Annotated in this window: 200 protein-coding genes, 2 tRNA genes, 3 rRNA genes, 1 other RNA gene, 1 CRISPR repeat array and 1 riboswitch (2 of these 208 running past the window's edge); of the genes, 127 read left to right on the top strand and 79 right to left on the bottom strand. The window is 71.1% G+C overall.

The features are described from left to right. The 3 genes from OHS17_RS13010 to OHS17_RS13000 form a co-directional block, all read right to left on the bottom strand. On the bottom strand, positions 1 to 278 hold the 5' end (the start) of the coding sequence (locus OHS17_RS13010; protein WP_161212739.1) for a hypothetical protein. 532 nt of this gene lie to the left of the window's left edge; the window shows 278 of its 810 coding nt (coding positions 1-278); it begins with the start codon at positions 276 to 278; its stop codon lies beyond the left edge, outside the window. 278 nt (positions 279 to 556) lie between these two features. Then, on the bottom strand, positions 557 to 1,777 hold the full coding sequence (locus OHS17_RS13005; RefSeq protein WP_018104054.1) for an acetyl-CoA C-acetyltransferase: 1,221 nt from the start codon (positions 1,775 to 1,777) through the stop codon (positions 557 to 559). Positions 1,778 to 1,933: 156 nt separating this feature from the next. Beyond that, the gene (locus OHS17_RS13000; RefSeq protein WP_330315243.1) at positions 1,934 to 3,025 is read right to left on the bottom strand and encodes an SGNH/GDSL hydrolase family protein; all 1,092 of its coding nucleotides are present in this window, start codon (positions 3,023 to 3,025) and stop codon (positions 1,934 to 1,936) included. Positions 3,026 to 3,189: 164 nt separating this feature from the next. Here OHS17_RS13000 and OHS17_RS12995 point away from each other — a divergent pair, with 164 nt between their 5' ends. Then, on the top strand, positions 3,190 to 4,596 hold the full coding sequence (locus OHS17_RS12995) for a cystathionine beta-synthase (protein WP_073864839.1): 1,407 nt from the start codon (positions 3,190 to 3,192) through the stop codon (positions 4,594 to 4,596). 321 nt (positions 4,597 to 4,917) lie between these two features. Here OHS17_RS12995 and OHS17_RS12990 read toward each other — a convergent pair whose 3' ends face one another. After that, positions 4,918 to 5,763 (bottom strand): helix-turn-helix transcriptional regulator, encoded by an 846-nt coding sequence (locus OHS17_RS12990; RefSeq protein WP_330312293.1) that lies wholly within the window; start codon positions 5,761 to 5,763, stop codon positions 4,918 to 4,920. A 132-nt stretch (positions 5,764 to 5,895) separates the two neighbouring features. Here OHS17_RS12990 and OHS17_RS12985 point away from each other — a divergent pair, with 132 nt between their 5' ends. Continuing rightward, positions 5,896 to 6,657 (top strand): SDR family oxidoreductase, encoded by a 762-nt coding sequence (locus OHS17_RS12985; protein ID WP_330312292.1) that lies wholly within the window; start codon positions 5,896 to 5,898, stop codon positions 6,655 to 6,657. 3 nt (positions 6,658 to 6,660) lie between these two features. On the opposite strand, the gene OHS17_RS12980 is transcribed toward OHS17_RS12985, so the two are convergent. Then, complete coding sequence (locus tag OHS17_RS12980; protein ID WP_330312291.1) at positions 6,661 to 7,086, bottom strand: hypothetical protein; 426 nt, start codon at positions 7,084 to 7,086, stop codon at positions 6,661 to 6,663. Between the two features lie 200 nt (positions 7,087 to 7,286). Here OHS17_RS12980 and OHS17_RS12975 point away from each other — a divergent pair, with 200 nt between their 5' ends. The 3 genes from OHS17_RS12975 to OHS17_RS12965 all read left to right on the top strand — a co-directional run bounded on the left by OHS17_RS12975 (position 7,287) and on the right by OHS17_RS12965 (position 9,501). Further along, the gene (locus OHS17_RS12975; protein WP_330312290.1) at positions 7,287 to 7,859 is read left to right on the top strand and encodes a SigE family RNA polymerase sigma factor; all 573 of its coding nucleotides are present in this window, start codon (positions 7,287 to 7,289) and stop codon (positions 7,857 to 7,859) included. After that, entirely contained in the window at positions 7,852 to 8,538 is a 687-nt protein-coding gene (locus tag OHS17_RS12970; protein WP_330312289.1) for a hypothetical protein, read from the top strand. Before OHS17_RS12975 ends, OHS17_RS12970 begins: the two co-directional genes overlap by 8 nt. A gap of 117 nt (positions 8,539 to 8,655) precedes the next feature. Then, entirely contained in the window at positions 8,656 to 9,501 is an 846-nt protein-coding gene (locus OHS17_RS12965; RefSeq protein WP_330312288.1) for a MurR/RpiR family transcriptional regulator, read from the top strand. Positions 9,502 to 9,613: 112 nt separating this feature from the next. Here the strand turns inward: OHS17_RS12965 and OHS17_RS12960 are convergent, their stop codons facing one another. From OHS17_RS12960 to OHS17_RS12945, 4 genes are all read right to left on the bottom strand, one after another. After that, complete coding sequence (locus tag OHS17_RS12960; protein ID WP_018104045.1) at positions 9,614 to 9,988, bottom strand: hypothetical protein; 375 nt, start codon at positions 9,986 to 9,988, stop codon at positions 9,614 to 9,616. Positions 9,989 to 10,070: 82 nt separating this feature from the next. After that, positions 10,071 to 10,526 (bottom strand): roadblock/LC7 domain-containing protein, encoded by a 456-nt coding sequence (locus tag OHS17_RS12955; protein WP_018104044.1) that lies wholly within the window; start codon positions 10,524 to 10,526, stop codon positions 10,071 to 10,073. 38 nt (positions 10,527 to 10,564) lie between these two features. Beyond that, a complete protein-coding gene (locus tag OHS17_RS12950; protein WP_330312287.1) occupies positions 10,565 to 11,356 on the bottom strand; it encodes a transcriptional regulator in 792 nt (263 codons plus the stop codon). Further along, positions 11,353 to 11,760, bottom strand: coding sequence for a hypothetical protein (locus OHS17_RS12945; protein WP_018104042.1), 408 nt, complete (start codon positions 11,758 to 11,760; stop codon positions 11,353 to 11,355). The genes OHS17_RS12950 and OHS17_RS12945 overlap by 4 nt, the downstream gene beginning before the upstream one ends. Positions 11,761 to 11,993: 233 nt before the next feature. Between OHS17_RS12945 and hutU the strand changes: the two genes are divergently transcribed. The 4 genes from hutU to hutI all read left to right on the top strand — a co-directional run bounded on the left by hutU (position 11,994) and on the right by hutI (position 17,630). Beyond that, on the top strand, positions 11,994 to 13,655 hold the full coding sequence (gene hutU / locus OHS17_RS12940) for a urocanate hydratase (RefSeq protein ID WP_330312286.1): 1,662 nt from the start codon (positions 11,994 to 11,996) through the stop codon (positions 13,653 to 13,655). A gap of 143 nt (positions 13,656 to 13,798) precedes the next feature. Next, positions 13,799 to 15,010, top strand: a complete 1,212-nt coding sequence (locus OHS17_RS12935) for an allantoate amidohydrolase (protein ID WP_330312285.1) — start codon at positions 13,799 to 13,801, stop codon at positions 15,008 to 15,010. Beyond that, positions 15,001 to 16,386, top strand: a complete 1,386-nt coding sequence (locus OHS17_RS12930; RefSeq protein ID WP_330312284.1) for a formimidoylglutamate deiminase — start codon at positions 15,001 to 15,003, stop codon at positions 16,384 to 16,386. Before OHS17_RS12935 ends, OHS17_RS12930 begins: the two co-directional genes overlap by 10 nt. A gap of 71 nt (positions 16,387 to 16,457) precedes the next feature. Further along, positions 16,458 to 17,630, top strand: coding sequence for an imidazolonepropionase (gene hutI / locus OHS17_RS12925; protein ID WP_330312283.1), 1,173 nt, complete (start codon positions 16,458 to 16,460; stop codon positions 17,628 to 17,630). 93 nt (positions 17,631 to 17,723) lie between these two features. Here hutI and OHS17_RS12920 read toward each other — a convergent pair whose 3' ends face one another. Next, on the bottom strand, positions 17,724 to 18,620 hold the full coding sequence (locus OHS17_RS12920; protein ID WP_330312282.1) for an RNA polymerase sigma factor SigF: 897 nt from the start codon (positions 18,618 to 18,620) through the stop codon (positions 17,724 to 17,726). A 287-nt stretch (positions 18,621 to 18,907) separates the two neighbouring features. On the opposite strand from OHS17_RS12920, the gene OHS17_RS12915 reads away from it, so the two are divergent. Further along, on the top strand, positions 18,908 to 19,276 hold the full coding sequence (locus OHS17_RS12915) for an STAS domain-containing protein (RefSeq protein WP_330312281.1): 369 nt from the start codon (positions 18,908 to 18,910) through the stop codon (positions 19,274 to 19,276). Between the two features lie 261 nt (positions 19,277 to 19,537). Next, a complete protein-coding gene (locus OHS17_RS12910) occupies positions 19,538 to 20,047 on the top strand; it encodes an ATP-binding protein (RefSeq protein ID WP_330312280.1) in 510 nt (169 codons plus the stop codon). An 89-nt stretch (positions 20,048 to 20,136) separates the two neighbouring features. Here OHS17_RS12910 and OHS17_RS12905 read toward each other — a convergent pair whose 3' ends face one another. Beyond that, complete coding sequence (locus OHS17_RS12905) at positions 20,137 to 21,633, bottom strand: peptide MFS transporter (RefSeq protein ID WP_330312279.1); 1,497 nt, start codon at positions 21,631 to 21,633, stop codon at positions 20,137 to 20,139. A 424-nt stretch (positions 21,634 to 22,057) separates the two neighbouring features. Here OHS17_RS12905 and OHS17_RS12900 point away from each other — a divergent pair, with 424 nt between their 5' ends. Both OHS17_RS12900 and OHS17_RS12895 read left to right on the top strand, forming a co-directional pair. After that, positions 22,058 to 22,735, top strand: coding sequence for a response regulator transcription factor (locus OHS17_RS12900; protein ID WP_018104033.1), 678 nt, complete (start codon positions 22,058 to 22,060; stop codon positions 22,733 to 22,735). Between the two features lie 63 nt (positions 22,736 to 22,798). Beyond that, complete coding sequence (locus tag OHS17_RS12895; RefSeq protein WP_018104032.1) at positions 22,799 to 24,064, top strand: ATP-binding protein; 1,266 nt, start codon at positions 22,799 to 22,801, stop codon at positions 24,062 to 24,064. Between the two features lie 6 nt (positions 24,065 to 24,070). Here OHS17_RS12895 and OHS17_RS12890 read toward each other — a convergent pair whose 3' ends face one another. Further along, on the bottom strand, positions 24,071 to 24,592 hold the full coding sequence (locus OHS17_RS12890) for a GtrA family protein (protein ID WP_330312278.1): 522 nt from the start codon (positions 24,590 to 24,592) through the stop codon (positions 24,071 to 24,073). Between the two features lie 157 nt (positions 24,593 to 24,749). Here OHS17_RS12890 and OHS17_RS12885 point away from each other — a divergent pair, with 157 nt between their 5' ends. The 3 genes from OHS17_RS12885 to OHS17_RS12875 are packed head-to-tail and all read left to right on the top strand — an operon-like array spanning position 24,750 to position 27,627. After that, positions 24,750 to 25,889, top strand: a complete 1,140-nt coding sequence (locus OHS17_RS12885) for a 5-(carboxyamino)imidazole ribonucleotide synthase (protein ID WP_161208324.1) — start codon at positions 24,750 to 24,752, stop codon at positions 25,887 to 25,889. After that, positions 25,886 to 26,425, top strand: coding sequence for a 5-(carboxyamino)imidazole ribonucleotide mutase (purE, locus tag OHS17_RS12880; RefSeq protein ID WP_093708538.1), 540 nt, complete (start codon positions 25,886 to 25,888; stop codon positions 26,423 to 26,425). Before OHS17_RS12885 ends, purE begins: the two co-directional genes overlap by 4 nt. Before the next feature lie 5 nt (positions 26,426 to 26,430). Further along, positions 26,431 to 27,627: a dipeptidase gene (locus OHS17_RS12875; RefSeq protein WP_330312276.1), complete on the top strand. Its 1,197-nt coding sequence runs from the start codon at positions 26,431 to 26,433 to the stop codon at positions 27,625 to 27,627. Between the two features lie 29 nt (positions 27,628 to 27,656). On the opposite strand, the gene OHS17_RS12870 is transcribed toward OHS17_RS12875, so the two are convergent. Both OHS17_RS12870 and OHS17_RS12865 read right to left on the bottom strand, forming a co-directional pair. Continuing rightward, positions 27,657 to 28,016, bottom strand: coding sequence for a VOC family protein (locus OHS17_RS12870; RefSeq protein ID WP_330312275.1), 360 nt, complete (start codon positions 28,014 to 28,016; stop codon positions 27,657 to 27,659). 47 nt (positions 28,017 to 28,063) lie between these two features. Next, entirely contained in the window at positions 28,064 to 29,407 is a 1,344-nt protein-coding gene (locus tag OHS17_RS12865) for a UDP-glucose dehydrogenase family protein (RefSeq protein WP_330312274.1), read from the bottom strand. 175 nt (positions 29,408 to 29,582) lie between these two features. On the opposite strand from OHS17_RS12865, the gene OHS17_RS12860 reads away from it, so the two are divergent. Continuing rightward, a complete protein-coding gene (locus OHS17_RS12860; protein ID WP_018524719.1) occupies positions 29,583 to 30,740 on the top strand; it encodes an acyl-CoA dehydrogenase family protein in 1,158 nt (385 codons plus the stop codon). 138 nt (positions 30,741 to 30,878) lie between these two features. After that, positions 30,879 to 32,474 (top strand): serine/threonine-protein kinase, encoded by a 1,596-nt coding sequence (locus OHS17_RS12855; protein ID WP_330312273.1) that lies wholly within the window; start codon positions 30,879 to 30,881, stop codon positions 32,472 to 32,474. A 59-nt stretch (positions 32,475 to 32,533) separates the two neighbouring features. Here OHS17_RS12855 and OHS17_RS12850 read toward each other — a convergent pair whose 3' ends face one another. From OHS17_RS12850 to OHS17_RS12815, 8 genes are all read right to left on the bottom strand, one after another. Next, entirely contained in the window at positions 32,534 to 33,205 is a 672-nt protein-coding gene (locus tag OHS17_RS12850) for a DNA alkylation repair protein (RefSeq protein WP_330312272.1), read from the bottom strand. Then, a complete protein-coding gene (locus OHS17_RS12845; protein ID WP_330312271.1) occupies positions 33,202 to 33,441 on the bottom strand; it encodes a hypothetical protein in 240 nt (79 codons plus the stop codon). The genes OHS17_RS12850 and OHS17_RS12845 overlap by 4 nt, the downstream gene beginning before the upstream one ends. 129 nt (positions 33,442 to 33,570) lie before the next feature. After that, positions 33,571 to 33,948 carry a hypothetical protein gene (locus OHS17_RS12840; protein ID WP_330312270.1) on the bottom strand — a complete coding sequence of 126 codons (378 nt, stop codon included), beginning with the start codon at positions 33,946 to 33,948 and terminating at the stop codon, positions 33,571 to 33,573. A 66-nt stretch (positions 33,949 to 34,014) separates the two neighbouring features. Then, on the bottom strand, positions 34,015 to 34,455 hold the full coding sequence (locus tag OHS17_RS12835; protein ID WP_330312269.1) for a hypothetical protein: 441 nt from the start codon (positions 34,453 to 34,455) through the stop codon (positions 34,015 to 34,017). Positions 34,456 to 34,516: 61 nt separating this feature from the next. Then, positions 34,517 to 35,320, bottom strand: coding sequence for a helix-turn-helix domain-containing protein (locus OHS17_RS12830; RefSeq protein WP_330315242.1), 804 nt, complete (start codon positions 35,318 to 35,320; stop codon positions 34,517 to 34,519). A gap of 23 nt (positions 35,321 to 35,343) precedes the next feature. Next, positions 35,344 to 35,871, bottom strand: coding sequence for a DUF6879 family protein (locus OHS17_RS12825; RefSeq protein WP_330312268.1), 528 nt, complete (start codon positions 35,869 to 35,871; stop codon positions 35,344 to 35,346). Beyond that, positions 35,855 to 36,046 (bottom strand): hypothetical protein, encoded by a 192-nt coding sequence (locus OHS17_RS12820; protein WP_330312267.1) that lies wholly within the window; start codon positions 36,044 to 36,046, stop codon positions 35,855 to 35,857. The genes OHS17_RS12825 and OHS17_RS12820 overlap by 17 nt, the downstream gene beginning before the upstream one ends. 77 nt (positions 36,047 to 36,123) lie before the next feature. Further along, entirely contained in the window at positions 36,124 to 36,963 is an 840-nt protein-coding gene (locus OHS17_RS12815; RefSeq protein ID WP_330312266.1) for a helix-turn-helix domain-containing protein, read from the bottom strand. A gap of 414 nt (positions 36,964 to 37,377) precedes the next feature. Here OHS17_RS12815 and OHS17_RS12810 point away from each other — a divergent pair, with 414 nt between their 5' ends. Genes OHS17_RS12810 through OHS17_RS12785 form a run of 6 tightly spaced genes read left to right on the top strand, consistent with a single transcriptional unit; the run spans position 37,378 to position 40,376 of the window. After that, positions 37,378 to 38,232 carry a helix-turn-helix domain-containing protein gene (locus OHS17_RS12810; RefSeq protein ID WP_330312265.1) on the top strand — a complete coding sequence of 285 codons (855 nt, stop codon included), beginning with the start codon at positions 37,378 to 37,380 and terminating at the stop codon, positions 38,230 to 38,232. Further along, a complete protein-coding gene (locus OHS17_RS12805) occupies positions 38,229 to 38,429 on the top strand; it encodes a DUF397 domain-containing protein (RefSeq protein ID WP_330312264.1) in 201 nt (66 codons plus the stop codon). The genes OHS17_RS12810 and OHS17_RS12805 overlap by 4 nt, the downstream gene beginning before the upstream one ends. Positions 38,430 to 38,436: 7 nt before the next feature. After that, positions 38,437 to 38,625, top strand: a complete 189-nt coding sequence (locus OHS17_RS12800) for a DUF397 domain-containing protein (protein ID WP_330312263.1) — start codon at positions 38,437 to 38,439, stop codon at positions 38,623 to 38,625. Beyond that, positions 38,622 to 39,080, top strand: coding sequence for a hypothetical protein (locus OHS17_RS12795; RefSeq protein ID WP_330312262.1), 459 nt, complete (start codon positions 38,622 to 38,624; stop codon positions 39,078 to 39,080). Before OHS17_RS12800 ends, OHS17_RS12795 begins: the two co-directional genes overlap by 4 nt. Next, on the top strand, positions 39,073 to 39,573 hold the full coding sequence (locus OHS17_RS12790; protein ID WP_330312261.1) for a hypothetical protein: 501 nt from the start codon (positions 39,073 to 39,075) through the stop codon (positions 39,571 to 39,573). The genes OHS17_RS12795 and OHS17_RS12790 overlap by 8 nt, the downstream gene beginning before the upstream one ends. Next, entirely contained in the window at positions 39,570 to 40,376 is an 807-nt protein-coding gene (locus tag OHS17_RS12785; RefSeq protein WP_330312260.1) for a class I SAM-dependent methyltransferase, read from the top strand. Before OHS17_RS12790 ends, OHS17_RS12785 begins: the two co-directional genes overlap by 4 nt. On the opposite strand, the gene OHS17_RS12780 is transcribed toward OHS17_RS12785, so the two are convergent. Then, a complete protein-coding gene (locus OHS17_RS12780; RefSeq protein WP_330312259.1) occupies positions 40,361 to 40,903 on the bottom strand; it encodes a histidine phosphatase family protein in 543 nt (180 codons plus the stop codon). The genes OHS17_RS12785 and OHS17_RS12780 overlap by 16 nt on opposite strands. 43 nt (positions 40,904 to 40,946) lie before the next feature. Further along, positions 40,947 to 42,227, bottom strand: a complete 1,281-nt coding sequence (locus OHS17_RS12775; RefSeq protein WP_330312258.1) for an LCP family protein — start codon at positions 42,225 to 42,227, stop codon at positions 40,947 to 40,949. A gap of 119 nt (positions 42,228 to 42,346) precedes the next feature. Here OHS17_RS12775 and OHS17_RS12770 point away from each other — a divergent pair, with 119 nt between their 5' ends. Continuing rightward, on the top strand, positions 42,347 to 42,895 hold the full coding sequence (locus OHS17_RS12770) for an acyl-CoA thioesterase (RefSeq protein WP_018104007.1): 549 nt from the start codon (positions 42,347 to 42,349) through the stop codon (positions 42,893 to 42,895). Between the two features lie 46 nt (positions 42,896 to 42,941). On the opposite strand, the gene OHS17_RS12765 is transcribed toward OHS17_RS12770, so the two are convergent. Beyond that, a complete protein-coding gene (locus tag OHS17_RS12765; protein ID WP_443066134.1) occupies positions 42,942 to 44,408 on the bottom strand; it encodes an LCP family protein in 1,467 nt (488 codons plus the stop codon). Positions 44,409 to 44,586: 178 nt separating this feature from the next. On the opposite strand from OHS17_RS12765, the gene OHS17_RS12760 reads away from it, so the two are divergent. Continuing rightward, positions 44,587 to 45,618, top strand: a complete 1,032-nt coding sequence (locus OHS17_RS12760; RefSeq protein ID WP_330312257.1) for a glycosyltransferase family 2 protein — start codon at positions 44,587 to 44,589, stop codon at positions 45,616 to 45,618. Between the two features lie 63 nt (positions 45,619 to 45,681). Here the strand turns inward: OHS17_RS12760 and OHS17_RS12755 are convergent, their stop codons facing one another. The 4 genes from OHS17_RS12755 to OHS17_RS12740 form a co-directional block, all read right to left on the bottom strand. Then, positions 45,682 to 47,145 (bottom strand): LCP family protein, encoded by a 1,464-nt coding sequence (locus OHS17_RS12755; protein WP_330315240.1) that lies wholly within the window; start codon positions 47,143 to 47,145, stop codon positions 45,682 to 45,684. Positions 47,146 to 47,401: 256 nt separating this feature from the next. Then, the gene (locus OHS17_RS12750) at positions 47,402 to 49,111 is read right to left on the bottom strand and encodes an LCP family protein (RefSeq protein WP_330312256.1); all 1,710 of its coding nucleotides are present in this window, start codon (positions 49,109 to 49,111) and stop codon (positions 47,402 to 47,404) included. 256 nt (positions 49,112 to 49,367) lie between these two features. Further along, on the bottom strand, positions 49,368 to 50,729 hold the full coding sequence (locus OHS17_RS12745) for an LCP family protein (protein ID WP_383167370.1): 1,362 nt from the start codon (positions 50,727 to 50,729) through the stop codon (positions 49,368 to 49,370). A gap of 204 nt (positions 50,730 to 50,933) precedes the next feature. Further along, a complete protein-coding gene (locus OHS17_RS12740) occupies positions 50,934 to 51,683 on the bottom strand; it encodes a TIGR03089 family protein (protein ID WP_330312254.1) in 750 nt (249 codons plus the stop codon). A gap of 172 nt (positions 51,684 to 51,855) precedes the next feature. Here OHS17_RS12740 and OHS17_RS12735 point away from each other — a divergent pair, with 172 nt between their 5' ends. Both OHS17_RS12735 and OHS17_RS12730 read left to right on the top strand, forming a co-directional pair. Then, a complete protein-coding gene (locus OHS17_RS12735) occupies positions 51,856 to 52,947 on the top strand; it encodes an NDP-sugar synthase (protein WP_330312253.1) in 1,092 nt (363 codons plus the stop codon). 91 nt (positions 52,948 to 53,038) lie between these two features. Next, positions 53,039 to 54,022, top strand: a complete 984-nt coding sequence (locus OHS17_RS12730; protein WP_330312252.1) for a DNA-3-methyladenine glycosylase family protein — start codon at positions 53,039 to 53,041, stop codon at positions 54,020 to 54,022. A gap of 129 nt (positions 54,023 to 54,151) precedes the next feature. On the opposite strand, the gene OHS17_RS12725 is transcribed toward OHS17_RS12730, so the two are convergent. From OHS17_RS12725 to OHS17_RS12715, 3 genes are all read right to left on the bottom strand, one after another. Then, positions 54,152 to 55,462: a coenzyme F420-0:L-glutamate ligase gene (locus OHS17_RS12725; protein ID WP_330312251.1), complete on the bottom strand. Its 1,311-nt coding sequence runs from the start codon at positions 55,460 to 55,462 to the stop codon at positions 54,152 to 54,154. Next, positions 55,459 to 56,415, bottom strand: a complete 957-nt coding sequence (cofD, locus tag OHS17_RS12720; RefSeq protein ID WP_330312250.1) for a 2-phospho-L-lactate transferase — start codon at positions 56,413 to 56,415, stop codon at positions 55,459 to 55,461. The genes OHS17_RS12725 and cofD overlap by 4 nt, the downstream gene beginning before the upstream one ends. A 98-nt stretch (positions 56,416 to 56,513) precedes the next feature. After that, positions 56,514 to 57,008 carry a cysteine dioxygenase gene (locus OHS17_RS12715; RefSeq protein ID WP_330312249.1) on the bottom strand — a complete coding sequence of 165 codons (495 nt, stop codon included), beginning with the start codon at positions 57,006 to 57,008 and terminating at the stop codon, positions 56,514 to 56,516. Positions 57,009 to 57,719: 711 nt separating this feature from the next. Between OHS17_RS12715 and OHS17_RS12710 the strand changes: the two genes are divergently transcribed. The 3 genes from OHS17_RS12710 to OHS17_RS12700 all read left to right on the top strand — a co-directional run bounded on the left by OHS17_RS12710 (position 57,720) and on the right by OHS17_RS12700 (position 63,692). Further along, the gene (locus OHS17_RS12710) at positions 57,720 to 57,983 is read left to right on the top strand and encodes a WhiB family transcriptional regulator (RefSeq protein ID WP_018103995.1); all 264 of its coding nucleotides are present in this window, start codon (positions 57,720 to 57,722) and stop codon (positions 57,981 to 57,983) included. Between the two features lie 319 nt (positions 57,984 to 58,302). After that, on the top strand, positions 58,303 to 62,142 hold the full coding sequence (locus OHS17_RS12705) for a glycosyltransferase (protein WP_330312248.1): 3,840 nt from the start codon (positions 58,303 to 58,305) through the stop codon (positions 62,140 to 62,142). Next, positions 62,139 to 63,692: a DUF5719 family protein gene (locus OHS17_RS12700; RefSeq protein WP_330312247.1), complete on the top strand. Its 1,554-nt coding sequence runs from the start codon at positions 62,139 to 62,141 to the stop codon at positions 63,690 to 63,692. Before OHS17_RS12705 ends, OHS17_RS12700 begins: the two co-directional genes overlap by 4 nt. Positions 63,693 to 63,729: 37 nt before the next feature. Here OHS17_RS12700 and OHS17_RS12695 read toward each other — a convergent pair whose 3' ends face one another. Further along, on the bottom strand, positions 63,730 to 64,158 hold the full coding sequence (locus OHS17_RS12695) for a metallopeptidase family protein (protein ID WP_026171636.1): 429 nt from the start codon (positions 64,156 to 64,158) through the stop codon (positions 63,730 to 63,732). Positions 64,159 to 64,479: 321 nt separating this feature from the next. On the opposite strand from OHS17_RS12695, the gene OHS17_RS12690 reads away from it, so the two are divergent. From OHS17_RS12690 to OHS17_RS12655, 8 genes are all read left to right on the top strand, one after another. Continuing rightward, positions 64,480 to 64,857: a DUF3499 domain-containing protein gene (locus OHS17_RS12690; RefSeq protein WP_018103991.1), complete on the top strand. Its 378-nt coding sequence runs from the start codon at positions 64,480 to 64,482 to the stop codon at positions 64,855 to 64,857. A gap of 60 nt (positions 64,858 to 64,917) precedes the next feature. After that, complete coding sequence (locus tag OHS17_RS12685) at positions 64,918 to 66,282, top strand: phosphomannomutase/phosphoglucomutase (protein ID WP_330312246.1); 1,365 nt, start codon at positions 64,918 to 64,920, stop codon at positions 66,280 to 66,282. Between the two features lie 248 nt (positions 66,283 to 66,530). After that, complete coding sequence (locus OHS17_RS12680) at positions 66,531 to 66,713, top strand: Trm112 family protein (RefSeq protein ID WP_018103989.1); 183 nt, start codon at positions 66,531 to 66,533, stop codon at positions 66,711 to 66,713. A gap of 63 nt (positions 66,714 to 66,776) precedes the next feature. Continuing rightward, a complete protein-coding gene (locus tag OHS17_RS12675; RefSeq protein WP_330312245.1) occupies positions 66,777 to 67,913 on the top strand; it encodes an SIS domain-containing protein in 1,137 nt (378 codons plus the stop codon). Between the two features lie 67 nt (positions 67,914 to 67,980). Further along, the gene (gene manA / locus OHS17_RS12670) at positions 67,981 to 69,153 is read left to right on the top strand and encodes a mannose-6-phosphate isomerase, class I (RefSeq protein ID WP_330312244.1); all 1,173 of its coding nucleotides are present in this window, start codon (positions 67,981 to 67,983) and stop codon (positions 69,151 to 69,153) included. 87 nt (positions 69,154 to 69,240) lie between these two features. After that, on the top strand, positions 69,241 to 70,311 hold the full coding sequence (locus tag OHS17_RS12665; RefSeq protein WP_330312243.1) for a cation diffusion facilitator family transporter: 1,071 nt from the start codon (positions 69,241 to 69,243) through the stop codon (positions 70,309 to 70,311). A gap of 268 nt (positions 70,312 to 70,579) precedes the next feature. Continuing rightward, positions 70,580 to 72,037, top strand: a complete 1,458-nt coding sequence (gene ahcY / locus OHS17_RS12660) for an adenosylhomocysteinase (protein ID WP_330312242.1) — start codon at positions 70,580 to 70,582, stop codon at positions 72,035 to 72,037. Positions 72,038 to 72,216: 179 nt separating this feature from the next. Beyond that, positions 72,217 to 72,828 (top strand): hypothetical protein, encoded by a 612-nt coding sequence (locus OHS17_RS12655; RefSeq protein ID WP_330312241.1) that lies wholly within the window; start codon positions 72,217 to 72,219, stop codon positions 72,826 to 72,828. A 2-nt stretch (positions 72,829 to 72,830) separates the two neighbouring features. On the opposite strand, the gene OHS17_RS12650 is transcribed toward OHS17_RS12655, so the two are convergent. Further along, on the bottom strand, positions 72,831 to 73,718 hold the full coding sequence (locus OHS17_RS12650) for an RDD family protein (protein ID WP_330312240.1): 888 nt from the start codon (positions 73,716 to 73,718) through the stop codon (positions 72,831 to 72,833). Positions 73,719 to 73,834: 116 nt separating this feature from the next. Between OHS17_RS12650 and OHS17_RS12645 the strand changes: the two genes are divergently transcribed. The 4 genes from OHS17_RS12645 (at position 73,835) to rrf (ending at position 80,656) form a co-directional block, all read left to right on the top strand. Further along, positions 73,835 to 74,842: a stage II sporulation protein M gene (locus OHS17_RS12645; protein WP_330312239.1), complete on the top strand. Its 1,008-nt coding sequence runs from the start codon at positions 73,835 to 73,837 to the stop codon at positions 74,840 to 74,842. A 662-nt stretch (positions 74,843 to 75,504) separates the two neighbouring features. After that, positions 75,505 to 77,030 (top strand): 16S ribosomal RNA (locus OHS17_RS12640). 305 nt (positions 77,031 to 77,335) lie between these two features. Next, positions 77,336 to 80,461, top strand: a 23S ribosomal RNA gene (locus OHS17_RS12635). A gap of 78 nt (positions 80,462 to 80,539) precedes the next feature. Beyond that, positions 80,540 to 80,656, top strand: a 5S ribosomal RNA gene (gene rrf, locus OHS17_RS12630). Together the 16S, 23S and 5S rRNA genes form the textbook arrangement of a ribosomal RNA operon. 92 nt (positions 80,657 to 80,748) lie before the next feature. Here the strand turns inward: rrf and OHS17_RS12625 are convergent. The 5 genes from OHS17_RS12625 to OHS17_RS12605 all read right to left on the bottom strand — a co-directional run bounded on the left by OHS17_RS12625 (position 80,749) and on the right by OHS17_RS12605 (position 86,449). Beyond that, complete coding sequence (locus OHS17_RS12625) at positions 80,749 to 82,059, bottom strand: DUF58 domain-containing protein (RefSeq protein WP_330312238.1); 1,311 nt, start codon at positions 82,057 to 82,059, stop codon at positions 80,749 to 80,751. An 11-nt stretch (positions 82,060 to 82,070) separates the two neighbouring features. Further along, positions 82,071 to 83,087, bottom strand: coding sequence for an AAA family ATPase (locus tag OHS17_RS12620; RefSeq protein WP_330312237.1), 1,017 nt, complete (start codon positions 83,085 to 83,087; stop codon positions 82,071 to 82,073). After that, on the bottom strand, positions 83,084 to 84,313 hold the full coding sequence (locus tag OHS17_RS12615; protein WP_330312236.1) for a DUF4350 domain-containing protein: 1,230 nt from the start codon (positions 84,311 to 84,313) through the stop codon (positions 83,084 to 83,086). The genes OHS17_RS12620 and OHS17_RS12615 overlap by 4 nt, the downstream gene beginning before the upstream one ends. Next, the gene (locus OHS17_RS12610) at positions 84,310 to 84,936 is read right to left on the bottom strand and encodes a DUF4129 domain-containing protein (protein WP_330312235.1); all 627 of its coding nucleotides are present in this window, start codon (positions 84,934 to 84,936) and stop codon (positions 84,310 to 84,312) included. The genes OHS17_RS12615 and OHS17_RS12610 overlap by 4 nt, the downstream gene beginning before the upstream one ends. 64 nt (positions 84,937 to 85,000) lie before the next feature. Then, positions 85,001 to 86,449, bottom strand: a complete 1,449-nt coding sequence (locus OHS17_RS12605) for a glycerophosphoryl diester phosphodiesterase membrane domain-containing protein (protein ID WP_330312234.1) — start codon at positions 86,447 to 86,449, stop codon at positions 85,001 to 85,003. Between the two features lie 140 nt (positions 86,450 to 86,589). Between OHS17_RS12605 and mtnA the strand changes: the two genes are divergently transcribed. The 7 genes from mtnA to OHS17_RS12570 all read left to right on the top strand — a co-directional run bounded on the left by mtnA (position 86,590) and on the right by OHS17_RS12570 (position 95,100). Continuing rightward, the gene (gene mtnA / locus OHS17_RS12600; RefSeq protein ID WP_161208693.1) at positions 86,590 to 87,735 is read left to right on the top strand and encodes an S-methyl-5-thioribose-1-phosphate isomerase; all 1,146 of its coding nucleotides are present in this window, start codon (positions 86,590 to 86,592) and stop codon (positions 87,733 to 87,735) included. Positions 87,736 to 87,739: 4 nt separating this feature from the next. Continuing rightward, positions 87,740 to 88,429, top strand: a complete 690-nt coding sequence (mtrA, locus tag OHS17_RS12595) for a two-component system response regulator MtrA (protein WP_005316841.1) — start codon at positions 87,740 to 87,742, stop codon at positions 88,427 to 88,429. A 1-nt stretch (position 88,430) separates the two neighbouring features. After that, positions 88,431 to 90,479, top strand: coding sequence for an MtrAB system histidine kinase MtrB (gene mtrB, locus OHS17_RS12590; RefSeq protein ID WP_330312233.1), 2,049 nt, complete (start codon positions 88,431 to 88,433; stop codon positions 90,477 to 90,479). Positions 90,480 to 90,564: 85 nt separating this feature from the next. Next, positions 90,565 to 92,334, top strand: coding sequence for an LpqB family beta-propeller domain-containing protein (locus tag OHS17_RS12585; RefSeq protein ID WP_330315239.1), 1,770 nt, complete (start codon positions 90,565 to 90,567; stop codon positions 92,332 to 92,334). Positions 92,335 to 92,400: 66 nt separating this feature from the next. Beyond that, a complete protein-coding gene (locus tag OHS17_RS12580) occupies positions 92,401 to 93,147 on the top strand; it encodes a ComF family protein (RefSeq protein ID WP_330312232.1) in 747 nt (248 codons plus the stop codon). 322 nt (positions 93,148 to 93,469) lie between these two features. Then, positions 93,470 to 94,159 carry a ribosome hibernation-promoting factor, HPF/YfiA family gene (gene hpf, locus OHS17_RS12575; protein ID WP_330312231.1) on the top strand — a complete coding sequence of 230 codons (690 nt, stop codon included), beginning with the start codon at positions 93,470 to 93,472 and terminating at the stop codon, positions 94,157 to 94,159. Between the two features lie 185 nt (positions 94,160 to 94,344). Continuing rightward, positions 94,345 to 95,100, top strand: coding sequence for a response regulator transcription factor (locus OHS17_RS12570; RefSeq protein WP_330312230.1), 756 nt, complete (start codon positions 94,345 to 94,347; stop codon positions 95,098 to 95,100). Between the two features lie 31 nt (positions 95,101 to 95,131). Here OHS17_RS12570 and OHS17_RS12565 read toward each other — a convergent pair whose 3' ends face one another. Both OHS17_RS12565 and OHS17_RS12560 read right to left on the bottom strand, forming a co-directional pair. Beyond that, positions 95,132 to 96,307, bottom strand: a complete 1,176-nt coding sequence (locus OHS17_RS12565; RefSeq protein ID WP_330312229.1) for a winged helix-turn-helix domain-containing protein — start codon at positions 96,305 to 96,307, stop codon at positions 95,132 to 95,134. 10 nt (positions 96,308 to 96,317) lie between these two features. Then, entirely contained in the window at positions 96,318 to 96,908 is a 591-nt protein-coding gene (locus OHS17_RS12560) for a GNAT family N-acetyltransferase (protein WP_330315238.1), read from the bottom strand. A gap of 250 nt (positions 96,909 to 97,158) precedes the next feature. Between OHS17_RS12560 and secA the strand changes: the two genes are divergently transcribed. Next, positions 97,159 to 99,978: a preprotein translocase subunit SecA gene (gene secA / locus OHS17_RS12555; RefSeq protein WP_018100820.1), complete on the top strand. Its 2,820-nt coding sequence runs from the start codon at positions 97,159 to 97,161 to the stop codon at positions 99,976 to 99,978. Positions 99,979 to 100,323: 345 nt separating this feature from the next. On the opposite strand, the gene OHS17_RS12550 is transcribed toward secA, so the two are convergent. Then, positions 100,324 to 100,743, bottom strand: coding sequence for an Rv3235 family protein (locus OHS17_RS12550; RefSeq protein ID WP_018100819.1), 420 nt, complete (start codon positions 100,741 to 100,743; stop codon positions 100,324 to 100,326). A 283-nt stretch (positions 100,744 to 101,026) separates the two neighbouring features. On the opposite strand from OHS17_RS12550, the gene OHS17_RS12545 reads away from it, so the two are divergent. From OHS17_RS12545 to OHS17_RS12535, 3 genes are all read left to right on the top strand, one after another. Beyond that, positions 101,027 to 101,533 (top strand): DUF6912 family protein, encoded by a 507-nt coding sequence (locus OHS17_RS12545; RefSeq protein ID WP_073863714.1) that lies wholly within the window; start codon positions 101,027 to 101,029, stop codon positions 101,531 to 101,533. A 39-nt stretch (positions 101,534 to 101,572) separates the two neighbouring features. Further along, the gene (locus tag OHS17_RS12540) at positions 101,573 to 102,250 is read left to right on the top strand and encodes an HAD family hydrolase (RefSeq protein WP_018100817.1); all 678 of its coding nucleotides are present in this window, start codon (positions 101,573 to 101,575) and stop codon (positions 102,248 to 102,250) included. Positions 102,251 to 102,608: 358 nt separating this feature from the next. Continuing rightward, entirely contained in the window at positions 102,609 to 107,612 is a 5,004-nt protein-coding gene (locus tag OHS17_RS12535) for an NAD-glutamate dehydrogenase (RefSeq protein WP_330312228.1), read from the top strand. Positions 107,613 to 107,749: 137 nt separating this feature from the next. Here the strand turns inward: OHS17_RS12535 and OHS17_RS12530 are convergent, their stop codons facing one another. Both OHS17_RS12530 and OHS17_RS12525 read right to left on the bottom strand, forming a co-directional pair. Further along, a complete protein-coding gene (locus OHS17_RS12530) occupies positions 107,750 to 108,520 on the bottom strand; it encodes an ABC transporter ATP-binding protein (RefSeq protein ID WP_330312227.1) in 771 nt (256 codons plus the stop codon). Continuing rightward, complete coding sequence (locus tag OHS17_RS12525) at positions 108,513 to 109,451, bottom strand: ABC transporter permease (RefSeq protein WP_383167618.1); 939 nt, start codon at positions 109,449 to 109,451, stop codon at positions 108,513 to 108,515. Before OHS17_RS12525 ends, OHS17_RS12530 begins: the two co-directional genes overlap by 8 nt. Positions 109,452 to 109,608: 157 nt before the next feature. Between OHS17_RS12525 and OHS17_RS12520 the strand changes: the two genes are divergently transcribed. The 5 genes from OHS17_RS12520 to OHS17_RS12500 all read left to right on the top strand — a co-directional run bounded on the left by OHS17_RS12520 (position 109,609) and on the right by OHS17_RS12500 (position 117,335). Next, entirely contained in the window at positions 109,609 to 110,232 is a 624-nt protein-coding gene (locus OHS17_RS12520) for a TetR/AcrR family transcriptional regulator (protein WP_330312226.1), read from the top strand. A gap of 215 nt (positions 110,233 to 110,447) precedes the next feature. Next, a complete protein-coding gene (locus tag OHS17_RS12515; protein WP_443066133.1) occupies positions 110,448 to 113,972 on the top strand; it encodes a bifunctional glycosyltransferase/CDP-glycerol:glycerophosphate glycerophosphotransferase in 3,525 nt (1,174 codons plus the stop codon). A gap of 145 nt (positions 113,973 to 114,117) precedes the next feature. Further along, on the top strand, positions 114,118 to 115,335 hold the full coding sequence (locus OHS17_RS12510) for a glycosyltransferase family 39 protein (RefSeq protein WP_443066170.1): 1,218 nt from the start codon (positions 114,118 to 114,120) through the stop codon (positions 115,333 to 115,335). 40 nt (positions 115,336 to 115,375) lie between these two features. Beyond that, positions 115,376 to 116,890, top strand: coding sequence for a bifunctional glycosyltransferase/class I SAM-dependent methyltransferase (locus OHS17_RS12505; RefSeq protein ID WP_330312223.1), 1,515 nt, complete (start codon positions 115,376 to 115,378; stop codon positions 116,888 to 116,890). Positions 116,891 to 116,960: 70 nt separating this feature from the next. Further along, a complete protein-coding gene (locus OHS17_RS12500) occupies positions 116,961 to 117,335 on the top strand; it encodes an EamA family transporter (RefSeq protein WP_202542688.1) in 375 nt (124 codons plus the stop codon). A gap of 77 nt (positions 117,336 to 117,412) precedes the next feature. Here the strand turns inward: OHS17_RS12500 and OHS17_RS12495 are convergent, their stop codons facing one another. From OHS17_RS12495 to OHS17_RS12475, 5 genes are all read right to left on the bottom strand, one after another. After that, on the bottom strand, positions 117,413 to 119,569 hold the full coding sequence (locus tag OHS17_RS12495) for a bifunctional glycosyltransferase/CDP-glycerol:glycerophosphate glycerophosphotransferase (protein WP_330312222.1): 2,157 nt from the start codon (positions 119,567 to 119,569) through the stop codon (positions 117,413 to 117,415). A 310-nt stretch (positions 119,570 to 119,879) separates the two neighbouring features. Next, positions 119,880 to 120,755: a carbohydrate ABC transporter permease gene (locus OHS17_RS12490; RefSeq protein ID WP_330312221.1), complete on the bottom strand. Its 876-nt coding sequence runs from the start codon at positions 120,753 to 120,755 to the stop codon at positions 119,880 to 119,882. After that, positions 120,752 to 122,038 carry a carbohydrate ABC transporter permease gene (locus OHS17_RS12485; protein WP_330315236.1) on the bottom strand — a complete coding sequence of 429 codons (1,287 nt, stop codon included), beginning with the start codon at positions 122,036 to 122,038 and terminating at the stop codon, positions 120,752 to 120,754. Before OHS17_RS12485 ends, OHS17_RS12490 begins: the two co-directional genes overlap by 4 nt. Before the next feature lie 133 nt (positions 122,039 to 122,171). Beyond that, positions 122,172 to 123,542: an ABC transporter substrate-binding protein gene (locus OHS17_RS12480; protein ID WP_199780841.1), complete on the bottom strand. Its 1,371-nt coding sequence runs from the start codon at positions 123,540 to 123,542 to the stop codon at positions 122,172 to 122,174. 287 nt (positions 123,543 to 123,829) lie between these two features. Beyond that, positions 123,830 to 127,243 carry an FHA domain-containing protein gene (locus OHS17_RS12475; protein ID WP_330312220.1) on the bottom strand — a complete coding sequence of 1,138 codons (3,414 nt, stop codon included), beginning with the start codon at positions 127,241 to 127,243 and terminating at the stop codon, positions 123,830 to 123,832. A gap of 387 nt (positions 127,244 to 127,630) precedes the next feature. On the opposite strand from OHS17_RS12475, the gene OHS17_RS12470 reads away from it, so the two are divergent. From OHS17_RS12470 to OHS17_RS12455, 4 genes are all read left to right on the top strand, one after another. Continuing rightward, positions 127,631 to 129,292, top strand: a complete 1,662-nt coding sequence (locus OHS17_RS12470) for a serine/threonine-protein kinase (protein WP_330312219.1) — start codon at positions 127,631 to 127,633, stop codon at positions 129,290 to 129,292. A gap of 177 nt (positions 129,293 to 129,469) precedes the next feature. After that, positions 129,470 to 130,711 (top strand): protein kinase domain-containing protein, encoded by a 1,242-nt coding sequence (locus OHS17_RS12465; RefSeq protein ID WP_330312218.1) that lies wholly within the window; start codon positions 129,470 to 129,472, stop codon positions 130,709 to 130,711. Between the two features lie 273 nt (positions 130,712 to 130,984). After that, on the top strand, positions 130,985 to 132,091 hold the full coding sequence (gene prfB, locus OHS17_RS12460; protein ID WP_018100801.1) for a peptide chain release factor 2: 1,107 nt from the start codon (positions 130,985 to 130,987) through the stop codon (positions 132,089 to 132,091). 127 nt (positions 132,092 to 132,218) lie between these two features. Next, positions 132,219 to 132,833: a hypothetical protein gene (locus tag OHS17_RS12455; protein WP_330312217.1), complete on the top strand. Its 615-nt coding sequence runs from the start codon at positions 132,219 to 132,221 to the stop codon at positions 132,831 to 132,833. A gap of 6 nt (positions 132,834 to 132,839) precedes the next feature. Here OHS17_RS12455 and OHS17_RS12450 read toward each other — a convergent pair whose 3' ends face one another. Then, on the bottom strand, positions 132,840 to 133,037 hold the full coding sequence (locus OHS17_RS12450) for a hypothetical protein (protein ID WP_161211421.1): 198 nt from the start codon (positions 133,035 to 133,037) through the stop codon (positions 132,840 to 132,842). Positions 133,038 to 133,305: 268 nt separating this feature from the next. On the opposite strand from OHS17_RS12450, the gene ftsE reads away from it, so the two are divergent. The 11 genes from ftsE to OHS17_RS12395 all read left to right on the top strand — a co-directional run bounded on the left by ftsE (position 133,306) and on the right by OHS17_RS12395 (position 144,627). Further along, positions 133,306 to 133,995: a cell division ATP-binding protein FtsE gene (gene ftsE, locus OHS17_RS12445; RefSeq protein ID WP_018100798.1), complete on the top strand. Its 690-nt coding sequence runs from the start codon at positions 133,306 to 133,308 to the stop codon at positions 133,993 to 133,995. A 23-nt stretch (positions 133,996 to 134,018) separates the two neighbouring features. Beyond that, positions 134,019 to 134,936 (top strand): permease-like cell division protein FtsX, encoded by a 918-nt coding sequence (gene ftsX / locus OHS17_RS12440; RefSeq protein ID WP_328900420.1) that lies wholly within the window; start codon positions 134,019 to 134,021, stop codon positions 134,934 to 134,936. Between the two features lie 68 nt (positions 134,937 to 135,004). Then, the gene (locus OHS17_RS12435) at positions 135,005 to 136,192 is read left to right on the top strand and encodes a S41 family peptidase (RefSeq protein WP_330312216.1); all 1,188 of its coding nucleotides are present in this window, start codon (positions 135,005 to 135,007) and stop codon (positions 136,190 to 136,192) included. 18 nt (positions 136,193 to 136,210) lie between these two features. Beyond that, positions 136,211 to 136,699, top strand: coding sequence for an SsrA-binding protein SmpB (gene smpB / locus OHS17_RS12430; RefSeq protein WP_330312215.1), 489 nt, complete (start codon positions 136,211 to 136,213; stop codon positions 136,697 to 136,699). A 123-nt stretch (positions 136,700 to 136,822) separates the two neighbouring features. Further along, positions 136,823 to 137,210, top strand: a transfer-messenger RNA (tmRNA) gene (gene ssrA, locus OHS17_RS12425). Between the two features lie 211 nt (positions 137,211 to 137,421). Next, positions 137,422 to 137,817, top strand: a complete 396-nt coding sequence (locus OHS17_RS12420; protein WP_330312214.1) for a hypothetical protein — start codon at positions 137,422 to 137,424, stop codon at positions 137,815 to 137,817. Next, on the top strand, positions 137,818 to 140,016 hold the full coding sequence (locus OHS17_RS12415) for a glycosyltransferase (RefSeq protein WP_330312213.1): 2,199 nt from the start codon (positions 137,818 to 137,820) through the stop codon (positions 140,014 to 140,016). It begins immediately after the preceding gene. Then, entirely contained in the window at positions 140,013 to 141,272 is a 1,260-nt protein-coding gene (locus tag OHS17_RS12410) for an acyltransferase family protein (RefSeq protein WP_330312212.1), read from the top strand. Before OHS17_RS12415 ends, OHS17_RS12410 begins: the two co-directional genes overlap by 4 nt. 129 nt (positions 141,273 to 141,401) lie before the next feature. Then, on the top strand, positions 141,402 to 142,733 hold the full coding sequence (locus tag OHS17_RS12405) for a nitrate/nitrite transporter (protein ID WP_330312211.1): 1,332 nt from the start codon (positions 141,402 to 141,404) through the stop codon (positions 142,731 to 142,733). A gap of 129 nt (positions 142,734 to 142,862) precedes the next feature. Further along, entirely contained in the window at positions 142,863 to 144,032 is a 1,170-nt protein-coding gene (locus tag OHS17_RS12400; protein ID WP_330312210.1) for a uroporphyrinogen-III synthase, read from the top strand. A 22-nt stretch (positions 144,033 to 144,054) separates the two neighbouring features. Beyond that, positions 144,055 to 144,627, top strand: coding sequence for a GNAT family N-acetyltransferase (locus OHS17_RS12395; protein WP_330312209.1), 573 nt, complete (start codon positions 144,055 to 144,057; stop codon positions 144,625 to 144,627). On the opposite strand, the gene OHS17_RS12390 is transcribed toward OHS17_RS12395, so the two are convergent. Next, on the bottom strand, positions 144,624 to 145,163 hold the full coding sequence (locus OHS17_RS12390; protein WP_330312208.1) for a GNAT family N-acetyltransferase: 540 nt from the start codon (positions 145,161 to 145,163) through the stop codon (positions 144,624 to 144,626). The two genes, OHS17_RS12395 and OHS17_RS12390, sit on opposite strands and share 4 nt — an antisense overlap. Positions 145,164 to 145,268: 105 nt before the next feature. Between OHS17_RS12390 and OHS17_RS12385 the strand changes: the two genes are divergently transcribed. The 3 genes from OHS17_RS12385 to OHS17_RS12375 all read left to right on the top strand — a co-directional run bounded on the left by OHS17_RS12385 (position 145,269) and on the right by OHS17_RS12375 (position 150,125). Continuing rightward, on the top strand, positions 145,269 to 147,650 hold the full coding sequence (locus tag OHS17_RS12385; protein WP_330312207.1) for a HelD family protein: 2,382 nt from the start codon (positions 145,269 to 145,271) through the stop codon (positions 147,648 to 147,650). A 405-nt stretch (positions 147,651 to 148,055) separates the two neighbouring features. Beyond that, the gene (locus OHS17_RS12380; protein ID WP_161211410.1) at positions 148,056 to 149,489 is read left to right on the top strand and encodes an NAD-dependent malic enzyme; all 1,434 of its coding nucleotides are present in this window, start codon (positions 148,056 to 148,058) and stop codon (positions 149,487 to 149,489) included. Positions 149,490 to 149,843: 354 nt separating this feature from the next. Then, entirely contained in the window at positions 149,844 to 150,125 is a 282-nt protein-coding gene (locus OHS17_RS12375; RefSeq protein ID WP_017237029.1) for an HU family DNA-binding protein, read from the top strand. 104 nt (positions 150,126 to 150,229) lie between these two features. On the opposite strand, the gene murA is transcribed toward OHS17_RS12375, so the two are convergent. Then, entirely contained in the window at positions 150,230 to 151,570 is a 1,341-nt protein-coding gene (gene murA, locus OHS17_RS12370; RefSeq protein WP_018100785.1) for a UDP-N-acetylglucosamine 1-carboxyvinyltransferase, read from the bottom strand. 275 nt (positions 151,571 to 151,845) lie between these two features. Here murA and OHS17_RS12365 point away from each other — a divergent pair, with 275 nt between their 5' ends. The 13 genes from OHS17_RS12365 to OHS17_RS12305 all read left to right on the top strand — a co-directional run bounded on the left by OHS17_RS12365 (position 151,846) and on the right by OHS17_RS12305 (position 166,123). Further along, positions 151,846 to 152,406, top strand: coding sequence for a YqgE/AlgH family protein (locus OHS17_RS12365; RefSeq protein ID WP_018100784.1), 561 nt, complete (start codon positions 151,846 to 151,848; stop codon positions 152,404 to 152,406). Between the two features lie 29 nt (positions 152,407 to 152,435). Next, positions 152,436 to 152,723, top strand: a complete 288-nt coding sequence (locus tag OHS17_RS12360; protein WP_026171211.1) for a DUF3039 domain-containing protein — start codon at positions 152,436 to 152,438, stop codon at positions 152,721 to 152,723. 234 nt (positions 152,724 to 152,957) lie between these two features. Next, positions 152,958 to 154,262, top strand: a complete 1,305-nt coding sequence (locus tag OHS17_RS12355; RefSeq protein WP_330312206.1) for an extracellular solute-binding protein — start codon at positions 152,958 to 152,960, stop codon at positions 154,260 to 154,262. Positions 154,263 to 154,264: 2 nt separating this feature from the next. Further along, positions 154,265 to 155,218, top strand: coding sequence for a carbohydrate ABC transporter permease (locus OHS17_RS12350; RefSeq protein WP_330312205.1), 954 nt, complete (start codon positions 154,265 to 154,267; stop codon positions 155,216 to 155,218). Continuing rightward, positions 155,215 to 156,063 carry a carbohydrate ABC transporter permease gene (locus OHS17_RS12345; RefSeq protein ID WP_330312204.1) on the top strand — a complete coding sequence of 283 codons (849 nt, stop codon included), beginning with the start codon at positions 155,215 to 155,217 and terminating at the stop codon, positions 156,061 to 156,063. The genes OHS17_RS12350 and OHS17_RS12345 overlap by 4 nt, the downstream gene beginning before the upstream one ends. Positions 156,064 to 156,067: 4 nt before the next feature. After that, complete coding sequence (locus tag OHS17_RS12340) at positions 156,068 to 157,702, top strand: beta-N-acetylhexosaminidase (RefSeq protein WP_330312203.1); 1,635 nt, start codon at positions 156,068 to 156,070, stop codon at positions 157,700 to 157,702. 314 nt (positions 157,703 to 158,016) lie between these two features. Next, positions 158,017 to 158,913: an FAD binding domain-containing protein gene (locus tag OHS17_RS12335; RefSeq protein WP_143616248.1), complete on the top strand. Its 897-nt coding sequence runs from the start codon at positions 158,017 to 158,019 to the stop codon at positions 158,911 to 158,913. Further along, positions 158,910 to 160,382, top strand: coding sequence for a 2Fe-2S iron-sulfur cluster-binding protein (locus tag OHS17_RS12330; RefSeq protein ID WP_330312202.1), 1,473 nt, complete (start codon positions 158,910 to 158,912; stop codon positions 160,380 to 160,382). Before OHS17_RS12335 ends, OHS17_RS12330 begins: the two co-directional genes overlap by 4 nt. Then, positions 160,379 to 162,715 (top strand): xanthine dehydrogenase family protein molybdopterin-binding subunit, encoded by a 2,337-nt coding sequence (locus tag OHS17_RS12325; protein ID WP_330312201.1) that lies wholly within the window; start codon positions 160,379 to 160,381, stop codon positions 162,713 to 162,715. The genes OHS17_RS12330 and OHS17_RS12325 overlap by 4 nt, the downstream gene beginning before the upstream one ends. A 121-nt stretch (positions 162,716 to 162,836) precedes the next feature. Further along, positions 162,837 to 163,244: a hypothetical protein gene (locus tag OHS17_RS12320; protein WP_330312200.1), complete on the top strand. Its 408-nt coding sequence runs from the start codon at positions 162,837 to 162,839 to the stop codon at positions 163,242 to 163,244. 1 nt (position 163,245) lies between these two features. Further along, positions 163,246 to 164,967: an alpha/beta hydrolase gene (locus OHS17_RS12315; protein ID WP_330312199.1), complete on the top strand. Its 1,722-nt coding sequence runs from the start codon at positions 163,246 to 163,248 to the stop codon at positions 164,965 to 164,967. A 47-nt stretch (positions 164,968 to 165,014) separates the two neighbouring features. Beyond that, positions 165,015 to 165,548, top strand: a complete 534-nt coding sequence (locus OHS17_RS12310) for a hypothetical protein (RefSeq protein WP_330312198.1) — start codon at positions 165,015 to 165,017, stop codon at positions 165,546 to 165,548. Positions 165,549 to 165,556: 8 nt separating this feature from the next. Continuing rightward, positions 165,557 to 166,123 carry a hypothetical protein gene (locus tag OHS17_RS12305; protein WP_330312197.1) on the top strand — a complete coding sequence of 189 codons (567 nt, stop codon included), beginning with the start codon at positions 165,557 to 165,559 and terminating at the stop codon, positions 166,121 to 166,123. Positions 166,124 to 166,175: 52 nt separating this feature from the next. Here the strand turns inward: OHS17_RS12305 and OHS17_RS12300 are convergent. Next, positions 166,176 to 166,250: transfer RNA gene (locus OHS17_RS12300), tRNA-Cys, on the bottom strand. Positions 166,251 to 166,433: 183 nt separating this feature from the next. On the opposite strand from OHS17_RS12300, the gene OHS17_RS12295 reads away from it, so the two are divergent. The 4 genes from OHS17_RS12295 to OHS17_RS12280 all read left to right on the top strand — a co-directional run bounded on the left by OHS17_RS12295 (position 166,434) and on the right by OHS17_RS12280 (position 171,846). After that, positions 166,434 to 167,903, top strand: a complete 1,470-nt coding sequence (locus OHS17_RS12295; protein WP_330312196.1) for an MFS transporter — start codon at positions 166,434 to 166,436, stop codon at positions 167,901 to 167,903. A gap of 190 nt (positions 167,904 to 168,093) precedes the next feature. Next, complete coding sequence (locus tag OHS17_RS12290) at positions 168,094 to 169,875, top strand: DEAD/DEAH box helicase (RefSeq protein WP_037785584.1); 1,782 nt, start codon at positions 168,094 to 168,096, stop codon at positions 169,873 to 169,875. Between the two features lie 434 nt (positions 169,876 to 170,309). Then, positions 170,310 to 170,951 (top strand): IclR family transcriptional regulator, encoded by a 642-nt coding sequence (locus tag OHS17_RS12285; RefSeq protein ID WP_018100771.1) that lies wholly within the window; start codon positions 170,310 to 170,312, stop codon positions 170,949 to 170,951. Between the two features lie 121 nt (positions 170,952 to 171,072). Next, positions 171,073 to 171,846, top strand: a complete 774-nt coding sequence (locus tag OHS17_RS12280) for a S16 family serine protease (protein WP_330312195.1) — start codon at positions 171,073 to 171,075, stop codon at positions 171,844 to 171,846. Positions 171,847 to 171,867: 21 nt separating this feature from the next. Here OHS17_RS12280 and OHS17_RS12275 read toward each other — a convergent pair whose 3' ends face one another. Genes OHS17_RS12275 through OHS17_RS12255 form a run of 5 tightly spaced genes read right to left on the bottom strand, consistent with a single transcriptional unit; the run spans position 171,868 to position 176,101 of the window. Further along, entirely contained in the window at positions 171,868 to 172,833 is a 966-nt protein-coding gene (locus OHS17_RS12275; protein ID WP_330315235.1) for a glycine betaine ABC transporter substrate-binding protein, read from the bottom strand. A gap of 8 nt (positions 172,834 to 172,841) precedes the next feature. After that, positions 172,842 to 173,720: an ABC transporter permease gene (locus OHS17_RS12270; protein WP_330312194.1), complete on the bottom strand. Its 879-nt coding sequence runs from the start codon at positions 173,718 to 173,720 to the stop codon at positions 172,842 to 172,844. Further along, entirely contained in the window at positions 173,717 to 174,973 is a 1,257-nt protein-coding gene (locus OHS17_RS12265; protein ID WP_164628938.1) for a betaine/proline/choline family ABC transporter ATP-binding protein, read from the bottom strand. Before OHS17_RS12265 ends, OHS17_RS12270 begins: the two co-directional genes overlap by 4 nt. After that, on the bottom strand, positions 174,966 to 175,613 hold the full coding sequence (locus OHS17_RS12260) for an ABC transporter permease (RefSeq protein ID WP_330312193.1): 648 nt from the start codon (positions 175,611 to 175,613) through the stop codon (positions 174,966 to 174,968). The genes OHS17_RS12265 and OHS17_RS12260 overlap by 8 nt, the downstream gene beginning before the upstream one ends. Before the next feature lie 14 nt (positions 175,614 to 175,627). Then, positions 175,628 to 176,101, bottom strand: a complete 474-nt coding sequence (locus tag OHS17_RS12255) for an Lrp/AsnC family transcriptional regulator (RefSeq protein WP_330315234.1) — start codon at positions 176,099 to 176,101, stop codon at positions 175,628 to 175,630. A 131-nt stretch (positions 176,102 to 176,232) separates the two neighbouring features. Here OHS17_RS12255 and hppD point away from each other — a divergent pair, with 131 nt between their 5' ends. Next, positions 176,233 to 177,378, top strand: a complete 1,146-nt coding sequence (gene hppD / locus OHS17_RS12250) for a 4-hydroxyphenylpyruvate dioxygenase (protein ID WP_330312192.1) — start codon at positions 176,233 to 176,235, stop codon at positions 177,376 to 177,378. Positions 177,379 to 177,442: 64 nt separating this feature from the next. Here the strand turns inward: hppD and OHS17_RS12245 are convergent, their stop codons facing one another. Next, positions 177,443 to 179,107, bottom strand: coding sequence for a tetratricopeptide repeat protein (locus tag OHS17_RS12245; protein ID WP_330312191.1), 1,665 nt, complete (start codon positions 179,105 to 179,107; stop codon positions 177,443 to 177,445). Between the two features lie 97 nt (positions 179,108 to 179,204). Here OHS17_RS12245 and OHS17_RS12240 point away from each other — a divergent pair, with 97 nt between their 5' ends. Continuing rightward, positions 179,205 to 180,572 (top strand): FAD-binding oxidoreductase, encoded by a 1,368-nt coding sequence (locus OHS17_RS12240; protein WP_330312190.1) that lies wholly within the window; start codon positions 179,205 to 179,207, stop codon positions 180,570 to 180,572. Positions 180,573 to 180,598: 26 nt separating this feature from the next. On the opposite strand, the gene OHS17_RS12235 is transcribed toward OHS17_RS12240, so the two are convergent. Further along, complete coding sequence (locus OHS17_RS12235; RefSeq protein ID WP_018100761.1) at positions 180,599 to 181,075, bottom strand: SsgA family sporulation/cell division regulator; 477 nt, start codon at positions 181,073 to 181,075, stop codon at positions 180,599 to 180,601. Between the two features lie 222 nt (positions 181,076 to 181,297). On the opposite strand from OHS17_RS12235, the gene OHS17_RS12230 reads away from it, so the two are divergent. Together OHS17_RS12230 and OHS17_RS12225 are read left to right on the top strand one after the other, a co-directional pair. Further along, the gene (locus OHS17_RS12230) at positions 181,298 to 182,356 is read left to right on the top strand and encodes an RDD family protein (RefSeq protein WP_330312189.1); all 1,059 of its coding nucleotides are present in this window, start codon (positions 181,298 to 181,300) and stop codon (positions 182,354 to 182,356) included. A 76-nt stretch (positions 182,357 to 182,432) separates the two neighbouring features. Further along, positions 182,433 to 183,098 carry an RDD family protein gene (locus OHS17_RS12225; protein WP_018100759.1) on the top strand — a complete coding sequence of 222 codons (666 nt, stop codon included), beginning with the start codon at positions 182,433 to 182,435 and terminating at the stop codon, positions 183,096 to 183,098. Here the strand turns inward: OHS17_RS12225 and OHS17_RS12220 are convergent. Next, positions 183,091 to 183,378: a hypothetical protein gene (locus OHS17_RS12220; RefSeq protein WP_330312188.1), complete on the bottom strand. Its 288-nt coding sequence runs from the start codon at positions 183,376 to 183,378 to the stop codon at positions 183,091 to 183,093. The two genes, OHS17_RS12225 and OHS17_RS12220, sit on opposite strands and share 8 nt — an antisense overlap. A gap of 369 nt (positions 183,379 to 183,747) precedes the next feature. Between OHS17_RS12220 and OHS17_RS12215 the strand changes: the two genes are divergently transcribed. Beyond that, positions 183,748 to 186,144 carry an immune inhibitor A domain-containing protein gene (locus tag OHS17_RS12215; protein WP_330312187.1) on the top strand — a complete coding sequence of 799 codons (2,397 nt, stop codon included), beginning with the start codon at positions 183,748 to 183,750 and terminating at the stop codon, positions 186,142 to 186,144. A 124-nt stretch (positions 186,145 to 186,268) separates the two neighbouring features. Further along, positions 186,269 to 186,601 (top strand): hypothetical protein, encoded by a 333-nt coding sequence (locus OHS17_RS12210; protein ID WP_202542409.1) that lies wholly within the window; start codon positions 186,269 to 186,271, stop codon positions 186,599 to 186,601. Between the two features lie 5 nt (positions 186,602 to 186,606). Here the strand turns inward: OHS17_RS12210 and OHS17_RS12205 are convergent, their stop codons facing one another. Both OHS17_RS12205 and OHS17_RS12200 read right to left on the bottom strand, forming a co-directional pair. Next, on the bottom strand, positions 186,607 to 187,191 hold the full coding sequence (locus tag OHS17_RS12205; RefSeq protein WP_330312186.1) for an isochorismatase family protein: 585 nt from the start codon (positions 187,189 to 187,191) through the stop codon (positions 186,607 to 186,609). Between the two features lie 100 nt (positions 187,192 to 187,291). Continuing rightward, positions 187,292 to 188,620 carry a nicotinate phosphoribosyltransferase gene (locus OHS17_RS12200; RefSeq protein ID WP_020207343.1) on the bottom strand — a complete coding sequence of 443 codons (1,329 nt, stop codon included), beginning with the start codon at positions 188,618 to 188,620 and terminating at the stop codon, positions 187,292 to 187,294. Positions 188,621 to 188,710: 90 nt separating this feature from the next. On the opposite strand from OHS17_RS12200, the gene clpS reads away from it, so the two are divergent. From clpS to OHS17_RS12160, 8 genes are all read left to right on the top strand, one after another. Beyond that, positions 188,711 to 189,025, top strand: coding sequence for an ATP-dependent Clp protease adapter ClpS (clpS, locus tag OHS17_RS12195; protein WP_330312185.1), 315 nt, complete (start codon positions 188,711 to 188,713; stop codon positions 189,023 to 189,025). A gap of 55 nt (positions 189,026 to 189,080) precedes the next feature. After that, positions 189,081 to 189,665, top strand: a complete 585-nt coding sequence (locus OHS17_RS12190; protein WP_018105608.1) for a DUF2017 domain-containing protein — start codon at positions 189,081 to 189,083, stop codon at positions 189,663 to 189,665. Positions 189,666 to 189,982: 317 nt separating this feature from the next. Next, positions 189,983 to 191,431 (top strand): amino acid permease, encoded by a 1,449-nt coding sequence (locus tag OHS17_RS12185; protein ID WP_330312184.1) that lies wholly within the window; start codon positions 189,983 to 189,985, stop codon positions 191,429 to 191,431. A 92-nt stretch (positions 191,432 to 191,523) separates the two neighbouring features. Beyond that, positions 191,524 to 191,955 (top strand): M67 family metallopeptidase, encoded by a 432-nt coding sequence (locus OHS17_RS12180; RefSeq protein WP_330312183.1) that lies wholly within the window; start codon positions 191,524 to 191,526, stop codon positions 191,953 to 191,955. Positions 191,956 to 192,078: 123 nt separating this feature from the next. Next, positions 192,079 to 192,204 (top strand): putative leader peptide, encoded by a 126-nt coding sequence (locus OHS17_RS12175; protein WP_020207342.1) that lies wholly within the window; start codon positions 192,079 to 192,081, stop codon positions 192,202 to 192,204. A gap of 126 nt (positions 192,205 to 192,330) precedes the next feature. Next, positions 192,331 to 192,609, top strand: coding sequence for a MoaD/ThiS family protein (locus OHS17_RS12170; protein WP_018105612.1), 279 nt, complete (start codon positions 192,331 to 192,333; stop codon positions 192,607 to 192,609). Next, entirely contained in the window at positions 192,609 to 193,559 is a 951-nt protein-coding gene (locus OHS17_RS12165; RefSeq protein WP_330312182.1) for a PLP-dependent cysteine synthase family protein, read from the top strand. Before OHS17_RS12170 ends, OHS17_RS12165 begins: the two co-directional genes overlap by 1 nt. A gap of 292 nt (positions 193,560 to 193,851) precedes the next feature. Continuing rightward, positions 193,852 to 194,604: an MBL fold metallo-hydrolase gene (locus tag OHS17_RS12160; RefSeq protein ID WP_330312181.1), complete on the top strand. Its 753-nt coding sequence runs from the start codon at positions 193,852 to 193,854 to the stop codon at positions 194,602 to 194,604. A 77-nt stretch (positions 194,605 to 194,681) separates the two neighbouring features. On the opposite strand, the gene OHS17_RS12155 is transcribed toward OHS17_RS12160, so the two are convergent. Next, the gene (locus OHS17_RS12155; RefSeq protein ID WP_330312180.1) at positions 194,682 to 195,929 is read right to left on the bottom strand and encodes a PTS transporter subunit EIIC; all 1,248 of its coding nucleotides are present in this window, start codon (positions 195,927 to 195,929) and stop codon (positions 194,682 to 194,684) included. 264 nt (positions 195,930 to 196,193) lie between these two features. Further along, the gene (locus tag OHS17_RS12150; RefSeq protein ID WP_330312179.1) at positions 196,194 to 197,453 is read right to left on the bottom strand and encodes a PTS transporter subunit EIIC; all 1,260 of its coding nucleotides are present in this window, start codon (positions 197,451 to 197,453) and stop codon (positions 196,194 to 196,196) included. Positions 197,454 to 197,676: 223 nt separating this feature from the next. Here OHS17_RS12150 and OHS17_RS12145 point away from each other — a divergent pair, with 223 nt between their 5' ends. From OHS17_RS12145 to rdgB, 4 genes are all read left to right on the top strand, one after another. Beyond that, the gene (locus OHS17_RS12145) at positions 197,677 to 197,910 is read left to right on the top strand and encodes a glucose PTS transporter subunit EIIB (protein WP_018105617.1); all 234 of its coding nucleotides are present in this window, start codon (positions 197,677 to 197,679) and stop codon (positions 197,908 to 197,910) included. A 99-nt stretch (positions 197,911 to 198,009) separates the two neighbouring features. After that, entirely contained in the window at positions 198,010 to 198,747 is a 738-nt protein-coding gene (rph, locus tag OHS17_RS12140) for a ribonuclease PH (protein ID WP_018105618.1), read from the top strand. A gap of 124 nt (positions 198,748 to 198,871) precedes the next feature. Further along, positions 198,872 to 199,264: a hypothetical protein gene (locus OHS17_RS12135; protein WP_330312178.1), complete on the top strand. Its 393-nt coding sequence runs from the start codon at positions 198,872 to 198,874 to the stop codon at positions 199,262 to 199,264. 32 nt (positions 199,265 to 199,296) lie between these two features. Further along, a complete protein-coding gene (gene rdgB, locus OHS17_RS12130) occupies positions 199,297 to 199,899 on the top strand; it encodes an RdgB/HAM1 family non-canonical purine NTP pyrophosphatase (RefSeq protein WP_330312177.1) in 603 nt (200 codons plus the stop codon). A gap of 47 nt (positions 199,900 to 199,946) precedes the next feature. Here the strand turns inward: rdgB and OHS17_RS12125 are convergent. The 5 genes from OHS17_RS12125 to bcp all read right to left on the bottom strand — a co-directional run bounded on the left by OHS17_RS12125 (position 199,947) and on the right by bcp (position 203,434). After that, positions 199,947 to 200,024 (bottom strand) — tRNA-Leu (locus tag OHS17_RS12125). Positions 200,025 to 200,039: 15 nt separating this feature from the next. Beyond that, positions 200,040 to 200,528 (bottom strand): HNH endonuclease signature motif containing protein, encoded by a 489-nt coding sequence (locus OHS17_RS12120; RefSeq protein ID WP_330312176.1) that lies wholly within the window; start codon positions 200,526 to 200,528, stop codon positions 200,040 to 200,042. After that, positions 200,525 to 200,692 carry an HNH endonuclease gene (locus tag OHS17_RS33885; RefSeq protein ID WP_443066169.1) on the bottom strand — a complete coding sequence of 56 codons (168 nt, stop codon included), beginning with the start codon at positions 200,690 to 200,692 and terminating at the stop codon, positions 200,525 to 200,527. Before OHS17_RS33885 ends, OHS17_RS12120 begins: the two co-directional genes overlap by 4 nt. Positions 200,693 to 201,295: 603 nt before the next feature. After that, entirely contained in the window at positions 201,296 to 202,792 is a 1,497-nt protein-coding gene (proP, locus tag OHS17_RS12115) for a glycine betaine/L-proline transporter ProP (RefSeq protein WP_164629427.1), read from the bottom strand. A gap of 174 nt (positions 202,793 to 202,966) precedes the next feature. Next, complete coding sequence (gene bcp, locus OHS17_RS12110; RefSeq protein WP_073863676.1) at positions 202,967 to 203,434, bottom strand: thioredoxin-dependent thiol peroxidase; 468 nt, start codon at positions 203,432 to 203,434, stop codon at positions 202,967 to 202,969. Between the two features lie 127 nt (positions 203,435 to 203,561). On the opposite strand from bcp, the gene OHS17_RS12105 reads away from it, so the two are divergent. The 3 genes from OHS17_RS12105 (at position 203,562) to OHS17_RS12095 (ending at position 204,758) form a co-directional block, all read left to right on the top strand. Then, positions 203,562 to 203,879: a DUF3618 domain-containing protein gene (locus OHS17_RS12105; RefSeq protein ID WP_073863675.1), complete on the top strand. Its 318-nt coding sequence runs from the start codon at positions 203,562 to 203,564 to the stop codon at positions 203,877 to 203,879. 43 nt (positions 203,880 to 203,922) lie between these two features. Beyond that, the gene (locus OHS17_RS12100) at positions 203,923 to 204,261 is read left to right on the top strand and encodes a GroES family chaperonin (protein ID WP_018105628.1); all 339 of its coding nucleotides are present in this window, start codon (positions 203,923 to 203,925) and stop codon (positions 204,259 to 204,261) included. A gap of 72 nt (positions 204,262 to 204,333) precedes the next feature. After that, a riboswitch (guanidine-III (ykkC-III) riboswitch) is annotated at positions 204,334 to 204,398 on the top strand. Positions 204,399 to 204,437: 39 nt separating this feature from the next. Next, positions 204,438 to 204,758, top strand: a complete 321-nt coding sequence (locus OHS17_RS12095) for a DMT family transporter (RefSeq protein WP_018105629.1) — start codon at positions 204,438 to 204,440, stop codon at positions 204,756 to 204,758. Between the two features lie 8 nt (positions 204,759 to 204,766). Here the strand turns inward: OHS17_RS12095 and OHS17_RS12090 are convergent, their stop codons facing one another. Beyond that, complete coding sequence (locus tag OHS17_RS12090; RefSeq protein WP_330312175.1) at positions 204,767 to 207,166, bottom strand: transglycosylase domain-containing protein; 2,400 nt, start codon at positions 207,164 to 207,166, stop codon at positions 204,767 to 204,769. 172 nt (positions 207,167 to 207,338) lie between these two features. On the opposite strand from OHS17_RS12090, the gene OHS17_RS12085 reads away from it, so the two are divergent. Genes OHS17_RS12085 through OHS17_RS12070 form a run of 4 tightly spaced genes read left to right on the top strand, consistent with a single transcriptional unit; the run spans position 207,339 to position 210,733 of the window. After that, the gene (locus OHS17_RS12085; protein ID WP_330315233.1) at positions 207,339 to 208,139 is read left to right on the top strand and encodes an ABC transporter permease; all 801 of its coding nucleotides are present in this window, start codon (positions 207,339 to 207,341) and stop codon (positions 208,137 to 208,139) included. Further along, positions 208,132 to 209,001 (top strand): ABC transporter permease, encoded by an 870-nt coding sequence (locus OHS17_RS12080; RefSeq protein ID WP_330312174.1) that lies wholly within the window; start codon positions 208,132 to 208,134, stop codon positions 208,999 to 209,001. The genes OHS17_RS12085 and OHS17_RS12080 overlap by 8 nt, the downstream gene beginning before the upstream one ends. Before the next feature lie 19 nt (positions 209,002 to 209,020). Further along, positions 209,021 to 210,025 carry an ABC transporter ATP-binding protein gene (locus tag OHS17_RS12075; RefSeq protein WP_330312173.1) on the top strand — a complete coding sequence of 335 codons (1,005 nt, stop codon included), beginning with the start codon at positions 209,021 to 209,023 and terminating at the stop codon, positions 210,023 to 210,025. A gap of 48 nt (positions 210,026 to 210,073) precedes the next feature. Next, complete coding sequence (locus OHS17_RS12070) at positions 210,074 to 210,733, top strand: DUF1707 SHOCT-like domain-containing protein (RefSeq protein WP_330315232.1); 660 nt, start codon at positions 210,074 to 210,076, stop codon at positions 210,731 to 210,733. A 1-nt stretch (position 210,734) separates the two neighbouring features. Here OHS17_RS12070 and OHS17_RS12065 read toward each other — a convergent pair whose 3' ends face one another. Further along, entirely contained in the window at positions 210,735 to 211,985 is a 1,251-nt protein-coding gene (locus OHS17_RS12065) for an SGNH/GDSL hydrolase family protein (protein ID WP_330312172.1), read from the bottom strand. A 163-nt stretch (positions 211,986 to 212,148) separates the two neighbouring features. Between OHS17_RS12065 and OHS17_RS12060 the strand changes: the two genes are divergently transcribed. Further along, the gene (locus OHS17_RS12060) at positions 212,149 to 213,498 is read left to right on the top strand and encodes a DUF445 domain-containing protein (protein ID WP_443066168.1); all 1,350 of its coding nucleotides are present in this window, start codon (positions 212,149 to 212,151) and stop codon (positions 213,496 to 213,498) included. 77 nt (positions 213,499 to 213,575) lie between these two features. Here the strand turns inward: OHS17_RS12060 and OHS17_RS12055 are convergent, their stop codons facing one another. Further along, a complete protein-coding gene (locus OHS17_RS12055) occupies positions 213,576 to 213,908 on the bottom strand; it encodes a hypothetical protein (RefSeq protein ID WP_330312170.1) in 333 nt (110 codons plus the stop codon). Positions 213,909 to 214,070: 162 nt separating this feature from the next. On the opposite strand from OHS17_RS12055, the gene OHS17_RS12050 reads away from it, so the two are divergent. Beyond that, positions 214,071 to 215,582, top strand: coding sequence for an MFS transporter (locus OHS17_RS12050; protein WP_330312169.1), 1,512 nt, complete (start codon positions 214,071 to 214,073; stop codon positions 215,580 to 215,582). After that, a complete protein-coding gene (locus OHS17_RS12045) occupies positions 215,579 to 216,133 on the top strand; it encodes a TetR/AcrR family transcriptional regulator (protein ID WP_330312168.1) in 555 nt (184 codons plus the stop codon). The genes OHS17_RS12050 and OHS17_RS12045 overlap by 4 nt, the downstream gene beginning before the upstream one ends. A 126-nt stretch (positions 216,134 to 216,259) precedes the next feature. Here the strand turns inward: OHS17_RS12045 and OHS17_RS12040 are convergent, their stop codons facing one another. Both OHS17_RS12040 and OHS17_RS12035 read right to left on the bottom strand, forming a co-directional pair. After that, positions 216,260 to 218,185, bottom strand: coding sequence for a serine/threonine-protein kinase (locus OHS17_RS12040; protein WP_330312167.1), 1,926 nt, complete (start codon positions 218,183 to 218,185; stop codon positions 216,260 to 216,262). An 89-nt stretch (positions 218,186 to 218,274) separates the two neighbouring features. Beyond that, positions 218,275 to 219,210 carry an oxidoreductase gene (locus OHS17_RS12035; RefSeq protein WP_330312166.1) on the bottom strand — a complete coding sequence of 312 codons (936 nt, stop codon included), beginning with the start codon at positions 219,208 to 219,210 and terminating at the stop codon, positions 218,275 to 218,277. A gap of 80 nt (positions 219,211 to 219,290) precedes the next feature. Between OHS17_RS12035 and OHS17_RS12030 the strand changes: the two genes are divergently transcribed. Beyond that, on the top strand, positions 219,291 to 219,893 hold the full coding sequence (locus OHS17_RS12030) for a TetR family transcriptional regulator (RefSeq protein WP_330312165.1): 603 nt from the start codon (positions 219,291 to 219,293) through the stop codon (positions 219,891 to 219,893). Between the two features lie 105 nt (positions 219,894 to 219,998). After that, positions 219,999 to 220,601 (top strand): dihydrofolate reductase family protein, encoded by a 603-nt coding sequence (locus tag OHS17_RS12025; protein WP_330312164.1) that lies wholly within the window; start codon positions 219,999 to 220,001, stop codon positions 220,599 to 220,601. A gap of 49 nt (positions 220,602 to 220,650) precedes the next feature. Here OHS17_RS12025 and OHS17_RS12020 read toward each other — a convergent pair whose 3' ends face one another. Next, on the bottom strand, positions 220,651 to 222,297 hold the full coding sequence (locus tag OHS17_RS12020) for a cellulase family glycosylhydrolase (RefSeq protein ID WP_330312163.1): 1,647 nt from the start codon (positions 222,295 to 222,297) through the stop codon (positions 220,651 to 220,653). A 187-nt stretch (positions 222,298 to 222,484) separates the two neighbouring features. On the opposite strand from OHS17_RS12020, the gene OHS17_RS12015 reads away from it, so the two are divergent. Continuing rightward, positions 222,485 to 223,078 carry a sugar O-acetyltransferase gene (locus OHS17_RS12015; protein WP_330312162.1) on the top strand — a complete coding sequence of 198 codons (594 nt, stop codon included), beginning with the start codon at positions 222,485 to 222,487 and terminating at the stop codon, positions 223,076 to 223,078. 9 nt (positions 223,079 to 223,087) lie between these two features. Here OHS17_RS12015 and OHS17_RS12010 read toward each other — a convergent pair whose 3' ends face one another. After that, positions 223,088 to 223,444, bottom strand: a complete 357-nt coding sequence (locus OHS17_RS12010; protein WP_330312161.1) for a DoxX family protein — start codon at positions 223,442 to 223,444, stop codon at positions 223,088 to 223,090. A 112-nt stretch (positions 223,445 to 223,556) separates the two neighbouring features. Next, positions 223,557 to 224,489 (bottom strand): aminoglycoside phosphotransferase family protein, encoded by a 933-nt coding sequence (locus OHS17_RS12005; RefSeq protein WP_330312160.1) that lies wholly within the window; start codon positions 224,487 to 224,489, stop codon positions 223,557 to 223,559. Positions 224,490 to 225,420: 931 nt separating this feature from the next. Between OHS17_RS12005 and OHS17_RS12000 the strand changes: the two genes are divergently transcribed. Together OHS17_RS12000 and OHS17_RS11995 are read left to right on the top strand one after the other, a co-directional pair. Continuing rightward, positions 225,421 to 225,927, top strand: coding sequence for a GNAT family N-acetyltransferase (locus OHS17_RS12000; RefSeq protein WP_330312159.1), 507 nt, complete (start codon positions 225,421 to 225,423; stop codon positions 225,925 to 225,927). Between the two features lie 375 nt (positions 225,928 to 226,302). Beyond that, positions 226,303 to 226,773 carry a GNAT family N-acetyltransferase gene (locus OHS17_RS11995; RefSeq protein WP_330312158.1) on the top strand — a complete coding sequence of 157 codons (471 nt, stop codon included), beginning with the start codon at positions 226,303 to 226,305 and terminating at the stop codon, positions 226,771 to 226,773. 521 nt (positions 226,774 to 227,294) lie between these two features. On the opposite strand, the gene OHS17_RS11990 is transcribed toward OHS17_RS11995, so the two are convergent. Beyond that, positions 227,295 to 228,182, bottom strand: a complete 888-nt coding sequence (locus OHS17_RS11990; RefSeq protein WP_330312157.1) for a hypothetical protein — start codon at positions 228,180 to 228,182, stop codon at positions 227,295 to 227,297. Between the two features lie 303 nt (positions 228,183 to 228,485). After that, positions 228,486 to 228,488: a CRISPR direct-repeat array (repeat unit 29 nt); it runs 270 nt beyond the window's last position.

The following is a 228,488-nucleotide window of genomic DNA, read 5'->3' as shown; positions in this document are numbered from 1 at the left end:
AGGGACGGGGCGTCGGCGGCGTCGCGCGCCTCCTGCGAGGCCCAGAACGCGCGGGCCTCGGCCAGCTCCCGCTCGCGTTCCTCGGCCAGCGCCTCGGCGACGGCCGCGCGTATTTCTTCGGCGGAGGTGGTGTCGTGACGGGTCTGAGGGGGTACAGCCGCTGTACGGGAGTGACCGTCGGCCAGCTCCTTCCGGAGCGCCGAGACCTGCCTGCGCAGCCCGTGAGCGGCGTGCAGAGCAGCGGCACCCACAGCCGTGGCAGCGGCGGTGGTCAGCAACAGGGCAATAGGCATGGCGCTCACTGACATACTCCCGGTTTCAATCGATCCCCCGACTTCCTACATCAGCTTGTGCCCTGACGGCACCATGTGTCAGTGCATTACGTCACGAAATGGACAGGACTTTGGGCCCTGTGTAAACCGCTGTTGTAGGTGTGACCTGCGCAAACGACTCTCCCCCAGGAGATAGATCACATCCTGGGGGAGATTCGGTCACGGTCGGGGCTCGGTGGCCCGCAGGGCCCCGAAACCCGTTCTGATCAGCTCGGACGCCGGCGTCAGCTCAGACGCTCGATGACCATGGCCATGCCCTGGCCGCCGCCGACGCACATCGTCTCCAGGCCGAACTGCTTGTCGTGGAACTGGAGGCTGTTGATCAGCGTGCCGGTGATCCGCGCGCCGGTCATGCCGAAGGGGTGGCCGACGGCGATGGCGCCACCGTTGACGTTGACCTTCTCCAGCGGCAGGCCGAGGTCGCGGTAGGACGGGATGACCTGGGCGGCGAACGCCTCGTTGATCTCGGCGAGGTCGATGTCGCCGACGGTCAGCCCGGCGCGCTTGAGCGCCTGCTTGCTGGCCTCGACCGGGCCGTAGCCCATGATCTCGGGGGAGAGGCCGGAGACGCCGGTGGAGACGATCCGGGCGAGCGGGGTCAGGCCCAGCTCGCGCGCCTTGGTGTCGGACATGATCACGAGCGCGGCGGCGCCGTCGTTGAGCGGGCAGCAGTTGCCCGCCGTGACCAGGCCGTCCGGGCGGAAGACCGGCTTCAGGCCCTGGACGCCCTCCAGCGTGACGCCCGCGCGCGGCCCGTCGTCCTTGGACACGACGGTTCCGTCCGGCGTGGTCACCGGGGTGATCTCGCGCTCCCAGAAGCCGTTCTTCAGGGCCTCCTCGGCGAGGTTCTGCGACCGTACGCCGAACTCGTCCATGTCCTGACGCGTCACGCCCTTCAGCCGGGCCAGGTTCTCCGCGGTCTGGCCCATCGAGATGTAGGCGTCCGGGACCAGGCCGTCCTCGCGCGGGTCGTGCCAGCTCGCACCGGACTCCTCGGCGCGGGCCGCGGTACGGGCCTCGGCGTCCGCGAAGAGCGGGTTGTGCGTGTCCGGGAGGCTGTCCGAGTTGCCCTTGGCGAAGCGGGACACCATCTCGACACCGGCCGAGATGAAGACGTCGCCCTCGCCGGCCTTGATGGCGTGCAGGGCCATGCGGCTGGTCTGCAGCGAGGACGAGCAGTAGCGGGTGACCGTACAGCCGGGAAGGTGGTCCATCCCCATCTGCACGGCGATGATGCGGCCCAGGTTGTTGCCCTGCTCGCCGCCGGGCAGACCGCAGCCGAGCATCAGGTCGTCGATGTCCTTCGGGTCCAGCTCGGGGACCTTGGCCAGCGCGGTCTGGATGATCGTCGCGGTCAGGTCGTCCGCGCGCAGGTCCTTGAGCGAGCCCTTGAAGGCCCGGCCGATGGGCGAACGGGCGGCAGAGACGATCACGGCTTCGGGCATCACGCGGCTCCATGGGGGCTGAGGGCGGACAGGCTGCCTGAGGGATCCGGCAGACCCGGCGGTACGGCACGACTGCTCTGGAAATTACCCGGACGTAGCGCCCGGGTCACCCGACCCGGCATGTGATGCGGGCCTCTTTTCTAAGCGAGCGCTCAGTCAATGGTCCCCCTTTCCGGGGCGCCCGCTCGGCCGGCGCACCCAGGCGTGCCTCGGTGAACCGTCCGCGTCCGTGTCCAGCCGGTGATCGAGGCGCGTCGATCCCCCGGGCTCCGGGTGCGGGTGGGGATGCGGCTCCGTGGCGGCGGGCAGACGCCGCCGCCTGCGGTGCTTGAGCAGGGCCCAGGGCGCCCGGGCCCCCGTGACCTCCGTTCCGGCCTCCTTGGCCGCCTGGGAGGCCGCCTTGGCCACCGGCAGCATGTCCTCGCGCCGTGCGCCGTCCAGCCGGTCCGACTCCGGCCACAGGCCGAGCACCGCGCACAGGGTCGGCAGCACCGCCATGGACGCGGTCGCGTACCCCTCGGCCGACGGGTGGTAGTTGTCCGGGCCGAACAGCTCCCGCGGGTTCTCCTCGAACTCCGGGCCGAGCAGGTCGCCCAGCGACACCGTGCGCCCGCCCTGCTCCACCGTGCCGATCGTCTGCGCCGCCGCCAGCTGCCGGCTCACCCGCCGGGCCAGCCAGCGCAGCGGCTGGTACACCGGCTCGATCGTCCCCAGGTCCGGACAGGTCCCGACGACGACCTCCGCCCCGGCCGTCCGCAGCCTGCGCACCGCCGTCGTCAGACAGCGCACCGACTGGGTCGCGGGCATCCGGTGCGTCACGTCGTTCGCCCCGATCATGATCACGCACACGTCCGGCGTCCGCGCCGGGTCCGCGAGCAGCAGCGAGACCTGCCGCTCTAGATCGTCCGACCGGGCCCCCGGAAGCGCGACGTTGCGCAGATCCACCGGCCGCTCGGACACCGCCGCGAGCCCCGAGGCCAGCAGCGCCCCGGGGGTGTGCCCGGCCCGCCGCACCCCCTGCCCGGCCGCCGTGGAGTCCCCGAGCAGCCCGAGGCGCAAGGGCTCCGCGGGGCCCGTGAACGCCACTCCGTACCGTCCGTCCGCGCTCGGCGGGACCGGGGCGGTACCCCCGCCCACCTGCCGCTTCGCCAGCTGGACCTCCGCCAGCAGGACGCCCACCGCCGCGGCGCCGAGCAGCCCGATGCTGCCCCCGCCGTAGGCAGCGCCCGCCGCGATCCGCCGTGCCACTCTCGCCGTCGACACAGTCCGGTCCACCTCCTCGTCCCACGTACCGCAGTAGAGCCGTACACAGAGCTACCTGCCCGCTACCGCCCGTCGTTCAATCGCGCCGCCCAATCCCGTGCCCGTACGCATACGCTTGCCGGACCATCTCGGAGACCCCGGAGTACACGGTGCAATTCCACGATTCGATGATCAGTCTCGTAGGCAATACCCCGCTGGTGAGGCTGCGCAGTGTCACGGCCGGCATCCAGGCGACGGTCCTGGCCAAGGTCGAGTACTTCAATCCCGGCGGGTCGGTCAAGGACCGCATCGCCCTGCGCATGATCGAGGCCGCCGAACAGAGCGGCGAGCTGAAGCCCGGCGGCACGATCGTCGAGCCGACGAGCGGCAACACGGGCGTGGGCCTGGCGATCGTCGCCCAGCAGAAGGGCTACAAGTGCGTCTTCGTCTGCCCGGACAAGGTGTCCACGGACAAGATCAACGTACTGCGCGCCTACGGAGCCGAGGTCGTCGTCTGCCCCACGGCGGTCGACCCCGAGCACCCCGACTCGTACTACAACGTCTCCGACCGGCTGGTCCGTGAGACGCCGGGCGCCTGGAAGCCCGACCAGTACTCCAACCCCAACAACCCGCGTTCGCACTACGAGACCACCGGTCCCGAGCTGTGGGAGCAGACGGAGGGGAAGATCACCCACTTCGTGGCGGGCGTCGGGACCGGCGGCACGATCAGCGGCACCGGCCGCTATCTCAAGGAGGCCAGCGGCGGCAGGGTCCAGGTCGTCGGCGCCGACCCGGAGGGCTCGGTCTACTCCGGCGGTTCCGGCCGGCCGTATCTCGTGGAGGGCGTCGGCGAGGACTTCTGGCCCTCCGCGTACGACCGGACGGTCACCGACGAGATCGTCGCCGTGTCCGACAAGGACTCCTTCCAGATGACCCGCCGGCTCGCCAAGGAGGAGGGGCTGCTCGTCGGCGGCTCCTGCGGCATGGCGGTCGTGGGGGCCCTGGAGGTCGCGAAGCGGCTCGGTCCCGAGGACGTGGTCGTCGTCCTGCTCCCGGACAGCGGGCGCGGCTACCTGTCGAAGATCTTCAACGACGAGTGGATGGCGGACTACGGCTTCCTGGAGGACAGCGGCCCCTCGGCGCGGGTCGCGGACGTCCTGAACCACAAGGAGGGGCCGATCCCCACCCTCGTCCACATGCACCCGGAGGAGACGGTCGGCGAGGCGATCGACGTACTGCGCGAGTACGGCGTCTCGCAGATGCCGATCGTGAAGCCCGGCGCGGGCCACCCGGACGTGATGGCCGCCGAGGTCATCGGCTCGGTCGTGGAGCGCGAGCTGCTGAACGCCCTGTTCGCCCAGCGCGCCTCGCTCAGCGACCCGCTGGAGAAGCACATGTCGCCGCCGCTGCCGCAGGTCGGCTCCGGCGAGCCGGTCGAGGACCTGATGGCGGTGCTCGGCGGCACCGGCGCGGCGGACGCGGCGATCGTGCTGGTGGAGGGCAAGCCGAAGGGCGTCGTCAGCCGCCAGGACCTGCTGGCGTACCTGGCGAAGGACGCCCCGGCCGCCGCGAAGTAGCCGGTGGCCGTGTAAGCAGCCGGGTGGCCGCGCCCTTCGCGAAAACGGTACGTGCGTGTCACGTGGGCGCAGCACCGGCTTAACACGGCTCCGGCACATTGGTGGATGTCGGCAGGGAAACCCGCCGGCACCGGAACGGCGACAACGGACTACGGAGCGGCTCCCGGACCTCCACCGTCGCCCGGACGCGTCACCCGGCCCTGACCCGGGCCGCGTCCCTCGCGGGGACCGCTGTCGTCCCGGCCCCTGGGCAACCAGGGGTGCGGCGGTCCCCGCGACTACCGTTCTACGCGCGCAGCTCCGGCGCGCTTCCCTCAGTACCTACGCGCGCAGCTCCGGTGCGTTCTCATCCGCGGCCCAGCTCCCCAGCAGCGCGATGCGCTCGGCGGTCTCCGAACCGGGCTCCGGGGTGTAGACGACCATCGAGAGATCCGGCTCACCGGGCACCGCCAGCGTCTCGTACGGCAGCGTCAGCGCGCCCACCACGGGGTGGGCCATCCGCTTCACGCCGTACGTCTTCGCCTTCACCTGGTGGTCCGCCCACAAACGCCGGAAGTCCTCGCTCTTCAGCGACAGCTCACCGACCAGCGCCGCGAGCTCCTTGTCGTCCGGGTGCAGCCCCGCGTCCAGCCGCAGATACGCGACCGTCTCCGCCGCCACCGCCGGCCAGTCCGGGTACAGCTCCCGCGCCCCCGGGGCCAGGAACGCCTGGCGCGGCATGTTCCGCTCGGCGGCGGACATGCGGGAGAAGCCGGAGAGGGCGTCCCCCAGCGCGTTCCACGCCAGCACGTCCATCCGGCGGCCCAGCACGAAGGCGGGCGCCCGGTCGAACATGTCGAGCAGCAGCCGCAGCCCCGGGCGCACCCGGCGCACCGAAGGGTCCGGTGCCTTACGGGCCCTGGGGCGCGCCACCGTCCGCAGATACGCGTGCTCCGTCTCGTCGAGCCGGAGCACCCGGGCTATCGCGTCGAGCACCGCGTCCGAGACGCTGGGCCCGCGCCCCTGCTCCAGCCGGATGTAGTAGTCGACGCTCACCCCGGCGAGCTGCGCCACCTCCTCTCGCCGCAGCCCGGGCACCCGCCTGCGGCCGTACGAGTTGAGCCCCACGTCCTCCGGGCTGATGCGGGCACGCCGTGAGCGCAGGAAGTCACCGAGTTCGCCGTCCATGGCCCGATCGTAGGAGAACGGTTTCCGCCCAGCCTGGTACTGGCAGACCCAGGAACAACGCATCCCTGGGTGCGAGGACCGGCCCGGCGCAGTGTGGTGCCCGAACCCGAACACCACACCAGGGAGCACCCCATGCAGTACGAGACCCTCGCCGACCGCACCGCCGTCATCACCGGAGCCGCCAGCGGCATGGGCGCGGCCACCGCCCGGCTGCTCGCCGCGCAGGGCGTACGGGTGGCGCTGCTGGCCCGCCGCGCGGAGCGGCTGGAAGAGCTGGCCGCGAAGATCACCGCGGACGGCGGCCGGGCCCTCGCCGTCGCCGCCGACGTCACCGACCAGGCGTCCGTGGACGCGGCGGCGGACCGGGTGCACGCCGCGTTCGGCCCGGTGGACCTGGTCGTCAACGCGGCCGGGGTGATGCTGCCGAACCCCGTGGACGCGGGGCGCGTGGACGAGTGGCAGCGCATGCTCGACACCAATGTGACCGGTGCGCTGCGCGTCATCCGGGCCTTCACCGCGGACCTGGTGGCGGCCGCCGCCGGGGGCCGCACCGCCGACCTGGTCAACATCTCCTCGATCGGCGCGCACATCACGTTCCCCAACTACGCGGTCTACGGCGCCACGAAGGCCGCGCTCACCTATCTGTCGGCCTCGCTGCGCACCGAACTCGGCCCGCGCGACGTCCGCGTCACCAACATCGAACCGGGCCTCACCGACTCGGAGCTGGCCGGGCACGTCGACAACGCGGAGCTCAGCGGCCAGCTGGACGGCATGTTCGAGGCGCTGGGCGGCCTGTCCTCCGACGAGATCGCGGACCTCATCGCGTACACCACGAGCCGCGCCCGCCACATCAACCTGCGCCAGCTGGTCATCCTGCCGACCCGTCAGGCGTGAGGCTCAGTCCTCCCAGTCGGAGTCCGTCCGCCGATTCTCGCGGCTCCGGAACAGCCGCCTGCCGTGCCCGGCCTGGAAGGCGTTGACGCCCACGATCCCGAGCCAGGCCACGACGAGCCCGCCGATGCCCGCGTTCGCGGCGCCGATCGCGGACAGCGGGACGGCCAGGACCAGCGAGACGATGCCGAAGCCGTAGCGCTCGCCGAAGTTCCCGGGCGGGCGCTCCGGGGTGCGCGCGCCCCGCGCGACGGCGGTCCGCTCCTCGGCGAGATGTCGCCGGACCCGGCGGTCGAGCGTGGCGTCGAGCCGCTGCTCCACCTTCTCCAGGAACGACTCGACGAGCGCGGAGTCGTAGTCGGCCCCCAGCTCGCTGCGGGCCTGCAAAGTCGCCTTGAGCTCCCTGTCGAGCTCGGTGTCGGGTGCGTCCATGGTTTTTACGGTACGGAGCCGGGGCCGCCCGGACAGTGGGGCTAGCCCCCCGGTTTCCGGGCTGTTCCGGTGGCCGGTCCGGGGCCGTGAAAGTCGTCGGTAACATCCGCCGCCGCCCGGGCGTGTAACTGATCAGAAGCAACAACACAGGCAGTGGCAGAAGCGGTACTCGGGCAGGGCGAGAAGACGGACGGGGGGCCATGACGGCAGGCAGTGAGGAAGTGGAGGCGTTCGACGCGTTCTACGCGGCGACCGCCAAACGCCTGGTCGCCACGGTGTACGCGATGACGGGCGACTTGGGGGAGGCGGAGGACGCGGTGCAGGAGGCGTATGTGAGGGCCTGGCAGCGGTGGGACAAGGTGTCCGCCTCCGGTGACCCGCTCCCGTGGGTGCGGACCGTGGCGGTGCGGCTGTCGATCAGTACCTGGAGACGGACGCGCGGCAGATTGCGGGCGCACTTCCGGCACGGGGTGCCCGCCGACGTGCCGGGGCTCACCGAGGACCGGGTGGCGCTGATGGGCGCGCTGGAGGAGCTGAACCGGGATCAGCGGCAGGCGGTGGTGCTGCACCACATGCTCGGCCTGCCCGTGGAGGAGGTGGCCCGGGAGACGGGGGCGTCGAACGGCGCGGTACGGACCCGGCTGCACCGGGCCCGCCGGATCCTCGGCGAACGGCTGGCCGACACCCCGGCCGTGACGGGGCGCCGGGTGACACGGGATGCGGCGGCGGAGCGGAATGCCACGGAGCGGAAGGGGCGGGTGCGGCATGGCTGAGGTCGAGGACCTGATCGAGGACGTCGCCCTGCGGCTGCCCGAGGCCGGGGACATCCGGGCCCGGGGGCAGCGGCGGCGCACCCGTGCCCGCGCGGTCCGGGGAGGCGCGGCGGGCGCGGTCGTCCTGGCGGCGGCCGCCGCGTGGGGCCTGCTCCTTCCGGCGGACGGCCCCGAGGCCCGGCAGACGGTCGCCACCACGACGGCCAACCCCTTCAAGGTGGACGGGGTGGTGGTGATGCGCCCGGCCGCCGAGCTCCCGGGGTACGCGACCTGGCACTGGAAGGAGACCACGAGCCTCCCGAAGGGCACCGGACCGAGCAGCGACGCCCTGCCCCAGGTGGGGCTCGACGGCGCCTGCCCCGCCTCCTTCGTCCCGGCGGACGAGCCGAGCCAGCAGCGGTACTCCGTGTTCTACACGGGCAGCGGCCACGCCCTGGCCCAGCACCGGGTCATCGCGTACGACGCGGAAGCGACCGCCCGGTCCCAGGTGACGGCGCTGCGCGGGGCGATGACGCGGTGCGGACTGCACTCCGCGACACCGACCGCGCGGGAGAAGGAGGAGGGCGGCGCGGTGTGGTCCGGCACGGTGGACGACGGCCGGACGCTCCGGGTCACCGTCCGGCGGTGGGAGTCCTGGGTGTCGGTCGAGGAGGTGCTGCAGGGGAAGCCCGCGGGCTGACCGGTCCGGCTCGTCCGGCTGACCCGCCCGGCTGCATATGGACATGCAGACACCTTGCTGGCTGAATGGATTCGTCGGCGCCGGGCCGCGGCGCGGCGGATCTACCGAGGGGACAGGATGAGCGGGAGCAGCCCGGCCGCACGGTTGCAGGAGCTGTTCGAGGGGCGCCGGCTCACGCCCACGCAGCGGCGCATCGCCCACTCGATGGTGCGCAGGGCCGGAGACGCCCCGTTCCTCTCCAGCGTCGAGCTCGCGGAGCTGGCCGGGGTCAGCCAGCCCTCCGTCACCCGGTTCGCCGTCGCCCTCGGCTTCGACGGCTACCCCGCGCTGCGCAAGCACCTGCGCGAGGTCACCCCGGCCGGGGCGGAGGCGGGCGAGGGCGACGAGACGTACAACGAGTACCAGCAGGCGGTGCTCGGGGAGATCGAGAACCTGCGCCACCTGGCCGAACTCCTCGCAGATCCGGGCCCCGTCGAGCGGGCGGGCCGACTGCTCGCCGCGTCCCGTCCGCTACCGGTGCTCGGGCTGCGCGCGGCGTCCTCGCAGGCGCGCGGCTTCGGGTACTTCGCGGCGAAGGTGCATCCGGACGTGCGGGTGCTGGACGAGGGCGGCAGCATGCTGCACGACCGGATCGACGCCGCCCGGCGGGCCGGGGCGACCGCGCTGATCTGCTTCGCGCTGCCCCGCCACCCGCGCGAGGTCGTGGACGCCCTGGCGTACGCGCGCGGCCGGGGGCTCACGGTGGTGTCGGTGGCCGACTCCGCGTTCGCGCCGGTGGCCCGCCACAGCGACCTGCTCATCCCGGCCGCCGTCGGCACCGGCCTCGCCTTCGACACCGCCTGCGCCCCGATGCTGCTGGGCCGGGTCCTCCTGGAGGCCATGTGCGACGCCCTCCCCGACGCCCAGGCCCGCCTGGAGGAGTTCGACGCGGGGGCGGCGGCGCGGGGGCTGTTCGTGGAGTAGTGCGGAATATCCAGCCCGTCCGGCGTGTGACGACGGAACCCCGCGCCCGGGACCGGGGCATGGGGCGGAGACCGGCGACCCGGTCCCGCGCCCCGGCGGCGGAGCCGCCCCCTCAGACCTCCAGGTCCGCCTCGATCTTCTTCAGCTGGTGGCGGGCCATGGCCAGGTTGGCGCGGCTGCCGTCGAGGACCAGGTAGAGGAACAGGCCGTTGTTGCCGCGGGTCTTGAGGAGGCGGATCAGGTGGTACTGGGTGCCCAGGGTGATCAGGATGTCCTCGATCTCGTCCTTGATGCCCAGGTGCTCCATGGTGCGGAGCTTGGCGCGTACGACGTCGGTGTTGCCGGCCGCCGCGACCTCCAGGTTGAAGTCCTTGCCGCCGCCGAGGGTGCCCAGCGCCATGCCGCTCGTGTAGTCCACGAGGGCGACACCGGTGGTGCCCTCGATGGACGACATCGCTTCCTTGAGTGACGCTTCGGTGTTCGCCATGAGTGGTGCTCCCTTTCTCTGACCGGCCACTGCGGCCGGTTCCGTTGCGTGGTGCGGGTGGTGCCGGTGGTTCCGCTGAGGCTCAGGTAGGGCGCTGCGGGAGGGCGCCCGGCTGCTGCGGGGCGCGGGGCGCGGGGGCCGGCTGCGGGGCCCGGGCCAGGGCGCGGTCGATCAGTTCGCCGATGCGGGAGCCGGCCCGGCGGCCCTCCAGATGGAGCCGGCCGACGTTGATCCGGTCCTCGGCGAGCAGGGTCAGGACGGCCTGGGACCCTGCGGCGTACGTTGCGACGTAGCCCGCCTCACCGCGCACGAGCAGTTCGCGGAAGCCGTTCCGCCCGGTCGCCTCGGTCATCCGGATCGCGACGCCGAGCGCGGCGGCGGTGAGGGCGGCGACCCCCTCGGCCTCCACGCCCGGGGTGTCGTGCGCCAGGACGAGCCCGTCGGTGCTGGCCGCCAGCGCGCCCGAGAGGAGCGGGACCCGTGCCCGTAACCGCTGGAGTTCGGCGAGGACGTCCTGCGCTTCGGCTTCGGGCACCATCAGCTGTCTCCTTCCGGCACGCTGTCTGAGCGCGCGTATCACAGGGCCTCCAATGCGTCTCGGAGCCGGCGCAGCAGGGCGACGTCGGGGTCGGCCGTGACCTCGGGGAACGCGATCCGGCCCGGGTCCGGGGCGCCCGGGGCCGCCGGCGCGACCGGCTCGACCAGTCCGGCCGCCGCGAGCCGCCGCAGGTCGACCAGGACGTGGAACGCCGACCTGCCGAGCTCCTGCGCGATGCCGGTGGCCGTGCGCACCCCGTCCACGCGCTCCAGCACGCGGCCCCGGCCCACCGGCACGGGTGCGTCGGACGGCCGGCCCGTCCGCGTCAGTGGGGCGGTGTCCACCGCCGCGTCCGGCCAGATCCGGTCCAGCAACTCGCGGCGCCGCAGGGTCTCGCGCTGCACGGCGTCCACCGGGACCGGCCGCACGGGGCCGATCCAGTGCGCGACCCCGTACCGGAAGCGCGCCGGGGTCCGGGTCGGCGCGAGGGCGAAGAAGGCCGCGTCGTACAGGGCGCCCAGGTGGCACAGCTCCAGCGCGCCGCCCGGCACCCGTCCGCTGTCCACGAGATGCCGGCCGACCCGCTGCCCCGCCCCCGCCTCGGCGACCGCGTCCCACCAGCCCTCGCGGCGCAGCGCACCGCCCCGGGTGAGCAGGACGTCGATCCCGGGCGTCGCGGGGGACTCGGCGTGGACGACCTTGCCGTCGGCGAGGTACAGCGTGCCCCGGTCGCGCATCAGGGCGCCGGTGGCCCGTTCGGCGGCCAGCCGCTGGAGCATCGGGGAGAGCACGGGCGCCGCGGTCTCGTCCGCGAGGGCGGCGGCGGTCATGCGAGGACCAGCCGCTCGGCGATCTCGCCGATGCGTATCCGGGCCAGTGCGAGGTTGCCCTCGGCGCGGTCCAGCCACAGGTGGAGGAAGACGCTGCTGTCGAAGTCCGTCTCCACGAACCGGAGGATGTGGTACCCGGCGCGGGTGGTCACGATGACGTCCTCGACCGGGGGAGCGCTCCCGGTCCCGCCCGCCGCCGGCTCCGGCGAGCCGAGGGCGAAGGCGGGCTGTTCGGCCGCCATCCGGGCCACCTCCGCCGTCTCCGCCGCGGTGGCCTCGTGATCGCCGTTGGGCGAGTCGCCGACGGTGCCGAGGGCCAGACCGCTCGTCCAGTCGACAACGGCGGCGCCCCTGGCACCGGGCAGTCTCATGACGTCGAGCAGGCACTCGTCGATTCCGGGCACGCGGATTCCCCTCCGACACGGTGTTCGGCTGTGACCCTGAGGTTACGCATCGTGCTCTCTCCTGGTGGAGGTTCTGGCATTTTCCATCGGTACATGCGGGCGGGTGGTGGAGAATGCCCCGCCACGTACGGCTTGTGACGTGCCGGGAAGCCTCGCGGCCCCGCCTGTTGACTGGGCGTATTCATCGGCTCAAGATGTGAATAGAAAAATCACAGTCGCGAGGAGGCACCGCCATGTCAGGACCCCGCCCCGTACGGGCGCCGCGCGGTACGGAACTGACCGCCCTGGGATGGCAGCAGGAAGCCGCCCTGCGGATGCTCCAGAACAACCTCGACCCCGAGGTCGCCGAGCACCCCGACAAGCTCGTCGTCTACGGCGGCACGGGCAAGGCGGCCCGCGACTGGCGCTCCTTCGACGCGATGGTCCGTACGCTGCGCACGCTCAAGCAGGACGAGACGATGCTCGTCCAGTCCGGGCGGCCGGTCGGCGTCATGCAGACGCACGAGTGGGCGCCGCGCGTCCTGATCGCCAACTCCAACCTGGTCGGCGACTGGGCGAACTGGGAGGAGTTCCGCCGCCTGGAGGCGCTCGGACTCACCATGTACGGCCAGATGACCGCCGGTTCCTGGATCTACATCGGCACCCAGGGCATCCTCCAGGGCACCTACGAGACCTTCGCCGCCGTCGCCGCGAAGAAGTTCGGCGGGACGCTGGCCGGCACGATCACCCTGACCGCCGGGCTCGGCGGGATGGGTGGCGCCCAGCCGCTCGCCGTGACCATGAACGACGGCGTCGCGATCTGTATCGACTGCGACCCGCGCGCCATCGAGCGCCGCATCGAGCACCGCTACCTGGACGTGAAGGCCGAATCGCTGGAGCACGCCCTCCAGCTCGCCGTCGAGGCCCGCGACGCCCGCCGCCCGCTCTCCATCGGTCTCCTGGGCAACGCGGCGGAGCTGCTGCCCCGGATGCTCGCCGAGGGCGCCCCCGTCGACATCGTCACCGACCAGACCAGCGCGCACGACCCGCTGGCCTACCTGCCGGTCGGCGTCGACTTCGATGACATGGCCTCGTACGCCGCCGAGAAGCCCGCCGACTTCACCACCCGCGCCCGCGAGTCGATGGCCCGGCACGTCGAGGCGATGGTCGGCTTCATGGACGCCGGCGCGGAGGTCTTCGACTACGGCAACTCGATCCGGGGCGAGGCACAGCTCGCCGGATACGAGCGGGCCTTCGACTTCCCCGGCTTCGTCCCCGCCTACATCCGCCCGCTGTTCTGCGAGGGGAAGGGCCCGTTCCGCTGGGCGGCCCTGTCCGGCGAGGCGTCCGACATCCACAAGACGGACAAGGCGCTGCTCGAACTCTTCCCGGAGAACGAGTCCCTGCACCGCTGGATCAGGATGGCCGGCGAGCGCGTCCACTTCCAGGGCCTGCCCGCCCGCATCTGCTGGCTCGGCTACGGCGAACGCGACCGGGCCGGCGAGCGCTTCAACGACATGGTGGCGAGCGGTGAACTCGCGGCGCCGCTGGCGATCGGGCGCGACCACCTGGACTGCGGGTCCGTCGCCTCCCCGTACCGCGAGACCGAGGCCATGCTCGACGGCTCCGACGCGATCGCCGACTGGCCGCTGCTGAACGCCATGGTCAACGTGGCGTCCGGCGCCTCCTGGGTCTCCCTCCACCACGGCGGCGGGGTCGGCATGGGCCGGTCCATCCACGCCGGACAGGTGACCGTCGCCGACGGCACGCCGCTGGCCGGCGAGAAGATCCGGCGGGTGCTGACGAACGACCCGGGCATGGGGGTGATCCGGCACGTGGACGCGGGGTACGACATCGCGGACGCGGTGGCTTCGGACAAGGGTGTGCGGGTGCCGATGCGGGAGGGCGACGCGTGACGGGCCCGGATGCGCCCGGGGGTGGTGCGGGGCCTTCGCAGGGTGCGGGTTCCGTTGTGCCCACCCTCCCCCACAGCCTTGAAGGCGTGGGAGGTGCCCCCCTCGCCCTGCGGAACGAATGCCCACAACAAGGCTTCCAGGCCATGTGGGCTGAGCTTGCGCCCATCGGGCGGCACCCCGACAGCGGGGGGTACCGGCGGTACGCATGGACCGGGGCCGACGCCGAGTGCCGGGAGTGGTTCCGGGCGCAGGCCGAGGTGCGGGGGCTGACGGTCGAGGTCGACCGGAACGGCAACCAGTGGGCCTGGCTCGGAGACCCGCTCGCCGGGGACGCCGTCGTCACCGGCTCGCACCTCGACTCCGTGCCCGACGGCGGCGCCTTCGACGGGCCGCTCGGCGTCGTCTCCTCGTTCGCCGCGCTCGATGAACTCCGCCGCAGGGGAGTGGAGTTCGCCAAGCCGCTGGCCATCACCAACTTCGGTGACGAGGAGGGCGCCCGGTTCGGCCTCGCCTGCGTCGGCTCCCGGCTCGCCGCCGGACAGCTGACCGTCGAGGCCGCGCACCGGCTGCGCGACGCGGATGGCGTCACCCTTCCGCAGGCCATGGCCGCCGCCGGGCACGACCCCGACGCCATCGGCCCCGACCCCGAACGGCTCGCCCGGATCGGCGCCTTCGTGGAGCTCCACGTCGAGCAGGGCCGCGCCCTCGACCTCTCCGGCGACCCCGTCGGCATCGCCTCCGCGATCTGGCCGCACGGGCGCTGGCGATTCGACTTCCGGGGCGAGGCCAACCACGCGGGCACCACCCGGCTCGCCGACCGCCGGGACCCGATGCTCACGTACGCCGAGACCGTCATCGCCGCCCGGCGGGAGGCGGAACTCGCGGGCGCCCTCGCCACCTTCGGCAAGGTCGCCGTCGAGCCCAACGGGGTCAACGCGATCCCGTCCCTCGTGCGCGGCTGGCTCGACTCGCGCGCCGCCGACCAGGACACCCTGGACGCCGTCGTCGCCGCCGTCGAGCGCGCCGCCCGGGAGCACGCGGAGCGGGCCGGCATCGGCCTCGACGTCGTCCGCGAGTCGTTCACGCCCGTGGTCGAGTTCCGGCACGCCCTGCGCGACGAACTGTCCACCCTGCTCGAGGGCTCCGCCCACGCCACCGGGCGCCCGGTCCCCGTGCTCGGCACCGGCGCCGGGCACGACGCGGGTATTTTGTCCGCTTCGGTCCCGACCGCCATGCTGTTCGTACGGAACCCGACCGGGATCTCGCACTCGCCGGCCGAACACGCCGCCGAGGACGACTGCGTGGCCGGGGTCATCGCACTCGCCGACGTACTGGAAGGTCTCGCGTGCCGCTGACGACGGAGGCGACGGGCACACCCGTCACCGAGACGTACTGGCTGTCCCACGCCTGGCTCGGCACCCATGTCGAGCCGGGCGTCGCCCTGGACGTGGCCGACGGGCGGATCGCCCGCGTACGCACCGGAGTGGAAGCGGCCCCGCCCGGCGCCACCGCGCTGCGCGGGCTCACCCTGCCCGGCCTGGCCAACACCCACTCGCACGCCTTCCACCGCGCCCTGCGCTCCACCGTCCAGGTCGGCTCGGGCACCTTCTGGACCTGGCGCGAGACCATGTACCAGGTCGCGTCCCGGCTCACACCCGACAGCTACTACGCGCTCGCCCGCGCCGTGTACGCGGAGATGGCGCTCGCCGGCATCACCGCGGTCGGCGAATTCCACTATCTGCACCACGCGCCCGGCGGCACGCCCTACGACGACCCCAACGCCATGGGCGAGGCCCTGATCGCGGCCGCCCGCGCGGCCGGCATCCGGATCACCCTGCTCGACACCGCCTACCTCTCCGCCGGATTCGGCTCCGGGCCCGACGACCACCGCGAACCCGACCGCCACCAGGCGCGCTTCAGCGACGGGACCGCCGACGCCTGGGCCGAACGCGCCGCCCTCCTCAAGGGCGACGACCACACGGTCATCGGCGCCGCCGTCCACTCCGTGCGGGCGGTCCCGGCCGGGCAGCTCTCCACCGTCGCCCGCTGGGCCGAGGAACGGCAGGCCCCCCTGCACGTCCACCTCTCCGAGCAGACCGCCGAGAACGACGCCTGCCTCGCCGCCCACGGACGCACCCCGGCCCGGCTCCTCGCCGACCACGGCGTCCTCGGACCCCGCACCACCGGCGTCCACAACACCCACCTCACCGACGAGGACATCGCCCTCCTCGGCTCGACGTCCACCGGCACCTGCATGTGCCCGACGACCGAACGGGACCTCGCCGACGGCATCGGCCCCGCGGCCGCCCTCCAGCACGCCGGCTCCCCGCTCTCGCTCGGCAGCGACAGCCACGCGGTGATCGACCTCTTCGAGGAGGCCCGCGCGATGGAGCTCAACGAACGCCTGCGCACCCGCAGGCGCGGCCACTGGACGGCCGCCGCCCTGCTGCGCGCCGCCTCCGCCGACGGCCACGCCGCGCTCGGCCGGCCCGAAGCGGGCGTCCTCGAAGCAGGCGCCCCCGCCGACCTGGTGACCATCGCGCTCGACTCCGTCAGAACAGCGGGACCGGTGCCCCGGCTGGCAGCGGAGACCGCCGTATTCGCCGCCTCCGCCGCTGATGTCCGCCACACCGTGGTGGCGGGGCGCCACCTCGTACGCGACGGACGGCACACGCTGGTGGACGACGTCCCGCAAGCCCTCGCCCAGGCCATCGGCGCGCTGCGGCCCTGAGCGGCAAGGCACCCCCCAGGGCCTGTCCGGCGCACACCCCCCGGCTCCCACGCAAGGAGAGCAGTCCCCCGATGACGACGACCGCCATCACCCACATCTCCGCACTGGTCACCAACGACCCCTCCCTCGGCGACGGGTCCCCCCTCGGGCTGGTCCAGGACGCCGCCGTCGTCATCGAGGGCGACCGCGTCGTCTGGACCGGTGCGTCCAGCAAAGCACCCGCCACTGACAACGCCGTCGACGCGGGCGGCCGGGCCGTGATCCCCGGCTTCGTGGACTCGCACTCGCACCTGGTCTTCGCGGGCGACCGCACCCAGGAGTTCAACGCCCGGATGTCCGGCCGGCCCTACAGCGCGGGCGGCATCCGCACCACCGTCGCCGCCACCCGCGCCGCGACCGACGAACAGCTCTCCGCCAACGTCGCCCGCTACCTCGCCGAGGCGCTGCGCCAGGGCACCACCACCTTCGAGACCAAGTCCGGCTACGGCCTCACCGTCGAGGACGAGGCCCGCGCCCTGCGCGTCGCCGCCCGCCACACCGACGAGGTCACCTTCCTCGGCGCGCACATCGTCTCCCCGGACTACGCCGACGACCCCGCCGGATACGTGGACCTGGTCACCGGACCGATGCTCGACGCCTGCGCCCCGTACGCCCGCTGGATCGACGTCTTCTGCGAGCGCGGCGCCTTCGACGGCGACCAGGCGCGGGCGATCCTCACCGCGGGCCGCGCCCGGGGCCTGCATCCCCGGGTCCACGCCAACCAGCTCGGCCACGGACCCGGCGTCCAGCTCGCCGTGGAGCTCGACGCCGCGTCCGCCGACCACTGCACCCACCTCACCGACGCGGACGTGGACGCCCTGGCGCAGTCGGACACCGTCGCGACGCTGCTGCCCGGCGCCGAGTTCTCCACCCGCGCCGCCTGGCCGGACGCCCGCAGGCTGCTCGACGCGGGCGCCACCGTCGCCCTGTCCACGGACTGCAACCCGGGCTCCTCGTTCACCTCGTCCGTGCCGTTCTGCGTCGCCCTCGCCGTGCGGGACATGGGCATGACCCCGGACGAGGCCGTCTGGTCCGCCACGGCGGGCGGTGCGGCGGCCCTGCGGCGCGACGACGTGGGCCGCCTCGCCCCGGGCGCCCGCGCCGACCTGGTGGTCCTGGACGCGCCCAGCCACGTCCACCTCGCGTACCGGCCGGGCGTGCCGCTGGTCCACGAGGTGTGGCGGGCCGGCGCACGCGTGGTCTGACCTCCGGAAGGACCCCGGAACGCGGAAGGACCTGCCCCGTCCGGGGCAGGTCCTTTCCCGCTGTCCGCGCGCACGGGGGGCGCGGGACGCGTCCTACTCGTCCAGCGTCAGGCCCCTGCGGAGCTTGACCAGGGTGCGCGAGAGCAGTCTCGACACGTGCATCTGGGAGATGCCCAGCTCCTCGCCGATCTCCGACTGCGTCATGTTGGCGACGAACCGGAGCGAGAGGATCTGGCGGTCGCGGCCCGGCAGCGAGGCGATGAGCGGCTTCAGGGACTCGACGTACTCGATGCCTTCGAGCCCGTGGTCCTCGTAGCCGATCCGGTCGGCCAGCGCGCCCTCGTGCTCGTCCTCCTCGGGCTTGGCGTCGAGCGAGCTCGCGGTGTACGCGTTGCTCGCGGCCATGCCCTCCACGACCTCGTCACGGGTGAGGCCGAGGCGGTCGGCGAGCTCGCCCACGGTGGGCGCCCGGTCGAGCCGCTGGGCGAGCTCGTCGCCCGCCTTGGCCAGGTCGAGCCGCAGCTCCTGCAGGCGGCGCGGGACGCGCACGGACCAGCTGGTGTCGCGGAAGAAACGCTTGATCTCGCCGACGATGGTCGGCATCGCGAAGGTCGGGAACTCGACGCCCCGGCTGAGCTCGAAGCGGTCGATCGCCTTGATCAGGCCGATCGTGCCGACCTGGACGATGTCCTCCATCGGCTCGCTGCGGGAGCGGAAGCGGGACGCGGCGAACTTGACCAGGGCCAGGTTCAGCTCGACGAGGGTGTTGCGTACGTAGGCGTACTCCGGCGTGCCCTCTTCGAGGGTCTCCAGCCGGGTGAAGAGCGTCTTCGACAGGGCCCTGGCGTCCAGCGCCCCCACCTCGGTGTAGGGCGGGATCTCGGGAAGGCCCTCGAGTCCGTCGAGCTCTTCGGTGGGTGATTCGGTCAGTCCCTGAGGACATGCCGACGGCGCGTTGGGGGTACGCGGTACGTCGAGCCGGGGTGACATGCGGTCTCCTCCATCGTTCTCGGCATATGGCTGCCGATGCCCATACGTGTTCCTGCGGTGAAGCGGCGCCTCCGAAGCCGGTCGCGTTTTTTGGGGTCCCTCTACCCTTACCCGCTAGCCATGACTCGGTACAACCTCCAATTGCCCGGCTATGTCCGCTTTGTTGAGGTCTCTGGCTACCGCGTGGCGCACGGAACGCGTACTGTTCCAAGAACATCAGTGACAGCTGTGCACGCATCCGCACGTGCGGTGATGCGGACAGTGACGAGCGGTGAAGAGGGACGGGCATGGACCGCGGGACGGTCGGCAGTGCGAACCGGGGTCGGCTTCAGGTCGAGGTCCGGACTGAGGGGCGCAGCGAGGTGGTGACGCCTGTGGGTGAGCTCGATCACCACACGGCGGATCTGCTGCGCGAGCCGCTGGAGAGCGCGGTCGAACACGGGCGTGCGCGCCTGGTGGTCGACTGCTCGCGACTCGACTTCTGTGATTCCACCGGGCTGAACGTGCTGCTCGGTGCCCGCCTGAAGGCGGAGGCAGCCGGGGGAGGGGTTCATTTGGCCGCGATGCAGCCCGTGGTGGCGCGGGTCTTCGAGATCACGGGGGCCGAGGCGGTATTCACCGTTCACGCGTCCCTCGCGGAGGCCCTGGAGACCTGACCGGGCCGCGCTCCGGCGTCCCCGGCCGCCTCGTCCGTCGCGTGGGTTACGCGATCCGCGAAGCGGTAAGGGGTGTCGTCTCGGTTCGGCCGGGCAGGAGATCTTGCGGCGAGCCCGGGCGGCCTGGCTCTCCGTGCCCGTGCGGTTCCTGTATCAGTGTCCGTATCGGTATGCGTATCGGTATTTGTAGTCGTATCTGTTCTGTTCAATGGTTCGTGTCCGTCCAAGGGCGACATGGTGAATCGGTGAGGTGAAGCGCTGATGAGCACCACCCGGCAGCATCCGCCGGGCGACCTCGGCCGCGAGCCGGAGGGCGCGGGCGTTTCCTCCGCCGAGCCCGTCCGGCCGGCCGAGGCCGCCGAGCGGCAGTGGCGCACGCTGTCGTTGCGGGAGGCCACCGGCATCGTGCCGACGGCCCGTGATTTCGCCCGTCAGGCTCTCCACGACTGGGGCTGGCTCCCCGGGTCCAGCGCCGACCGCCGCGCCGCCGCGGAGGACGTCCTGCTGGTCGTCTCCGAGCTGGTCACCAACGCGTGCCTGCACGCGGGCGGCCCCGACGAGCTCCGGATCGCCCGCAGCGCCAAGGCGCTCCGCGTGGAGGTCGCCGACGGCGGTGCGGGCCAGCCCGCGCCGCGCACGCCGCACCGGGCCGGGCGGCCCGGCGGCCACGGCATGTTCATCGTGCAGCGGCTCTGCCTGGACTGGGGAGTCGTACGGGTGCCGGGCGAGCCCGGCAAGACCGTGTGGGCGGAGCTGGCCGCTCCGGCGTAACGGCCCGGCACTCTCCGGACGTACGGAAGGGGCCCCGCACCGACGCGTCGGTGCGGGGCCCCTTCCCGTTTTCCGTACGGGATACGGAATCAGTGCACGTCGCCCATGTGCTGGGCGACCTTCTTGCGGTACATCCAGATGCCCACACCGGCGATGAGGGCGAGGACCACCTCGAAGACGACGGAACCCGTGGTGTTCAGGTCGACGCCGATGGGCGGAGCCGTGAGCAGCCCGGTCAGCGAGTCGCCCGCGGTCACCGCGAGGAACCACACGCCCATCATCTGCGAGCTGTACTTCGCGGGAGCCATCTTCGTGGTGACCGACAGGCCGACCGGCGAGAGGCACAGCTCCGCGACGGTCTGGATGAAGTAGATCGCCACCAGCCACATCGGGCTGACCTTGCCGCCGTTGGCGGCGGTGTCGATCAGCGGGATGAGGAAGACCGCGAAGGAGATGCCGATCAGCACGAGGCTGGAGGCGAACTTGACGGCGGTGCTCGGCTCCTTGCCGCGCTTGTTCAGCCACAGCCAGCCCGAGGCGACCACGGGGGCGATCGCCATGATGAAGATCGGGTTCAGCGACTGGTACCAGGACGTCGGGAAGTCGAAGCCCAGCAGGTGGTTCGTGGTCGAGTTCTCACCGAAGATCGACAGGGTCGAGCCGTTCTGGTCGTAGATCATCCAGAAGACGGCGGCGACCACGAAGAACCAGATGTAGCCCGAGAGCTTGGACCGCTCGGTCGTCGTCAGCTCCTTGTCGCGCTTCATGCGCGCCAGGACCGCGACCGGGATGACCAGACCGGCGATGCTCAGCGGCACCGTGGACCAGTCGGCGAAGTTGCCGGTGACGGCCATCAGGCCGTAGACGACGGCCGCGACGATCAGCCAGATCAGGCCCTTGCGCAGGGCCGACTGCTTCTCCTGCTCGGTGGCCGGCGTCGAGACGACGTCGCTCTGCGGGCTCAGGTGGCGGGTGCCGAGCATGAACTGGGCGAGACCCAGGGCCATGCCGAGCGCCGCGAGCGCGAAGCCGAAGTGCCAGTTGACGTTCTCGCCGACGGTGCCGATCGACAGCGGGGCGAGGAAGGCGCCCACGTTGATGCCGATGTAGAACAGCGTGAAGCCACCGTCACGGCGCGGGTCCTCCGGGCCGTCGTAGAGGTGGCCGACCATCGTGGAGATGTTGGCCTTCAGCAGCCCGGAACCGAGCGCCACGAGCACCAGGCCCGCGAAGAAGGTCACCGAGTTCGGCACGGCCAGCGTGATGTGCCCGAGGATGACGACGGCGCCGCCGATGGCGACCGTCTTGCGCGGTCCCCAGAAGCGGTCGGCCATCCAGCCGCCGGGCATGGCGAGCAGGTAGACCATCGCCATGTAGACCGAGTAGATCGCCGTCGCCGTGGTGGCGTTCATGTGCATGCCGCCGGGCGCGATCAGGTACAGCGGGAGCAGTGCCTTCATGCCGTAGAAGCTGTATCGCTCCCACATCTCGGTCATGAAGAGCGTGGCCAGGCCCCGGGGGTGGCCGAAGAAGGTCTTCTCGCCACCAGCGGTGCTCGACGGGTCCTTCGTCAGGCTGGACGCCATGATCGATCCTTGTGTGCTCGGGACGCGGCGCCGCTGAGAAGCGGGTACGCGCCCGGTGGGGGGAGGCCGGCACCGCCGCGGGTACGCCCTTCCGCGACGGGATCCACACCCGGAGCGCCGTCATCGGCGGTCCGGGCCCGGCCCACAGGTCATTCACTGAACTTCCGGGCCGGCGGGTACCGGCCCCGCACACAAAAGAGACCCTTGGCGCTCAGAGCTGCCCAAAGGTCCTTGAGTAGTGCAATAGGCGTTGGGACACCATACGACACGACAGAGCCCGATATGAAAGGACTTGAGACATGGATCACAGGTCCAGGGGCAACCACACTCGCATATTCGAAGGTCCTACCGGTAACGGCACCCAGTCCCGCAGGGCTCCTGGATCGCCTCCCTAGCCGTCCGCCGCGCGGACTACCATCAGTGCATGACCCGTGTACTGCTCGCCGAGGACGACGCATCCATCTCGGAGCCGCTGGCCCGCGCCCTGCGGCGGGAGGGTTACGAGGTCGAGGTGCGGGAAGACGGACCGACCGCGCTCGACGCCGGACTCCAGGGCGGCATCGACCTGGTCGTGCTCGACCTGGGGCTGCCCGGCATGGACGGCCTCGAAGTCGCCCGCCGGCTGCGTGCCGAGGGTCACACCGTGCCGGTCCTGGTTCTGACCGCCCGCGCGGACGAGGTGGACACGGTCGTCGGGCTCGACGCGGGCGCCGACGACTACGTCACCAAGCCCTTCCGCCTCGCCGAGCTCCTCGCCCGGGTCCGGGCCCTGCTGCGGCGCGGCGCCACCGAGCCCGCCCCCCAGCCCGCCACGCACGGCGTCCGCATCGACGTCGAGTCGCACCGGGCCTGGATGGGCGAGGAGGAGCTGCAGCTCACCGCGAAGGAGTTCGACCTCCTGCGGGTCCTCGTCCGGGACGCGGGCCGGGTCGTCACCCGCGACCAGCTGATGCGCGAGGTCTGGGACACCACGTGGTGGTCGTCCACCAAGACGCTCGACATGCACATCTCCTGGCTCCGCAAGAAGCTCGGCGACGACGCGGCGAACCCGCGCTACATCGCCACGGTCCGGGGCGTCGGCTTCCGCTTCGAGAAGAGCTAGGACCTGTAGCGTCCCTGCTGTCCGACCTGTCCGACCCGAGCCGACTGACGTACAGAAGCAGGCATGCGCCGACGACTGATCAATTCGACCCTCGCCGTCGTGCTCGTGGTGATCGCCGTCTTCGGCGTCTCCCTCGTCATTGTCGAGACCCGCACCATCAGCAGCAGCGCCCAGGAGAGCGTCGACTCCGAGGCGCTGCGGCTGATCAGCGTCATCGAGAGCCGGCTCCTGGGCTCCGAGCGGATCAACCCCGCGGTGCTGGCCGAGCAGATCGACGACAAGCGCTACGCCCTGGTCAAGATGCCGGGACGCGCCCCCATCGAGGTCGGCGAGCGCCCCGGCGGCAGCGTGATCACCGCCACCGAGACGGGTGAGAACGGCGAGACGGTCACCGTCGAGGAGTCCCGCTCCGCCGTCACCCGCGAGGTCGGCCGCACCCTGATGATCATCGGCGCGGTGGCGCTGCTGGCCATCGTCTCCGCCGTCCTCCTCGCCGTACGCCAGGCCGACAAGCTGGCCTCGCCGCTCACCGACCTCGCGGAGACCGCCGAACGCCTGGGCTCCGGCGACCCCCGCCCGCGCCACAAGCGGTACGGGGTGCCCGAGCTGGACCGCGTCGCCGACGTCCTGGACTCCTCCGCCGAGCGGATCGCCCGGATGCTCACCGCCGAACGCCGGCTCGCCGCGGACGCCTCCCACCAGCTGCGTACGCCGCTCACGGCCCTGTCCATGCGGATCGAGGAGATCTCGCTGACCGACGACCCGGAGACCGTGAAGGAGGAGGCGCACATCGCCCTCGCCCAGGTCGAACGGCTCACGGACGTGGTGGAGCGGCTGCTGACCAACGCCCGGGACCCCCGGACGGGCTCGGCGGTCGTCTTCGACCTGGACGAGGTCGTCAAGCAGCAGATCGAGGAGTGGCGCCCGGCCTACCGTGGCGAGGGGCGCGCCATCGTCTGCTCCGGCAAGCAGGGACTGAGCGCCGTGGGCACCCCGGGCGCGGTCGCCCAGGTCCTGGCCGCGCTGATCGAGAACTCGCTCATGCACGGCGGCGGTACGGTCGCGCTGCGCACGCGGGTCACCGGCAACCAGGCGGTCATCGAGGTCACGGACGAGGGCCCCGGCGTCCCGGCGGACCTGGGAGCCCGGATCTTCGAGCGGACCATCAGCGGCCGCAACTCCACGGGCATCGGCCTCGCGGTCGCCCGCGACCTCGCCGAGGCGGACGGCGGCCGCCTGGAACTCCTTCAGCAGCAGCCCCCGGTCTTCGCCCTCTTCCTGAGTCGCATGGCCCAGCCGAGAGAGGAACCGGAACGCCCGGTGCGGTAATGCCGGCTACCGACGCGCCGGATCCACCTCGACCCGCACCGCGGGCGCGGGCACCGTCACCAGGGCCTCTTTGTCGGCAACGCCCTCCGAAGGCGCGGGCAGCGCCTTGAAGACCCACGTCCGGTAGGACCAGAAGCGGAACAGCGTCGCGACGCCGATCCCGACGATCTTGAAGACGTTGCTCTGGACCGGGGTGTCCCAGCCGAACCCGTACGTCGCCACGTACAGCACGCCGGTCTCGATCACCGCGCCCACCGCGCTGAACAGCAGGAACAGGGTCAGCTCACGGGTGCGGCCGGTCTTGTCGCGGTCGCGGTACGTCCAGTGGCGGAAGCCCACGTAGTTGCAGAGGATCGCCACGAACGTGGCGAGCAGCCCGGCCCGCACGGTCGGGATCTCCGTGTACCGCCACAGCAGGTTGGACACGGCGATGTTGACCACCAGGCCGACCACGCCGACCACGCCGAACTTGGCGACCTCCCGGGCCAGCAGCTCCAGCCGGGCCCGCAGTGCGCCTCGCTCGCTCATGTGATCGCTCAGTCCGTCCGTAGGTCCCGCTCCATGTTCCGTCAACCCGGCCATGCTAACCAGGACACCCGCCGGACGCCTGTGCGTACGCGAACGTGTGAGGTGGGCCCCGCCCCCGGCCACGGGCGCGGGCGGGCGGTGCGGATACCCTGGGGGCGTGACGTTCCCGGTAGTCGGCATGGTCGGTGGCGGTCAGCTCGCCCGTATGACCCACGAGGCGGGCATCCCCCTCGGCATCAAGTTCAAGCTCCTCAGCGACACCGCTCAGGACTCCGCGGCCCAGGTGGCGGGTGAGGTCGTCGTAGGCGACTACCGCGACCTGGAGACGCTGAGGGCCTTCGCGCGCGGCTGTGACGTGATCACCTTCGATCACGAGCACGTGCCCACCGAGCATCTGCGGGCCCTGGAGGCGGACGGCATTCCCGTGCGCCCCGGCCCCGACGCTCTGGTGCACGCCCAGGACAAGGGGGTGATGCGCGCGAAGCTCACCGAGATCGGCGCGCCCTGCCCCCGCCACCGCATCGTGAAGGACCCGGCCGACGTCGTGGCCTTCGCCGCGGAGGGCGGTGGCTTCCCGGTCGTCCTCAAGACCGTGCGCGGCGGCTACGACGGCAAGGGCGTCTGGGTGGTCCGCTCCGAGGCGGACGCGGCCGAGCCGTTCCGGGCCGGTGTCCCGGTGCTCGCCGAGGAGAAGGTCGACTTCGTACGGGAGCTGGCGGCCAACATCGTCCGCTCGCCGCACGGCCAGGCCGTGGCCTACCCGGTCGTCGAGTCCATCCAGGTCGACGGCGTCTGCGACACGGTGATCGCCCCGGCGCCCGAGCTGGACGAGGGCCTGGCGGGCGAGGCCCAGCAGCTCGCGCTGCGCATCGCCTCCGAGCTGGGCGTCGTCGGGCACCTCGCGGTCGAGCTGTTCGAGACCCGCGACGGCCGCATCCTGGTCAACGAGCTGGCCATGCGCCCGCACAACTCCGGCCACTGGACCATGGACGGCGCGATCACCTCGCAGTTCGCCAACCACGTCCGGGCGGTCCTCGACCTCCCCCTCGGCGACCCGCGCCCCCGCGCCCCCTGGACGGTCATGTGCAACGTCCTCGGCGGCGACTACCCGGACATGTACCAGGGCTACCTGCACTGCATGGCGCGCGACCCGCAGCTCAAGATCCACATGTACGGCAAGGACGTGAAGCCCGGCCGCAAGGTCGGCCACGTCAACACCTACGGCGACGATCTGGCGGACGTGCGCGAACGCGCCCGGCACGCGGCCGACTACCTGCGAGGAACGATCACCGAATGACTTCCCCCGCCTCCGCCGCCCCGGTCGTCGGCATCGTCATGGGCTCGGACTCCGACTGGCCCGTCATGGAAGCGGCGGCCAAGGCCCTGGACGAGTTCGGCATCCCGTACGAGGTCGACGTCGTCTCCGCCCACCGCATGCCCCGCGAGATGATCGCGTACGGCGAGAACGCGGCGGGCCGCGGCCTCAAGGCGATCATCGCGGGCGCGGGCGGCGCCGCCCACCTGCCCGGCATGCTCGCCTCGGTCACCCCGCTGCCGGTCATCGGCGTGCCGGTCCCGCTGAAGTACCTGGACGGCATGGACAGCCTGATGTCCATCGTCCAGATGCCCGCCGGCATCCCCGTCGCCACGGTCTCCATCGCCGGGGCGCGCAACGCCGGTCTGCTGGCCGTCCGCGTCCTGGCCGCCGCCGACCCCGAGCTCCAGGGCCGGATGACGGAGTTCCTGGGCGACCTCAACGACCAGGCCACCGAGAAGGGCAAGCGGCTGCGCCAGAAGGCGGCGGGCGCGGAGTCCTTCGGCTTCGGAAAGTAGGCACCATGACGGACCGACTGGACCGGTCCCGGGAACTCCTCGCCGAGTACCCGGTGGTCGACGGCCACAACGACCTGCCGTGGGCGCTGCGCGAGCAGGTCGACTACGACCTGGCCGTACGCGACATCGCCACCGACCAGTCGGCCCACCTGCACACCGACATCCCCCGGCTCCGCGCCGGGGGCGTCGGCGCCCAGTTCTGGTCCGTCTACGTGCGCTCCGACCTCGCGGGCGACGCCGCCGTCAGCGCGACGCTGGAACAGATCGACGTCGTCGCCGAGCTCCTGGAGCGCTACCCGGCCGATCTCCGGCGCGCCCTGACCGCCGACGACATGGAGGCCGCCCGCGCCGAGGGCCGGATCGCCTCCCTGATGGGCGCCGAGGGTGGCCACTCCATCGCGAATTCGCTGGGCACCCTGCGCGGGCTGCACGCGCTGGGCGTCCGCTACATGACGCTCACCCACAACGACAACATCGCCTGGGCGGACTCCGCGACGGACGAGCCCGGCGTGGGCGGCCTCTCGCCGTTCGGCCACGAGGTCGTCCGCGAGATGAACCGCACCGGCATGCTGGTCGATCTCTCGCACGTCGCGGCGACGACCATGCGCGACGCGCTCGCCACCTCCGAGGCGCCGGTGATGTTCTCGCACTCCTCGTCGCGCGCTGTCTGCGACCACCCGCGCAACATCCCCGACGACGTCCTCGCGCAGCTCCCGGCCAACGGCGGCATCGCCATGGCCACCTTCGTACCGAAGTTCGTCCTGCCGGAGGCCGTCGCCTGGACGCGGGCCGCCGACGAGAACCTGCGCGCGCACGGGCTGCACCACCTGGACACCACCGAGCGCGCGATGAAGCTGCACGCCGCGTTCGAGGCTGCGACCCCGCGCCCCGTCGCGACCGTGGCCACCATCGCCGACCACCTCGACCACATGCGCGAGGTCGCGGGCGTCGACCACATCGGCATCGGCGGCGACTACGACGGCACCGCGTTCCTCCCGCAGGGCCTGGAGAGCGTCGCCGGCTACCCGAACCTGATCGCGGAGCTGCTGCGCCGGAACTGGTCCGCCGCCGACCTGGCCAAGCTCACCTGGCAGAACGCCGTACGGGTGCTGCGCGCCGCCGAGGACGTGGCGCGGGACCTGCGCACCCGGCGCGGCCCGTCCCACGCCACGATCGAACAGCTGGACGCCCCGGCGGCCTGAGCCACCGGGGCGCCCTTCTCAGCAGGTTTTCAACAGGCGCAGAGGCAGAACGGGTGCCCCGCCGGGTCCGCGTAGACCCGGAAGGTGCGCTCCCGGTCGTCCGCCTCCAGCACCGTCGCGCCCAGCGCCAGCACCTCCCGCTCCGCCGCGTCCAGGTCGTCCACGGTCAGGTCCAGGTGGAACTGCTGCGAGGCGTCGGCGCTCGGCCACTTCGGCGGTACGAAGCCGGGCGCGGCCTGGAAGGCGAGCGGGGCGCCCGCGCCTCCTTTGAGGTCCACCCAGTCCTCCTGCTGCTCGACCGTGCCGCCGATCAGCGCCGCGTAGAAGTTCGCCAGGGCGATGGGGTCGGGGCAGTCCAGGACGACGGCACCCACTGCGGCCAGGGCCATGTTTCCTCCTCGGGCAGAGTACGGACAGGCCCTAGTGTGCCCCGGTGTCAGGCCGTCGGGCGCCCCATCGCGCGGAAGGTCCAGCCGGCCTCGCGCCACGCGACCGGGTCGAGGGCGTTGCGCCCGTCGAGGATGATCCGGTGGCCCGCGACCGCGCCCAGCGCCTCCGCGTCCAGGTCGCGGAACTCGCGCCACTCCGTCAGGTGCAGCACGACGTCCGCGCCGCGCACCGCGTCGAGCGCGCTCTCCGCGTAACCGAGGGTGGGGAAGATGCGGCGGGCGTTCTCCATGCCCTTCGGGTCGAAGACGGTCACCTGGCCGCCCTGGAGGTGGATCTGGCCGGCCACGTTGAGCGCGGGCGAGTCGCGTACGTCGTCCGAGTCGGGCTTGAAGGTGGCGCCCAGCACGGCGACCCGCTTGCCGAGGAAGGAGTCGCCGCCCACGGCCTCCCGGGCCAGCTCGACCATGTGGCCCCGGCGGCGCATGTTGATCGAGTCGACCTCGCGCAGGAACGTCAGCGCCTGGTCGGCGCCCAGCTCACCGGCGCGGGCCATGAAGGCGCGGATGTCCTTGGGGAGGCAGCCGCCGCCGAAGCCGATGCCGGCCCGCAGGAACTTACTTCCGATGCGCTCGTCGTGGCCGATCGCCTCGGCGAGCTTCGCCACGTCGCCGTCGGCGGCCTCGCAGACCTCGGCCATGGCGTTGATGAACGAGATCTTGGTCGCCAGGAAGGAGTTGGCGGCGGTCTTCACCAGTTCGGCGGTCGGGTAGTCCGTCACGACGAACGGGGAGCCCTCCGCGACCGGGACGGCGTACACCTCGCGCAGCAGCTTCTCGGCCCGCTCACTCGTCACGCCGACGACGATCCGGTCCGGGTGCAGGGTGTCGTCCACCGCGAAGCCCTCGCGCAGGAACTCCGGGTTCCAGGCCAGCTCCGCGTCCGCGCCCACGGGGGCCAGCTCCGCGAGGCGGGCGGCGAGGCGGGCGGCGGAGCCGACGGGCACGGTGGACTTGCCGACGACGAGGGCGGGGCGGTTGAGGAGCGGCGCGAGCGAGTTGAAGGCGCTGTCGACGTAGGACATGTCACAGGCGTACTCGCCGTGCTTCTGCGGAGTGTTGGTGCACACGAAGTGCACGTCGCCGAACTCCGCCACCTCCTCCCACGAGGTGGTGAACCGCAGCCGTCCCGTGGCCCCCTCGATGCCCGCGACGTGCCGCTGGAGCATCTCCTCCAGGCCCGGCTCGTACATCGGGACCTTGCCGGCCGACAGCATCTCGATCTTCTCCGGCACGACATCGAGACCCAGGACCTCGAAGCCCAGCTCCGCCATGGCCGCGGCGTGTGTGGCGCCGAGATAGCCGGTGCCGATCACGGTGATCCTGAGGGCCATGGAGTGCTCCTGTGAGATGCGGACGGACATGCGGTGAACGAGCATAGTCCCGCCTGTCGGACCTCCCCTTTCCGGCTGTCGCGCAGCTCACGGCCCGAGCGCGTATGCCGGGGGCGGGCCGAACGCATAAAATTGGGTTACTTAACGGTAGTTAGCACCCTGGGGAGTGAGCGTCTTGGCGGGTTCGACCGATTTCGACCTGTACCGTCCGGCTGAGGAGCACGAGATGCTCCGTGAGACGGTGCGTGCGCTCGCCGAGGCGAAGATCGCCCCGTTCGCGGCCGCGGTCGACGAGGAGGCCCGCTTCCCGCAGGAGGCGCTGGACGCCCTCACCGCCGCCGATCTGCACGCGGTCCACGTACCGGAGGAGTACGGAGGCGCCGGCGCCGACGCGCTCGCCACGGTCATCGTGATCGAGGAGGTGGCCCGCGCCTGCGTGTCCTCCTCCCTGATCCCGGCCGTGAACAAGCTCGGCTCGCTCCCGGTCGTCCTGTCCGGCTCCGAGGCCCTGAAGAAGAAGTACCTGGGCCCGCTGGCCAAGGGCGACGGCATGTTCTCGTACTGCCTCTCCGAGCCGGACGCGGGCTCCGACGCGGCCGGCATGAAGACCCGCGCCGTGCGCGACGGCGACTTCTGGGTCCTCAACGGCGTGAAGCGCTGGATCACCAACGCGGGCGTCTCCGAGTACTACACGGTCATGGCCGTCACGGACCCGGAGAAGCGCTCCAAGGGCATCTCGGCCTTCGTCGTGGAGAAGTCCGACGAGGGCGTCTCCTTCGGCGCCCCCGAGAAGAAGCTCGGCATCAAGGGTTCCCCGACCCGCGAGGTCTACTTCGACAACGTCCGCATCCCCGCCGACCGCATGATCGGCGAGGAGGGCACCGGCTTCGCCACCGCGATGAAGACCCTGGACCACACCCGCATCACCATCGCGGCCCAGGCCCTCGGTGTCGCCCAGGGCGCGCTGGACTACGCCAAGGGTTACGTCCAGGAGCGCAAGCAGTTCGGCAAGCCGATCGCGGACTTCCAGGGCGTCCAGTTCATGCTCGCCGACATGGCCATGAAGCTGGAGGCCGCCCGCCAGCTGACGTACTCGGCCGCCGCCAAGTCCGAGCGCGTCGACGCCGACCTCACGTTCTTCGGCGCCGCCGCCAAGTGCTTCGCCTCCGACGTCGCCATGGAGGTCACCACGGACGCGGTCCAGCTCCTCGGCGGCTACGGCTACACGCGGGACTACCCGGTGGAGCGGATGATGCGCGACGCCAAGATCACCCAGATCTACGAGGGCACGAACCAGGTCCAGCGCATCGTGATGGCGCGCAACCTGCCGTAACGGGACGTCTTTCGTACGAGCGCGCAGCCCCCGGCCGTGATGCCGGGGGCTGTCGCATGTGTGCGGTGATCAACTCCGCGTGAGGCCGTTGCTAGGCTGCGGGCGTTGGCCAGTGCATCACAGTGGGGGAGCGGGCCGATGGACGTGACGGATGTCTTCGAGCCGCTTCAGGCGAACGACCCGGCCGAGGTGGCCGGCTACCGGCTCGCCGCCCGGCTCGGCGCGGGCGGCATGGGCCGGGTCTACCTCTCGTACGCCGAGGACGGCCGGGCCGTGGCGATCAAGGTCGTACGCCCCGAGCTGGCGGACGACCCGGACTTCAGGGGGCGGTTCGGCCGGGAGATCCGGGCGGCCCGGCGGGTGCGCGGCGCCTGCACGGCCGAGCTGATCGACGCCGACGCGGAGGGCACGCCGCCCTGGCTGGCCACGCTGTACGTGCCCGGCCCCTCGCTCACCCAGGCCGTGGCGCGGCAGGGCCCGCTGCCGGTGTCCGCCCTGCTGTGGCTGATGGCGGGCATGGCCGAGGCGCTCCGGGCCATCCACGCCGAGGGCATCGTGCACCGCGACCTCAAGCCGTCCAACGTGCTGCTGGCCTCCGACGGGCCGCGCGTGATCGACTTCGGCATCGCGCTGGCCGCCGACGCGACCTCGTACACCACGACGGGCCACCCGATCGGCACCCCCGCGTACATGGCCCCCGAGCAGGCGTCCGGGGAGGGGGCCACCGCGGCGAGCGATGTCTTCGCCCTGGCCCAGACGGCGGCGTTCGCGGCGCTGGGCAAGCCGCTCTACGGTGACGGCCCGGGCGTCTACGTGCTGTACCGGATCATCCATGACCAGCCCGACCTGACCCTGCTGCCCGAGCCCCTGCGCCCACTGTTCGCCCGCTGCCTGGCCGCCGACCCGGCCGAGCGGCCCGCCCCGGCGGAGATCGTGGAGTGGTGCCGGCAGCGGCTGGGCGAGGAGGCCGACGCGGACGGTGCCCCCGCCGTGTGGCGGGAGATCAGCGGTCCGGAGGTCACGGTTCCGGCCCCGGTGCCGGAGCCCACCCCGGTGCGGACGGACCCCTGGGCCGGGCCGCCGCCGGTACCGGTCGATCGCGGGGCGCGCAGGCGGCGCGTCGCGCTGGTGTCGGCCGTCGGCGTGGTGAGCGCGCTGCTGGTCCTCGGCCTGGCCTGGCAGGCGATGGGGCCCATGGGCGGGGGCGAGCACCGGGCCGGCGCGGAGGCGTCGGAGTCGGCCACCCGGTCGTCGGGGGCGAGGAAGACCACGACGGAATCGGCGGGCTCCCCTTCGGCGGGCAAGGTCACCGAAGAGCGGACCGCACCGAGCACGTCGCCCACGCCGAGGGAGCCGCAGGCCGAGCCGTACGCCCTGGTCACGGTGGACGCGAAGCACTCACTGAACCTCGCGGATCCGCGCAAGGAGCTGGGCGGCGACAAGGGCGACATCCGCTTCAGCTGCGAGTCGGTCGGGTGCGAGCTGAAGAGCGATACGAGCGTCTTCATGCCCATGGACGACAAGCCGGGCACCACGCTCGACGAGTGCCGCCTGTTCCTCCCGCACAGCAAGATCCATAACCTCCCGCTGGCGGCCTCGGCGAACGGGAGCGAGATCTGCGTCATGAACGCCTCGGGGGACATCGCGCTGTTCGTGATCGCGACGAAGTCGACCGCGATACCCGAACTCGCTTTCCTCCAGGGTGACCTGACGGTCTGGCGGGACGCGGTCTAGCACCTGGGGAGTGTCTTGTCGATCAGGCGCGGACCCGGCCATGATCGGCAAGACACCCCCTAGGCCTCGCCCTTGCGCCGCACCATCTCCCCGATCCACACCGGCGCGTACGGCGACGTGCAGCCCTTGGGCGTCGGGTAGTCCTTCAGCACACCCAGCCGCTCGCCGATGTCCAGCGCGCGGGCGCGGTGCTCCGGGTGCTCGATGCCGATCTGGGCGAGGCAGGTGTTCATCGCCCACTGAAGGCGGTCGGGGGCGCCCTGCATCCCCGCCTCGATGACGTCGAGCAGCGCGCTTAGGTCCAGCCCGTCGGGCCGTTTCACGACCCGGTCGGCGGTCAGCGCCCACCCGGCGCTCGCGACGACCGGATCGGGGTCCTCCGTCCAGGCGAGCCGCAGCTCCTCCGCGTGGGGGCTCTTCTTCACCACGTAGCCCACGAGCCAGTCGTGCACCTTGGGCGCCCGCGCCTCGCGCAGCATGCGGTCCAGCTCGCCTTGCGTGTACGCCTTCGGCCGGCAGACCAGCAACGCGACGAGCCGCGCGGCGGTGTCGTCGGTCCCCCACAGCTCGACGGCCAGCTCCTGCCGCTTCCCCAGCCGCTTGGCGAGGGCGCGCAGCTTGGTCAGGTTCACCCCGTGGTCGTCCCCGTGCCGCGCGTTGACGGCGCGGGCCTTGGGATCGTCCAGCGCGGCGAGCTCGGCGAGGACGTCGGTGGCGGTTGCTTCCGTCATGAGGCGCGGAAGACCTCCTCGGCGGAGGAGGCCGTCGCGGCGCGCTGGAGCCATTCGCGCAGGAGCTGCGGGTCGGTGCAGGTGGCGATCTTCTCGCGGTCCGCGTCAGTGAGGGCGATGCCACGTACGCCGAGAAGCAGCAGGAGACCTTCCGCCCGGCCCTCCGCTCGGCCTTCCGCCCTGCCCTCGTCCCGGATCTCCTCCGACATGAAGGACTTGTAGAAAGAGGTGTCCACGGCCACCAGGTTCCTCCACTGTTGTGCGGCCGGACGACTGCCCAGGCCCTGTGCGGTGAGTATGGCACCGACATCGGGATTGTCGGCATACCGGCAAAAGTCGCCCAGGCCTGGGTGCGGAAGTCGCTGTCAGACGGGATAGAGCGTGTGTCGTGACGAGATCTGGTCGGGGGTGAGCCCGTCGATGGTCATGTTTCCCGTCCAGAGTTGGTCACGATTGGCGTACGTCGATTCGAACCGAACGCGCTTGCCGCCGGGTTTCAATTCCCATCCGCGCTGATGGAACTGGGCGATGCGGCCGCTGCCGCACACGAACGCCCGAGTGGCTTGAGTGAGCACCCACTGGGCAAGTTCGGTCTCGCCTGCGGCAGGACGCCCGCAGTGACGGGCCATCTGCCACAGGCGGTCCCACTCGATCCCGGGAGTCAGCGGGCCGACAACGGCGATGTCTCCGATTCGGCGTTCGTCGTGGTGGTGGGTTGCGTACCCGAAGACGACGCCGAACATGACGTACACCGTCACTCTGCTGCTGCCGGTTACCCCGTCGCCGGACGCCGTGGGTGGCACCTTCGCTCAGCAGCCGTCGCCGTCGCCGCAACAGGCTGGAGGGTTGCATTCTCCCGCGACGCCCCACAGCCGCTCGTCGACGTAGAAGCCGGCCGCCCTCACTCGCTCCGCCACTGAGCCGATCAGCGGGCGTGTGCGGACGGTGGCTCCCGGTTCATGGTCCAGGAAGTAGCCGAACTGCTCCTGACACCAGGCGGCGTAGGCGCGGGTGTGCAGCGCGAAGGAATGCCAGCCAGGGTCGACGATCCGGGACGGGGACATGTCGAACGCCCGGGCGTCGCCCATGACCTTGAGAAAGGCGAGGGCCTGGTCCACGACATTGCGCGCCGTGCTCATCTCGTGTCCGTACTCCGTGGCGCAGAAGCCGGCCACCTTCTCGAACAGTTCGGGATCGAGGAGATCCCGCCCGCGTCGCAGGGCGACAGGAATATTTACCGTGGTTGTCATGGTGCACCCTTCGTCACTTCGTGAGTCGACGCCTCATCGTGACTGGGTGCGGGGCCGGTTTCTAGGTGGTTTCCTGTTCGCGCAAAAGGTCGTCCCGGATGCGTCCCACCAGCGCACGCATTCCTTCACCGGAACAGGCGGACGCGCTGAAACCCTCGAACTTGGACACGTACAGGGCGATGTCCCTGGGGTCGGTCACCACCATTTCCGCGTGGATCGTTTCGATGGCGACAGTGCGGTCATCCTTGATCGAGAACGAGTGCCCCGGGAAATCATGCTGCGGGGCAGATGACTCGACGACTCTGATATCCACATGGGGCAGCCGAGATGCTGAAATGATCCGGTCGAGCTGCCCGACGAGTACCAGAGGCGGAACGATCCGCCATCGGAGAACCGACTCCGTGATGATGAAACGGAACGTCTTTCCTTCCGAGTACAGGACACTCTGCCGTGCCAGTCTTGCGCCGATCGTTCGTTCCAGCTGTGCTTCGCTCAAGCACCGCCGAGCGAAGACCGCCCGCACGTACTCGGGCGTCTGGAGCAGGCCAGGGACGAGGGAGGGCTGAAAGAGGCGCAGCACGGTGGTCTGTGATTCGAGTGCCTGAACCTGTTGCTGTTTGCGGCTGTAGCCCAGCCGCCGGATCAGCCGCCAGGCCGTGGCTTCTGTCGCTGCTTCCCTGGCCGCGACCATGTACTCGGCCTTCACTTCATCCGATACGCCCATGGCGGTGAGGATGCAGTCGACGTCGGTGACGCTCGGCGCCGTGTTCCCGTTCTCGATCTTCGACAGCTTGGACCGGGACATGGCAGCGCCGCGGGCAACCGCTTTGGCTTCGAGTCCGGAAGACTTCCGCAGTTCCCGCAGCGCTGGTCCGAGGCTGTGTTTGTTCACTCGCCGTACTTCGCCCACCACTCGGTGAAGGGGACGGCGTGCTCCATCGCCTTGTCCCTGAACGTCAGGTAAGCCGGCAGTTGGTCTGATCCGAGGAACTCGGCGCCGCTGTACCTGCCGTCCTGGGTGTAACGCATCGCTCCGACAGTTCGCTCGTCGAACATCCAGAAATCTGGTGCCTCAGCGATGGGGTTTTCCTGGACGGTGGTATCCAGGATGTAGAACTCCTCGCCGACAGTCATGTTGCGGCGGTATCCCCAGGACAGTTCGAAGCGTAGGTAGTCCGTCAGCGGGCGAGCGAGGACATGTACGCGATAGATCCGCTTCCCCGACCGGACCGCGTTTTCGACCGTAGTGATCCAGCCGGCGGTTCTGTAACTCTCCGGCTGCGGCTCTCCGGCCAGAAATGCTTCGTATGCCTCCACTCCGCCTGATTTGCTGTAGTCGTCCAGAGTCTCAAGTCGGAACGCTTCCCGCTCGAAGTCTTCGAGCCAGGCCCCGAGGGACTTAGATGAGGTTGTCACGCACAGCCTTTCGGATGAGCTCGACCGGAATCTCCACCAGCGCCTCGTGAGCGGGAACACTGAGTCCGTGGTCGGCTAAACGGTCTCCCTGGACGGCAAGTGTTCCCCGGTCCGTGGCGTAGATCGCAGGGCACTCGCCCTCGTCGCACTGGCCAACCAGTCGTGTCAGCTTCACGGAGTCTCCTTATGGACGAGTGCGGTGATCCGATGCTTGCTGTCCCGTTGCCCGGGAGCAAGAGGGTTGAGTTTCCGTTACTGGAAACCGCCGGTCCGGCAGTCGCGGCACTGGCCCGGTTCCGGGGCGCGGAAGGCTCGGTTGCAGTCGTCGCAGTTCTGGAGGGGGATGACGGTGGGCGGCGCGGACGGGGCCGGGAGCGGGGGTGGCAGGAGGGCCGTGACGCGGTGGTGGAGGAGGCGCGCCGGGTGGGTGAGCGGGGCCGGGAGGTCCGTCGTGAGGGCCCGGCGGATGGCGTCGGGGTGTGCGTCCCGTTCGAGCCAGGCAACGACGCCCGGGGTGAGCGCGGCGACATCCGCCTCGGAGAGCGTCAGCACGGGCGCGTGGCGGCGGAGGTCCGCGAGGAGCAGAGCGGCGGTCCGGTGCAGGGCGTTGGCGGGTGGGGTGGGCCGGGGGTGCTGCTGCGGGGGCGGGGGCGGGGGCGGCGGGGCGGGCGGCGGAGTCGTGGCGCGCGGGGCCTCATACGGCACCGGCGGCGTCGGGGCCATCGCGTACGGCCGGTTGTGCGACTCCGTACGCGTGCGTACGCGGCCGTCCCGCAGGCGGACGCGGATGCGGCGCAGGTAGCCCGCCGCCTCCAGCTCGCGCAGCGCGGCCGCGATCCGCATCTCGCTCTCCGGGAAGCGCGCGGTGAGGACCTTGACGCCGATCTTCGCGCCCTCGGGCAGCGACTGGATGTGCACGGCGAGCCCGATCGCGAGGAGGGACAGGTCTCGGTGCTGGGCGAGGTGGTTGCCGATGACCGTGAAGCCGGACGTGTGGCGGGAGTTGACGTGGATGACACCGGAGGTCGGTGTGACGTCGCCGGGAGAACCAGGCGGGGCGCACGGGGGCGCGATAGCCTGCTGGGCAGTCATCGGGAAGGCTCTTCTTCCTCGGTGGTCAGGCCCCGGCTGGGATTGCAGGTCCCGGTCGGGGTCGACGCGTGTCTGGGGTTGTTGCCGGGAGCATATGCCCGACAACCGACCCCAAATCCAGCTCAGTTGCCATTTGTCACCCGCGCGAGTGATCGGCGTTCGGACGGGGTTCGGGTGGGGTGGGGTTGGGTTCTTTCCCTCGGTTCTTTCAAAGCATTTGGCGTCGTGGCGCACCGGGTCGCGGGCTTCCGCGTCGTGGCGCACCGGGTCGTGGAAACCCACGACCCGGTGGCCCGCGCCTGCTTACGGTGAATGTCCGGCGCTTGTCCAGCGTTGTCCCGGCTGTCCGGCGTGACGGGTGGGGACGGTCATCGGTTGGGGAACAAAGGCACGCGCGTCGGAAGTGGGGTACGGATGAGCGCCAACAGCGAGACGGACGAACACGGTTGGGACGTCGATCCCGAGGACGAGTCGGGCGCGGCGGTGGTCGCCGCCGTGGGCCGCCAGCTCAAGGCGTGGCGCGAGGCGGCGGGGATGCGGGCGGCGGAGTTCGGAGTGCTGATCGGGTACGGGGAGGACCTGATCTACAAGGTGGAGGGCGGCAGGCGCATCCCCCGGCCCGAGTATCTGGACAAGTCGGATGACCTCTTGGGCGCGCACGGCAAGATCGCTGTGATGAAGCAGGACTTGGCGGTGGTGCGGTACCCGAAGAAGGTTCGGGAGCTGGCGAAGATGGAAGCCCAGGCGGTGGAGCTGGCGGCGTACCACCACCACAACATCAACGGCCTGCTACAGACCGAAGGGCACATGCGGGCCCTCTTCGCAGGGTGGCTGCCCGCGTACACGCAGGACGAGCTGGAGCGCGTGGTGGCCGCGCGATTGGCACGGCGGGCGATCTTCGACCGCGAGCCGGGCCCTGCGCTCAGCTTCGTGCAGGAAGAGGTGACGCTGCGCCGCCCTGTTGGGGGCAGGATGGTATGGCGAGAGCAATTGGAACACCTACTGGAGGTGGGGCAGTTGCGGAATGTGTCGATCCAGGTTGTACCGACCCACCGCGAGGAGCACCCTGGGACTGGCGGTCTGATCGAGGTCCTGAAGTTTCCCGACGGCAGCGCTGTAGGACGCTCGGAGGGGGCTTTCAGCGGCCGCCCGGTGTTCGATCCGAAGCAGCTCAGGATCCTGGAGTTGCGCTATGGGATGATCCGGGCCCAGGCCCTCTCTCCAAGGGAGTCACTGGCCTTCATCGCGCAATTGCTGGGAGAGACATGATCGATAAGCCCTCTGGCGGGGAAGCCGCGTGGTTCCGGAGCAGCTACAGCAGCAGTGGTGACGGAAACGACTGCGTCGAGGTCGCGGCGGCCCGGGACGCCGTCCTCGTACGGGACTCCAAGAACACGCAGGGCCCAGTGCTCGCCTTCGAGGAGCGTGCATGGGCTGACTTCACGTCGCACACAGCGAAGGGCTGATGTTGACATGGCTGACGGGCTGACGTGGTTCAAGAGCAGCTACAGCAGCAGTGGCAATGAGGCCGACTGCGTCGAGGTCGCGGCGGCCCCCGGCGCCGTCCTCGTACGGGACTCCAAGGACGCGGACGGCCCCCGTCTCGCCCACCCCTCGCGCGCCTGGGCCGCCTTCGTCACCTACGCGGCCCAGGCCGCATGACGCGCCCCCATCTCCCCACCACCGAGGCCGCCGTCACCGCCGTACGGGAAGTCGCCGAGGCGTACAACCTGGAAGTGACGGTCACCGACGACATCGGGGCCGACCAGACCTCCCGGCGGGCGTCCGCGGGGGCGTTCGCCGTGGTGGACGCGGACGGGTCGCTGCCGCACGAGGCGTTCATCGAGCTGGGCGGGGTTCCGGCCGTCACCGTGCAGGTCTTCCCGGAGGACGACGCGCGGATCACCGTCGACGGGGTGGTCTTCGAGGACGTCCCCAGGGACTCCGTGCCCGCGTTCCTGCGGTCCGTGTACGGCGGGATGGCGTACGTGAAGGGCCGGTTCTTCCCGCCGGGGCAGTGGCTCGTCGTGCCGTTGCCCGGGGACGAGACGTACAAGGAACTGGTGCCGCGCGCCATGCTCAGCCCCTGGCTGTCCCGCAACTTCCGCAGTGCCTGAGGGCCCTGAGGACATCGGGAGCCTCACCCGGCTCTTCGACGCGCTCGGCGCCGAGGACCCGGAGGGGTGGGCCGAGTCCGAGGCCGAGGAGGGGCTGCCGCAGCTCGCCCGGTTCCGGTTGCTGCGCACGGTGTGGCAGGACATCGACGCCTGGAGCACCACCGCGTCCGACTGGGTCGCCGCCTACCGCAGGGACGGGGCGGCGGGTGGCGCGGTCGAGCGGGCCGTGCGGCTCGGGCTGACCGCCGAGGACCTCGGCGAAATCGCCCGCGAGGTCGCCCGGGAGACCGCCTTCGCGTTGCTCCAGGGGCTGGACGATCCGGACCGGGGCGACGAGCCGGACGAGGTGGCGGGGCGGTTGCCCGGATGGTTCCTCGGTGAGAACTCCGTGCGCGGCGGACCCACAGGGCGCATACTCAACGCCCTGCACGAGGACCTGAACGAGACCGAACCGCAGACCCCGACCAGCCGTACCGGAGGCGACACCGTATGACCGCGTTCGACGTGATGGAGCGGCGGATATGGGGCGGGCGGGCCGACGTCTACGCCCGCACCGCCGCCCGGCTCTGCGTCCGCACCGTGCCCGCCCTGCTGGACGCCGCCGGGGTCGGGAAGGGGACGCGCCTCCTCGACGTGGGGTGCGGCAGCGGCAACGTGACAGCCGCCGCCCTCGGGCGCGGCGCGGCCGTCCGGGCCGTGGACGCCGAGCCCGGCATGGTCGAGGCGACCCGGCGCGCGGCGCCCGGGGCCGAGGTACGCTCCGGGATGCTGCCCCAGCTGCCGTACGCCGACGGGGAGTTCGACGCGGTCGTCGCCAACTTCGTGATCAACCACGTCGGCCGCCCCCTGGAGGCGCTGGTCGAGATGCGCCGGGTCACCCGCCCCGGCGGCACGATCGCGGTCACCATCTGGCAGCTCCCGGGCGCCCCGGGCCAGGCACTCGTGGGCCGCGCCGCCCAGGCCGCCGGACTCACCCGGCCCGACTGGATGGCCACGGTGGACGAGGAACGCAACTTCGCGCGCACCCCGGACGGCCTCGCCGCACTGCTCACCGCCGCCGGCCTCGGAGACGTACAGAGCACCACCCACACCTGGGACCACCGCGCCGCCCCCGACGACTGGTGGGCGGGCCCCGCCGCCGGAATCGGCGCGATCGGCACCCTGCTCACGAACGCCGGCCCGGAGGGCGTGGCAGCGGCCAAGCGCGAGTACGACGCACTGTGCCGCGAATTCCTGTCGGAAGACGGCCTGTTGACGCTGCCGCACGCGGCGGTACTGGCTCAGGGCAGGGCGTAGAAGGTGCCCGGCTGCCAGGGCGGCGGGTCCGCGACGACGCTCTCCAGCCGGGCCCCCGCCAGCAGGCAGTCCAGGGCCCAGCGGTTCGCCGAGTGGGCGATCAGGAGGACCTGGCCCCCATCCCACTCGCCCGCCAGATCCCGCAGGAACGCGGCCGTCGCCTCGACCACGTCCCGGTAGCTCTGACCGCCGCCGGGCCACGGGCGGTCGATGTGGCGGGTGCGCAGGGGGTGCAGGACAGCGGTCGGGGCGCCGTTCAGCTCCCCGTAGTCGCATTCACGCAGGCGCGCGTCCTGGCGGAGGACCGGGGAGCCCTCACCTGCGAACGCGATGCGGGCCGTCTCCACGGCACGGGCCAGGTCCGAGGTGTAGGCGGCATCGAGCCCCGTGCCGCGCCGCCGGTCGCCCAGTTCGGCGGCCTGGCGGCGTCCGGTCGGGGAGAGCCGCCCCGGCAGCCACCCCGTGGCGATGCCCGCCTCGTTGTCGGTGGTCGTGGCGTGCGACTCGTACACGATCCGGACAGGCATGGGGCGGCTCCGCATCGGGGGAAGAGGCGCGGGTACGCGCCCCTCAGTTCTCCGTGACCGTGACCTTCTCGTCGTTCTTCAGCTGCTCGACCAGCTTCTTCACCTTCGCCTTGTCCCAGGCGAGGTTGGAGCCCACGTTGCCCGCGATCGGGATGTTCATCGACGTGCCGTCGCCGCCGGTGACGCCCTTCATCGCGAAGAACATCTTGCCGAGCGACCAGAGCGACATGTCCTTGTCCACGATCAGCGTGTCCAGGCCCGCACCCATCGTCGGGTACAGCTTGAACGGGTTGACGATCGTGGAGAAGGTCGCCGTCTGGCCGGCCAGGGCCGCGAGGAACTTCTGCTGGTTCTTCGTACGGTCCAGGTCCGAGGTGAAGGCGTGGCGGGTGCGGACGAAGGCCAGGGCCTGCTGGCCGTCGAGGGTCTGCTTGCCGGCCGGGAAGTCGGCGCCCGACCACTTGTCCTTGAAGGCCTTCGGGATGTCCAGCTCGACCCCGCCGATCGCGTCCACGATCTTGGCGAAGCCGCCGAAGCCGATCTCGACGTAGTGGTCGATGTGCAGGCCGGTGTTGAACTCGACCGTGCGGACCAGCAGCTCGGGACCGTCCGTGGCGTACGCGGCGTTGAGCTTCGTCGTCTTGCCCGTGCCCGGGTACTTCTTGCCGGACTCGGAGCCGATGAACGACGGGATCTCGACGTTCGAGTCACGCGGCAGCGAGACCAGCGTCGGGCCGTTGTCACCGGTGTGCAGGATCATCATCGAGTCGGTCCGCTTGCCGTCGGCCGAACCCGTGTGGAGCCGCTTCTTGTCCTCGGACGTCATGCCCTCGCGGCTGTCCGAGCCGACGATCAGGTAGTTCGTCCCCTTGCCCGCGTCCGGCCGCTCGATGACCTTCGACAGGTCGACGGCGCGGTTCAGCTTGGAGTCGGCCCAGAAGTACGTGCCCACGGAGACGCCGAGCAGCGCGACGACCAGGACCAGCGCGCCGATCCGGATCCGGCGGCCCCAGTTGGGCGCGGGGCGGGGACGGCCCTGGGCGGGGCCCCGGTCGTCGCCGCCGTGACCCGCGCCACGGCCGCCGCCGTACACCTGGCCGGTGTTGTAACCACTGTCGTACTGCGGGTTGCCGTCGTCGTAGCCCGAGGGCTGCTGCGGCACCGGGCGCTGCCTCGGCGGCGCGGGGCGCTGCGGCGGCGGGGCCGGGCGGCGCTGGACGTGCGGCATCGAGCGGGCGCTCTCGGGCCGCTCGCTCGCGCTGCCCTGCCCGTAGCGGTTACCGCTGCGGTTGTCGTCGGTCCAGCCGTCGGGCCAATCGTTCATACGGACCAGTGTGCCGTCCGGGACGGCCCCTCTTACAGGGCGGGAGGAAAATCGCACCAGGGCTGTTGCGAAGCTGATGCATTGCGACGGCGTTCCGGCCCCCGCATAAGGTGGACGCCATGACAGATCAGGCTCCGCGCCCGGAGAGCGACATTCCGGCCAAGCCCACCGCGGCCTCCCGGACCACCCTCAGCCACATCATGACCGGCAGCGACACCAATCTGCTGGGGACCGTGCACGGCGGCGTGATCATGAAGCTGGTCGACGACGCGGCGGGCGCCGTGGCCGGCCGGCACTCCGGCGGCCCCGCCGTCACGGCCTCGATGGACGAGATGGTCTTCCTGGAGCCGGTCCGCGTCGGCGACCTCGTGCACGTACGCGCCCAGGTCAACTGGACCGGCCGCTCCTCCATGGAGGTCGGCGTCCGCGTCATGGCCGAGCGCTGGAACGAGTCGACGCCCGCGACCCAGGTCGGCAGCGCGTACCTGGTCTTCGCCGCGGTCGACGCGGACGGCCGGCCCCGCCCCGTACCGCAGGTGACCCCGGAGACCGAGCGCGACAAGCGGCGCTACCAGGAGGCCCAGATCCGCCGCACGCACCGCCTGGCGCGGCGCCGCGCGATCCGGGAGCTCCGCGAGAAGCGGATCGCCGAGGGCATCGAGGACTGACGGCGCGAGGCCGGCCGGGAGGCGCGGGGCTCACCGCCCGCACGCCTCACGGGCACACCACCTCGTCCCCCTTCACCGCCCCGAACCTGCCCGGATCCGGCTCCTCCGCGTGGACCCGCTCGACCTTGGTGTAGTCCTCGCCCGCCGTCACCCGCATCGTCGCCCCCTGCCCCGGCACCGCCCGCAGCTCCGCCCCCGGCAGCGCCGCCGCCAGGGTCTTCGCGGACCGGTCCCAGCGCGGGTCGAACGTGACCAGGGTGTGCTTCAGCTCGTGCTGCGGTGCGGTGAGCGGGGCCCGGGTCGTGTCGAAGCCGGTGGCGTGCAGCGCGTCGTCGACCTTGGAGCCCAGGCCGTCCTTCGCGGTGCCGTTGTAGACCTGGACGCGGATCTGCTTCGGCGGGACGTCCACCTTCTTCGCGGGGGCCTTCGCGGCGGGCCGGGCGGTGGTCAGTGGTTTGTCCTCGCGCAGCGCGGTGAACAGCTGCTTCGACTTCACCGGGTCCCACTTCACCGTGGAACCGATGCCCTTCACCTGGTACGCCACATCGCCCATCGGCACCGAGGCGAACTCGGACGACGCGGGGGAGAAGCCCCGCATCGCCTGGCCGAGGGAGAGCATCTGCTCCGTGTCGAAGCCCCGGTCGGCCCGTACGGACTTCAGCATGGTCGAGGCGACCTCGCGGAACTTCACCGGGTTCAGCAGCACCCCGCTGCTCGTCGCCTGCTTGATCAGCGCGGCCATGAACCTCTGCTGGCGCTGCATCCGGCCCAGATCGGCGGCCCCGTCGATGTGCCGGGACCGTACGTACTGGAGCGCCTGGCCGCCGTCGAGCGTATGGGTGCCCGGCGCGAGGTCCAGGCCGGTGTAGGAGTCCTTCAGCGGGCGGGCCGTGCAGATCTTCACACCGCCGAGGGTGTCGACCGTGGTCATGAAGCTGGTGAAGTCGACCTCCAGGTAGTGGTCGATCTTGACGCCGGTCATGTGCTCCACGGTGCTCACGGTGAGGCCGGGACCGCCCTCCGCGTACGCCGCGTTCAGCTTCACCGGGTGCGCCGCGTGCTCCTCGCCGGTCGTACGGTCCCGATGGGCCGGGATCTCCGCGTAACTGTCGCGCGGCAGGCTCACGACGCTGGCGCGCTCCTCGTCGGCCGACAGGTGCACCAGCATGATCGTGTCCGTGCAGTGGCACGGCTCACCGCCCAGCCGGTACTTCCGCTTCTCGTCCTTGGTGATCTTGTCGCGGCCGTCGGTGCCGACCAGCAGCAGATTCATGCCCCGCCCTCCCGCGGGCCGGTTCTTCATGTCCTTGAACGGGTCGACGCGGTCGATCCCGCTCTCCAGGTTCGTCACGACCGCGTGCCCGATCCCGCCCGCTCCGAGCACCAGGACCGAGAGCCCGGTCGCGACCCGCATGCCCCAGCGCGGCCGCTCGTCCTGCTTTCTCCGCCGCCGGCGCCGCGCGGGCGCGGGGCGGGGCCGGGCGGGACGGGGGGAGCGGTGCGGCGTGGGCACGGGGAGACACCTCCGCGGTGCGAGGGGGACCGTTCGCACGGTAGGCCCATACGATCCTCATCCCGGGAGGCCACCCGGCGGCGCGCGCCGCTGTCCCCCATTCGCGGTAACGTGGCGGCCGAATACCGCCTGGTGGGGTACGAGCCCCCGGCGCCCCCGAGGACCACCCGAGGACCACATGTCTGCCGCGCAGCCTCCCGCCGTCTCCGTGATCATGCCGGTGCTCAACGAGGAGCGCCATCTCCGTAACTCCGTACGCCACATCCTGGAGCAGGAGTACGCGGGCGAGATGGAGGTCGTGATCGCCCTCGGTCCGTCCACGGACCGTACGGACGCGATCGCCGCCGAGCTGGTCGCGGAGGACCCCCGCGTCCACACCGTGCCGAACCCCACGGGCCGCACCCCCGCCGCCCTCAACGCCGCGATCAAGGCGTCGAGCCACCCGATAGTCGTCCGCGTCGACGGCCACGGCATGCTCTCGCCGAACTACATCGCGACCGCCGTCCGGCTCCTGGAGGAGACGGGCGCGCAGAACGTCGGCGGGATCATGCACGCCGAGGGCGAGAACGCCTGGGAGGACGCCGTCGCGGCGGCCATGACCTCGAAGATCGGCGTCGGCAACGCGGCCTTCCACACCGGCGGCCAGGCGGGCCCCGCCGAGACCGTCTACCTGGGCGTCTTCCGCCGGGAGGCGCTGGAGAAGGCCGACGGGTACAACGTCGAGTTCATCCGCGCCCAGGACTGGGAGCTGAACTTCCGCATCCGCGAGTCCGGCGGCCTGATCTGGTTCTCGCCCGAGCTGCGCGTCCAGTACCGCCCCCGCCCCTCCGTCCGGGCGCTCGCCAAGCAGTACAAGGACTACGGCCGCTGGCGCCACGTCGTCGCCCGCTACCACGCCGGCTCCATCAACCTGCGCTACCTGGCGCCCCCGACCGCCGTCGTCGCCATCGCGGCCGGCCTCGTGGTGGGCGCGGCGGTCACCCCGTGGGCGCTGATCGTCCCCGGCGGGTACGTCGCGGCGATCGTCGCGGGCTCCCTCCCGGCGGGCAAGGGCCTGTCGCTGAAGGCCCGCGCGCAGATCCCGGTCGCGCTGGCGACCATGCACATGTCCTGGGGCTACGGCTTCCTGACGAGCCCGCGCGCGCTGGCGAAGAAGGTCATCGCGAGCCGCCGCCCGGCCATCGCCGAGCCGGGCGCGCCCGTGGCCTGACCCGGGCAGACGACGAGAGGGGGCGCCCGGCCGGACCGGGCGCCCCCTCTCGCGTACCGCCTGTCAGCTCTTTCCGTCCCACCGGTAGACGGAGTAGATGTCCATGCACTGGCTCTTGTCGGCGGCGTTGATGTCGTCCGCGCCGTCCGGAAGGTCACCCGCCTCGACCTTCGGGGCCTTGTACACGGTGCCGTCGCGCCAGTCCGCACCGACGACGACGGTCAGCCCGCCGGCCTTCGGGTCGGCCTTGACCGAGGTCGTCGGGAGGCCCAGCGCCTTGGCCACGGACAGCGCGTCCGACTTGCCCTGGTCCCCGTCCTCCTTCGCGTACCGCACCACCGTGTCCTTGAGCGGCTCGGCGTCCTGCGAGGTCTCGGCCTCGGCGAAGCCCTTGCCGTGCAGGAGGTCGGCGATCTCGGTGGCCCGCCCGTCCTTGGGCGCCTGGCCGACGCCCGTGCCGTTCACCACCGAGATGCCGAGGGTCGCCGGAGCGGCCGCCGGGGGCCCGGAGGGGGTCGAGGACTTCTTCTTCTCCTTGCCGTTCTTGTCAAAGGCGACGTCCTCACGGACCAGACGCCACAGGGCGTCCGCGGACTTCTCGACGGGAACGAGCTTGTTCCGGTCCTGCGACCACTCGGCCGTCGGCATCGTCGCCATGGTGATGCGGTCGATCGGCACGCTCTTGAGCTGCATCGACAGGTCGTAGAGCTTCTTGACCGAACGGATCTCGTCGGAGACCTGGAGGGCCTTGGTGGCCGTCTCCGCGAGGTCCATCAGCCGTCCCGCGTCCGACCAGAGGTTCTGCTTCTTCAGCGTGCGCAGCATGGAGTTCATGTACATGTGCTGCGCCTTGGCGCGGTTCTGGTCATTGCCGAAGGCGTGCCGGGTACGCAGCCACTGAAGCGCCTGCTTGCCCTGCACCGTGTTCGTGCCCGCCGGGAGCTTGAGGCCGGAGCCGCCGGGAACGAGGCGGGTGGGCTTGTCCCACACCCCCGTCTTCACGCACACGTCGACCCCGCCGATCGCGTCCGCCATGGCCACCACGCCCGCGAAGTCGAGCATGATCCAGTGGTCGATGTAGACGCCGGTCAGCTTCTCCCAGGTGGTCAGCGTGCAGCCGGGACCACCGCGCTGGAGGGACTCGTTGATCGGACTGTTCTCCGTCGCGGGGTACTTCTGACCGGTCTCGGAGTCCGTGCACTCGGGGATGGGGAGGATCGTGTCGCGCGGAATGCTGACCAGCGAGGAGTTCTTCCGGTCCGCCGAGATGTGCAGCAGCATCTGGACGTCGGCCCGGGGCTTGTCCCCGACCGTGTCCTTGCTGCCGCCGAGCTTCACGTTCTCCGCGCTGTTCCGGCTGTCCGAGCCGATCAGCAGGATGTTGAGCGGGCTCTCGCCCTTGGCGTTCGGCGCGGTCTTCTTCACACCGCTCTCGCCGCCGCTGCGGGCGCTGCTGCGGATGTTGTTGTTGAGGTGCCGGTAGTAGAGGTATCCGGCGGAGGCGGTGCCCAGGACGAGCACCGCCATGGATATCGCTATCCACTTGAACACCCGGCGTTTCCGGGACTTCTTCGCAGCCCGTTTACGTGACTTGCCGCGCCGGTGGCTCGCGCGGCCACCCGCGGCGTCGCCCGTCCCGGCGTCACCGTCGCGCTCGCCGACGCCCTCGTCCCCGCCCTGCCGGCGGGAGTGCGTCCGCGACCGCGTCCCCTCCCCGGGCGTGCTGCTCCGTCCCACCAGGACCCCCCTGCTGCTCAGACTCGTATGGTGCGGTGACGTGGTGTCACTTGGAGCACCCCGCGGATGCGGCGCTGGACTTCTCGATGTCGATCTTCTTCGGCGCCGTGATGGGCGTACCGGCCGCCTGGAAGTCCTTGCCCAGCGTCAGCACCATCGCCTGAAGTCCCTCGGCGTCGGTGGTGCCCGGCTTCATCGCGGAGCCGGGCAGGCCCATCATCTCCGCGAGGGCACGTGCCTGGTCCGCCTGGTTCGGGGCGTACTCCAGCGTCGTCTTGGCGATCTTCTCGGGCGCGTTGGCCTTGTTGGTGGACTTCGGGACGCCCTTGGTGTTCTGCAGCCAGGTGACCGTCTGCTGAGCACCGCCGGCGACGTCTCCACCGTTGTACACATCGACCCGGACGTCGGCCGCGGCCGCCTTGGTTCCCTTGAGGAGCGCGTCCTGCTTGCTCTTGGCCTTCTTCTTCTGCGCGGCCACCTCGGTGAGCGAGGTGTCGTCGCGGAGCATCGAGAACAACTGCTCGGCCTGGGTGGGGTGCGGGACGACCGTGACGGGCGTGGGCTCGTCGGGGTTGTCGATCACCGGCATGGTGACGAACGTGATGTTCTTCGTGTCCGTCTTGGTGATCTCCTTGGCGAGCGTGCTGAGTTTCTTCACGTCGCCGATGGCCTTGTCGACGGTCAGCGCCTTGGTCGCCGCGTCCGCCACCTTGAACAGCTTGGTCGGGCTGGTCAGCGTGTCGTCCGACTTGGCCTGCTTGATCATCGAGCCCATGAACTGCTGCTGGCCCTTGATCCGGTCGAGGTCGCTCTCGTTGGAGTAGGCGTGTCGCGTCCGTACGAACGCGAGCGCGTCCTCGCCCTGGACCTTGTTGGGTCCCGCGGGCAGCTTGAGGTGGGACTTCGGGTCGTCGATGGCGTGTTCGAGGCAGATGTTGACGCCGCCGACCGCCGTGGACAGGGTCTTCACCGCGTTGAAGTCGACCATCATGAAGTGGTCGATCTTCACCCCGGTCAGCTCCGTGACCGTCTTCATCGTGCAGCCGGGGTCGCGGCCCGCCTCGCCGAGGCTCCGGTTGAAGCGGACGTGCTCGATGCCCGGGATGTCCTTCACCGAGCCGTCCTCCTGCTTGGAGTTGCACTCCGGGATGTCGGTGATGAGGTCGCGCGGGATGCTCATCGCGGTGGCGTTGGTGCGGTCCTCGGAGACGTGGAACAGGATGTTCGTGTCCGCGTGGCCGACGCTGCCCTTGTCGCCGTAGCCCTCGTTGCCCTTACCGGTGCGTTTGTCCGTACCGATGATCAATATGTTGATCGGGGCGTTGGCGGTGACGACGTCCTTGTTGCCGGCGTCGCCGATGTCCACGGTGTTGATGTTGCCGTTGAGGCGCTGGTAAAGCCAGTAGCCACCGGCCGAGACGCCCACCAGCACGAAGGCCATCACGCCGCCCGTCCACAGCAGCGCCTTCTTCTTGCGCGACTTGGGGGCCTTGCGCTTACGGCGGCCCGGACCGGCGTCGCCGGGGGCCGGCCGCTCCTGGCCGCGCGGGCCGTTCGCCGACCGCCGCCCGCCCTGGCGCGGCACCTCGGTGGTGCGTCGCGGGGATTCGTCGGCGGGCGCGCGGCGAGGGGTGCCGGACGGCCCGCGCCGGGCCTGGGGGACCGAGGGCCGGGTGGAATTCCCTCCGGAGTGGTTCAGTCGCAGTTCGTAATCGCCGGTGTCCGGGTTGAGAACCCACTGGTCTGCGGGATCCATGTCTTCAGCCCGCCCACGGCTTTGCGCATCCACGGTTGCTCGAGTCCTCCGTCGGTGCCACGCGAGGCGCCTCCCCCGAAAAGGCGCTCAGTCTTTCTCTCCAGAAGTGCGCGGCCGGACGGCCGGTAGCACCGGATCGCGTCACACTATCCGTCTCATTCGGCGTCCAGCGACGCGCGTGACACATTCCACGGCCCTTACAACCGGGCATTCTTCCCATTGCGCGCGGAATGTTGGTCTCTGTTTGGCCATTGCTTTACTGCTTGCACAGGTCGGTCGCGGCATTGTTCCCCGAATACGTGGGTGTGGGTGACGGCCCCGAGGCGTCGGCCGAGTCCGGATTCTTGTCGTCGCTCTTGTCGTCGCTCTTGAGCTTGTCGGCGGGCACCACGGCGACCGGCTTGTCGTCGCGGAGCTGCTTGAAGAGCTTGTCCGCGTCCGGCTGCACCAGTTCGTCCCGGTTCCGGTCCAGGTGGTACGGCTGCCGCGGCACCGTCAGGAACTGCACCTTCTCGGTGGGGACGTCACGCATGCCCCGCACCAGGTCGTAGAGATCCTTCAGGCTGTCCAGGCCCGGGTCCGTGGTCAGCGCCTTGGTGGCCGCGTCGAGCACCGGGTAGAGCCGCGTCGGGTTGAGCAGGACGCCGTTGCTCTGCACCTTGTTCACGAGCGCCCCCAGGAACTGCTGCTGGCGGTCCATGCGGTCGGTGTCGCTCCCGTTGCCGAGCGACTTCCTGGCCCGTACGTAGCCGAGCGCCTGCTCCCCGTTGAGCTTGTGGCGGCCCGCGCCGAGCTTGAGGTGGGCGTCCTTGTCGTCGACCGGCTCCTTGAGGCAGATCTCCACCCCGTGCACCGCGTCGACCATGTCCTTGAAGCCGTTGAAGTCGATGACCATGTGGTGGTCGATGCGGATGTCCGTCATCTTCTCCACGGTCCGGATGGTGCAGGCGGTCCCGCCCATCTCGAAGGCCCAGTTGAACTGCGCGAACTGCGCCCGGGTGGTGGTCTTGTCGGCCTTGTGGCAGGCCGGGATGTTCACCATCAGGTCGCGCGGGATGGACATCGCGGTCGCGCTCTTCCGGTTCGCCGCCAGGTGCAGCAGGATCGTCGTGTCCGAGCGCTGGCTGCCGCCGTCGTCGCGGCCGTACTTGCGGTTGTCGCCGGCCCGGCTGTCCGAGCCGATCAGCAGGATGTTCTCCGCGTCGTGCACGACGGAGACCGGCCGCTCCTTCTCGTACGCCTTCAGCTCGGCCGCCGCCGAGGTGTCCGTCCGGATGTTGCCGTCCAGCTTCTTGTACAGCCACCAGCCGACGCCCGCCGCGACGAGCACGAGGAACGAGAGGCCGAGCGCGGTCCAGCGCAGCCAGTGGCGCTTGCGCTTGACGGTGATGTCGAGGCCCGCGCCCCCGTCCCCGCCCTCCGCCGGTTCCTCCGGGGCGGGCCCGGGACCGCTGCCGGACCCGCTGCGGGTCTCACCGCCAGGGGCGGCCGCCGCTTCGGGCGTGCCCTTTTCGCCGGATCCGCCCTCTTCGCCGGGCGGCGGTGCGTCCTCCGGTGTCCGGTCCTCGCCCGCGGCCGAGTCGTCGGGGTCGCCCGGAGTGCCGGAGCTTTCGGTCACGTCTGCGTCCATCCTTCACGTTCGGCGGCGCGCTGGGCCGCCGGTCGCAGAAGTAGACGGCTGAACCTCACGCTTGGTTGTGCCTCGGCTGGTCTGTACGGCAGATCATGTACCGGAGTTGAGCGCCGACACGGGGGACTCGGCCCACGATGGGCCGGACGGGTGCCCCGCTCATGCCGCTTGTCATACCGGTCCCGGGCACTGTCACACCGTCAGCGTGACGCGCTCGCTCTCCACCCGCTGCGCCAGCGCCTCCGCGCCGAGCCGGTCGAGGTGGCGGCACAGGACCACGGAGCCCCCGGTCGCCAGCGGCGCGTAGAGCCCGGCGGCGAGCCCGTCCCAGGTGTCGTACGTACGCCCCGTCAGCAGCCGTGAACCGGCGCCCAGGCCCAGCGCCGCACCGTCCTCGCGCCCCCGCGCCACCAGCTCCGCCGCCGTGAACGAGACCCCGCCCACCGTCAGCGCCGGCGCGTCCGGGTCCACCGGGGCGAACGGCGCGAACCGGTCGCCCTGCCCCGGCACCTCCACCGCGTAGTCCGCGAAGCCCTCGGGCGCCTGCGGGAACCGCCCGCCCAACGGGCGCAGTGCCAGGGCGATCCGCTCGCCCCGGCAGGCCCGCGCCGCGTCCAGTGTGTCCGGGCCGGAGACGACCAGGTCGGCGGCGGCCGGGTCGCCCTGCACCTCGGCGACCACGCCGACCGAGGCACAGGCCAGCAGCCAGACCGCGGACTGCCAGTGCGCGGGGAGCAGCAGCGCGAGCCGGTCGCCGGGCTCGGCCGCCAGATCGCCCTGGAGCAGGTTGGCGGTCTTGGCCACCCAGTTGGCGAAGGTGGCCACCGACAGCTCGACGCGCTCCCCGGTGGCGTCGTCGTAGAAGGTGACCAGAGGGCGGGCCGGATCCGCGGCGAGCGCGGAACGCAGCAGGTCGGCAGGGGTGCGGTCGCTGGCGTTCATGGGCGGAAGCGTACGCGGCCGCGTACACCGCCCCTTCGGACGCGCAACCGAATGCCCGGGAGCGCGTCTCTACAAGGAACCGGGACCGCCGTCCGAAGGCGCGCCACACCCGTCTGCATACACTGGCCAGCCGTAACGACGCCCGGCCCCAGCAGGAAGCGAAGACAGTGCTGTGACAGAGGCAAAAGAAGCGATCCTCCTGGTCGGCGGCAAGGGAACCCGGCTGCGCCCGCTCACGGTGCACACGCCCAAGCCCATGGTTCCGGCGGCGGGCGTCCCCTTCCTCACGCACCAGCTGGCGCGTGCCCGGGCCGCCGGGGTCGAGCACATCGTCCTCGCCACCTCGTATCTCGCCGAGGTCTTCGAGCCGTACTTCGGCGACGGCTCCTCGCTCGGCCTGCACATCGAGTACGTCACCGAGCGCGAACCGCTCGGCACCGGCGGCGCCATCCGGAACGTCGCCCACCGCCTCGCGTCGGGTCCGGAGGAACCGGTCCTCATCTTCAACGGCGACATCCTCACCGGGCTCGACATCCGGGCGCTGGTCACCTCGCACGCCGACTCCGGCGCCGATGTCTCCCTCCACCTGACCCGGGTCGAGGACCCGCGCGCCTTCGGCCTCGTGCCGACCGACGACACCGGCCGCGTCACCGCCTTCCTGGAGAAGCCGCAGACGCCCGAGGAGATCGTCACCGACCAGATCAACGCGGGCGCGTACATCTTCCGCCGCTCGGTCATCGACACCATCCCGGCCGGCCGCCCCGTCTCCGTCGAGCGCGAGACCTTCCCCGGCCTCCTCGCCGACGGCGCCCACCTCCAGGGCATGGTCGACTCCACGTACTGGCTGGATCTCGGCACCCCGCAGGCGTTCATAAGGGGCTCCGCCGACCTGGTGCTCGGCCGCGCGCCCTCCCCGGCGGTGCCGGGCCGCTGCGGCGACCGCCTCGTCCTGCCGACCGCCTCGGTCGCCCCCGACGCCAAGCTCTCCGGCGGTACGGTCATCGGCGACGGCGCGGTGATCGGCGCGGGCGCCCGGATCGACGGCTCCACCGTCCTCGCGGGCGCGGTCGTGGAACCCGGCGCGGTGATCACGGACTCCCTGGTCGGCGAGCGCGCCCGGATCGGCAGCCGTACGGTGCTGGCCGGCGCGGTCGTCGGCGACGGCGCGGAGGTGGGCGCCGACAACGAGCTCCGCGAGGGCGTCCGCGTCTGGTGCGGGGCACACCTCCCGGACGCGTCGGTGCGGTTCTCCTCGGACGAGTGAGCGACCCGGCGGCTCCGGCCCGTACGCGGACCGGGTGGCCGGAAATCGCCGTACCCTCGACAGGCAGCCCCGACGACCGAGGACCTCTTCCGTGGCAGGACGATTCGCTCCCCGCAACGCCCGGCGCGCGCCCGTCCCGCACCAGGCGGCGGCCGTGCCCGTACCGGCGCCGCAGACCCGTGTCTGGACCCCGCCGGGCCCGCTCGACCTGAGGCTCGTCCTCGGCCCCCTGCGCCGGGGCCCCGCCGACCCCACGTTCCGGATGGTCGCCGACGGCTCCGTCCGCCGGTCCAGCCGCACCCCCGAGGGCCCCGGCACGCTCCACGTCGTCGCCCGCGACGGCCGGATCGAGGCGTCCGCCTGGGGGCCCGGCGCGGAATGGCTGCTGGACCAGCTGCCCACGCTGCTCGGCGAGGGCGACGACCCGGCGGCCTTCACCCCGCGCCACCGCCTCCTCGCCCAGACCCAGCACCGCCGCCCCGGCCTGCGGCTGCTGCGCACGGGTCTGGTCCTGGAGTCGCTGATCCCGTCGATTCTGGAGCAGAAGGTCACGACGGACGAGGCGTACCGCGCCTGGCGCCTCCTGGTCCGCCAGTACGGGGAGCCCGCGCCCGGCCCGCAGGAGTACGGCCTCTACGTCATGCCGGACGCCCGCACCTGGTCGCTGATCCCGTCCTGGGACTGGCACCGCGCGGGCGTCGACAGCAAGCGCTCGGCGACGATCCTGCGCACGGTCCGGGTGGCCCGCCGCATGGAGGAGGCGGCCGCGATGGACCTCCCCGACGCGCTGACCCGCCTCCAGGCCATCCCGGGCATCGGCCCCTGGACGGCGGCGGAAACCCTGCAACGCTCCAACGGCGCCCCGGACGCGGTGACGGTCGGCGACTTTCACCTCCCCGGCATCGTCGGCCACGCCCTGGCCGGCAACCGGAACGCGGACGACGAGGAAATGCTCGCCCTCCTGACCCCGTACGAGGGCCAACGCCACCGAGCAACCCGCCTGATCCTGCTCTCGGGCGCGACACCACCGAGGAGAGCGCCGCGCTTCCAGCCGAGGGACATCGCGCGGCTGTAGCGCTTTCGCGCGGCCGGGCCAAAACCCAGCCCGCAGAGGCGTGAGCGGCCGGGCAAAATCAAGCCCGTCCGGCGATTGAGGACCGGGGTCCGGGGCAGAGCCCCGAAACCCCCCGCGGCCGCGCCAAGCTCACCGCACCACGACGAAGTCCTCCGCGGCCCGCACCACCCGCGGCCCGGGGGCCGAAACCGCGTGCCCCACGGCCACCGCCCCCAACGGATCCCAGGACTCGGGCAGTCCCAAAACGTCCCGCACCACATCCCGGCAGAACATCGTCGAGGACACCCACGCGGACCCCAACCGCTCCCCGGCCAGCGCCACCAGGAAGTTCTGGATCCCCGCCCCCGCCGCGACCACGAACATCTCGCGCTCCGCGCCGTCCCGCCGCTCGTCCCCGTACGCGTGCGAACCGTCCATCACCATGCACGGCACCACCAGATACGGCGCCCGCCGCAGCACATCGCCCCGCCGCACCCGCTTGGCGACCGACTCCTCGCTCTTGCCGTCGCGCCGCAGATCCGCGATCCACGCGTCCCGCATCGCGTCGAGCAACCGGGTCCGCGACTCCGGGGACTCCAGCAGGACGAACCGCCACGGCGTCGTGTGGTGCGGCGCCGGCGCGGTCACGGCGGCGGCGACCGCACGCCGTACCGCCCCCGGATCCACCGGCTCGTCCGTGAACTCGCGCACCGTACGCCGCTGCGTCACCGCCTCCCGGACCGCCTCCGAGGTCCCCAGCCGGAACATGTCGTCGGCCGCGACCCGGACCATTGCCCGGGCACCCTGCTCGTCCGCCGCGTCCACGACGTGGCCGAGCCCGCGCACGACGGCGACGGGCAGCCCGTCCGTCTTGCCCTTGACCAGGTCACCCGCGGCGGCCAGCTCGTCGGCGGTGGCGATCACGGTCGCGTTCAGCGGATTGCCGTGCGCGTCCCGCCCGCCCCGCAGGTCGTCCAGCACCCGCACCCCCGCCGCACCGATGGCGACATCGGTCAGCCCGTTGCGCCAGGGCCGCCCGAAGGTGTCCGTGACGAGGACGCCGACCTCGACGCCGAGCTCCGCCCGCAGCCCTTCCCTGATCGCCCGGGCCGAGGCGTCGGGGTCCTCGGGGAGCAGCAGGACCGTCCCGGCGGGGGTGTTCGACGCGTCGACACCGGCGGCGGCCATGACCAGGCCCTGCCGGTTCTCCACGATCCGCAGCGGACCGCGCCGCGCCACCACCCGTACCGTCTCGGCGTCTATGGCCGCTTCCCGGTCGGTGGCCTCGGTGATCCGGCCCTCCGCCTTGGAGACGATCTTCGAGGTGACGAGCAGGACGTCACCGTCCACGAGCCCCGGTTCGCAGGCCGCGATCAGCTTCGCGAGGTCGTCCCCGGTCCGTACCTCGGGCATCCCGGGCAGGGCCCACACCCGGTAGGAGGGCGCGTCGGCGGCGCTCACGCGCGGACCTCCCCGGCGAGGGCCAGCGCCTGCCGTGCCATCTCGGCGGTGGCGGCCACATCGGTCATCATCAGCGGTACGGACCGGCAGCGGATGCCCGCCGACTCCACCCGCTCGACGGCGCCCGCGTCCACGGTGTCCACGAGCCAGCCGTCGAGCAGCCCGGACCCGTAGTGCTCGGCGACGGCGGCGGCGGTCGACTCGACGCCCACCGCCGCGAGGACCTTGTCGGCCATCCCGCGCACCGGCGCGTCACCGACGATGGGGGAGAGGCCGACGACCGGCACCCCGGCCTCGGCGATGGCCTCGCGGATGCCGGGCACGGCGAGGATCGTGCCGACGGAGACGACCGGGTTGGACGGCGGGAAGAGGATGACGTCGGCCCCGGCGATGGCCTCCAGGACCCCGGGCGCCGGCTTCGCCTGCTCCGCGCCCACGGGCACGATCGCCCGCGCCGGCACGGCGGCCCGCAGCTTCACCCAGTACTCCTGGAAGTGCACGGCCCGGCTCTCGCCGTCCTCCTCGATCGCCACGTGCGTCTCGACGCGGTCGTCGGACATGGGCAGCAGCCGGACGCCGGGCTTCCAGCGGGCGCAGAGCGCCTCGGTGACGGCGCTGAGCGGATAGCCCGCGCCCAGCATCTGCGTACGGACGATGTGCGTCGCGAAGTCGCGGTCGCCGAGCCCGAACCACTCGGGGCCCACGCCGTACGCGGCGAGCTCCTCCTTGACCCGGAACGTCTCGTCGGTACGCCCCCAGCCCTGTTCCTCGTTGATGCCACCGCCGAGGGTGTACATCACGGTGTCGAGGTCGGGGCAGACCTTGAGCCCGAACAGATGGATGTCGTCACCGGTGTTGCCGATGACCGTGATGTCCGCGTCGGGCGCGGCCTCCTTGAGACCCCGCAGGAAACGAGCACCACCGATACCGCCGGCCAGAACCACAATGCGCATGCGAAACAGTCTGTCAGGCGAAGCCTGATCCTTGTCGGGGTGGTGGCGGGCGACGGGTGGGACTGTCAGGAGCTCTGCGGCTACGGGACGGGGGTCTTTCAGGCCGTGGCAGCCGCCGGGGCACACTGCGCGGCGTGCATCGGCATGTCGGTGAGGCCCGGGTAGTAGACGTGGAGGCTGACGGCCGGTTCCAGGGAGTCGTTGACGACCTCGTGGACGTAGCCGGGCGCGAAGACGCGCTGCGCGCCCGCGCCCAGCGTCCGCTTCCCCCGGTCCGTACGTTCGGTCAGCTCGCCGTCGAGCACGGTCAGGACGCCGGAGGACGGCCCGTGGTCGTGCAGCCCGCTGCCCTGCCCGGGCACCCAGCTCAGCAGCCAGACCTCGTAACCGGGTCCGGTGCGCAGGCGGTGGTACCAGCGGGTGGTGGCGTCGTACCGGACGAGCGGTGCCCACCGGTCGCGGTCGGCGGCGATGGTACGGGCGAGGCCGACGAACTCCGCGACGGTGGCGGGGTGTTCGGGGGCGGGGCGGAGAAGGTGCTGGACCTCCAGGAGGTCGCCGGCGATCTGGAGGTCGCTGTCGCTGCTGTTCATGGAGCGTGGTTCCTCGGCGGGGTGCGAGTGCGGCGTGCGGTGCGGGGCTCGTCGCGAGGTCCGGGAGCGCCGGCGGCCGGAAAGCCGGTGGGGCCGGGCGGGGGGAGGGGCGGGACGAGCGGTGCCGGGCCGGAGCGGAAGGGCTACGACGGCGTCGGCGGCATCAACAGCTGAGACAGCTGGAACAGCAACAGCGAGCCTGGACAGCGCTGCGGAACCCACGGGCGCGGGTCGCGTGCATCGCTGAGGTCACTGGCATGACATCAAGGAGAACCGGAGAGCCACCCGGTGTCAACCCAATGCCCGGTTTGGTGGCAATGTTTCACCTCATCCGGTTACTCCGCCCGGAGAAAGGTTTTAGCGGCCTCTGGCGGGGACAGGTGGCGCAACAACCGCGCTGCCAAACGTGAGCGCGGCACCGTGACCCGAATGTGATCTTGGTCGCTTCAGTGATCGAATCGAAACGTGTCCGCGTCCGCAGCGGTTTGTCTCCATGGCGGGCGAGGGTGCGGTAGCGCCCATGGCATATGTCAGGTTTTTGGTGATTTGAACACTTACCGCATACGGTTGGTGCCGCAGAGTGAATACCGGGGCCAATAGCAGATCCGGGCTTGACCAGCCAGAGCTACACGCTTGTAATTTCACCCGTGTCGTTCGGCCGATTCGGTAACGGCCGCATCACGGGACGCAAGAGACAGACGAGGGGCGCACATGACCGAGCTGTTCCAGCAACTGCTGGTCGAGGACGCGGACGAAGAGCTCGGCTGGCAGGAGCGCGCACTGTGCGCCCAGACCGACCCCGAGTCCTTCTTCCCCGAGAAGGGTGGATCGACCCGCGAGGCGAAGAAGGTCTGTCTCGCCTGTGAAGTCCGGTCCGAGTGCCTGGAGTACGCCCTCTCGAAGGACGAGCGCTTCGGCATCTGGGGCGGCCTCTCCGAGCGCGAGCGCCGCCGCCTGAAGAAGGCAGCGGTCTGAAGAAGCCCGCGGCCCGACCGGTCCGGCAGACCCGGTCCGGCCCACCACGCACGACATCACGGCCCGCCTCCTGCACCCGCAGTCGGCGGGCCGTCGCCGTACCCGCGCAGCGCCGCACTCATGCCCCGGCACCCGGAAATCCGCGTCGGCCGCTACCCCCTCGCGCCCTCGTTCAACCGCTCCGCGCCACTCCGGTTACCCCTACCGTTAGTGTGGGGCCCCGTCCGAGACGCGCCAACGACCAGACAGAGCGCGCGTGTACACCGATGCAGCCCCCGGGGGGACGTCCCCCGGACCCGGCCGGAGGGCCCGTACCTCGATGTCCGTGCACAGCCAATCAACGGCGCCGTACGCGGCCGCCGCCGCCCCCGAGTTCCCCCGGCATGTCGTCACCGCCGTGCTCGTCTCCCACGACGGCGCACGCTGGCTGCCCGACGCGCTCGCCGGGCTGCTCGGCCAGGAACGCCCCGTACAGAACGTCGTCGCCGCCGACACCGGCAGCGCCGACGACTCCGCGCGCCTGGTCACCGAGGCCCTCGGCGCCGACCGCGTCCTGCACCTGGCGCGGCGCACGAGCTTCGGCACCGCCGTGGACGAGGCGAGCCGCACGGCCGGCGTCCTCACCCCGGACGACCTGCCCTACCTGAAGCGGCCCAGCGGCTGGGACCCGGTCACCCGGACCTGGCGCGACGAGGCGTACGAGATGCCCGAGCTGCCGCACGGCGAGCCGGTGCAGTGGCTCTGGCTGCTCCACGACGACTGCGCGCCCGCGCCCGACGCCCTCGCCGAGATGCTGCGCGTCGTGGACAACGACCAGCACGCCGCGATCGTCGGCCCCAAACTGCGCGGCTGGTACGACCGCCGCCAGCTCCTCGAAGTCGGCGTCTCCATCGCCAACAGCGGCCGCCGCTGGACCGGCCTCGACCGCCGCGAGCAGGACCAGGGCCAGCACGACCAGGTCCGCACCGTCCTCTCCGTCTCCACCGCGGGCATGCTCATCCGCCGCGACGTCTGGGAGGAGCTCGGCGGCTTCGACCGCAGGCTCCCGCTCATGCGCGACGACGTCGACCTGTGCTGGCGCGCCCACATGGCCGGCCACCGGGTCCTCGTCGCCCCCGACGCCGTCCTGCGGCACGCCGAGGCGTCCGCGCGGGAACGCCGCCCCATTGACTGCGCCGGCCGCAGCGTCGCCAGCCCGCACCGCGTCGACAAGGCGGGCGCCGTCTACACGATGCTCGTCAACGCCCGCGGCAAGAAGCTGCCCTGGGTGATGCTCCGGCTCGTCCTCGGCACCCTGCTGCGCACCCTCGCCTACCTCGTCGGCAAGGTCCCGGGCCAGGCCCTGGACGAGGTCACCGGCCTTCTGAGCACCCTGCTGCGCCCCGGCCGCATCCTCGCCGCCCGCCGCGCCCGGGGGAAGGGCGCCGTCGACGCCGCCGAGCTGGGCGGCCTCTTCCCCGCACCCGGCGCCACCATCCGCGCCACCGTCGACCAGGTCGCCGGAAACTTCGGCGGCGGCTCCGACACCGACGGCTCCCGGCACGGCGCCGTCGAGTCCGGACCGGGCGGCGACGACGCCGACTACCTGGAGATCGACCAGTTCGCCCGGCTGAAGAAGGTCGGCCGCAAGCCCGGCCCGGTCCTCTTCGCCCTGCTCCTCCTGGTCTCCCTCGTCGCCTGCCGCGACCTCATCGGCGGCGGCGCGCTGGCCGGCGGCGCCCTGCTGCCCGCCCCCGGCGACGTCTCCGACCTGTGGGCGCGGTACGCGGACGGCTGGCACGCCGTCGGCACCGGCGGCACCCAGACCGCGCCGCCCTACCTCGCCGTCATCTCCGCCCTGTCCGCGCTGTTCCTCGGCTCCACCGGCTTCGCGCTCACCCTGCTGCTCGTCTGCTCGGTCCCGCTCGCCGGACTCACCGCGTACTTCGTCACCCGCCCGCTGCTGCCCTCGCGGCTCCTGCGGGCCTGGGCGAGCGTCGCGTACGCCTTCCTGCCCGCGGCGACCGGGGCCCTGGCGACCGGCCGCCTCGGCACCGCCGTCCTGGCCGTCCTGCTGCCGCTGATCGCGCGCACGGCCGTCTCCGCGCACGGCATGCGCGCCTCCGGCGACGCCCGCGGCAGCTGGCGCGCCACCTGGGCGTACACCCTGCTCCTCACCCTCGCCATGGCGTTCACGCCGATCGTGTGGCCGCTCGCCGTGGTCCTCGGCCTCGGCGTCCTGGTGCTGCGGCGCGGCGACATCACGGCGTACGCGCTCCGCTTCCTCGCCGCCGTCGGCACCCCGGTCCTGGTCCTCGCGCCCTGGTCGCTCTCCCTGCTGAGCAGCCCGTCCGCGTTCCTGAAGGAAGCCGGACTGGAGACCGGTACGGGCTCCGCCTCGGCCCTGGACCTCCTCGGCATCAGCCCCGGCGGGCCCAAGGCCGCGGGCGGCGTCCTGCTGCTCGGCATCGTCCTTGCCGCGCTGGCCGCCCTGCTGCGCGGGGAGCGCCAGTTCGCCGTCCGGACCGCCTGGGCGGCCGCCCTGGTCTCCCTCGCGTTCGCCGGGCTCGCCAACGGCTCCGGCTGGGCCGGGCCCGCGACGCTGGTCTACGGCGCCGCCCTCATCGCCGCCGCGCTCGTCGGCGCGGACGGCGCCCGCATCCGCGTCGCCGAACTCAGCTTCGGCTGGCGCCAGCCGGTCGCCGCCCTGATCGCCCTCGCGGCGGGCGTGGCCCCCGTGCTGGCCGCCGCCGGGTGGATGCTCGGCGGCGCGGCGGGCCCGCTGGAACGCCGCGACCCGGTCCAGGTGCCCGCGTTCGTCGCGGAGGAGAGCGGCACCCGCGACCAGCCGCGCACCCTGGTCCTGGGCGGCACCTCGTCCGCCTCCGTCGACTACACCCTCGTCCGCGGTTCGGGCGCCCGGCTCGGCGACGCGGAGCTGGCCGAGGCGCAGGGCGGCAACAGCCACCTCGACAAGGTCGTCGCCAACCTGGTCGCCGGGTCCGGCGCCGACCAGGGCAGCCAGCTCAGCGGCTTCGCCATCCGTTACGTCCTCGTGCGCGACGGGGCGCCCAAGCAGATGAGCCGGGTGCTCGACGCGACCCCGGGCCTGAGCCGGCTCAGCCAGCTCGACGGCAGCGCCCTGTGGCGGGTGGACCGGCAGGTCGCCCGGATCATGATCGTCCCGTCCGCCGCCGGGGACGAGCAGCTTCCCGTCGGCTCCCAGCCGGTCGAGGCGCACACCAAGATCCCCGCGGGCGGCTCCGGCCGGGTGCTGCGGATCGCCGACGCGGCCGACCCCGGCTGGCAGGCCACGCTCGACGGCCGCGCGCTGACCGCCAAGACCGTCGACGGCTGGGCCCAGGGCTTCGAACTGCCCACCGAGGGCGGCACCCTGGACCTCACGTACGAGGAGCCCTTCACCCACACCGTGTGGGTCTGGGCGCAGATCGCGCTCGCCGTGGTCCTCGTGGTCATGGCCCTGCCCGGCCGCCGCCGCGAGATCGACGACGACCTGCCGGAGGAGGCCGAGGCGGTCGCCGCCGAACCGGTCGCCGGAGAGGGCCGCCGCGCCCGCAGGCTGCGCGCCGCCGCCCTGGCCGAGAGCGAGGCCGCCGAGGGCGGCCCCGAGCAGCAGGAGGCGGAGGGCGCCCCGGAGCTGGACGAGACCGGCGAGCAGCCCGCGTACGTTCCCGCCCAGCAAGGCCCCGAAACCGGCCCGGCGGCCCCGGCCCAGGCCCCGGCCGCCGAGGACGACGACGACAACGTCTTCGTACCGCAGCAGCAGTACGGCGACTGGGACGACGGGCAGGGCCAGTACCAGGACCCGGCCTATCCGCAGTACCAGGACGGCGCTCAGTACCAGGACGGCCAGTACCAGGACGGCGCCCCGTACCAGGACCCGCAGTACGCCGAGGGGCAGCAGCAGCAGCCGGACACCGGCGGCTACGACCCGTACGGCTATCCGCAGTACCAGCAGGGCCAGTACCAGGACGGCCAGTACGTGGGCCCCTACGACCCGCCCGCGTACGACCCGCAGTCCTATGACCCGAACGGGTACGGCCCCGAGGCCGGGCAGTACGGCGAGCAGCAGCCGTACGACCCGCAGAACCCCGAGAACCCCGCCCCGGGCCAGAACCCGTGGCCGACCGGTAACGCATCGCGAGGCGAGTCCGAGTGAAGTCCACCAGCGCCCTGTCCCTCATCGCCGGAGCGGTTGCCCTGGCCGCCGTCACCGGGTTCGCCGCGCTCAACGAACCGTCGGGCGGCAGCACGGCCGAAGCGAGGACGGCCACCCGGCTGCCCGTCGAACGCACCAGCCTGCTCTGCCCGGCGCCCGGCCTCTCCGACCTCTCGGAGACGGCGTACACGGCCTTCACGCCGTCCGGCGGAAGCGGCGGCTCCGCCACGGCCGGCGCCGCCGAGCTCCTGTCCTCCGCGAAGGACGACGAGGCGAGCACCGACGACAAGTCCGACGACAAGGACAAGAAGGACAAGGACAAGAAGAGCAAGAGCGAGAAGGACAAGGCGGACAAGCCGGTGGTCTCCCTCAAGGAGCCCGGCAAGCCCGCCACCGGCAAGGCGTCGGGCGCCGACTCACCCGCCCTCATCGGCACCGCGACCGGCCGCCTCGCCCCCGGCTGGACCGCCCAGCAGACCACCACCATCGAGGCGGGCGACGGCCGCGGCCTGCTCGGCATCAGCTGCACCGTGCCCGACACCGACTTCTGGTTCCCCGCGGCGAGCACCGCCAAGTCCCGCGAGGACTACGTCCACCTCACCAACCCGGACGACACCGCGGCCGTCGCCGACATCGAGCTGTACGGCCCGGACGGCTCCCTCAAGTCCGACGTCGGCGAGGGCATCACCGTCCCGGCGGGCTCCGGCGTCCGGGTCCTGATCTCGACGCTCACGAGCAAGGCCGCCGACGACGTCACCGTCCACGTCACCACCCGTACGGGCCGGGTCGGCGCGGCCGTCAGGGCGGCGGACGACGAGACCGGCAGCGACTGGCTCACCGCCTCCGCCGAACCGGCCGGCACGGTCGTGCTGCCCGGCATCCCGGCGGACGCGAGCTCGGTACGCCTGGTGGCCTTCGCCCCCGGCGACGACGACGCCGACCTCGGCATCAAGCTGCTCGGCAAGACCGGCGCAGTCACCCCGGCCGGTCACGAGGAACTGCACGTCAAGTCGCACATGACCGCCGGGATGGACCTCAAGGACATCACCCGCGGCGAGGCGGGCTCGCTGATGCTGGTGCCCTCCGAGAAGGGCCGGGCCACCCCGGTCGTCGCCGCCCTGCGCGTGGTCCGGGGCAAGGGCGACAAGCAGGAGGTCGCCTACATCCCGGCGACCGCCCCGGTGGGCGCGCGCGCCACCGTCGCCGACAACCGGTCCAAGGGCTCGGTCCTCTCCCTCACCGCCCCCGGCGCCGCTGCGACCGTCAAGGTCACGGCGTCGGCCGGCAGCGGCGGCGGTACGCCGGTCAGCAAGACGTACAAGATCGCGGCGGGCACGACCACGGCGGTCACCCCGCCCATGCCGACGGGCCTCAAGGGCACCTACGCCCTGACGGTCGAGACTCAGTCGGGCGGCCCGGTGCACGCCGCGCGCACGCTCACCGAGACGGTGAACGGCATCCAGATGTTCACCGTGCAGACGATGCCGGACGACCGGGGCACGGTGGAGGTCCCGGCGGCCCGTCAGGACCTGTCGGTGCTGGACGACTGAGCGGGAGGGGCGGGAAGGGCGGCGGCCGGGAGGGCCGCTACTCCTGCCCGTAACGGGGATCGACCGACTCGGGCGCCAGCCCCAGGAGCTCCGCGACCTGCTCGACCACGATCTCGTGGACGAGCAGGGCGCGCTCGTCACGGCTCTTGGTGCGCAGCTCGACGGGGCGCCGGTAGACGGTGATGCGGGCGGGCCGGCCCTTCTCGGCGGAGACCGCGGCACCCAGCGGAACCGTCTCCTCCGCCGTCTCCGGCACCTCCAGGACGACGAAGTCGACCTCCGCCAGCTGCGGCCAGCGCCGCTCCAGCCGCTCCACCGAGTCCTGGACGAGATCGCGGAAGTTGTCCGCGCGGCTCGTCGACAGCGGCACCTGCGGCGGGGCGACGGGCCCGCGCATGCCTCGGCCGTGTCGGTCCCGGCGCCGCGGACGCGGCTCGGACGGGCTGGGCGGTACGGAACTGTCCATCACCGACGCAGCCTAACCCCCGGCGGCCCGCCCGGCCGGAGGGCGAGCGCGCCCACGCCGCCCTGTCCGCTCTTGAGCGATCCGGCCACACCGGAGCCCGTTTCCGGCCCCGCTCGCGACCGCCGGGCCGACGCCTTGTGAAAGGTTCGCGGCCCAGCGGTGACCGGAATCGTTGCCGTCAGGGCCCTCGCCCTCTCCTCCCGCGCAGGTCAGGGGAGTTGCCCGGGGGGCGCGTGTGCCGGACGTCACAGGGCGACACGGAGGGGTGAGCCGGGGGAGAGTCGTCGCAGCCCGCTCAAGAGTGCGGTACCGTCCAACATCGTGAGCCCTGTACGTCGCTGTTCGCGCACCGCGTGCGGCCGCCCTGCCGTCGCGACACTGACGTACGTCTATGCCGACTCGACTGCGGTCCTCGGCCCGCTCGCCACCTACGCCGAGCCCCACTGCTACGACCTCTGTGCCGAGCACAGTGAGCGGCTGACCGCGCCACGGGGCTGGGAGGTCGTCCGGCTCTCCGACCCGTCCGCGCCCAGCCGCCCCAGCGGCGACGACCTGGAAGCGCTGGCCAACGCCGTACGGGAAGCCGCTCGCCCGCAGGAGCGCGGCGACGGCACCCAGGGCGGCGGCCGCCGGACCGCCGACCCGATGGAGGTAGCCCGCAGGGGTCACCTCCGCGTCCTGCGCTCACCCGACTCCTGAGGGACCGCCGGCCGCCCGGTACGTTGGGCGGTCCGAAGCAACCCCCTGGAGGACCGGCCCGTGACCGCAGACCTGTCGCAGCTCGTGAAGGCGTACGACGTGCGCGGAGTCGTGCCCGACCAGTGGGACGAGGAGCTGGCCGCACTCTTCGGGGCGGCCTTCGTCGAGGTGACCGGCGCGGACGCGATCGTGATCGGCCACGACATGCGCCCCACCTCCCCGGCCCTGTCCGGGGCGTTCGCCGGCGGCGCGGCGGCGCGCGGTGCCGACGTCACGCTGATCGGCCTCTGCTCGACGGACCAGCTGTACTACGCGTCCGGGGCGCTGGACCTGCCCGGCGCGATGTTCACCGCCTCGCACAACCCCGCGCAGTACAACGGCATCAAGATGTGCCGGGCGGGCGCGGCGCCGGTCGGCCAGGACACCGGCCTGGCCGAGATCCGGACGCTGGTGGAGGAGTGGTCCGAGAAGGGCACCCCCGAGCCGGTCGCGACCCCGGGGACGGTCACCGGGCGCGACACCCTCACCGACTACGCCGCCCATCTGCTCTCCCTGGTGGACCTGACGGCGATCCGCCCCCTCAAGGTCGTCGTGGACGCGGGCAACGGCATGGGCGGCCACACCGTCCCCACGGTCTTCGCCGGGCTGCCCGTGGACCTGGTCCCCATGTACTTCGAGCTGGACGGCACCTTCCCGAACCACGAGGCCAACCCGCTGGACCCGAAGAACATCACGGACCTCCAGGCCCGCGTACTGGCCGAGGGCGCCGACCTGGGCCTCGCCTTCGACGGCGACGCGGACCGCTGCTTCGTGGTGGACGAACGGGGCGAAGGCGTCTCGCCGTCGGCGATCACCGCCCTGGTCGCGGCCCGCGAACTGGCCCGCAACGGCGGCCGGGGCACGATCATCCACAACCTGATCACCTCCCACTCCGTCCCCGAGGTCGTACGCGAACACGGCGGCACCCCCGTCCGCACCAGGGTCGGCCACTCCTTCATCAAGGCCGAGATGGCCGCCCACGGCGCGATCTTCGGCGGCGAGCACTCGGCCCATTACTACTTCCGCGACTTCTGGAACGCCGATACGGGCATGCTCGCCGCCCTCCACGTACTCGCTGCCCTCGGCGGCCAGGAGGCCCCCCTCTCGTCCCTGGTCGCCCAGTACGACCGCTACGCCGGGTCGGGCGAGATCAACTCCACGGTGGACGACCAGCAGGCCCGCACGGCGAAGGTGGCAACCGCCTTCGCCCACCAGGAGAACGCCACCACGGACACCCTGGACGGCCTCACGGTGACCACCCCCACCTGGTGGTTCAACCTCCGCCCGTCCAACACGGAACCCCTGCTGCGCCTGAACGTGGAGGCGGACGACGAGGAGACGATGGCCAGGGTGAGGGACGAGGTACTGGCCCTGATCCGCGCATAGAGCCCGCCCGCCGGCGCAAGATCCAGCCCCGCCGGCGTTTGAGGCGCGGGGCCCGGGGCAGCGCCCCGGTTTCGGGAAGGGGCGGGTAGGGGACAAGGCCCGCCGCAGGCGCACCCCACCCACCCCGCACCCACACCGCACCACAGACCACCCCGCCCCCACGACACGCACCCCACCCCGCCCCAGCGGTAGGCTGAGCCCGCCCCCCCAAAGGGCCCCCAACAACAGACCGCCCGAAGGGAAACCCCATGCCGCTCGAAGCCGGCCTCCTGGAGATCCTGGCCTGCCCCGCCTGCCACGCCCCCCTGGACGACCAGACGGCAGCCGACACCCCGGAACTCATCTGCACCGGCACCGACTGCGGCCTCGCCTACCCCGTCCGGGACGGCATCCCCGTACTCCTCGTGGACGAGGCCCGCCGCCCGGCGTAACCGGCTCAACCGGCGAAAGCGGCCCGCAGCGGCCGCCCCGCACCCGCACCGGAGGACCGCCCCATGCTCGACGAGTCGTTGCTCGACGCCCCCGACGCCCTGGCCCGAGCCGACCGCCGCGACCTGCTCCGCGGCGCCGCCGAGGCCGGGGCCCGGGTCCGCACCGCCGTCCGGCACGCGACGGAGGCCGGGATCACCGAGCTGAAGGCGGAGGGCCGCCCCCGCGCCGTCCTCGTCGCGGGCCCCGGCACCGCCGCGACCGGCGTCGCGGACCTGATCGCCGCACTCGCCGGCGCCTCCGCCCCGGTCACCCGCATCCCCCCGACCGGTGTCGCCCCCGCCCCCGGCGCACTCCGCTGGACCCTGCCCGGCTGGGCCGGCTCCGTGGACCTGCTGCTCATCGCCACGGCGGACGGCTCCGAACCGGGCCTCGCCCTCCTCGCGGAGCAGGCGTACCGCAGGGGCTGCACGGTCGTGGCCGTCGCGCCCCTGCGTTCCCCGCTGCGGGAGGCGGTCCACGGAGTGCACGGCCTCGTCGTCCCGATGGCCTCCGCCCCGCACGGCGAGTACGACGCCGAGACCTCGACCGCGGGCCCCGGCACCCTCTGGGCCCTGCTCACCCCGCTCCTCGCCCTGCTCGACCGCGTCGGCCTGGTCACCGCCCCCGCTGACGTGCTCCAGAGCGTCGCGGACCGCCTGGACCGCACGGCGGAGCGCTGCGGCCCGGCCATCGCCACGTACAGCAACCCGGCCAAGACCCTCGCCGCCGAACTCGCGGACACCCTCCCGCTGATCTGGACGGAGGGTGAGGCGGCCGGCCCCGTCGGACGTCGGTTCGCCGCGGTTCTCTCGGAGCTCTCGGGCCGCCCGGCCCTCGCCGCCGCACTCCCGGAGGCGCTGCCGGCCCACGGCGGCCTGCTGGCGGGCGCCTTCGCCGCGGGCGCGGACCCGGACGACTTCTTCCGCGATCGCGTCGAGGAGTCGGAGCCCCTGCACGCCCGCGTGGTGCTGCTCCGCGACCGCCCGACCGGCGGCCTCAGCGCCGCCCCCGCCGCCCGCGAACTGGCCCTCGGCCACGACACCGCGATCAGCGAGCTCGAACCGGAGGAGGGCAGCACCCTCGAATCCCTCGCGGAACTGCTCGCCGTCACCGACTTCGCCGCGGTCTACCTGTCGCTCGCCTCGACGGCCGGTGCCTGAACACCCCGTACAACGTCAAGACAGCGCGGCGACACCGCACCGCACACAGCAACACAAGGACTGATCCATGGACCGGCTCTCCAACACCGTGCGCCCGTATGCCTGGGGCTCGACCACCGCGATCCCCGCCCTGCTGGGCGTCGCCCCCACCGGCGAGCCGCAGGCGGAGATGTGGATGGGTGCCCACCCGGGCGCCCCTTCCCGGATCGCCCGCACCGAAACCGGCACCGCCGAGCAGTCCCTCACCGATGTGATCGACGCCGACCCGGCCCGCGAACTCGGCACGGCGACCGTTGAGAAGTTCGGCTCCCGCCTGCCCTTCCTCCTCAAGCTGCTCGCCGCGGGCGCCCCCCTCTCCCTCCAGGTGCACCCGAACCTGGACCAGGCCAGGGCGGGTTACGCGGACGAGGAGAGCCGGTCCGTCCCGATCGACGCCCCCCACCGCACGTACAAGGACGCCAACCACAAGCCCGAGCTGATCTGCGCCCTCACCCCCTTCGACGGCCTGTGCGGATTCCGCCGGCCCCTGGAGGCGGCCGAGGCGATGGAGGGCCTGGGCGTCGACTCCCTGAAGCCGTACGCGGACCTGCTCCGCGCCCAGCCCGAGGAGGCCGCGCTGCGCGAGGTGCTGACGGCGATCCTCACCGCGGACCCGGACGAAATGGCCGAAACGGTGACCGCCGCAGCGGCCGCCGCCGAGCGGATCGGCGGCGCCTACGCCCCGTACGCCCGCATCGCCCACCACTTCCCCGGCGACGCGGGCGTCATCGCGGCCATGCTGCTCAACTACGTACGGCTCCAGCCCGGCGAGGCGCTGTTCCTCGGCGCCGGCGTCCCGCACGCCTACCTCGACGGCCTCGGCGTCGAGATCATGGCCAACTCGGACAATGTGCTGCGCTGCGGCCTGACACCCAAGCACATCGACGTCCCCGAACTCCTGCGGATCGTCCGCTTCGAGGCGACCGACCCGGGCATCCTCCGCCCGGAGGCGTCCCCGTCGGGCGAGGAGCTGTACGAGACGCCGGTGGACGAGTTCCGCCTGTCCCGCTTCGACCTGTCACCCGGCGCCGCCCCCGCCGACCTGACCGCGCACACCCCGCAGATCCTGCTGTGCACGGCGGGTGCCCCGAGCGCGGGCGACCTCGCCCTCGCACCCGGCGAATCGGTCTTCGTACCGGCCGGCGAGCGGGTAAATGTGTCCGGAGCGGGCACCCTGTTCCGTGCGACAGTGGTGGCCTGACGCACCGTCCGTGACGACGGCTGCAACAATGTGCCGCCACACCGCGGCCGTCGGAGCCGCAGACCGAAGAAGGGACACCAGGCACCCATGAGTGCGTCAGGCGGAACCAAGGCGATCGTGGCGGCACTCGGCGCCAACCTCGCGATCGCAGTGGCCAAATTCGTGGCGTTCCTGTTCAGCGGCTCCTCGTCGATGCTCGCGGAGAGCGTCCACTCGCTCGCCGACTCCGGCAACCAGGGCCTGCTGCTCCTCGGCGGCAAGCGGGCCCAGCGCGAGGCCACCCCGCAGCACCCCTTCGGCTACGGCCGCGAGCGCTACATCTACGCCTTCCTCGTCTCCATCGTCCTGTTCTCCGTCGGCGGCATGTTCGCGGTCTACGAGGGCTACGAGAAGATCCGGCACCCCCACGAGCTGGAGGCCTGGTACTGGCCGGTCGGGGTCCTGGTCTTCGCGATCATCGCCGAGGGCTTCTCCTTCCGTACGGCGATCAAGGAGTCCAACGAGACCCGCGGCTCGCTCAGCTGGACGGACTTCATCCGCCGCGCGAAGGCCCCCGAACTCCCCGTCGTACTCCTCGAGGACTTCGGCGCGCTCATCGGTCTGGTCCTCGCCCTCGCCGGCGTCGGCCTGGCCCTCGGCACGGGCAACGGCGTGTGGGACGGCATCGGCACCCTGTGCATCGGCATCCTGCTGATCGCCATCGCGCTCGTCCTGGCCGCCGAGACCAAGTCCCTGCTCCTCGGCGAGGCCGCTGGCGCCGACCAGGTCGAGAAGATCAAGGCCGCTGTGGTCGACGGCGACACCGTCACCGGAATCATCCACATGCGCACGCTCCACCTCGGCCCGGAAGAGCTGCTGGTCGCCGCCAAGATCGCGGTCCAGCACGACGACACCGCCGACGAGGTCGCCAACGCCATCAACGCCGCCGAGTCCCGCATCCGCGCCGCCGTCCCGATCGCCCGGGTGATCTACCTGGAGCCGGACATCTACAACGCGGCGGCGGCAGCGGCCGGCACCAACCCGGCCAAGGCCCCCGGCGGCACCCACACCACCCCCGGCCCGGAAGCCCCCGAACCGGGCGCCGCCGAGCCGGGCGCCGAGGCGACCGACACCCCGGCGGGCACGGAGGACACCGGCCCGACGGAATCCGGCCACTGACCGCACCGGACCCGCCATCGCGTACCCGACACAGCCGCTCCCGCCCCGGACCCGCCCCGGTGGACTGGGAGCGGCTGCGCCGTTCGGTGTAGATTCGACGGCAGTGTCAGACGTCGCTGCTGATGGCGGTCGATCGGTCCGTACGCCGGACCGGCCGAGGGAGAGAGGGCCTCCGACGGACTGCGCTGCGAGCGCCCGGGCATTCGTGTGCCCGCCGCCGCAGAGCCGCCCTACCCACCCTCGACTCCACCACGAGGAGCAGCCCGTTATGACGACGGTCGCCAACCGACAGGACTTCAAGGTCGCCGATCTCTCCCTCGCCGCTTTCGGGCGCAAGGAGATCACCTTGGCCGAGCACGAGATGCCCGGTCTGATGTCGATCCGCAAGGAGTACGCCGCCGCGCAGCCGCTGGCGGGTGCCCGTATCACCGGTTCGCTGCACATGACCGTGCAGACCGCCGTGCTGATCGAGACCCTGGTCGCCCTCGGCGCCGAGGTCCGCTGGGCCTCCTGCAACATCTTCTCCACCCAGGACCACGCGGCCGCCGCCATCGCGGTCGGCCCGGACGGCACGCCCGAGGCGCCGGCGGGTGTGCCGGTGTTCGCCTGGAAGGGTGAGTCGCTGGAGGAGTACTGGTGGTGCACGGAGCAGGCGCTGACCTGGCCGAACACCCCCACCGGTGGTCCGAACATGATCCTGGACGACGGTGGCGACGCCACGCTCCTGGTCCACAAGGGCGTCGAGTTCGAGAAGGCCGGCGCGGCCCCGGACCCGGCGACGGCGGACAGCGAGGAGTACGCGCACATCCTCACGCTCCTCAACCGCACGCTCGGCGAGTCCCCGCAGAAGTGGACGCAGCTGGCCTCCGAGATCCGTGGCGTCACGGAGGAGACCACCACCGGTGTCCACCGCCTGTACGAGATGCACCGCGACGGCACCCTCCTCTTCCCCGCGATCAACGTGAACGACGCGGTGACGAAGTCGAAGTTCGACAACAAGTACGGCTGCCGCCACTCGCTGATCGACGGCATCAACCGCGCCACCGACGTCCTGATCGGCGGCAAGACCGCCGTCGTGTGTGGCTACGGCGACGTCGGCAAGGGCTGCGCGGAGTCTCTCCGGGGCCAGGGCGCCCGCGTGATCATCACGGAGATCGACCCGATCTGCGCCCTCCAGGCGGCGATGGACGGCTACCAGGTCGCCACTCTCGATGACGTCGTCGCGCAGGCCGACATCTTCGTCACGACGACGGGCAACAAGGACATCATCATGGCCTCGGACATGGCCAAGATGAAGCACCAGGCCATCGTCGGGAACATCGGCCACTTCGACAACGAGATCGACATGGCCGGTCTGGCGAGGATCGATGGCATCGTCAAGGACGAGGTCAAGCCGCAGGTCCACACCTGGACGTTCCCCGACGGCAAGGTCCTCATCGTCCTCTCCGAGGGCCGCCTGCTGAACCTGGGCAACGCGACCGGCCACCCGTCGTTCGTCATGTCCAACTCGTTCGCGGACCAGACCCTGGCCCAGATCGAGCTGTTCACGAAGCCCGAGGAGTACCCGACCGACGTCTACGTGCTGCCCAAGCACCTGGACGAGAAGGTCGCCCGTCTCCACCTCGACGCCCTCGGCGTCAAGCTGACGACGCTCCGCCCGGAGCAGGCTTCGTACATCGGTGTCGAGGTCGACGGCCCGTACAAGCCCGACCACTACCGCTACTGATCGCCTGACCGGCCCGGAACCGGCCGGACCTCGAACAGGTCCGGCCGATCCGGTCCGGTACCGGGCGCTCAGCGCGGCCCGGGCCGACCAGCAGCAGTGACGAACGCAGGCCCCCGCACCCCCGTGTCGGGGGCCTGCGCCGTACCGCACCCGCACGAGCCGAGGACTCGAAGGACCCCATGCCCCGCGGCCGATATTCGCTCCACGACGTCCACGACCACACCCCTCTCGGCGAAGAACACTTCCACTGCGCGCCCGGCCCGTCCGGCTGGCGCTACATCTCCCAAACGACCGCCCCGTCCGGCAGTCACCTGGGATCCGTCGACCTCACCCTCGATGAGCTCGGCCGCCCCCTCCGACTCGAACTCCATTCCACCGACTGGCAGGTCCGCGGTGCCGCCCTGGAGGGCCTCACCTGGGTCCGTACCGACCCGACGGGCACGCACGCCACCGAAGGCAATGTCCGCGCCCACGCCTTCAACGGCACGTCCCCCGCATTCCTCGTCGCGACCGCTCGTCTGCTGCGCCTCACCCCCGCTTCCCCCGAGACCCGCGTCCGGGTCGTCACCTTCACGGACCCGGTCCTCGCCCCCCGTACCCTCGACCAGTCCTGGGCCCTGGTGAACAGTGAAGCGCACCCCACTGACAACGGCCCCCTTATGGTGGACGAATACCAGGTCAGCGCCCTGGACACGGGCGAACGGCACACGATCCACCTGGCCGGCGACGTGGTGCTCTCCGCCCCCGGCATCGAGCTCGAAGACCTGGAATCCCCACCCTCCGAACGCTGACCTCAGGCCGGCGGCACGAACCCGGTGGCAGGCGGACGCCCCGCCCCCTCGTCGGCCGTACCGGCACGAGGGCGTACGGCATCCTCGACCGTTCGTACGCGGACTTGAGGCTCCGGTGCGATCCGCGTCGGCCCGGCATGGGCGACCTGCCACGCCCTTTGCGCGTCCCGCACCTGCCGCTCGTGCACCACGGCGGCCAAGTAGGCGGCGGCCGGGACGCCCGGCGGAGGCGGAGCCCCGGTGCGCGCGGCGACCTCCCCGCCGAGCCGTTCCGCCATGGCCCTGCCCACGGCGGCGTCGAGCTGATGCATCCGCGTCAAGTACTGCCGTACCGCGAGCCACAGCTCATCCGGAACCGCCGACAGGTCCAGCCCGGCGAACCGCCCGATCAGCCACGGCGGAGGCGGCGGAACGGCCGCGGCCCGCCCCGCCGGCACCCGCTCCCGTACGACCAGCGTCCCCGCGAAAACGTCCCCGAGCCGTCGGCCACGCGCCGAGACCAGCGACGCGACGACGGCGACGACCCCGAACGTCAGCAGGATCTCCACGACACCCATCGCCCCGCGCACGAGGGCGTGACGGAACCGGATGGGCCCTCCGTCGTCCCGCACGACCCGCAGCCCGCACGCCAGCTTCCCCAGCGAACGGCCGTGGCTCAGCGTCTCGACCGCGATCGGACCGCCCACCGGGACCAGCAGAAAGGCGGCGACGGACACCGCGGCCCAGGCGGCGTCGTCCAATGAGCCACTGGCGAAGGCGAGCCCCAGCACCACCAGACCGAAAGCCGTACCCACCACGACCAGATCGATGGCCAGCGCCAGCGCACGGCTCGGCAGCTTCGCCGGCCGGAGCCCCAGCACGACCGCGTCCCCGGTCACGAGTTCACTCATCGCCCCACCCCTCGTCCACAGGCCCCTGCCCGGCGGTCCCACAGTCTGCCAAGCTGACCCACGACGCCACAGCCGTACGACCCGGTACGCACCCATGCCTGGAGCAGCAGCCGCCCATGGACCTTGATGTCTTCGTCCACACCCACCGCGTCGAGTGGGACCGGCTGGACCACCTCCTGCGCCGAGGGCGCCGGCTGACGGGCGCGGAGGCCGACGAGCTGGTCGATCTCTACCAGCGCACGGCGACCCATCTCTCCCTCATCCAGTCCAGTTCCTTCGACCCCCTGCTCGTCGCGCGGCTCACGCAGCTGGCCGCGCGCGCCCGCTCCGTGGTGACCGGCACCCGCAGTGCGTCGTGGCGCGACGCCGCTCGGTTCCTCACGGCGGGATTTCCGGCCGCGGTCTACCGCTCACGGCACTGGTGGATACCGACCGCCGTCCTCTCGACGCTCCTGGCCGCGCTGATGGGCTGGTGGATCGGCACGCACCCGGAAGTCCAGTCGGCCATCGCGGCCCCGGAGGACCTGCGCCGCATGACGGTCCCGGGCGGCGAGTACGAGACGTACTACTCCAGCCATCCGGCGACCTCCTTCGCCGCCCAGGTCTGGACGAACAACGCGCAGGCCGCAGCCATGTGCCTGGTCCTGGGCGCGTTCCTCTGCGTGCCGGTGCTCTGGGTCCTCTTCGTGAACGTGGTCAACCTGGCGGTCGGCATCGGCCTGATGTCCTCGGCGGGCCGCCTCGACACGTTCCTGGGTCTGATCCTCCCGCACGGGCTGCTGGAGCTGACCGCCGTCTTCGTGGCCGCCGGCACCGGTCTGCGCCTCGGCTGGACCGTCATCGACCCGGGCCCGCAGACCCGACGTGCGGCCCTGGCCCAACGGGGACGCGCCGCGCTAGGAATGGCCATCGGCCTGGCGCTGGTGCTGTTCGTCTCCGGCGTGATCGAAGCCTTCGTGACCCCGTCCGGCCTGCCGACCTGGGCCCGCATCTCGCTGGGCACGGGCGCCGAGCTGCTGTTCCTTCTGTACGTCTACGTGCTCGGCGGACGTGCGGCCCGCGCCGGCGAGGCGGGTGACCTGGATGCGGTCGAACGAAGCGCCGAGGTGCCGACCGCCGCCTGATGTGCATCCGGCCTCGCTGACCTGCTAGTCTCCTCCTCGCCCCAAAAAACCGTTGACACGGTGAAGCGGGGGAGGTAGATTTAAACGGTTGCCTCGAACTAGACGGTTCGGGTTCAACCAGCTAATATCTATCTCGCTCTCACCGGAAATCGAATTTCCGCAGAGCCATTCGATTCCCACCTTCTGAAGTTGAAGCCGATTAGGTTCGGTCGAAACGCTTCTGATAAAGTCGGATCAGCCGAAAGGCAAGGCCACTTCAACGGCCGCCGGAATCAAATTCGAACCGGAAACGGAACGAAATGAGTCTGGTAAGGTTGAAACCGCCGAAAGGCAAAAAGAAAGGCCCGCTTCGACCGGGAATCGGACACGAAAGAGTCTGATAGAGTCGGAAACGCAAGACCGAAGGGAAGCGCCCGGAGGAAAGCCCGCAGGGGTGAGTACAAAGGAAGCGTCCGTTCCTTGAGAACTCAACAGCGTGCCAAAAGTCAACGCCAGATATGTTGATACCCCGGCCTGCTTCGGCAGGTTGGTGGTTCCTTTGAAAGTCCTGCCGAGTCATTGACTGGGTAGGCAAAACACAGCGAGGACGCAGTGGACGACGGGTCATATTCCGACCTTGTTCGTTCCGCTCTCGTGATGTGTCTCCCGATTACGGGAAAACATTCACGGAGAGTTTGATCCTGGCTCAGGACGAACGCTGGCGGCGTGCTTAACACATGCAAGTCGAACGATGAAGCCCTTCGGGGTGGATTAGTGGCGAACGGGTGAGTAACACGTGGGCAATCTGCCCTTCACTCTGGGACAAGCCCTGGAAACGGGGTCTAATACCGGATAATACTTTCTCCCTCCTGGGAGAAGGTTGAAAGCTCCGGCGGTGAAGGATGAGCCCGCGGCCTATCAGCTAGTTGGTGGGGTAATGGCCTACCAAGGCGACGACGGGTAGCCGGCCTGAGAGGGCGACCGGCCACACTGGGACTGAGACACGGCCCAGACTCCTACGGGAGGCAGCAGTGGGGAATATTGCACAATGGGCGAAAGCCTGATGCAGCGACGCCGCGTGAGGGATGACGGCCTTCGGGTTGTAAACCTCTTTCAGCAGGGAAGAAGCGAAAGTGACGGTACCTGCAGAAGAAGCGCCGGCTAACTACGTGCCAGCAGCCGCGGTAATACGTAGGGCGCAAGCGTTGTCCGGAATTATTGGGCGTAAAGAGCTCGTAGGCGGCTTGTCACGTCGGTTGTGAAAGCCCGGGGCTTAACCCCGGGTCTGCAGTCGATACGGGCAGGCTAGAGTGTGGTAGGGGAGATCGGAATTCCTGGTGTAGCGGTGAAATGCGCAGATATCAGGAGGAACACCGGTGGCGAAGGCGGATCTCTGGGCCATTACTGACGCTGAGGAGCGAAAGCGTGGGGAGCGAACAGGATTAGATACCCTGGTAGTCCACGCCGTAAACGTTGGGAACTAGGTGTTGGCGACATTCCACGTCGTCGGTGCCGCAGCTAACGCATTAAGTTCCCCGCCTGGGGAGTACGGCCGCAAGGCTAAAACTCAAAGGAATTGACGGGGGCCCGCACAAGCAGCGGAGCATGTGGCTTAATTCGACGCAACGCGAAGAACCTTACCAAGGCTTGACATACACCGGAAAGCATCAGAGATGGTGCCCCCCTTGTGGTCGGTGTACAGGTGGTGCATGGCTGTCGTCAGCTCGTGTCGTGAGATGTTGGGTTAAGTCCCGCAACGAGCGCAACCCTTGTTCTGTGTTGCCAGCATGCCCTTCGGGGTGATGGGGACTCACAGGAGACTGCCGGGGTCAACTCGGAGGAAGGTGGGGACGACGTCAAGTCATCATGCCCCTTATGTCTTGGGCTGCACACGTGCTACAATGGCCGGTACAATGAGCTGCGATGCCGCGAGGCGGAGCGAATCTCAAAAAGCCGGTCTCAGTTCGGATTGGGGTCTGCAACTCGACCCCATGAAGTCGGAGTTGCTAGTAATCGCAGATCAGCATTGCTGCGGTGAATACGTTCCCGGGCCTTGTACACACCGCCCGTCACGTCACGAAAGTCGGTAACACCCGAAGCCGGTGGCCCAACCCCTTGTGGGAGGGAGCTGTCGAAGGTGGGACTGGCGATTGGGACGAAGTCGTAACAAGGTAGCCGTACCGGAAGGTGCGGCTGGATCACCTCCTTTCTAAGGAGCACTTCTTACCAAGCTTTGCTTGGTCAGAGGCCAGAACACCGGCGAATGTTCGGTGCTGGTAGCTCATGGGTGGAACGTTGACTACTCGGCACGACAAGTTGTTTGTCACTAGTACTGCTTCGGCGTGGAACGTGTAGGAACAACTGGTCGGGTCGGGCACGCTGTTGGGTATCTGAAGGTACGGGCTCGTTTGAGTCTGTCCTTCGGTTGCCGGCCCCAGTGAACTCGCCCGTGAGGGTGGGGTGGTGGGTGGCTGGTCGTTGTTTGAGAACTGCACAGTGGACGCGAGCATCTGTGGCCAAGTTTTTAAGGGCGCACGGTGGATGCCTTGGCACCAGGAACCGATGAAGGACGTGGGAGGCCACGATAGGCCCCGGGGAGCTGTCAACCGAGCTTTGATCCGGGGGTGTCCGAATGGGGAAACCCGGCAGTCGTCATGGGCTGTCACCCGCTGCTGAACACATAGGCAGTGTGGAGGGAACGAGGGGAAGTGAAACATCTCAGTACCCTCAGGAAGAGAAAACAACCGTGATTCCGGGAGTAGTGGCGAGCGAAACTGGATGAGGCCAAACCGTATGCGTGTGATACCCGGCAGGGGTTGCGCATGCGGGGTTGTGGGATCTCTCTTTCATAGTCTGCCGGCTGTGAGACGAGTCAGAAACCGTTGGTGTAGGCGAAGGACATGCGAAAGGTCCGGCGTAGAGGGTAAGACCCCCGTAGCTGAAACATCAACGGCTCGTTTGAGAGACACCCAAGTAGCACGGGGCCCGAGAAATCCCGTGTGAATCTGGCGGGACCACCCGTTAAGCCTAAATATTCCCTGGTGACCGATAGCGGATAGTACCGTGAGGGAATGGTGAAAAGTACCGCGGGAGCGGAGTGAAATAGTACCTGAAACCGTGTGCCTACAAGCCGTGGGAGCGTCGCGCATCGAGCTTGCTCGGTGCGTCGTGACTGCGTGCCTTTTGAAGAATGAGCCTGCGAGTTAGCGGTGTGTAGCGAGGTTAACCCGTGTGGGGAAGCCGTAGCGAAAGCGAGTCCGAATAGGGCGTTTGAGTTGCACGCTCTAGACCCGAAGCGGAGTGATCTAGCCATGGGCAGGTTGAAGCGGAGGTAAGACTTCGTGGAGGACCGAACCCACCAGGGTTGAAAACCTGGGGGATGACCTGTGGTTAGGGGTGAAAGGCCAATCAAACTCCGTGATAGCTGGTTCTCCCCGAAATGCATTTAGGTGCAGCGTCGTGTGTTTCTTGCCGGAGGTAGAGCACTGGATAGGCGATGGGCCCTACCGGGTTACTGACCTTAGCCAAACTCCGAATGCCGGTAAGTGAGAGCGCGGCAGTGAGACTGTGGGGGATAAGCTCCATGGTCGAGAGGGAAACAGCCCAGAGCATCGACTAAGGCCCCTAAGCGTACGCTAAGTGGGAAAGGATGTGGAGTCGCAGAGACAACCAGGAGGTTGGCTTAGAAGCAGCCACCCTTGAAAGAGTGCGTAATAGCTCACTGGTCAAGTGATTCCGCGCCGACAATGTAGCGGGGCTCAAGCGTACCGCCGAAGTCGTGTCATTCCAGCATGAAGGGCTAACGCCTGTTGGGATGGGTAGGGGAGCGTCGTGTGCCGGGTGAAGCAGCCGCGGAAGCGAGTTGTGGACGGTTCACGAGTGAGAATGCAGGCATGAGTAGCGATACACACGTGAGAAACGTGTGCGCCGATTGACTAAGGGTTCCTGGGTCAAGCTGATCTGCCCAGGGTAAGTCGGGACCTAAGGCGAGGCCGACAGGCGTAGTCGATGGACAACCGGTTGATATTCCGGTACCCGCTTTGAAACGCCCAGTACTGAATCAGGCGATGCTAAGTCCGTGAAGCCGGCCCGATCTCTTCGGAGTTGAGGGTAGTGGTGGAGCCGACGAACCAGACTTGTAGTAGGTAAGCGATGGGGTGACGCAGGAAGGTAGTCCAGCCCGGGCGGTGGTTGTCCCGGGGTAAGGGTGTAGGACGCACGGTAGGCAAATCCGTCGTGCATATAAGTCTGAGACCTGATGCCGAGCCGATTGTGGTGAAGTGGATGATCCTATGCTGTCGAGAAAAGCCTCTAGCGAGTTTCATGGCGGCCCGTACCCTAAACCGACTCAGGTGGTCAGGTAGAGAATACCGAGGCGTTCGGGTGAACTATGGTTAAGGAACTCGGCAAAATGCCCCCGTAACTTCGGGAGAAGGGGGGCCATCACTGGTGATCCGATTTACTCGGTGAGCTGGGGGTGGCCGCAGAGACCAGCGAGAAGCGACTGTTTACTAAAAACACAGGTCCGTGCGAAGCCGTAAGGCGATGTATACGGACTGACGCCTGCCCGGTGCTGGAACGTTAAGGGGACCGGTTAGCTGCTCTTCGGGGTGGCGAAGCTGAGAACTTAAGCGCCAGTAAACGGCGGTGGTAACTATAACCATCCTAAGGTAGCGAAATTCCTTGTCGGGTAAGTTCCGACCTGCACGAATGGCGTAACGACTTCTCGACTGTCTCAACCATAGGCCCGGTGAAATTGCACTACGAGTAAAGATGCTCGTTTCGCGCAGCAGGACGGAAAGACCCCGGGACCTTTACTATAGTTTGATATTGGTGTTCGGTTCGGCTTGTGTAGGATAGGTGGGAGACTTTGAAGCGGCCACGCCAGTGGTTGTGGAGTCGTCGTTGAAATACCACTCTGGTCGTGCTGGATGTCTAACCTGGGTCCGTGATCCGGATCAGGGACAGTGTCTGATGGGTAGTTTAACTGGGGCGGTTGCCTCCTAAAGAGTAACGGAGGCGCCCAAAGGTTCCCTCAGCCTGGTTGGCAATCAGGTGTTGAGTGTAAGTGCACAAGGGAGCTTGACTGTGAGACCGACGGGTCGAGCAGGGACGAAAGTCGGGACTAGTGATCCGGCAGTGGCTTGTGGAAGCGCTGTCGCTCAACGGATAAAAGGTACCCCGGGGATAACAGGCTGATCTTCCCCAAGAGTCCATATCGACGGGATGGTTTGGCACCTCGATGTCGGCTCGTCGCATCCTGGGGCTGGAGTCGGTCCCAAGGGTTGGGCTGTTCGCCCATTAAAGCGGTACGCGAGCTGGGTTTAGAACGTCGTGAGACAGTTCGGTCCCTATCCGCTGTGCGCGTAGGAATATTGAGAAGGGCTGTCCCTAGTACGAGAGGACCGGGACGGACGAACCTCTGGTGTGCCAGTTGTTCTGCCAAGGGCATGGCTGGTTGGCTACGTTCGGAAAGGATAACCGCTGAAAGCATCTAAGCGGGAAGCCTGCTTCGAGATGAGTATTCCCACCCTCTTGAAGGGTTAAGGCTCCCAGTAGACGACTGGGTTGATAGGCCAGATGTGGAAGCCCGGTAACGGGTGGAGCTGACTGGTACTAATAGGCCGAGGGCTTGTCCTCAGTTGCTCGCGTCCACTGTGTTAGTTCTGAAATAACGAACAGCCGTGTTTTCATCCGGTTGGTTCAATTTCATAGTGTTTCGGTGGTCATTGCGTTAGGGAAACGCCCGGTTACATTCCGAACCCGGAAGCTAAGCCTTTCAGCGCCGATGGTACTGCAGGGGGGACCCTGTGGGAGAGTAGGACGCCGCCGAACAATCATTGTGGGAAAGCCCCGTGCCAGTTGGCACGGGGCTTTTCTGCGTTCTCGGCCAGTTCAAATCGGCCGGACCGCCCCCGCCGCCCGGACTACAGGCGCCCTGCTGCTTTGAGTGCCAGATAGGCGTCGGCGAGAGAGGGTGCGAGATCGTCCGGTGGGGCGTCGACGACCACCACACCGTGGCTACGGAGCCGGTCCGCGATGCGGCGACGTTGAGCCTGGGCCTCGACACCGGCGGCCGCCTCGTAGATCGCGTCCACTGTGCCGCGCGCACCGGCCATGTCCGCGATATGTGGGTCACTCACCGCCGCGACCAGGACGGTGTGGCGCTGGGTGAGCTGGGGCAGTACGGGCAGCAGCCCCTCCTCGACGGGACCCGCGTCAAGGCTCGTCAGGAGCACAGCGAGCGAACGCCGGGGCGCCTGCGCGAGGGCCGCAGCGACGAGCCCTCGCGCGTCGGTCTCCACGAGCTCCGGCTCCAACGGTGTCAGGGCATCGACCACGGCCGGCAGGACATCTCCGGCTGCCCGGCCCTGGACCCTTGCCCTCGTACGGCGGCTGTAGGCGAGGAGGCCGACACGGTCGCCGGCGCGAGTGGCGAGTGCGGTGAGGAGCAAGGTCGCGTCCATCGCCGCATCGAGCCGGGGCACATCGCCGACCCGGCCCGCCGAAGTGCGGCCGGTATCGAGGACGACGAGGACATGCCGGTCGCGTTCCGGGCGCCAGGTCCGCACGGCGACCGCCGACTGACGGGCGGTCGCTCGCCAGTCGATCGACCGGACGTCGTCGCCGGGCACGTAGGCGCGCAGGCTGTCGAACTCCGTGCCCTCCCCGCGAGTGAGAACGCTGGTACGACCGTCGAGTTCCCGCATTCTGGCGAGCCGCGAAGGGAGATGCTTCCGGCTGGTGAACGGCGGAAGGACGCGCAGCGTCCAGGGCACGCGGTGGCTGCCCTGGCGTGCGGCCAGTCCCAGGGGCCCGTACGAGCGGACGGTGATTTGCTCGGCCCGGCGGTCACCGCGGCGGGTGGGGCGCAGAAGCGTGCTGATGCGCCTTCGCTCGCCGGGCGGGACGGTCAGCTCGTGGCGGGATGCGGCCGGCTCCGTTCCGGGCAGCCAGCTGCTGGGTGGCCATGCATCGCGGAGGTGTGCCCGCAGCGGGCGTCGGGAGGGGTTGACTACGGTGAGTTGCACTTCTGCCCGGTCGCCAAGTCGAACGGATGTATCACCGGATCGGGTGAACTGAAGCGTTCGCACTGGCGCGGCCAGGGCATAGTCGCACAGAATTGCCAATGAGAGCGGGGCATTGACCGCGAGCATTCCCGTCCAGCTCGGGGCCGCGATGCCTACAGGGAGTGATCCCAGAGCCGCCAGCAGGGCGGCGCGTCCGGTGAGGGCCACGGTTCATCGCCTCACCGGGGTACGGGGACTTGGGCGAGCACAGCGGTGATGACGGAGTCGGGGGTGACCGCTTCCATCTGGGCTTCGGGGCGCAGTTGGATGCGGTGCCGGAGCGTCGGGAGGGCCAGGGCCTTCACATCGTCCGGGGTCACATAGTCGCGGCCGGTGAGCCAGGCCCAGGCTCGGGCGGTGGACAGCAGGGCAGTGGCTCCACGGGGGGAGACACCGAGAGAGACCGAGGGGGAATCACGCGTGGCACGACAGATATCGACTACGTAGCCGGCGATTTCGGGGGAGACGGCCGTCCCGGCGACCGCGGCGCGGGCGGCTTCGAGGTCTGCGGGTCCGGCGACCGGGCGTATGCCTGCGGCCTTCAGATCACGGGGATCGAATCCGTCGGCATGGCGGGTCAGGACAGCGACCTCGTCCTCACGCGTGGGCAGCGGGACGGTCAGTTTCAGCAGGAACCGGTCCAGTTGGGCTTCCGGGAGGGGGTACGTGCCCTCGTACTCGACCGGGTTCTGCGTCGCGGCGACGAGGAAGGGGTCGGGCAGCGGGCGGGGCATGCCGTCGACCGTGACCTGACGCTCTTCCATCGCCTCCAGGAGGGACGACTGCGTCTTGGGCGGGGTCCGGTTGATCTCGTCCGCGAGAAGGAGGTTGGTGAAGACGGGGCCGGGCTGGAAGGAGAACTCGGTCGTGCGCGCGTCATAGACGAGGGAGCCGGTGACATCGCTCGGCATCAGGTCGGGTGTGAACTGCACCCGCTTGGTGTCCAGTTCGAGCGACGCGGCGAGGGCTCGGACCAGCAGGGTCTTTGCCACGCCGGGGACTCCCTCCAGGAGGACGTGCCCTCGGCAGAGCAGGGCGACGACGAGCCCGGTGACGGCGGGGTCCTGGCCGACCACGGCCTTGGTGATCTCGGAGCGCAGCGCTTCCAGGGCGGCGCGGGCTGCGTTGTGGGTGTCGACGCCGGCGGGCCCGGCGGTTCCAGTTGTCCCGGTGGGCGCGGGCGGCGGGGCGCTCATGAGGTGCGGACCTCTCTTTCGAGGGAGTCGAGTTGGTCGGCCAGAAGTACGAGGGCTCTGTCCTCGGAGGGCGCGGGGCCGAAGAGGAGATCGCTGAGGTTTCCGTGTGCCGGGCCGAGGCGTGCGGACAGAGCGGGGAGGAGCACTGCGGGGGAGTGAGCGTCCCCGGGGGAGACGCCGGCGAGTGGTGCCAGCTTGGTGCGGGTGGCGTGGCGGAGTGACGCGGCGGCGCGATCGCGGGCGTTGGCCCTGCGGCTGAGCCGGGCTCGGCCTTCGGTGGACTCGGAGGCCCGGATGGCAACGGGCAGGCGCTCGTTGACAAGGGGGCCCAGGCGGCGGGCGCGCCAGACCGCTGCGAGCACGGCGGCGACGGCGAGTTGCAGTGTGCCCCACAGCCAGCCGGACGGGATCAGCTCGATGAAGCTGCTCCGGCCGTCTGCGGTGCCGGTGTTGGTGGTGTCGTCGGCCGTGCTGCCGGTGGCGGAGGGATCGGTGAGCGAGGGGAGGTACCAGACCAGATGAGGGCGAGAACCGAGGAGTTGCAGGGCCAAGGACGCGTCGCCCTGGTGGTCGAGGCGCTCGTTGTACAAGAAGTCGGGGGAGCCGAGCAGGACGGTGTCGCCGGCTGCGGGCTCGCGTACGAGGAGCATGGAGGGCAGGCTCCCCGCGGGGTAGCAGCCATCGGTATCAAGGCCCTCGGCGTCGTAGCGGATGCCGCCCGTTTCGACGGCTCCGGCTCTCCGGGCCGCGGGCAGGGAGCAGTGCGGGGGCCGTGCGACCACGGGGGCGGCGGACTGTGCCCGCACACCGGGGGCCAGGGTGTCGAGGGAGGGGGAATCGGCGCCCAGGAGCACGGTGCGGCCGGTCGTGCCGGTGGTCGCTGTGCGCAGAGCCCTCTGCTGGTGGGGCGTCAGCAGGTTGGGGGCGGTGACCAGGAGGGTTGTGTCGGGGCCGGTCGCGGACGTGGCGTCGTGGAGGGTGGTGGCGACGCGGACGGATACGCCGTGCTCCTTGAGGAGTTCGGCGATGGCCCTGCTGCCGTAGCGATCCGCCGAGCGGGGGTCGAGGCGGCCGTGCTGGTCCCCGGAGCGGGCGGCCGCCAGGGCTGTCGCGGTGACGACGAGCAGGAGGACGGCGAGCAGCACTCCGCGGGAGCGGCGCCATATCTCGTGAGGCGTGACGGATATGGAGGTGGACGAGGCGGGCGGGGCGGTGGCCGGTGTCATTCGACGGCCTCCTCGCGGGCACCGGTCAGTCGCGGGGTGGCGGTTTCGACGGCGCGGTCGAGGTCGACCAGAGTCAGGTGCGCCGTCCGGTCGGCGGAGCGGCCTCCGTATGTGACGTCATCGAAGACCCGGGCCGCCGCCCGTAGCCGTGTGTCGTACGTGGGGAGGGCGCGGCCCGCCTCTGCGGCCGCTTCGTCGGCGGTGCGTCCGGGGCGGGGTTCCAGCAGGGCCCGTTCTTCGAGCGAGCGGACGAGGGCCCGCATCCGTTCCTGGACGGCCTGGTTCCAGCGGCCGGCGGCCGCGTGGGCCTCGGCGGCGGCACGGTGCTCCGCGGCGCTGCGGGGACCGTGTGCGAAGAGTGCTTCGGCGGACCTCCGGCCGGGCTGTCGGGCGCCCAGCCGCCACCGGAGCGCGAGGGCCAGGGCGAGGACGATCAGGACGAGAACGATCAGGCCGGCGGGCCCGCCCGGTGCGGCGACGGAGGCTGCGGAGACGACGTCGGCGAACCAGGTCCACAGGTGGTCCAGGCCGGGCTGGAGGGGGTTCGGGTCGTTCTCGTGGTACGCGCCCTTGGACAGTTCGCGGCGGGCCGCCTCACGGGCGGGGAGGCGGCCGGTGTCCACGGGGGCGCCGCCGCTCGCTCGTACCAGTAGCCGTGCTGCCGCGTCGCCCGCCCCCGGCACGGTGTCAGTTCCTGTTGTCGAAGCCGGGCAGGCCCGCTGCCTTGGCCAGGTCGAGGTCGAGCGCTTCGCGGCGGATGCGCTGGTCCACGTAGAGAAGGGCCATGACGCCGGCGGAGAGGGGATACGTGATGGTGGCGGCGACCACGTCACCGATGGCGGAGATGATCAGGAACGGCCAGCCGAAGTCGGCGCCTTCCCCGGAGACGAAGGAGCTCAGCGAGCCGTCGTCCATGCCCACCGCGAGGAGACCGAAGGGGATGCCGACCACCAGCCCCACGATGAGCGTCAGCAGCCCGGTCAGGGCGAGAACGCCGAACGTCCGCCACCAGGCGCCACGGACCAGCTTCGCGGAGCGTCGCATGGAGGTGGCGATCGGCTGCCGCTCCAGCATCAGCGCGGGCGCGGCCAGGCTGAACCGGACCGACAGCCAGAGGAAGAGGGCCGTCGCGGCGAGCAGCCCGAGGAAGGTGAGACCGGCTCCCGCCGTGTCGCCGATCAGGAACCCGGGGAGGATGCCGGCGGTCATGATCGCTCCGCCCATGACGGCGAGCAGGAGGGTCAGTCCCAGCAGGGAGAGCAGCCGGGGGCGGGCTTCGGCCCAGGCCTCGGACAGGGTGACCGGGCGGCCCAGCACCGAGCGGCTGATCACCACGGTCAGCACCGACGTGGTGAAGATCGTCGCCAGCATCGAGACCATCAGGGGCGGGGCGAGATCGAGGAGGCTGTAGCGGAGCGACTCGGTGGCCTGGCGCAGCGCCTCGGAGCCGGTGGCGTTCTTGTCGACCGAGGGAGGGTCGGGCACCAGGAAGCGCTGGATGAGGAGGATGGCGGCCTGGGCGATCACCGAGACCGCGAGCGTGATGCCGAGGACCGTGCGCCAGTGGGCGCGCATGGTGGAGACGGCGCCGTCGAGGATCTCGCCGATGCCGAGCGGCCGGAGCGGGATGACGCCGGGCTTCGCCGCCGGCGGCGGACTGCCCCAGCCGGATCCTTGCGGCGGTGTGCCCCAGCCGGATCGCTGCGGCGCGTTCCAGCCGGGGCCCGTGCCGGAACCGGGGCTCTGTGCCCGGGTGCCCCAGCCCGAGTGGGGCTGCGGGGCGGTGCGGCCGGTTCCGGTGGGGCTCGGAGGGGACCACTGACCGGCGGGCGGCTGCTGGGCGGCCCAGGTTCCCGAGGGGGCGGTGTCGTCGGCCGGTTCGGAGGGGCGGGGGATGCCCGTTTCGGGGCGGTCCGTGTCCCGGTCCGCCTTCTCCTGGCCGTCGGCCTCCTGACGGCCAGCTTCCTGACCTGCGACTTGTCGGCCTGCCGCTTCCCGGCCCGCCGTTTCTCGGTCGGCCGCTTCTCGAACCGGTGCTTCTCGGTCGGCCGGTACCTGGTGGTCCGAGGTGCCGTTCGACTGCTGGTCGTCGGAGGGGGCGGATCCGGGCGAGGCCCAGCCCGGAGTGTCGTTCATTGTCGCTCCTTCGCGGTCCTGTCCGCGCGTCGCGGCGTCAGGCTGGCAGCCATCGTGCCACGCGTCGATGCCGTCCGGGCCTGGCCCTGTGACCGGCTCGTGCCTTCAGGTCCGGGCGGGTCACCGGGCAGACTGGGTGGATGGCTGATCAGGACGCGCAATCGCCGGTGGGCAGCGAGCCCAACGGACTACCGTCAATTCGCTGGGACGAGCCTCCGGAGGGCCCCGTGCTGGTGCTCCTCGACCAGAGGCGGCTGCCCGCGGAGGAGACGGAGCTGGTGTGCACCGATGTACCGGCTCTGGTGGACGCGATCAGGACCCTCGCCGTGCGAGGGGCGCCTCTGCTGGGGATCGCCGGTGCCTACGGTGTTGCTCTGGCCGCGGTGCGGGGCTACGACGTGGCGGAGGCCACCGGGCTCCTGGAGCGGGCGCGCCCCACCGCCGTGAACCTGGGATACGGCGTGCGCCGGGCCGCTGCGGCGTACTGGGCGGCGCTCGACAAGGGGGCCGGTCAGGATCGGGCGGGGGCGGCCGCGCTGGCGGAGGCCAAGGCGCTGCACCGGGAGGACGCCGAGGCCAGCGTGCGGATGGCCGGGCACGGGCTCGCCCTGCTGGACGAGCTGGTTCCGGGCGGGGGCCACCGGCTGCTGACCCACTGCAACACGGGGGCGCTCGTCTCCGGGGGTGAGGGCACCGCGTTCGCGGTGGCGCTCGGGGCCCACCGGGAGGGCCGGCTGAGGCGGCTGTGGGTGGACGAGACCCGTCCGCTGTTGCAGGGTGCCCGGCTGACCGCGTACGAGGCGGCGCGCAACGGCATGCCGTACAGCCTGCTCACGGACAACGCGGCGGGGTCGCTGTTCGCCGCGGGGGAGGTGGACGCCGTGCTGATCGGGGCGGACCGCATCGCCGCGGACGGGTCGGTGGCCAACAAGGTGGGGAGTTATCCGCTGGCGGTGCTCGCCAAGTACCACCACGTACCGTTCATCGTGGTGGCGCCGACGACGACCGTGGATCTGCTCACGGCGGACGGGGCGTCCATCACCGTGGAGCAGCGTTCCGGTCGGGAAGTGACGGAGCTCACAGTCCCGCCGTTCGGGGTCGGGGACGAGGAGACGGGCGGAGTGCTCGTCGCCCCGGTGGGGACCCAGTCGTACAACCCCGCCTTCGATGTCACGCCGCCGGAGCTGGTCACGGCGATCGTCACGGAAGAAGGCGTAATCTCGCCGGTCACGGGGGCCGGGCTGGCAGAGCTGTGTGCCAGATCATCGCAGGTAACGATTAGCTAATGGGATGATGTCGTTTATGAAGGGACGCGTCCTTGTCGTCGACGACGACACCGCACTGGCCGAGATGCTCGGGATTGTGCTGCGTGGTGAGGGTTTCGAGCCGTCGTTCGTAGCGGACGGCGACAAGGCACTTGCTGCATTTCGAGAGGCGAAGCCGGACCTGGTCCTGCTCGACCTCATGCTGCCCGGTAGGGACGGCATCGAGGTCTGCAGGCTGATCAGGGCCGAGTCGGGTGTGCCGATCGTCATGCTCACTGCCAAGAGCGACACGGTTGACGTAGTGGTGGGCCTGGAGTCCGGGGCCGACGACTACATCGTCAAGCCGTTCAAACCGAAGGAGTTGGTGGCCCGGATCAGGGCTCGTCTGCGCAGGTCCGAAGAGCCGGCCCCGGAGCAGCTGACCATCGGGGACCTGGTCATAGACGTCGCCGGGCACTCGGTGAAGCGGGACGGGCAGTCCATCGCCCTGACGCCGCTGGAGTTCGACCTGCTGGTCGCGCTCGCGCGCAAGCCGTGGCAGGTCTTCACCCGTGAGGTGCTCCTGGAACAGGTCTGGGGCTACCGGCACGCGGCGGACACCCGCCTGGTCAACGTGCATGTGCAGCGGCTCCGCTCCAAGGTCGAGAAGGACCCGGAGCGGCCGGAGATCGTGGTGACCGTCCGAGGTGTCGGTTACAAGGCCGGACCGAGCTGACATGTCCCTGGGTAGCACTGCTCCGAAGCCCGGGGAGCCGGGAGTCCGTGCGGAGCGGGCTGCCGGTTCAGGGCACATCTCGTCCCCCGTCGAGCGCTTCCTGCAGGGCGGCCGGTTGTTCCAGGACCGGGCGCCCGGCGGGCCGCTGCCGCGGTTGCTGATGCGCTGGGTGCGGCGTCCGCTGCTGCCCGCCGTGCGGCTGTGGCGTCGCAACCTCCAGTTGCGGGTCGTCGCGGGCACGCTGCTGATGTCGCTCGGAGTGGTGCTGCTGCTCGGCCTCGTCGTGATCGGGCAGGTGCGCAACGGCCTGCTCGACGCGAAGGGCAAGGCGGCCCAGACACAGGCCGCGGGCGGGTTCGCGGCCGCCCAGGAGAAGGCCAACGCGCCGCTCACCCCCGTCGCCGGCCAGGGCGACGACGGGGCGGACGGTACGACCGAGAACAACTCCTGGCGCACCGAGCTGGTCGACCAGCTCGCCAGTGGCGGCAAGAACGCCTTCAACGTGGTGGCGCTCAGTGCCGACGAGGGCGCCCGCGCGCCCCGTGTTTCGGGGAACGTCAAGGCGGCGAGCATTCCGCAGAGCCTGCGGGACGCGGTGAACAAGGGCCCCGGCGCCTTCCAGACGTATGTGCTGATCCAGTACGAGGACGGGCAGGAGTCCCAGCCCGGTCTCATCGTCGGCAAGCGCCTCTACGACATCGACCGCGACCCGTACCAGCTGTACTACGTCTTCCCGCTCACGCAGGAGGAGAAGTCCCTGACCCTGGTCAAGGGCACGCTGGCGACCGCCGGCCTGTTCGTGGTGGTGCTGCTGGGCGCCATCGCCTGGTTCGTGGTGCGCCAGGTCGTCACCCCCGTACGCATGGCCGCGGGCATCGCCGAACGGCTCTCCGCCGGGCGACTCCAGGAACGGATGAAGGTCACCGGCGAGGACGACATCGCCCGGCTCGGCGAGGCCTTCAACAAGATGGCGCAGAGCCTCCAGTTGAAGATCCAGCAGCTGGAGGAGCTGTCCCGGATGCAGCGGCGGTTCGTCTCGGACGTCTCGCACGAGCTGCGTACGCCGCTGACGACGGTACGGATGGCCGCAGACGTCATCCACGAGGCGCGGGTCGACTTCGACCCCATCACGGCCCGGTCCGCCGAGCTGCTGGGCGACCAGCTCGACCGCTTCGAGTCGCTGCTCTCGGACCTGCTGGAGATCAGCCGCTTCGACGCCGGCGCCGCCGCGCTGGAGGCGGAGCCGATAGACCTGCGGCAGGTGGTGCGCCGGGTGATCGGCGGCGCCGAGCCGCTCGCCGAGCGCAAGGGCACCCGGATCCGGGTCGTCGGCGACGAGCAGCCGGTGATCGCCGAGGCCGACGCGCGGCGCGTCGAGCGCGTCCTGCGCAACCTCGTCGTCAACGCCGTCGAGCACGGGGAGGGGCGCGACGTGGTCGTGCGCCTGGGCGCGGCCGGCGGAGCGGTCGCCGTCGCCGTCCGGGACTACGGAGTGGGGCTGAAGCCCGGCGAGGCGACCCGGGTCTTCAACCGCTTCTGGCGGGCCGACCCGGCCCGGGCCCGGACCACCGGCGGCACCGGCCTCGGCCTCTCCATCGCGGTGGAGGACGCCCGGCTGCACGGCGGCTGGCTCCAGGCGTGGGGCGAGCCCGGCGGCGGTTCGCAGTTCCGGCTGACGCTGCCGCGTACGGCGGACGAGCCGCTGCGGGGCTCGCCGATACCGCTGGAGCCGGAGGACTCGCGGCGCAACCGGGAGAGCCGGGAGCGGGCCGAGGACGCCTCCGCCACGGGAACCTCCGGTACGAACACCGGCACGGGCGGCGGGCACCGGCTGCTGGCCGTGCCCTCGCAGCACGCCGGTACGGGCCGTGCCCCGCTGCCCGGCCGGGCAGCCGTGCCGGCCAGGACCGCGCCCGTGTCGGTGCACCCGGCGGCCCTGCCGGGCAACGGGGCACGGGTGGTGCCGCGTCCCTCGGAGGAGCGGCAGACCGGTCACAACGACTCTCCGGGGCGCGAACCGGGGCGGGAGGACACGATCCGTGAGGACTGACCGCCGTCAGGGCGGCCGTGGGCGTGTGGTGGGGGTGACCGTGCTGGTCGGGTGCGGTGCGCTCGTGCTGTCGGCCTGCGGCTCGATGCCCGTGTCCGGGGACATCAAGGCCGTCGACGCCTCGCAGCCCGGCGACTCCCAGGTGCAGGTGTACGCGGTCGCCCCACGCGACGGCGCCACCCCGAATGAGGTGGTGGACGGCTTCCTGGAGTCGATGACCAGCGACGACTCCGACTTCCGGACGACGCGCAAGTACCTCACCAAGGAGGCGTCGCGCCGGTGGAGGCCGAGCGCGGAGACCACCGTGCTGGCCAAGGCGCCGAACCGGAGCGACCGTCCGGTCAACGACCACGACCGCTCCACGACCGAGGTCATCTACACCCTGACCGGGGAGCAGGTGGCGACGGTCGACGAGCAGAACGCGTACCAGCCGCTCGTCCCCACGGACTACTCCCGCACGCTCCACCTGGTGCGGGAGAAGACGCCGGAGGGCAAGGAATGGCGCATCGACTCGGTGCCGGACGGCCTGGTGCTCGGCCAGTCCGACTTCAAGCGGCTGTACCGCTCGGTCAATAAGTACTACTTCGCGACCGGGGGGTCCGACGCGGACGCCCCGCTCGTCGCCGACCCCGTCTACCTCCGCAACCGGACCGACCCGGCGACCGGGATGGACACGGTGACGCAGGCGGTCCGCAGTCTTCTGCGAGGTCCGACCGACTGGCTGCGGCCCGTCGTCGCCTCGCGCTTTCCCAAGGGGACGGGCCTCGGGAAGAGCGTCGTCTCCCTGACGCCCGACGACCGCAACGTCCTGAAGGTCCCGCTCAACAAGAACGCGGACGGGACCGGGCAGCGGGACTGCCGGATGATGGCCTCGCAGGTCCTCTTCACCCTCCGGGACCTGACCTCCGCGCGGGTCGAGCAGGTGGAGCTGCAGCGTTCCGACGGTTCGCCGCTGTGCGTGCTCGACGCGGACCAGGCCGAGGCGTACGCCCCCGACGGCTCCTCGGGCGGACCCGACAGCCAGTACTTCGTGGATGCCAAGGGCCGGGTGGAGCGCATCCCGGGCAGCACCAGGGGCAGCGGCGAGCCGGAGCCGGTGGCCGGTCCCTTCGGCGACGGCGCGCTGAAGGTGAGCGCGGTCGGCGTGGCCCGGGACGAGCAGTCGGCCGCGGCGCTCTCCCAGCACAACGAGTCGCTCTACGTGACCTCCATCGCCGCGGACGGCGAGCTCCCCGTACCGGCCCTGACGAGCAAGGCGGCCGACCCCGCGGACCGGCTGACGGCGCCCAGCTGGGACGGCCGGGGTGACCTCTGGGTCGCCGACCGCGACCCGGCGGACTCCAGGCTGCTGAGGCTGCCCCACGGCACGGGCAAGCCGCAGGAAGTGACCGTGCCGAGCCTGGGCGGCAGCCGGATCGCCGGGCTGCGGCTCTCCTCGGACGGGGTGCGCATAGCGCTGCTGCTGACGAAGGACGGCCATACGACGCTGAAGATCGGCAGGATCGAGCGGCTCGGCCCGCAGGAGGACGACCAGGTCTCCGTGGTCGACCTGCGTCAGGCGGCGCCGCAGCTCGCGGACGTGACGGCGGTGTCCTGGTCCGGCCGCAGCCGCCTCGTGGTGGTCGGCAAGGAACAGGGCGGCGTACAGCAGGTCCGCTACGTGCAGGCGGACGGCTCGACGCCCTCCTCGGGCGTCCTGCCCGGGGTGAACCAGGTGCTGGCCATCGCCGCCGCCGACGACGAGCAGCTGCCGCTCATGGCGGACACCTTCGGCGACGGGATAGTGAAGCTGCTCCCCGGCGACAACTGGCAGACGGTCCTCAAGGAGGGCTCGGCGCTGGTCTACCCGGGCTGACACCGCCGCCCGCCGGAGTTTTCCACAGGGGTGGCCCGCCGGCTCCGGGAGGCGCACAGTTGAGGTGTGCGGGGGTGGTGGCGCGAGATCAGCGGGCTCGTCCTTCCGGTGGCCTGCGGTGGCTGCGGCAGGGCGCGGACGGAGCTGTGCGAGGCGTGCGGCGCGCGGCTGTACGGCGGAGCGCCGCGCCGGGTGCGGCCCTCGCCGGAGCCCGCCGGGCTGCCGGTGGTGCATGCCGCCGCCGGATACGAGGGCGCGGTGCGGGCGGTGCTGCTCGCCCACAAGGAGCGCGGTGTGCTCGCGATGGCGCGTCCGCTCGGCCGGGCGCTGGCGGGTGCCATACGGGCCGGAATCGGGCGGGATCCGGACGGGCGGCTGCTGCTGCTCGTACCGGTGCCTTCCGCGCGCCGGGCGGTGGCGGCGCGCGGACATGATCCGGCGCGCCGGATCGCGCTGGCGGCGGCCGCCCAGCTGCGGCGGACGGGCGTTACGGCGACCGTCGCCCCGGTGCTGCGGCAGCGGCGGGCGGTGGCCGACCAGTCGGGCCTGACCGCGGCGGAGCGCGGGGCCAACCTGGCCGGGGCGCTGGACGTGGCGCCCGGGAGCGGGCGGCTGCTCACCGCCGGACGGGTGGTGCTGGTGGACGACCTGCTGACCACGGGAGCCACGCTCGCCGAGGCGGCCCGGGCGGTCGGTGCGGCCTGCGGGCGGGCGGGGTCCCGCGTGCGTGACGCGGCCGTGGTCGCGGCGCCCCCTTTGGCCTTCGACGCAGCGTGTCCCGCCGGCCGGGAAATAAACCGGAACTGGAACTGAACTTGCATCGTTGCAGGTAGTGAGTGGGTAAAAAGACCTGAACGGAGGTACGTGCGAGTAGCGGGTGCCGACAACCGTCCGAGCAGGCTATGTTCGGGTGTGAGGAATGGTGAATGCCGGCCCTCGACGAATGCACCATCAGGTTTCGGGCAGGCGACCCACCAGTGGTTCGGAAACCGGAAATCCGGTGGGGTGGAAACCCCTCCGGCTGGGGAGGAGGAGGTGGAAGTCACCGAGTCCGCGGTCCCGGCCATCACCGGGACCAGGTGCAAAAGGGAGATGCTCCGCCGCCGAGCGGAGCGATCCGGGAACGGAGTTCTGCGTGGACATCGTCGTCAAGGGCCGCAAGACCGAGGTGCCCGAGCGGTTCCGCAAGCACGTGGCCGAGAAGCTGAAGCTGGACAAGATCCAGAAGTTCGACGGCAAGGTGATCAGCCTCGACGTGGAGGTGTCCAAGGAGCCGAACCCTCGTCAGGCAGACCGCTCCGACCGGGTGGAGATCACGCTCCGCTCGCGTGGACCGGTCATCAGGGCAGAAGCGGCCGCAGGCGACCCGTACGCAGCGCTGGACCTGGCCACCGGCAAGCTGGAGGCCCGGCTGCGCAAGCAGCACGACAAGCGCTACAGCCGCCGGGGCTCGGGGCGCATTCCCGCTGCCGAGGTCGGAGAGATGGTGCCGGACGCGGCATCCTTCAACGGTGACGGCGAGCTGATTTCCGACGAGACGGCACAGCCCGTACCCACCACCAGGATCGGTTCGCTCGAGGTGCAGGGCGAAGGTCCGCTGGTGATGCGCGAGAAGACGCACGTCGCGGCGCCCATGTCGCTCGACCAGGCCCTCTACGAGATGGAACTGGTCGGACACGACTTCTATCTGTTCGTGGACAACGAGACGAAGGAACCCAGTGTCGTCTACCGGCGACACGCCTACGACTACGGTGTCATCCACCTGAGGACCGACCCGCTGGCCGCCGACGAGGCGGGCGGCGCGGGCGGCGCGCTCGGCGGCTGACGCCACCATCGAGTGGTGCCCCTGGAGCGTCCGTACGCCCCCAGGGGCACCCGTCTGTCGCCAAGTCATCACCGCACTGCCGTCCCGGCATGAAATCATGGCGGCCCAAGCCAATCGGTGCTCTGTGAACTGCCGTTGGCGGACCGTTCGTGAATTTCAGGCCGTGGCCTTCAGGGGGAGGAACGATGGCGGACACCTTCGGGCCCGTGCGCGACGCGAGTGATGCCGAGGATCCCGCACGCGACCTTGGCGGTGCGGACCGGGACGGCGGCTACCGCAAGGAGCCGATCCGGGTCCTGGTGGTGGACGACCACGCGCTCTTCCGCAGAGGGCTGGAGATCGTCCTCGCGCACGAGGAGGACATCGAGGTCGTCGGTGAGGCCGGGGACGGCGCCGAGGCGGTCGACAAGGCGGCCGACCTGCTCCCGGACATCGTGCTGATGGATGTGCGGATGCCCCGGCGAGGCGGAATCGAGGCCTGCACGTCGATCAAGGAAGTGGCTCCCAGTGCGAAGATCATCATGCTGACGATCAGCGACGAGGAAGCCGATCTCTACGAGGCGATCAAGGCCGGGGCCACGGGTTATCTCCTCAAGGAGATCTCCACGGACGAGGTGTCCACCGCGATTCGCGCGGTCGCCGACGGGCAGTCCCAGATCAGTCCGTCGATGGCGTCGAAACTGCTCACCGAGTTCAAGTCGATGATCCAGCGCACCGATGAACGCCGGCTGGTCCCGGCGCCCCGGCTGACCGAACGGGAACTGGAAGTCCTCAAACTGGTCGCGACCGGCATGAACAATCGCGATATCGCGAAGCAACTGTTCATTTCCGAGAACACCGTGAAGAACCACGTCCGCAACATTCTGGAGAAGCTCCAGCTCCACTCCCGGATGGAAGCGGTCGTCTACGCGATGCGGGAGAAGATCCTGGAGATCCGGTGAACCGGCGCGACGGCCGGCGCACCGGGCGCGGTCAGGCCAGCAGGCGGGCGATCTCCGCCGAAAGCGGCCCGCGCAGCTCCGGAGCCTCCACACGCTCCAGCCGGACGTCCGTGCAGCCGACCCAGGAAGCCGCCTCCACCAGGGCCTGAGCCATCGGTGCCACGGCCTTCGCGCCCGCCAGGGACACCTGCCGGGCGATCAGCGTCGTCCCCTCACGGGCCGGGTCGACCCGGCCCTGAAGCTTCCCGCCCGCCAGCAGCGGCATCGCGAAGTAGCCGTGGATCCGCTTCTGCTTGGGCACGTACGCCTCGAGGCGGTGGGTGAAACCGAAGATCCGCTCGGTCCGCGCCCGCTCCCAGACCAGCGAGTCGAACGGCGACAGCAGCGTCGTCCGGTGCCGGCCCCGGGGCTCGGAGGCCAGCGCCGCCGGGTCCGCCCAGGCCGGCTTCGACCAGCCCTCCACGGTCACCGGCACCAGCCCGGAGTCCGCCACCACGGCGTCGAACTGCTCGCCCTTGAGACGGTGGTAGTCGGCGATGTCCGCCCGGGTGCCCACGCCCAGCGACTGACCGGCGAGCGCGACGAGGCGGCGCAGGCACTCCGCGTCGTCCAGGTCGTCGTGGAACACGGTGTCGGGCAGGGCGCGCTCCGCGAGGTCGTAGACCCGCTTCCAGCCGCGCCGCTCGGTGCACACCACCTCGCCGTACATCAGGGCCCGCTCGACGGCCACCTTCGAGGCGGACCAGTCCCACCACTCCCCGCCGTTCTTCGCGCCGCCCAGCTCCGTCGCCGTCAGCGGGCCCTCGGCGGTCAACTGCTTGATGACGGTGTCGTACGCGCCGTCCGGCAGGTCGTGGGACCACTGCGGCCGGGCGCGGTAGGCGCGGCGGCGGAACGCGAAGTGCGGCCACTCCTCGACGGGCAGGATGCACGCCGCGTGCGACCAGTACTCGAAGGCGCGGCCGCCCGACCAGTACGCCTCCTCGACCGTGCGCCGCCCGATCGCGCCCAGGCGCGCGTACGGGATCAGCTCGTGCGAGCGGGCCAGCACCGAGATCGTGTCCAGCTGTACGGCGCCGAGGTGGCGCAGCACCCCGGGCACCCCCGACCGGCGGTCCGGTGCGCCCAGGAAGCCCTGGGCCCGCAGGGCTATTCTGCGGGCCTGGTCGGCGGAGAGTTCGACTGCGGGTGGCTGCACAGACGTCATGCTCCGCACTCTAGGGGGCGGCACTGACACCGCCCGCCGGAACGTACGGGGCGGTGCCCGGCAGACCCAGGTCCGCGGGGAGCAGCGCGCCCACCCACGTATCGCGGCGTACGCCCTTGTTGAGCAGGCCCGAGCGCTGCTCGCCCTCCATGCGGAAGCCTGCGCGCAGCGCGACGGCCCGCGACGGGGCGTTGCCGATCTCCGCACGCCACTCCAGCCGGTCGCAGCCCAGCGAGGTGAAGGCCCAGCGGGCGGCGCACAGGACGGCCTCGGTCATGTAGCCGCGGCCGCGCCGCTCCTTCGCGGTCCAGAAGCCGATCTCGTACGTGCCCGAAAGGGTGCGGCGGTTGACGCCGAGCGCGCCCGCCAGGGCCCCGTCCTCACGGGTCCGCACGGCGAAGTTGTACATGGAGCCGTCCCGCCAGCCCTCGGGGCACATCCGCTCGGTGAAGAACTCCGCGTCGGAACGGTCGTACGGCGAGGGGACGACCGTCCAGCGCTGGATCTCCGGGTCCTGGCACTCCTCGTACACCGCGTCGGTGTCGTCGGGGGTGAAGGGTCGCAGCAGCAGGCGGTCGGTGGTGAGGGCGATCGGTTCGATGGCTTCCATGAAGGGATTCTGGTGAGGTGCCGGTGAGGACGCGAGTACTTTTCGTGATTCCCCGGCACCTTCGGTGCCCTTCGTCCGTTGACTCTGAAGGGCACCGCGGGGAGAACGCGGTGGCAGCCCTCCCGGCGCGGCGGGGTCCTCGCTTACGATGACCGTTGCGGTGGGGCCCACCTGCCGTGCCCGTGCCAGCGTCCATCACACGACCCGTGCCCAGGCCCGACCGGCAAGGAGACCAGCCTCAGTGTCCGTCTTCAACAAGCTCATGCGTGCAGGCGAAGGCAAGATCCTGCGCAAACTGCACCGCATCGCGGACCAGGTCAGCTCCATCGAAGAGGACTTCGTCAACCTCTCCGACGCCGAGCTGCGGGCGCTCACCGACGAGTACAAGGAACGGTACGCGGACGGCGAGAGCCTGGACGACCTGCTTCCCGAGGCGTTCGCGACCGTCCGCGAGGCGGCCAAGCGTGTCCTCGGCCAGCGCCACTACGACGTCCAGATCATGGGCGGCGCCGCGCTGCACCTCGGCTATGTGGCCGAGATGAAGACCGGTGAGGGCAAGACCCTCGTCGGCACGCTGCCCGCGTATCTGAACGCCCTGTCCGGCGACGGCGTCCACCTGATCACGGTGAACGACTACCTGGCCTCGCGTGACTCCGAGATGATGGGCCGGGTCCACAAGTTCCTCGGGCTCGACGTCGGCTGCATCATCGCGAACATGACTCCGGCCCAGCGCCGTGAGCAGTACGCCTGCGACATCACGTACGGCACGAACAACGAGTTCGGGTTCGACTACCTCCGCGACAACATGGCGTGGTCGAAGGAAGAGCTGGTCCAGCGCGGCCACAACTTCGCGATCGTGGACGAGGTCGACTCGATCCTGGTCGACGAGGCCCGTACGCCGCTGATCATCTCCGGTCCCGCCGACCAGGCCACCAAGTGGTACGGCGACTTCGCCAAGCTGGTCACGCGCCTCACCAAGGGCGAGGCGGGCAACCCGCTCAAGGGCATCGAGGAGACCGGCGACTACGAGGTCGACGAGAAGAAGCGGACCGTGGCGATCCACGAGTCCGGTGTCTCCAAGGTCGAGGACTGGCTCGGCATCGAGAACCTGTACGAGTCGGTGAACACCCCCCTCGTCGGGTACCTCAACAACGCCATCAAGGCCAAGGAACTCTTCAAGAAGGACAAGGACTACGTCGTCATCGACGGCGAAGTCATGATCGTCGACGAGCACACCGGCCGTATCCTCGCCGGCCGCCGCTACAACGAGGGCATGCACCAGGCGATCGAGGCGAAGGAAGGGGTGGACATCAAGGACGAGAACCAGACGCTCGCCACGATCACCCTGCAGAACTTCTTCCGCCTCTACAACAAGCTCTCCGGCATGACCGGTACGGCGATGACCGAGGCCGCCGAGTTCCACCAGATCTACAAGCTCGGCGTGGTGCCGATCCCGACGAACCGGCCGATGCAGCGCGTCGACCAGTCGGACCTGATCTACCGCACCGAGGTCGCGAAGTTCGCCGCCGTCGTGGACGACATCGCGGAGAAGCACGAGAAGGGGCAGCCGATCCTCGTCGGCACCACCTCCGTCGAGAAGTCGGAGTACCTCTCGCAGCAGCTCTCCAAGCGCGGTGTCCAGCACGAGGTGCTCAACGCCAAGCAGCACGACCGGGAGGCGACGATCGTCGCCCAGGCCGGCCGCAAGGGCGCGGTGACCGTCGCGACGAACATGGCCGGACGAGGCACCGACATCAAGCTCGGCGGCAACCCGGACGACCTCGCCGAGGCGGAGCTGCGGCAGCGCGGGCTCGACCCCGTCGAGCACGTCGAGGAGTGGGCCGCCGCCCTTCCCGCCGCGCTGGAGAAGGCCGAGGAGTCCGTGCGGGCGGAGTTCGAGGAGGTCAAGGACCTCGGCGGGCTCTACGTGCTGGGCACCGAGCGGCACGAGTCGCGCCGCATCGACAACCAGCTGCGCGGTCGTTCCGGTCGTCAGGGCGACCCGGGCGAGTCCCGCTTCTACCTGTCGCTCGGCGACGACCTGATGCGGCTGTTCAAGGCGCAGATGGTCGAGCGTGTCATGTCGATGGCCAACGTGCCGGACGATGTGCCGATCGAGAACAAGATGGTGACGCGGGCCATCGCGTCCGCGCAGTCGCAGGTCGAGCAGCAGAACTTCGAGACGCGTAAGAACGTCCTGAAGTACGACGAGGTGCTCAACCGGCAGCGTGAGGTCATCTACGGCGAGCGGCGCCGGGTCCTGGAGGGCGAGGACCTGCAGGAGCAGATCCGCCACTTCATGGACGACACCATCGACGACTACATCCGCCAGGAGACGGCGGAGGGCTTCGCCGAGGAGTGGGACCTCGACCGGCTGTGGGGCGCGTTCAAGCAGCTCTACCCGGTGAAGGTCACCGTCGCCGAGCTGGAGGAGACCGCCGGGGATCTGGCCGGGGTCACGGCGGAGTTCATCGCCGAGTCGGTCAAGGAAGACATCCACGAGCAGTACGACGAGCGGGAGAAGACGCTCGGCTCCGAGATCATGCGTGAGCTGGAGCGGCGTGTGGTGCTGTCCGTCCTGGACCGCAAGTGGCGTGAGCACCTCTACGAGATGGACTACCTCCAGGAGGGCATCGGCCTGCGGGCCATGGCCCAGAAGGACCCGCTGGTCGAGTACCAGCGCGAGGGCTTCGACATGTTCAACGCCATGATGGAGGGCATCAAGGAGGAGTCCGTCGGCTACCTGTTCAACCTGGAGGTCCAGGTCGAGCAGCAGGTCGAGGAGGTGCCGGTCGAGGACGCGGCGACCTCGCTGTCCAAGGAGGACGCGGTGCCGGCCTCGCGGCCGGAGATCCGGGCGAAGGGGCTGGACGCTCCGCAGCGGCCGGACCGGCTGCACTTCTCCGCTCCCACGGTTGACGGGGAGGGCGGGGTCGTCGAGGGCGACTTCGCGAACGGGGACGGGGCCGGGGTCGGTGCCGGGTCGGAGTCGGACGGGCTTACTCGGGCGGAGCGGCGTAAGGCGCAGAAGTCTTCTGGGGGGCGGCGGCGTAAGAAGTAGCTTGCGCTGACGTTGTGGGTTGGCGGCTGGGCCGGGCACCGGGTGGTGTCCGGCCCAGCCGTGTTCGGGGTGGGGTGCGGGTGGGGGCGCCTGCGGCGGGCGTGTTCCCCTACCCGCCCCTTCCCGAAACCGGGGCGCTGCCCCGGACCCCGCGCCTCAAACGCCGGCGGGGCTGGGAGATTGCGCCTGGGCCGGTTGGGAGGCCCTTGCGGGTGCCTGTGTGGCCCTGTGCGAGCCTCCTGGGCCCTGTGTGAACCCTCGGTCGCCTCTGGCCCTTTTGCGGGCCCCTGGCCCCTTTGTGTGGGGCTCGCCCCGGCGGGCCCCGCGAGCGCCCGGCTCGTCCGCTCACCGGGTTCGCATCGGTGTGTTGCCCAGTTCCACCGCCGCGCAGCGCCAGCGCAGGTCCGCGCCCTGTTCCAGGCGGAAGGCCATGGCCCGGACCTCCTCGCCCGCGGCGATGCTGGCGCAGGCCTCCACTACGCCGGGGGCCGGCTGGGCGCCTCGGCACATGCGGATGACCGGGCGGGTGCCTCGGGTGCGCAGGGGTGTCGTGGGGGCCAGTTCGGCCAGCTGGTCGTAGGCGTCGCCGATCGTGTGGCCCAGCATCCAGTGGACCGGGCGCTGGCCGCTCAGGACCGCGAGCAGGCGTTCCGCGAACCAGTGGTGGGGGCGCATGCGCCTCGGGACGCGGTGGCGCTGGGCGGGTACGGCTTCGGGCCTGCGGGTGTCCTTGCGGCCTGCGGGCCGGGTCCTGTTCGTGGTCATCTGTCGCCCCCGTGCTCCAGAGGCCCGGTTTTACCGGGCGGTAACTTCTGTTGGTGATCTTCTACGGGGGCGTCGGATTTGTCGCAAGTGTCGGGGAGGGGAGCCGGGGTGCGGTGGGATTCACCTGTCCGGGTGGCGGGCGGGTGATGGGGCGAGCGGGGGCCGGGGCGGGCAGGGTGAGTGGGCGGCGTGAGGTGGACGGGGGCCGGGGGATACGCGTAACCCCAAAGGGGGACGTCGCACGTATCCTGAGGGCGTCTCCGACTACGAAAGCGGCCGAGCCATGCGCGTGTACGTACCCCTGACCCTCGCCGGGCTCGCCGCCGCGCACCGGGCCGGTGAGCTGGGGCCCGGTCCGCTCACCGCCTACGCCGTCACCCCGGCGCTGCGCGAGTGGTACGTCTCCGACGACATCGAGGAGCTGGAGTACGCGGCGCTCAACCGGGCCGCCTCCGCCTCGCTGCGCCTGATCGCCGGGGACCCGCAGGCCGCCCGGCGCCGCGTCGTCGTCGCCGTCGACGTGCCGGACGGGGCCGCCGTCGCCGACCCGGACCACATCCTGGACGCCTCCTCGCTCGGCGAGGTCACGATCGCCTCCGCCGTGCCGCTGGCCAAGGCCGCCGCGGTGCACGTCGACTCCGACGACGCGGACCAGGACGTCACCGCCGCCGCGGCCGCGCTCGGGGCGGCGGACCTCGGGGACGACGACGCGCAGTTCACCGTCGACGGCGCCGAGGACCACGAGCTGCTGTGGTTCGGGGTGCAGGAGATCCCCGGCCTGATCGGGTAGGCGAGGGCGTTGTCAGTGGAGGCGAGTACCGTTTCCGGCATGGGGATCGCACCGGGGGAACACCACCGCACGCATCTGGTCTGGGACTGGAACGGCACGCTGCTCGACGACAACACCGCCGTCGTCGGCGCGACCAACGCCGCGTTCGGGGAGGTCGGCCTGGCGCCGATCACCGTGGAGCAGTACCGGGAGATGTACTGCATCCCGATACCCCGGTTCTACGAGCGGCTGATGGGGCGCCTGCCCACCGACGCCGAGTGGGAGCGGATGGACGGGATCTTCCACCGCCACTACACCGAGCAGCGCGACGCCTGCGGGCTCACCGCCGGGGCCGCCGAGCTGCTGGCCGGGTGGCAGCTGACCGGGCGCAGCCAGTCGATCATGAGCATGTACCGGCACGAGGAGCTCGTCCCCGTCGTGCGCGGTTTCGGCATCGAGCGGCACTTCGTCCGCGTGGACGGGCGCACCGGCCCCTCCGGCGGCAGCAAGTCGGAGTACATGCGGCGGCACCTCGCGGCCATGGACGGGATATCCCCGCAGCACACGGTCGTCATAGGTGACGCGGTGGACGACGCCGTGGCCGCCGCGCACGCCGGTGCCAAGGCCGTCCTCTACACGGGCGGTTCGCACAGCCGTGCCAGCCTGGAGAAGGCCGGTGTCCCCGTCGTGGACACGTTGACCGAGGCGATCGCCCTCGCCGAGCAGCTCACCCGGTAGCCGGACGAGGGTTTCGGACGACGCGTTCGCGCTGTCCAGAGTGTCAAATTTCGTGGGCTTCTTTTGTACACATCCGGATCGTGACGGTCACCGGTGCGGGCGAGATAGCCTGGTGCCGTGATCAGCGCGATATGCCTCGGGGGCAGTGAAGCCCCCGGCCCGCGCCCGGAGCGCCACCGTGCCCGGGCTGCCTCGGCTGATCCCTCCCGCCCGGACCGGCCACTGGAAACGGCCGATACGGTCCCGGCGGTCTCTCATCGCGGCATAGCGTCGACCCCGACCGGAAACCCCGCGTCGTGGCGTTACGCCGACCTTTTCACCTACGTCACGCAACGGCGCGCGACAGGAGCCAGAGGACATGCAGACCAAGCTGGACGAAGCCAAGGCCGAGCTGCTCGCACGGGCCGCCAAGGTAGCTGACAACAGCCCGGGCGGTGGTGTCGGCGGGCCGGACGGTGCCCCCCGGGTGCACGTCGCGTCCGCCGGGGCCGACGGCTCGGGGGCCGGGCAGGAGCACTCGCGCCAGGACGTCCTGCTCTCCTACCTCCAGCGCTACTACCTGCACACCGCCCCCGAGGACATCGTGGGCCGGGACCCGATCGACGTCTTCGGTGCCGCCTCCTCCCACTACCGGCTGGCCGAGGAGCGCCCCCAGGGCAAGGCGAACGTCCGGGTGCACACCCCGACCGTCGAGGAGAACGGCTGGACGTGCAGCCACTCCGTGGTCGAGGTCGTCACCGACGACATGCCGTTCCTGGTCGACTCCGTCACCAACGAGCTCTCCCGCCAGGGCCGCGGCATCCACGTCGTGATCCACCCGCAGGTCGTCGTCCGCCGCGACGTGACCGGCAAGCTGGTCGAGGTCCTGACCGACGGCACCCGCCGGGACGGCGGCAAGGGCCCCAAGGACGCCAAGGCGGGCCTGCCGCACGACGCGCTGGTCGAATCCTGGATCCACGTCGAGATCGACCGCGAGACCGACCGCGCGGACCTCAAGCAGATCCAGCAGGACCTGCTGCGCGTCCTGTCCGACGTACGGGAGACCGTCGAGGACTGGGAGAAGATGCGGGGCGCGGCGCTCCGGATCGCCGACGACCTGCCCGGCGAGCCGCTGGACGACCTCGCCGACGACGAGATCAACGAGGCCCGGGAGCTGCTGCGCTGGCTCGCCGCCGACCACTTCACGTTCCTCGGCTACCGCGAGTACGAGCTCCGGGACACCGACTCGCTGGCCGCCGTCCCCGGCACCGGACTCGGCATCCTGCGCTCCGACCCGCACCACACCGAGGACGAGGCGCACCCCGTCAGCCCGTCCTTCGACCGGCTGCCCGCCGACGCCCGTGCCAAGGCCCGCGAGCACAAGCTCCTCGTCCTGACCAAGGCCAACAGCCGGGCGACCGTGCACCGCCCCAGCTACCTCGACTACGTCGGCGTGAAGAAGTTCGACGCCGATGGCAACGTCATCGGTGAGCGCCGCTTCCTCGGCCTCTTCTCGTCCGCCGCCTACACCGAGTCCGTGCGCCGGGTGCCCGTCATCCGCCGCAAGGTCGCCGAGGTGCTGGAGGGCGCCGGGTTCACGCCCCACAGCCACGACGGCCGCGACCTGCTCCAGATCCTGGAGACCTACCCCCGCGACGAGCTGTTCCAGACGCCCGTCGACCAGCTGCGCTCGATCGTCACCTCGGTGCTCTACCTCCAGGAGCGGCGCCGGCTGCGCCTCTACCTGCGCCAGGACGAGTACGGCCGCTACTACTCCGCGATCGTCTACCTGCCGCGCGACCGCTACACCACCGGTGTCCGGCTGCGGCTGATCGACATCCTCAAGGAGGAACTGAACGGCACCAGCGTCGACTTCACGGCCTGGAACACCGAATCGATCCTCTCCCGGCTGCACTTCGTCGTCCGCGTCCCGCCCGGCAGCGAGCTGCCCAGCCTCACCGACGCCGAGACCGACCGCATCGAAGGCCGCCTGGTCGAGGCCGCCCGCTCCTGGGCCGACGGCTTCCAGGAGGCGCTGAACGCCGAGTGCGGCGAGGAGCGCGCCGCCGAACTGCTCCGCCAGTACGGGCACTCCTTCCCCGAGGGCTACAAGGCCGACCACTCGGCGCGCGCCGCCGTCGCCGACCTCGTCCACCTCGAAGCGCTCAAGGAGAACGAGCGGGACTTCTCGCTCAGCCTGTACGAGCCGGTCGGCGCCGCCCCCGGCGAGCGCCGCTTCAAGATCTACCGCACCGGTGAGCAGGTCTCGCTCTCCGCCGTGCTGCCCGCCCTCCAGCGGCTCGGCGTCGAGGTCGTCGACGAGCGCCCGTACGAGCTGCGCTGCGCCGACCGTACGCACGCCTGGATCTACGACTTCGGGCTGCGGATGCCGCAGGCCACCGCCAACGGCGGCTACCTGGCCGACGGGGCGCGCGAGCGCTTCCAGGACGCCTTCGCCGCCGTGTGGACCGGCGAGGCGGAGAACGACGGCTTCAACGCGCTGGTGCTGAGCGCCGGGCTCGACTGGCGCCAGGCCATGGTGCTGCGCGCCTACGCGAAGTACCTGCGCCAGGCCGGTTCCACGTTCAGCCAGGACTACATGGAGTCCACCCTCCAGAACAACGTCCACACCACCCGGCTGCTCGTCTCGCTCTTCGAGGCCCGGATGTCGCCGGGCCGCCAGAGCGCGGGCACGGAGCTGACCGACGGGCTCCTCGAAGAGCTCGACGGGGCCCTCGACCAGGTCGCCTCGCTCGATGAGGACCGCATCCTGCGCTCCTTCCTCACCGTCATCAAGGCCACCCTGCGCACCAACTTCTTCCAGCACGCGGACGACGGTGAGCCGCACGCGTACGTCTCGATGAAATTCGACCCGCAGTCCATCCCGGACCTGCCCGCGCCCCGCCCGGCGTTCGAGATCTGGGTCTACTCGCCGCGCGTCGAGGGCGTTCACCTGCGCTTCGGCAAGGTCGCCCGCGGTGGCCTGCGCTGGTCGGACCGGCGCGAGGACTTCCGTACGGAGATCCTGGGCCTGGTCAAGGCGCAGATGGTGAAGAACACCGTCATCGTGCCGGTCGGCGCCAAGGGCGGCTTCGTCGCCAAGCAGCTGCCCGACCCGTCCGACCGGGACGCCTGGATGGCCGAGGGCATCGCCGCGTACCGCACCTTCATCTCGGCGCTCCTCGACATCACCGACAACATGGTGGCCGGCGAGGTCGTCCCGCCCAAGGACGTCGTCCGGCACGACGAGGACGACACGTACCTGGTCGTCGCCGCCGACAAGGGCACCGCGAAGTTCTCCGACATCGCCAACGAGGTCGCCGTCGCGTACGGCTTCTGGCTCGGTGACGCGTTCGCCTCCGGCGGTTCGGCCGGTTACGACCACAAGGGCATGGGCATCACCGCCCGGGGCGCCTGGGAGTCCGTCAAGCGGCACTTCCGCGAGCTCGGCCACGACACCCAGACCGAGGACTTCACGGTCGTCGGCGTCGGTGACATGTCCGGCGACGTGTTCGGCAACGGCATGCTGCTCTCCGAGCACATCAGGCTCGTCGCCGCGTTCGACCACCGGCACATCTTCATCGACCCGAACCCGGACGCCGCCACCTCCTACGCCGAGCGGCGCCGCCTCTTCGACCTGCCGCGCAGCTCCTGGGCCGACTACGACAAGGACCTGATCTCCGCGGGCGGCGGCGTCCACCCGCGCAGCGCCAAGTCCATCCCGGTCAACGCCCACATCCGCGAGGCGCTGGGCATCGAGGCCGGGGTCACCAAGATGACGCCCGCCGAGCTGATGCAGGCCGTCCTCAAGGCCCCCGTCGACCTCCTCTGGAACGGCGGCATCGGCACGTACATCAAGTCCACCGCCGAGTCGAACGCGGACGTCGGCGACAAGGGCAACGACGCGATCCGCGTCAACGGCGCCGACCTGCGCGCCAAGGTCGTCGGGGAGGGCGGCAACCTCGGTGCCACCCAGCTCGGGCGCATCGAGTTCGCCCGCGACGGCGGCCGGATCAACACCGACGCGATCGACAACAGCGCCGGGGTGGACACCTCCGACCACGAGGTCAACATCAAGATCCTGCTCAACGGGCTGGTGCGGGACGGCGACATGACCGTCAAGCAGCGCAACAAGCTGCTCGCCGAGATGACCGACGAGATCGGGCACCTGGTGCTGCGCAACAACTACGCGCAGAACACGGCCCTGGCCAACTCGGTCGCGCAGGCGCCCTCCCTGCTCCACGCCCAGCAGCGCTTCATGCGGCGGCTCGGTCGCGACGGCTACCTCGACCGGGCGCTGGAGTTCCTGCCCACCGACCGGCAGATCCGCGAGCTGCTGAACGCCGGCAAGGGGCTCACGCAGCCCGAGCTGGCCGTGCTGCTCGCCTACACCAAGATCACGGCGGCGCAGGAGCTGATCGGGACCAGCCTGCCGGACGACCCGCACCTCCAGAAGCTGCTGCACGCCTACTTCCCGGAGCAGCTGCGCACGCGCTACTCCGAAGCGGTCGACGGGCACGCCCTGCGGCGCGAGATCATCACCACGGTGCTGGTCAACGACACGGTCAACAGCGGTGGTTCGACCTTCCTGCACCGGCTGCGGGAGGAGACCGGGGCCTCCATCGAGGAGATCGTGCGCGCGCAGTTCGCGGCCCGCGAGATCTTCGGGCTCGGCGAGGTCTGGGACGCGGTGGAAGCCCTCGACAACAAGGTCGCCGCCGATGTCCAGACCCGGATCCGGCTGCACTCTCGGCGGCTGGTCGAGCGCGGTTCGCGCTGGCTGCTGGGCAACCGGCCGCAGCCGCTGGCGATCTCCGAGACGGTCGACTTCTTCCGCGACGGTGTCGAGCAGGTCTGGGCGGCGCTGCCGAAGATGCTGAAGGGCGCCGACCAGGAGTGGTACCAGGGCATCCTGGACGAGCTGACCGAAGCGGGCGTCCCGGACGAGCTGGCGCAGCGCGTCGCCGGGTTCTCCTCCGCCTTCCCCACGCTCGACATCGTGGCGATCGCGGACCGTACGGGCAAGGAGCCGCTGGCCGTCGCGGAGGTGTACTACGACCTCGCGGACCGGCTGGGGATCACGCAGCTGATGGACCGGATCATCGAGCTGCCGCGGGCGGACCGCTGGCAGTCGATGGCGCGGGCGTCGATCCGCGAGGACCTGTACGCGGCGCATGCGGCGCTGACGGCCGATGTGCTGGCCGTGGGCGACGGGGCGTCGTCGCCGCAGGAGCGGTTCGAGGCGTGGGAGGACAAGAACGCGGCGATCCTGGCCCGGTCGCGGTCGACGCTGGAGGAGATCCAGGGGTCGGACGCGTTTGATCTGGCGAATCTTTCGGTGGCCATGCGGACGATGCGGACGTTGCTGCGTACGCACGCCTAGGCTGCGACGCGGGTGGGGTGGGCGGCTGCGGGTTCGTGGCCGCTCGCCCCTTTGTCCTCAATCGCCGGACGGGCTCAAAGGATGCCCTCAAGCGCCGGGCAGGCTTGATGTGGCCGGCGCTTGAGGGCGTTGTGCGGCTATCGCTTCTTCGTGAAGCGTTCGTACTCCGCCATGACTTCCTTGGCCGGGCCGTCCATGCGGAGGGTGCCGGACTCCAGCCACAGGGCTCGGTCGCAGGTTTCGGTGATGGACTTGTTGTGGTGGCTCACCAGGAACACCGTGCCGGCCTGTTCGCGCAGTTCGAGGATGCGGGCCTTGCTGCGTTGCTGGAAGCGGGCGTCGCCCGTGGAGAGGGCCTCGTCGATCAGCAGGACGTCGTGGTTCTTCGCGGCGGCGATCGAGAAGCGGAGGCGGGCGCCCATGCCGGAGGAGTACGTGCGCATCGGCAGGGTGATGAAGTCGCCCTTCTCGTTGATGCCGGAGAAGTCCACGATCTCGTCGTAGCGCTCCCGGATCTCCGCCCGCGTCATGCCCATCGCGAGGCCGCCCAGCACCACGTTGCGCTCGCCGGTCAGGTCGCCCATCAGCGCGGCGTTGACGCCGAGCAGCGAGGGCTGGCCGTGGGTGTGGACGCGACCCTTCGAGGCGGGGAGCAGGCCCGCGATCGCCTTCAGCAGGGTCGACTTGCCCGAGCCGTTGGAGCCGATCAGCCCGATCGCCTCCCCCTTGTACGCGGCGAAGCTGACGCCCCTGACGGCGTGCACCTCGCGCACCCCCGGGGCCTGCCGGCGCGACGCGATCCGGCTCAGCGCGGAGGTGGCGCTGCCCCGGCCGGTACGGGCGCCGTTGACCTTGTACGTGATGTGGACGTCGTCCACGACGACCGTCGGGATCAGGGAATCAGCCACGTCCGTAACTCTCCTCGGCCTTCCAGAAGTAGACGAAGCCGCCCGCGCCGCACACCAGCGCCCAGCCGGCCGCGACCGCCCAGACGTGCGGGGGCAGCTGGTTCGCGCCGAAGCTGTCGATGAGCGCGAAGCGCACCAGGTCGATGAAGACGGCCGCCGGATTCAGTTCGAGCGCGAGCTTCACCCAGTCCGGCACCCGGTCGCCGCTCAGCATCGTGTCCATGCTCCACATCACGCCCGACGCGTACATCCAGGTGCGCAGCACGAACGGGGTGAGCTGCGCGATGTCCGGGGTGCGCGCGGCGAGGCGGGCCATGACCATCGAGATGCCGGTGTTGAACACGGCCTGGAGGGCCAGCGCGGGGGCGGCGAGCAGCCAGGCCGGCTGCGGGTACTGCCCGAAGGCCAGCAGGATCAGGACCAGCGCGCCCAGCGAGAACAGCAGCTGCTGGAGCTGTTGCAGGGCGAGCGCGATCGGCAGCGAGGCGCGCGGGAAGTGCAGCGCCCGTACGAGCCCGATGTTGCCGCTGATCGCCCGCGTGCCGGCGGTGATCGAGGAGCTGGTGAAGGTCCAGATGAAGACGCCCGTGACCAGGAACGGAACGAAGTCCGGCACACCGTGCTTCGTCTTCATCAGGATGCCGAAGATGAAGTAGTAGACCGTCGCGTTGAGCAGCGGGGTCATGATCTGCCAGACCTGGCCCAGCTTCGCCTGGCTGTACTGGGCGGTCAGCCTGGCCGTGGCGAAGGCCGTGATGAAGTGCCGCCGCCCCCACAGCTGACGTACGTACGCGCGCAGCGAAGGCCGCGCGCCGCTCACGGTCAGCCCGTGGCGCTCGGCCAGCGCGGCGAGCTCGCCGGAGCCGTACACGGGCGGGGAGAGGGGCGGCGGGCTGTCCACCGGGGCCGGGGCTGTTGTCTGGCTCACCACGATCGCTTTCGACGGGAGGCGGGCAGGCGGGGGCACGGCGTGCGGGCGGGAAAGACGCGCCCTGCGACGGGACGGGACCGTATCGTCGCAACGCCGAGGGTAGGACGTACTCACGTCGGAACGCAACCGTTTCGTCGTCGCGGACTATGATTCCGCCATGACCACCGACCCCGGAAGCCGCCGCCGAGCCCCGGCGGGAGCCGCCGTCCTGCGCGAGGACGTGACCGACGCCATCCGCAGCGCGGTGTTCGCCGAGCTCGCCGCGGTCGGGTTCGCCCGGATGTCCATCGAGGGCATCGCCCGCCGGGCCGGCGTCGGCAAGACCGCCGTCTACCGGCGCTGGAAGTCCAAGCTGCACCTGGTCCTGGACCTGGTCTCGGCCGTCGCCGCGCAGGGCATGCCCGCCCCCGCCACCGGCTCCCTGTACGGGGACGTGCGCGCGGTCCTCGAACTGGCCGCGTACGCCCTGCGCCACCCGCTGGCCTCCCAGGTCATCCCGGACCTCCTGGTCGAGGCGGCCAGGAACCCGGAGATCTCCGACGCCATCAAGGCCGCTCTGCTCGACCCGCAGCAGGGCGTCGCCGCCGTGGTCGTCCGGGACGCCGTCGCGCGCGGCGAGCTGCCGCCCGGCAGCGACCCCGACCGCGCCCTCGACCTGATCGTCGGCCCGCTCTACTGGCGGCTCGCGGTGGTCCGGGGCGAGCTGCCCCCGGGCTATCTGGACGACCTCGCGGCCTCCGCAGTGGCGGCGCTCACACAGGGTGCCGACCCCGCCGGGTGAGGGCTCGCGGGGGTGTGCCAGCGTGCTTGTAGGGGTCACCCTTCGATCGGTTAATCTGGTGGGCGGGCCGCCCACCGGGCCTTCCGGAGCATGTGCACGGGGCGAGCACGGTGCAGGCGCAGTCACTCGTTCGGGACCGTAACCGGTGACCCCCGACCGCCTCTGCGGTTGAGCCCTACGGATAGCCAGGCCCTTGATGAACGGACGTGCTCAACATGCCGCCACGGCTCAGTGTCGTTGTCCCCGTCTACAACGTGGAACTCTTCCTGACGGACTGTCTGAAGTCCCTCGCGGAGCAGACCATGACCGACCTCGAGGTGGTGATGGTCGACGACGGGTCCACCGACGGCAGCGCCGCGCTGGCGGCCGAGTTCGCCGCGAGCGACGACCGCTTCAAGCTGGTCAGGCAGAAGAACGGCGGACTGGGGCACGCCCGTAACACCGGCTTCCGCAACGCCCACCCGGAGAGCCGCTACCTGGCCTTCTGCGACAGCGACGACATCATCCCGCCGAACGCCTACGAGCTGCTGGTCGAATCGCTGGAGGAGACCGGCTCGGACCTGGCGTCCGGCAACGTCCTGCGGCTGCGCGCCGGCGGCAAGCTGGTGCAGTCGCCGATGTTCCGCAAGCCGATGGCCACCACGCGCAAGCGCACCCACGTCTCGCGCGACCTGGACCTCCTCGGCGACCGCATCGCCTGCAACAAGGTCTTCCGCCGCTCCTTCTGGGACAAGCACGAGTTCGCCTTCCCGGTCGGCGCGCTGTACGAGGACATCCCCGTCGTGCTGCCCGCCCACTTCCTGGCCGGCTCGGTCGACATCGTCAAGGACCCCGTCTACTACTGGCGCGACCGCCCCGGCTCCATCACCACCAGCCGGGCCGTCGTCCGCGGCATCCACGACCGCGTCGCCCACGTCCAGGGCGTCTCCGAGTTCCTGGCGGAGAACCGCACCCCCGCCGACAAGAACCACTACGAGGCCCACGCGCTGGCCAACGACCTCTGGTACTTCATGGAGGTCCTGCCGGACGGTGACCAGGAGTACCGGGACGCGTTCCTCACGTACACCAACAAGTTCATCGACCAGGTCGACCCCTCGGTGCTCGACGGGCTGCCGCTGCGCCTGCGCGTGATGTGGTACCTGGTGCGCGAGCACCGCATGGACGAGCTGCTGGCGCTGCTCCTCCAGGAGAAGCGGGAACCCGGCGCGTTCGAGGTCAGCGGCCTGCGCAAGCGCGTGGCCCACTACCCCGTGCTCACCCGGCCGCTGCCCGCCCCCGTGGCGCGCGTCGGCGACCGCGACCTGCCGCTCGCCGCCCGGCTGCGCGACGCCCAGTGGCGCGACGGCAAGCTGCACCTCAGCGGCTACGCGTACATCCGCAACCTGCCGGTCAGCTCCGGGGCCAGTGAGTTCCGGATCGGCTGGCTGCGCGCCGGCCGGCGCCATGTCGTCCCGCTCCGGCTGCGCCGCACCGACGAGCCCGAGGCCACCGCCCGCTCCCGGCAGAGCCTGCACGACTACCACCGCGCCGGCTTCGAGACCTCCGTGGACGCCTCCAAGCTCCGCATCCAGGGGGACAGCGGCCCCAAGCAGCTCACCTTCCAGTTCCAGGTCGGCATCGCCCGGGGCGGTCTGCTGCGCCGCTCCTTCCCCTCGGTCCGCGAGGCGTCCGTCGCTCCGCCCGTCCACCGCCCCGACGGCGACCACCGCATCGCTTCCGCCTTCGAGGGCGACAAGCTGGTGCTGCACTCCGAGCGCGTCGACGCCCGCTTCGAGACCCACGGCCCGGGCGAGCGGCCCGGCACCGTCAAGGTCTCCGGCGTGGTCCGCGCCCGCCTCGTCAAGGACGAGCTGACCCTGGTCCTGACGCACGGCGCCAGCAAGACCACCGTCGAGGTCCCCGTCACCGTGGGCACCGGCGCGGGTGCCGGCTGGAACCGCTTCACCGCCGAGCTGCCGCTCGCCGCGGTCGAGGAGAACCGCCCCGCGGGCGAGGACGCCCCGAAGAACGTCGCGTACAGCATCCACCTCGTCGGTACGGGCCTGAAGGCGTCGCTCGACGCCCCAGGCTCGGTCCACCCCGGCCGCTACCCGCTCGCCGACGGGCCGGACGGCGGCCGCCGCGAGCTGGCCCTCACCGTCAGCGCGCGCGGCAACCTGGTGATCGCCGACCGTCCCGTGCAGCCCGCCGTCGAGCTGGCCAGCTGGACGGACGACGGCCGGCTCTTCCTGGAGGGCACCTACCCCGAGGACCCCGAGCACCCGGTCGAGCTGATCGCGCAGAACAGCGCCCACCGCGAGGAGCAGGTCTTCCCGGTCGAGTTCACCGGCCCCGAGAGCGCCCGCCGCTTCCGGGCCGAGCTGCGGCCGGACGCCGTGGAGGGACCGGGCGGTGCCGTGCCGCTCGGCGAGGGCAACTGGTACTTCTTCTTCCGGGACAAGGGCGCCGCCGACGAGAGCGGCGACCGCGCGCTGCGGCTCCCCGCCTCCGCCTTCCACACGCTGCCCGCCACCCGCACGCTCGGCGGCCGCGACTACACCCTGGAGCGCCGCTTCGGCGACCAGCTCCTCGTCGTCTCCGGCTCCGTGCTCAGCGCCGCCGAGCGCGGCCCGCGCGCCAAGCGCCTGCTGAGCGAGGCGTACGCGGCCCAGCGCTCCGAGCCGCTGCGCGCCGCCGCGCTCTACAGCACCTTCGACGGCCGCCAGTACTCGGACTCGCCGCGCGCGGTGTACGAGGAGCTGGTGCGCCGGGGCACCGAGGTGGAACACATCTGGGTCGTCCGCGACCAGCAGGCGATCGTCCCCGAGGGCACCACCGCCGTCGAGCAGGGCTCGGCCGCCTGGCACGAGGCGCTGGCCCGCAGCCGCTACATCGTCACCAACACGCAGCTGCCCGAGTGGTTCGTGCGCCGCGAGGACCAGACGGTCGTCCAGACCTGGCACGGCACCCCGCTCAAGCGCATCGGCCTCGAACTCGCGGGCACCGCCCAGGCGAACGCCGGGTACATCGCGACCCTCGCCGAGCGGGCCAGGCAGTGGAACTTCCTGGTCTCGCCGAACACGTACTCCACGCCCGTCCTGCGCCGCTCGTTCGGCTTCGAGGGCGAGGTGCTGGAGTGCGGCTACCCGCGCAACGACATCTTCCACGCCGCGGACCGCGCCAAGGTCGCCACCGCGGTACGGGAGAAGCTGGGCATCCCGGCCGGCAAGCGCGTCGTCCTGTACGCACCGACGTGGCGCGAGGACCAGCGCCTCGGCGGCGGGCGCTACTCGCTCGGCCTGCAGCTCGACCTGGCCGCCGCCGAGCGCGAACTCGGCGAGGACACGGTGCTCCTGGTGCGCCGTCACTACATGGTCACCGACCGGCTCCCGGACAGCGGTACGGGCTTCGTCAAGGACGTCTCGCGCTACCCGGACGTCGGCGAACTCATGCTCATCAGCGACGCCCTGGTCACCGACTACTCCTCGCTGATGTTCGACTTCGCCCAGACCGGGCGGCCGATGCTCTTCCACACGTACGACCTGGAGCACTACCGCGACACGCTGCGCGGGTTCAGCTTCGACTTCGAGAAGCGGGCGCCCGGACCCCTGATCCCGGGCTCCGACGACCTGATCGCCGCGCTGAAGGACCCGGAGAAGGCCATCGCCGGACACGCCAAGGCGTACGAGCAGTTCCGGCACGACTTCTGCGACCTGGACGACGGCCGGGCCACCGCCCGCGTGGTCGACCGCATGCTGTAGCCGCCCCTGAGGGAGCCACGACGCCCGGCCGGTCCGCACCGGCCGGGCATCGGCGTGTCCGGGGCCGCTGTTTACGCCACGGTGACGATTCGCTGCGTCGCATAGCGTCGCCGCCTTGCTACGTTCTGCTTTCATGGGTATCCGAATGTGGGGCGAAACGGACGTGCGGCAGGCCAGGGCCGCCGTGCTCGTCGCGGCGACCGCGGGCCTCCTCACCCGCATGATCATCGCGGCCAACTCGCCCGGCCCCGCCGACGTGCGGATCTTCGCGGGGTTCGCGAAGGCCATCACCGGGTACGGCCCCGTCCGCATCTACGCGCACCCGCTGCCCGGGCTCCCCGTCTACAACCACCCGCCGCTGGCCGGGTGGATGCTGCTGGGCCTCGACCGCCTCACCGAGCTCGGCTTCTCCTTCGCCACGCTGATCCGCGTCCCCGCGTCGGCCGCCGACTTCGCCTGCGCGGTCCTCGTGTTCGAGATCGTCCGCCGCCGCGCCACCGTGCGCACCGCGATGCTCTGCGGCATCGGCGTCGCCGTCAGCCCGGTGCTCATCGCGACCTCCGGCTACCACGGCAACACCGACGCCGTCGCCGTCGCCTTCGCGCTGGCCGCCGCCCACCTCCTGGCCGACCGGAAGGCGCCGCTCGCGGCGGGCCTCGCGGCGGCGCTCTCGATCAGCGTCAAGTTCATCCCGGTCGTGGTGATCCCGGCCCTCTTCGTGACCGCGCTGCGCGGCGGGCGGCCGGTCCTGGTCCGCTTCGCCGCCGGGTTCGCCGGGGTCACCGCGCTCGTGTGGGGCCCGGCGCTGCTGACCGTGCCCCTGGACCTGACGCACAACGTCCTGGAGTACGCGGGCGGCAGCTACCGGCTCTGGGGGCTCGTCCGGTTCGCGGACGTCCTCGGGATGCCCGAGCCGGTCATCGCCTTCATGCAGGGCGGCGGCCACTTCCTCTTCGTGCTGCTCTGCGTGGCCGCCGGGATCCGGCTCGCCTGGCTGCGGCCCGCCGAGGCGCCCGGCGTCGTCGCCGTCACGCTGGGGCTGCTGCTGCTCCTGTCCACCGCGTCCGGACTCCAGTACCTGACCTGGGCCGCCGCCGGGATGTTCGTGCTCGGCCCGGTCGAAGGGTTCGCGTACAGCGCGGTCGTCGGCCTGGTCGCCGTCCTCGGCTACAGCGGGCGCTCCGCCGTGCGCTGGAGCGAGCCCGTGCTGTACCTGGGCGCGGCCGGCTGGTTCGTCCTGGCGGCGGGCCTGCTCACCGGCGCCCGCCGCATCCTCGCCACGCCCCCGGACGCCCTCCCCACCGAGCGGGCAACGGTCTCCGCACCCCGTACGGAATTCCGCTCCTGCTCCACCGTCGACTGATCCCGCAACCCCGTCCCCGACCGCAACTGGAGAACGCCCCGTGAAGGAAAGCCCGAGCCCCAGGATCGGCATCCTGGTGGTCGCGTACAACGCGGAGACAACGCTGGAGAAGACCCTCGACCGGATCCCGGAGGACTTCCGGTCGCGGATCGAAGAGATCCTCATCCTCGACGACGCGAGTCACGACGCCACCTTCACGGCGGGCTGCCGCTGGTCGCAGGCCGAGGGCATGCCCCGTACCGTCGTGATGCGCCACACCAAGAACCTCGGCTACGGCGGCAACCAGAAGGCCGGATACGCGCTGGCCGCCGAACACGGACTCGACATCATCGTGCTGCTGCACGGCGACGGGCAATACGCCCCCGAGCTGCTGCCCGAGATGGTCGCGCCGATCGAACGCGGCGAGTGCGAAGCCGTGTTCGGGTCCCGGATGATGACGTCCGGCAGCGCGCTCAAGGGCGGCATGCCGATGTACAAGTGGCTCGGCAACCGCATCCTCACCCGGCTGGAGAACGGCCTCCTGGGCTCGGACCTCACCGAATTCCACTCCGGCTACCGCGCGTACAGCGTCGCCGCCCTCAAGCAGCTGCCGGTCGACCGGAACACCGACGCCTTCGACTTCGACACCCAGATCATCGTGCAGCTGCTGAACGCGGGCATGCGGATCAAGGAGATCCCCGTCCCCACCTACTACGGCGACGAGATCTGCTACGTCAACGGCATGAAGTACGCCAAGGACGTGGTCAAGGACGTCCTCGAATACCGGCTGGCCGTCAAGGGGTTCGGGACCTGCCGGTGGATCCCCAAGCCCGTCGAGTACGCCTTCAAGGAGGGCGACGGCTCCTCGCACGCGGTCATCCTGGACAAGATGCGCGCGCTGCCCCCCGGCCGCGTCCTCGACCTCGGCTGCTCCGGCGGGCTGTTCGCCGAGCGGCTGGAGTCCCTGGGCCACGAGGTGACCGGCGTCGACTACGTGGAGGTGCCCGGCGTCCGCGACCGGTGCAGCCACTTCCACCTCGCCAACCTGGAGGAGGGGCTGCCCGCCGAGGCCGGGAGCGGCTTCGACTACGTGGTGGCCGGTGACGTCATCGAGCACCTGTCACGCCCCGAACGCGTCCTCGCCGAGGCGGCGTCCGTGCTGCGGCCGGGCGGCCGGATGCTGCTGTCCGTTCCCAACTTCAGCCACTGGTACTCCCGGCTGCGGGTCGCCGTCGGCGCCTTCGACTACGACCGCCGGGGCATCCTCGACGAAACGCATCTGCGCTTCTTCACCCGGGCCAGCCTGCGCCGCACCGTGCGCGCCGCCGGCTACGACGTCCTCGAACTCTCCTCCACCGGCGCGCCGTTCTGGTCGCTGCTCGGCCGGGGACCGCTCGCCGCCGTGCTCGGCGGGGCGTCGAGGCTGCTGACCCGCGTCCGGCCGACGCTGTTCGGCTATCAGCACGTCGCGCTGCTCACCCCGCACGCGGCCGAGACGATCATCGCTGGAGAGCACGTCGATGTACAGGACATCCTCAACCGACAGTACGTCCCCGCCGACCGGGTCGGTGTCTGAGGCGCCCCGCCCCGGACCCGCGCCCGCCCGGGCGCCCGAACCCCCCGCCCCCGCAGTCAGGAGCAAGTCCTTGACCCTCCCCAGTGTGCTGCTGCTCCTCTTCGCCGTGTTCTCGTCGGCGGGCGGCCAGATCATGCTCAAGCACGGGATGAAGGGCGCCGCGGCCGCCGCCGGGCGCGACGGCGGGTCCGTCGCCCTGCGTGCCGCGGGCAGCCCCTGGGTGGTGTTCGGGCTGCTGGTCTTCGCGGTGTCCGCGCTCGCCTGGATGACGACGCTGGCCAAGGTGCCGCTCTCCGTCGCGTACCCCTTCAACGCGCTCGGCTACCTGCTGATCGTGCTGGCCGGGGCGACCGTGCTGCACGAGCGGACCTCGCTGTGGACCTGGGGCGGCTCGCTGCTCGTGGTGGTCGGCCTGATCACGGTCATGGCCGGTCAGCAAAGTTAGAGACGCCACGCCGAGGGGCCCGCCGCCGGAACGTTCCGGTGACGGGCCCCTCGGCGTCGTACGGGTCGGTCGTACGGCTAGGCGTCCTCGCCCAGCAGCACGCGGCGCACCACGCGCTCGGCGGCGCGGCCGTCGTCGTACGGGCAGAAGCGCTCCTTGAACGCCTTCAGCAGCGCCTCGTTCTCCGGGCTGTTCCAGCTGCCGTCGGTGAAGATCGCCGCCAGCTCGTCCGTGTCCGTGGCCACGGCACCCGGCGTCTCGCCCGGCTGCCCGGACAGCAGGTCGAAGACGACACCGCGGACCGTGCGGTACGTCTCCCAGTCCGGGGCGAGGATCACGATCGGGCGGTTCAGGTGGGCGTAGTCGAACATCACCGAGGAGTAGTCGGTGACCAGCGCGTCCGCCGCCAGGCACAGGTCCTCGACGCGCGGGTACGTGGAGACGTCGATGACCGACGCGTTCTCCGGGAGGCCCGAGCCGCCGTAGAAGTAGTGGGCGCGCATGAGGACCACGGTGTCCGGGCCGACGGCCGCGCAGAACCGGTCCAGGTCCAGGCGGTTGGTGAAGCCCGCCTCGTAGTCGCGGTGGGTCGGCGCGTAGAGCACGGCGCGCTGGCCGGGGCGGATGCCCAGGTCCTCGCGGATCTTGGCGATCTGCTCCTCGGTGGCCGTCGCGAAGACGTCGTTGCGCGGGTAGCCCGTCTCCAGCGGGCGCGCCGCGCTCGGGTAGGCGCGGGACCACACCTCGGTGGAGTGCGGGTTGGCCGAGACGCTCCAGTCCCAGCGGTCCACGCGCTTCAGCAGCCGGTCGAAGTTGAGCCCCTGGGCGGCGGCCGGGTAGTTCTGCTGGTCCATGCCCATGATCTTCAGCGGGGTGCCGTGGTGGGTCATGACATGGATCTGGCCGGGGCGCTTGACCAGGTGGTCCGGGAAGTTGACGTTGTTGAAGAAGTACGTGGCACGGGCCAGCACCGACCAGTAGCGGCGGGTCCCGGGCACCACGTAGTCGATGCCCTTGGGCACCGAGTCCACGTTCTTCTTCGACACCACCCACACGCCGTGGATGTCGGGCGCCAGCTCCTTGGCCTTGCGGTAGATCGCCTCGGGGTTGCAGCTCACGCCGCGGTTCCAGTAGGCGGCGTACACGGCCAGCTTCGGGTCCAGGGGCAGCTTGCGCTGCGCCTTGTAGTAGCGCTTGGTGAACTGCTTCTTCGCCTTGGCGCGGGCCGTGCTGGGCGCGGCGCGCAGGCTGCGGCGGGTGGCGAGCGCGGTGTCCAGAGCGCCGAGCGCGGTGTACTTGCCGCCGCCCATCAGCTGCGGGCGCAGCCCCTTGGCGCCGCCGGGGAACTTGAAGCCCTCCGGGCGGTGCGCACCGTGGAAAGCGCCGACCGCGCCGACGTACTGCCGGCGGCGCTTGGTCACCGTCGGGTACGCGGCCAGCAGTTCCTGCACCGCACGGTCGAAGAGGAGCCCGCGCACGTCCTTCAGGGCCGGGCGCGCCTCCACGAAGGTCATCAGCGCGTCGTACGCCTCGACCAGCTCCAGCGGGGTCGAGCCCGTCCGGGGCTCCACGTCGTCCACGAGGGCGGGCAGGTGGCGCTGCTGGCGGTGCTCGACGCAGGCGGTGCCCAGCGTGGCCACCGATGCGGCGACGGCGACGGTCGCCAGCGCGTACATCCGCTCGCCGTGCGGGCCCGGGCCGAAGGTCACCGTCTCGCGCTCCAGGAGGGCGCGGCGGACCGCGCGGTTCCAGGAGACCGGGGCGATGTCCAGGAGGTCCGGGCGCTTCGCCAGCGTGAACGGGCCCTCGGGCATGCCTTCCAGCTTCTCCAGCGACCGCGTCGAGCGGACCTTGCCGCGGAAGGGGCGCTTCTGGTGTCCGAACAGCAGCACGTCCGGGTCGCCGGTGGCGTCCAGCCGGTCCGCGACTGCCTGCAGCGCGCCGGGCAGCTGGACGTAGTGGCCCTCCAGGAAGAGGACGTACTCGCCGGCGGCCTCCTCGATCCCGGCGTTGCGCCGGCCGTGCGCCCCGGCGCCCGGCTCCAGGTGCACGGCCCGGACGCGGCTGTCGCGCGCGGCGAACTCGTCCAGGACCAGGCCCGAGCCGTCCGGAGCGCCGTCGTCCACCCCGATGACCTCGATGTCCGTGAACGACTGCGAGAGCACCGACTCCAGGCACTCGCGCAGGCTTCCTCGGGCGCGACGGACAGGGATGATGACACTCAGCCGGGGCATACGGACTCTTTCTCGGACTGTGCGTACTGGGAGAGCACACAGCGTACTGGGGCGGGCTCCGCAGGACGGGTCAGGGGGCGGGCGGGCGTACGAAGGCCGAAGAGACGGGCGCGTCGGGCCCGTGAGCGGTCGACCGCGCGGCTGATGAAGGCCCCACTTATCATACTACCCGGGACAGTAAGTGAACCTTGGGCAATACGGGGCGCGCGGGCCCATGACGGGCGCCCGCCAGGCCCGCGACCAGGGGCGTCACACGGCTGCGGGGCACCCCCGCCGGCCGGCCGGAGTGCCCCGCTCTGTGACGCAACCGCTACTTGACCGCCCCCGCCATCACGCCGGAGACGAACTGGCGCTGGAAGGCGAAGAACACCGCGAGCGGGATCACCATCGAGACGAAGGCGCCCGGCGCCAGCACGTCGATGTTGTTGCCGAACTGGCGCACCTGCTGCTGGAGCGCCACCGTGATCGGCGGGGACCCGGAGTCCGCGAAGATCAGCGCGACCAGCATGTCGTTCCAGACCCACAGGAACTGGAAGATCCCGAGCGAGGCGATCGCCGGACCGCCCAGCGGCATCACGACCCGGGTGAAGAGGCGTATCTCACCCGCCCCGTCCAGCCGCGCGGCCTCCAGGAGCTCCCGGGGGATCTCCGCGAAGAAGTTGCGCAGCAGGAAGATCGCGAACGGGAGCCCGAACGCGGTGTGGAAGAGCACCACACCGAGCGTCGTCTCGAAGATCCCGATCTCGCCGAACAGCTTCGACACCGGGATCAGCGCCACCTGTACGGGGACCACCAGCAGCCCCACGACCAGCAGGAACCACCAGTCGCGGCCGGGGAAGTCCATCCAGGCGAACGCGTATCCCGCGAGCGAGCCGATCACCACGACCAGCAGTGTGGACGGCACGGTGATCATGACCGTGGAGAGCAGGGAGTCCGTGATCGCCGAATTGTCGAGCAGCCGCGAGTAGTTGTCGACGGTCAGCTCGGAGGGGGCGGTGAAGACCTGCCACCAGCCGGTCGACGCGATCTTGTCCGGGCTGCGCAGCGAGGAGAGCAGCAGCCCGATCGTCGGCATCAGCCAGAACAGGGCCACCAGGACCAGGACGGCCCGCATCACGCCGCCGCCGGCCCGTGCCGCGATCCGTGCGCCCAGCGACCGGGTCGCCGTCGCCGAGGGTGTCGTCATCGGCGCCCCTCCTTCCGTATCCGCCTGATGTTGAAGAGCATCACCGGGATCACCAGCAGCAGCAGGAGTACGGCGATGGCGCTGCCGACCCCGAGATCCGCGTCCGTGCCGAACGAGGACCGGTACAGCTGGAGCGCCAGCACGTTGGCGTCGTCCTGGGACGAGCCCGGCGCGATGATGAACACCAGGTCGAACACCTTCAGCACGTTGATCATCAGCGTGACGAGCACCACCGCGAGGACCGGGGCGAGCATCGGCACCGTGATCCGGCGGAACACCTGCCACTCGTTGGCCCCGTCCACCCGGGCCGCTTCGAGGAGTTCACGCGGCAGACCGGCCAGGCCCGCCGCGATCAGCACCATCGCGAAGCCCGCCCACATCCACACGTAACTCCCGATGATCCCGGGCGTCACGAGCGTCGGGCCGAGCCAGTCCACTCCGTTGTACGGCTCCCGGAAGTTGGAGGCGGGGAGGCGCAGTTCGGCGCCGTCCGCCGCGGCGGGCAGCGTGAACGTGCCGTCCGCCGCGGCCTTGGCGGTCGCGACGACCTCGCCGCCCTTGACGGCCTCCACCTTCAGGCCCTTGAGCCCGAGCTCCTTGGCGTCGATGACGTTGGGCTTGCCGCCGCCGCCCTTGGTGAAGTCCAGCCACGCGGTGCCGGTGATCGCCCCGTCCCCGGCCGCTGCCGCTGCCTTGGCCGGTTGCGCGTCGCCGGGCATCTTCGCCGGGAGCACCCCGACGAGGGGCAGCAGGGCGGGCTGCCCGGCGTGCACGGTCGCCTTCGTCACGAAGGTCCCGCCGCCCGCAGCCTTGAGCGGGGCCACGGGCAGCGGATGCGCCTTCGGGAAGCCCGCGGACTCGGCGAACGTGTCGTGCACGCCCACCCACACCGCGTTGGCCACCCCGCGCTCCGGCGCCTGGTCGTACACCAGCCGGAAGATGATGCCCGCGGCCAGCATGGAGATCGCCATCGGCATGAAGACGATCAGCTTGAAGGCCGTGCCCCAGCGGATGCGCTCGGTCAGCACCGCGAAGATCAGCCCGAGCGCGGTGGAGACCGTCGGCGCGAAGACCACCCAGATCGCGTTGTTCTTGACCGCCGTACGGATGGTGTCGTCCGTGAACAGCGTCTTGTAGTTGTCGATGCCGGCGAAGCCCGTACCCGCCTGGTCGAAGAACGACCGGTAGACGGAGTACACGATCGGGTACACGACGAGCGCCCCGAGCAGCACCAGCGCGGGCAGCAGGAAGAGCGCCGCGATCACCCGGCGGGTGCCGGTCACGCTCCGGGGCGCGCGCCCCGGGGTCCCGGCCGGGGCGGCCTTCCTGGGGGCGGGCACTCTGGGCCCGCCGGACCGTTGCCTGTCGGCGGGGAGCGCCTCGTCGGCGCCCCCCGCTGCCGCTGTCGTCATGCCGTCAGCTCTTGTACGCCTTGGCCGCGTCGGACTCCAGTTTGGCTTGAGTCCCCGCGATGTCCTTCGGGTTCTTCAGGAAGTCCTGGAGGGTCTTCCACTCGCCCTTGCCGGGCGTCCCGCCGAACGACTGCGGCGCCTGGTCGGACATGTCGAACCGGACGGCCTCCCCGGCGGCGATCAGCGCCTTCGCCATCGTGCGCTGCACGTCGTTCGGGTACGCGGCCGGGTCCAGGGTCTTGTTCGGTGAGATGAACCCGCCCTGCTCGGCGGCGATCTTCGCGGCGTCCGCGGAGGCCAGCCAGGTCAGCAGCGCCTGGGCGCCCTTGCCGTCCTTCAGCGCGATGGCCGCGTCGCCACCGGTCACCACGGGCGACTCGGCGCCGACCGCGGGGAACGGGAAGACCTTGGCGTCCGTGCCGATCTTCGCCTTCGTCTGCGCGATGTTGACGCCGACGAAGTCGCCCTCGTAGACCATGGCGGCCTTGGGCTGGTCGCCGCCGGTGAAGGTCTGGGTGACCGACGCCGGGAACTCGGTCTGGAGCGCGCCGTCCGCGCCGCCCGCGATCAGGGACGGCTTGCCGAACAGCTGGGCCAGCGTGGTCAACGCGTCCTTGACGGACGGGTCGGTCCACTTGATCTTGTGCTGGGCGAGCTGGTCGTACTTCTCCGGGCCCGCCTGCGACAGATAGACGTTCTCGAACCAGTCGGTCAGCGTCCAGCCGTCCGCGCCGCCGACCGAGACCGGGGTGACACCCGAGGCGGACACCGTCTCGGCGGTCGCCAGGAAGTCCTTCCAGGTCTTCGGCTCGCTCGCGCCCGCGTTCTCGAACGCCTTGGTGTTGTACCAGACCAGCGACTTGTTGGCGGCCTTGAAATACACCCCGTACTGGGTGCCGTCCACCGCGCCGAGGTCCTGCCAGACCTGCGCGTAGTTCTTGCTCAGCTGGGCCTTCGCCTCGGCGCCGACCGGCTTCGCCCACTTCTTCGCCACGGCCTGCTGGATCGCCCCGACCTGCGGGATCATCGCGACGTCCGGCGGCTGCCCGCCCGCGATCTTCGTACCGAGGAAGTTGACGATCGGGTCCTGCGCCGGGACGAACGTCACCGTCGCGCCGGTCCGCTTCTCGAACTCCTTGAGGACCTTGACGAAGTTGGCCTGTTCCGGACCCGTCCAGACCGCGGCGACAGAGAGCTTCTCACCGTCCAGTTTCGGTAAGGCGACGGTCGGCGTGGAGCCCTTGCCCGTCGTGGAGCCGCCTTCGTCCGGCTTCTTGTCTCCGCCGTCACCGTCGCCGCCGCAGCCGGTGAGGGCCAGCGCGCCGATGGCGCTGAACACCACGGCCGCTCTGCGAATCCGTAGGGTTGTGCGCATTCCTGCCCCGTCTCTCTGTCCGCGTGCGCCCGCCGGGCGCCGGATCGGGTCGGGAAGCCAGCGCTGCCGGTCGTGCGTCACGTCGTCGTGTGCGCACAGTCCTATGCCCGGCGTCCCGCTGCCGCAATACCGTCCTCGGCCCCAAGTCGTTGATCGTGATGCCCTCGTGACGTGAGGTCAGTGCAGGTATCCGGCCATTGGGGGACGATCGGGCCGCCCTGTTCCGGCCCCGCGCGGGGTCGTTCGAGGGCGGCTCCGGCGTGACTCGGGCGCGGCTGGGACGGCCTTCAGGTGGACAGGGGCGCGAGGGGGAGTGCGTTCACCGAACGCGCCGCCCGTTCCAGGGCGCTGGCGAGCAGCGCCAGGTCCGTCGGCCCGTTGCCCAGCTCGCGGACCGGGCGGCGGGTGGGCGGGTCGCCCATCCGCTCCCACTCCAGCGGGACGACCGTCGGCCGCAGCGTCGCCGTCCGCGGGATGCGGCCGGTCACCCTGCCCCCCTGGAACGGCGTCACCCGCCCGTCCGGATGCCCCAGCCGCCCCCGGCCCGGCGCCGGTTCGTCCGGCGAGGGCGGGACCGCGGGCGGATCGAGCACGATGCGCAGCCGCGCGCCGCGGGCCAGCTCCGTGTCCTCCGTGCGGTCGGGGCGGGCCGAGGCCGCGACCAGGTGGATGCCCAGCCGGCCGCCGTCCCGGGCCACCGCCTCCAGCGCCCGCACCACCGAACCGGCCGCCGGGCGGCCCGGGCTCCCGAGCGCCGGGGCTATGAGCGCGTCGTAGTCGTCCACGAGCACCACGAGTCGGGGCAGCGGCGAGGGGCCCGGGTCCACGGGGCGGCCCGCCCCCGGGCGCAGGCGCAGGGTGCCGCTGAGGGGCGCCTCGATGTCGCCGCGCTGTTCGGGGATGGGCGCGGCCGTGTGCCCGTCCTCGTGGCGGCTGTGCCACTCGGCGAAGTCCAGCTCGCCGAGGAGCTCGGCCCGCCGCTTCACCTCGCCGCCCAGCGCCTGGGCGAACTCCCGCATCCGGACCGGGTCCGAGGCCACCAGGTGCGTGAACGCGTGCGGCAGTTCCGTGCACGGCCCCAGCGACTCGCCGCGCTCGCCCCCTGCCCCGTCGACCAGCACGATGCCCAGCCGGTCCGGCCGGGCGGCGGCCGCCAGCGATGCCGCGACGGCCCGCAGCAGCTCGGTCCGCCCGCTGCCGCCGGGGCCCTCGATGAGCAGGTGCGGCCCCTCGTCCGCGAGATCCACGCTCACCGGCCCGCGCGGCCCGGCCCCGAGCACGACGACGGGCCGCCCGGCATGTACGGCCGGCCGCGGGACGGTACGCGTGGCGGTCTGCGTCCCCGTTCCCCCGGTGTCGCCGCCCCGCGCGGCGACCTGGGGCCCGTCGGCCTGCCGGGGACCGCTGACCCGGGTGCGGCCGGAGCCGGTGGTGGCGCTGTCGGGATACGCCGTGCGGCCCGAGTCGCCCGTGGTCGTGCCCGGGTACGGGGTGCGGCCCGGGCCGGTCGTCGTGCTGTCGGGGTACAGGGTCCGGCCGGAGTCGCCGGTGCCGGTGCGGGGGTACGGGGTGCGGCCGGAGCCCGTGGTGGCGCTGTCGGGATACGGGGTGCGGCCGGAGTCGCCGGTGCGGGGGTACGCCGTGCGGCCCGAGTCGCCCGTGGTCGTGCCCGGGTAAGGGGTGCGCCCCGAGCCCGTCGTCGTCGCGGACGGGTACGCCGTGCGGCCCGAGTCCGGCGCTTCCGCCGCCGTGCGTTGCGCGCCCACCCGGGGCGCCGCGCGGTCGTCCGCCGTGGACGCCCAGCGGGCCATCAGGGAGGCCGGGGTGGCGCGGGCCAGGCCCAGCTCGTCCAGGAGGCGGGCGGACGGCGGGAGCGCCACCGGCACCTGGCGGCCCGGCAGCGCGGCCGAGCCCTCCGCGCGCAGCGGGGCAAGCGCCCGGGCGAACCGCTGGGCCCAGTGCGCCGACACCGCGTCCACGGAGGCCACCGTGCCGTGGCCGGCTGCCCGGCCGCCCGCCGTGCGCAGCAGCCGCAGGGCCGTCGCCACGTCACCGCTCAGCATCCCGACCGCCCCGCACTCGCGGAAGGCGATCGACGCGTGGCACGCGGCCTCGTACGTCGCGGCGACCGGCGAGGTGGGCGTCGCGGCCGGGGTCTCGGCCAGACAGATCAGATGGACGCCCGCCGCCGCGCCGGCCGCGGCCAGCCGGGCCGTGTGCTCGCGGAGGACCGCCGCGCCGGGGTCGCCGTCGAGGATCACCACCGTGAACGGGCCCTCGTGGGCACGGGCGGCCTCGGCGACCGTGGCCGCGTCCTGGCTCGCCCAGCCGGGGCCGAGGGGCCCGTCGTCCAGCCGGCGGACCAGCTCGGCGGTGCGGGCGAGCGCCTGGTCGCGGTCGTACGCGACGAGCAGCCGGCAGTCCTGGCCGTGCATCGGGCGCAGATGGGGCAGCCAGCCCAGCCAGGCCCACTCGCGCCGCCGCTCCTCCGTGGTCCGCGCCCGGTCCGTGCTGATCAGCACGATCTCCAGGTCGGCGGGGGAGTGCAGCGCGGCCAGCTGGGCCACGGCGGACCGGGCGAGCCCGGCCAGCCGCTCCCGGGGCCCGGCGAGCCCCAGCGACCCCGCCTCGCGCAGGCTCACGGTCACCGGCACGGCGGGCAGGTCGGCCCGGTCGGTGGTGCCCAGCCGGACCACCAGCGCCTCCGGGTGCGCGGGATCGCGCTCCCACAGCCGGGGGCCCGGGCCGAGCGCGGTCAGCAGGACGGCGGCCGGATCCGGCCAGGTGCCCTCGGGGGCGGTGGGCAGCGAGGTGAACGTCTCGGGGGCGGCCGGGACCGGCTCGGCGGGGGCGCTCGCGGGCACCGGTTCGGCCCGGGCGCCCTTGAGCCGTCGGGCCCAGGCCCCTATGCCGCCGCGCCGGGGCGCCTCCTGCTCCGGGAAGCGGCCCGGATGCCCGGCGGAGGACCCGGGCCTGGCCGCGGGCTCGTCGGGGGCGGGCCGGTCGTGGGCGGGCCGGGCGGCCTCGGGGGCCGGGGCGGCCGGCGGGGCCGGGACCCGGGCCACCCGGAGGTGGCCCTCGCCGTCCGGGGTCGTCGGCAGCGCCGGAGGGCGCGCGCCGGAGGCCAGCCGGAGCGTCGACTCGCCGAGCCGCAACAGCGCCCCCGGGGCCAGCCGGACCGGCCGGTCGTGGACCTCGGACCCGTCCAGCGAGGTGCCGTTGGTGGAGCCCAGGTCCGCCACCGCGACCCGGCCGTCCTCGGAGACCGTCACCTCGCAGTGCAGCCGGGACACGTCGGGGTCGTCCAGCGGGACATCGGCCTCGGCCGAGCGGCCGATGCGGACCGTGCCGCCGTGCAGCAGATGGACCCCGCCCGCGTCGGGACCGGCGACCACTTGCAGCTGGGCGGGGACCGCGTCGTCCGCGGTCTCGTCCTCGCCGGGCGCCTGGAGCGAGAGCACCGCGCCGTCGACCAGGGGCGGCTCCCCGAGGGCACAGCGCTGGGCGTCCAGCCGCTCCCGGCCCGCGAAGAGCACCACCGCACCGCTGCCGAGGGAGCCGTCGGGACCGGCGACGGCCATGGCCAGGCCCGAGGCGACGGAGGCCAGCGCCGTCCCCGCGGGGGCGGTGACCAGCACATCGCAGGCGCGCGCCGGGGTCTGGCCGCTGGGCGGCGCGAGGACGGTCAGCCGGATCTGCATCGCCGTCAGCGGTCCCTTCTGCGCGCGGTGCCGGCCGGGGAAACGCCCTGTGATTCCCCCCACCCGGCACGGACGCGTCGTCCGGTACAGGTTCGTCACGCACCGCGGGGCTCCCGACCCCGCAGTCGTGCTCCAGGCATCCTCGCACCTGCCACTGACAACACGCCCGGCGGTCATCAGTTAGTGATCTTGAAACGTCTGCTGTGGCCCCAAAAAGTGCGCCATGACCGGTTTCCCGGCACCCGTCCTGGCAACCATCGGCGCCGGACGGACGTCTTCCCCCGGTACCCGGACCCGGCCGCCCTTCCCCGTACAGCCTCTAGAGTGGGCCGGAAACTCCGGGGGTACCCGGGATCCATCCCCCACGACCAGCAGGGAGCGCATGACGTGCGGCCGGTAGGCAGCAAGTACCTGCTCGAGGAGCCGCTGGGACGCGGCGCCACGGGCACCGTCTGGCGCGCCAGCCAGCGCGAGGCGGCGGGCGCCGAGGCGGCCGTGGCCGGCCGGCCCGGCGAGACCGTGGCGATCAAGGTCCTCAAGGAGGAGCTGGCCAACGACGCGGACGTGGTGATGCGGTTCCTGCGGGAACGCTCCGTCCTGTTGCGGCTGACTCACCCCAACATCGTGCGCACCCGCGACCTCGTGGTCGAGGGCGACCTCCTCGCCCTCGTCATGGACCTGATCGACGGCCCCGATCTGCACCGCTACCTGCGCGACAACGGCCCGCTCACCCCGGTCGCCGCCGCGCTGCTCACCGCGCAGATCGCCGACGCGCTCGCCGCCAGCCACGCCGACGGCGTCGTGCACCGCGACCTCAAGCCCGCCAACGTGCTGCTCGCCGACCCCGACGGCGCGATGCGCCCGATGCTCACCGACTTCGGCATCGCGCGCCTCGCCGACTCGCCGGGCCTGACCCGGACCCACGAGTTCGTCGGCACCCCCGCCTACGTGGCGCCGGAGTCCGCCGAGGGCCGCCCGCAGACCTCCGCCGTCGACATCTACGGCGCCGGCATCCTGCTGTACGAGCTGGTCACCGGCCGCCCGCCGTTCGCCGGCGGCACCGCGCTCGAAGTCCTGCACCGGCACCTCAGCGAGGAGCCGCGCCGCCCCAGCACCGTGCCCGAGCCCCTGTGGACGGTCATAGAGCGCTGCCTGAGCAAGGACCCGGACCGCAGGCCGAGCGCGGAGAACCTGGCCCGTGGCCTGCGTACCGTCGCCGAGGGCATCGGGGTCCACGCGAGCGCCGCGCAGATCGCCGCCGCCGACGGGGTCGCCGCGCTGCTCGCGCCCGACCCGGCGCCCACCGCCGTACCCGAGATCCCCGGCGCGGCCGACCCGACGCAGGTCCTGCCGAGCAACGCCGGCTCGTACGACCCGAACGGGGTCACCAGCGTCCTGCCGCACAACGGCGTGCCCGGTGGCGGCTCCCAGGCCGACCCGACCGCCGTCATGCCGCCCGTGCCGCCGCGTCCCGACGGCGACCCGCGCCCCGAGGACCCGCACCCCTGGCAGTCCCAACTCCGGGCCGCGCGCGACCGCAACGAGCAGACCCAGGTCCAGTACCTCGACCCGAGCGAGGACCCGCTGCGCCGCCGCCCGCAGCGCCGCCAGCAGCAGCCCCCGCAGCAGCCGCGCGACCGGCAGCCCGGATACCAGCAGCCGCAGCAGCCCCAGCACCAGCAGTACGCGCAGCCCCAGCGGCAGCAGCAGTACCAGCCGCAACCGCAGCAGCAGTACCAGCCGCCGCAGCGCCAGCAGTACCAGCCGCAGCCGCAGCCGTACGCGCCGCCGCAGCAGCCCCAGCAGCCGCAGCGCGCGCCCCGCGAGCCGAGGCAGCGCAGCGCCAACCCGATGAAGATCCCCGGGCTCGGCTGCCTCAAGGGCTGCCTGTTCACGCTGGTGCTGCTCTTCGTGGCGAGCTGGCTGATCTGGGAACTGACCCCGCTCAAGGACTGGATCGGCCAGGGCCAGAGCTACTGGCACGCGATCACCGACGCCGTGACCACGGTGAAGGACTGGATCTCCGAGCTGGGCGGCAGCAGCGGCTGACCCCGCCCGGAGGCGTACAACTCTGTAGCTATATCGACTTCCGCGGACCAATTCCGAGGCAATTCGCCCGCAGAAGCGAAGGTTGGCGCCAACCACGGCACGCGGGCCCCCGATCGCCGCGTAACTTTGTCGACCGGGGGTTGTTGGGGTCCATCGCCAGCCGCTGAGGGAGCAGTCTTGGCACGGAAAATCGGCAGCCGGTACACCGCCCACCAGATACTGGGGCGCGGCAGCGCCGGCACGGTGTGGCTCGGGGACGGCCCCGAGGGCCCCGTGGCCATCAAACTGCTCCGCGAGGACCTGGCGTCCGACCAGGAGCTCGTCGGCCGGTTCGTCCAGGAGCGCACCGCGCTCCTCGGCCTGGACCATCCGCACGTCGTCGCGGTCCGCGACCTCGTCGTGGACGGCAACGACCTCGCCCTCGTCATGGACCTGGTCCGGGGCACCGATCTGCGCACCCGGCTCGACCGCGAACGCCGGCTGGCCCCCGAGGCCGCCGTCGCCGTCGTCGCGGACGTCGCCGACGGCCTCGCCGCCGCGCACGCCGCCGGGATCGTCCACCGCGACGTCAAGCCCGAGAACATCCTGCTGGACATGGAGGGGCCGCTCGGCCCCGGCAACGCCCACCCCGCGCTGCTCACCGACTTCGGCGTCGCCAAGCTCATCGACACCCCGCGCCGGACCCGGTCCACCAAGATCATCGGCACGCCGGACTACCTGGCCCCCGAGATCGTCGAGGGCCTGCCGCCGCGCGCGGCCGTGGACATCTACGCCCTGGCCACGGTGCTGTACGAGCTCCTCGCGGGCTTCACGCCCTTCGGCGGCGGTCACCCCGGCGCGGTCCTGCGCCGCCATGTCACCGAGACCGTGGTCCCGCTCCCCGGCATCCCCGACGAGCTCTGGCAGCTGCTCGTCCAGTGCCTGGCCAAGGCCCCCGCCTCCCGGCTGCGCGCCTCGGAGCTGGCCGCCCGGCTGCGCGAGCAGCTGCCGCACCTGGCCGGCATCCCGCCGCTCGACGTGGACGAGCCGGACGAGGAGCCGGAGGCCCCGCAGGGCTACGACGAGCAGCAGTACACCCCGTCCGGCGACGAGCCCCGCAGGCGCGGCGCGGTCCCGCTGGTGCCCGGCTCGACCCCGGACTCCAACCGAGACACCCACACGAGCATGCGCGTCCCGGCCCCCGACGAGCTGTCCGGCGGCCCCCGGGGCACCGCCCGCGCCCCGCGCGCCCCCGGCCGGCCCCGCCCCGGCTCGGCGCGCAACAAGTCGGCCGCCGTCCGCAAGCGCCGCCTGACCCTGGGGGCCGCGGCCCTCGTGCTGGTGGCCGGACTCGGCGCGGCCGGCTGGCTCGCCCTGAGCGGCGACGACGCGGACCCGGGCCCGCAGGACACCAGGAACTCGGCCCCGGCACAGCCCTAGGGGGTGTCTTGCCGATCATGGACGGGTCCGCGACGCCTGGCACGGCACCTCGCGGCGTTGCCGAAACGCCCCGATAGCTCCTGCCCCGAGCTCTCAACTCCGTTCGAGCAGGGGAGACCCCGGCCGAGACGCTCCGGCGCCTTGCGAGGCACCGCACCAGACGCCGCGGCCTGATCCGACCCTGATCGACAAGACACCCCCTAGGCCGGGTCCCGGAAGCGGTGATCCGGCAGCCCGAGGAACGTACGCGCCGACAGCCGTTACGCTGGACCCGTGGCAGTCGTCGATATTTCCGAAGAGCTGAAGTCCCTCTCCTCGACCATGGGGTCGATCGAGGCCGTCCTGGACCTGGATGCGCTGAGGGGAGACATCGCCGTGCTCGAGGAGCAGGCGGCCGCCCCGTCCCTGTGGGACGACCCCGAGGCGGCGCAGAAGATCACCAGCAAGCTTTCCCACCTCCAGGCCGAGGTCCGCAAGGCCGAGGGCCTGCGCAGCCGGATCGACGACCTCGAAGTCCTCTTCGAGCTCGCCGAGGCCGAGGGCGACGCCGACGCGCTCGCCGAGGCGGAGACCGAGCTGGAGTCCGTCCGCAAGGCGCTGGACGAGATGGAGGTCCGCACCCTCCTCTCCGGCGAGTACGACGCCCGGGAGGCGCTGGTCACCATCCGCGCCGAGGCCGGCGGCGTCGACGCGGCGGACTTCGCCGAGCGGCTCCAGCGGATGTACCTGCGCTGGGCCGAGCGGCACAACTACAAGACCGAGGTCTACGAGACGGCGTACGCGGAAGAGGCCGGCATCAAGTCGACCACCTTCGCCGTCGAGGTGCCGTACGCCTACGGCACGCTCTCCGTCGAGCAGGGCACCCACCGCCTGGTGCGCGTCTCGCCGTTCGACAACCAGGGCCGCCGCCAGACCTCCTTCGCGGGCGTCGAGGTGCTGCCCGTGGTCGAGCAGACGGACCACGTCGAGATCGACGAGTCCGACCTGCGCGTCGACGTGTACCGCTCCTCCGGCCCCGGCGGCCAGGGCGTCAACACCACGGACTCCGCGGTGCGTCTGACCCACCTGCCGACCGGCATCGTCGTCTCCTGCCAGAACGAGCGCTCGCAGATCCAGAACAAGGCGTCCGCGATGAACGTCCTCCAGGCGAAGCTGCTCGAACGCCGCCGCCAGGAGGAGCAGGCCAAGATGAACGCCCTCAAGGGCGACGGCGGCAACTCCTGGGGCAACCAGATGCGCTCCTACGTCCTGCACCCGTACCAGATGGTCAAGGACCTGCGTACGGAGTTCGAGATGGGCAACCCGGAAGCGGTCTTCAACGGCGAGATCGACGGCTTCATCGAGGCCGGCATCCGCTGGCGCAAGCAGAACGAGAAGTAGGCCGAGAAGCGCCGCAACTCCCCCTGGAACAAGGCGCATTGGCCCGGAACGGCCTTGACGTTCTCCGCGACCCCCGGCGAGGGTGCTGGAGCAGGCCGACGAGAACGGCTCCAGGGGGTAGCGGTACATGACGAAGAAGACGCGCATCCGTGTCGCGCGGACGGCGGCGGGCGCGGTGATCGCCGCGGGCGCCTCACTGACCGCCGCGGGCGCGGCGCAGGCCGTCGGCAGCGGCGTCGCGGGGGTGGAGACCGGCGCACGGCCCACCGCCGAGCCGGGGCCGGGGGACGAGGACCCGGGCGACGACGGAGACCCGTGCAGCCCGCTCGACCCGCGCTGCGGTCCCTCGGACCCGCCGGCCACCCCGTCGCACCCGTCGGTCCCGCCGACCGGCCCGGCGAAGCCGAGCGACCCGCCCTCGACGCCGGAGGACCCGCCCTCGACGCCCGCGCAGCCCTCGGCCACCCCCACGAAGGGCCCGACGCGGTCGGCGGACCCGGGCAAGGGGCCGAGCGATACGGGTAGCGGCGTGGGGCAGATCGGGGTCTCGGGCGGCGGTGGCAACACCGACACCGACTCGGCCGGGAATCAGCCCGTGGAACAGAGCAAGGGCAAGGACGAACTCGCCGAGACCGGCGCGGGCGGGACCGGATTCCTGCTGGTCGGCGCCGCGACGATGATCGCCGGCGGCATCGGCTTCCGTGTTCTGGCAGGCCCCGTGCGGGGCCGTACGGCCGCCTAGGAGGCGCTACACGGTCTGGTGGGCCAGGAGAGCCAGGGCGGTCAGGAGCACCACGAGGAGCGCGGCCAGCGCCACCGGGCTGATCCCGGCGAAGGGCCCCTGCCCCTGCTCCCGCATCCGCTCGCGGCTCGCCCGGCACACGGGGCAGCGACCCTCGGTGACGGGCGCCGCGCAGTTCGCGCACACCAGTCGGTCGTAGGTCATGCGCTTTCCTCCTCCCGCGCGGCGGAGCCGCACAAGCCATCTCTCCGCACAACGCTCACGGAAACGCAACCGTTCCCCTACCACTGTGCCAGCTCGCGGCCGGATCGGCCCGCCCCGCCGTCACACCCCGGGTCCCTTCCCCGCCGCGCCGCCCCGGAATCGGGGCCGTTTCACCGTAAATCACCCATCCCGGTACGCGTGCCTGCACGGCTCAGCCCGGTTCGCGTATGGTCACGCTCACCTACTCCCGGCCGACCGTGGTGCACCCGTGATCCGATTCGACAACGTCTCCAAGACCTACCCGAAGCAGAGCCGTCCCGCTCTCCGGGATGTGTCGCTCGACATCGAGAAGGGCGAGTTCGTCTTCCTGGTCGGCTCGTCCGGCTCCGGCAAGTCCACCTTCATGCGGCTCATCCTGCGCGAGGAGCGCGCCAGCACGGGCGCCGTGCACGTCCTGGGCAAGGACCTCGCGCGCATGTCCAACTGGAAGGTGCCGCACATGCGCCGCCAGCTGGGCACCGTCTTCCAGGACTTCCGCCTGCTGCCCAACAAGACCGTCGCGCAGAACGTGGCGTTCGCCCAGGAAGTGATCGGCAAGCCGCGCGGTGAGATCCGCAAGGCCGTGCCGCAGGTCCTCGACCTCGTCGGACTCGGCGGCAAGGAGGACCGGATGCCCGGCGAACTGTCGGGTGGTGAGCAGCAGCGCGTGGCGATCGCCCGGGCCTTCGTCAACCGGCCCATGATGCTGATCGCCGACGAGCCGACCGGCAACCTCGACCCGCAGACCTCCGTCGGCATCATGAAGCTGCTGGACCGGATCAACCGGACCGGCACCACCGTGATCATGGCGACTCACGACCAGAACATCGTCGACCAGATGCGCAAGCGCGTCATCGAGCTGGACAAGGGCCGTCTCGTACGCGACCAGGCGCGCGGCGTCTACGGCTACCAGCACTGAGCACCCAGCACTGAAAGGACGCCATGCGCGCCCAGTTCGTCCTGTCGGAGATCGGCGTCGGCCTCCGTCGCAACCTCACGATGACCTTCGCCGTCGTCGTCTCCGTCGCCCTCTCGCTCGCCCTGTTCGGCGGCGCGCTGCTCATGCGCGAGCAGGTCAGCACGATGAAGGACTACTGGTACGACAAGGTCAACGTCTCCATCTACCTCTGCGGCAAGGGCGACGCGGAGACGGTGGTCCAGTGCGCCAAGGGTGCGGTCACCAAGCAGCAGAAGGACCAGATCGAGAGCGATCTGAACAAGATGGACGTCGTGGAGAAGGTGATCTACGAGTCCTCCGACGAGGCGTACAAGCACTACCAGGAGGAGTTCGGCGACTCCCCGATGGCCGGGAACATCACGCCGGACCAGATGCCGGAGTCCTTCCGGGTCAAGCTCCACGACCCCACCAAGTACAAGGTCGTCGCGACCGCCTTCGCCGGGCGGGACGGGGTCCAGTCGGTCCAGGACCAGAGAAGCATCCTGGACAACCTCTTCGGACTGATGAACGGCATGAACGTCGCCGCGCTGTTCGTGATGGCGCTGATGCTGGTCATCGCGCTGATGCTGATCGTCAACACCGTGCGCGTCTCCGCGTTCAGCCGCCGCCGGGAGACCGGGATCATGCGGCTCGTCGGCGCCTCCGGCTTCTACATCCAGGCGCCGTTCATCATGGAGGCCGCCTTCGCCGGTCTGATCGGCGGTGTGCTGGCCTGCGTCATGCTGCTGGCCGGGCGCTACTTCCTGATCGACGGCGGTCTCGCGCTCAAGGACAAGCTGAACCTGATCGACTTCATCGGCTGGGACGCGGTCCTCACGAAGCTGCCGCTGGTGCTGGCGATCGGTCTGCTGATGCCCGCCATTGCCGCTCTCTTCGCGCTGCGCAAGTACCTGAAGGTGTGATGTGTGCCCCGTGAGGTGCGCGCCCAACGTCCCCTGCGCCTCCGGGGCGTTGTCCTAGAATCGGCGCCATGTCGGACCCCGGATGTCGCATCGGGCCCCGCGGTCTGCGCCGCGGGGCGGCCCTGACGCTGGTCTTCGCCGGCGTCCTCGCCACCGGGGCCGCGACCGGCGCGCTGCCCCGCGGCGAGGCGCAGGAACCCCCGGTGCACCCCCGGTCCGTCGCCGCCACCGCCGACCGCGACGAGGTGGCCGAGGCCGCCGCCGACGCGGTCGCCGACGGCAAGTCCGGTACGGAGGCGGCCGAGGAGGTCGTCAGCCGCAGCGGCGACCGCTGGGGCGCGGTCTACGACGAGCGCGAGTACCAGGAGTTCGAGGAGTCCCTCGGCGGCACGTACACCGGGGTCGGCCTCGCCGCCCGGCGCTCCGCCGACGGCCAGGTCGCCGTCGCCCGCGTCCAGCCCGGCAGCCCCGCCGACCGCGCGGGCATCCGCTCCGGCGACCTGCTCCGCACCATCGACGGCCGCCGCGTCGACCGGCTGCCCGTCTCCGACGTGGTGGCCCTGTTGCGCGGCGACCGCACCGGGGCGAAGGCCGGGAGCACGGTCAGCCTCGGCGTCCGCCGGGGGTCCGCCACCCGGACCGAGACGCTGAGCCGGGCCCGGCTGACGGTCGAATCGGTGACCGTGCGCCGGGTCGGGGCGCAGCGCTCGGGTCCGTCCGGGGCGGTGCGCATCGCGGTCGCCTCGTTCACCAAGGGCTCCGGGGCGGCCGTGCGCGACGCGGTCCGGGACGCGCCCGCGGGTGCCGGGGTGCTGCTGGACCTGCGGGGCAACCCGGGCGGACTGGTCACCGAGGCGGTCACCGCGGCCTCCGCCTTCCTGGACGGCGGCCTGGTCGCCACGTACGACGTGCACGGCGAGCAGCACGCCCTGTACGCGAAGCCGGGCGGCGACACCGGGCGCCCCGTCGTCGTGCTGGTCGACGGGGGGACGATGAGCGCGGCCGAGCTGGTGACGGGGGCGCTGCAGGACCGGGGCCGGGCGGTCACGGTCGGCTCGCGGACCTTCGGCAAGGGCTCGGTGCAGATGCCGAGCAAGCTCGCGGGCGGCTCGGTGGCCGAGCTGACCGTGGGCCACTACCGGACACCGGCGGGCCACGGGGTCGACGGCAAGGGCATCACACCGGACCTCGCGGTGAGCGCGCGGGCCCAGGAACGGGCCGAGACGGTATTGAGTGGCCTCGGGGGTGGGTCGTAGTGCGAAAATGGCCGCACTATGGCTAAGGAAAAGGACACCGGGCGCAAGCTCATCGCGCAGAACAAGAAGGCGCGCCACGACTACACCATCCTCGACACCTACGAGTGCGGGCTCGTGCTCATGGGGACCGAGGTCAAATCGCTGCGCATGGGCCGGGCGTCCCTGGTCGACGGCTTCGTCCAGATCGACGGCGGCGAGGCGTGGCTGCACAACATCCACGTCCCGGAGTACGTCCAGGGCACCTGGACCAACCACTCAGCCAAGCGCAAGCGCAAGCTGCTGATGCACCGGGCCGAGATCGACAAGCTGGAGGCGAAGTCGCAGGAGACCGGCCACACCATCGTGCCGCTCTCGCTGTACTTCCTGAACGGCCGGGTCAAGGCCGAGATCGCGCTCGCGAAGGGCAAGAAGGAGTACGACAAGCGGCAGACGCTGCGCGAGAAGCAGGACAACAGGGAGACGAACCGCGCCATCGCGGCGGCCCGCCGCCGTCAGCGGAGCGCCTGATCCGGAGCCGGCGCCCCGCCGCCGGCCCGTCCGCCAGGAATACGCTGGCATCGTCGTGCGTTGGTCACGTACGATGGCAACGCACCCCACGGAGGGTGTGGCACCACCTTGAAAAATCAACATGGGGATGATCGGTTTCGACAGCGGATGTCGAAGCAGGGGAAGCGAGTCGAGGAAGCGGCAATGATCTCGTAAACCATATGTCGCAACCAATAATCGCCAATTCCAAGCGCGATTCCTCCGCCTTCGCCCTCGCTGCCTAATTAGCAGCTAAGCGAAGACTCTGCGGAGTGTCAGCCCGGGGGTGATCCCGACCCGGATCCTGGCATCATCAAGGGATCTAAACTTCTGAGTCCGGTCACGGGTCTCAGAAGGAAATCAAACAGTGACTGGGCCTGTCGGAGGCTTGTCCGCGTGACCTCCGAGGCCGAGAAAAGCGTAGCGGACTGCACTCGGAGAAGCCCTGGTTCCGCACCGTTGGACGCGGGTTCGATTCCCGCCATCTCCACAAATTCCCATGTGGGCGAGGACCCCGCTGCCACCCGGCAGCGGGGTCCTCGTCGTTTCTGCGTCCGGGTGTGCCGGGAGGCCGGGCGTGCGCTACATTCATGGACCGGGTGCACTGTGGTAGGGGGCGCGTGGACAGGGTGGGGGCCCGTCCGGCGGCACACAACCGGTCAGTTGCGCGCACCCGATCCTGAGTGGGGGAAGTGCGTACACCAGTGGAAACTTGGCGTGAAGGTGCCCATGCGGGGCACACACACGAGCCGAACGAAGTCACCATCCAGCTGGACGGAATCGGACGGCAGCTCTCCGAGCTGCTACCGGAACCATCCGCTCCGGACGACTCCGACGGCCCCGTCTTCGTGGACGAGAGCGGCCGGCGCGGCAAGACGCTGCGCCGCCTCGGCTGGGTCCTGGCCGCGGTCTTCGTCTGTTACGCGACGACCCTGGTCGTCGCCGTGCTCGGGGGCAATTCCAGCGCCCCCGGACTCCCGCTGACCGGTCAGGAACAGCAGGTCACGGACACCACCGGGAACGAATCGACGGCCCCGGAAGCCGGACTTCCCACCGGCGGGTCCCCGGACCCCGCGCAAGGACAAGAAGGCGCCAACTAGATGACCACCCCTGCCCCCCGGGGCAGGCGCAACTCCCACAGGAAGAAGCAGACCCGCCGGCGCAGACTTCCCATGCGCTACATGCTGCCGCTCCTGTTTCTCGTTGCCCTGCTCGCCATGCTGATGCTGCGTGGCTACGTGCACAGCGAAATCCTGGCCGACCACCGCATCCGGCCCCCCGTCGCGACCGACCGGGTGCCGGATCAGGTGCTGGAGGGCGGGCCGGTCATCGACGCGCGGTCCACCACCGAGCCCGCGAAGACCCTGCGCATCCCGGACCACCGGATCGTGCTGACCTTCGACGACGGCCCGGACCCGGAGTGGACGCCGAAGGTGCTGGACGAGCTGAAGAAGTACGACGCCCACGGCGTCTTCTTCGTCACCGGCACCATGGCCTCGCGCTACCCGGACCTGGTCGAGCGCATGGTCAGGGAGGGGCACGAGGTCGGGCTGCACACCTTCAACCACCCCGATCTCTCCTACCAGTCCACCAGCCGCATCGACTGGGAGCTGTCCCAGAACCAGCTGGTGCTGGCCGGTGCGGCGGGCATCCGCACCTCCCTCTTCCGGCCGCCCTACTCCTCGTTCGCCGACGCCATGGACAACAAGTCCTGGCCGGTCACGCAGTACATCGGCAGCCGCGGCTACCTCACCGTCGTCAACAACACGGACAGCGAGGACTGGAAGCGGCCGGGCGTCAGGGCGATCATCAAGCGGGCCACGCCCAAGCACGGCAAGGGTGCGATCGTCCTCATGCACGACTCCGGGGGGAACCGGTCCCAGACCGTCACCGCCCTGGGGAAGTTCCTGCCGAAGATGCAGAAGCAGGGATACACGTTCGACAACCTCACCGACGCGCTCGGCGCCCCCAGCGCGCACTCCCCGGTCACCGGTTTCGACCTGTGGAAGGGCAAGGCGTTCGTCTGGGCCGTGGGCGTCTCGGAGCACATCACCGATGTGATGGTGGCCGGGCTCGCGGTGATCGGGGTGCTGGTCTTCGCCCGCTTCGGGCTGATGCTCGTGCTGTCCTTCGTCCACGCCCGCCGGGTCCGCGGACGCGGCTTCAGCTGGGGCGAACCCGTCACCCGCACGGTGACCGTCCTGGTGCCCGCGTACAACGAGAAGAAGTGCATCGCGAACACGGTGCGCTCGCTCCTGGCAAGTGACTATCCGGTCGAAGTCATCGTGATCGACGACGGCTCCACGGACGGCACCGCGGACATCGTCCAGCGGATGCGGCTGCCCAACGTCCGGGTGGTCCGCCAGCGCAACGCGGGCAAGCCCGCCGCCCTGAACAACGGCATCGCGCACGCCCGCAACGACATCATCGTGATGATGGACGGCGACACGGTCTTCGAGCCGACCACCGTCCGCGAGCTGGTGCAGCCCTTCGGCGACCCGCGCGTAGGGGCCGTCGCCGGCAACGCCAAGGTCGGCAACCGCGACTCGCTGATCGGCGCCTGGCAGCACATCGAGTACGTGATGGGCTTCAACCTCGACCGCCGCATGTACGACGTGCTGCGCTGCATGCCCACCATCCCCGGCGCGGTCGGTGCCTTCCGGCGCCAGGCGCTGGAGCGGGTCGGCGGCATCAGCGAGGACACCCTCGCCGAGGACACCGACGTCACGATGGCCCTCCACCGGGACGGCTGGCGCGTCGTCTACGCGGAGAACGCCCGCGCCTGGACCGAGGCGCCGGAGACCGTGCAGCAGCTCTGGTCGCAGCGCTACCGCTGGTCGTACGGCACCATGCAGGCGATCTGGAAGCACCGCAAGGCGGTCATCGAACGCGGGCCCTCGGGCCGGTTCGGCCGCGTCGGACTGCCGTTCGTCTCGCTGTTCATGGTCGTCGCCCCGCTGCTCGCCCCGCTCATCGACGTCTTCCTGCTGTACGGGCTGGTGTTCGGGCCCACCGAGAAGACCGTCGGCGCGTGGCTCGGCGTCCTCGCGGTGCAGCTGGTGTGTGCCGCGTACGCCTTCCGGCTCGACCGGGAGCGCATGACCCATCTGCTCTCGCTGCCCCTCCAGCAGGTCCTGTACCGGCAGCTCATGTACGTGGTGCTGCTCCAGTCCTGGATCACCGCTCTCACCGGCGGCCGGCTGCGCTGGCAGAAGCTGCGCCGCACCGGGGTCGTGGAGGCGCCCGGCGCCATGCCGACCCAGCGCCCGCGCACCCAGGACCGGAGGCCCGTCGCATGACGTATCCGAGCGGACCTTCCGCGTCCCCGCACCCGCCGCAGGACAACGAACAGACCATGGCGCTGCGCGTGGTGCTGCCCTCGCCCGCCGCCGGGCCCGCCCCGGCCGAGGCACCGGCCCCCGCCCTCGCCCCCGCCAAGGCCGGCAGGGACCGCTATCTCGACCTGCTGCGCGCCATCGCGCTCGTCCGGGTCGTCGTCTTCCACCTCTTCGGCTGGGCCTGGCTGACCGTCGTCTTCCCGTCCATGGGCGTCATGTTCGCCCTGGCCGGATCGCTGATGGCCCGCTCGCTGGCCCGGCCCGCGTGGAGCGTGATCCGGAGCCGCGTCCGCAGGCTGCTGCCGCCGATGTGGGCGTTCTGCGCCGTCGTCGTCCCCGTGGTCTTCCTGCTCGGCTGGAAGCCGGTCCGCGAGGAGGGCATCTGGTGGTTCCTCAAGCTGGGCTGCTACATCCTGCCGGTCGGCACCCCGCCCTTCCCCTGGGAGAACGGCTCCGAGGGCGGCTGGCTGGAAACCTCCTGGGCCGAACAGGGCATCGGGCCGCTCTGGTACATCCGCGCCTACCTGTGGTTCGTCCTGGCCTCCCCGCTGCTGCTCAAGGCGTTCCGGAAGCTGCCCTGGGTCACCCTGCTCGCCCCGATCGGGCTCACCGCCGTCATCGGCACCGGACTGGTCACCGTGCCGGGCGCGGCCGGTGAGGGCCTGGTGGACTTCGCGGTGTTCGGCTCCTGCTGGATCCTCGGCTTCGCGCACCACGACGGGCTGCTGAAGGCCGTCCCGCGCTACCTCGCCGTGTCGCTGGCCGCGATGCTGATGGCCTTCGCGCTGTGGTGGGGCGCCCACCACCTCACCGAGGAGGGCTGGAACCTGGACGAGATCCCGCTCGCCCAGGCCACCTGGTCGCTCGGGTTCTGCATGATCCTGCTCCAGTACGCCCCCTCCTGGCGGGAGCTGCCGGGGCGGCTTGCCGGATGGGACAGCCTGGTCACCCTCGCCAACAACCGGGCGGTGACCATCTATCTGTGGCACAACATGCTGCTGATGGCCACCTTCCCGATCATCGACCTGCTCTGGGACGTGCCCTGGGTCGGCGACCACCTCGGCACGTACATCGACCGCGCGAACAACGCGTTGGCGCTGATCATCGTCTGGCCGCTGATCGGGCTGGCGATCCTCGCCGTCGGCTGGGTCGAGGACCTGGCGGCCAGGCGCCGCCCGAGGCTCTGGCCCAACGGCGCCGCCCGCGCCCGTACGTAACCGCGCTCTCACCGGGCCGGCACCGGCCCGGTGAGAGCAAGGTTGCCCACAGGTCACCTCGCGGCACGGCACCGAAACGCGCGCTTCCTAGGTTCGGGACGACACCCCGACCACCCGTGGAGGCGCGTGATGGCAGGCCGTTGGATCGAGCACTGGGACCCGGAGGACGAGACCTTCTGGCGGGACACCGGCGAGCGCGTCGCCCGCCGCAACCTCTGGTTCTCCGTCCTCTCCGAGCACATCGGCTTCTCCATCTGGACCCTGTGGTCGGTGATGGTGCTCTTCATGGGGCCCGAGTACGGGATCGACCCGGCCGACAAGTTCTTCCTGATCTCCACCGCCACCCTCGTCGGGGCCGTCGTCCGGGTGCCGTACACCTTCGCGGTCGCCCGGTTCGGTGGCCGGAACTGGACGGTGTTCAGCGCGCTCACCCTCCTCGTGCCGACGATCGCCGCCCTCGTCGTGATGGAGCCGGGCACCTCGTACGGCACCTTCCTCGCGGTGTCCGCGCTGACCGGCATCGGCGGCGGCAACTTCGCCTCGTCCATGACGAACATCAACGCCTTCTTCCCGATGCGCAAGAAGGGCTGGGCGCTCGGGCTCAACGCGGGCGGCGGCAACATCGGCGTGCCCGTCGTGCAGCTGGCCGGGCTCCTGGTCATCGGGACGGCCGGGGCCACGCACCCCAGGATCGTGCTCGCCGCGTACATCCCGCTGATCCTGCTCGCCGCCGGATGCGCCGCCCGCTACATGGACAACCTGGCGCCCGTGCGCAACGACACCGGGGCCGCGAAGGAGGCGGTGCGCGACCGCCACACCTGGATCATGGCGGTCCTCTACATCGGAACCTTCGGCTCCTTCATCGGCTACAGCTTCGCCTTCGGGCTCGTCCTCCAGACCCAGTTCGGCCGGACCCCGCTCCAGGCGGCCTCGCTCACCTTCATCGGACCGCTGCTCGGCTCGCTGATCCGGCCGGCCGGCGGCCGGCTCGCCGACCGGTACGGCGGGGCCCGCATCACCCTCGTCAACTTCGCCGCCATGGCCGCCGCGACCGGCGTGGTCGTATACGCCTCCCGGATCGCCTCGCTGACCGTGTTCCTCGTCGGCTTCACCGCCCTGTTCGCGCTGTCCGGGCTCGGCAACGGGTCGACGTACAAGATGATCCCGGGCATCTTCCACGCCCGGGCCGTCAGCCAGGGGCTGCGCGGCGAGGATGCGGCGGCCCGGGGGCGGCGGATCTCCGGGGCCGCGATGGGGCTGATCGGCGCGGTCGGCGCGCTCGGCGGGCTCGCCATCAACCTCGCCTTCCGGCAGTCCTTCCAGACCTCCGGCGCGGGCACGGCGGCCTTCTGGTCCTTCCTCGCCTTTTACGCGGTGTGCTCGGCGCTCACCTGGTCGGTATACCTTCGCCGCGCCGCGGCCGTACCGGCGAAGCCCCTGCTCGGCCATGCGGGGGTGTGATGATGGACGGGCGGTGCCGGGCGACGTAACGAGCGGGAAATACAGCTGAACCGGGCCTGTCACGCGGCATTGGCAGGCTCGGTCCTCCGCACCATCGAGCAGCAGCGGGACGAGAGCCGGGTAGACCTCATGCACGACGGACAACACGACGGCCGACAGCCGGACGACGCACCGCACGGGCCCCTCGCGGGCTTCACGGTCGGGGTCACCGCCGCCCGCCGGGCGGAGGAGCTGGGCACGCTGCTGCGGCGCCGGGGCGCCACCGTGGTGCACGCGCCGGCCCTGCGGATCGTGCCGCTCGCCGACGACGGCGAACTGCTCGCCGCGACCGAGCAACTGGTCGCCGGGAAGCCCGACGTGGTCGTCGCCACCACCGCGATCGGCTTCCGCGGCTGGATCGAGGCGGCCGACGGCTGGGGCATCGGCGACCGGCTCCTGGAGACCCTGCGCGGGGTCGAACTCCTGGCGCGCGGCCCCAAGGTGAAGGGCGCGGTCCGCGCCGCCGGGCTGACCGAGGCGTGGTCCCCGGCCTCCGAGTCCATGGCCGAGGTCCTGGAACGGCTCCTGGAGGAGGGTGTACAGGGCCGCCGCGTCGCGCTCCAGCTGCACGGCGAACCCCTCCCCGGCTTCGTGGAGGCGCTGCGCGAGGCCGGTGCCGAGGTGGTCGGCGTCCCCGTCTACCGCTGGATGCCGCCCGAGGACATCGCGCCCCTGGACCGGCTCCTCGACCTCACCGCCGCCCGCGCCCTGGACGCGCTCACCTTCACCAGCGCCCCGGCGGCGGCCTCGCTGCTCGGCCGCGCCGAGGAACGCGGACTGCTCACCGAGGTCGTCACGGCGCTGCGCGGCGACATCGTGCCCGCCTGCGTCGGACCGGTCACCGCCCTGCCGTTGCAGGCGCGCGGGATCGACACCGTCCAGCCGGAGCGCTTCCGGCTCGGCCCGCTCGTCCAGCTGATCTGCCGCGAACTCCCCGCCCGCGCCCGTACGCTGCCCGTCGCCGGACACCGCGTCGAGATCCGGGGCCACGCCGTTCTGGTGGACGACGAGCTGCGCGCGGTCCCGCCCGCCGGGATGGCCCTGCTGCACGCCCTGTCCCGGCGCCCCGGCTGGGTGGTCTCGCGCGCCGACCTGCTGCGCGCCCTGCCCGGCAGCGGCAGCGACGAGCACGCGGTGGAGACCGCCATGGCCCGGCTGCGCACCGCGCTCGGGGTGCCCCGGCTGATCCAGACCGTCGTCAAGCGCGGCTACCGGCTGGCGCTGGACCCGGCGGCGGACGCCAAGTACGCGGGGGCCTGACCGGCCGGATAGCGTGCCGGGCATGATCGATGACGCTCACCCGCTCCACGCGGGGATACGGCTGCGCCCCCTCAGGCCGTCCGACGCCGCGTCCTGCGCGGAGGCGCTGACCCGCAGCCGTGCCTACATGCGGCCCTGGGAGCCCCTGCGCCCCGAGTCCTTCTACACCGAGGAGGGCCAGAGCCGACGGCTGGCCGCGCTGCTCGCGGAGCGGGAGGCGGGGCGCGTGATGCCCTGGGTGCTGAGCGACGCGGAGGACCGGGTGGTCGGCGGCTTCAATCTCAACGCCCTCGTGCTCGGCGCCTTCCGCAGCGCCGTCCTCGGCTACTGGGTGGACGTGGACCTCGCGGGCCGCGGGCTGGCCACGGCCGCCGTGCGCAGGATCTGCGAGCTGGCGCGGGACGAGCTGGGACTGCACCGGGTCGAGGCGGGCACCGTGCTGGACAACACCGCGTCCCAGCGGGTCCTCGCCAAGTGCGGGTTCGAGGAGTTCGGGATGGCCCGGGGCTACATGCACATCGACGGCGAGTGGCGCGACCACCGCCTCTTCCACCGCCTCCTGCACGACGGACCGGTGACCGGGGCGAGGAACTAGACCGGCCGTGTGTGGACGTGGCCCTCGTGCGGCCACGGCGGGGTCGGGGGCAGCACCCCGGTGAGCGCGTACCCGGCCTTCTCCGCGACCCGGCACGAGGCCGCGTTGTCCACCTGATGCAGCAGTTCGAGGCGTACGAGCCCGGCGTCGGCGAACGTCGCGGCCGCCCAGCCGGACAGCGCTTCGAGGGCGCGCGGGGCGATGCCCCGGCCCCGGGCGGGCGCGATCGTCCAGTAGCCCACCTCCGCCGAGGGCGCGCCGGGCTCCGGGAACGACAGGGCCACATTGCCCACCGGACCCGCCCCGAGCTCCGGGTCCACCACCGCGAAACTGTGCCGCAGCCCGGTCGCCCGGCCCTCCTCCTGGGCCCGCAGCCAGTGCGCGGCCGCCTCCTCGTCCGCCACCGGCGCCCGCGATCCGGCCTGCACGGCGGGGTCGCGGTACGCGTCGAGGAGCACCCCCAGATCGCCCGGCCGCCAGGGGCGCAGCACCAGGGAACCGGCCGTCGGACAGGTGTCGCGCGCACGGGCGTTCATCGGCTCATCGTACGAGGGTGTTCGAACGGCCCCCCGGCAGGTGCGCGAAGGGCCCCCGTCGCATAGGGTTGACGGCTGCCCAGTGCACGTCAGAAGGGGGCCTCGGTGGCCGCGCAGGATGCCGCTGTCGATTCGTTGCGGGACCGGGAAATCGGTGTCGAGCAGGAACATCTCGACCGGGTGTACCACCGTCTTGAGGAGAAGATCCACGAGGCGGAATTTCTCATGGACGACGCCGTCAAACGCGGCCAGGTCGGGACGCCGGGGGCGCTCGCCGAGCGCGACGCCCAGGTGTTCCGCGCCGGAATCCACCTCAACCGGCTGAACAGCGAGTTCGAGGACTTCCTCTTCGGGAGGATCGACCTCCTGCTCGGCAAGGACGGCGAACGCGGCCCGGACGGCGCGTACACCTCCGTCGAACCCGCCGACGACGTCGTGCGCGAGGACGACACCGCGGACATCGCCGAGACGCTGCACATCGGCCGCATCGGGGTCCTCGACTCCGACTACGCGCCGCTCGTCATCGACTGGCGGGCCCCGGCCGCGGCCCCGTTCTACCGCTCCACGCCCAAGGAGCCCGGCCGGGTGGTCCGCCGCCGCGTCATCCGCTCCAAGGGCCGCCGGGTCCTCGGCGTCGAGGACGACCTGATGCGCCCCGAGCTGACCGCGTACCTGGACGGCGAGAAGCTCCCGGTCGTCGGCGACGGCGCCCTGATGGCCGCGCTCGGACAGGCCCGCAGCCACACCATGCGGGACATCGTGTCGTCCATCCAGGCCGAGCAGGACCTCGTCATCCGGGCCCCCGCCGCCTCCGTCACGGAGGTCTCCGGCGGCCCCGGCACCGGCAAGACCGCGGTCGCCCTGCACCGCGCCGCGTACCTGCTCTACCAGGACCGGCGGCGGTACGCGGGCGGCATCCTCGTCGTCTCGCCGACGCCCCTGCTGGTGGCCTACACCGAGGGCGTGCTGCCCTCGCTCGGCGAGGAGGGCCAGGTCGCGATCCGCGCGGTCGGCTCGCTCTCCGACGACGCGGCGGGGCCCGCGGGCGCCACCACGTACGACGAGCCCGCCGTGGCCCGGATCAAGGGCTCCTCGCGGATGCTCCCGGTGCTCCGCAAGGCGGCGCGCGGCGCGCTGGAACAGCCCGCGCCCCGGGCCGCCTCCGCCGCCGGCGGGCAGCTGGAGTTCGGTGAGGCCGAGGAGGCCCCGCAGCCCGCCGGCACGCCGACCCGGCTGCGCGTGGTCGCCTTCGGTGCCCGGGTCGAGCTCCAGGAGGACGAGCTGCGGCGCATCCGCAACAACGTCCTCGGCGGGACCGCCCCGGTCAACCTGCTGCGCCCGCGCGCCCGCCGGCTGCTGCTCGACGCGCTGTGGAACCGCTCCTCCGGCCGGGGCCGCTACACCGATCCGGAGCTGGCGGCCGAGCTGCGTACGTCCTTCGACGAGGACGTGTCCACGGAGACCCCGTTCATCGAGTTCCTGAACGCCTGGTGGCCCGAGCTGACCCCGCGCGGGGTGCTCGCCGCGATGGCCGACGAGAAGCGGCTCGCCCGGTGGGCGCGGCGCACGCTCAACCAGGGCGAGGTGCGCCGGCTCGCGCGCTCCCTCAAGCGCCTGGACGCCGCCGGACAGGGGCCGCTCTCCGTGCACGACGTGGCGCTCCTGGACGAGCTGCACACGCTGCTCGGCACCCCGAGCCGCCCCAAGCGCAAGCGCGAGGCGGACCCGCTGGACCAGCTCACCGGTCTGGAGGAGCTGATGCCCCGCCGCGAGGAGACCCAGTGGGAGCGCGCCGAACGGCTCGCCGCCGAGCGCACCGAGTACGCCCACGTCATCGTGGACGAGGCGCAGGACCTGACGCCCATGCAGTGGCGGATGGTCGGCCGGCGCGGCCGGCACGCGACCTGGACGATCGTCGGGGACCCGGCGCAGTCCTCCTGGTCCGACCCGGACGAGGCGGCCGCCGCCCGTGACGAGGCGCTGGGCAGCCGCCCCCGCCGGAACTTCACGCTGACCGTCAACTACCGCAACCCGGCCGAGATCGCCGAGCTGGCCGCGAAGGTGCTGGCCCTCGCCATGCCCGGCATGGAGTCCCCGGCCGCCGTCCGCTCGACGGGCGTGGTCCCGCGCTTCGAGACCGTGCGCGAGGACGACCTGGCCGGGACCGTCCGCGAGGAGGCCCGGCGGCTGCTCGCCGAGGTGGACGGCACGGTCGGCGTCGTCGTGGCGATGAACCGGCGCGCTCAGGCCCGCGCGTGGCTGGCGGAGCTGGGCGACCGGGTGGTGGCGCTCGGCAGCCTGGAGGCCAAGGGACTGGAGTACGACGCGACGGTGGTGGTCTCGCCCGCCGAGATCGCGGACGAGTCCCCGGCCGGGCTGCGCGTGCTGTACGTGGCGCTGACCCGGGCGACCCAGCAGCTGACCGTGGTGTCGGGGGAGCGGGACCTGCCGGACGAGGACGGGGTGCCGGACCTGCTCAGGGACTGAGGGAGGGGGCGCGCGGACGCCGGTTCCGGTCAACACGCGCTGCGGGAATCACTTTTCCAGGTGGTTTGTTAGCCTGGTGGTGACACCGGCTCGATCCAAGCCCCCGGGCCCAACCTTAGTCGCTTCGAGCGACCACTTGCCGCGAGGCGAGCATGGCGGGCCGGTGTCGTCAACGTAAGAAGAGGCCCGCGTCACCTTTGGGTGGCGCGGGCCTCTTCGCGTTCCCGTGGAGGGGTTCCGCTGCGCCGCACTCTCTCGTATGGTGGAAAAGAGTTTCCGCGCTGCGACAGTCATTAACGGCTACTCGTCGGTAGGTGCGAATATCGGAAGGCGTGTCCGCTGCCGGGCCTGCTCGGGCTTCGGACGCGCATAGCAATGAAGCTAAGGAAAGCGAAGGACTCGGCCATGGCAACGGCGCCCAGCGTCTCGTACTCGATGACGGTCAGGCTGGAGGTGCCCGCGAGCGGCACCGCGGTCTCCCAGCTCACCACGGCCGTGGAGTCCTCCGGCGGTTCGGTCACCGGCCTCGACGTGACCGCTTCCGGCCACGAGAAGCTGCGGATCGACGTCACGATCGCCGCCTCCTCCACCGCGCACGCCGACGAGATCGTCAAGGGGCTGCGCGGCATCGAGGGCGTCGTACTCGGCAAGGTCTCCGACCGTACGTTCCTCATGCACCTCGGCGGCAAGATCGAGATGGCGTCCAAGCACCCCATCCGCAACCGTGACGACCTCTCGATGATCTACACCCCCGGCGTGGCCCGGGTCTGCATGGCGATCGCCGAGAATCCCGAGGACGCCCGCCGCCTCACCATCAAGCGCAACTCCGTCGCAGTCGTGACGGACGGCTCCGCGGTGCTCGGCCTCGGCAACATCGGCCCGAAGGCCGCGCTGCCCGTCATGGAGGGCAAGGCGGCCCTCTTCAAGCGCTTCGCCGGCATCGACGCGTGGCCGATCTGCCTGGACACCCAGGACACCGACGCCATCGTCGAGATCGTCAAGGCCATCGCGCCCGGCTTCGCGGGGATCAACCTGGAGGACATCTCCGCGCCGCGCTGCTTCGAGATCGAGGCCCGGCTGCGCGAGGCCCTGGACATCCCCGTCTTCCACGACGACCAGCACGGCACGGCGATCGTCGTCCTGGCCTCGCTGACCAACGCGCTGCGCGTGGTGGGCAAGGCGATCGGGGACGTGCGGGTGGTCATGTCCGGCGCCGGAGCGGCCGGTACGGCCATCCTGAAGCTCCTCATCGCCGCGGGCGTCAAGCACGCCGTCGTCGCCGACATCCACGGCGTGGTGCACTCCGGCCGCGAGGACCTGCGATCCGCCGACCCGGACTCGCCGCTCTGCTGGATCGCCGACAACACCAACCCGGAGGGCATCACCGGCACCCTCAAGGAGGCCGTGGTCGGCGCCGACGTCTTCATCGGCGTCTCCGCCCCCAACGTGCTGGACGGGGACGACGTGGCGGCCATGGCGGACGGCGCCATCGTGTTCGCGCTCGCGAATCCGGACCCCGAGGTGGACCCGGCGATCGCCCGCCGCACCGCCGCCGTCGTGGCCACCGGACGCTCGGACTTCCCGAACCAGATCAACAACGTGCTGGTCTTCCCCGGCGTCTTCCGGGGCCTGCTCGACGCCCAGTCGCGCACCGTCAACACGGACATGATGCTCGCCGCCGCGCGCGCCCTGGCCGACGTGGTCGCCGAGGACGAGGTGAACGCGAACTACATCATCCCCTCGGTCTTCAACGACAAGGTCGCCGGAGCGGTCGCCGGGGCCGTCCGGGACGCCGCGCGGGCCGCCGGAGCGACTGTGACGGCGCCCACGTCCGTCTGACCTACGGCGCGTCGCGGGTCGCGGCGCCCCAAACGCCCCTTTAGGGTGGGCGGGCGACGCGTCCCGCAGAGCCCCGCACCCGCTGCGCAAGGCTCTGGGGGAGTCGACGGGACGTCACCACGACGAGGCAGTGGTGCTGTTCGCGCGGCTCCCGGAGGGTGCCGGATTGGCTTTCCCGCCGCAGGTGGGGGCAGGATGCTTCCTCAAGGACTACGTCCAGGGGAGACCCCACAGGGCGCGAGGTCTACCGGACCCTCTCAAGGGCGGACCCGGGTACGGGGACTGTCCGAGGGCCCTGGCAGCATCGGCTTCGATCTCACGCCTCACAGGCAAGAAGAACACGGGAGTAACAACATGAACCGCAGTGAGCTGGTGGCCGCCCTGGCCGACCGTGCCGAGGTGACCCGCAAGGACGCCGACGCCGTGCTGGCCGCTCTCGCCGAGACCGTCGGTGAGGTCGTCGCCAAGGGCGACGAGAAGGTCACCATCCCCGGTTTCCTGACCTTCGAGCGCACCCACCGTGCCGCTCGCACCGCTCGTAACCCGCAGACCGGCGACCCGATCAACATCCCGGCCGGCTACAGCGTGAAGGTCTCCGCGGGCTCCAAGCTCAAGGAAGCCGCCAAGGGCAAGTAAGACCCCTGGGTACGACGGAGGGCGGCCACCCCACCCGGGGTGGCCGCCCTCCGGCATTCGGCCCTCCAGCGGCCGCTCAGGCCCGTCAGACCAGCGAGGGCCCGTCAGACCAGCGAGCCGCCCGGCAGCTCGACCTTGGCGCCCAGCTTCTCCAGCTTGTCCATGAAGTTCTCGTAGCCCCGGTTGATCAGGTCGATGCCGTGCACCCGGGAGGTGCCCTGGGCCGCGAGGGCGGCGATCAGGTACGAGAAGCCGCCGCGCAGGTCCGGGATGACCAGGTCCGCGCCCTGGAGCTTCGTGGGGCCCGACACGACCGCGGAGTGCAGGAAGTTGCGCTGGCCGAAGCGGCAGTCCGAGCCGCCCAGGCACTCGCGGTAGAGCTGGATGTGCGCCCCCATCTGGTTCAGCGCGGAGGTGAAGCCGAGCCGGGACTCGTACACCGTCTCGTGGACGATGGAGAGGCCCGCGGCCTGCGTCAGCGCGACGACCAGCGGCTGCTGCCAGTCCGTCTGGAAGCCGGGGTGCACGTCCGTCTCCAGCGCGATGGCGTTGAGCGCGCCGCCCGGATGCCAGAAGCGGATGCCCTCGTCGTCGATCTCGAACGCGCCGCCGACCTTGCGGTAGGTGTTCAGGAACGTCATCATCGAGCGCTGCTGGGCGCCCCGGACGTAGATGTTGCCCTCGGTCGCCAGTGCGGCGGACGCCCAGGAGGCGGCCTCCAGGCGGTCCGGGAGGGCGCGGTGGGTGTAGCCGTCGAGGCGGTCCACACCGGTGATCCGGATGGTCCGGTCGGTGTCCATCGAGATGATCGCGCCCATTTTCTGCAGGACGCAGATCAGGTCCTCGATCTCCGGCTCCACGGCCGCGTTGGACAACTCCGTGACGCCCTCGGCGAGCACCGCGGTCAGCAGTACCTGCTCGGTGGAGCCCACCGAGGGGTAGGGCAGCCGGATCTTGGTGCCGCGCAGCCGCTGCGGGGCCTCCAGGTACTGCCCGTCCGCCCGCTTCTCGATGGTCGCGCCGAACTGGCGCAGCACGTCGAAGTGGAAGTCGATCGGCCGGCCGCCGATGTCGCAGCCGCCGAGCCCCGGGATGAACGCGTGGCCCAGGCGGTGCAGCAGCGGACCGCAGAACAGGATCGGGATGCGCGAGGAGCCCGCGTGCGCGTCGATGTCGGCGACGTTGGCGCTCTCGACGTGGGTGGGGTCCAGGACCAGTTCGCCCGGCTCCTCACCGGGGCGGACCGTCACGCCGTGCAGCTGGAGCAGCCCGCGCACCACGCGTACGTCGCGGATGTCGGGCACGTTGCGCAGCCGGCTCGGCCCGCTGCCGAGCAGTGCGGCGACCATCGCCTTGGGCACCAGGTTCTTGGCGCCTCGGACGCGGATCTCGCCCTCCAGCGGGGTTCCGCCGTGGACAAGCAGGACATCGTCTGTGCCGGTCATGAATCTCGCGTTCCGGAGTGGTCGGGCAGGGGGCCAAACGAAAGGGTAATGGCCCCGCACCCCCGTTCCGTAGGGGAACGGGTGGTGTACGAACGTCATGAATCCGCCACAACACGCTCTGCTGTACGGGACTTGCGGAGGGTCACCGTCCGGATCGCCGGTCCCACCGTGCGCTCCTCGTGCACCCGTGCGCCCTGAGCTGCGCTCGGGCACCGAGCGCGACGACCGTGTCACTTGGCCCCCGCCACGACCCGGGATGCGGGATCATTTCTCCCATGACCGAGGTGTCCTCGCTCACAGGGCGGCTGCTCGTGGCCGCGCCCGCCCTGGCGGACCCGAACTTCGACCGCGCGGTCGTGCTGCTCCTCGACCACGACGAGGAGGGCTCCCTCGGCGTGGTCCTCAACCGGCCCACCCCGGTGGGCGTCGTGGACATCCTGGCGGCCTGGGCCGGGCTGACCGGTGAGCCGGAGGTCGTCTTCCAGGGCGGACCGGTCTCGCTGGACTCCGCCCTGGGGGTCGCGGTGATCCCGGGCGGCGAGGGACCCCTCGGCTGGCGCCGGGTGTACGGAGCGATCGGCCTGGTCGACCTGGAGGCGCCGCCCGAGCTGCTGGCGGCGGCCGTGGGCTCGCTGCGGATCTTCGCGGGGTACGCGGGCTGGGGGCCCGGACAGCTGGAGCGCGAGCTGTCCGAGGGCGCCTGGTACGTGGTGGAATCGGAGCCCGGTGACGTGTCCTCGCCGCGCCCGGAGGGCCTGTGGCGTGCGGTGCTGCGGCGGCAGCGCAGCGAACTGGCCATGATCGCCACGTATCCGGACGACCCTTCGCTGAACTGATGTCCCGTTCTTCAGTACGCTTGGCGGTTATGAGCACTCTTGAGCCCGAGCGCGGGGCAGGTACCGGAACCCTCGTGGAGCCGACACCACAGGTGTCGAACGGCGACGGCGACCACGAGCGCTACGCCCATTACGTCCAGAAGGACAAGATCATGGCGAGTGCCCTGGAGGGCACCCCCGTGGTCGCCCTGTGCGGCAAGGTCTGGGTACCGGGGCGCGACCCCAAGAAGTACCCGGTCTGTCCGATGTGCAAGGAGATCTACGAGTCCATGGGCGCCGGCGGCGACAAGGGCAAGGGCGGCAAGGACAAGAAGTAGCGGCCACCGGTACGGCCCGCAGCTGAAGGTCCGGGAGACCCCCGGGGCGCGCATCCGCGTGCCCCGGGGGTTTTTCGTGTGCCGTTGCACGGGCTGCTCCGGCAGGTCACGGAGTGGTGCAGAGGTGGTGCAGACCACTTGTGGCCGTCCAGGTCCGGACCTACTCTCCTGCCTGTTGTGCAGAACGAAACGCGCGTTGCGCATTCTGCAACGCTGACCGGTAGGGGTTCCCGGATGAAGTTCTCTGCCCGAATCGCCGCCCCGGCCGCGGCGCTCGTCCTGGCGGGCCTCACCGCCACCGCCTGCGCGCCGCAGACCTCCGACACCGGAGCCAAGGGCGACGAGAAGACCGGCACGCTGCGTGTCTGGCTGTTCCAGGAGGTCGGCAACAAGCCGAAGGAGAAGGTCGTCGACACCGCGGTCGCCGCCTTCAGGAAGGCCCACGAGGGCGCGAAGGTCGAGATCGAGTACATCCCGGTCGAGACCCGCGCCCAGCGCGTCAAGGCCGCCTTCAACGACCCGAAGAGCGCCCCCGACCTCATCGAGTACGGCAACACCGACACCGCCGGATACGTGAAGGACGGCGGACTCGCCGACATCACCTCCGAGTTCGGCGCCTGGGCCGACGCCAAGGACACCGACCCGGCCGCCAAGCAGTCCGTGACGGTCGGCGGCAAGGTCTACGGGGCCCCGCTCTTCGTCGGCGTCCGCGCGCTCTACTACCGCACCGACGTCTTCGCGGACCTGGGCATCCAGCCGCCCAAGTCCCAGGCCGAACTGATCTCCACCGCGAAGAAGATCCACCGGAAGAAGCCGGACCTGTACGGGCTCGCCGTCGGCGGCGCCTACACCTACGGCGCGATGCCGTTCATCTGGGCCAACGGCGGCGAACTGGCCGACCAGGACGGCTCCTCGTACACGTCGGCCATCAACAGCGCGAAGGCCCGCAAGGGCATCGAGGCGTACACCTCGCTGTTCGGCGCCACCAACTGCCCGCCCGCCAAGTGCGCGGCCATGGGCGGCAACGCGACCGTCATCGCCTTCGCGTCCGGCAAGGCCGCCATGGCCATCGGCGGCGACTTCAGCCACGCGGCCGTCGAGGCCGGCAGCGTCAAGGGCAAGTACGCCGTGGTCCCGCTGCCCGGCGTGGCCGAGGGCTCCATAGCGCCCGCCTTCGCCGGCGGCAACAACATCGGCGTGCTGAAGAGCAGCGGCCATCGCACCCTCGCCGTCGACCTGATGAAGGAGCTGACCGGCAAGGCGTCCCAGGCCCGCATGTTCGACGCGATGGGCTTCCTGCCGACCTACACCGACGTCCGCGCCGCCGCCGCGAAGCGCGAGCCGTTCGTCGAGCCCTTCGTCAAGACGCTCGGCGCCGGAGCCAAGTTCGTGCCCGCATCCCCGGCCTGGGGGCAGATCGACTCCTCGCTGATCCTGCCCACCATGTTCCAGGAGATCGTCAGCGGCCGTAAGGACGTGGCGAAGGCGGCCGACGACGCCGCGAAGAAGATGGACGCGGCGTTCGCCGACGCGGGCTGACGATGACCGCGAACAGCACGGCGTACAAGACACGCCCCACACCCGCCCCCGCCCCGCGCCGCCGGTCCGCGTCCCCGGCCCGGCGGCCGGGCTGGACGCCCTGGCTCTATCTGCTGCCCGCGCTCGTCCTGCTCGGCGGGCTGCTGGTCTACCCGATCTACCAGCTCGGTCTGATCTCCTTCCTGGAGTACACCCAGGCCCAGGTCAGCGGCGGCGAACCGGCCACCTTCCAGGGCTTCGGCAACTACGCCACCCTCTTCGGCGACGGCCAGTTCTGGCAGGTCCTGGCCGCCACCGTGGTCTTCGCCACCGCCTGCGTCCTGGCCACCCTGCTCGTCGGCTGCGCGCTGGCCGTCCTGCTGACCCGGATACGGGCCGTGCCCCGGCTCGCCCTCATGCTCGCCGCGCTCGGCGCCTGGGCCACGCCCGCGATCACCGGGTCGACCGTCTGGGTCTTCCTCTTCGACGCCGACTTCGGCCCGGTCAACCGGATCCTGGGGCTCGGCGACCACTCGTGGACGTACGGGCGCTACAGCGCCTTCACGCTGGTGCTCCTCGAAGTCCTGTGGTGCTCCTTCCCGTTCGTGATGGTCACGGTGTACGCGGGCATCCGGGCGATCCCCACCGAGGTCCTGGAGGCGGCCGCGCTGGACGGGGCCTCGCAGTGGCGGATCTGGCGTTCCGTCACGGCCCCGATACTGCGGCCGATCCTCACCGTCGTCACCATCCAGTCGGTCATCTGGGACTTCAAGGTGTTCACCCAGATCTACGTCATGACCAACGGCGGCGGGATCGCCGGACAGAACCTGGTGCTGAACGTGTACGCGTACCAGAAGGCGTTCGCCTCCTCGCAGTACAGCCTCGGCTCCGCGATCGGCGTCGTGATGCTGCTGATCCTGCTCGCCGTGACCCTCGTCCACCTGCGCCTCGTACGCCGTCAGGGGGAGGAACTGTGAGCCTGTCCGTCCGCTCGTTCGTCCGCCGGCCCGGTCGGCTCGCCGCCGAGGCCGCCGCGCTGCTCATCGCCGCCGCCGTCGCCTTCCCGCTGTACTGGATGGTGCTCTCCGCGTTCAAACCGGCGGGCGAGGTCCAGTCCACGCACCCCAGGCCCTGGACCCTGTCTCCGTCCCTGGACTCCTTCCGGCGGGTCTTCCAGCAGCAGGACTTCGGGCGCTACTTCCTCAACAGCCTGCTCGTCGCCGGGACGGTCGTCGTCGCCTCCGCGCTCATCGCGTTCCTGGCGGCCACGGCGGTCACCCGGTTCCGGTTCCGCTTCCGGACCACGCTGCTGATCATGTTCCTGGTCGCGCAGATGGTCCCGGTCGAGGCGCTGACGATCCCGCTGTTCTTCCTCATGCGGGACTTCGGCCAGCTGAACACGCTCGGCTCGCTGATCCTGCCGCACCTGGCGTTCTCGCTGCCGTTCGCGATCTGGATGCTGCGCGGCTTCGTACGGGCCGTGCCGGACGCCCTGGAGGAGGCCGCGTACATCGACGGGGCGAGCCGCACCCGCTTCCTGTGGCAGATCCTCTTCCCGCTGGTCTTCCCCGGCCTGGTGGCCACGAGTGTCTTCTCGTTCATCTCCACCTGGAACGACTTCCTGTTCGCGAAGTCGTTCATCATCAGCGACACCTCCCAGTCGACGCTCCCGATGGCGCTGCTGGTCTTCTTCAAACCCGACGAGAACGACTGGGGCGGGATCATGGCAGCCTCGACGGTGATGACCGTGCCCGTGCTGGTCTTCTTCGTACTCGTACAGCGACGCCTGGTCTCCGGACTCGGCGGAGCGGTTAAGGACTGACGTCATGGCCATGGAACTGATCCCGGCGCCCCTGCGCGCCGACGACCGGGGGCGCTGCGGATGCGTCCTGGACGCGTCCACCACCATCGCGGCGGCCCCCGGCACCGAGACCACCGAACGCTGGCTGCGCGCCACCCTGGGCGCCGCCTTCGGCCTGCCCCTCGCCCCCGGCCCCGAGTCCGCCCCGCGCGCCATCGCGCTGCGCACCGACGCCACCCTGCCGCCCGAGGGCTACCGGCTGACCACCACGTCCGACGAGGGCGTCGTCATCACCGGCGGCAGCCCGGCCGGGGTGTTCTGGGGCGCCCAGACCCTGCGCCAGCTGCTGGGACCCGAGGCGTTCCGCCGGGCGCCGGTGGGCGGGGCCGCCGTCCACGGCTTCGGGTTCACCGACATCGAGGACGCGCCCCGCTTCGGCTGGCGCGGCCTGATGCTCGACGTGGCACGGCACTTCATGCCCAAGGACGACGTCCTGCGCTACCTCGACCTGCTCGCCGCGCACAAGCTGAACGTCTTCCACTTCCACCTCAGCGACGACCAGGGCTGGCGCGTCGAGATCAAGCGCCACCCGCGCCTCACCGAGGTCGGTGCCTGGCGGACGCGTACCAAGTACGGGCACCGGGCCTCCGAGCTGTGGGACGAGACCCCGCACGGCGGCTACTACACCCAGGACGACATCCGGGAGATCGTCGCCTACGCCGCCGCCCGGCACATCCGGGTCGTCCCCGAGATCGACATCCCCGGCCACTCGCAGGCCGCGATCAGCGCCTACCCGGAGCTCGGCAACACCGACGTCATCGACACCTCGGCGCTCGGCGTCTGGGACAACTGGGGCGTCACACCGAACGTCCTGGCCCCCACCGACCACGTCCTGCGGTTCTACGAGGGAGTCTTCGAGGAGCTCCTGGAGCTCTTCCCGCCGGAGACCTCGCCGTTCGTCCACGTCGGCGGCGACGAGTGCCCCAAGGACCAGTGGAAGCAGTCGCCCGCCGCGCAGGCCCGCATCAAGGAACTCGGCCTGGCGGACGAGGACGAGCTCCAGTCCTGGTTCATCCGCCACTTCGACACCTGGCTCGCCGAGCGCGGCCGCCGCCTCATCGGCTGGGACGAGATCCTGGAGGGCGGCCTCGCGCCCGGCGCCGCCGTCTCCTCCTGGCGCGGTTACTCGGGCGGCATCGCGGCCGCCGAGGCCGGGCACGACGTGGTCATGTGCCCGGAGCAGCAGGTCTATCTGGACCACCGTCAGGACGGCGGCCCCGACGAGCCGATGCCCATCGGGTACGTGCGCACCCTGGAGGACGTCTACCGCTTTGAACCCGTGCCGCCGTCCCTGAGCGAGGAGGCGGCCCGGCACGTCCTCGGCACCCAGGCCAACGCCTGGACCGAGGTCATGCAGAACCGGGCCCGCGTCGACTACCAGGTCTTCCCCCGCCTCGCCGCCTTCGCCGAGGTCGCCTGGTCCGCCCTGCCCGCCCCGGACGAACGGGACTTCGCCGGTTTCGAGCGCCGCATGACCGCCCACTACGCCCGGCTCGACGCGCTCGGCGTCGGCTACCGGCCGCCGTCCGGACCGCTGCCCTGGCAGCAGCGCCCGGGCGTCCTCGGACGCCCGATCGAGGGGGCACCCCCGAACGTGTGAGCCCGGCCCCCACACGCTCTCCCGCCACCACGGCCCCTGCGACCGTGGTGGCGGCGGCGTTTCCCGAGTGCCGCCCTGGCCGTGTCCGCGAGGGAGAAAGCCGTACGGAGATGTGTAAGACCGGCAAAGGGTGCTCACCGCCGAACCGGCGTGAAAACGGGACCATTACCCTGACCGCGGACGGATACACCCTTCGCGGACCTGCGCGTCGGGCCGGTCCGAACATGTGCCAGAGTTGCCACGTCCGGGCTTCGAGCACGTACCGTACGGCGAAACAGGCGGGAGCGCCGGGACACCGGGAAGGGGCAGCTGGGTTGACCACGCACGCACCGCAGGCGACGCAGTCCGTGACGCTGCCTGCCTCGCTGGACGAGGCGGTGGCGGCACTCGGCGCCATGCCGGCCGCCGTCCCCGTGGCAGGCGGCACGGACCTGATGTCGGCCGTCAACAAGGGGCTCCTGCGCCCCTCCGGTCTGGTCGGACTCGGCCGGATCAGCGAGCTGCGCGGCTGGCACTACCAGGACGGGCACGCTCTGCTGGGCGCCGGGCTGACCCACGCCCGCATGGGGCGGCCCGACTTCGCGGCCCTCATCCCCGCGCTCGCCGCCTCCGCCCGCGCCGCGGGCCCCCCGCAGATCCGCAACGCCGGCACGCTCGGCGGCAACATCGCGACCGCCGCCCCGACCGGCGACGCGCTTCCGGTGCTCGCCGCGCTCGAGGCCGAACTGGTCATCGCGGGCCCGGGCGGCGCCCGCCGCGAGATCCCCGTCTCCCATCTGCTGGCCGGCCGCGAGATGCTGGAGCCCGCCGAGCTGATTGGCTTCGTCCGGGTGCCCCTGCTGCACGCCCCGCAGGTCTTCCTCAAGGCCACCGGCCGCACCGGCCCGGGCCGCGCCACCGCCTCCGTCGCGATCGTCCTCGACCCGGCCCGGCGCGGAGTGCGCTGCGCGGTCGGCGCCATCGCCCCGATGCCGCTGCGCCCGCTGGAGGCGGAGCGCTGGATCGCCTCGCTGATCGACTGGGACGGGGCGCGCGGCCTCGCGCCCGACGCGCTGGCCGCCTTCGGCGAGTACGTCGCGGCCGCCTGCATCCCGGACCAGGAACCACCCGCCGACGGGGGAGAGGCACCACCGCTGCCCCCCGCCGTACTGCACCTGCGGCGCACCGTCGCCGCGCTCGCCCGACGCGCGCTGGGGAGGGCACTGTCGTGAGCAAGGAGAACCCCGCCGAGCAGCAGCACGGCGGCTGGCAGCCGACCCCGCAGGGCGGCGACTACGACGGCGAGGCGACCGCCTTCGTCCAGCTGCCGCCGGAGGACCTGGCGGACATCCCGCTGGCCGCGCCCGGCCACGGCTACACCCCGCCGATGATCCTGCCGCTGACCCCGGCCGCCGACCGCGACCCGGCGGCCACCGGCAACTGGGTCGTCCAGACCCCGGAGCAGCAGCCCGGACAGCCCGCGCCCGACGCGGTGCACTGGCCCGACCCGAACCAGCAGTCCGGCTACGGCTACCCGCACCCCGAGGACCAGCAGCCCACCGGCTCGTACCAGGAGCCGTACGGTACGGACCAGGCCGCCACGGGCCAGTGGGCGGTGGACACCTCGTCCTGGCCCGCCCCGGCCGCCCCGCTCTCCGACGACTCCGGCGAGCTGTACACCCCGCCCCCCGTCGCCGACTGGTACGCGGACCGCCCGGCCACGCTGCCGGGCGGCGCCCCGGCGCCCTGGGCGGTGCCGGACGCGGCCGGGACTCCGGAGCCGGACGCGTCCGAGGCCGCGGAGCCGGAGGCCGCGGGCGCCCCCGCCGACACCCACGGACCGGCCGACGCCCTGGCCGGAGGCCCCGCCGAGAGCGCTCCCGAGGCGGCGGAGCCCGCCGACGACGAGCGGCCCGCCCCGGAGGCCGACGCCCTCGCGGACGCACCCGACGCCGAGCCCGCCCCGGACCCCGTCGCGGCGGAGCCCGGCGCCGAGCCCGCCGGGGAAGCGGTGCCGGACGCGGAGGGGCCCGAGGCGGAGGCCGTCCCGCCCGCGGAGGTGCCCGAGACCCCGGCCCCGGAGGGGCCCCCGCTGCCCAGCGAGCACCCGGCCGCCTCGTACGTCCTGCACGTCAACGGCGTCGACCGGCCCGTGACGGACGCCTGGATCGGCGAGTCCCTGCTCTACGTGCTGCGTGAGCGCCTCGGCCTCGCCGGGGCCAAGGACGGCTGCTCGCAGGGCGAGTGCGGGGCGTGCAACGTCCAGGTGGACGGGCGGCTCGTCGCCTCCTGCCTGGTGCCCGCCGCCACGACCGCCGGCAGCGAGGTCCGTACGGTCGAGGGCCTGGCCGTCGACGGGGAACCGTCCGACGTGCAGCGGGCGCTGGCGGACTGCGGCGCCGTCCAGTGCGGCTTCTGCATCCCCGGCATGGCGATGACCGTCCACGACCTCCTGGAGGGCAACCACCGCCCCAGCGAGCTGGAGACCCGCCGGGCGCTGTGCGGCAACCTCTGCCGCTGCTCCGGCTACCGGGGCGTCCTGGACGCGGTCAACGAGGTCATCGCGGGCCGCGAGGCCGCCGCCGAAGCCGTCGCCGAGGAGACCGGGTCCGGCGAGCCGGAGGAGCCCCGCATCCCGCATCAGGCGGCTCCGGGCGCCGGTAGTGTGCAGGCCCACCAGCAGGACGGAGGCATGGCGTGAGCAACGACGCGGCCGGCGCCACCCCCACGACGATCAGCATCCCGTCGCCGGCCGGCCCGGGCGGACCCGAGGCCGAACAGCCGCGGCTCGGCATCGGCGCCTCGCTGCCGCCGGCCGACGCCCGAGCCAAGACCGAGGGCACCTTCCCGTACGCCGCCGACCTGTGGGCCGAGGGCCTGCTCTGGGCGGCCGTCCTGCGCTCCCCGCACGCGCACGCCCGCATCGTCTCCATCGACACCTCGGCCGCCGCCGAGATGCCCGGGGTGCGCGCGGTCGTCACCCACGAGGACGTCCCGGGCGAGGCCCTGTACGGGCGCAAGGTCGTGGACCGCCCCGTCTTCGCCTCCGGCCTGGTCCGCCACCACGGCGAGCCGATCGCCGCCGTCGCCGCCGACCACCCCGACACCGCCCGGCTCGCCGCCGCCGCGATCGCCGTCGAGTACGAGGTACTGGACCCGGTCACCGACCCGGAGAAGGCGTTCGAGGCCGAGCCCCTGCACCCCGACGGCAACCTCATCCGCCACATCCCGCTGCGCTACGGCGACCCGGAGGCGGCCGGCGAGGTCGTCGTGGACGGGCTGTACCGCATCGGCCGCCAGGACCCCGCCCCGATCGGCGCGGAGGCCGGGCTCGCCGTGCCCCGCCCGGACGGCGGCGTCGAGCTGTACACCGCGTCCACGGACCCGCACACCGACCGCGACCTGGCCGCCGCCTGCTTCGGCCTCGAACCGGAGCGGGTCAAGGTCGTCGTCACCGGGGTCCCCGGCGCGACCGGCGACCGCGAGGACCCCGCCTTCCAGCTGCCGCTGGGCCTGCTCGCCCTGCGCACCGGCTGCCCGGTCAAGCTGGCCGCCACCCGCGAGGAGTCCTTCCTCGGCCACGCCCACCGCCACCCGACCCTGCTGCGCTACCGCCACCACGCGGACGCGGAGGGCCGCCTGGTCAAGGTGGAGGCCCAGATCCTGCTGGACGCGGGCGCCTACGCGGACGCCTCCTCGGAGTCGCTGGCCGCCGCGGTCGCCTTCGCCTGCGGTCCGTACGTCGTCCCGCACGCCTTCATCGAGGGCTGGGCCGTCCGTACGAACAACCCGCCCTCGGGCCACGTCCGGGGCGAGGGCGCGATGCAGGTCTGCGCCGCCTACGAGGGCCAGATGGACAAGCTGGCCGCGAAGCTGGGGATCGACCCGGCCGAGCTGCGCCTGCGCAACGTGCTGGCGACCGGCGACATCCTGCCGACCGGGCAGACCGTGACCTGCCCCGCGCCCGTGGCCGAACTGCTCACCGCCGTCCGGGACCACCCGCTGCCCGCCCTGCCCAAGGACGCCCCGGAGGACGACTGGCTGCTGCCGGGCGGCCCCGAGGGCGCGGGCGAACCGGGCGCGGTGCGGCGGGGCGTCGGGTACGCGCTGGGCATGGTCCACATGCTGGGCGCGGAGGGCGCCGACGAGGTGTCCACGGCCACGGTCCGGGTCCACGACTCGGTCGCCACCGTCATCTGCGCCGCCGTCGAGACGGGCCAGGGCTTCTCCACGCTGGCCCGGCAGGTCGTCCAGGAGACCCTGGGCGTCGAGGAGGTGCACGTCGCCTCCGTCGACACCGACCAGCCGCCCGCGGGCCCGGCCACGCACGGCCGCCACACCTGGGTCTCCGCCGGAGCGGTCGAACGCGCCGCGAAGATGGTCCGCACCCAGCTCCTCCAGCCCCTGGCGCACAAGTTCGGGATGTCCACGGAGCTGCTCCAGATCACGGACGGCAAGATCACCTCGTACGACGGGGTGCTCTCCACGACGGTGTCGGAGGCGCTGGACGGCAAGGAGCTGTGGGCCACCGCGCAGTGCCGCCCGCACCCCACCGAGCCGCTGGACGCGTCAGGGCAGGGCGACGCCTTCGTGGGCATGGCCTTCTGCGCGGTCCGCGCGGTGGTGGACGTCGACATCGAGCTGGGCTCGGTCCGGGTGGTCGAGATGGCTGTCGCCCAGGACGTCGGCCGCGTCCTCAACCCGTCCCAGCTGGCGACCCGCATCGAGGCGGGTGTCACCCAGGGCATCGGCGCCGCCCTCACCGAGAACCTCCGCACCGCCCGCGGCCTGATCCGCCACCCGGACCTCACCGGCTACGCCCTGCCGACCTCGCTGGACGCGCCGGAGATCCGCATCGTGAAGCTGGTCGAGGAACGCGACGTGGTCGCCCCGTTCGGCGCGAAGCCCGCGTCGGCGGTCCCGGTCGTGACCTCCCCGGCCGCGGTCGCGGCGGCGGTCCGCGCGGCGACCGGCCGCCCGGTCAACCGCCTCCCGATCCGCCCCCAGGCAGCGGTAGCCAGCCCGAAGAGCTGACCGCGGGGCCTTTCCCGTAGCCCCAACCCCCGGTGGTGGACGTCCTCTTGAGTACGCGTACTCAAGTCGTCGTACGCCGCCGGGGGTTACTGTGTGGCGACCTGCGACCGAGGGGGGAAGCATGGCCACACCGATCACCGGCGGCACGCAAGGACTCTGGATCGACCCGCACGAGGTGAGGAAGGCGGCGGCCGCCGCCGACAAGGTCGCCGAGGACATACCCGGCGACATCAAGGGCTTGTTCAAGACGACGGACGCGGCAGTGGCGGGGCTGGCGGGCTTCGAGTCCGCCCCAGCGCTGGACGAATGCCTGGAGGCGTGGACGAAGGCGCTGCGCGCGCTGGCGGGCCTGGTGGGGGGCGCCGCGGACGCGGTCCGCGAATCGAACGACGGCTTCGCGGACGAGGACCGGCAGCGACGGAACGCGTTCCTCGGCCCCTACGCCCCGGGCGTCGAGCCGCCGGACATCTACTACACGCCGCACACCCCGGACCTCACCACGCCGCCGTCGGCGAACGGGGGGCGCTGAGATGCTGCTTCCGGAACTCCGTGACGCGGAGCCCCTGTTGATGACGGGCGCGGGGGACTCCTGGGCCGCACTGGCGGACAAGATCACCACACGCGCCGGCGAGTTCGGCACGTATCTGCACAATCCCCTCGTGAAGGGGCAGGCGTGGGGCGGGCTCACCGCCGAGACCGCCGCCGAACGGCTCGGCCGGATCCGGTGGTACATGAACATCGCCAAGACGGAGCTCGACAGCGTGTGCACGGTGCTGCGGGCCTGCGGCGAGGAACTGCTGAACCAGCAGGCCAAGTTGAAGACCGCGCTCGCGGACGCGTCGGGCGCCGGCTACAAGGTCGCCGACGACGGCTCGGTCACGGCCCCGACCGTCGACACCGCCCACATGGCACCGGGCGACGTCGGGATGATGCACCGCGACCAGGCGGCCCGGGCCCAGGAGTACGCCGACCGGATCGCCGAGGCGTGGCGCGGGGCGCAGGCGGCGGACAAGGAGTACGCGGCGAAGATCAAGCTCTTCACGGCCGCGGCCAACCGGTGCGCCAAGGGCGACTGGTCCCACCTCGCGATCGAGCTGGCGACGGTCGGCGCGATCGAGGACGAGGTGCTGACACATCTCGGCATGCCGGACGCGAAGGCCCCGGCCGACGCCGTCAACTCCTGGTGGAACTCGCTCTCGCCCACCCTGCGCGGCGAGCTGATCGAGGACTACCCGCAGCTGCTCGGCAACCGCGACGGCATCCCGGCGGTCGACCGGGACCACGCCAACCGCTTGTACCTGCCGACCCTGCTGGACAGCCTGGAGACCCGGTACGCGGGGGCCTCGGGCGACGAGGCGGCGGCGCTGAAGGACAAGATCGAGGGAGTGAAAGGGATCCAGCAGCAGTTGGAACAGGGCCGCAAGCCTCACCCGTATCTCCTCGGCCTCGGCGAGGAGGGCAACGGCCGTGCGATCGTGTCGTACGGCAACCCGGACACGTCGAAGAACGTGTCCGCGTATGTGCCGGGTCTGAAGACGAAACTGAATGAGCACTTCGCCGTTTCGGACCTGAAGCGGGCCAGGGACGTCGCGGACACCGCCAACACCTTGCATCCGGACACCACGACCGCCTCCATCGTCTGGCTCGGCTACGACGCACCCCAGATGAACGGCCTGGAGTGGTCGTCCACCGATGTCATGCGCGATGACGACGCCAAGGCCGGTGCTCCGGCCTACAACGACTTCCTGCACGGCATTCGGGCCACGAATGAATCCGGGTCCCCACATGTGACGGCCATCGGCCACTCGTACGGGTCTCTCACCGTGGGCCAGGCCACCCAGTTGCCCGGTGGAATCCCCGCCGACGACGTGGTCCTCGTGGGTAGTCCGGGCACCGGAGTCGACCACGCCGAGGATCTGGGCGTGGGCGCTGATCATGTCTACGTCGGAGCGGCGGAGCACGATCAGGTGACCAACCTGCCCTCGGGAAACGTTCTGAGGTATGCCTCCCCCGGGAGCGAGTACGGACCCAAGGTGAACTGGTTCGGCACCGACCCGGCCGACGACCACTTCGGAGGACATCACTTCAGCGTCGCCGTCGGCGAAGACACCGGCCTGTGGGGGCTGATAACGGGGGACACTCCCGCGCATTCGATCTACTTCGACAAGGACGACGGCGGCGACTCCCTGTCCAATATCGCGAATGTTGTGGCAGGGCACGGCGACGAGATCACGACGACGGCGCCGAGGTGACGGGCGCGAGGAGGCCGGTACGGCTGCTGGGCTGTGTGCTCCTGGCCGTGCTGCTCACCGCCTGCCAGGGCGGCAAGGAAAGGGAAGAGCCCAAGATGGACATGCAGCAGGCGGGGGAGCGTGCGGAGGAAATTCTCGACGGGACGGTGGCGGCGATCCGGCCGCCGGTGGCGTGGTCCTACGGGAACCCTTCTGACACGGCGTGCAGTACAGGACTCAACGACCCGACCGGCACCACGACCGTTTTCCGCAGCCGGAACATCACCACCGTCGTTTCCGAGCAGCAGCGGGGCGAGCTGTTGAAACAGGTCCGGGAGTACTGGGAGCAGCACGGAGCACGGGACTTCACCGTTCGCTCGGGCAAGGGAATGCCGCGCATGCGGGCCCGGACAGCTGACGGATTCGCCGTCATTCTCCAGGTCGGCAGCATCGGCAACGTATTCATCGAAGCGGGTATCAGCTGTGTCGCGGACTCCGAGATGACCTACCCGAAGGGGACCCCCGGCCTGCCCGGTGGCCCTGAAGAGCCGGATCTCAGGCCCCACGAGCACTCGTCCTACTGGTCCGCCACCGGCTCGTGAGGAGGTCGGTGCGGCTGCTCGGGTGCGTGCTTCCGTCCATGGTGCTCACCGCATGCTGGGGCGGTACGGGCAGGGAAGAACCCAAGATGGACATGCAGCAGGCCGGGGAACGGGCCGAGGAGATTCTCGACGGGACGATGGCGGCGATCCGGCCGCCGGTGAAATGGGAGCGTGACAACCCGTCGCAATTGGCGTGCGACAACGGTCTCAACCGGCCGATCGGAGCGACAAGTGTCTACCGGGGCCGGACGATCCTCACCGTGGTATCCGAGCGGCGGCGGGGCGAACTGCTGGAGCTGGTCCAGCGGTACTGGAAGCAGCAGGGCTTCGGAGATTTCGAGACCGACTCCGATGCGCACATGCCGCAGATCCGGGCCACGTCGGCCGATGGGCTCGTCGTCATCCTGGACGTCGGCGATATCGGCAACGTCTACTTCACCGCAGGGTTCAGCTGCGCGAAGGACTCCGAGATGACCTACCCGAGCGGCACACCCGGTTTGCCCTGGGGGGTGACGAAGGCGGACGGGATTCCCCGGAAGTACTCGGCCCACTGGTCCGAGACCGCACCGCACTGACCCCGGAACGCCGAACCGCCCGCCCCCTGGAGCAAGAGGGCGGGCGGTTGTATGGAGACCGTGACCGGATTCGAACCGGTGTAACTCGAGTTGCAGTCGAGCCCCTGAGCCTCTCGGGCACACGGTCCTGCGTGGTGTCGCTGTACCGACCGTAGGGCCGGGCGGAGGGGCGCTCAAGGGATTCGGGGGGTGTGCAACGGGACTGCCATACGCCGTTCACGATCGCGAGAGCGGGCCTAGGTCCAACGGACGAGAGCGGGGGCGACCACCGACAGGGTTCATCAGGGGTTTCGCCCCTTACTCTTGGCTCATGACCGCCCTGGAACCGCGTGACGCCGATGTCCCGCGCCTCATCGAAGACGTCGACGCCACCGCCCCGGCCGCCCCGGCCGGGCCCGTGCTGCCCGAGGGGATTCTCGGGCGGACGTACCGGGCGCTCAGCATCGGCATCGTCTCCGTGGTGTTCCTGATCGCGTTCGAGGCCACCGCCGTGGGGACGGCGATGCCGGTCGCCGCGCGTGAGCTGCACGGCATCCCGATGTACGCGTACGCGTTCTCGGCGTACTTCACCACCAGCCTGTTCGCCATGGTGCTGTCCGGGCAGTGGGCCGACCGGCGCGGCCCGCTCGCCCCGCTCGCCGCCGGGATCAGCGCCTTCGCGGCGGGGCTCCTGCTGTCCGGGACCGCGGGCTCGATGTGGATGTTCATCGCGGGGCGGGCCGTCCAGGGACTCGGCGGCGGGCTGGTGATCGTCGCGCTGTACGTGGTGATCAGCCGGGCCTACCCGGAGCACCTGCGGCCGGCGATCCTGGCCGCGTTCGCCGCGAGCTGGGTCATCCCCTCGGTCGTCGGGCCGCTGGCGGCCGGCAGCGTCACCGAGCACCTGGGCTGGCGCTGGGTCTTCGTCGGCATCCCGGTCCTGATCGTCTTCCCCCTCGCGCTCGCGCTGCCCGAGATCCGGCGCATGGCGTCAGGACCGGCGGACCCGGACGCGCCGGTGGAGGCGTACGACCGCCGGCGCATCGCGCTCGCGCTGGGCATCTCGCTGGGCGCCGGGCTCCTCCAGTACGCCGGGCAGGAGCGGAACTGGCTCTCGCTGCTGCCGGCCGCCGCCGGGACCGCGCTGCTCGTCCCCGCGATCCGGGGCCTGCTGCCCGGGGGCACGTGGCGCGCGGCGCGCGGGCTGCCCGCGGTGGTGCTGCTGCGCGGGGTCGCGGCCGGGTCCTTCATCGCCGCCGAATCGTTCGTCCCGCTGATGCTGGTCACCCAGCGCGGCATGTCCCCGACCCTGGCCGGCCTCTCCCTGGCGGCGGGCGGCGGCACCTGGGCGCTGGGCTCGTACGTGCAGTCCCGCCCCCGCCTGGAACCGCACCGCGAGCCCCTGATGGTCGGCGCCATGGTCCTGGTCGCCCTGTCGATCGCGGCGGCCCCGGCCGTCCTGATCTCCTCCGTGCCGGTGTGGACCGTGGCGGTCGCCTGGGCCTTCGGCTGCTTCGGCATGGGCGTGGTGATCGCCTCCACCAGCGTGCTGCTCCTGAAGCTGTCCGCCCCCGAGGAGGCCGGTGCCAACTCGGCCGCCCTCCAGATCTCCGACGGCCTCTCCAACGTCCTCCTGCTGGCCGCGGGCGGCGCCGCCTTCGCGGCCCTCGGCGGCGGCACGATGGACGCCACGGACGCCGCCGCCACCTCCCACCCCTCCGCCTTCGCGGTCGTCTTCTTCCCGATGGCGGCGGTGGCCCTGGCGGGGGCGTGGGTGGCGGGACGGGTACGGGAGCGGTGAGCGGGCGCCGGTCCTGCGCCGTGCGGCAGTCGTCGTGTGAGAGCCGTCGCACTTCCGTGTGCGGTGGTGCGGTACACCGCGGTACGGGGCGGCCGCCCCGGTAGGGTGGCCCGGTTGTCGTATCGCGTGCGGAGCCGGTCCGGCCCGCGCGGGCAGCGCCCACGTACCCGAGAGACCCGAACCGGAGACCGTGACTACTACCGCCTCCCACCACCTCTCACCCGCCTTCCCCGGCCGCGCCCCCTGGGGCACGGCCGGCAAGCTGCGAGCCTGGCAGCAGGGGGCCATGGAGAAGTACATCCAGGAGCAGCCGCGCGACTTCCTCGCCGTCGCCACCCCCGGCGCCGGGAAGACCACCTTCGCGCTGACCCTCGCCTCCTGGCTGCTGCACCACCACGTCGTGCAGCAGGTCACCGTCGTCGCGCCCACCGAGCACCTGAAGAAGCAGTGGGCCGAGGCGGCCGCCCGCATAGGGATCAAGCTGGACCCCGACTACAGCGCCGGTCCGCTGAGCAAGGAGTACCACGGGGTCGCCGTCACCTACGCGGGCGTCGGCGTCCGCCCGATGCTGCACCGCAACCGGTGCGAGCAGCGCAAGACCCTGGTCATCCTGGACGAGATCCACCACGCAGGTGACTCCAAGTCCTGGGGCGAGGCGTGCCAGGAGGCGTTCGACCCGGCGACCCGGCGGCTCGCGCTCACCGGCACCCCCTTCCGGTCGGACACCAACCCGATTCCCTTCGTCGTGTACGAGGAGGGCAACGACGGCATCCGGCGCTCCTCCGCCGACTACACCTACGGCTACGGGAACGCCCTGGCCGACGGCGTCGTGCGCCCGGTGATATTCCTCAGCTACAGCGGCAACATGCGCTGGCGCACCAAGGCGGGCGACGAGATCGCGGCCCGGCTCGGCGAGCCGATGACCAAGGACGCCATCGGGCAGGCGTGGCGCACCGCGCTGGCGCCCACCGGCGACTGGATCCCCAACGTGCTGAGCGCCGCCGACAAGCGCCTCACCGAGGTCCGCAAGGGCATCCCGGACGCGGGCGGGCTCGTCATCGCCACGGACCAGGAGTCGGCACGCGCGTACGCCAAGATCCTGAAGAAGGTGACCGGCGAGTCGGCGACCGTCGTCCTCTCCGACGAGAAGGCGGCGTCGAAGAAGATCGACAAGTTCAGCGAGGACGACTCCCGCTGGATGGTCGCCGTCCGCATGGTGTCCGAGGGCGTCGACGTGCCGCGCCTGGCCGTCGGGGTGTACGCGACCACCATCTCGACCCCCCTCTTCTTCGCCCAGGCCGTCGGCCGCTTCGTGCGCTCCCGCAGGCGCGGCGAGACCGCGTCCGTCTTCGTGCCCACCATCCCGATGCTCCTCGAGTTCGCCAACGAGATGGAGGTCGAGCGGGACCACGTCCTCGACAAGCCCAAGAAGGGCAGCGACGAGGAGAACCCGTTCGCCGAGGAGGACAAGCTCCTCGCCGACGCGGAGAAGCTGGAGGACGAGGAGACCGAGGAGCAGTTGCCCTTCGAGGCCCTGGAGTCCGACGCGGTCTTCGACCGGGTGCTCTACGACGGTGCCGAGTTCGGCATGCAGGCCCACCCCGGCAGCGAGGAGGAGCAGGACTACCTCGGCATCCCCGGGCTCCTCGAACCCGACCAGGTCCAGCTGCTGCTCCAGAAGCGGCAGACCCGGCAGATCGCGCACAGCCGCCAGAAGCCGGCGTCCGAGGCCGACCTGCTGGAGAAGCCCGCCCAGGACCGCCCGGTCGTCACGCACAAGCAACTCCTCGGCCTGCGAAAGCAGTTGAACACCATGGTCTCCGCCTACACCCACCAGAGCGGCAAGCCGCACGGCGTCATCCACACCGAGCTGCGCCGGGTCTGCGGCGGACCGCCGAGCGCGGAGGCCACCGCCGGGCAGATCGAGCAGCGGATCAAGAAGGTCCAGGAGTGGGCCACCCGGATGCGCTGACCCGCGTACGGCACCACAGGCCCCGGCACGCCCTCACCGAGAGGGTGCCGGGGCCTTGTCGATCAATGAATCGGCCGAAAATTTTTCACGGTGAGTTAACCGTGGTTCACATCCCGTCTACGCAGCGTCGCGGGAGAGTCGGCCGACCTGGACGCGCGTAGATGCGCGATGAACGGTCCGCGCGCCGCTGACCGGCACTTATGCTCGTGCGGCGCAACCGGGTTTTTGAGGGAGACCGGATTCTGGACGAGGGCTTCCGCTGAGCGGACTCGCTCGCTACTGTCCAAAAAATGTGAACGCCCCGTGGCAACGCCGCCGCGGAGCGCAGCCGGTGCCTTGGCCAGGCCGGCGGCCTCTCCGTGCGTCGCCCCCGGGACCGGTGGCGCACATTCCACGGGACAGCCGCGGCCGCTCACCACGGAGGAGAGGGCGTCGTGACAGCGGAGACCTCCCAGACGCTCGACCGAGGACTGAGAGTCCTCAAACTGCTCGCCGACACCGACCACGGCCTGACGGTCACCGAGTTGTCCAACAAACTCGGCGTCAACCGCACCGTGGTCTACCGTCTGCTCGCCACGCTGGAGCAACACGCCCTGATACGCCGTGACTTGGGTGGCCGCGCCCGCGTCGGCCTCGGCGTCCTGCGACTGGGCCGCCAGGTCCACCCCCTCGTCAGGGAGGCGGCCCTTCCGGCGCTGCGCTCGCTGGCCGAGGACATCGGGGCCACCGCCCACCTCACCCTGGTCGACGGCTCCGACGCGCTGGCGGTCGCCGTGGTCGAACCGACCTGGACCGACTACCACGTGGCCTACCGGGCGGGCTTCCGCCACCCGCTGGACCGGGGCGCCGCGGGCCGGGCGATCCTCGCCGCACGACAGAAGCCGGTGGGCGAGACCGCCTTCACCCTCACCCACGGCGAACTCGAAGCGGGTGCCTCCGGCGCGGCGGCGGCGCTCATGGGCGTGACGGGGGTGGAGGGCAGCGTCGGCGTGGTCATGCTGGCGGACTCCGTCCCCGAGCGGGTGGGACCCCGCGTGGTGGACGCGGCCCGGGAAGTCGCTGACGCGTTGCGCTGACGGCCCCGGCTCGCCCCGGCAGACCCAGCCCGTCAGGCGTTTGAGGACGGAACCGGTTGGCCGGGGGCCGGCGCCCTCGGTGGCCCGGGGCGGTGGCCGGGCCGCACGTTAGATTGGACCGGTGTCCACACAGCGCCTGGCCCTCGCCGCCCTCCCCGTAGTCGCCCTCCTCGGCGTAGCCGCCTTCGCCCCGCTGCCGTTCACGCTGGCGCAGCCCGGGACGACCGCGGACGTGCTCGGGGACGACCACGGCACCCCCGTGATCAGCATCGAGGGCACGCCCACCCGCCCCACCAAGGGCGAGCTGCGGATGACGACGATCGTGGCGACGGGCCCGAAGGCGGACGTCGGCATCAAGGACGTCGTGGACAGCTGGTTCCGTACGGACCGGGCCGTGCTGCCCCGCGACTCCGTCTACCCGACGGGCGGCTCCGAGAAGGAGATCGAGAAGCACAACCTGGACGACATGGCGGAGTCCCAGGACGCCGCCGTCGACGCCGCGCTGAACTACCTGGACCGCAAGCCCGGCTCGGTCGACGTCACCCTGCACCTGGCGGACATCGGCGGCCCCAGCGCCGGGCTGTTCTTCGCGCTCGGCATCGTGGACAAGCTGGACGGCGACGGCTCGGGCGGCGACCTCACCGGCGGCCGCACCATCGCGGGCACGGGCACCATCGAAGCGGACGGCAAGGTCGGCGCGGTCGGCGGGGTCTCGCTCAAGACGCAGGCGGCCCGCCGGGACGGGGCGACCGTCTTCCTCGTACCGAAGGCGGAGTGCTCCGAGGCGAAGTCCGAGCTGCCGAAGGGCCTGCGACTGATCCCGGTCACCACACTGAAGGACGCGGTGAACTCCCTGCGCGCCCTGGACCACGGCGGCAAGATCCCCAGCTGCTGACCGGGGCCGGGGCCGGAACCGTCAGCCCTCCTTGATGAACCCCTCCTGGATCAGCCAGTCCTTCGCCACCTCGTGCGGGTCCTGCCCATCCACGTCCACCCGGGCGTTCAGCACCTGGGCGACCTCCGTGTTCAGCCGCTTGCTGAGCGGATCGAGGAGGCCCGCGATCGCCGGGTACTTCTCCAGCGTCGGGGTGTGCACGACGGGCGCCGCGTTGTAGTTGGGGAAGAAGTGCTTGTTGTCCTCCAGCACGTCCAGGTTCATCGCCCTGATCCGCCCGTCCGTCGTGAAGACCTCGCCGAGCAGGCAGGAGTCGGACTTGGAGACCTGGGTGTAGATGATCCCCGCGTCCATCTTCTTGATGTTGGACGCCGGCAGGGACATCCCGTACGCCTTCTCCATACCGGGCAGCCCGTCGTCGCGCGAGGCGAACTCGTTCTCGACGCAGACCGTCACCGCCGAGGGGTTCTTCTTCGCCAGCGCGGCGACGTCCGAGAGCGTCTTCAAGTGGTACTTGGCATTGTTCCTCCGGCTGATGGCGAGCGCGTACGTGTTGTTCAGGGTGGACGGCTTCAGCCAGGTCACCCCGTTCTTCAGGTCCGCGTCGCGCACCGCCTTCCACTGCTCCATCGGGTCCGTGATCGGCTTCGCGTGCCCGAGGTACGTGATCCAGCCGGTGCCCGTGTACTCGTACTCGGCGTCCGCGTCGCCCTGGATGACCGCCTCGCGGGCGCTGATCGAGCTCGGCAGGTTCGTCCGGTCCAGGACCTCCGCCCCGGCCGCCTTGAAGATCAGCCCGATCATCTGGCCCAGGATGATGTTCTCGCTGAAGTTCTTCGAGGTGACGGTCAGCGACGCGCCGTCCAGCGGCTGCCCCTGCCCGACCGACCCGGGCACCACGTCGTCCACCATCGGGGACCCGCTCTTCAGCCCGCACCCGGCCAGCACCAGGGACAGCGCGGCCCCCGCCGCGAGAGCCCCGCGCATCCGCGTCCTCATCGCCCCACCTCCAGGCCGCGCGGGGTCAGCGCCACCTCGGCCAGCGAGGCCAGCCAGTCCACCAGGAGCGCCAGCACCACGGTCAGGACCGAGCCGAGGATGAGGACCGGCATGCGCTGGGTCTGGATGCCCGAGGTGATCAGGTCGCCGAGCCCGCCGCCGCCCCCGAAGGTCGCCAGGGTCGCCGTGCCCACGTTCAGCACGAGCGCGGTCCGCACCCCGGCCAGGATCAGCGGCACGGCGAGGGGGAGTTCGACCCGGGTCAGGGTGCCCATGGCCGACATCCCGATGCCGCGCGCGGCCTCCACCATGTTCGGCTCGATCGCCTTGAGACCGGCGACCGTGTTGGACAGCACCGGCAGCACCGCGTAGATCACCATGCCGGTGATCGCGGTCGACGGGCCGATGCCTAGCCAGATCACCAGCAGCGCCAGCAGACCGATCGCCGGGGTCGCCTGCCCGATGTTGGCGATCGCCGTGACCACGGGGGCTGCCCTGCTCAGGCCGCGCCGGGTGAGCGCGATGCCCAGCGGAATGGCGATGATCAGCACCCAGAACGTGGAGATCGCGGTCAGCTTCACGTGCTGCCACCAGCGCACCTCGACCGTGTCACCGGCGATCGAGTTCTCCGCGATCGAGTCCAGGTGCACGTTCTCGATCCAGACGTACGTGAGGACCAGCACGACCGCGAGGACCGCCGGGAGCACCACCAGCTTGCGCCAGGTGATCCGGCGCGCCGGCTTCCGCGGCTGCGGGGCGGCCTGCTGCTCCTCCGCCTCCTCGTCGCGGAAGGCGTGCCCCTTCACGTCGTGCTCGCCCGGCGGCCGGTCGCGGCCCGGTGCGCGGGAGGAACCGGAGGGGGAGTCGGGGGTCATGCGCCCGCACCGCCCTCCAGCTCCTCGGAGGTCTGGTGGACGCGCAGCTCCTCCAGGTCGTGCTGGTGCTCGATGGCGGCGAGCCGGTCCGCCTCCAGGAGCTCGTGCACCGAGTTCATCAAGGTGTGCATGTCCACCACCCCGGTGAACTCGCCGCGCCGCCCGGTCACCGCGACCCGCCCGCCGCTGTCGGTGAGCACCGCCTCCAGCGCGTCGTGCAGGGTCGCGTCCCGGGTCACCGTGTCGTGGACCAGCTGCCCGGCCCGCGCGAGGGAGCCCCGGGCGCGCATCAGGTCGCCGCGCCGCAGCCACTTGTAGGGGCGGCCCCGGCGGTCCAGCATCAGCAGCTCGTTGTGCGAGCCGCTGCGCAGCTTGTTGAAGATCGACTGGAGCGGGTCGTCCACGGTCACGGTCGGGAAGTCGGCGATCTCCACCTCGCGCACCCGGGTCAGGTTGAGCCGCTTCAGGGCCGCTCCCGCGCCGACGAAGCCGGAGACGAAGTCGTCGGTCGGGTTGGTGAGGATGGCCTCCGGGGTGTCGAACTGCGCGATGTGCGAGCGCTCGCGCAGCACGGCGATCCGGTCGCCGAGCTTGATCGCCTCGTCGAAGTCGTGGGTGACGAAGACGATCGTCTTGTGCAGCTCGTGCTGGAGCCGGATCAGCTCGTCCTGGAGGTGGTCGCGGGTGATCGGGTCGACCGCGCCGAACGGCTCGTCCATCAGGAGCACCGGCGGGTCGGCGGCCAGCGCCCGGGCCACGCCCACGCGTTGCTGCTGGCCGCCGGAGAGGGCGCGCGGATAGCGGCCGTGGAACTCGCGCGGGTCGAGCCCGACCAGGTCGAGCATCTCCTCCACCCGGTCCTTCACCCGGGACTTGGACCAGCCGACCATCTTCGGGACCAGGGCGATGTTCTCGGCGACCGTCATGTGCGGGAAGAGCCCGGAGGACTGGATCGCGTACCCGATCTTCCGGCGCAGCTTCACCGGGTCGATGTCGGTGACGTCCTCGTCGTCGATCCGGATGCGGCCCGAGGTGGGCTCGATCAGCCGGTTGATCATCTTCAGCGTGGTGGACTTCCCGCAGCCGGACGGGCCCACGAAGATCACGGTCTCGCCCGCCTTGATCTCCATGGAGACGTTCTCCACCGCGGGGTTCGGGTTGCCCGGGTAGCGCTTGGACAGGTTCTCCAGCTGGATGGCGGCGCCGGAGGTGGCCACCGGCTCCCGCACTGCCTCGGTCGCGGTCTCAGACACGGATCCCCCTCGGGATGGTGAGCCGGCCCAGCAGGACGTACGCGGCGTCGAAGAGCAGGGCGAGGATGACGATGCCGAGCGTGCCCGCGAGCACCTGGTTGATCGCGTTGGCGCTGCCCAGCGAGGCGATGCCCCGGAAGATCTCGTTGCCGAGGCCGGGCCCGGAGGCGTAAGCGGCGATGGCGGCGATCCCCATCAGCATCTGCGTGGAGACCCGGATGCCGGTCAGGATCGGCGGCCAGGCCAGTGGCAGCTCCACCTTCAACAGCCGCGCGGTCCGCGACATCCCGATGCCCTTCGCCGCGTCGACCAGGGCCGGATCGACGCCGCGCAGGCCCACGATCGCGTTGCGGACGACGGGGAGCAGCCCGTACAGCGTCAGTGTGATCACCGTGGGGGCGACGCCGAGGCCGACCAGCGGGATGAGCAGACCGATGGCGGCGAGCGACGGGATGGTGAGCACCGTCGCCGTCGAGGTGATGGCCACCGAGGAGCCCCAGCCGCTGCGGTAGCTGACGACCCCGATCAGGACGCCGAGCGCGGTGGCGATGACCATGCACTGGAAGACCGCGCTGACGTGCTGGAAGGCGTCGGTGAGCAACTGCTGATGACGGTTGGCCACGTACTCCCAGAAGCTCATCCGTCCTCCTCGGCTCAGTCGGTGTCCCGCGCCGCCTGTTCCACGAGCGGGATGACGCGCAGCGGCACGGGGTTCTCCATGACGATGGCCGTGGAGGCCCGGACAATGCCATCAAATCCGACAACCCGGTCGATCACCCGCTGGAGATCCGCGTTGGACCGGGCCACGAGCCGGCACAGCATGTCCCCGTGCCCGGTGGTGGTGTGCAGCTCCAGGACCTCCGGTACGCCGCTCAAGTGCGCCCGTACGTCGGCGCCTTGGCCCTGTTTGATCTCCAGCGTCGCGAACGCGGTGACCGGATAGCCGAGGGCCGCCGGATCGACGTCCGGGCCGAATCCGCGGATGACGCCATTCGATTGAAGGCGGTCCAGCCGGGCCTGGACCGTCCCGCGTGCCACGCCCAGCCTGCGGGACGCCTCCAGGACGCCGATCCTGGGTTCACGCGCGAGCAGCACGATGAGTCGTCCGTCGAGTCGGTCGATCGCCATGCCGGCCTCCGGGGGCGGTGTGATGGGCACCATGTACAGATAGTCCGGCCATCATGGCCAACCGCTGTACAGGTTGACCAGCGATTACGGGAACTGTTGCGCACCTTGCGGAGTGGCGGGAACCTCTGGGCATGACAGAGACGATGCACAGCACCCCCGAGACGTCCCGGCAGGCCGACCCCTTCCCCGTCAAGGGGATGGACGCCGTCGTCTTCGCCGTGGGCAACGCCAAGCAGGCCGCGCACTACTACTCGACCGCCTTCGGCATGAAGCTGGTCGCCTACTCCGGCCCCGAGACCGGCAGCCGCGAGACCGCGAGCTACGTCCTGACCAGCGGCTCCGCCCGCTTCGTCCTCACCTCCGTCGTGAAGGCGTCCTCCGACTGGGGCCACTTCCTGGAGGACCACGTCACCGCGCACGGCGACGGCGTGATCGACCTCGCCATCGAGGTCCCGGACGCCCGCGCGGCGTACGCGTACGCCGTCGAGCACGGCGCCACCGGCATCGAGGAGCCCTACGAGACGAAGGACGAGCACGGCACCGTCGTGCGCGCCGCCATCGCCACGTACGGCAAGACCCGCCACACCCTGGTCGAGCGCACCGGCTACGACGGCCCGTACCTGCCGGGTTACGTCGCCGCCAACCCGATCGTCGAGCCGCCGGCCAAGCGCTTCTTCCAGGCCATCGACCACTGCGTCGGCAACGTCGAGCTCGGCAGGATGAACGAGTGGGTGGCGTTCTACAACAAGGTCATGGGCTTCACGAACATGAAGGAGTTCGTGGGCGACGACATCGCGACCGAGTACAGCGCCCTGATGTCGAAGGTCGTCGCGGACGGCACGCTCAAGGTCAAGTTCCCGATCAACGAGCCGGCCATCGCGAAGAAGAAGTCGCAGATCGACGAGTACCTGGAGTTCTACGGCGCCGCCGGTGTCCAGCACATGGCGCTCGCCACGAACGACATCGTCGCCTCGGTGAAGGCGATGCGCGCCGCCGGTGTGCAGTTCCTGGACACCCCGGACTCGTACTACGACACGCTCGGCGAGTGGGCCGGCGAGACCCGGGTGCCGGTCGAGACCCTGCGCGAGCTGAAGATCCTCGTGGACCGCGACGAGGACGGCTACCTGCTGCAGATCTTCACCAAGCCGGTCCAGGACCGTCCGACCGTCTTCTTCGAGATGATCGAGCGCCACGGCTCCATGGGCTTCGGCAAGGGCAACTTCAAGGCCCTGTTCGAGGCGATCGAGCGCGAGCAGGAGAAGCGCGGCAACCTGTGACCCACCGGGCATGAGTGAGGGGCGGGCCGCTTTCCGGCCCGCCCCTCCTTCTGTCCTTCGTACGTCAGCGCACGGCCGCCGCCGGTGCCGGTGACGCCTGTACGGGGGCCTGCGCGACGGCCGCCGCAGGTGCCGGACCGCCGTCGGGCTGCTGCTGCTGTTGCTGCTGCGGTGCCGGAGCCTGAGGTGCGGGGGCCTGAGGCGCCGGGGCCTGCGGGGCCGGCGGCGGCTGCATGTCCGCCGGGCCGCCCGCCGGGGGCTCGCCCAGGGCGTCCAGCGCCTCCTGGGCCAGCGGCGCGTCCAGCGGTGAGAACTTCGGGTTGGTCCGCAGCGCCCCCTCCAACTGGCGGCGCGCCGAGCCGTAGTCGCCGAGTGCGCGCTGCACCATGCCCAGGTGATAGGCGTACGAGGCGTTCTGCCCGCCCGCGTCCACCGCCCGCTGCGCGTACTCCAGCGCCCCGTCCGAGTCGCCCGACCGGTGCAGCGCCCAGCCCAGCGCGTCCGCCACCGCCGCGCTGCGGTGGCCCCGCTGCCACTCGGCCCGCAGCAGCTCCACCGCCGCGTCCGCGTCGCCGTGCGCGGCCTCGAAGCGGCCCAGGAGCAGCGACTCGTCCACGCCGCGCGCCTTACCCCGGTCCAGGGCCGCCCGCAGTTTGTCGTACTGGCCCACCGAATCGCCGTCGAGCCCCTGCGCCTCGTACAGCTCGCCCAGCTCCAGCAGGTAGTCCGGGCGCGGCGACTTCGCCAGGGCGGCCTGGTAGTCCCGCACGGCCTCGTCCGTGCGCCCGAGGGCGGCCAGCGCGCGGGCCCGCCCGGCCAGCGACGGCTGGTGGCCCTTCTCGACGCGCAGCGCCGCCCCGTACTGCGCCACGGCCTCCTTCGGCTCGCCCCGCTCCCAGGCCAGGTCGCCCAGCCGGGACAGGCAGGCGGCCTTCTCGGCGGGGGTCTTCGCCCGGTTCGCCGCGTCCTGCGCGGTGGCCAGCGCGTCCTCGCGCCAGCCCCGGTCGCGGTACATCTCGGCGGCCCGGCCCAGCGCCGGGACCCCGGCCCGCAGCTCGGTGAACCGCTCCACCGCCGTGATCGCGGACTTCTGGTCGCCGAGACCGTTGTAGGCGTCGATCAGCTGCGGGTAGACCGTCCACTCCTTCGGCCGCCGGGCCCGGACCGTCTCACCCCACTTCTTGGCGGTCACGAAGTCGCGGCGGGCGTTGGCCAGGGAGGCGAGGCCCACCCAGGCGGCCGTGTTGCCGCTCTCCCCGGGGCGCACGTCGAGCGACCGCTTCAGCGCCTGCTCGGCCCGGGTGTAGTACGCCGGGTCGACGGCCCGCCGCCCCGCCTCCACGTACGCCGAACCCAGCACCGCCCAGGAGTCCGCGTCCGAGGGGTGCGTGCCCACCCACTTCTGCCGGTCCCCGATGAGCGCCGTCAGGTCGGCGAGCGAGGCGGGGGAGCCGGCGGCCGTCGCGGACATCGCGCGCGAGACCGGACCGGCCACGGGCGGTGCCGCGTCCTTGTCGTCGTCGGGCACCGCGACCACCGCGCCCGTCACCAGGACCGCGCCCGCCACCATGCCGAAGGCGGCCCGGCGCAGCGTCGTGCGCATCGTGGGGGGAGGCGGCTCGGCCAGGGAGGCGGAGTCCGGCGGGGACGCGTCCGGGGCGGACCAGTCGGTGTCGAAGGAGTACTCGGGCCCGGAGGCCCCCGGGGGCTGCTGAGGCGTGAGATCCATGCCGCTCACTGTGCGTCAGTATGAAGATCACACCGAGCCTTGGGATCGTCACCGCAGACGGGTTCACACCAATGGGCCCGGGTGCCACGCTTGGATCATGGACGATCTCCTCGAACAGCTGCGGGCGGGTCTTCCCGCCGAGGCCGTGCTCACCGACCCGGACGTCACCGCCTCCTACGCCCACGACATGGCGAGCTTCTGCGAGGCCGGTGCCCCCGCCGTCGTCGTGCTCCCGCGCACCGTGGAACAGGTCCAGCACGTCATGCGCACCGCCACCGCGCTGCGCGTCCCGGTCGTTCCGCAGGGTGCCCGCACGGGCCTGTCGGGCGCTGCCAACGCCACGGACGGCTGCGTCGTGCTCTCCCTGGTGAGGATGGACCGGATCCTGGAGATCAGCCCCGTCGACCGGGTCGCCGTCGTGGAGCCCGGGGTCATCAACGCCGTGCTGTCCCGCGCGGTGGACGAGCTCGGTCTGTACTACCCGCCGGACCCCTCCAGCTGGGAGATGTGCACCATCGGCGGCAACATCGGCACCGCGTCCGGCGGCCTGTGCTGCGTGAAGTACGGGGTCACCGCCGAATACGTCCTCGGTCTCGACGTCGTCCTCGCGGACGGGCGCCTGCTCACCACCGGCCGCCGCACCGCCAAGGGCGTCGCCGGATACGACCTCACCCGCCTCTTCGTCGGCTCCGAGGGAAGCCTCGGGATCGTCGTGAAGGCCGTCCTCGCCCTGAAACCCCGCCCGCCCCGGCAGCTCGTCCTGGCCGCCGAGTTCGCCGACGCGGCCGGCGCCTGCGACGCGGTCTGCCGGATCATGGAGAGCGGCCACACCCCGTCACTCCTCGAACTGATGGACCGTACGACCGTCCAGGCGGTCAACCGCATGGCGAACATGGGCCTCCCCGAGACCACGGAGGCCCTGCTGCTCGCCGCCTTCGACACCCCGGACCCGGCCGCGGACCTCGCCGCCGTCGCCGCCCTGTGCACCGCCGCCGGTGCCACGGAGGTCGTCCCGGCGGAGGACGCGGCCGAGTCCGAGATGCTGCTCCAGGCCCGGCGGATGTCGCTGACCGCGCTGGAGACCGTCAAGCCGGCGACGATGATCGACGACGTGTGCGTACCGCGGTCGAAGCTCGGCGCGATGCTGGCGGGCACGGCGGAGATCGCCGAAAAGTACGGCCTCACCATCGGCGTCTGCGCCCACGCGGGCGACGGCAACACCCACCCCGTCGTCTGCTTCGACCCCGCCGACGCCGACGAGTCCCGGCGGGCCCGCGAGTCCTTCGACGCCATCATGGAGCTCGGTCTGGCGCTCGGCGGCACGATCACCGGCGAGCACGGGGTGGGCGTCCTGAAGAAGGAATGGCTGGCCCGCGAACTCGGCGAGACCGGCGTGGAACTGCACCGGGGCATCAAGCAGGCGTTCGACCCGCTCGGGCTGCTCAACCCGGGCAAGGTGTTCTGACCGGCCCGGATCCCGGCCCGCGCTCCTCAATTCTCCCCGTCCTGCGACTCGTCCGACGGCCACGGGTCGCTCATCCACAGATCGTCGGCCGGCAGCGGGGCGAGGAGTTCGGCCAGCCCCTCGTCGATGCCGAGCCGTGCGGTCTCCGTACCCGGCGGCACCACGCGCAGCGTCCGCTCCACCCAGACCGCGACGGCCGCGGACGGCACTTCGAGGAGCGCGTTGCCGTCCGGGGACGTCAGCGCCACGCAGATGACGTGGTTCCCGTCCACCTTGGTGGGCCAGATCCGCACGTCCCCCTGCCCGCACGGCCGGAACACCCCCTCCACCAGCAGATCCCGGGCGAACGTCCAGTACACCGGCGCGTCCGAGGTGATGTGGAAGGTGATGTGCACCGCGTACGGGTCCTCCGTGCGGTACGTCAGCCTGGCCGGTACGGGGATGCTGCGCTCGGGCGACAGGACCAGCTTGAGCTCCAGCTCGCGCTCCACGATGGTGTGCATGACGGCGTCCTTCCGTTGTCCGGAGCCGGTCCCACGACCGGCCCGCACAGGTGAGAGCGCCCTCCACGCCATCCATTACGCGACTTCGCGAAAAAAGTTCGCGCGACCGGAAACGCGTGACCGGATAGTGGGCCAAACGTCCGGACCGGCCCGGGAGTACGTGCCCGTCTGGTAGATGTGGACCCCTGTATTGAGGCCGCGAAGAGATACGGGACCACGGTGATGAGCGCCCCAACCCCGGCACCCGGTGACGAGACCCCCGGCGAGGGGTACTACCCCGACCCGTCCATCCCCGGTTACGTCCGCTACTGGAACGGCGGCGCCTGGGTGCCCGGCACCAGTCGCCCCGCCCCGAAGCGGGAGCCGGACGAACCGGCGGTGGTCGAGGAGACCGGGCCGGTGTTCCTCGACGAGGAGGGGTCCGAGGACGGCCGCCCCGAACCCGCCACCGCCTGGCAGGCCGACGCCTCCCACCAGTCCGGCTTCGCCGGGGACCGGGACCGCGTGTCGTGGCCGGACGCCTCGGGAGCCCCGGAGGCCCCGGACCCCGAGGACGCGACGCCCCCCGCGCAGAGGGTTTCCGGACTCGTTCAGCCACCCCAAGCCCGTCCGGCGATTGAGGACGGAACCGGTGAGCCGGGCCCGGCTGAGGGCACGTTGACCCTCCGCACGCGCCCTGCGAACCCCGTGCCGGAGGCACGCCCCGTGCCGCAGGCACGCCCCGTGCCGGAGGCGCCCGTCACGCCCTGGAAGCCCCCCGCCCCCGACCCCTTCCGGGACCTCCTCGCGGCGCGGACCGAGGGGCGCCCCGCCCCGCTGGGCAAGCGGTTCGTCGCGCGGCTCATCGACACCGTCGTGCTGGGCGCGCTCACCGCCGCGGCCGCCGTGCCGCTCACCGGCCGCGCCGTGGACCACATCGACGGGAAGATCGACGCGGCCCGGCAGACCGGAGAGACCGTCACCGTCTGGCTCCTGGACTCCACCACGGCCGCGCTGGGCGGCGCGCTGCTCGGCGTGTTCCTCGTGCTGGGCGTCCTCCTCGACGCGCTGCCGACCGCCAAGTGGGGCCGTACGCTCGGCAAGAAGCTGTGCGGCATCCACGTACGGGACATCGAGTCCCACGAGACCCCCGGCTTCGGCGCCGCGCTGCGCCGGTGGCTGGTGTACGGCGTGCTGGGCATCCTGGTCGTCGGGGTCGCCGACGTGCTGTGGTGCCTGGTGGACCGGCCGTGGCGCCAGTGCTGGCACGACAAGGCGGCCCGGACCTTCGTCGCGGGCTGACACCATCCGCCGAACGGCGTCCCCCGAACGCACCTGAGCCGTTGCGGGGGCCCGGGCCCCGCGATGCACTGCCCCCATGAGCAACGATCAGCCGCCGCCCGGTCAGCCGCCCGAGGACGACCCGTTCAGGAAGCAGCCGCCCGGGGACCAGCCGCCGCCGTCGTCCGGCTCGCCCTACGGCAGCGCACCGCCGCCGCCACCGCCGTACGACCCGGGACCCTACGGGGGAGGCGGTCCGTACGGCGGTGCGGACCCGCTGGCGGGGATGCCGCCGCTCGCCGAGCCCGGCAAGCGCATCCTGGCCCGGCTGATCGACTTCCTGATCATCTCGATCCCGCTGTATCTGATCTCGCTGCCGTGGGGCGGCGCGGTCGAGGTGTCGGACAGCAACGGCAACGACGACGTCAGCGACGTCTTCGCCCAGACCTACAGCGGGCATCAGCTGCTCTGGTCGCTGATCGGGCTCGTCTGCTACGTCGCGTACGACACGTACTTCACACACAAGGACGGCCGCACGCTCGGCAAGCGGCTGCTGAAGCTGCGGGTCGCGATGCTCAACGACGGCAGGGTGCCGGACACCGGCGCGGCGTTCCTGCGGGCCGTGGTGCTGTGGCTGCCGGCGCTGCTGTGCTGCCCGTGCCTGTGGTGGCTGATCAACATCGTGCTGATGTTCACGGACAAGCCCTACCGGCAGGGGCTCCAGGACAAGGCGGCCAAGACGGTGGTGGTCACCGTCAACTGAGGTTCGAGGCGGAGACGCGCGAGCGGTCCTCTTCGCGGGCGGCGGGTGCGGTGCCACGGTGTGCGGACACCGGGGCACGCGTCCCCGCCGCCTTCGCCGTGTACCGGCGGGACTTCGCGGGTACGGTGACGGACACCGCGAGTCCGAGAGCGAGCGCGACCGTCCCGACGACTGCGATTCCGATCCCCGAACTGGTGCGGAACAGCAGCAACATGGCCAGGGTCGAGAAGACGACGGTGACCGAACCGTAGGAGAGCTGTGCGGCAGTAGGACGCGGCATGGCGTTTTCCGTCCTCGGGACGTCGGATGGGCGGTCTCTCAACACGGTCGCGCTGTCAAGCGACTCTATGACGGTGGATGCCCTGGAGGAACGGGTGGTAAGCGTAACCTAACCCACAGTACCGGTGCATGGGGGGCGCACGGAGTCACCCCCCGCGCCCTCGCGGCGGGTTGACGCGCCGGTGGGTCGCGAACGCCACGTCCGCATAGCGGAACGGTGCTCCTGCATAGTGCACTTGCTCCGTTCAAGTCAAGGTCTGTCTTTTCTTCCGTAACTCCGGTCGAATGTCGTCACTTGTGACGCGTTTCCGCGCGCGGCCTCTCCACACTCCCGGGCCGTCGCCGCGGGCGCCGGGGAGGACTGCATCACGTGATCATTAAGAGACGGGCGCTTCGGACCGGAGCGGTTGTCGTGGCCATGGCCGCGACCGCCGCGACCGCATCCGCCTTCGCCACCGCTCAGGCAGATGACCAGGCGTCAAGCACCGCTGCCTCCATCGACCGCCGGGACCCGGGGTCGGCCAAGGGCAACGAGCACGACCTGGAAGGCCCGTACAGCAAGCAGCAGGCCGAACAGCGCCAGGCTGCCCTGGAACAGGTCATATCCGGCGACAAGAAGGTTTCGTCGCGCGGAGGCTCCAAGGTCGTCAAGCTCGACAGCAACAAGTACGTCGAGCTCGGCCGTGAGAAGACCGACAAGATCTTCACCGTGCTGGTGGAGTTCGGCGACAAGGTCGACGACACGACCATGTACGACCCGGACGGCGCGGGCCCCAAGCCCCCCGTCAAGAAGTACGGCGGCACGCCGGGTCCGCTGCACAACACGATAGCCAAGCCGGACCCGAAGAAGGACAACAGCACCGCCTGGCAGGCCGACTACAACCAGGCCCACTTCCAGGAGCTGTACTTCGGCACGGGTGCGGGCAAGCACTCCCTGAAGACGTACTACGAGAAGACCTCGTCCGGCCGTTACTCGGTCGACGGTGAGGTCTCGGACTGGGTCAAGGTCCCCTACAACGAGGCGCGCTACGGCTCGAACTACTGCGGTTCGACCAACTGCGCCAACGCCTGGGACATGATCAAGGACGGCGTCAACGCCTGGGCCGCGGACCAGAAGGCCAAGGGCCGTACGCCGGAGCAGATCAAGGCGGACCTGGCGCAGTACGACCAGTGGGACCGCTACGACTACGACAACGACGGCGACTTCAACGAGCCCGACGGCTACATCGATCACTTCCAGATCGTGCACGCGGGTGAGGACGAGTCGGCCGGCGGCGGCGTCGAGGGCACCAACGCCATCTGGGCGCACCGCTGGTACGCGTACGGCACCAACGCCGGCGCCACCGGCCCGGCCGACAACAAGGCCGGCGGCACCGAGATCGGTGACACCGGCATCTGGGTCGGCGACTACACCGCGCAGCCCGAGAACGGCGGCCTGGGCGTCTTCGCCCACGAGTACGGCCACGACCTCGGTCTCCCGGACCTCTACGACACGACCAACACCGCCGAGAACTCGGTCGGCTTCTGGTCGCTGATGTCGGCGGGCTCCTGGCTCGGCACCGGCAAGGACAGCATCGGGGACATGCCCGGTGACATGACCGCCTGGGACAAGCTCCAGCTGGGCTGGCTGAACTACGCCGAGGCCAAGGCCGCGACGAAGTCCACCCACAAGCTGGGCGTGTCCGAGTACAACACCAAGGACAAGCAGGCGCTCGTCGTCGAGCTGCCGAAGAAGCCGGTCACCACCGCCGTCACGACGCCCGCCGAGGGCGCCAAGCAGTGGTGGAGCGACATGGGCGACAACCTCAGCAACACGCTGTCGCGCCCCGTCGACCTCACCGGCAAGTCCAAGGCCTCCCTGGACCTCCAGGGCTGGTGGGACATCGAGAAGGACTACGACTACCTCTACACCGAGGTGTCCACCAACGGCGGCACCAGCTGGACCGCGATCGACGGCACCGCCGACGGTCAGCCGATCCCGCGCGACGCCAGTGACAAGCCGGCCCTGACCGACGTCTCCGGCAAGTACCAGAAGCTGTCGTTCCCGCTGGACGCCTACGCGGGCCAGAAGATCGACATCCGCTTCCGCTACGCCACCGACGGCGGCGCGGGCGGCGTGGGCTTCGCGGCCGACACCATCTCGGTGACCGCCGACGGCACCGCGCTCTTCTCGGACAACGCCGAGGGCGACGACAACGGCTGGACCAGCAAGGGCTTCTCGCGGGTCGGCAAGTCGTTCGAGAAGGACTACCCGCAGTACTACCTCGCGGAGAACCGTCAGTACGTCAGCTACGACGAGACGCTGAAGACGGGCCCGTACAACTTCGGGTTCTCCACCACCCGTCCGGACTGGGTCGAGCACTTCCCGTACCAGAACGGCCTGCTGGTCTGGCTGTGGGACACCTCCCAGAAGGACAACAACGTCTCGCAGCACCCGGGCCAGGGCCTGATCCTGCCGGTGGACGCGCACGCGAAGCCGCTGAAGTGGGCGAACGGCACGGTCATCCGCAACAAGATCCAGCCCTTCGACGCGCCGTTCAGCTGGTACCCGACGGACGGCTTCACGCTGCACCTGGCCGACCAGGCCGTGAAGATCAAGCCGCAGCTCGGCGTCCCGGCCTTCGACGACCACACGGGCACCTACTGGTACAAGGAGAACCCGACCGGAAGCGTCAAGGTTCCTGACACCAACACCAAGATCACGATCGTCAGCGAGCCGCTCAGCGGCGACACGATGACCGTCCAGGTCGGTGCCTCGAAGAAGTAAAACCGCGTTATCGCAGGTCACAGCATGATCGGCCGTCGCCCTCTAGCGGGCGGCGGCCGATCGTGTTTAGGTGCCTCTGTTCACTTTCTTATTGACACGATGTCTCACGGGGGAGCTCGTACGCATGGCAGGCGGAGGATTCAGCAAGTTGCCGAACGGCAGTGTGGTCGTCGCGATCACCCTTCCGGCCCCGGCGGACGGCCCCGGTCCGGGCGCCCCCGTCCGGGTCCTGGTGCACGCGGCGAACCGGCCCCGCGCCCTGACCCGGCTGCGGAACCTGGGCCTGCGCGCCGTCTATCTGCGGGGCAACGCCGAGCCCCCCACCCCGGACGAGATCACCGCCGTCCTGCACCACCCGGACGGCGTCCTGTGGCGCGCGAGACCCGGCTGCGCGCAGGAGCTCTGGCACCCCATCCGCGCCCTGCTGAACCCGGCCGTCCCGGCCGGTACGCCCTGAGCGGCTCAGACGACCGGCTTGCCGGTCAGCGTCACGCCCGCGCCGCGCAGCTCGGCCAGCGCCCGCTCCGTCGTCGCCTCGGCGACGCCCGCGGTCAGGTCCAGCAGCACCTGTGTGGCGAAGCCCTCTCGGGCGGCGTCCAGCGCGGTCGCGCGCACGCAGTGGTCGGTCGCGATGCCGACCACGTCGACCTCGCGGACGTCGCGCTCGCGCAGCCACTCGGCGAGCCCGGTGCCGTTCTCGTCCAGCCCCTCGAAGCCGCTGTACGCCGCCGCGTGGGCGCCCTTGTCGAACACGCTGTCGATGGCCCCGGAGGCGACCGCGGGGGCGAAATTGGGGTGGAAGCCCACGCCCTCCGTCCCGGCCACGCAGTGCGGCGGCCAGGAGTGCTCGAAGTCGGGGGTCGCCGAGAAGTGGTCCCCGGGATCGATGTGGTGGTCCCGGGTGGCCACCACGTACCGGTAGGCGGGCCGGCTCTCGCCGATCAGGTCGGTGATGGCGGCGGCGACATCGGCACCCCCCGCCACGGCGAGGCTCCCGCCCTCACAGAAGTCGTTCTGAACGTCCACGACGATCAAGGCGCGGTGCATGGTGGCTGTCCTTCGGGGAGTGGGGGAGCGGTACGGGGATGGCTTCGAGCCTAGAGTTTCCTCGGAGGCAATCAAGCCCGTCAGGGCCTCGGGGCCCCCGTCACACGTACTCGGTGGGAATAACCGCCTCGCCCCGCGAAAGTTGCATCGCCGACAACGGCAGCCCCGCCCGCGCCGCGACATGCCGCTCACGCGCCGCGTCCAGCGGCTCGCGGGCGACCACCTCGCCGCCCCGGACCAGCTCCACCAGCAGCTGCCGATCGGCCAGCTCCGCCGGGACCGGCCCGGTGCCGATCACCTCGGCCTCGGCCACGCCCTCCTCGTCCAGCCGGCGGGCCGCCCACTTGCGGCCCCCCTTGGAGGACTTCGCGCCCATCGACTTCTTCGCCACCGGCCGCAGCTCGTCGGCCGGGTCGCCGGACCCCGCACGGGCGACGAGCTTGTAGACCATCGAGCACGTCGGGTGCCCGCTGCCCGTGACGAGCTGCGTGCCCACCCCGTACGCGTCCACCGGCGCGGCGGCCAGCGAGGCGATGGCGTACTCGTCCAGGTCCGAGGTCACCACGATCTTCGTCCCGGTCGCGCCCAGCTCGTCCAGCTGCTGGCGCACCCGGTGCGCGACGAGCAGCAGATCGCCCGAGTCGATCCGTACCGCACCCAGCTCGGGACCGGCGATCTCGACCGCCGTACGGACCGCCTCGGCCACGTCGTACGTGTCCACCAGCAGCGTCGTGCCGCGCCCCAGCGAGTCCACCTGCGCCCGGAACGCGTCCCGCTCCGAGTCGTGCAGCAGGGTGAAGGCGTGGGCGCTCGTACCGACCGTCGGGATGTTGTAGCGGAAGCCGGCCGCCAGGTCCGACGTGGTGTCGAAGCCGCCGATGTACGCGGCACGGGCCGAGGCCACCGCCGACAGCTCGTGCGTGCGGCGCGCGCCCATCTCGATCAGCCGCCGCCCGCCCGCCGCCGCCGACATCCGGGAGGCCGCCGCGGCGATCGCCGAGTCGTGGTTGAGGATCGAGAGGATCACCGTCTCCAGGAGCACGCACTCGGCGAACGAGCCCTCCACCCGCAGGACCGGCGAGCCCGGGAAGTACACCTCGCCCTCCGGGTAGCCCCAGATGTCGCCGCCGAACCGGTAGTCCGCCAGGTAGTCCAGCGTCGGTCCGTCCACGATCGCCTGGTCGCGCAGGAAGCCGAGCATCTCCTCGTCGAAGTGGAAGTTCTCCACCGCGTCCAGGACCCGGCCGGTGCCCGCGACGACGCCGTAGCGCCGCCCCTCCGGCAGCCGGCGCGTGAACGCCTCGAAGACCGAGCGCCGCCCGGCCGTCCCGGCCTTCAGCGCGGCCTGCACCATCGTCAGCTCGTACTGGTCGGTGAAGAGCGCTGTCGACGGCACGCCGACCCGTCGCCCGAGGTCCGCAGAGTTCATGCCGGGGATGCTACCCCTATTTCGTCAGAGTGACGAGATGGGGGTCCCGGGGTGGGGCCGTTTGTGCGAGGGACCCCTGCGAGTGGCAGCATGGGACAGGTGAGCGTCGCCCCTGCAGAGATCACACGTCCCGAATCGGCCGAGGACCAGCTCGTCGTTCCCGAGCCCGACGTCCCCTGGGTGACGCTGGTCCACAACGACCCGGTCAACCTCATGAGCTATGTGACCTATGTGTTCCAGGCGTACTTCGGCTACTCCAAGGACAAGGCGCACAAGCTGATGCTCGACGTCCACCAGAAGGGCCGCGCCGTCGTCTCCAGCGGCAGCCGCGAGGAGATGGAGCGCGACGTCCAGGCCATGCACGGCTACGGGCTGTGGGCCACGCTCACCCAGGACCGCAACTAGCACCGCACCCACCGCACGGCCCCCCGCACCGCCCGACCATCATCGGAGAGAACCCATGGCCGGCCACTTCGAGGCCACTCCCGGCGGCGGCGCGGCCGTCGCGCTCGACGAGGTGGAGATCGCGATCCTGCGCTCCCTCGCCGTCCAGCTGCTCGAACTCATCGGCCCCGGCGACGAGCCCGCCGAGGGCGAGGACCCGCTCGCCGCGCTCTTCGCCGAGGGCCCCAGCGAGCCGCCCACCGACCCGGCCCTGGCCCGCCTCTTCCCCGAGGCGTACGGCGACAAGGACGACGAACTGCGCGCCGCGTCCGCCGAGTTCCGCCGCTTCACCGAGAACGACCTGCGCACCCGCAAGCGCGAGGACGCGCTCGTCGTCGTCCGGACGCTGGATGCCCTGACTCCTGCGGGCGACGGGGCGGCAGTGCTCACGCTCACCGCCGACGAGTGCCGCAACTGGCTCGGCTCGCTCAACGACCTCCGGCTCACCATCGGCACCCGCCTCGAAGTGGGCGAGGAGGAAGAGGACGAGGGCAGCTCGCTCTACCGGCTCCCGGACAGCGACCCCCGAAAGCCCATGGTCATGGCCTACCTCTGGCTCGGCGCGCTCCAGGAAACCCTGGTCGAGACCCTGATGCCGTGACCCGGAGTCCGCGCCCGGTCACGGTGTTCGCTCAACGGACACTCAAATCCGAATAACGATCGCGTCACCTGAACGGTCTTTTTTGCAGCGCCCGTTCCGCCTTGTCCGCTTTTACTTGTGGTGTGCGCCACAAACCGTCCGCCGGATCGCCGTCACGCCCGTGATAAATCTTCACGACCACCCGGGAACGCCACCCCTGTTCCCGGGTAGGCGCTATTAGCCGGTAACCACCGGCGGCACTCCATCCGTATCCGGGGGGATCAGGACCTGATCCGCGGCCGAAAGGCGCGGATCGGCGTGGAGAAAGGCGCAACCACATGACATCGGCGCAGATCGACGACAAGGGGCCCGACGGCCCGCACGCCGCAGCCGCGGATGCCAGCACTTCCGCCGAGGGCTACCAGAGAGCACTCGGCGCCCGCCAGATCCAGATGATCGCGATCGGCGGGGCCATCGGCACCGGGCTCTTCCTCGGCGCCGGAAAGGCCATCGCCAAGGCCGGACCCAGCCTCATCCTGGCCTACGCCATCGCGGGCCTGGTCATCTTCTTCATCATGCGCGCGCTCGGCGAACTCCTCATGTACCGCCCGGTCTCGGGCTCGTTCTCGGAGTACGCGCGCGAATTCATCGGCCCCTTCGCGGGCTTCGTCACCGGCTGGACGTACTGGCTCTTCTGGGTCGTCACCGGAATCACCGAAGTCACCGCAGCCGCCCAGTACATGACGTTCTGGTTCGACATTCCGCAATGGGTCTCGGCCCTGGTCTTCACGTTCATTCTGTACGGCGTGAACCTCATCTCCGTAAAACTCTTCGGAGAGCTGGAGTTCTGGTTCTCGATGGTGAAGGTCACCGCCATCGTCGGCATGATCCTCATCTGCGCCGGAATCCTCACCCTCGGCTTCTCCGACGCCGGGGACACCGCGAGCGTCACCCATCTGTGGTCCGACGGCGGCTTCTTCCCGCACGGCATCAAGGGCACCCTGATGACCCTGCAGATCGTGATGTTCGCCTTCCTCGCCGTCGAACTCGTCGGCGTCACCGCCGGTGAGTCCAAGGACCCCAAGACCGTCCTGCCCAAGGCCATCAACACCGTGCCCTGGCGCATCGCCGTCTTCTACGTCGGCGCGCTCATCATGATCCTCTCGGTGGTGCCCTGGACCGAGTTCTCGCCCGGCGTCTCCCCGTTCGTGGAGGCCTTCAAGAAGATGGGCCTCGGCGTCGGCGCCGGAATCGTCAACTTCGTCGTCCTCACCGCCGCGCTCTCCTCCTGCAACTCCGGGATGTACTCCACCGGCCGCATGCTGCGCGACCTCGCGCTCAACGGCCAGGGCCCGAAGTTCTTCACCCGGCTCACCCGCAGCGGCACCCCGCTCGTCGGCACCACGTTCTCCGCCGCGCTCATGCTCGTCGGCGTGTGGGTCAACTACCAGTGGCCCGGCGACGCCTTCACCTACGTCGTCTCCTTCGCCACGATCTCCGGCATGTGGGCCTGGATCATGATCCTGATCAGCCAGATCCGCTACCGCCGCCTCGCGGACCGCGGACAGCTCCCGCAGTCCTCGTTCCGGGCCCCCGGAGCCCCGTACACCAGCGGCTTCGCGCTCGCGTTCATCGCCGTGGTCATCGTCATGATGGGCATCGACAAGGACACCAGGATCTCGCTCTACTGCGCCCCGCTGTGGGCCCTGATCCTCGGCGTCTCGTACCTGGTCCTGAAGTCCAGGAACCCGGAGGGCAAGGCCTTCGCGGAGCGCGTCAAGCGCTGAGGCGTACGCCCCCGACCAGCGGCGTTTCACGATGCGGGCCCCCGCGTACCACTCCTCGGTACGCGGGGGCCCGTCGTCCTATCCTGGGCGCCATGCTGACCATCACCCAGACGCTGTACGACCAGATCGTCGCGCACGCCCGTGCCGACCACCCCGACGAGGCGTGCGGCGTCGTCGCCGGACCCGCCGGCAGCGGCCGCCCCGAGCGCTACATCCCCATGCTCAACGCCGCGCGCTCGCCCACGTTCTACGAGTTCGACTCGGCCGACCTGCTCAAGCTGTACCGCGAGATGGACGACCGCGACGAGGAGCCGGTGATCGTCTACCACTCGCACACGGCGACCGAGGCGTACCCCTCGCGCACCGACGTCACGTACGCCAACGAGCCCGGCGCCCACTACGTGCTGGTCTCCACCGCGGACACCGACGAGGCGGGCCCCTTCCAGTTCCGCTCGTACCGGATCGTGGACGGCGAGATCGCCGAGGAGGAGGTCCGGGTCGTGGAGGCGTACCCGGCGGCCTGACCACCCCGGCAGCGGTGCGACAGGGCCGTGCGCGCCGCGGCCCTGTCCACCCATCGAACGCCGATCATCCACCAGGTGAGATCACACTCCGAATCCCCGACCGGGAATCGATACGATGACCGCATGGTTCCCCATGACGTGAGTGACAAGACGCCGGGCTCGCTGCTCGTGGCGCGCCTGCACGTCGACCTGTGCCGCCTCTCCAGCGCGATCTGTACGAACCACCGGTCCGCCGGCCGCACGGCCTGAGCGGACCGCACCCGGGCGCCGCCGGCCGGCCGGGCGCCCACCGCACCACGTACCGACCCCGCGCGGGGGCAGAGCCGCACGCCCCACGCCCACCGCCACCACTCCGCTTCGACAGGAGCCCACGCCATGGCCATCGAGGTCCGCATCCCGACCATCCTCCGCACCTACACCGACGGCGCCAAGGCCGTCGAGGGCCAGGGGGACACCCTCGCCGACCTCTTCACGGACCTGGAGAGCCGCCACACCGGCATCCGGGAGCGGATCGTGGACGGCGACCAGCTGCGCCGCTTCGTCAACGTCTACCTGAACGACGAGGACGTCCGCTTCCTGGACGGCATCTCCACCAAGCTCAGCGACGGCGACAGCATCACCATCCTCCCGGCCGTCGCCGGCGGCATGAACTGATGCGCTTCGACAGCCCGCTCGCCGCGGTGGGCAACACCCCGCTCGTCCGCCTGCCGCGGCTGTCACCCTCGGACGACGTCCGCATCTGGGCCAAGCTGGAGGACCGCAACCCCACCGGCTCGATCAAGGACCGCCCCGCGCTCCACATGGTCGAGCAGGCCGAGAAGGACGGCCGGCTCACCCCCGGCTGCACGATCCTGGAGCCCACCAGCGGCAACACCGGCATCTCGCTCGCGATGGCGGCCAAGCTCAAGGGCTACCGCATCGTGTGCGTGATGCCGGAGAACACCTCCCAGGAGCGGCGCGACCTGCTCGCCATGTGGGGCGCCGAGATCATCTCCTCCCCGGCCGCGGGCGGCTCCAACACCGCGGTCCGCGTCGCCAAGGAGCTCTCGGCCGAGCACCCGGACTGGGTCATGCTCTACCAGTACGGCAACCCGGACAACGCGGGCGCGCACTACGCGACGACCGGTCCGGAGATCCTCGCCGACCTCCCGTCGGTCACCCACTTCGTGGCGGGGCTCGGCACGACGGGGACCCTGATGGGCGTCGGCCGCTACCTGCGGGAGCACGTCGAGGGCATCAAGATCGTCGCCGCCGAGCCGCGCTACGACGACCTCGTCTACGGGCTGCGCAACCTGGACGAGGGCTTCGTCCCCGAGCTGTACGACGCGTCGGTCCTGACCACGCGCTTCTCCGTCGGCTCCGCCGACGCGGTGACGCGCACCCGCGAACTCCTCCAGCAGGAGGGGATCTTCGCCGGCGTCTCCACGGGGGCGGCGTTGCACGCCGCGATCGGGGTGGGCAACAAGGCGGTGAAGGCCGGGGAGACCGCGGACATCGTGTTCGTCGTGGCCGACGGGGGCTGGAAGTACCTGTCCACGGGCGTCTACACCGCACCGACCACGGAGGCGGCGATCGAGACGCTGCACGGCCAGCTCTGGGCGTAACCCGTTTCCGGGGGCTCCGCCCCCGCACCCCCGCTGCTCAATCGCCGCAGGGGCTTGATTTTGCCCCCGTCGCCGCACATCCGCGGCAACGGGGGCTTTGTCATTCGCGCCGCACCATCCAGCGGCGCCGCAGGCGCCCCCGCCACCCGAACCGGTGACAGCGCAGGTGAGTTCCCCCACAACGAGCCACCCCGAAGGAGCGACCCGCTCTTTCGCGCCTTACGCTCAACGAACCGCACCGCGAGAACCGCACGAACCCTCCCCGTTCCCACGTCTCGGAGGTTCACGCTCCATGAAGCTCACCGTCGTCGGCTGCTCCGGCTCGTTCCCCTCCGCGGGATCGGCATGCTCGAGCTACCTCGTAGAGGCCGACGGCTTCAGGCTGCTCCTCGACATGGGCAACGGCGCCCTCGGCGAGCTGCAGCGCCACGTCGGTCTCTACGACCTCGACGCCATCTTCCTCAGCCATCTGCACGCGGACCACTGCATCGACATGTGCGCGTACTTCGTCGTCCGGTACTACCCGCACGGCGGCGAGCGTCCCGCCCGCATCCCGGTCTACGGACCCGAGGGCACCGAGCAGCGGCTCACCACCGCGCACGCGGACACCCCGTCCGACCACGCGATGAGCGAGGTCTTCGACTTCCACACGCTGAAGCCGGGCTGGTTCGAGATCGGCCCCTTCTCGGTGCGTACGGAGAAGCTCCGGCACCCCGTGGACACGTACGGCATCCGCATCGAGCACGGCGGCTCCTCGCTCACGTACTCCGGTGACACCGGCACCTGCGAGGCCCTGGACGAGCTGGCCGAGGGCACGGACCTCTTCCTCTGCGAGGCGTCCTTCGTGCACGGCAAGGAGGACATCCCGGACCTCCACCTCAACGGCCGCGAGGCCGGCGAGCTGGCCGCCCGGGCGGGCGTCGGCCGCCTGGTGCTCACGCACATCCCGCCGTGGACCGACGCCGAACGCAACCTCGCCGACGCCCGCGAGGTCTTCACCGGCCCGACGGAGCTCGCTGCGCCGGGGGCGGTGTACCCGCTCTGAGCGGTGCGCCCGTACGCGTACGACGAAGCCCTCACCTTCCGCCGGGAAGGTGAGGGCTTCGAGCTGTCGGGCCGGACCTACTTGGTCAGGTCCTCGACCTCCTCCTCGGGCTCGCGGCCCGGGGTGGTGAGGTTGAACTTGACGATGGCGAAGCGGAAGACCACGTAGTAGATCACCGCGAAGACCAGACCGATCGGGATGATCAGCCACGGCTTGGTCGCCAGGTTCCAGTTCAGCGCGTAGTCGATGAAGCCGGCCGAGAAGGTGAACCCGGCGTGGACGCCCAGCGCCCAGGTGACGGCCATCGAGATCGCGGTGAGGACCGCGTGGATCGCGTACAGCAGCGGCGCGATGAACATGAACGAGAACTCGATCGGCTCGGTCACACCGGTGACGAACGAGGTCAGGGCCAGGGAGACCATCATGCCCATGACGGCCTTGCGGCGCTCGGGGCGGGCGGAGTGCGCGATGGCGATGGCGGCGGCCGGGAGACCGAACATCATGATGGGGAAGAAGCCCGACATGAACTGACCGGCGGTCGGGTCGTGGGCGAAGAAGCGGTTCAGGTCGCCGTGCACGACCGCGCCAGTGGCGTCCGTGAAGTCGCCGATCTGGAACCACGAGACCGTGTTGACGAACTGGTGCATGCCGACGGGGATCAGCGCGCGGTTGATCAGACCGAAGAGGCCGGCACCGAAGGAGCCGAGACCGGTCATCCACTCGCCGAAGTTGGATATGCCGTCACCGATCGGCTCCCAGACGAGGCCGAAGAAGACACCGAAGACCACGCCGACGAAGGCCATGATGATCGGGACGAGACGGCGGCCGTTGAAGAAGCCGAGCCAGTCCACCAGCTTGGTGCGGTGGAACTTCTGCCACAGGATCGCGGAGACGAGACCCATCAGGATGCCGCCGAGGACACCCGGGTTGTTGTAGGTGGCCGCCGTGTCCGCGCCCTTCTGGATCACCGCTTCGGTGACCGGGAAGGCCTTGAGCACGTTGCTGTACACCAGGAAGCCGACCAGCGCCGCGAGGGCGGTCGAGCCGTCCGACTTCTTGGCGAAGCCGATGGCGACACCGATGCAGAAGAGCATCGGAAGGTTGTCGAAGACCGCGCCGCCGGCCGTGGCGAACACGGACGCGACCTTGTGCCAGCCCAGCCCGTCGTCACCGAAGACGTCCGGCTGGCCGAGGCGGAGCAGGATGCCGGCGGCCGGCAGCACCGCGATCGGCAGCTGCAGGCTGCGACCCACCTTCTGCAGGCCCTGGAACAGGCCGGAGCCCCGCTTCTTCGCGGGGGCCGCCGTAGCGGTGGCCGTACTCATCAACTTCCTCCAGTAAGCAAGGCGCCGCCGGGGACAGGGGGTTTTGGGTGGGCGACGACTCGAGAAACGTGAGGCGCGCGGCTTCACGTGGTCTGGACCACTGAGTGGTGTAGACCAGTTGTAGCACGGTGAGGGATAGATAAGGAACCTGCAATTTGCGACTACTTCGCAGCAGCTCTCGCATACGCACCGTGACATGCGAAAAGCCCCCGGACCGCATGGTCCGGGGGCCGCGCTCACAAGGTCAGTGACCTTGCATAAAGGCTACTTCGTGAGGTTCCTCTCGATGTCCTCCTCCACGTCCTCGGGCTCACGCCCAGGCGTCGGAAGGTTGAACTTCGTGATCGCGAACCGGAAGATCACGTAGTAGACGACCGCGAAGCAGGCGCCGATGGGCAGGATCAGCCATGGCTTCGTATCCAGATGCCAGTTGACGACGTAGTCGATCAGTCCGGCCGAGAAGCTGAACCCCGCGTGCACCCCCAGCGCCCAGGTGACGCCCATCGACACGCCGGTCAGGATCGCGTGCACCCCGTACAGCAGCGGTGCGACGAAGAGGAACGAGAACTCCAGCGGCTCCGTCACGCCCGTCACGAACGACGTCAGCGCGACCGAGAGCATCAGCCCGGCCACCTCCTTGCGCCGCTCCGGCCGCGCGGTGTGCGCGATGGCCAGGGCCGCCGCCGGCAGTCCGAACATCATGATCGGGAAGAAGCCCGAGGTGAACTGCCCGGCCGACGGGTCCCCGGCGAAGAACCGGGAGATGTCGCCCTGGACCGTGCCGCCGTCGCTCCCCGTGTACTCGCCCGCCTGGAACCAGAAGAACGTGTTCAGGAACTGGTGCATGCCGATCGGGATCAGCAACCGGTTGGCGAAACCGAAGATCGCCGCGCCCCAGGCACCCAGATCGATCAGCTGCTTGGCGAACCAGGTCAGCGCGTCGCCCACCGGCTGCCACAGCAGCCCGAACAGCACCCCAAGGATCACGCAGAGAAACGCCATCAGGATCGGGACGAGCCGGCGGCCGTTGAAGAAGCCGAGCCAGTCGACCAGCTTCGTCCGGTGGTAGCGCTGCCAGACCACGGCCGTCAGCAGTCCGATGATGATCCCGCCCAGCACCCCCGGGTTCTGCGGCACCCCGTCCGGGACGTCCTTGGTCACCGAACCGTCCACCGGGAACGCCGTCAGCACCCCGCGGTAGACCAGGAAACCGGCGACCGCGGCGAGCGCGGTCGAGCCGTCCGCCTTCTTCGCGAAGCCGATCGCGACGCCGATGCAGAACAGCAGCGGCAGACCCAGCTCGCCGTCGAGGATCGCGGTACCGCCGTTGAGCAGGACCTTCGCGAACTTGTCCCAGAAACGTCCGTGCAGGGAGGAGTCGAAGAGGTTGCCGAGGCTGACCAGCAGGCCCGCCGCGGGCAGGACGGCCACCGGCAGCTGCAGGCTGCGGCCGACCTTCTGCAGGCCCTGGACCGGCCCGTTCCACCATTTCCGCTGCGGTAGCGCGGCCGCGTTCGAACTCATCGGCATCCTCCCGGAACACGCCTGGTTTGGCGGTCGTCGCATACTGGTGTAGACCAGTCGCGATACGGTGCGGAGCCCGGCCCGGAAGGCGGGGCGCCGGTGATCGTCATCATTGGGGACCGTGTGGTTGCCCGCCCGAGAAGTTGGGCCAACCGTGCGTTACCGTGACGAAACGGACCCAGGGTGGGCCGTCGCATGCACATAAGGAACCAGGGAGAAGGCCATGGCCAGCAAGGCTGAGAAGATCGTCGCCGGGCTCGGCGGAATCGAGAACATCGAAGAGGTCGAGGGCTGCATCACGCGCCTCCGCACCGAGGTCGTCGACCCGAGCAAGGTGGACGAAGCCGCGCTCAAGGCCGCCGGCGCGCACGGCGTCGTCAAGATGGGCACCGCGATCCAGGTCGTCATCGGCACCGACGCGGACCCGATCGCGGCCGACATCGAAGACATGATGTGACGACCGCCTGAACCCGCGCCCGCAGGCCCCGCTCACCCCGGACGGGGCCTGCGGCGTACCCGGAAACCCGGGCCCCCGTCACCCGATAGGCTCGGCGCCATGTCTCGTATCGACGGCCGCACCGCCGACCAGCTCCGTCCCGTCACCATCGAACGCGGATGGAGCAAGCACGCCGAGGGTTCCGTGCTCATCTCCTTCGGCGACACCAAAGTCTTCTGCACCGCCTCCGTCACCGAAGGCGTACCCCGCTGGCGCAAGGGCAGCGGCGAGGGCTGGGTCACGGCCGAGTACTCGATGCTGCCCCGGTCCACCAACACCCGCGGCGACCGCGAGTCCGTACGCGGCAAGATCGGCGGCCGGACCCACGAGATCAGCCGTCTCATCGGCCGCTCCCTGCGCGCCGTCATCGACTACAAGGCGCTCGGCGAGAACACGATCGTCCTGGACTGCGACGTCCTCCAGGCCGACGGCGGCACCCGCACCGCCGCCATCACCGGCGCCTACGTCGCCCTCGCCGACGCCGTCGCCTGGGCCCAGGGCAAGAAGATCATCAAGCACGGCCGCAAGCCGCTGACCGGCACCGTCGCCGCCATCAGCGTCGGCATCGTGGACGGCACCCCGCTCCTCGACCTCTGCTACGAGGAGGACGTCCGGGCCGAGACCGACATGAACGTCGTCTGCACCGGCGACGGCCGCTTCGTGGAGGTCCAGGGCACCGCCGAGGCCGAACCCTTCGACCGTACGGAGCTCAACGCGCTGCTCGACCTCGCCACCGCCGGCTGCGTCGACCTCGCCAAGCTCCAGAACGAGGCACTGGCCACCACGCTCGGCGCCTGAGAAGGCGAAGCCGAGAAGGTAAAGAGGCAACCAAGTCCCGCCCAGCGGCGTCGATACGCATACGGGCGCACGGGTCGAACCGTGCGCCCGTCCGCGTATCCGCATCCCGGGGAGGGACCACACCATGGCCGCGCGCCACCGGCTCCACCGCACCGCACTGGCCGTCACCGCCGTACTGATCACCGCCACCGCGGCGGCGGGCTGCGGCGCCCTCGACAAGACGCTCGACTGCGTCCGCACCGCCGACGCCATCGCCACCAGCGTCGACAACCTCCGCCAGGCCGTGTCCAACGCCTCCAGCGACCCCACCCAGGCATCCGAGGCCCTGGACCAGATCCAGGAGGAGCTGGGCAACCTCGGCGACAAGACGGACGACGCCGACCTCTCCAAGGCCGTGGACGAACTCCGCTCCGGCGTCACCAACGTCCGCGACGCCATCGACAAGGGCGACGCCACCCCGGACATCTCCCCGGTCACCGACGCCGCCGGCGAGATCGCCAAGGTCTGCACGCCGTGAGCCGGTGGGGCGGGTCCGGCGATACTGGACGCATGACCCGCCTCATCCTCGCCACCCGCAACGCCGGGAAGATCACCGAACTCCACGCGATCCTCGCCGACGCGGGCCTCACGCATGAGCTCGTCGGCGCCGACGCGTATCCGGAGGTCCCCGACGTCAAGGAGACCGGCGTCACCTTCGCGGAGAACGCCCTGCTCAAGGCCCACGCCCTCGCGCAGGCCACCGGCCACCCCGCGATCGCCGACGACTCCGGCCTCTGCGTGGACGTCCTCGGCGGCGCCCCCGGCATCTTCTCGGCCCGCTGGGCCGGCACCCACGGCAACGACCGCGCCAACCTGGACCTGCTCCTGGCCCAGCTCGGTGACATCTCCGACCCCCACCGCGGCGCCCACTTCGCCTGCGCGGCGGCCCTCGCCCTCCCGGACGGCACGGAACGCGTGGTCGAGGGCCGCCTCACGGGCACCCTCCGCCACACCCCGGCCGGCGCCTACGGCTTCGGCTACGACCCGATCCTCCAGCCCGACGACGAGACCCGCACCTGCGCGGAACTGACCCCGGCGGAAAAGAACGCGATCAGCCACCGGGGGAAGGCGTTCCGGGCGCTGGTACCGGTGGTACGGGAGCTGGTGGGGTGAGCAGAGGTGCCCGGCCCCGCGAACGGGGCCGGGCACCTCTGCTGTCGTGGTACGCCCGGTCGGATTCGAACCGACACAAACACGACCACCTAAAGATCGCCGCTCACCAGTTGGCGTACGGGCGCATACCGAAATCGAGCTTACCGCCTCGCATGGGGGGTTCGGGTGCGGTTGGAAAAAGTGACTGTCTGGCTGTGGCAGGACGGGCAGAGGTATCGAAGGTTCTCCAGGCGGTTGTCCAACCGGTCACCGTTGATGTGGTCGATCTCCAGGACGAGCCGTAGGCCCTGCCACACCGTGCCGAGGCCGCACAGGTGACAGGTCTGAGGAATGCGCACCTCGTCGAGCACTCGCCGTAGGAGCACCGTCTTCGTGCGCGACGAACCCACTGGGAGCCTCTGAAGAATCTCGTCCACTGTTTTGCGGGTGGGTGAGGTGCGACCGGAATTGTGCCCCTGTCCTGTGAAGTGGGCTGTCGACAGGCCGTAGACCGCGATGCTCTGCTTGGCCTTCGCTCGTGCCGTGCCGTTGTAGGGGTGCTTCCCGAGCGCGCGCATCACGGCGGCCATGCTGTGAGACGTTGCGACGGCCTGCGTGAATTCGTCCCGCGGAAAGAGGCGTTTGGTCATGACGGGGACGGCCGCTTGCGACCGCGGTAAGTATCCGTAATGGCGTGGCAGTTGGGACACAGCAGGCGTAGGTTGGCGGGCCGATTGTCCCACCAGTCCCCGTTTCGGTGGTCCACCTCGAGCCGAAGTGGCAAGTTGTTCCAGACGGTGCCCGTGCCACACATCGCACATCGCTCTTCAACACCCATGCGGATGAGTTCTCGGCGGAGTCGTTCCCCGGGCGTTCGTCCGTCCAGTGGGGTCCGCAGAACCAACAGATTTCCAGGTCGTCCCTTCGGGCGGCGAGGCGGCGGTGAGAAGTGTGCCGTGTCGATGTTCAGTGCACGGATCCTGCGGCTGATGTGAGTGTGATTGCCCCCGACCGGGCTGATGCCAAGACGCCGGAGTACCTCTTGGAGGGTGGTGGACTGGCTGACCACCTCGCGAAGCCGGGCCTCACTGTGATGGATCCGGCCTCTCGCGAAGTGCGAGATGTCGATGCCCCACTCCTCCATCTTCCCCCGCAGATAGCTCCGGCTGCCCGGTGTAGGCGTCCCACCGCACCACCGCACAGCATCACTGGCGTTCGTCGTCATGCGCGCCGCCTCTTCAAGCAGCTCGCGCGTGTACCGAACCCCCACGTTCCCCTCCGCATCCGGCCGCTCGTTCGCGGCCTCGTACGGAGTAACGAACCGACTATCGGAGTTTCACGTCCGATATCCGACAAGATGCGGAACGGCCCGTACCGCTCGGGGGGAGCGGTACGGGCCGTGGCCGGTGGGGGTGGGTCAGAACTTCGGGTCCGGGGTCTGGGCGTGGACCAGTTCTTCCGCTTCCGCCGTCGTCTCCACCGACGGCGGGGACCCCGCCAGCGGCTTGTTCGCGGTTTCCTTCATGCAGGCCACCGCGATCACGCCCACCAGGGCCGCCGCCATCGCGTAGTACGCGGGCATCAGGTTCGTGCCGGAGACGCTGATCAGGGCCGTGATCACCAGCGGAGTCGTACCGCCGAAGATCGACGCCGAGAGGTTGTAGCCCACCGAGAGCGAGCCGTAGCGGACGTTCGTCGGGAACAGGGCCGGGAGCGCCGCCGACATCGTGCCGAGCATGCAGACCAGGGAGAGGCCCAGCATCGCCATGCCGATGATGATCGCGGGGATGCTGCCCTGGCGGATCAGGAGGAAGGCCGGCAGCGACAGGATCAGGAAGCCGAGCATGCCGGTCATCAGGAGCGGCTTGCGGCCGAAGCGGTCGGAAAGCTTGCCGACCTGGCTGATGATCAGCATCAGGAACACCATCACGCCGAGCAGGATCAGCAGGCCGTGCGTCTCGCTGTAGCCGAGCTCGTCGGAGAGGTACGTCGGCATGTACGACAGCAGCATGTAGTCGGTGATGTTGTACGCGCCGACCAGGCAGATGCAGAGGATCAGCGTCGGCCAGTAGTCGCGGAAGATCTTCGCGAGGTCGCCCTTGGCTGTCGTCTCGACGCTGTCCGCCGCCTCCGTGGCGTGCGCCGTGCCGCCCTCCAGCTTCTGGAAGGCCGGGGTCTCGTCCAGGCGCAGTCGCAGGTAGAGGCCGACCAGGCCGAGCGGGCCCGCGACCAGGAACGGTACGCGCCAGCCCCAGGCCTCCATCTGGGCGTCGTTGAGGAGCGCGTACAGCAGCGTCACCAGGCCCGCGGCGCCCACGTAGCCGGCGAGCGTGCCGAACTCCAGGAAGCTGCCGAAGAAGCCGCGCCGCTTGTCGGGGGCGTACTCCGCGATGAAGGTCGAGGCACCGCCGTACTCACCGCCCGTCGAGAAGCCCTGGAGCATGCGGAAGAAGATCAGCAGGACCGCGGCCCAGACGCCGATCGTGGCGTGGGAGGGGATCAGGCCGATCGCGAAGGTGCCCGTCGCCATCAGGATCATCGTGAGGGCGAGGACCTTCTTGCGGCCGATCTTGTCGCCCATCGGCCCGAAGAACATGCCGCCCAGGGGGCGCACGAGGAAGGCGACCGCGAAGGTGGCGAACGAGGAGAGGAGCTGGGTCGTGTCGTTCCCGGACGGGAAGAACACATGGCCCAGGGTCGCGGCGAGGTAGGAGTAGATGCCGAAGTCGAACCACTCCATCGCGTTGCCGAGCGAGGCGGCCTTCACCGCGCGCTTGACCGCCTGGTCGTCCGTGACCGTGATGTCGGTACGCCGCAGCTTGGGGTTCTGCCGCTTCCGGATCGCACGGAACAGCGCGGGGTGACGTTTGACCGCTTCCGGGTCGGCCACCTGGTGGGGGTCGGAGGCCGCCATGGCCGGTTCCTTTCCTCGGCAACTGTTACAGGAAAGGCTTCTGCGCGGACATGGCGGCCGCAAACCGGTTCAGCGAAGGATTGGGATGTCCATCACATAATTTCGGCCATTCGGCGCAGAGGATGGCCCGATTCGGTCCGTTCCGTGCGGCTTGCGGACCGCCCTCGCCGCGCCTCAGATCTTGAGGTCCTTGATGATCTTGGCGACGTGGCCGGTGGCCTTCACGTTGTAGAAGGCGTGGGCGACCTTGCCCTCCTCGTCCACGACGACCGTGGACCGGATGACGCCCGTCACCGTTTTGCCGTAGAGCTTCTTCTCGCCGTACGCGCCGTACGCCTCAAGGGTCTCCTTGGCCGGATCGCCCACCAGTGTGACCTTGAGGTTCTCCTTCTCGCGGAACTTCGCGAGCTTTTCCGGCTTGTCCGGGGAGACCCCGATGACGTCGTAGCCGGCCTCGGCGAGCAGGTCGAGGTTGTCCGTGAAGTCGCAGGCCTGCTTGGTGCAGCCGGGGGTAAGAGCGGCGGGGTAGAAGTAGACGATGACCTTGCGGCCCTTGTGGTCCGCGAGCGAGACGTCGTTGCCGTCCGCGTCGGGCAGGGTGAAGGCGGGGGCGGTGTCGCCGGGGGTGAGGCGCTCGCTCATGGTTCTCCTCGTTGGTACGTGGGGTCTAAGGGACCGAGCGTAATGGGGGTGCCGTCGGGTGCGGATGCGGCGGAACTGACAGACTGTCGATGAAGGTTTACCGGACGAGGACCACGGAGGCGGCGCGGTGTCGGATGCCAGGACCCCTGCGCAGATCGAGGCGGACATCATCAGCAGGCGCGAGCAGCTTGCGGTGGTACTCGATGAGATCGGGGTGCGGGTGCACCCGAAGACGATCATCGGTGACGCGAAGGCGAAGGTCGCCGGGACCGTGGACCGGACGGCCGGCCGGGCCTACGTGGCGGTGAACCGGGCGGTGTCGGACGTGAAGGCCCAGTTCGTGTCGGAGACGGGCAGCCCCCGGCTGGAGCGCGTGATCCCGGCGGCGCTGCTCGCGGTGGGCGTGGTCGGCCTGGTCGTCGCGTCCTCGCGCCGCAAGCGCTGACCCCTCGTAGGCGGGCGGCCCGCCGCCCGGTAGGTTGCGGGGCGTGAGCGAGAACACCGACGACAAGCTGCCCATCCGGATGCTGCACGACCGAGTGCTGGTCCGGTCCGAGTCGCCCGAGGGCGAGCGGCGCTCCGGCGGCGGGATCCTGATTCCCGCGACGGCCGCGGTCGGCCGCCGGCTGGCGTGGGCCGTGGTGGTGGCGGTGGGGCAGAACGTGCGGACGGTCGAGCCGGGTGACCGGGTGCTGTTCGACCCGGAGGACCGGGCGGAGGTCGAGGTGCGGGGTGTGGCGTACGTGCTGATGCGCGAGCGCGACCTGCACGCGGTGGCCGCGGACCGGTTCGAGGGCTCGGAGGATTCGACCGGGCTGTATCTGTAGACCGGCGGTATCTGTAGATCTGTGGCGTGGGCAAAGGGCCCGGTGACCGTTGTCACCGGGCCCTTTGCCTTTCCTTTGCTACGGTGGAGACACCCCGACGAGACGCGCCGTACCGGGTTCCGCAAAGACGACGCACCCGTGTTGTTCGCGTGTTCTGTCTCGTCGGAGGTGCTGTCGTGGCGTGGGTTCTGCTGGTCGTCGCCGGTCTGCTGGAAGTGGCCTGGTCGATCGGGATGAAGTACACCGAGGGGTTCACCCGGCTGTGGCCGAGTGTGTTCACGGGCCTGGGGATCGTGGCGAGCATGATGCTGCTGTCGCACGCGGCCAGGACCCTGCCGATCGGTACGGCGTACGGGGTGTGGGTCGGGATCGGCGCGGCGGGTGCCGCGGTCCTGGGCATGGTGGTGCTGCACGAGCCGGTGACGGCGGCCCGGATCTTCTTCGTGTGCCTGCTGCTGGTGGCGGTCGTGGGGCTGAAGGCGACCTCGGGGCACTGAGCCCGGATTCAGGGCCGGGTGCTGGGTGCCCGGGTGCCGCGGGGTCCCTGGAAGAAGCCCTCGTCACCGCCGCCGTCGCCGCCCCCGTCCCCGCCGTCGCCCCCGGTGTCCCCGCCGTCCCCGCCGCCCGTGTCCGTCCCGCCGTCCGTGGTGCCGCCCGCGCCGGCGCCTCCGGCCGGGTTGTCCGTGGTGCCGGGGGTGGTGCGCGGGGCGGAGGGGGTCCGGGACGGGGTGGTGGGCGGGGTGCGCCGGGGGGTGGCCGAGGGGGTGCGGCGGCCGGTGTCGCCGGGGGCGGTGTCCTCGGCGGTGGGCAGTGCGGTGTCGCCGGTGTCCTCCTCCACGTCGAGGTCGAAGTCCTTGGCGGGGGTGCCCTTCAGGGCGGCCCCGGTGTACTGGGCCCAGGTCTCGGCGGGGGCGCCGCCGCCGTTGATGCGAGGGAGTCCGAGCGCGCCGTAGAGGGACTTCTGGGCGCCGGTGGACGGGTCCTGGCCCATGACGGCGATGACGGTGGCGAGGTCGGGGGTGTAGCCGGCGAACCAGGCGGCCCGGTCCTCCTCGGCGGTGCCGGTCTTTCCGGCGGCGGGCCGCCCCGCGCCCCGGGCGGCGGTTCCGGTGCCGCCCTCCACGACGCTCTGGAGGATCGACGTGGTGGTGTCGGCGGCCTCGCGGCTGACGGCCCGCTTCACCGTACGGCCGGGCAGGGTGACGTTCTCGCCGTCCTTGGTGACCTTGCTGACCAGGACGTGGGCGCCGTGCCTGCCGTGGGCGGCGAGGGTCGCGTACGCCTCGGTCATGTCGAGGACGCTGGCGGTGGCGACGCCGAGGGCGATGGAGGGGGTGGGGGTGAGGTCGGCGGTGTCCTTGGGGATGCCGAGGGAGACGGCGGTCTGCCGGACCTTCTCGGGGCCGACGTCCTCGGCCATCTGGGCGTAGACGGCGTTGACGGACTTGTCGGTGGCGGTGGACACGGTGATGGGCCCGTAGCTGCGGTCGTCCTCGTTGGCGGGGTCGTAGCCGGTCGGTCCGTTCGGGCCCTCGACCATGCGCTTGTTGGTGCCGTCGTAGATGGTGCTGGGGGTGATGCGGCGGCCGTCCTGGGTGGTGGAGTCGTTCGCGACGGCCGAGGTGAAGACGAACGGTTTGAAGGTGGAGCCGACCTGGTAGTCGCGGCGGGTCGCGTTGTTGACGTACTGCCGGGTGTAGTCGACGCCGCCGTACATGGCGACGACATGGCCGGTGGCGGGGTCGATGGAGGCGCCGCCGACGCGGACGTTGCGGTCGGCCGCGCGGTCCTTGTCGGTCTTGGCCATGACCTTGTCCTCGACGGCCTCGACGAGGGCGTCCTGCCTTTTCCGCTGGAGCGTGGTGGTGATGCGGTAGCCGCGGGTGGCGAGGGTCTTCTCGTCCAGGATGTCGTTGACGACCAGGTAGTCCTCGACGGCCTTGACGATGTAGCCGCGCTGTCCGGAGAGGCTGTTGGCGGGCTTGACCGGGCCGGGAACGGGGAAGGTCATCGCGGCGCGCTCGGCGGGGCCGAGCCACTTCTCCTTGACCATGCCGTCCAGTACGTAGTTCCAGCGGGCGACGGCGGCGGGCTTGTTCTCCGGGTAGGCGACGACGTCGTAGGCGCTGGGGGCGTTGAGCAGCGAGGCGAGGTACGCGCCCTGGGCGGTGGTGACGTCGCCGATGTCCTTGCCGTAGTACGCCTGGGATGCGGCCTGGATGCCGTAGGCGTTGCGGCCGAAGTAGCTGGTGTTGAGGTAGCCCTCCAGGATCTGGTCCTTGGACTGTTCCCGGTTGAGCTTGATCGAGATGAAGAATTCCTTGATCTTGCGGACGACGGTCTGTTCCTGGCCCAGGTAGTAGTTCTTGACGTACTGCTGGGTGATGGTCGAACCGCCCTGCTTGCCCTTGCCGGTGAGGGTGTTCCAGCCGGCCCGGAACATCGCCTTGACGTCCACGGCGCGTTCGGAGTAGAAGTCGCGGTCCTCGGCGGCGAGGACGGCGTGCTGGACGGTGCGCGGGACCTGGGCCAGCTTGATGTTCTCGCGGTTGACGTCGCCGTCGCGGGCGATGACCGTGCCGTCGGCGTACAGGTAGACGTTGGACTGGGCGGTGGCGGTGGCGTTGGCGGCGGGGATGTCGACCAGCTGGTATCCGGCGACGAAGCCGCCGACCAGGATCAGGGCGATGAGGAGTACGCCGCCGAGGACCATGCGCCAGGTGGGGATCAGCCGCCGCCAGCCGGTGCGCTTGGGGCGCTTGGCCTTGCCGGACTTCTTCTTCCCGGTGGTGGTGTCGGGGGCCTCGGGGGCCGGTCCGGGGGCGGCGGCGTCGGCAGGCAGGTCCCTGGGGGCCCAGCCCGGGGGGTCGGTGTCCCCGTTCTGCTGCTGTGGCTCGTCGCTCATGTCGGTGCAGACTCCTCGGCCGCGGTCAGTTCCCCCATAGTGCCCTTTTCTGGCGCATATCCCTTGGATCGACGGCCGAAAAGCGCTCGCGGCGGCTGTCCCGGCTGGACTAGGCTCCTGCGCTTTGGTGTCCACGCACGGTGCGGCACCCGTTGACGGGGAGGCGGTTGCTGTGCGGGTCTACGCGGTGGCGGCGGCGGGCGGTTTCCGCCGGTACGCCACCTATCGGATCGAGACGGCGGCGGGGGTGTTCACCAACACCGTCTTCGGCTTCATCCTCGCCTACACGTACATGGCGTTGTGGGACGAGCGGCCGCGCCTCGGCGGTTACGACATGCCGCAGGCGCTCACCTTCGTCTGGCTGGGCCAGGCGCTGCTGATGACCTGCGTGATGATGGGCGGCGGTTTCGAGGACGAGCTGATCGAGCGCATCCGCACGGGCGACATCGCGGTGGACCTGTACCGCCCGGTCGACCTCCAGCTGTGGTGGCTGGCGCAGGACTTGGGGCGCGCGGCCTTCCATCTGCTGGGGCGCGGCATCGTGCCGATGGCGCTCGGCGGGCTGGCGTTCGACCTGGCGCTGCCGGGGTCGGCGGGGCCGTGGCTGGCGTTCCTCGTCTCGGTGGCGCTGGGTGTGGTGGTGAGCTTCGGGATCCGCTATCTGGTGGCGCTGTCCGCTTTCTGGCTGATGGACGGGGCGGGCGCGGCGCAGATCGCCTTTCTGGCGGGGCTGTTCTTCTCGGGGATGCTGCTGCCTCTGAGCCTGTTCCCGGGGCTGCTGGGCGAGGTGGCGCGGCTGATGCCGTGGTCGGCGCTGCTCCAGGTGCCGGCGGATGTGTTCCTGGGCAAGCACACGGGCTGGGGTCTGGTGCGGGTGTACGTGTTCCAGGCGTCGTGGGCCGCGGTGTTGCTGCTGGTGGGGCGGATGGTGCAGGGCGTGGCGACGCGGAGGGTGGTGGTCCAGGGTGGCTGAGGTGGTGGAGGCGGCCGTACCGGAGGCGCCGGAGGCGGTGTTCGCCCCGCGGTCGCGGCTGGTCGAGGGGGTGCGGGCGTACGGGCTGATCGTGTCGATGTGGCTGCGGTCCACGATGGCGTACCGGGCGTCGTTCCTGATGACGGCGGTCGGCAACTTCACGGCGACGGCGTTCGACTTCGTGACGATCATGCTGATGTTCGCGCACGTCGACGCGCTGGGCGGCTACGCGCTCCCGGAGATCGCACTGCTGTACGGGGCTTCGGGGACGGCGTTCGGTCTGGCGGACCTGCTGATGGGGTCGATGGACCGGCTGGGCCGCCGGGTGCGGGACGGCACGCTGGACACGTTGCTGGTGCGGCCGGTCCCGGTCCTCGCGCAGGTGGCGGCCGACCGCTTCGCGCTGCGCAGGCTGGGGCGGATCACTCAGGGGCTGCTGGTCCTCGGCTACGGGCTGGTGGCGGCGGACATCGAGTGGACCTTGGCGAAGGTGGTGGTGCTGCCGCTGATGCTGCTGAGCGGGTCGGTGATCTTCGGGGCGGTGTTCGTGGCGGGCGGGGCGTTCCAGTTCATCGCGCAGGACGCCTCGCAGGTGCAGAACTCGTTCACGTACGGGGGCAACACGCTGCTCCAGTACCCGCCGACGATCTTCGCGAAGGACCTGGTGCGCGGGGTGACCTTCGTGGTGCCGCTGGCCTTCGTGAACTGGCTGCCGGCGCTGTACGTACTGGGCCGGGAGCTGCCGTTGGGGCTGCCGGACCCGGTGGCGTTCCTGCCGCCGGTGGTGGCCGCCGTCTGCGCGACCGGGGCGGGTCTGGTGTGGCGGGCGGGGCTGCGGGCGTACCGGAGTACGGGAAGTTGACGGACGGAGAGGGAGCGGCATGAGCAGGGACACGGGCAGCGGGACGGCCTTCATCGAGCTGGACCGGCTGGAGAAGGTCTTCGACGTCCGCCGCAGGACGGGGTTCCTGCGCGGCGAGCGGCGCCAGGTGCGGGCGGTCGACGGGATCAGCTTCCGGGTGGAGCGCGGCGAGATGGTCGGCTACATCGGGCCGAACGGGGCCGGGAAGTCGACCACGATCAAGATGCTGACGGGCATCCTCACGCCGAGCGGCGGCTCCCTGCGCGTCGCGGGCATCGACCCCTCGCGGGAGCGGACGCGGCTGGCGCACCGGATCGGGGTGGTCTTCGGCCAGCGCACGACGCTCTGGTGGGACCTGCCGCTGCGCGACTCGTACCGGCTGATGCACCGCATGTACCGGGTGCCGGACGCGCGCTTCCGGGCCAACCTGGAGCGGTGCGTCGAACTTCTGGATCTGGGTGAGCTGTTGGACGTACCGGTGCGTCAGCTGTCGCTGGGGCAGCGGATGCGCGGGGACATCGCGGCGGCGCTGCTGCACGACCCGGAGGTGCTGTATCTGGACGAGCCGACGATCGGCCTCGATGTGGTGTCCAAGGCCAAGGTGCGGCAGTTCCTGCGGGACCTGAACGCGGAGCGCGGGACGACGGTGCTGCTGACGACCCATGACCTCACGGACATCGAGCAGTTGTGCAGCCGGGTGATGGTGATCGACCACGGCCGGCTGATGTACGACGGTGCGCTGGCCGGGCTGCACGAGGTGGGGGAGAGCGAGCGCACGCTGGTGGTCGACCTGGAGCGCGAACTCCCCCCGATCCGGCTGGAGTCGGAGCCCTCGGTGCGGACGGTGAAGGTGGAGGGCCCGCGCCAGTGGCTGGCCTTCCCGGCGTCCGCTTCGGCGGCTCCGCTGGTGGCGCGGATCGCCGCGGAGTACCCGTTGGCGGACCTTTCGGTGCGGGAGCCGGACATCGAGGCGGTGATCGCGAAGATGTACGCGCGCGAGCGGCCAGGGGAGCCGGTGACGTGAGGGCGGCCGTTCAATAGGCTGCGCGGTATGACGAGCGAACTCCCCGAGATGCGGGCCTCCGACGCCGAGCGTGAACGTGTTGCCGAGATCCTGCGCGAGGCGGTCGCCGAAGGGCGTCTGGAGATGGAGGAGTTCGAGCAGCGCCTCGACAGCGCCTACAAGGCGCGGACGCACGGGGAGCTGGAGCCACTCGTCCGCGATCTGCCGGCCGTCGGCTCCGCCTCGTCGGCGCCTGCCGTCGTGCGGCCCCGGTCGGGCTCGGCGGCCCGCTGGTCGGAGCGGATCGGGCGGCCGGCGACATCGACCGGGGGCTTCGCGTTCTACGGCGGTTTCCGCCGCCGGGGCAACTGGACGGTCGGCAAGGTGTTCACCGCGTTCGCGATGTGGGGCGGCGGCACCATCGACCTGCGCGAGGCGAACTTCGAGGCCCGCGAGACCGTGATCCGCTGCTTCACGATCATGGGCGGTATCCATGTGACGGTCCCGCCGGATCTGAACGTGGACGTCCGGGGCATCGGCATCATGGGGGGCTTCGGGGAGCACGTCAAGGACGAGTCGGCCCCCGCACCGGACGCGCCCCGGGTCCGGATCACCGGATTCGCGCTCATGGGCGGCGTCGGGGTGGAGCACAAGCGCGGCAAGGCGGAGAAGCAGCGGCTGCGGGAGGCGGAGCGCGGGCGCCTGGAGAAGGGCGAAGACAGGCCCTAGCTCAGAGCGCGTCGACCTTCGGCTCGTCCCCGGTCAGGGTGTCCACGTCCAGCAGTGACGCCAGGCGGGCGTATCCGGCGTCGTTGAGGTGCAGGTGGTCGCCGGAGTCGTACGGGGCGCGCAGCTGCTGAGGGTGGGCCGGGTCGCGCAGGGACCGGTCGAAGTCGAGGACCTCGTCGAAGACCCCGCCCGCCCGGATCTCCGCGTTGACCTGCTGCCGCACCCGGTCCCCGCCGGCTGTCCAGACCGCCGAGCCCCGGTACGGCATGAGGGTCGCGCCGATGACCTTCAGGCCCCGGGCGTGGGCCCGCTCGGCGAGGGCGCGCAGGGCGCCGGTGATCCGCGCGGGGTCGGTCTCCCTGGGGAGCGCCTGGATGTCGTTGATGCCGAGCGCGATGACGACGGTCTTCGCGCCGGAGACGCCGAGGACGTCGCGCTCGAAGCGGTCGAGGGCGCGCGGGCCGATGCCGTCGCGCAGGAGGCGGTTGCCGCCGATGCCCTCGTTGACCACCGCGTAGCGGCCGTGCAGCCGGTCGGCGAGGGCGTCCGGCCAGCGGGTGTTGGCGTCGGTGGTGGAGCCGGAGCCGGCGGTGAGCGAGTCGCCGAACGCGACCAGGGTCCCGGTCGCCCGCGCGTCGCCGCCCCGCACGTCGACGGCGGTGAGGTAGCGCCACTGGGTGGTGGACCAGGTGCCGCCCTCGCCCTCGGTGTACGAGGTCTGGTGGCTGTTGGGGTGCGTGGTGACCGGCCCGTCGGCGGTCGGGGTGCGCAGGGTGACGACGAGGTCGGCGTCCGCGTCGACCGGGACGGCGACGGCGTCACTGACGGTCTGCCCGCCGGCGGCGACCGTGACGGACGAGGCTCCCCGGAACGTCACGGGGCGGGTGTTCACGGTGACGCGGTCGATGAGCAGGGGCTGCGTACCGAACAGGTTGGACAGCGTCACACGGGCCTCGGTGCCGCCGATGCTGGTGTGCACGACGTTGCGGATGACGCGGCTGCTCTGGTCCTCCGCCTGCGCCGGGTCGGCCACGCCCGCGACGGGCGACGCCGCCCAGGTGGCGAGCCAGTGCCCGGAGGAGTGCGCCGGGGCGGCCGGGCTGTGGGCCACGCCCTGCGGGGCCGTAGCGGCGGCGGCCGTCGCCCTGTCCCCGTTGAACAGCAGGGAACCGGCGAACGCCACGGCTGCGGCGAGCGCGGCGGTACCCGCCACGAGGGCTATGAGCAGGGCGTAACCCTGGCGCCTGGGCATGGGCGGTGTGTCTCCTTGCGGAAAAGTGGACAAGCGGGGGAGTGGACCGGTTCCCATGATGCGGCAGGGCGCGGGGAACTCGACGTGCGGCCCGGGAGTAGGTCAGGTAGGCACAATGCGTAGCGGACGTCTGGGGCTGTGCGTACGCGGACGGGTGGAGCGGATGGAACGGATCGACGGGACCGGGCGGACCGAGCGGGGCACACTGCCTCCGGGGCCCGGTGGGAGGGCGAGACCCGGGGGGCTCGCCTCGTTCGCGTACACCGCGGCGGACGAGGAGAAGCGTCGTGGCGTACGCCGTATGAAGACCACGGCCACCGGCCTCCTTCTGCTGGTCGCGCTGGTGTACGTCCTCGCCACCTGGGCGAAGAACGAGGGGGTGAGCGGCTGGCCGGGCTTCGTCGCGGCGGCCGCCGAGGCGGGCATGGTGGGTGCGCTGGCCGACTGGTTCGCGGTCACCGCACTCTTCAAGCGTCCGCTCGGTCTGCCGATTCCGCACACCGCCATCATTCCCACCAAGAAGGACCAGCTCGGGGCATCCCTCGGTTCCTTCGTCGGCGAGAACTTTCTCTCCGGGGACGTCGTACGTGACCGGATTCACTCGCTGGGCATCGGCAGCCGGGTCGGCGCGTGGCTCGCGGAGCCGGCCCACGCGGACCGGGTCACGGCCGAACTGGCGACCGCGCTGCGCGGGGCGCTCACCGTCCTGCGGGACTCCGACGTCCAGGCCGTCGTCGGCGAGGCGATCACCCGGCGGGCCAACACGGCGGAGATCGGCCCGAGCCTCGGCAAGATGCTGGCGAAGGTCGTCGCGGACGGCGGCCACCGCAAGCTGGTCGACCTGGTCTGCGCCCGGGCCCACGACTGGCTCGTGCTGCACGGCGACTCGGTGATGGACGCGGTGCAGGGCGGGGCGCCGGGCTGGACGCCCCGGTTCGTGGACAAGCGGGTCGGGGAGCGGGTCTACAAGGAGCTGCTGCGCTTCGTCACCGAGATGCGGGACATGCCCGGGCACCCGGCGCGCGGCTCCATCGACACCTTCCTCGCGGACTTCGGGGCCGACCTCCAGACCGACTCGGAGACCCGGGACCGGGTGGAGCGCCTGAAGTCGGAGATCCTGGGGCGCGGCGAGGTCCAGGACGTCATCGCCTCGGCCTGGGCGTCGGTGCGCGCGATGGTGATCGCGGCGGCGGAGGACGAGCAGAGCGAGCTGCGGCTGCGCGCCCGGGCCTCCCTGATGTCGCTGGGCGCCCGGCTGGCCACGGACGAACGGCTCCGGGGGAAGCTGGAGGGCTGGCTGGAGGACGCGGCGGCGTACGTCGTGACGACGTACCGGACGGAGATCACGTCACTGATCAGCGACACGGTGGCCGGCTGGGACGCGGACCAGACCTCGCGGAAGATCGAGGCCCACATCGGGCGTGACCTGCAGTTCATCCGCATCAACGGCACGGTGGTGGGAGCGCTGGCGGGCCTGGCGATCTACACGGTGTCGTGGGCGCTGTGGGGGTAGGGAGCGGGGCCGCGGTGAGGCGGGCGGCCGTCCCGGGCCCGCCCCGCCCCGTCGGCGCGCCCGGCGGGCGCCCCCGGTCAGGACGCCCGGCGGGTGACCGCCCAGGACGCGGCGGCGACCGTGCCCGCCACGGTGAAGACGGCGGGCCAGGCGCCGACCTTCTTGGCCAGCGGGTGCGAGCCCGCGAACGCGGCCACGTACGCGGTGGTCAGCGCGACGGCCGCGCGCGGGCCCGCCTGCCGGTTCCACTCGTACGCGGCGACGCCGCCCGCCGCTGCGAGCGCGACCCCGCCCAGCGGACGCTTGCGGGTCCACCGCGCGACGGCGTAACCGCCGACCAGTCCGCCCGCCGCCACCGCCGCTGCCGGCACCTCCGCCATCGCGGTCACCTCCGCCTTCGTGCTCGTCATGGATGTGCGCCCGGCGCACGCGTACGCGCCCCGCGCCCAGCGCCGGACCGGCGCCCGGTCCGAGGCTAACGCGCGCTTCCGTCCACCCGTCGCCGAGGGGGTGCACAGGCGTTTACCCTGGGGGGTGAACATCCGTGCACCCCGAGCCGGCAACGGAGAACCATGCCCGCGGACATACCCGCCCCCGCCGCCCCCTCGACCCCCGCGGCCCAGGCCCCGCACCCGCGCTTCGCAGTGGGCGTGCTGGCCTTCTGCGGGGTCGTCGTCGCGGTCATGCAGACGATCGTCGTGCCCCTGCTCCCGCACATCCCCGAGCTGACCGGCGCCACCCCGGCCGCCGCGAGCTGGCTGGTGACCGTCACGCTGCTGACCGGCGCGGTGTTCACACCGGTGCTCGGCCGGGTCGGCGACATGTACGGGAAGCGGCGGGTGCTCGTCGCCTCCCTCGCGGTGCTCGTGGTGGGCTCGGTGCTCTGCGGGGCGAGCTCCCACATCGGCGTGCTGATCACCGGCCGCGCGCTCCAGGGCGCCGCGATCGCCGTCGTACCGCTGGGCATCAGCATCCTGCGCGACGAACTGCCGCCCGAGCGCGTGCTGTCCGCCGTCGCGCTGATGAGCTCGACGCTCGGCATCGGCGCCGCGGTGGGCCTGCCGATCGCCGCGCTGGTGGTGGAGAACTTCGACTGGCACACGATGTTCTGGGTCTCCGGCGTCATCGGCCTCATCGACATCGTGCTCGTCCTCCTCTTCGTACCGGAGTCCCCGCTGCGCAGCCGCGGCCGCTTCGACGCGCTCGGCGCCCTCGGTCTGTCCGGCGCGCTGGTCTGCCTGCTGCTCGCGGTGACGCAGGGCGGCGACTGGGGCTGGACCTCCGGCCGGACGGTCGGCCTGCTCGTGGCGGCCGTCGTGGTGGCGCTGATCTGGGGGGCGTACGAGCTCCGCGTCGCGACGCCCATGGTCGACCTGCGGGTCTCCGCCCGCCCGGCGGTCCTGCTCACCAACATCGCGGCGCTGCTCATCGGCTTCGCCTTCTACGCGAACTCCCTGGTCACCGCGCAGATGGTGCAGGAGCCCAAGGCGACCGGTTACGGGCTCGGCGCCTCGCTCGTCGTCAGCGGTCTGTGCCTGCTGCCGGGCGGGGTCGCCATGGTGGCGCTGTCCCCGGTCTCCGCCCGGATCTCCGCCAAGCACGGCCCGAAGGTCAGCCTGGCGCTTGCGGCGGGGATCATCGCCGCCGGTTACGGGGTGCGGTACTTCACCAGCCACAGCCTGTGGCTCATCATCGCGGGCGCCACGGTCGTCGCCTCCGGTACGGCCATCGCGTACTCGGCGCTCCCGGCCCTCGTGATGCGCGGGGTGCCGGTCAGCGAGACCGGGGCGGCGAACGGGCTGAACACCCTGATGCGGTCGATCGGCCAGGCGTTCTGCAGCGCGACGGTGGCCGCGGTCCTGGCGAACCTCACCTTCCAGGCGGGGGGCCGGACCGCGCCGACCCTCCACGCGTACCAGCTGGTCTTCGTCATCGCGGCGGGCGCGGCGCTGCTCGCCCTGCTGGTCACGCTCATGATCCCGGGCCGCGGGCCCGCCGGGGCGGGTACGGTCGGGGAGAGCCGCAAGGCGCCGGGCACCCTGACGGGGGGTGCGCGGCCGGCGGGGATCCAGGAGGGCGCATGACCGGCGGCCAGGCCATCGCCGCGACGGGCCGCGACGCGATCCTGCGCGCCGCCCGGCGGGCGTTCACGCAGCGGCCGTACGCGGAGGTGACGATCCGGGGGATCGCGTCGGACGCGGGGGTCAGCGCGTCCCTGGTGGTCAAGCACTTCGGCCGCAAGGAGGAGCTGTTCAACACGGTGGCCGACTTCGGACCGGCCGCCGCCGAACTCTTCGACGCGCCGCTCGACGTCCTGGGCCGCCACATGGTGGTCACCCTGGTCACCCAGCGCCGGGCGCTCCAGTCCGACCCGCTGCTGCGCGTCGTCTTCTCCCTGGGCAACCAGGACGAACGCTCCCTGCTCCGCGACCGCTTCCACGAACAGGTCACCGCCGCGCTGACCGCCCGCCTCCCCGGCCCGGACGCCGCCCTCCGCGCGGAGCTCCTGGCCGGCCACCTGCTGGGCCTGGGCGCGACCTTGAGCCTCCACCGGGAGGGAGCGGGGGCGTCTGCGACGCCGGAGCACATCGCGGACCTGTACGCGCCGGCGCTGCAGCGGCTGATCACGGGCTGAGGCGATGCGGGGGCGCTGCTGCCCCCGTACCCCCGCTCCTCAACCGCCGGAGGGGCTTACAGGTAGCCTCGCCGTTTCGGGAAGGGGCGGGTAGGGGAACAGGCCCGCCGCAGGCGCCCCGCGCCCCTAGCGCATCGCGTTCCGCCAGACCGTCACGTCAAGCGTGATGTAGTCACTCGGCGAATCCTCCGGCGAGTGCCCCTGATACGTCACCAGCGCCATATGCCCGGTCCCGGTAGTCACACACACCTGCCGCCCCTTGGACAGCTTGCTCGTCTCGATGCTGCTCGCAAACCGCGTCTCCGCCCGGCACACATCCAGCGACCCCGCCTGCCCCGGGTCGAGCAGGATCAGCTTGCCGCCCTCGCTCTCCGCCTCGATGTACCCGCCGGAGTCGTACGTCAGCTCGTAGCCGTCGTCCTCACCGTCCTGCGGCCGGATCTCGTCGTCGCCGAACGTCAGGTGGTAGCCCTTGGTGAGGTTGATCCCGGTGAAGTCCTCCGGCGTCGGGTCCGACGTCGCGGGGGTCTGCCCCTCGGGCTGCTCGGCGCCGCCCTCGACGTCCCCGGTGGGATCCGCGCTGGGCGTGGAACTCGCCTTGGGCGCGGGCGAGTTCTTGTCACCGGCGGTGGTGTCGCTCTGCGACCCCTTGTCGTCGTCCTTCTGCGACAGGAAGTACGCCGTGCCCCCACCGGCCACCCCGACCAGCAGCGCGGCCACGACCGCGATGGCCGCGGCCCGCCCCCGCCGCCGCTTGGGCGGAGTCGGCGCGGGCGCCTGCGGCACCGCCTGAGTGACGTGCGACTGCGGCGGTACGCCCCCGCCGGGGTACCCGCCCCCCGGGCCCGGATACCCGTACGACGGCTGCTGGGCGGCCGGGTACCCGTACGCCGGGGTCTGCGCGGAGGGCGCCGTGGGCGCACCGTACGCGCTCGGCCCCACCGGCGCCGGCCCCTGCCCGGGCGCGGGCGTGACCGGCGGCCCGTACCCCGGCGGCGGGGTGCTCGGCGCCGGGGTGGTGGGGGAGTAGGCGGCGGGAGTGGCCGGCGCGGCCGGAGCCGTGGGCGCGGCGCCCACCGGCGGCGTGGCCGGGGCGGCCGACGGCGGCGGCGGCGTCTGCACGGGCGCCGGAGCGGCGGCCCGTACGGTGATGTCGGCCGCGACCGGCTGCGGCAGCCAGTCCTCCGGCCGCCGGAGCACCGTCTCCGCGTTCGCGGTCTGGCAGAGCTGGATGACCTCGGCGACCGACGGCCGGTCCTCCGGGTTCTTCGCGAGGCAGCGCCCGACGAGCTCCATCAGCCGCTCGGGCACACCCGTGAGGTCGGGGTCCTCGTGCACGATCCGGTAGAGCACCCCGTGCGAGGTCCCCTCGCCGAACGCGGGCGTCCCGGTCGACGCGAACACCGCGACCTGGCCGAGCGCGAAGATGTCCGTCGCGGCGGTGACCTTGCGCCCGGCGGCCTGCTCCGGCGCCATGAACGACGGGGTGCCGATCGTGACCCCGCTGCCCGTGAGCGACGTCGCGTCGGCCGCGTACGCGATGCCGAAGTCGATGACGCGCGGCCCGTCCGCCGCGAGCAGCACGTTGGACGGCTTCAGGTCGCGGTGGACGATCCCCGCCCCGTGGATGACGTGCAGCGCCTCGGCCATGCCTGCGATCAGCAGCAGCACCGCCTCGACGGGCAGCGCGCCGTGCTCCACGACCGCGTCGGCGAGCGACGGGCCCGGCACGTACGCGGTGGCGAGCCACGGCTGGGCGCCCTTGGTGTCGGCGTCGATCACGGGCGCGGTGAACAGCCCCTGGACGCGCTGCGCGGACTGCACCTCCTGCGCGAACCGCCGCCGGAACTCCGCGTCCTCGCCGAACTCCGGCCGGATCACCTTGATCGCGACGGGCCGCCCGCCGGGTGTGTACGACAGATACACCTTGCCCATGCCGCCCGCGCCGAGCTTGGCGGCCAGCCGGTATCCGGCGATGGTGGTGGGGTCGTCGCCCGCGAGGGGCTGGAAGACCTGCGAGGCGCCGCCTCGGCGTGGCTGCTGACCGCTCATGTACTCGAAACTCCCCCGGAGAGCGCTGCTGTAGACACGGCACCCTATCCAAATACGGGGGCGCTGCGGAGCGGTGGGAGCGCCTTGGTTCAGCCGGACCGGGGGAATGCGAACCGCACGCCCGTGGCCTCCTCCGACACCTCCCACAACCGCCGCCCCGTCGCGGCGTCGGCCGCTGCGGCGGCCAACTCCACCCGGGTCGGCGCCCCGTGCAGCTCACCCCTGCCGTCCGGCCCGATGAACTCGCCTCCCTCCACGCCCGGTTCGGTCGCCGCGTACAGCTGCGGCAGCGCCCCCTGGGCGGGGGACTGGGCGAGCGGCTTGAGTACGCGGCCGAACATCAGGGACACAAGGGCGACGGGGCCGCCGGTCTGGAGGCCGGTGGCCGTGTAGCCGGGGTGGGCGAGCAGGCTGCGGACCGGGCTGCCGGCCCCGGTGAGGCGGCGGTGCAGCTCGTGGCCGAAGACGGCATTGGCCAGCTTGGACTGGTTGTAGTAGCCCATCGGCGAGTACCGCCGCTCGCCCGTGAGGTCGTCGAAGTACAGGTGCGCCTTGCGGTGGTTGGGCGAGCTGACGGTGACCACGCGGGGGTCGGTGCCCGCCGCCAGGAGGTCCAGCAGCCGCCCGGTGAGCGCGAAGTGGCCCAGGTGGTTCGCCGCGAACTGCACCTCGTGGCCCTGCGGGGAAAGCGTCCGGGGCGGCGCCATCACCCCGGCGTTGTTGACGAGCACGTCGAGCCGCGCGTGGTCCGCGTGCAGCTTCTCCGCGAACGCGCGTACGGAATCGAGGTCGGCCAGGTCGATCCGGCGCACCTCCAGCCGGGCATTCGGCTGCGCGGCGGTCAGCCCGGCCGCCGCGCGGCGGCCCTTCGCCTCGTCGCGTACGGCGAGGATCACGTGCCCGCCCCGGCGGGCGAGGGCCCGGGTCGTGGCCAGGCCGAGGCCGCTGTTGGCCCCGGTGACGACGAAGACCCGCCCGGTCTGGTCCGGGATGTGTTCGGCGGTCCAGCGTTCCTGCTGTGTCATACGGCATAGGCTGCCTCGGGTGACACCAAGTGTCAACATGTCATTCAGTGCCAGGCGAGGCATGGAGTACCGTGAGGAGGGTGAGCACTCCCCGAACGACCCTGGCCGAGCGCAAGCGCCGGCTGGTCTCCGACGAACTGACCGAATCCGCCCTCCAGTTGCTGGCCCTGAAGGGCTTCGACGCGGTCACGGTGGACGAGATCGCGGCGGCGGCGGGTGTCTCCAAGCGGACGTTCTTCCGCTACTTCGCGTCCAAGGAGGACGTGGTCGTCCAGTTCCTCGCGGACATGGGCACCGGCATCCGCGCCGAGCTGGCCGCCCGCCCCGCCGCCGAGCCGCCCTCCGTCGCGCTGCGCCACGCGGTCTGGGTGCCGCTCGGCGCGTGCGCGGACCATGGGGAGCGCGCGCTGCGCGTCGTACGGCTGATCCTGCGCACGCCCGCGCTGCTGGCCCGCTTCCTGGAGCGCCAGGCGCGGTGGCGCGACGACCTCGCGCGGGAGCTGGCCGAGCGGCTGGGGCGCGACGCCGAGGCGGACCTCTACCCGAGGCTGGCGGCGGGCATGGCGCTGGACGCGTTCGACGCCGTGCTCCACCACTGGAGCGCCGACGGCTCGACGGAGACCCCGGCGGAGCTGACGGACCGCGCGTTCGCGGTGATCGCCCCGGCGCTGGACGGGTCCTAAACGCCGGAAGCAGTCGTTCCCGTTGCTTGCCACGGGCGGCCGTTCGATCATGAACGGCCGACGGCCCCCACGTACCGGAGGCCGCCCCCGGACGAAAGGTCCCCTGTGCGCAAGCTGGTGTACTTCATCGCCGCCACCCTCGACGGCTTCATCGCCGGTCCGGACGGAGCCGATCCCAGCGGTCCGGACGGCTTCTGGCCCATCCCGGAGGACTACCTCAAGCACCTGATCGCGGAGTATCCGGAGACCCTGCCCGGCCCGGCGCGGGCCGCGCTCGGCGTGACGGCGGAGGGCACGCACTTCGACACGGTGGTGGAGGGCAGGCGCTCGTACGAGATCGGCCTCGACGCCGGAATCACGGACGCCTACCCGCATCTGCGGCACCTGGTGTTCTCCCGCACCCTGGGCGAGAGCCCGGACCCGGCCGTGGAGCTCGTCGCGGGCGATCCCGCCGCGCGCGTACGGGAGTTGAAGCAGGAGGACGGCAAGGACATCTGGCTCGTCGGCGGCGGCGAGCTGGCCGGCTCGGTCTACGCGGAGATCGACACGCTGATCATGAAGCTCAGCCCGACGACGATCGGCGCGGGCATCCCCCTGTTCGGCCGGAACGCGTCGTTCGAACCGGCGGCCTGGGCGCTCACGGACCACACGGTCCTGGGGAGCGGAGCGGCGTATCTGACGTACCAACGTGCCTCGGTGGAGAGCTGAGTTGATGGCACCGGCCGATGGGGGCACGCCCCCGCCGGCCGGTCCCGTCTCACGCGGCCGTGCAGGCCGCCCCGCTCAGAGTGAAGGCGGCCGGGGCCGCGTTCGTACCGCTCTGGTTGCCCGTGAAGCCCACGGTCACCGAGGAGTTGGGGGCGATCGTGGAGGTGTACGAGGCAGGCGCGACGGTCACCGAACCGCCGGACTGCGTGGGCGTACCGCCCCACATGTTGGTGATCGTCTGCCCGTTGGCGAAGGCGAAACCGAGCGTCCAGCCGTCGATCGCGGCCGTGCCCGTGTTGCGGATGGTGATCTCGCCCTGGAAGCCGCCCTGCCACGAGCCGACCACCTTGTACCCGACCGAGCAGCTGCCCGCCGGAGTGGTCGCGCCCTCGTCCGTGGTCACGCTCACGGCGGCCGACCGCGTCGAACGGTTGCCGGCCGCGTCGCGCGCGTAGACCGCGAAGGAGTACGCGGTGTCGGCGCTGAGGCCCGTCACCGTGACGCTCGTCGTGGCGGACGAGGCGACCTTGGTCTCCGTACCGCCGCTGACGCGCACCACGTCGTAGCCCGCGACGGCAACGTTGTCGGAGGACGCGGCCCAGGTCAGCGTGGCGGAGGTGTCGGTCACCGCTGAGGCGGCCGGGGTGCCCGGGGCCGTCGGGGCCTCGGTGTCCTCCTCGACGGGCCCGCCGTACACCGTGGCCTCGCGGGAGGTCTCCGCGATCCCGTTCGCGCCGTGGAAGATGCGCTCGCCCCAGGAACTGAGCTGCGCCGGGTCGAAGCCGATGGTCAGGTCGAGGATCGGGTCGGTGTTGCCGCTCCACGACCAGGCGATCCAGCCGAGCCCGAGCCGCTGCGCCTCGGACATCATCGTGTCCTCGTCCGGGTCCCCGTACTGGTCGGCGGGTCCGCCGAACTCACCGATGACCAGGGGCAGTCCGGCGTCCACGAACGCGTTCAGATAGTCGGTGACCTTCTGGGCGGTGTTGTAGACGCTGTACATGTGGATCGAGAAGAGCAGATTGCCGGTCGCGTCCGCGTCGTACACCGCCTGGGCGTTGTCCCGCATGACGTTCTGCCAGTCCTGGCCCCAGTTGGGCGCGTCCACCATGATCGTGTGCGCGAACCCGGCGGCGCGCAGCTTCTTGATCGCGGCGGTGGTGGGGGCGGTCCATCCGGCCGGATCGGTGTTGCCCCAGGGCTCGTTGCCGATGTCGATGACGACGTAGTCCTCCTGGCCCTGGAGGACGTCCTTCAGGGAGATCCAGTAGTCGGCCGCGTGGTCCAGCGTCCCGGCGGCGGAGTCCTCGCCGTATCCGGTGGTGTCGTGCACCTCCAGGACGCAGATGAGCCGGTTCGCCTTGCAGTCGGCGACGACGGCGGCGACGTCGTCCGGCCCGTTCTTGGTCCAGCGGAAGCCGTCGGAGAGCACGACCCGGACGGTGTTGGCGCCGGTCGCCTTGATGTCGGCCAGGGACTGGGTTTCGCCGGGGTACCAGGTGTGCGCGTGGTTGACGCCGCGCATGATGAGGTCGTTGCCATTGCCCTCGACCAGGCGGCCGTCGCTGATGTGCAGCCCGGTACCGGCGGCCTGCGCCGGTGCGGCGGCTCCGAGGGCGAGGAGCCCGAGCAGGGTGGCCAGGACGGTGAGGATGACGGCGGCGGGGCGCTGCGCCGGGTGTCTCGCTGTTCTCACTGCGGCTCCAGGGGGATGGGTGGTTCACTGATGTGGGAGCGCTCCCACACGGGTGGACCCATGAAGCCATTCGGTCAGGGGCACGTCAATAGATCGGACGACCGGAGGCGAAGTTCTATGGTTCGTCGTGTTGGTCGCCGCACCCTGAGGGGCCGATCGCCCCGCCCGACGAAGGGAACGCCGCACGATGGCTGAAACCGACCAGAACGAGATACGGGCCCGGATCGCGAAGGGGCTCGTCTACACGGAGACCGAGGCGGCCTTCCTGGCCCCGGCCCGGCGCGAGGACGAGATCTTCGCGTACAACCACACACCGCCCGGCGACACGGAGCGGCGGCGCTCGCTGCTGACGCGGATCTTCGCCTCGGTGGGCGAACGCACGGCCCTCCAGGCGCCGTTCCACGCCGCGTTCGGCAGCAACGTGCACATCGGGGACGACTTCTTCGGCAACGTGAACCTGACGTTCGTGGACGACGTGGAGATCCGCATCGGCGACGACGTCATGATCGCCCCGAGCGTGACCCTGACGACGACGGGCCACCCGGTGCACCCCGCGCGCCGGGCGGATTTCGGCCGCTTCTCGGAGCCGATCGTCATCGAGGACAAGGTGTGGATCGGCAGCAACGTGGTCGTCCTGCCGGGCGTCCGCATCGGCTACGGCTCGGTGATCGGCGCGGGCAGCGTCGTGAGCCGCGACATTCCTCCGATGAGCGTCGCGGTCGGTACGCCGTGCCGGGTGGTCCGGCCGATCACGGACGCGGACCTCGCGACCCGCAGGTAGGCGGCTCGCTCACCAGGCCCCGTGGTACTGCACGCCCAGGATCAGGGCGGCGATGGCCGTCGCCAGGAAGACGATCCCGCCGACGATGTTTCTTGATCCGACGCGGGTGTGGGCGATGATCGCGCCGATGAAGTAGAGGATCAGCCCGCACGCGGCGAGCGTGCCGAGCGCGGGCACGGCGAACCCGGCGAGCAGCCCGAGGGTGCCCGCGGCCAGGCACATGCCGAGCCAGGGGACGTACTTGCGGGGGATGCCCTTCATGTCGGCCTGAGACTTGGGGTATTCGTGGCCGATGAGGTAGGTCACGGCGGCGGCACCGTTGAAGAAGATGCCGAGGATGGTGACCGTGAGGTAGGCGGTGCGCATGCGTTGTTCTCCGCTTCTGAAGGGGCTGCTCTTCAAGGTCTCTTCAAGGCCGACGATTCAGGGCCCTGTTTCGTGAGGTGGTGAAGGGTTCAACGCGGTGCAGGCCCGGCCCTCAGGAGGGCTCGGTCAACAATTCCGCCAGCCGGTCCGCGAAGGCGGTGACCCACTCCAGCTCGGGCCCGCCGCGGGCGACCCGGAACCCGTGCCGCCGGGCCCAGAAGGCGGCTTGCACGGCGTGCAACTGGGCCCAGCGGCGGACGCGTTCACGCTCCAGCTCGGCGGCATCGGCGAAGACGTCCACGATGCGGTGGGCGGTGCTGCGGAGATCGTGGGTGCCCGCGAGTGCGTACGCGCGGGACTTCATCAACGCCCCCGCGTCGTACGCCGGGTCGCCCACGTACCCCTTCGGATCAACGGCCAGCCAGGGCTCGCGCTCGGCCCGCAGGATGTTCCGCCCGTGCAGATCCCCGTGGACGAGCGTCTCGGGCTGCGCTCGCCCCAACTCCCTCACGGTGGCGAGGGCGGCGTCGATGACGGGCCGCGGCAGGGGGCGCGCGAACTCGACGTCGTCCCTGCGCAGCCCGTCCTCCCACTCCCCGGCCTGGTTGCTGAGCCGGGGCAGCCCGGGCGGCGCGGGCACGGCGAGCCGCCGCGCGAGCCGAGCGGCGACGACGACCACGTCGTCCCCGTCGCCGGCCTCGGCGAGCGTCACCGTCGAGGCCCGCTCCAGCAGCATCGCGTACCGCCTGTCGTCCCGCTCGTACAGGCTTACGGCCCCACGCCCGCCCCAGGCGACGAAGGCGTCGGGTTCGTGGTCGTTCCCGGGGTGCGGGAAGGAGACCTTGAGCACGGCGGGGGGCGTGTGGTCGCGCCGGACGGGGAGGATGACGCCGACGCCGCCGTGGGTGAGGGGGCCGTCGGGTGTGCAGCCCCAGGCGTCCAGCAAGTCGGCGACGATTTGCGGCAGCTCCGCGAGCCAGGCTGCCCCGGCGCTGCCCTCGCGCTCGACGGTCGTCCGGGCGAATTCCTCCGGGATGACGATCATCTGGGAACCCTACGTGGGGTGGGGTGCGGTGGGGGTGGGGCTTGGGGGAGGGTGAACGGGGGGCGTGGCTGGGGTTGTTGGCCTAGGGTGGCGATGCATGGCTGCTGGGTGAGCGGGGGGCGGTTATGCCGGAGTGCGCGAAGTCGGTCAGAACCGGCCCGGAAGCGAGACAGAGCCGCAGGTCACGAAGAGGTGCTCCCCGCAGGCGCGGGGATGGTCCCCTGGCGCTGGGCGCGCACTCGTTCCGGCATCGATGCTCCCCGCACGCGCGGGGATGGCCCCGGGGCGCACCAGCCGCCGGACGCGATCAGCTCGTGCTCCCCGTACGCGCGGGGATGGTCCCGTCTGCTTCGCCGACACAGACGCCCTTCTCGGGTGTTGCCTGCACCTGCAGGGATGGTCCCGGCACCACGACGCAGCCGCTGCGGCAGATGGTGTGTTCCTCGCACACGCGGGGATGGCCCCTGGGATTACCCGGATGAGTACGGGCACTGCGACTGCTCCCCGCACCTGCAGGGATGGCCCCGAGGCTGGGCAGCGGCAGCGCGCTATCGAGCGCGGTCATCCCACCTGCGGGGACCGCCTGCGCGACGGACGGGTGCGGGGCGTCCCGCACCGCTTCCTGCCACGCGCGGAATGGTCCAGCGTTCTGGGGAAGGATCACCGCCTCGTAGTCCTGTCCCCGCATCCGCAGCAATGATCCTGGCTAGCTGGCACTTTCCCCGATTCTCGGGGATGGCCCCGGGATGTTCGACACCGCCCGGCAGTACGCCGCCTGTCCCTCGCCATCGCGGGGATGAACCCCGCTCGGTCCGCTTTCGGGCCCCACCTCGCGGGGATGCCCCGCCGCTCACCGGTCTGCTGGGCCGTGACGCCTACTGCTCCCCGCACCTCGCGGGGACGGCGGGCAGCCCCCCGTACCCTGGCCGACATGCCGGCCCGCCCCCTCGCCCTCCACCCCCTCCGCTTCACCCCCGAGGAGATCCGCGAAGTCGTCGCCCTCTACGCCGGTAGCCCGGCCTACTGGCGCGCGGCAGGCGAGTACGACCCCGACGACATCCAGGCGACGCGGGTCGAGGCCGATCTGCGGGATGAGGTCGCCACGGAGGGCGGCGAGGTGCTGCTCGCGCGCAGCGGGGAAGGGCAGCTCGTCGGGGTCGTCTGTCTGCTGCGCCGGCATCCGAGGGACGGCCTGCCCTGGATCGGGCTGCTCATCGTGGACGGCCGTGCCCGCCGTACGGGGATCGGGCGCCGGCTCGTCGGGCTGGTCGAGGACCGGTTTCGGGCCGAAGGACGGAGTGGCCTCCGGCTCGCCGTACTTGAGAACAACCCGGATGCGTTGGCCTTCTGGGAGTCCCTCGGATGGCGCGAGATCGACCGGCGTCAGGACCTGGCCCACGACCGGCCGTGCATCGTCATGCACAAGCACCTGGCCTGAACGGTATGCGCCCGCCACCACGCGGCAGTGGGTGGCCCGGCACCCGTAACAGCGGCTGGTACGACGGGGACCGAGAGCCCCGGAACGACCCGAGCGCGAGGTCGATGGCGTCCATCGGATCGGGCATCGCGCCAGGCGTCGAGCGCGGGTGACGTGAGCCGCTGCCCGTCTCGTAGCCGAAGCCGCTGACGGCGTGCTCCAGCTCCCATCGCGTAGGGCGGGGTCGCCGATGCGCGGGGCCTAGGCGGAACCGTCGGGGAAGACGCGGTTGTCGAGCGCCGGGACGCAGTTGAGGTGGTCGTAAATGGGGGCATGGTCACATGCGGTGTGTGCGCGAGGTGCACGTACGAGATCCACCGCCGAGGGAGACACCCGATGCCGATGACGATCCGCCCCGCCCGACGCGACGACATCCCGCCCCTCGCGGCCCTGATCGAGGAGATCGAACGCTTCTACGGAGCCACGGAGATCCAGCCGCTCACGGAACGCCACACCCAGATCGAGGACTCCCTGTTCGCCCCGATCCCGCTCGCTCAGGCACTGGTCGCAGACCCGGGCGACGGCACCCTGGCCGGGATGGCCGCGTACTCGTTCCTCTGGCCGGCGCGGGGGACGACGCATGCGCTGTTCCTGAAGGAGCTGTACGTGAGTGAACCGTGGCGGGGCGGGGGCGTGGGTGCCCACCTGATGGCGGAACTCCGAGCGGTGGCGTCCGCCCGTCCCGGGTGCAGTCGGATGGAGTGGATGGGGGACACGGACAACGCGCAGGCCCTGGGGTTCTACGGGGCGCTGGGGTTTGAGGTGGTGGAGGGGAAGGTGGTGTACCGGGTGGGGGTGGAGGGGTGAGGTGGAGCAGTTGCGGTGAACGGGACCTGGAGGCGCGCGCGTTGTTCTACGCTTGCGGCGTGTGCCTACTTTGTTGAGCTTGAGGCGGTTATGCCGGAGTGGGTGAAAGTGGTCAGAAACCACGCCCACGCGAGACAAAGCCACAGGTCACGAAGAGTGCTCCCCGCGCATGGTCGGCGGCCTCATCGCACGCGTCGTGCTCCCCCCGCGTGCGGGGATGGTCCCCCGACCGGGACGGTGGCGTCGTTCGTCTGCTCCCCGCGTGTGCGGGGATGGTCCCTTCATCGCGACTATGGCTGCGTCGATGCTCAGCTGCTCCCTGCGCGTGCGGGGATGGTCCCGTCGCCATCGCCCAGCAGGTGATGCCAGCGTTTCGCTCCCGGCCCTGACGACAGGCGTAGGGCGATGGAGGGAACCCGCCCGTGCGGCCCCGCCGACGACCACAGCGTCCGCGCCCAGCTACATATTCGCGGAAGGCCCCACCGGGCTGGGTGGGGCCTTCCGCCGGACAGTGCGGCGCCTCAGGACTGCTGGGCGCTCGCCTGCTTGACGACCTTGTCCGTCACATCGACCGTGTCCCCGGCGGCGGGCGCGTCGACATCAACGTCGGTCCCGAAGTCGCTGAAGTCCATGACGACCTTCGCCTTGCCCCGGTTTGCCGAACCGGAGTCCTTCGCGCCCCCGGCCGGCTGCGCGGCGATTTCGATCTGCTGGCGGCGCATCAGTCCCTTGCCATCGACCCACAGGTCCACCGGCACCGTCTCACCGAGCTGTTCGCGCAGCTTCCGGGCCTGCGCGGTGTCGCCCTTGGCCAGCTTGTCGATGTCCAGAGCGACCTTGTAGTGGGTCGTCTCGACACCGCCCAGGCTCTCCGTACCGACCTTCTTGACGTCCTTCTCGGACAGCGACTTGGAGTAGGCGAAGGAATCGGTCGGATCGCTCACCTGGCTGCTTCCGGCGGCCCCGGAGGTCCGCAGCTTCTCCATGTCGATCTTCATCCAGCTCTTGCCCCCGGGCAGGCCACCCTCGCCCTTCGGCGGCTTCTGGTAGATCATCTTGTCCACGACCCGCTGCTCCAGCCGCTGACCCGACTGCTCCATGGTCAGCTTGCTCTCGCCGTCCTCGAAGTCCATGACGCCGGAGCCGGTGATCGTCTGGCTCTGCCCCTTGGCACTGACCGAAGTCGTGATCTTCACGCGCGCGGACCCGGCCTCGGTGGTCTTCTTGTTGGTCGCTTGCACGACCTGGGAGGGCGACGAGTCGGCCGTCTTGCCCGCCCCGGAGGGCTTCGTGTCCTTCGCCGCGTCGTCCTTGTCGTCCGAGCCGCACCCGGCAAGCGCGGCAACGGCCAGCAGGCCCGCCACTCCGTACGCAGCCGCCCTGGTCCCCCGGGTCTTCACATTCGTCATCACAGCAGCCTCCCCAAACCGAAACCGTTACGTCAGGTATGCGCCCGGTGCCCGGAAGGTGATCCCGCATGCGAAGCGGCTGCCGTTCTACGCCAGCCGCAGTAGTTCGCGTCCAGCCGGGCTTCCCAGTGAGCGGAGGTGCGGGGAGGCTGGGCGCACTCGGGGAACGGACAGGCTGTCCAGAGGCGTTGGCGTACCCTTGCCGCGTATGCCTGACGTGTGATTTTTGAGGTGGATATGCCGGATTGTGTGAAAGTGGTCAGAAACCGCGCCTTCACTCGATAGACCCGCAGTTCAGCGAGTCTG

It is taken from the genome of Streptomyces sp. NBC_00523, from assembly GCF_036346615.1.
Taxonomy (GTDB): domain Bacteria; phylum Actinomycetota; class Actinomycetes; order Streptomycetales; family Streptomycetaceae; genus Streptomyces.
This window is presented reverse-complemented; position numbering and strand designations above follow the sequence as displayed.

Bases quoted from the DNA above. Each gene is read 5' to 3' on its own strand.
- OHS17_RS12240 (WP_330312190.1), top strand. From the start codon at position 179,205: ATGGACGATCTCCTCGAACAGCTGCGGGCGGGTCTTCCCGCCGAGGCC.
- OHS17_RS12540 (WP_018100817.1), top strand. From the start codon at position 101,573: ATGGGGATCGCACCGGGGGAACACCACCGCACGCATCTGGTCTGGGAC.
- OHS17_RS12155 (WP_330312180.1), bottom strand. From the start codon at position 195,929: ATGAGTACGGCCACCGCTACGGCGGCCCCCGCGAAGAAGCGGGGCTCC.
- OHS17_RS12695 (WP_026171636.1), bottom strand. From the start codon at position 64,158: ATGGACAGTTCCGTACCGCCCAGCCCGTCCGAGCCGCGTCCGCGGCGC.
- OHS17_RS12245 (WP_330312191.1), bottom strand. From the start codon at position 179,107: ATGGATCTCACGCCTCAGCAGCCCCCGGGGGCCTCCGGGCCCGAGTAC.
- OHS17_RS12435 (WP_330312216.1), top strand. From the start codon at position 135,005: ATGTCGGACCCCGGATGTCGCATCGGGCCCCGCGGTCTGCGCCGCGGG.
- OHS17_RS12395 (WP_330312209.1), top strand. From the start codon at position 144,055: ATGATCGATGACGCTCACCCGCTCCACGCGGGGATACGGCTGCGCCCC.
- OHS17_RS12800 (WP_330312263.1), top strand. From the start codon at position 38,437: ATGGCTGACGGGCTGACGTGGTTCAAGAGCAGCTACAGCAGCAGTGGC.
- OHS17_RS12520 (WP_330312226.1), top strand. From the start codon at position 109,609: ATGACCACCGACCCCGGAAGCCGCCGCCGAGCCCCGGCGGGAGCCGCC.
- OHS17_RS12770 (WP_018104007.1), top strand. From the start codon at position 42,347: ATGACAGATCAGGCTCCGCGCCCGGAGAGCGACATTCCGGCCAAGCCC.
- OHS17_RS12320 (WP_330312200.1), top strand. From the start codon at position 162,837: ATGGCCACACCGATCACCGGCGGCACGCAAGGACTCTGGATCGACCCG.
- OHS17_RS13005 (WP_018104054.1), bottom strand. From the start codon at position 1,777: ATGCCCGAAGCCGTGATCGTCTCTGCCGCCCGTTCGCCCATCGGCCGG.
- clpS (WP_330312185.1), top strand. From the start codon at position 188,711: ATGGGACAGGTGAGCGTCGCCCCTGCAGAGATCACACGTCCCGAATCG.
- mtrA (WP_005316841.1), top strand. From the start codon at position 87,740: ATGATGTCGTTTATGAAGGGACGCGTCCTTGTCGTCGACGACGACACC.
- OHS17_RS12230 (WP_330312189.1), top strand. From the start codon at position 181,298: ATGAGCGCCCCAACCCCGGCACCCGGTGACGAGACCCCCGGCGAGGGG.
- OHS17_RS12865 (WP_330312274.1), bottom strand. From the start codon at position 29,407: ATGGCCCTCAGGATCACCGTGATCGGCACCGGCTATCTCGGCGCCACA.
- OHS17_RS12415 (WP_330312213.1), top strand. From the start codon at position 137,818: ATGACCACCCCTGCCCCCCGGGGCAGGCGCAACTCCCACAGGAAGAAG.
- OHS17_RS12675 (WP_330312245.1), top strand. From the start codon at position 66,777: ATGCTCGACGAGTCGTTGCTCGACGCCCCCGACGCCCTGGCCCGAGCC.
- OHS17_RS12490 (WP_330312221.1), bottom strand. From the start codon at position 120,755: ATGACGACACCCTCGGCGACGGCGACCCGGTCGCTGGGCGCACGGATC.
- OHS17_RS12405 (WP_330312211.1), top strand. From the start codon at position 141,402: ATGGCAGGCCGTTGGATCGAGCACTGGGACCCGGAGGACGAGACCTTC.
- OHS17_RS12040 (WP_330312167.1), bottom strand. From the start codon at position 218,185: ATGAGCGGTCAGCAGCCACGCCGAGGCGGCGCCTCGCAGGTCTTCCAG.
- OHS17_RS12775 (WP_330312258.1), bottom strand. From the start codon at position 42,227: ATGAACGATTGGCCCGACGGCTGGACCGACGACAACCGCAGCGGTAAC.
- OHS17_RS12270 (WP_330312194.1), bottom strand. From the start codon at position 173,720: ATGACCCCCGACTCCCCCTCCGGTTCCTCCCGCGCACCGGGCCGCGAC.
- OHS17_RS12165 (WP_330312182.1), top strand. From the start codon at position 192,609: ATGCGCTTCGACAGCCCGCTCGCCGCGGTGGGCAACACCCCGCTCGTC.
- OHS17_RS12905 (WP_330312279.1), bottom strand. From the start codon at position 21,633: ATGGCGTCCAGCCTGACGAAGGACCCGTCGAGCACCGCTGGTGGCGAG.
- hutU (WP_330312286.1), top strand. From the start codon at position 11,994: ATGTCAGGACCCCGCCCCGTACGGGCGCCGCGCGGTACGGAACTGACC.
- purE (WP_093708538.1), top strand. From the start codon at position 25,886: ATGACTTCCCCCGCCTCCGCCGCCCCGGTCGTCGGCATCGTCATGGGC.
- OHS17_RS12235 (WP_018100761.1), bottom strand. From the start codon at position 181,075: ATGCACACCATCGTGGAGCGCGAGCTGGAGCTCAAGCTGGTCCTGTCG.
- OHS17_RS12070 (WP_330315232.1), top strand. From the start codon at position 210,074: ATGCGGGCCTCCGACGCCGAGCGTGAACGTGTTGCCGAGATCCTGCGC.
- OHS17_RS12205 (WP_330312186.1), bottom strand. From the start codon at position 187,191: ATGCACCGCGCCTTGATCGTCGTGGACGTTCAGAACGACTTCTGTGAG.
- OHS17_RS12495 (WP_330312222.1), bottom strand. From the start codon at position 119,569: ATGCCCCGGCTGAGTGTCATCATCCCTGTCCGTCGCGCCCGAGGAAGC.
- OHS17_RS12705 (WP_330312248.1), top strand. From the start codon at position 58,303: ATGTCCGTGCACAGCCAATCAACGGCGCCGTACGCGGCCGCCGCCGCC.
- OHS17_RS12160 (WP_330312181.1), top strand. From the start codon at position 193,852: ATGAAGCTCACCGTCGTCGGCTGCTCCGGCTCGTTCCCCTCCGCGGGA.
- OHS17_RS12760 (WP_330312257.1), top strand. From the start codon at position 44,587: ATGTCTGCCGCGCAGCCTCCCGCCGTCTCCGTGATCATGCCGGTGCTC.
- OHS17_RS12010 (WP_330312161.1), bottom strand. From the start codon at position 223,444: ATGCGCACCGCCTACCTCACGGTCACCATCCTCGGCATCTTCTTCAAC.
- OHS17_RS12550 (WP_018100819.1), bottom strand. From the start codon at position 100,743: ATGACCACGAACAGGACCCGGCCCGCAGGCCGCAAGGACACCCGCAGG.
- OHS17_RS12350 (WP_330312205.1), top strand. From the start codon at position 154,265: ATGACCGCGAACAGCACGGCGTACAAGACACGCCCCACACCCGCCCCC.
- OHS17_RS12965 (WP_330312288.1), top strand. From the start codon at position 8,656: ATGAGCGGGAGCAGCCCGGCCGCACGGTTGCAGGAGCTGTTCGAGGGG.
- OHS17_RS12840 (WP_330312270.1), bottom strand. From the start codon at position 33,948: ATGTTCGGCGTCGTCTTCGGGTACGCAACCCACCACCACGACGAACGC.
- OHS17_RS12210 (WP_202542409.1), top strand. From the start codon at position 186,269: ATGGCAGGCGGAGGATTCAGCAAGTTGCCGAACGGCAGTGTGGTCGTC.
- OHS17_RS12980 (WP_330312291.1), bottom strand. From the start codon at position 7,086: ATGGACGCACCCGACACCGAGCTCGACAGGGAGCTCAAGGCGACTTTG.
- OHS17_RS12035 (WP_330312166.1), bottom strand. From the start codon at position 219,210: ATGACACAGCAGGAACGCTGGACCGCCGAACACATCCCGGACCAGACC.
- OHS17_RS12150 (WP_330312179.1), bottom strand. From the start codon at position 197,453: ATGAGTTCGAACGCGGCCGCGCTACCGCAGCGGAAATGGTGGAACGGG.
- OHS17_RS12870 (WP_330312275.1), bottom strand. From the start codon at position 28,016: ATGGCCCTGGCCGCAGTGGGTGCCGTCGTCCTGGACTGCCCCGACCCC.
- proP (WP_164629427.1), bottom strand. From the start codon at position 202,792: ATGGCGGCCTCCGACCCCCACCAGGTGGCCGACCCGGAAGCGGTCAAA.
- rph (WP_018105618.1), top strand. From the start codon at position 198,010: ATGTCTCGTATCGACGGCCGCACCGCCGACCAGCTCCGTCCCGTCACC.
- hppD (WP_330312192.1), top strand. From the start codon at position 176,233: ATGACAGAGACGATGCACAGCACCCCCGAGACGTCCCGGCAGGCCGAC.
- OHS17_RS12785 (WP_330312260.1), top strand. From the start codon at position 39,570: ATGACCGCGTTCGACGTGATGGAGCGGCGGATATGGGGCGGGCGGGCC.
- OHS17_RS12805 (WP_330312264.1), top strand. From the start codon at position 38,229: ATGATCGATAAGCCCTCTGGCGGGGAAGCCGCGTGGTTCCGGAGCAGC.
- OHS17_RS12750 (WP_330312256.1), bottom strand. From the start codon at position 49,111: ATGGATCCCGCAGACCAGTGGGTTCTCAACCCGGACACCGGCGATTAC.
- OHS17_RS12645 (WP_330312239.1), top strand. From the start codon at position 73,835: ATGGACCTTGATGTCTTCGTCCACACCCACCGCGTCGAGTGGGACCGG.
- OHS17_RS12810 (WP_330312265.1), top strand. From the start codon at position 37,378: ATGAGCGCCAACAGCGAGACGGACGAACACGGTTGGGACGTCGATCCC.
- OHS17_RS12535 (WP_330312228.1), top strand. From the start codon at position 102,609: ATGCAGACCAAGCTGGACGAAGCCAAGGCCGAGCTGCTCGCACGGGCC.
- mtnA (WP_161208693.1), top strand. From the start codon at position 86,590: ATGGCTGATCAGGACGCGCAATCGCCGGTGGGCAGCGAGCCCAACGGA.
- OHS17_RS12400 (WP_330312210.1), top strand. From the start codon at position 142,863: ATGCACGACGGACAACACGACGGCCGACAGCCGGACGACGCACCGCAC.
- OHS17_RS12455 (WP_330312217.1), top strand. From the start codon at position 132,219: ATGACGAAGAAGACGCGCATCCGTGTCGCGCGGACGGCGGCGGGCGCG.
- smpB (WP_330312215.1), top strand. From the start codon at position 136,211: ATGGCTAAGGAAAAGGACACCGGGCGCAAGCTCATCGCGCAGAACAAG.
- OHS17_RS12620 (WP_330312237.1), bottom strand. From the start codon at position 83,087: ATGAGCGCCCCGCCGCCCGCGCCCACCGGGACAACTGGAACCGCCGGG.
- OHS17_RS12260 (WP_330312193.1), bottom strand. From the start codon at position 175,613: ATGAGCTTCTGGGAGTACGTGGCCAACCGTCATCAGCAGTTGCTCACC.
- mtrB (WP_330312233.1), top strand. From the start codon at position 88,431: ATGTCCCTGGGTAGCACTGCTCCGAAGCCCGGGGAGCCGGGAGTCCGT.
- OHS17_RS12920 (WP_330312282.1), bottom strand. From the start codon at position 18,620: ATGTCACCCCGGCTCGACGTACCGCGTACCCCCAACGCGCCGTCGGCA.
- OHS17_RS12390 (WP_330312208.1), bottom strand. From the start codon at position 145,163: ATGAACGCCCGTGCGCGCGACACCTGTCCGACGGCCGGTTCCCTGGTG.
- OHS17_RS12565 (WP_330312229.1), bottom strand. From the start codon at position 96,307: ATGACGTCTGTGCAGCCACCCGCAGTCGAACTCTCCGCCGACCAGGCC.
- OHS17_RS12355 (WP_330312206.1), top strand. From the start codon at position 152,958: ATGAAGTTCTCTGCCCGAATCGCCGCCCCGGCCGCGGCGCTCGTCCTG.
- OHS17_RS12855 (WP_330312273.1), top strand. From the start codon at position 30,879: ATGGACGTGACGGATGTCTTCGAGCCGCTTCAGGCGAACGACCCGGCC.
- OHS17_RS12990 (WP_330312293.1), bottom strand. From the start codon at position 5,763: ATGGACGGCGAACTCGGTGACTTCCTGCGCTCACGGCGTGCCCGCATC.
- OHS17_RS12665 (WP_330312243.1), top strand. From the start codon at position 69,241: ATGAGTGCGTCAGGCGGAACCAAGGCGATCGTGGCGGCACTCGGCGCC.
- OHS17_RS12890 (WP_330312278.1), bottom strand. From the start codon at position 24,592: ATGAGCGAGCGAGGCGCACTGCGGGCCCGGCTGGAGCTGCTGGCCCGG.
- OHS17_RS12060 (WP_443066168.1), top strand. From the start codon at position 212,149: ATGGAACGGATCGACGGGACCGGGCGGACCGAGCGGGGCACACTGCCT.
- bcp (WP_073863676.1), bottom strand. From the start codon at position 203,434: ATGAGCGAGCGCCTCACCCCCGGCGACACCGCCCCCGCCTTCACCCTG.
- hutI (WP_330312283.1), top strand. From the start codon at position 16,458: ATGACGACGACCGCCATCACCCACATCTCCGCACTGGTCACCAACGAC.
- OHS17_RS12375 (WP_017237029.1), top strand. From the start codon at position 149,844: ATGAACCGCAGTGAGCTGGTGGCCGCCCTGGCCGACCGTGCCGAGGTG.
- OHS17_RS12875 (WP_330312276.1), top strand. From the start codon at position 26,431: ATGACGGACCGACTGGACCGGTCCCGGGAACTCCTCGCCGAGTACCCG.
- OHS17_RS12655 (WP_330312241.1), top strand. From the start codon at position 72,217: ATGCCCCGCGGCCGATATTCGCTCCACGACGTCCACGACCACACCCCT.
- OHS17_RS12410 (WP_330312212.1), top strand. From the start codon at position 140,013: ATGACGTATCCGAGCGGACCTTCCGCGTCCCCGCACCCGCCGCAGGAC.
- OHS17_RS12055 (WP_330312170.1), bottom strand. From the start codon at position 213,908: ATGACGAGCACGAAGGCGGAGGTGACCGCGATGGCGGAGGTGCCGGCA.
- ahcY (WP_330312242.1), top strand. From the start codon at position 70,580: ATGACGACGGTCGCCAACCGACAGGACTTCAAGGTCGCCGATCTCTCC.
- OHS17_RS12015 (WP_330312162.1), top strand. From the start codon at position 222,485: ATGGCTGAAACCGACCAGAACGAGATACGGGCCCGGATCGCGAAGGGG.
- OHS17_RS12950 (WP_330312287.1), bottom strand. From the start codon at position 11,356: ATGACCGCCGCCGCCCTCGCGGACGAGACCGCGGCGCCCGTGCTCTCC.
- OHS17_RS33885 (WP_443066169.1), bottom strand. From the start codon at position 200,692: ATGTGTGGCACGGGCACCGTCTGGAACAACTTGCCACTTCGGCTCGAG.
- OHS17_RS12065 (WP_330312172.1), bottom strand. From the start codon at position 211,985: ATGCCCAGGCGCCAGGGTTACGCCCTGCTCATAGCCCTCGTGGCGGGT.
- OHS17_RS12755 (WP_330315240.1), bottom strand. From the start codon at position 47,145: ATGGCGGTGCTCGTCCTGGGCACCGCCTCCGCCGGATACCTCTACTAC.
- OHS17_RS12090 (WP_330312175.1), bottom strand. From the start codon at position 207,166: ATGAGCGACGAGCCACAGCAGCAGAACGGGGACACCGACCCCCCGGGC.
- OHS17_RS12200 (WP_020207343.1), bottom strand. From the start codon at position 188,620: ATGAACTCTGCGGACCTCGGGCGACGGGTCGGCGTGCCGTCGACAGCG.
- OHS17_RS12450 (WP_161211421.1), bottom strand. From the start codon at position 133,037: ATGACCTACGACCGACTGGTGTGCGCGAACTGCGCGGCGCCCGTCACC.
- OHS17_RS12180 (WP_330312183.1), top strand. From the start codon at position 191,524: ATGCTGACCATCACCCAGACGCTGTACGACCAGATCGTCGCGCACGCC.
- OHS17_RS12380 (WP_161211410.1), top strand. From the start codon at position 148,056: ATGGCAACGGCGCCCAGCGTCTCGTACTCGATGACGGTCAGGCTGGAG.
- OHS17_RS12170 (WP_018105612.1), top strand. From the start codon at position 192,331: ATGGCCATCGAGGTCCGCATCCCGACCATCCTCCGCACCTACACCGAC.
- OHS17_RS12710 (WP_018103995.1), top strand. From the start codon at position 57,720: ATGACCGAGCTGTTCCAGCAACTGCTGGTCGAGGACGCGGACGAAGAG.
- OHS17_RS12315 (WP_330312199.1), top strand. From the start codon at position 163,246: ATGCTGCTTCCGGAACTCCGTGACGCGGAGCCCCTGTTGATGACGGGC.
- OHS17_RS12780 (WP_330312259.1), bottom strand. From the start codon at position 40,903: ATGCCTGTCCGGATCGTGTACGAGTCGCACGCCACGACCACCGACAAC.
- cofD (WP_330312250.1), bottom strand. From the start codon at position 56,415: ATGCGCATTGTGGTTCTGGCCGGCGGTATCGGTGGTGCTCGTTTCCTG.
- manA (WP_330312244.1), top strand. From the start codon at position 67,981: ATGGACCGGCTCTCCAACACCGTGCGCCCGTATGCCTGGGGCTCGACC.
- OHS17_RS12000 (WP_330312159.1), top strand. From the start codon at position 225,421: ATGCCGGCCCGCCCCCTCGCCCTCCACCCCCTCCGCTTCACCCCCGAG.
- OHS17_RS12895 (WP_018104032.1), top strand. From the start codon at position 22,799: ATGCGCCGACGACTGATCAATTCGACCCTCGCCGTCGTGCTCGTGGTG.
- OHS17_RS12255 (WP_330315234.1), bottom strand. From the start codon at position 176,101: ATGGCGATCGACCGACTCGACGGACGACTCATCGTGCTGCTCGCGCGT.
- OHS17_RS12935 (WP_330312285.1), top strand. From the start codon at position 13,799: ATGTGGGCTGAGCTTGCGCCCATCGGGCGGCACCCCGACAGCGGGGGG.
- OHS17_RS12480 (WP_199780841.1), bottom strand. From the start codon at position 123,542: ATGCGCACAACCCTACGGATTCGCAGAGCGGCCGTGGTGTTCAGCGCC.
- OHS17_RS12680 (WP_018103989.1), top strand. From the start codon at position 66,531: ATGCCGCTCGAAGCCGGCCTCCTGGAGATCCTGGCCTGCCCCGCCTGC.
- OHS17_RS12365 (WP_018100784.1), top strand. From the start codon at position 151,846: ATGACCGAGGTGTCCTCGCTCACAGGGCGGCTGCTCGTGGCCGCGCCC.
- OHS17_RS12175 (WP_020207342.1), top strand. From the start codon at position 192,079: ATGGTTCCCCATGACGTGAGTGACAAGACGCCGGGCTCGCTGCTCGTG.
- OHS17_RS11990 (WP_330312157.1), bottom strand. From the start codon at position 228,182: ATGACGAATGTGAAGACCCGGGGGACCAGGGCGGCTGCGTACGGAGTG.
- OHS17_RS12275 (WP_330315235.1), bottom strand. From the start codon at position 172,833: ATGCGCGGGGCTCTCGCGGCGGGGGCCGCGCTGTCCCTGGTGCTGGCC.
- OHS17_RS12120 (WP_330312176.1), bottom strand. From the start codon at position 200,528: ATGACCAAACGCCTCTTTCCGCGGGACGAATTCACGCAGGCCGTCGCA.
- OHS17_RS12050 (WP_330312169.1), top strand. From the start codon at position 214,071: ATGCCCGCGGACATACCCGCCCCCGCCGCCCCCTCGACCCCCGCGGCC.
- OHS17_RS12850 (WP_330312272.1), bottom strand. From the start codon at position 33,205: ATGACGGAAGCAACCGCCACCGACGTCCTCGCCGAGCTCGCCGCGCTG.
- OHS17_RS12900 (WP_018104033.1), top strand. From the start codon at position 22,058: ATGACCCGTGTACTGCTCGCCGAGGACGACGCATCCATCTCGGAGCCG.
- OHS17_RS12515 (WP_443066133.1), top strand. From the start codon at position 110,448: ATGCCGCCACGGCTCAGTGTCGTTGTCCCCGTCTACAACGTGGAACTC.
- OHS17_RS12605 (WP_330312234.1), bottom strand. From the start codon at position 86,449: ATGAACGACACTCCGGGCTGGGCCTCGCCCGGATCCGCCCCCTCCGAC.
- OHS17_RS12545 (WP_073863714.1), top strand. From the start codon at position 101,027: ATGCGCGTGTACGTACCCCTGACCCTCGCCGGGCTCGCCGCCGCGCAC.
- OHS17_RS12225 (WP_018100759.1), top strand. From the start codon at position 182,433: ATGAGCAACGATCAGCCGCCGCCCGGTCAGCCGCCCGAGGACGACCCG.
- OHS17_RS12715 (WP_330312249.1), bottom strand. From the start codon at position 57,008: ATGAACAGCAGCGACAGCGACCTCCAGATCGCCGGCGACCTCCTGGAG.
- OHS17_RS12005 (WP_330312160.1), bottom strand. From the start codon at position 224,489: ATGATCGTCATCCCGGAGGAATTCGCCCGGACGACCGTCGAGCGCGAG.
- OHS17_RS12910 (WP_330312280.1), top strand. From the start codon at position 19,538: ATGAGCACCACCCGGCAGCATCCGCCGGGCGACCTCGGCCGCGAGCCG.
- OHS17_RS12190 (WP_018105608.1), top strand. From the start codon at position 189,081: ATGGCCGGCCACTTCGAGGCCACTCCCGGCGGCGGCGCGGCCGTCGCG.
- ftsX (WP_328900420.1), top strand. From the start codon at position 134,019: ATGCGCGCCCAGTTCGTCCTGTCGGAGATCGGCGTCGGCCTCCGTCGC.
- OHS17_RS12135 (WP_330312178.1), top strand. From the start codon at position 198,872: ATGGCCGCGCGCCACCGGCTCCACCGCACCGCACTGGCCGTCACCGCC.
- OHS17_RS12615 (WP_330312236.1), bottom strand. From the start codon at position 84,313: ATGACACCGGCCACCGCCCCGCCCGCCTCGTCCACCTCCATATCCGTC.
- OHS17_RS12220 (WP_330312188.1), bottom strand. From the start codon at position 183,378: ATGCCGCGTCCTACTGCCGCACAGCTCTCCTACGGTTCGGTCACCGTC.
- OHS17_RS12740 (WP_330312254.1), bottom strand. From the start codon at position 51,683: ATGAACGCCAGCGACCGCACCCCTGCCGACCTGCTGCGTTCCGCGCTC.
- OHS17_RS12815 (WP_330312266.1), bottom strand. From the start codon at position 36,963: ATGACTGCCCAGCAGGCTATCGCGCCCCCGTGCGCCCCGCCTGGTTCT.
- OHS17_RS12475 (WP_330312220.1), bottom strand. From the start codon at position 127,243: ATGCAGATCCGGCTGACCGTCCTCGCGCCGCCCAGCGGCCAGACCCCG.
- OHS17_RS12360 (WP_026171211.1), top strand. From the start codon at position 152,436: ATGAGCACTCTTGAGCCCGAGCGCGGGGCAGGTACCGGAACCCTCGTG.
- OHS17_RS12585 (WP_330315239.1), top strand. From the start codon at position 90,565: ATGCCCGTGTCCGGGGACATCAAGGCCGTCGACGCCTCGCAGCCCGGC.
- OHS17_RS11995 (WP_330312158.1), top strand. From the start codon at position 226,303: ATGCCGATGACGATCCGCCCCGCCCGACGCGACGACATCCCGCCCCTC.
- OHS17_RS12340 (WP_330312203.1), top strand. From the start codon at position 156,068: ATGGCCATGGAACTGATCCCGGCGCCCCTGCGCGCCGACGACCGGGGG.
- murA (WP_018100785.1), bottom strand. From the start codon at position 151,570: ATGACCGGCACAGACGATGTCCTGCTTGTCCACGGCGGAACCCCGCTG.
- OHS17_RS12835 (WP_330312269.1), bottom strand. From the start codon at position 34,455: ATGACAACCACGGTAAATATTCCTGTCGCCCTGCGACGCGGGCGGGAT.
- OHS17_RS12915 (WP_330312281.1), top strand. From the start codon at position 18,908: ATGGACCGCGGGACGGTCGGCAGTGCGAACCGGGGTCGGCTTCAGGTC.
- OHS17_RS12650 (WP_330312240.1), bottom strand. From the start codon at position 73,718: ATGAGTGAACTCGTGACCGGGGACGCGGTCGTGCTGGGGCTCCGGCCG.
- OHS17_RS12960 (WP_018104045.1), bottom strand. From the start codon at position 9,988: ATGGCGAACACCGAAGCGTCACTCAAGGAAGCGATGTCGTCCATCGAG.
- OHS17_RS12570 (WP_330312230.1), top strand. From the start codon at position 94,345: ATGGCGGACACCTTCGGGCCCGTGCGCGACGCGAGTGATGCCGAGGAT.
- OHS17_RS12510 (WP_443066170.1), top strand. From the start codon at position 114,118: ATGTGGGGCGAAACGGACGTGCGGCAGGCCAGGGCCGCCGTGCTCGTC.
- OHS17_RS12295 (WP_330312196.1), top strand. From the start codon at position 166,434: ATGACCGCCCTGGAACCGCGTGACGCCGATGTCCCGCGCCTCATCGAA.
- OHS17_RS12975 (WP_330312290.1), top strand. From the start codon at position 7,287: ATGACGGCAGGCAGTGAGGAAGTGGAGGCGTTCGACGCGTTCTACGCG.
- OHS17_RS12955 (WP_018104044.1), bottom strand. From the start codon at position 10,526: ATGGTGCCCGAAGCCGAAGCGCAGGACGTCCTCGCCGAACTCCAGCGG.
- OHS17_RS12795 (WP_330312262.1), top strand. From the start codon at position 38,622: ATGACGCGCCCCCATCTCCCCACCACCGAGGCCGCCGTCACCGCCGTA.
- OHS17_RS12145 (WP_018105617.1), top strand. From the start codon at position 197,677: ATGGCCAGCAAGGCTGAGAAGATCGTCGCCGGGCTCGGCGGAATCGAG.
- rdgB (WP_330312177.1), top strand. From the start codon at position 199,297: ATGACCCGCCTCATCCTCGCCACCCGCAACGCCGGGAAGATCACCGAA.
- OHS17_RS12985 (WP_330312292.1), top strand. From the start codon at position 5,896: ATGCAGTACGAGACCCTCGCCGACCGCACCGCCGTCATCACCGGAGCC.
- OHS17_RS12045 (WP_330312168.1), top strand. From the start codon at position 215,579: ATGACCGGCGGCCAGGCCATCGCCGCGACGGGCCGCGACGCGATCCTG.
- OHS17_RS12185 (WP_330312184.1), top strand. From the start codon at position 189,983: ATGACATCGGCGCAGATCGACGACAAGGGGCCCGACGGCCCGCACGCC.
- OHS17_RS12970 (WP_330312289.1), top strand. From the start codon at position 7,852: ATGGCTGAGGTCGAGGACCTGATCGAGGACGTCGCCCTGCGGCTGCCC.
- OHS17_RS12075 (WP_330312173.1), top strand. From the start codon at position 209,021: ATGAGCAGGGACACGGGCAGCGGGACGGCCTTCATCGAGCTGGACCGG.